Origin of the sequence: Wohlfahrtiimonas sp. G9077 (assembly GCF_002252155.1) — a bacterium.
Lineage (GTDB): Bacteria > Pseudomonadota > Gammaproteobacteria > Cardiobacteriales > Wohlfahrtiimonadaceae > Wohlfahrtiimonas.
Genome location: NZ_NEFD01000004.1, coordinates 1 through 213,286, shown reverse-complemented (window position 1 = coordinate 213,286; position 213,286 = coordinate 1). Strand labels below are relative to the sequence as shown.

At 44.1% G+C, this 213,286-nt stretch carries 222 protein-coding genes, 1 tRNA gene, 3 pseudogenes and 3 riboswitches; of the genes and pseudogenes, 94 read left to right on the top strand and 132 right to left on the bottom strand.

Annotation, left to right across the window (positions count from 1 at the left end):
- Nucleotides 1-122 precede the first annotated feature (122 nt).
- From B9T20_RS07245 to ndk, 11 genes are all read right to left on the bottom strand, one after another.
- Entirely contained in the window at nucleotides 123-1,349 is a 1,227-nt protein-coding gene (locus B9T20_RS07245; protein WP_233491631.1) for a transposase family protein, read from the bottom strand.
- Entirely contained in the window at nucleotides 1,333-2,148 is an 816-nt protein-coding gene (locus B9T20_RS07240) for a heteromeric transposase endonuclease subunit TnsA (RefSeq protein ID WP_008315655.1), read from the bottom strand. Before B9T20_RS07240 ends, B9T20_RS07245 begins: the two co-directional genes overlap by 17 nt.
- Nucleotides 2,149-2,298: 150 nt before the next feature.
- Nucleotides 2,299-4,089 carry a glutamine--fructose-6-phosphate transaminase (isomerizing) gene (gene glmS / locus B9T20_RS07235; protein ID WP_094490440.1) on the bottom strand — a complete coding sequence of 597 codons (1,791 nt, stop codon included), beginning with the start codon at nucleotides 4,087-4,089 and terminating at the stop codon, nucleotides 2,299-2,301.
- Between the two features lie 22 nt (nucleotides 4,090-4,111).
- Nucleotides 4,112-5,563: a ribosome biogenesis GTPase Der gene (der, locus tag B9T20_RS07230; protein WP_094490439.1), complete on the bottom strand. Its 1,452-nt coding sequence runs from the start codon at nucleotides 5,561-5,563 to the stop codon at nucleotides 4,112-4,114.
- Nucleotides 5,564-5,566: 3 nt separating this feature from the next.
- Nucleotides 5,567-6,715, bottom strand: coding sequence for an outer membrane protein assembly factor BamB (gene bamB, locus B9T20_RS07225; RefSeq protein WP_094490438.1), 1,149 nt, complete (start codon nucleotides 6,713-6,715; stop codon nucleotides 5,567-5,569).
- A gap of 35 nt (nucleotides 6,716-6,750) precedes the next feature.
- Nucleotides 6,751-7,368 (bottom strand): tetratricopeptide repeat protein, encoded by a 618-nt coding sequence (locus B9T20_RS07220; protein ID WP_094490437.1) that lies wholly within the window; start codon nucleotides 7,366-7,368, stop codon nucleotides 6,751-6,753.
- A 17-nt stretch (nucleotides 7,369-7,385) separates the two neighbouring features.
- Entirely contained in the window at nucleotides 7,386-8,663 is a 1,278-nt protein-coding gene (hisS, locus tag B9T20_RS07215; RefSeq protein ID WP_094490436.1) for a histidine--tRNA ligase, read from the bottom strand.
- Between the two features lie 2 nt (nucleotides 8,664-8,665).
- On the bottom strand, nucleotides 8,666-9,664 hold the full coding sequence (locus tag B9T20_RS07210) for a RodZ domain-containing protein (protein WP_094490435.1): 999 nt from the start codon (nucleotides 9,662-9,664) through the stop codon (nucleotides 8,666-8,668).
- 27 nt (nucleotides 9,665-9,691) lie between these two features.
- On the bottom strand, nucleotides 9,692-10,423 hold the full coding sequence (locus B9T20_RS07205) for a lipopolysaccharide assembly protein LapB (RefSeq protein ID WP_094490434.1): 732 nt from the start codon (nucleotides 10,421-10,423) through the stop codon (nucleotides 9,692-9,694).
- Between the two features lie 51 nt (nucleotides 10,424-10,474).
- The gene (rlmN, locus tag B9T20_RS07200) at nucleotides 10,475-11,578 is read right to left on the bottom strand and encodes a 23S rRNA (adenine(2503)-C(2))-methyltransferase RlmN (RefSeq protein ID WP_094490443.1); all 1,104 of its coding nucleotides are present in this window, start codon (nucleotides 11,576-11,578) and stop codon (nucleotides 10,475-10,477) included.
- A 24-nt stretch (nucleotides 11,579-11,602) separates the two neighbouring features.
- Complete coding sequence (gene ndk, locus B9T20_RS07195) at nucleotides 11,603-12,043, bottom strand: nucleoside-diphosphate kinase (protein WP_008315664.1); 441 nt, start codon at nucleotides 12,041-12,043, stop codon at nucleotides 11,603-11,605.
- 232 nt (nucleotides 12,044-12,275) lie between these two features.
- On the opposite strand from ndk, the gene uvrD reads away from it, so the two are divergent.
- The 3 genes from uvrD to B9T20_RS07180 all read left to right on the top strand — a co-directional run bounded on the left by uvrD (nucleotide 12,276) and on the right by B9T20_RS07180 (nucleotide 16,282).
- Nucleotides 12,276-14,459 (top strand): DNA helicase II, encoded by a 2,184-nt coding sequence (gene uvrD, locus B9T20_RS07190; protein WP_094490433.1) that lies wholly within the window; start codon nucleotides 12,276-12,278, stop codon nucleotides 14,457-14,459.
- Between the two features lie 69 nt (nucleotides 14,460-14,528).
- Entirely contained in the window at nucleotides 14,529-14,963 is a 435-nt protein-coding gene (locus tag B9T20_RS07185; RefSeq protein ID WP_094490432.1) for a DUF1090 family protein, read from the top strand.
- Nucleotides 14,964-15,076: 113 nt separating this feature from the next.
- Nucleotides 15,077-16,282, top strand: a complete 1,206-nt coding sequence (locus B9T20_RS07180; protein WP_094490431.1) for an MFS transporter — start codon at nucleotides 15,077-15,079, stop codon at nucleotides 16,280-16,282.
- A gap of 31 nt (nucleotides 16,283-16,313) precedes the next feature.
- Here the strand turns inward: B9T20_RS07180 and B9T20_RS10325 are convergent.
- Nucleotides 16,314-16,412 (bottom strand): annotated as a pseudogene (locus B9T20_RS10325) (pyrimidine dimer DNA glycosylase/endonuclease V); the annotation flags it as partial.
- A 133-nt stretch (nucleotides 16,413-16,545) separates the two neighbouring features.
- Between B9T20_RS10325 and B9T20_RS07170 the strand changes: the two are divergent.
- A complete protein-coding gene (locus tag B9T20_RS07170) occupies nucleotides 16,546-16,926 on the top strand; it encodes a YgiW/YdeI family stress tolerance OB fold protein (protein WP_094490429.1) in 381 nt (126 codons plus the stop codon).
- A gap of 68 nt (nucleotides 16,927-16,994) precedes the next feature.
- Here the strand turns inward: B9T20_RS07170 and xseA are convergent, their stop codons facing one another.
- Complete coding sequence (gene xseA / locus B9T20_RS07165) at nucleotides 16,995-18,266, bottom strand: exodeoxyribonuclease VII large subunit (RefSeq protein WP_094490428.1); 1,272 nt, start codon at nucleotides 18,264-18,266, stop codon at nucleotides 16,995-16,997.
- Complete coding sequence (mazG, locus tag B9T20_RS07160) at nucleotides 18,263-19,024, bottom strand: nucleoside triphosphate pyrophosphohydrolase (protein ID WP_094490427.1); 762 nt, start codon at nucleotides 19,022-19,024, stop codon at nucleotides 18,263-18,265. The genes xseA and mazG overlap by 4 nt, the downstream gene beginning before the upstream one ends.
- 115 nt (nucleotides 19,025-19,139) lie before the next feature.
- On the opposite strand from mazG, the gene B9T20_RS07155 reads away from it, so the two are divergent.
- Nucleotides 19,140-21,080, top strand: a complete 1,941-nt coding sequence (locus tag B9T20_RS07155; protein WP_094490426.1) for an ATP-dependent DNA helicase — start codon at nucleotides 19,140-19,142, stop codon at nucleotides 21,078-21,080.
- A gap of 25 nt (nucleotides 21,081-21,105) precedes the next feature.
- A complete protein-coding gene (gene plsY / locus B9T20_RS07150) occupies nucleotides 21,106-21,726 on the top strand; it encodes a glycerol-3-phosphate 1-O-acyltransferase PlsY (RefSeq protein ID WP_094490425.1) in 621 nt (206 codons plus the stop codon).
- On the opposite strand, the gene rpoN is transcribed toward plsY, so the two are convergent.
- A complete protein-coding gene (gene rpoN / locus B9T20_RS07145; RefSeq protein ID WP_094490424.1) occupies nucleotides 21,727-23,184 on the bottom strand; it encodes an RNA polymerase factor sigma-54 in 1,458 nt (485 codons plus the stop codon).
- A gap of 171 nt (nucleotides 23,185-23,355) precedes the next feature.
- On the opposite strand from rpoN, the gene B9T20_RS07140 reads away from it, so the two are divergent.
- The 10 genes from B9T20_RS07140 to B9T20_RS07095 all read left to right on the top strand — a co-directional run bounded on the left by B9T20_RS07140 (nucleotide 23,356) and on the right by B9T20_RS07095 (nucleotide 32,276).
- The gene (locus tag B9T20_RS07140; protein WP_094490423.1) at nucleotides 23,356-24,036 is read left to right on the top strand and encodes a response regulator transcription factor; all 681 of its coding nucleotides are present in this window, start codon (nucleotides 23,356-23,358) and stop codon (nucleotides 24,034-24,036) included.
- Nucleotides 24,029-25,420 (top strand): ATP-binding protein, encoded by a 1,392-nt coding sequence (locus tag B9T20_RS07135; protein WP_094490422.1) that lies wholly within the window; start codon nucleotides 24,029-24,031, stop codon nucleotides 25,418-25,420. The genes B9T20_RS07140 and B9T20_RS07135 overlap by 8 nt, the downstream gene beginning before the upstream one ends.
- A 76-nt stretch (nucleotides 25,421-25,496) precedes the next feature.
- The gene (rluB, locus tag B9T20_RS07130) at nucleotides 25,497-26,537 is read left to right on the top strand and encodes a 23S rRNA pseudouridine(2605) synthase RluB (RefSeq protein ID WP_094490421.1); all 1,041 of its coding nucleotides are present in this window, start codon (nucleotides 25,497-25,499) and stop codon (nucleotides 26,535-26,537) included.
- Nucleotides 26,524-27,474 carry an ABC transporter ATP-binding protein gene (locus tag B9T20_RS07125; protein ID WP_094490420.1) on the top strand — a complete coding sequence of 317 codons (951 nt, stop codon included), beginning with the start codon at nucleotides 26,524-26,526 and terminating at the stop codon, nucleotides 27,472-27,474. Before rluB ends, B9T20_RS07125 begins: the two co-directional genes overlap by 14 nt.
- The gene (locus tag B9T20_RS07120; RefSeq protein WP_094490419.1) at nucleotides 27,467-28,240 is read left to right on the top strand and encodes an ABC transporter permease; all 774 of its coding nucleotides are present in this window, start codon (nucleotides 27,467-27,469) and stop codon (nucleotides 28,238-28,240) included. The genes B9T20_RS07125 and B9T20_RS07120 overlap by 8 nt, the downstream gene beginning before the upstream one ends.
- A gap of 31 nt (nucleotides 28,241-28,271) precedes the next feature.
- Complete coding sequence (locus B9T20_RS07115; protein ID WP_094490418.1) at nucleotides 28,272-29,024, top strand: VacJ family lipoprotein; 753 nt, start codon at nucleotides 28,272-28,274, stop codon at nucleotides 29,022-29,024.
- Nucleotides 29,025-29,026: 2 nt separating this feature from the next.
- Nucleotides 29,027-29,944 carry a lysophospholipid acyltransferase family protein gene (locus B9T20_RS07110; RefSeq protein ID WP_094490417.1) on the top strand — a complete coding sequence of 306 codons (918 nt, stop codon included), beginning with the start codon at nucleotides 29,027-29,029 and terminating at the stop codon, nucleotides 29,942-29,944.
- 3 nt (nucleotides 29,945-29,947) lie between these two features.
- Nucleotides 29,948-30,685, top strand: coding sequence for a 16S rRNA (uracil(1498)-N(3))-methyltransferase (locus B9T20_RS07105; RefSeq protein ID WP_094490416.1), 738 nt, complete (start codon nucleotides 29,948-29,950; stop codon nucleotides 30,683-30,685).
- Between the two features lie 72 nt (nucleotides 30,686-30,757).
- Nucleotides 30,758-31,726, top strand: coding sequence for a glutathione synthase (gene gshB / locus B9T20_RS07100; RefSeq protein ID WP_094490415.1), 969 nt, complete (start codon nucleotides 30,758-30,760; stop codon nucleotides 31,724-31,726).
- A complete protein-coding gene (locus B9T20_RS07095) occupies nucleotides 31,716-32,276 on the top strand; it encodes a YqgE/AlgH family protein (RefSeq protein WP_094490414.1) in 561 nt (186 codons plus the stop codon). Before gshB ends, B9T20_RS07095 begins: the two co-directional genes overlap by 11 nt.
- Before the next feature lie 36 nt (nucleotides 32,277-32,312).
- Here the strand turns inward: B9T20_RS07095 and B9T20_RS07090 are convergent, their stop codons facing one another.
- The 3 genes from B9T20_RS07090 to nfo are packed head-to-tail and all read right to left on the bottom strand — an operon-like array spanning nucleotide 32,313 to nucleotide 34,597.
- Nucleotides 32,313-32,987, bottom strand: coding sequence for an HAD family phosphatase (locus tag B9T20_RS07090; RefSeq protein ID WP_094490413.1), 675 nt, complete (start codon nucleotides 32,985-32,987; stop codon nucleotides 32,313-32,315).
- A gap of 9 nt (nucleotides 32,988-32,996) precedes the next feature.
- Nucleotides 32,997-33,746, bottom strand: coding sequence for a class I SAM-dependent methyltransferase (locus B9T20_RS07085; protein WP_094490412.1), 750 nt, complete (start codon nucleotides 33,744-33,746; stop codon nucleotides 32,997-32,999).
- Complete coding sequence (nfo, locus tag B9T20_RS07080; protein ID WP_094490411.1) at nucleotides 33,746-34,597, bottom strand: deoxyribonuclease IV; 852 nt, start codon at nucleotides 34,595-34,597, stop codon at nucleotides 33,746-33,748. Before nfo ends, B9T20_RS07085 begins: the two co-directional genes overlap by 1 nt.
- A 140-nt stretch (nucleotides 34,598-34,737) precedes the next feature.
- Here nfo and B9T20_RS07075 point away from each other — a divergent pair, with 140 nt between their 5' ends.
- The gene (locus B9T20_RS07075; protein WP_148138451.1) at nucleotides 34,738-35,511 is read left to right on the top strand and encodes a hypothetical protein; all 774 of its coding nucleotides are present in this window, start codon (nucleotides 34,738-34,740) and stop codon (nucleotides 35,509-35,511) included.
- Here B9T20_RS07075 and nagZ read toward each other — a convergent pair.
- The 6 genes from nagZ to rimO all read right to left on the bottom strand — a co-directional run bounded on the left by nagZ (nucleotide 35,456) and on the right by rimO (nucleotide 41,843).
- On the bottom strand, nucleotides 35,456-36,412 hold the full coding sequence (gene nagZ, locus B9T20_RS07070) for a beta-N-acetylhexosaminidase (RefSeq protein ID WP_094490409.1): 957 nt from the start codon (nucleotides 36,410-36,412) through the stop codon (nucleotides 35,456-35,458). The two genes, B9T20_RS07075 and nagZ, sit on opposite strands and share 56 nt — an antisense overlap.
- A complete protein-coding gene (gene ruvB, locus B9T20_RS07065; RefSeq protein WP_026165744.1) occupies nucleotides 36,412-37,419 on the bottom strand; it encodes a Holliday junction branch migration DNA helicase RuvB in 1,008 nt (335 codons plus the stop codon). The genes nagZ and ruvB overlap by 1 nt, the downstream gene beginning before the upstream one ends.
- Nucleotides 37,420-37,857, bottom strand: coding sequence for a D-aminoacyl-tRNA deacylase (dtd, locus tag B9T20_RS07060; RefSeq protein ID WP_094490408.1), 438 nt, complete (start codon nucleotides 37,855-37,857; stop codon nucleotides 37,420-37,422). It abuts the gene before it with no gap.
- Nucleotides 37,854-38,363, bottom strand: coding sequence for an LPS assembly lipoprotein LptE (lptE, locus tag B9T20_RS07055; protein WP_094490407.1), 510 nt, complete (start codon nucleotides 38,361-38,363; stop codon nucleotides 37,854-37,856). Before lptE ends, dtd begins: the two co-directional genes overlap by 4 nt.
- Before the next feature lie 11 nt (nucleotides 38,364-38,374).
- Nucleotides 38,375-40,462, bottom strand: a complete 2,088-nt coding sequence (locus B9T20_RS07050; protein ID WP_094490406.1) for an EAL domain-containing protein — start codon at nucleotides 40,460-40,462, stop codon at nucleotides 38,375-38,377.
- Nucleotides 40,463-40,526: 64 nt separating this feature from the next.
- The gene (gene rimO, locus B9T20_RS07045) at nucleotides 40,527-41,843 is read right to left on the bottom strand and encodes a 30S ribosomal protein S12 methylthiotransferase RimO (RefSeq protein WP_094490405.1); all 1,317 of its coding nucleotides are present in this window, start codon (nucleotides 41,841-41,843) and stop codon (nucleotides 40,527-40,529) included.
- A 123-nt stretch (nucleotides 41,844-41,966) separates the two neighbouring features.
- On the opposite strand from rimO, the gene gpt reads away from it, so the two are divergent.
- The 5 genes from gpt to fabB are packed head-to-tail and all read left to right on the top strand — an operon-like array spanning nucleotide 41,967 to nucleotide 46,161.
- On the top strand, nucleotides 41,967-42,443 hold the full coding sequence (gene gpt / locus B9T20_RS07040; RefSeq protein WP_008315700.1) for a xanthine phosphoribosyltransferase: 477 nt from the start codon (nucleotides 41,967-41,969) through the stop codon (nucleotides 42,441-42,443).
- A 2-nt stretch (nucleotides 42,444-42,445) separates the two neighbouring features.
- Nucleotides 42,446-43,348 carry an LpxL/LpxP family Kdo(2)-lipid IV(A) lauroyl/palmitoleoyl acyltransferase gene (lpxL, locus tag B9T20_RS07035; RefSeq protein WP_094490404.1) on the top strand — a complete coding sequence of 301 codons (903 nt, stop codon included), beginning with the start codon at nucleotides 42,446-42,448 and terminating at the stop codon, nucleotides 43,346-43,348.
- The gene (locus B9T20_RS07030; RefSeq protein WP_094490403.1) at nucleotides 43,341-44,360 is read left to right on the top strand and encodes a glycosyltransferase family 9 protein; all 1,020 of its coding nucleotides are present in this window, start codon (nucleotides 43,341-43,343) and stop codon (nucleotides 44,358-44,360) included. Before lpxL ends, B9T20_RS07030 begins: the two co-directional genes overlap by 8 nt.
- Before the next feature lie 47 nt (nucleotides 44,361-44,407).
- Entirely contained in the window at nucleotides 44,408-44,923 is a 516-nt protein-coding gene (fabA, locus tag B9T20_RS07025) for a 3-hydroxyacyl-[acyl-carrier-protein] dehydratase FabA (RefSeq protein WP_094490402.1), read from the top strand.
- 17 nt (nucleotides 44,924-44,940) lie between these two features.
- Nucleotides 44,941-46,161, top strand: a complete 1,221-nt coding sequence (gene fabB / locus B9T20_RS07020; protein ID WP_094490401.1) for a beta-ketoacyl-ACP synthase I — start codon at nucleotides 44,941-44,943, stop codon at nucleotides 46,159-46,161.
- A gap of 56 nt (nucleotides 46,162-46,217) precedes the next feature.
- Here fabB and rlmH read toward each other — a convergent pair whose 3' ends face one another.
- Both rlmH and rsfS read right to left on the bottom strand, forming a co-directional pair.
- Nucleotides 46,218-46,688: a 23S rRNA (pseudouridine(1915)-N(3))-methyltransferase RlmH gene (gene rlmH / locus B9T20_RS07015; protein ID WP_094490400.1), complete on the bottom strand. Its 471-nt coding sequence runs from the start codon at nucleotides 46,686-46,688 to the stop codon at nucleotides 46,218-46,220.
- A gap of 1 nt (nucleotide 46,689) precedes the next feature.
- Nucleotides 46,690-47,004 carry a ribosome silencing factor gene (rsfS, locus tag B9T20_RS07010; RefSeq protein WP_094490399.1) on the bottom strand — a complete coding sequence of 105 codons (315 nt, stop codon included), beginning with the start codon at nucleotides 47,002-47,004 and terminating at the stop codon, nucleotides 46,690-46,692.
- A 142-nt stretch (nucleotides 47,005-47,146) separates the two neighbouring features.
- Between rsfS and hemL the strand changes: the two genes are divergently transcribed.
- The 9 genes from hemL to rpsT all read left to right on the top strand — a co-directional run bounded on the left by hemL (nucleotide 47,147) and on the right by rpsT (nucleotide 53,871).
- The gene (hemL, locus tag B9T20_RS07005) at nucleotides 47,147-48,430 is read left to right on the top strand and encodes a glutamate-1-semialdehyde 2,1-aminomutase (RefSeq protein WP_094490398.1); all 1,284 of its coding nucleotides are present in this window, start codon (nucleotides 47,147-47,149) and stop codon (nucleotides 48,428-48,430) included.
- Nucleotides 48,431-48,433: 3 nt separating this feature from the next.
- Nucleotides 48,434-49,105, top strand: a complete 672-nt coding sequence (gene rpe / locus B9T20_RS07000; RefSeq protein WP_094490397.1) for a ribulose-phosphate 3-epimerase — start codon at nucleotides 48,434-48,436, stop codon at nucleotides 49,103-49,105.
- A gap of 60 nt (nucleotides 49,106-49,165) precedes the next feature.
- Complete coding sequence (locus B9T20_RS06995; protein ID WP_008315712.1) at nucleotides 49,166-50,203, top strand: type IV pilus twitching motility protein PilT; 1,038 nt, start codon at nucleotides 49,166-49,168, stop codon at nucleotides 50,201-50,203.
- 109 nt (nucleotides 50,204-50,312) lie between these two features.
- Nucleotides 50,313-50,549 carry a 50S ribosomal protein L28 gene (gene rpmB, locus B9T20_RS06990; RefSeq protein WP_008315714.1) on the top strand — a complete coding sequence of 79 codons (237 nt, stop codon included), beginning with the start codon at nucleotides 50,313-50,315 and terminating at the stop codon, nucleotides 50,547-50,549.
- Between the two features lie 11 nt (nucleotides 50,550-50,560).
- On the top strand, nucleotides 50,561-50,728 hold the full coding sequence (gene rpmG, locus B9T20_RS06985) for a 50S ribosomal protein L33 (protein ID WP_008315715.1): 168 nt from the start codon (nucleotides 50,561-50,563) through the stop codon (nucleotides 50,726-50,728).
- Between the two features lie 135 nt (nucleotides 50,729-50,863).
- On the top strand, nucleotides 50,864-51,880 hold the full coding sequence (locus B9T20_RS06980) for a methionine ABC transporter ATP-binding protein (RefSeq protein ID WP_094490396.1): 1,017 nt from the start codon (nucleotides 50,864-50,866) through the stop codon (nucleotides 51,878-51,880).
- A gap of 3 nt (nucleotides 51,881-51,883) precedes the next feature.
- Nucleotides 51,884-52,621 carry a methionine ABC transporter permease gene (locus tag B9T20_RS06975; protein ID WP_094490395.1) on the top strand — a complete coding sequence of 246 codons (738 nt, stop codon included), beginning with the start codon at nucleotides 51,884-51,886 and terminating at the stop codon, nucleotides 52,619-52,621.
- A 31-nt stretch (nucleotides 52,622-52,652) separates the two neighbouring features.
- A complete protein-coding gene (locus B9T20_RS06970; protein WP_018122612.1) occupies nucleotides 52,653-53,426 on the top strand; it encodes a MetQ/NlpA family ABC transporter substrate-binding protein in 774 nt (257 codons plus the stop codon).
- 178 nt (nucleotides 53,427-53,604) lie between these two features.
- Nucleotides 53,605-53,871: a 30S ribosomal protein S20 gene (gene rpsT / locus B9T20_RS06965; RefSeq protein ID WP_094490394.1), complete on the top strand. Its 267-nt coding sequence runs from the start codon at nucleotides 53,605-53,607 to the stop codon at nucleotides 53,869-53,871.
- Nucleotides 53,872-53,977: 106 nt separating this feature from the next.
- Here rpsT and secA read toward each other — a convergent pair whose 3' ends face one another.
- Both secA and proB read right to left on the bottom strand, forming a co-directional pair.
- Nucleotides 53,978-56,728 (bottom strand): preprotein translocase subunit SecA, encoded by a 2,751-nt coding sequence (gene secA, locus B9T20_RS06960; RefSeq protein WP_094490393.1) that lies wholly within the window; start codon nucleotides 56,726-56,728, stop codon nucleotides 53,978-53,980.
- Between the two features lie 67 nt (nucleotides 56,729-56,795).
- The gene (proB, locus tag B9T20_RS06955; protein ID WP_094490392.1) at nucleotides 56,796-57,905 is read right to left on the bottom strand and encodes a glutamate 5-kinase; all 1,110 of its coding nucleotides are present in this window, start codon (nucleotides 57,903-57,905) and stop codon (nucleotides 56,796-56,798) included.
- Nucleotides 57,906-58,013: 108 nt separating this feature from the next.
- On the opposite strand from proB, the gene leuC reads away from it, so the two are divergent.
- From leuC to alaS, 3 genes are read left to right on the top strand one after another with little or no spacing between them, the layout of a single operon-like run.
- Entirely contained in the window at nucleotides 58,014-59,414 is a 1,401-nt protein-coding gene (leuC, locus tag B9T20_RS06950; RefSeq protein WP_094490391.1) for a 3-isopropylmalate dehydratase large subunit, read from the top strand.
- A gap of 9 nt (nucleotides 59,415-59,423) precedes the next feature.
- The gene (leuD, locus tag B9T20_RS06945; protein ID WP_063455624.1) at nucleotides 59,424-60,089 is read left to right on the top strand and encodes a 3-isopropylmalate dehydratase small subunit; all 666 of its coding nucleotides are present in this window, start codon (nucleotides 59,424-59,426) and stop codon (nucleotides 60,087-60,089) included.
- A 21-nt stretch (nucleotides 60,090-60,110) separates the two neighbouring features.
- Nucleotides 60,111-62,723 (top strand): alanine--tRNA ligase, encoded by a 2,613-nt coding sequence (gene alaS, locus B9T20_RS06940; protein WP_369907466.1) that lies wholly within the window; start codon nucleotides 60,111-60,113, stop codon nucleotides 62,721-62,723.
- Nucleotides 62,724-62,782: 59 nt separating this feature from the next.
- On the opposite strand, the gene B9T20_RS06935 is transcribed toward alaS, so the two are convergent.
- A complete protein-coding gene (locus B9T20_RS06935; protein WP_369907465.1) occupies nucleotides 62,783-63,853 on the bottom strand; it encodes a zinc-dependent alcohol dehydrogenase family protein in 1,071 nt (356 codons plus the stop codon).
- A gap of 300 nt (nucleotides 63,854-64,153) precedes the next feature.
- Here B9T20_RS06935 and B9T20_RS06930 point away from each other — a divergent pair, with 300 nt between their 5' ends.
- Nucleotides 64,154-66,181: a TonB-dependent receptor domain-containing protein gene (locus B9T20_RS06930; RefSeq protein ID WP_094490388.1), complete on the top strand. Its 2,028-nt coding sequence runs from the start codon at nucleotides 64,154-64,156 to the stop codon at nucleotides 66,179-66,181.
- Between the two features lie 71 nt (nucleotides 66,182-66,252).
- Here the strand turns inward: B9T20_RS06930 and B9T20_RS06925 are convergent, their stop codons facing one another.
- From B9T20_RS06925 to rpoH, 6 genes are all read right to left on the bottom strand, one after another.
- Nucleotides 66,253-66,768, bottom strand: a complete 516-nt coding sequence (locus B9T20_RS06925) for a PAS domain-containing protein (RefSeq protein WP_094490387.1) — start codon at nucleotides 66,766-66,768, stop codon at nucleotides 66,253-66,255.
- 108 nt (nucleotides 66,769-66,876) lie between these two features.
- Nucleotides 66,877-67,437 carry an L-threonylcarbamoyladenylate synthase gene (locus tag B9T20_RS06920; protein ID WP_094490386.1) on the bottom strand — a complete coding sequence of 187 codons (561 nt, stop codon included), beginning with the start codon at nucleotides 67,435-67,437 and terminating at the stop codon, nucleotides 66,877-66,879.
- 3 nt (nucleotides 67,438-67,440) lie between these two features.
- Nucleotides 67,441-68,907: an inorganic phosphate transporter gene (locus B9T20_RS06915; protein WP_063504189.1), complete on the bottom strand. Its 1,467-nt coding sequence runs from the start codon at nucleotides 68,905-68,907 to the stop codon at nucleotides 67,441-67,443.
- A 56-nt stretch (nucleotides 68,908-68,963) separates the two neighbouring features.
- Entirely contained in the window at nucleotides 68,964-70,301 is a 1,338-nt protein-coding gene (gorA, locus tag B9T20_RS06910; protein WP_094490385.1) for a glutathione-disulfide reductase, read from the bottom strand.
- 9 nt (nucleotides 70,302-70,310) lie between these two features.
- Entirely contained in the window at nucleotides 70,311-70,913 is a 603-nt protein-coding gene (locus B9T20_RS06905; protein WP_094490384.1) for a BON domain-containing protein, read from the bottom strand.
- 13 nt (nucleotides 70,914-70,926) lie between these two features.
- Nucleotides 70,927-71,793 (bottom strand): RNA polymerase sigma factor RpoH, encoded by an 867-nt coding sequence (gene rpoH, locus B9T20_RS06900; RefSeq protein ID WP_094490383.1) that lies wholly within the window; start codon nucleotides 71,791-71,793, stop codon nucleotides 70,927-70,929.
- Nucleotides 71,794-71,984: 191 nt separating this feature from the next.
- Between rpoH and B9T20_RS06895 the strand changes: the two genes are divergently transcribed.
- From B9T20_RS06895 to B9T20_RS06885, 3 genes are all read left to right on the top strand, one after another.
- Entirely contained in the window at nucleotides 71,985-74,306 is a 2,322-nt protein-coding gene (locus B9T20_RS06895) for an NADP-dependent malic enzyme (RefSeq protein ID WP_094490382.1), read from the top strand.
- A gap of 115 nt (nucleotides 74,307-74,421) precedes the next feature.
- On the top strand, nucleotides 74,422-75,120 hold the full coding sequence (locus B9T20_RS06890) for a peptidoglycan DD-metalloendopeptidase family protein (RefSeq protein WP_094490381.1): 699 nt from the start codon (nucleotides 74,422-74,424) through the stop codon (nucleotides 75,118-75,120).
- A gap of 116 nt (nucleotides 75,121-75,236) precedes the next feature.
- The gene (locus B9T20_RS06885; RefSeq protein ID WP_094490380.1) at nucleotides 75,237-75,668 is read left to right on the top strand and encodes a molybdopterin-binding protein; all 432 of its coding nucleotides are present in this window, start codon (nucleotides 75,237-75,239) and stop codon (nucleotides 75,666-75,668) included.
- Between the two features lie 52 nt (nucleotides 75,669-75,720).
- Here the strand turns inward: B9T20_RS06885 and panC are convergent, their stop codons facing one another.
- Complete coding sequence (gene panC / locus B9T20_RS06880; RefSeq protein ID WP_094490379.1) at nucleotides 75,721-76,548, bottom strand: pantoate--beta-alanine ligase; 828 nt, start codon at nucleotides 76,546-76,548, stop codon at nucleotides 75,721-75,723.
- 9 nt (nucleotides 76,549-76,557) lie between these two features.
- On the bottom strand, nucleotides 76,558-77,349 hold the full coding sequence (gene panB / locus B9T20_RS06875; protein WP_094490378.1) for a 3-methyl-2-oxobutanoate hydroxymethyltransferase: 792 nt from the start codon (nucleotides 77,347-77,349) through the stop codon (nucleotides 76,558-76,560).
- A gap of 83 nt (nucleotides 77,350-77,432) precedes the next feature.
- Here panB and B9T20_RS06870 point away from each other — a divergent pair, with 83 nt between their 5' ends.
- Nucleotides 77,433-78,371 carry an arsenic resistance protein gene (locus B9T20_RS06870; protein WP_094490377.1) on the top strand — a complete coding sequence of 313 codons (939 nt, stop codon included), beginning with the start codon at nucleotides 77,433-77,435 and terminating at the stop codon, nucleotides 78,369-78,371.
- A 41-nt stretch (nucleotides 78,372-78,412) separates the two neighbouring features.
- On the opposite strand, the gene B9T20_RS06865 is transcribed toward B9T20_RS06870, so the two are convergent.
- Genes B9T20_RS06865 through B9T20_RS06850 form a run of 4 tightly spaced genes read right to left on the bottom strand, consistent with a single transcriptional unit; the run spans nucleotide 78,413 to nucleotide 81,298 of the window.
- A complete protein-coding gene (locus B9T20_RS06865) occupies nucleotides 78,413-79,180 on the bottom strand; it encodes an ABC transporter ATP-binding protein (protein WP_008315746.1) in 768 nt (255 codons plus the stop codon).
- Nucleotides 79,173-80,018 carry an ABC transporter permease gene (locus B9T20_RS06860; protein WP_008315747.1) on the bottom strand — a complete coding sequence of 282 codons (846 nt, stop codon included), beginning with the start codon at nucleotides 80,016-80,018 and terminating at the stop codon, nucleotides 79,173-79,175. The genes B9T20_RS06865 and B9T20_RS06860 overlap by 8 nt, the downstream gene beginning before the upstream one ends.
- Nucleotides 80,019-80,024: 6 nt before the next feature.
- Nucleotides 80,025-80,993 (bottom strand): ABC transporter substrate-binding protein, encoded by a 969-nt coding sequence (locus B9T20_RS06855; RefSeq protein WP_008315748.1) that lies wholly within the window; start codon nucleotides 80,991-80,993, stop codon nucleotides 80,025-80,027.
- A 20-nt stretch (nucleotides 80,994-81,013) separates the two neighbouring features.
- Entirely contained in the window at nucleotides 81,014-81,298 is a 285-nt protein-coding gene (locus tag B9T20_RS06850; RefSeq protein ID WP_094490376.1) for a YerC/YecD family TrpR-related protein, read from the bottom strand.
- A 296-nt stretch (nucleotides 81,299-81,594) separates the two neighbouring features.
- On the opposite strand from B9T20_RS06850, the gene B9T20_RS06845 reads away from it, so the two are divergent.
- On the top strand, nucleotides 81,595-82,950 hold the full coding sequence (locus tag B9T20_RS06845) for an MFS transporter (protein WP_094490375.1): 1,356 nt from the start codon (nucleotides 81,595-81,597) through the stop codon (nucleotides 82,948-82,950).
- Nucleotides 82,951-82,982: 32 nt separating this feature from the next.
- Here B9T20_RS06845 and B9T20_RS06840 read toward each other — a convergent pair whose 3' ends face one another.
- Nucleotides 82,983-83,918, bottom strand: coding sequence for a lysine exporter LysO family protein (locus B9T20_RS06840; RefSeq protein ID WP_094490374.1), 936 nt, complete (start codon nucleotides 83,916-83,918; stop codon nucleotides 82,983-82,985).
- A 159-nt stretch (nucleotides 83,919-84,077) separates the two neighbouring features.
- Between B9T20_RS06840 and B9T20_RS06835 the strand changes: the two genes are divergently transcribed.
- From B9T20_RS06835 to glnA, 3 genes are all read left to right on the top strand, one after another.
- Entirely contained in the window at nucleotides 84,078-84,761 is a 684-nt protein-coding gene (locus B9T20_RS06835; RefSeq protein ID WP_008315759.1) for an AzlC family ABC transporter permease, read from the top strand.
- On the top strand, nucleotides 84,762-85,100 hold the full coding sequence (locus tag B9T20_RS06830; protein ID WP_008315760.1) for an AzlD domain-containing protein: 339 nt from the start codon (nucleotides 84,762-84,764) through the stop codon (nucleotides 85,098-85,100). It begins immediately after the preceding gene.
- A gap of 102 nt (nucleotides 85,101-85,202) precedes the next feature.
- Complete coding sequence (gene glnA, locus B9T20_RS06825; RefSeq protein ID WP_094490373.1) at nucleotides 85,203-86,615, top strand: type I glutamate--ammonia ligase; 1,413 nt, start codon at nucleotides 85,203-85,205, stop codon at nucleotides 86,613-86,615.
- A 56-nt stretch (nucleotides 86,616-86,671) separates the two neighbouring features.
- On the opposite strand, the gene queE is transcribed toward glnA, so the two are convergent.
- The 5 genes from queE to B9T20_RS06800 form a co-directional block, all read right to left on the bottom strand.
- Complete coding sequence (gene queE / locus B9T20_RS06820; protein WP_094490372.1) at nucleotides 86,672-87,379, bottom strand: 7-carboxy-7-deazaguanine synthase QueE; 708 nt, start codon at nucleotides 87,377-87,379, stop codon at nucleotides 86,672-86,674.
- Nucleotides 87,376-87,801, bottom strand: coding sequence for a 6-pyruvoyl tetrahydropterin synthase family protein (locus B9T20_RS06815; RefSeq protein WP_094490371.1), 426 nt, complete (start codon nucleotides 87,799-87,801; stop codon nucleotides 87,376-87,378). The genes queE and B9T20_RS06815 overlap by 4 nt, the downstream gene beginning before the upstream one ends.
- The gene (gene queC, locus B9T20_RS06810; RefSeq protein ID WP_199415233.1) at nucleotides 87,801-88,463 is read right to left on the bottom strand and encodes a 7-cyano-7-deazaguanine synthase QueC; all 663 of its coding nucleotides are present in this window, start codon (nucleotides 88,461-88,463) and stop codon (nucleotides 87,801-87,803) included. The genes B9T20_RS06815 and queC overlap by 1 nt, the downstream gene beginning before the upstream one ends.
- Before the next feature lie 4 nt (nucleotides 88,464-88,467).
- Nucleotides 88,468-88,512: riboswitch (PreQ1 riboswitch) on the bottom strand.
- Nucleotides 88,513-88,596: 84 nt separating this feature from the next.
- The gene (gene gltS / locus B9T20_RS06805; RefSeq protein WP_094490369.1) at nucleotides 88,597-89,856 is read right to left on the bottom strand and encodes a sodium/glutamate symporter; all 1,260 of its coding nucleotides are present in this window, start codon (nucleotides 89,854-89,856) and stop codon (nucleotides 88,597-88,599) included.
- Nucleotides 89,857-89,942: 86 nt separating this feature from the next.
- Nucleotides 89,943-92,162, bottom strand: coding sequence for an NADP-dependent isocitrate dehydrogenase (locus tag B9T20_RS06800; RefSeq protein WP_094490368.1), 2,220 nt, complete (start codon nucleotides 92,160-92,162; stop codon nucleotides 89,943-89,945).
- 143 nt (nucleotides 92,163-92,305) lie between these two features.
- On the opposite strand from B9T20_RS06800, the gene B9T20_RS06795 reads away from it, so the two are divergent.
- A complete protein-coding gene (locus B9T20_RS06795) occupies nucleotides 92,306-92,854 on the top strand; it encodes a hemerythrin domain-containing protein (RefSeq protein ID WP_094490367.1) in 549 nt (182 codons plus the stop codon).
- Nucleotides 92,855-92,875: 21 nt separating this feature from the next.
- Here B9T20_RS06795 and gatB read toward each other — a convergent pair whose 3' ends face one another.
- The 15 genes and pseudogenes from gatB to B9T20_RS10195 form a co-directional block, all read right to left on the bottom strand.
- The gene (gene gatB, locus B9T20_RS06790; RefSeq protein WP_255375204.1) at nucleotides 92,876-94,318 is read right to left on the bottom strand and encodes an Asp-tRNA(Asn)/Glu-tRNA(Gln) amidotransferase subunit GatB; all 1,443 of its coding nucleotides are present in this window, start codon (nucleotides 94,316-94,318) and stop codon (nucleotides 92,876-92,878) included.
- Between the two features lie 14 nt (nucleotides 94,319-94,332).
- On the bottom strand, nucleotides 94,333-95,778 hold the full coding sequence (gene gatA, locus B9T20_RS06785; RefSeq protein WP_094490366.1) for an Asp-tRNA(Asn)/Glu-tRNA(Gln) amidotransferase subunit GatA: 1,446 nt from the start codon (nucleotides 95,776-95,778) through the stop codon (nucleotides 94,333-94,335).
- 31 nt (nucleotides 95,779-95,809) lie between these two features.
- On the bottom strand, nucleotides 95,810-96,100 hold the full coding sequence (gene gatC, locus B9T20_RS06780) for an Asp-tRNA(Asn)/Glu-tRNA(Gln) amidotransferase subunit GatC (RefSeq protein WP_094490365.1): 291 nt from the start codon (nucleotides 96,098-96,100) through the stop codon (nucleotides 95,810-95,812).
- The gene (gene ccoS / locus B9T20_RS06775; RefSeq protein WP_008315774.1) at nucleotides 96,097-96,303 is read right to left on the bottom strand and encodes a cbb3-type cytochrome oxidase assembly protein CcoS; all 207 of its coding nucleotides are present in this window, start codon (nucleotides 96,301-96,303) and stop codon (nucleotides 96,097-96,099) included. The genes gatC and ccoS overlap by 4 nt, the downstream gene beginning before the upstream one ends.
- Nucleotides 96,300-98,732 carry a heavy metal translocating P-type ATPase gene (locus tag B9T20_RS06770; protein WP_094490364.1) on the bottom strand — a complete coding sequence of 811 codons (2,433 nt, stop codon included), beginning with the start codon at nucleotides 98,730-98,732 and terminating at the stop codon, nucleotides 96,300-96,302. The genes ccoS and B9T20_RS06770 overlap by 4 nt, the downstream gene beginning before the upstream one ends.
- A gap of 3 nt (nucleotides 98,733-98,735) precedes the next feature.
- Nucleotides 98,736-99,557, bottom strand: a complete 822-nt coding sequence (locus B9T20_RS06765; protein ID WP_008315776.1) for a FixH family protein — start codon at nucleotides 99,555-99,557, stop codon at nucleotides 98,736-98,738.
- A gap of 75 nt (nucleotides 99,558-99,632) precedes the next feature.
- Nucleotides 99,633-101,042, bottom strand: coding sequence for a cytochrome c oxidase accessory protein CcoG (gene ccoG, locus B9T20_RS06760; protein ID WP_094490363.1), 1,410 nt, complete (start codon nucleotides 101,040-101,042; stop codon nucleotides 99,633-99,635).
- 147 nt (nucleotides 101,043-101,189) lie between these two features.
- A complete protein-coding gene (gene ccoP, locus B9T20_RS06755; protein WP_094490362.1) occupies nucleotides 101,190-102,131 on the bottom strand; it encodes a cytochrome-c oxidase, cbb3-type subunit III in 942 nt (313 codons plus the stop codon).
- Nucleotides 102,132-102,158: 27 nt separating this feature from the next.
- Nucleotides 102,159-102,425: a cbb3-type cytochrome c oxidase subunit 3 gene (locus B9T20_RS06750; protein WP_094490361.1), complete on the bottom strand. Its 267-nt coding sequence runs from the start codon at nucleotides 102,423-102,425 to the stop codon at nucleotides 102,159-102,161.
- A gap of 26 nt (nucleotides 102,426-102,451) precedes the next feature.
- The gene (ccoO, locus tag B9T20_RS06745) at nucleotides 102,452-103,255 is read right to left on the bottom strand and encodes a cytochrome-c oxidase, cbb3-type subunit II (RefSeq protein ID WP_199415235.1); all 804 of its coding nucleotides are present in this window, start codon (nucleotides 103,253-103,255) and stop codon (nucleotides 102,452-102,454) included.
- Nucleotides 103,256-103,276: 21 nt separating this feature from the next.
- Complete coding sequence (ccoN, locus tag B9T20_RS06740) at nucleotides 103,277-104,737, bottom strand: cytochrome-c oxidase, cbb3-type subunit I (RefSeq protein WP_018122577.1); 1,461 nt, start codon at nucleotides 104,735-104,737, stop codon at nucleotides 103,277-103,279.
- A 162-nt stretch (nucleotides 104,738-104,899) separates the two neighbouring features.
- Nucleotides 104,900-106,201, bottom strand: a pseudogene (locus B9T20_RS06735) (deoxyguanosinetriphosphate triphosphohydrolase); the annotation flags it as partial.
- Nucleotides 106,202-106,262: 61 nt separating this feature from the next.
- Nucleotides 106,263-107,291 (bottom strand): tRNA (adenosine(37)-N6)-threonylcarbamoyltransferase complex transferase subunit TsaD, encoded by a 1,029-nt coding sequence (gene tsaD / locus B9T20_RS06730; protein WP_094490358.1) that lies wholly within the window; start codon nucleotides 107,289-107,291, stop codon nucleotides 106,263-106,265.
- Nucleotides 107,292-107,315: 24 nt separating this feature from the next.
- Nucleotides 107,316-107,684: a diacylglycerol kinase gene (locus tag B9T20_RS06725; protein ID WP_094490357.1), complete on the bottom strand. Its 369-nt coding sequence runs from the start codon at nucleotides 107,682-107,684 to the stop codon at nucleotides 107,316-107,318.
- The gene (locus B9T20_RS10195; RefSeq protein ID WP_008315786.1) at nucleotides 107,681-107,824 is read right to left on the bottom strand and encodes a hypothetical protein; all 144 of its coding nucleotides are present in this window, start codon (nucleotides 107,822-107,824) and stop codon (nucleotides 107,681-107,683) included. Before B9T20_RS10195 ends, B9T20_RS06725 begins: the two co-directional genes overlap by 4 nt.
- A 195-nt stretch (nucleotides 107,825-108,019) precedes the next feature.
- Between B9T20_RS10195 and B9T20_RS06720 the strand changes: the two genes are divergently transcribed.
- The 6 genes and pseudogenes from B9T20_RS06720 (at nucleotide 108,020) to B9T20_RS10280 (ending at nucleotide 117,632) form a co-directional block, all read left to right on the top strand.
- Complete coding sequence (locus tag B9T20_RS06720; protein WP_094490356.1) at nucleotides 108,020-110,503, top strand: DNA topoisomerase I; 2,484 nt, start codon at nucleotides 108,020-108,022, stop codon at nucleotides 110,501-110,503.
- 2 nt (nucleotides 110,504-110,505) lie between these two features.
- Nucleotides 110,506-111,885, top strand: coding sequence for a sigma-54 dependent transcriptional regulator (locus tag B9T20_RS06715; protein WP_094490355.1), 1,380 nt, complete (start codon nucleotides 110,506-110,508; stop codon nucleotides 111,883-111,885).
- A 4-nt stretch (nucleotides 111,886-111,889) separates the two neighbouring features.
- Nucleotides 111,890-112,600 carry a YggS family pyridoxal phosphate-dependent enzyme gene (locus B9T20_RS06710; protein ID WP_094490354.1) on the top strand — a complete coding sequence of 237 codons (711 nt, stop codon included), beginning with the start codon at nucleotides 111,890-111,892 and terminating at the stop codon, nucleotides 112,598-112,600.
- Between the two features lie 119 nt (nucleotides 112,601-112,719).
- Nucleotides 112,720-114,651, top strand: a complete 1,932-nt coding sequence (gene dnaK / locus B9T20_RS06705) for a molecular chaperone DnaK (RefSeq protein WP_094490353.1) — start codon at nucleotides 112,720-112,722, stop codon at nucleotides 114,649-114,651.
- Nucleotides 114,652-114,786: 135 nt separating this feature from the next.
- The gene (dnaJ, locus tag B9T20_RS06700) at nucleotides 114,787-115,953 is read left to right on the top strand and encodes a molecular chaperone DnaJ (RefSeq protein WP_094490352.1); all 1,167 of its coding nucleotides are present in this window, start codon (nucleotides 114,787-114,789) and stop codon (nucleotides 115,951-115,953) included.
- A 276-nt stretch (nucleotides 115,954-116,229) separates the two neighbouring features.
- Nucleotides 116,230-117,632: pseudogene (locus tag B9T20_RS10280) on the top strand (AbgT family transporter).
- Nucleotides 117,633-117,680: 48 nt separating this feature from the next.
- Here the strand turns inward: B9T20_RS10280 and B9T20_RS06690 are convergent.
- The 4 genes from B9T20_RS06690 to B9T20_RS06675 form a co-directional block, all read right to left on the bottom strand.
- Nucleotides 117,681-118,001, bottom strand: a complete 321-nt coding sequence (locus tag B9T20_RS06690) for a Dabb family protein (protein ID WP_094490351.1) — start codon at nucleotides 117,999-118,001, stop codon at nucleotides 117,681-117,683.
- Between the two features lie 80 nt (nucleotides 118,002-118,081).
- The gene (locus B9T20_RS06685) at nucleotides 118,082-118,417 is read right to left on the bottom strand and encodes a multidrug efflux SMR transporter (RefSeq protein ID WP_094490350.1); all 336 of its coding nucleotides are present in this window, start codon (nucleotides 118,415-118,417) and stop codon (nucleotides 118,082-118,084) included.
- On the bottom strand, nucleotides 118,410-118,757 hold the full coding sequence (locus B9T20_RS06680) for a multidrug efflux SMR transporter (protein ID WP_094490349.1): 348 nt from the start codon (nucleotides 118,755-118,757) through the stop codon (nucleotides 118,410-118,412). The genes B9T20_RS06685 and B9T20_RS06680 overlap by 8 nt, the downstream gene beginning before the upstream one ends.
- A 200-nt stretch (nucleotides 118,758-118,957) precedes the next feature.
- Nucleotides 118,958-119,812 carry an EamA family transporter gene (locus B9T20_RS06675; protein WP_094490348.1) on the bottom strand — a complete coding sequence of 285 codons (855 nt, stop codon included), beginning with the start codon at nucleotides 119,810-119,812 and terminating at the stop codon, nucleotides 118,958-118,960.
- Between the two features lie 245 nt (nucleotides 119,813-120,057).
- Between B9T20_RS06675 and B9T20_RS06670 the strand changes: the two genes are divergently transcribed.
- The 4 genes from B9T20_RS06670 to B9T20_RS06655 are packed head-to-tail and all read left to right on the top strand — an operon-like array spanning nucleotide 120,058 to nucleotide 123,739.
- Complete coding sequence (locus tag B9T20_RS06670) at nucleotides 120,058-121,014, top strand: ABC transporter permease (RefSeq protein WP_018122565.1); 957 nt, start codon at nucleotides 120,058-120,060, stop codon at nucleotides 121,012-121,014.
- Entirely contained in the window at nucleotides 121,011-121,958 is a 948-nt protein-coding gene (locus B9T20_RS06665) for an iron chelate uptake ABC transporter family permease subunit (RefSeq protein ID WP_018122564.1), read from the top strand. The genes B9T20_RS06670 and B9T20_RS06665 overlap by 4 nt, the downstream gene beginning before the upstream one ends.
- Complete coding sequence (locus tag B9T20_RS06660) at nucleotides 121,952-122,710, top strand: ABC transporter ATP-binding protein (protein ID WP_008315805.1); 759 nt, start codon at nucleotides 121,952-121,954, stop codon at nucleotides 122,708-122,710. The genes B9T20_RS06665 and B9T20_RS06660 overlap by 7 nt, the downstream gene beginning before the upstream one ends.
- 24 nt (nucleotides 122,711-122,734) lie before the next feature.
- Nucleotides 122,735-123,739 (top strand): siderophore ABC transporter substrate-binding protein, encoded by a 1,005-nt coding sequence (locus B9T20_RS06655; RefSeq protein ID WP_094490347.1) that lies wholly within the window; start codon nucleotides 122,735-122,737, stop codon nucleotides 123,737-123,739.
- A gap of 54 nt (nucleotides 123,740-123,793) precedes the next feature.
- On the opposite strand, the gene B9T20_RS06650 is transcribed toward B9T20_RS06655, so the two are convergent.
- From B9T20_RS06650 to B9T20_RS06625, 6 genes are all read right to left on the bottom strand, one after another.
- Nucleotides 123,794-124,633 (bottom strand): formate/nitrite transporter family protein, encoded by an 840-nt coding sequence (locus tag B9T20_RS06650; protein ID WP_233491624.1) that lies wholly within the window; start codon nucleotides 124,631-124,633, stop codon nucleotides 123,794-123,796.
- A gap of 49 nt (nucleotides 124,634-124,682) precedes the next feature.
- Nucleotides 124,683-125,285, bottom strand: a complete 603-nt coding sequence (locus B9T20_RS06645) for a hypothetical protein (protein ID WP_094490345.1) — start codon at nucleotides 125,283-125,285, stop codon at nucleotides 124,683-124,685.
- A 57-nt stretch (nucleotides 125,286-125,342) separates the two neighbouring features.
- Nucleotides 125,343-126,206 (bottom strand): magnesium transporter CorA family protein, encoded by an 864-nt coding sequence (locus B9T20_RS06640; protein ID WP_094490344.1) that lies wholly within the window; start codon nucleotides 126,204-126,206, stop codon nucleotides 125,343-125,345.
- 9 nt (nucleotides 126,207-126,215) lie between these two features.
- Entirely contained in the window at nucleotides 126,216-127,166 is a 951-nt protein-coding gene (locus B9T20_RS06635) for a magnesium transporter CorA family protein (protein ID WP_094490343.1), read from the bottom strand.
- Nucleotides 127,167-127,174: 8 nt separating this feature from the next.
- Entirely contained in the window at nucleotides 127,175-128,071 is an 897-nt protein-coding gene (locus B9T20_RS06630) for a magnesium transporter CorA family protein (RefSeq protein ID WP_094490342.1), read from the bottom strand.
- Between the two features lie 126 nt (nucleotides 128,072-128,197).
- A riboswitch (M-box (ykoK) riboswitch) is annotated at nucleotides 128,198-128,377 on the bottom strand.
- 69 nt (nucleotides 128,378-128,446) lie between these two features.
- The gene (locus tag B9T20_RS06625) at nucleotides 128,447-129,310 is read right to left on the bottom strand and encodes a pirin family protein (RefSeq protein ID WP_094490341.1); all 864 of its coding nucleotides are present in this window, start codon (nucleotides 129,308-129,310) and stop codon (nucleotides 128,447-128,449) included.
- A gap of 100 nt (nucleotides 129,311-129,410) precedes the next feature.
- On the opposite strand from B9T20_RS06625, the gene B9T20_RS06620 reads away from it, so the two are divergent.
- The gene (locus B9T20_RS06620) at nucleotides 129,411-129,980 is read left to right on the top strand and encodes a YceI family protein (protein WP_369907459.1); all 570 of its coding nucleotides are present in this window, start codon (nucleotides 129,411-129,413) and stop codon (nucleotides 129,978-129,980) included.
- Between the two features lies 1 nt (nucleotide 129,981).
- On the opposite strand, the gene B9T20_RS06615 is transcribed toward B9T20_RS06620, so the two are convergent.
- The 6 genes from B9T20_RS06615 to ribD are packed head-to-tail and all read right to left on the bottom strand — an operon-like array spanning nucleotide 129,982 to nucleotide 134,255.
- The gene (locus B9T20_RS06615; RefSeq protein WP_158520533.1) at nucleotides 129,982-130,149 is read right to left on the bottom strand and encodes a hypothetical protein; all 168 of its coding nucleotides are present in this window, start codon (nucleotides 130,147-130,149) and stop codon (nucleotides 129,982-129,984) included.
- 23 nt (nucleotides 130,150-130,172) lie between these two features.
- Complete coding sequence (locus tag B9T20_RS06610) at nucleotides 130,173-130,802, bottom strand: YdcF family protein (protein ID WP_094490338.1); 630 nt, start codon at nucleotides 130,800-130,802, stop codon at nucleotides 130,173-130,175.
- Between the two features lie 30 nt (nucleotides 130,803-130,832).
- Complete coding sequence (ribE, locus tag B9T20_RS06605) at nucleotides 130,833-131,300, bottom strand: 6,7-dimethyl-8-ribityllumazine synthase (protein WP_094490337.1); 468 nt, start codon at nucleotides 131,298-131,300, stop codon at nucleotides 130,833-130,835.
- 18 nt (nucleotides 131,301-131,318) lie between these two features.
- Nucleotides 131,319-132,524: a 3,4-dihydroxy-2-butanone-4-phosphate synthase gene (gene ribB / locus B9T20_RS06600; protein ID WP_094490336.1), complete on the bottom strand. Its 1,206-nt coding sequence runs from the start codon at nucleotides 132,522-132,524 to the stop codon at nucleotides 131,319-131,321.
- Nucleotide 132,525: 1 nt separating this feature from the next.
- The gene (locus B9T20_RS06595; RefSeq protein WP_094490335.1) at nucleotides 132,526-133,149 is read right to left on the bottom strand and encodes a riboflavin synthase; all 624 of its coding nucleotides are present in this window, start codon (nucleotides 133,147-133,149) and stop codon (nucleotides 132,526-132,528) included.
- The gene (gene ribD / locus B9T20_RS06590) at nucleotides 133,149-134,255 is read right to left on the bottom strand and encodes a bifunctional diaminohydroxyphosphoribosylaminopyrimidine deaminase/5-amino-6-(5-phosphoribosylamino)uracil reductase RibD (protein WP_094490334.1); all 1,107 of its coding nucleotides are present in this window, start codon (nucleotides 134,253-134,255) and stop codon (nucleotides 133,149-133,151) included. Before ribD ends, B9T20_RS06595 begins: the two co-directional genes overlap by 1 nt.
- 76 nt (nucleotides 134,256-134,331) lie before the next feature.
- A riboswitch (FMN riboswitch) is annotated at nucleotides 134,332-134,456 on the bottom strand.
- A gap of 166 nt (nucleotides 134,457-134,622) precedes the next feature.
- Between ribD and B9T20_RS06585 the strand changes: the two genes are divergently transcribed.
- The gene (locus B9T20_RS06585; RefSeq protein WP_094490333.1) at nucleotides 134,623-135,954 is read left to right on the top strand and encodes an MATE family efflux transporter; all 1,332 of its coding nucleotides are present in this window, start codon (nucleotides 134,623-134,625) and stop codon (nucleotides 135,952-135,954) included.
- Between the two features lie 58 nt (nucleotides 135,955-136,012).
- Here B9T20_RS06585 and lpdA read toward each other — a convergent pair whose 3' ends face one another.
- The 3 genes from lpdA to B9T20_RS06570 all read right to left on the bottom strand — a co-directional run bounded on the left by lpdA (nucleotide 136,013) and on the right by B9T20_RS06570 (nucleotide 141,584).
- Nucleotides 136,013-137,440, bottom strand: coding sequence for a dihydrolipoyl dehydrogenase (lpdA, locus tag B9T20_RS06580; protein WP_094490332.1), 1,428 nt, complete (start codon nucleotides 137,438-137,440; stop codon nucleotides 136,013-136,015).
- 72 nt (nucleotides 137,441-137,512) lie between these two features.
- Nucleotides 137,513-138,718, bottom strand: a complete 1,206-nt coding sequence (gene odhB / locus B9T20_RS06575) for a 2-oxoglutarate dehydrogenase complex dihydrolipoyllysine-residue succinyltransferase (RefSeq protein WP_094490331.1) — start codon at nucleotides 138,716-138,718, stop codon at nucleotides 137,513-137,515.
- Between the two features lie 31 nt (nucleotides 138,719-138,749).
- On the bottom strand, nucleotides 138,750-141,584 hold the full coding sequence (locus B9T20_RS06570) for a 2-oxoglutarate dehydrogenase E1 component (RefSeq protein ID WP_094490330.1): 2,835 nt from the start codon (nucleotides 141,582-141,584) through the stop codon (nucleotides 138,750-138,752).
- Nucleotides 141,585-141,948: 364 nt separating this feature from the next.
- On the opposite strand from B9T20_RS06570, the gene B9T20_RS06565 reads away from it, so the two are divergent.
- Genes B9T20_RS06565 through B9T20_RS06550 form a run of 4 tightly spaced genes read left to right on the top strand, consistent with a single transcriptional unit; the run spans nucleotide 141,949 to nucleotide 144,760 of the window.
- On the top strand, nucleotides 141,949-142,821 hold the full coding sequence (locus B9T20_RS06565) for a hydrogen peroxide-inducible genes activator (RefSeq protein WP_008315834.1): 873 nt from the start codon (nucleotides 141,949-141,951) through the stop codon (nucleotides 142,819-142,821).
- Between the two features lie 17 nt (nucleotides 142,822-142,838).
- Nucleotides 142,839-143,816: a GTP 3',8-cyclase MoaA gene (moaA, locus tag B9T20_RS06560; RefSeq protein ID WP_094490329.1), complete on the top strand. Its 978-nt coding sequence runs from the start codon at nucleotides 142,839-142,841 to the stop codon at nucleotides 143,814-143,816.
- Between the two features lie 24 nt (nucleotides 143,817-143,840).
- Nucleotides 143,841-144,047, top strand: a complete 207-nt coding sequence (locus B9T20_RS06555; protein ID WP_094490328.1) for a hypothetical protein — start codon at nucleotides 143,841-143,843, stop codon at nucleotides 144,045-144,047.
- Nucleotides 144,047-144,760 (top strand): HAD-IIB family hydrolase, encoded by a 714-nt coding sequence (locus B9T20_RS06550; protein WP_094490327.1) that lies wholly within the window; start codon nucleotides 144,047-144,049, stop codon nucleotides 144,758-144,760. The genes B9T20_RS06555 and B9T20_RS06550 overlap by 1 nt, the downstream gene beginning before the upstream one ends.
- Here B9T20_RS06550 and B9T20_RS06545 read toward each other — a convergent pair whose 3' ends face one another.
- On the bottom strand, nucleotides 144,761-145,825 hold the full coding sequence (locus B9T20_RS06545; protein ID WP_094490326.1) for a methyltransferase: 1,065 nt from the start codon (nucleotides 145,823-145,825) through the stop codon (nucleotides 144,761-144,763). It lies immediately after the preceding gene.
- A 103-nt stretch (nucleotides 145,826-145,928) separates the two neighbouring features.
- Between B9T20_RS06545 and B9T20_RS06540 the strand changes: the two genes are divergently transcribed.
- From B9T20_RS06540 to B9T20_RS06455, 18 genes are read left to right on the top strand one after another with little or no spacing between them, the layout of a single operon-like run.
- On the top strand, nucleotides 145,929-146,615 hold the full coding sequence (locus B9T20_RS06540; protein ID WP_094490325.1) for a beta-ketoacyl synthase chain length factor: 687 nt from the start codon (nucleotides 145,929-145,931) through the stop codon (nucleotides 146,613-146,615).
- Nucleotides 146,615-147,403 carry a 1-acyl-sn-glycerol-3-phosphate acyltransferase gene (locus B9T20_RS06535; protein WP_094490324.1) on the top strand — a complete coding sequence of 263 codons (789 nt, stop codon included), beginning with the start codon at nucleotides 146,615-146,617 and terminating at the stop codon, nucleotides 147,401-147,403. The genes B9T20_RS06540 and B9T20_RS06535 overlap by 1 nt, the downstream gene beginning before the upstream one ends.
- On the top strand, nucleotides 147,400-147,660 hold the full coding sequence (locus B9T20_RS06530) for a phosphopantetheine-binding protein (protein WP_094490323.1): 261 nt from the start codon (nucleotides 147,400-147,402) through the stop codon (nucleotides 147,658-147,660). The genes B9T20_RS06535 and B9T20_RS06530 overlap by 4 nt, the downstream gene beginning before the upstream one ends.
- A 1-nt stretch (nucleotide 147,661) precedes the next feature.
- The gene (locus B9T20_RS06525) at nucleotides 147,662-147,907 is read left to right on the top strand and encodes an acyl carrier protein (RefSeq protein ID WP_008315845.1); all 246 of its coding nucleotides are present in this window, start codon (nucleotides 147,662-147,664) and stop codon (nucleotides 147,905-147,907) included.
- A gap of 43 nt (nucleotides 147,908-147,950) precedes the next feature.
- Nucleotides 147,951-148,475: a hypothetical protein gene (locus B9T20_RS06520; RefSeq protein WP_148138450.1), complete on the top strand. Its 525-nt coding sequence runs from the start codon at nucleotides 147,951-147,953 to the stop codon at nucleotides 148,473-148,475.
- Nucleotides 148,472-149,785 (top strand): AMP-binding protein, encoded by a 1,314-nt coding sequence (locus tag B9T20_RS06515; RefSeq protein WP_158520531.1) that lies wholly within the window; start codon nucleotides 148,472-148,474, stop codon nucleotides 149,783-149,785. The genes B9T20_RS06520 and B9T20_RS06515 overlap by 4 nt, the downstream gene beginning before the upstream one ends.
- On the top strand, nucleotides 149,778-150,128 hold the full coding sequence (locus B9T20_RS06510; protein WP_094490320.1) for a hypothetical protein: 351 nt from the start codon (nucleotides 149,778-149,780) through the stop codon (nucleotides 150,126-150,128). Before B9T20_RS06515 ends, B9T20_RS06510 begins: the two co-directional genes overlap by 8 nt.
- A 3-nt stretch (nucleotides 150,129-150,131) precedes the next feature.
- Entirely contained in the window at nucleotides 150,132-150,872 is a 741-nt protein-coding gene (locus tag B9T20_RS06505; protein WP_094490319.1) for a glycosyltransferase family 2 protein, read from the top strand.
- Entirely contained in the window at nucleotides 150,865-151,830 is a 966-nt protein-coding gene (locus tag B9T20_RS06500; protein ID WP_094490318.1) for a hypothetical protein, read from the top strand. Before B9T20_RS06505 ends, B9T20_RS06500 begins: the two co-directional genes overlap by 8 nt.
- Nucleotides 151,805-152,248, top strand: a complete 444-nt coding sequence (locus tag B9T20_RS06495; RefSeq protein ID WP_094490317.1) for a thioesterase family protein — start codon at nucleotides 151,805-151,807, stop codon at nucleotides 152,246-152,248. The genes B9T20_RS06500 and B9T20_RS06495 overlap by 26 nt, the downstream gene beginning before the upstream one ends.
- The gene (locus tag B9T20_RS06490; protein ID WP_094490316.1) at nucleotides 152,221-152,817 is read left to right on the top strand and encodes an outer membrane lipoprotein carrier protein LolA; all 597 of its coding nucleotides are present in this window, start codon (nucleotides 152,221-152,223) and stop codon (nucleotides 152,815-152,817) included. Before B9T20_RS06495 ends, B9T20_RS06490 begins: the two co-directional genes overlap by 28 nt.
- The gene (locus B9T20_RS06485; protein ID WP_094490315.1) at nucleotides 152,795-155,092 is read left to right on the top strand and encodes an MMPL family transporter; all 2,298 of its coding nucleotides are present in this window, start codon (nucleotides 152,795-152,797) and stop codon (nucleotides 155,090-155,092) included. The genes B9T20_RS06490 and B9T20_RS06485 overlap by 23 nt, the downstream gene beginning before the upstream one ends.
- Nucleotides 155,092-155,655 carry a DUF3261 domain-containing protein gene (locus B9T20_RS06480; protein ID WP_158520529.1) on the top strand — a complete coding sequence of 188 codons (564 nt, stop codon included), beginning with the start codon at nucleotides 155,092-155,094 and terminating at the stop codon, nucleotides 155,653-155,655. Before B9T20_RS06485 ends, B9T20_RS06480 begins: the two co-directional genes overlap by 1 nt.
- Before the next feature lie 13 nt (nucleotides 155,656-155,668).
- Nucleotides 155,669-156,856 (top strand): beta-ketoacyl-[acyl-carrier-protein] synthase family protein, encoded by a 1,188-nt coding sequence (locus B9T20_RS06475; protein WP_094490313.1) that lies wholly within the window; start codon nucleotides 155,669-155,671, stop codon nucleotides 156,854-156,856.
- Complete coding sequence (locus tag B9T20_RS06470; RefSeq protein WP_094490312.1) at nucleotides 156,840-157,289, top strand: hypothetical protein; 450 nt, start codon at nucleotides 156,840-156,842, stop codon at nucleotides 157,287-157,289. Before B9T20_RS06475 ends, B9T20_RS06470 begins: the two co-directional genes overlap by 17 nt.
- A 23-nt stretch (nucleotides 157,290-157,312) precedes the next feature.
- A complete protein-coding gene (locus tag B9T20_RS06465; protein WP_094490311.1) occupies nucleotides 157,313-158,032 on the top strand; it encodes a 3-ketoacyl-ACP reductase FabG2 in 720 nt (239 codons plus the stop codon).
- On the top strand, nucleotides 158,029-159,255 hold the full coding sequence (locus tag B9T20_RS06460; RefSeq protein ID WP_094490310.1) for a beta-ketoacyl-ACP synthase: 1,227 nt from the start codon (nucleotides 158,029-158,031) through the stop codon (nucleotides 159,253-159,255). Before B9T20_RS06465 ends, B9T20_RS06460 begins: the two co-directional genes overlap by 4 nt.
- Nucleotides 159,256-159,298: 43 nt before the next feature.
- Nucleotides 159,299-159,673: a hypothetical protein gene (locus B9T20_RS06455; RefSeq protein WP_094490309.1), complete on the top strand. Its 375-nt coding sequence runs from the start codon at nucleotides 159,299-159,301 to the stop codon at nucleotides 159,671-159,673.
- A gap of 40 nt (nucleotides 159,674-159,713) precedes the next feature.
- Here the strand turns inward: B9T20_RS06455 and prmC are convergent, their stop codons facing one another.
- Nucleotides 159,714-160,547, bottom strand: coding sequence for a peptide chain release factor N(5)-glutamine methyltransferase (gene prmC / locus B9T20_RS06450; protein WP_233491623.1), 834 nt, complete (start codon nucleotides 160,545-160,547; stop codon nucleotides 159,714-159,716).
- 75 nt (nucleotides 160,548-160,622) lie between these two features.
- On the opposite strand from prmC, the gene B9T20_RS06445 reads away from it, so the two are divergent.
- The 6 genes from B9T20_RS06445 (at nucleotide 160,623) to B9T20_RS06420 (ending at nucleotide 166,060) form a co-directional block, all read left to right on the top strand.
- Nucleotides 160,623-161,429, top strand: coding sequence for a sulfite exporter TauE/SafE family protein (locus B9T20_RS06445; RefSeq protein ID WP_094490307.1), 807 nt, complete (start codon nucleotides 160,623-160,625; stop codon nucleotides 161,427-161,429).
- A 237-nt stretch (nucleotides 161,430-161,666) separates the two neighbouring features.
- Nucleotides 161,667-162,056, top strand: coding sequence for a succinate dehydrogenase, cytochrome b556 subunit (gene sdhC, locus B9T20_RS06440; protein WP_094490306.1), 390 nt, complete (start codon nucleotides 161,667-161,669; stop codon nucleotides 162,054-162,056).
- 12 nt (nucleotides 162,057-162,068) lie between these two features.
- The gene (gene sdhD, locus B9T20_RS06435) at nucleotides 162,069-162,455 is read left to right on the top strand and encodes a succinate dehydrogenase, hydrophobic membrane anchor protein (protein ID WP_094490305.1); all 387 of its coding nucleotides are present in this window, start codon (nucleotides 162,069-162,071) and stop codon (nucleotides 162,453-162,455) included.
- Between the two features lie 48 nt (nucleotides 162,456-162,503).
- Nucleotides 162,504-164,306 (top strand): succinate dehydrogenase flavoprotein subunit, encoded by a 1,803-nt coding sequence (sdhA, locus tag B9T20_RS06430; protein ID WP_008315868.1) that lies wholly within the window; start codon nucleotides 162,504-162,506, stop codon nucleotides 164,304-164,306.
- 11 nt (nucleotides 164,307-164,317) lie between these two features.
- A complete protein-coding gene (locus tag B9T20_RS06425) occupies nucleotides 164,318-165,100 on the top strand; it encodes a succinate dehydrogenase iron-sulfur subunit (protein ID WP_018122539.1) in 783 nt (260 codons plus the stop codon).
- A 108-nt stretch (nucleotides 165,101-165,208) separates the two neighbouring features.
- Nucleotides 165,209-166,060 (top strand): PhzF family phenazine biosynthesis protein, encoded by an 852-nt coding sequence (locus B9T20_RS06420; protein WP_094490304.1) that lies wholly within the window; start codon nucleotides 165,209-165,211, stop codon nucleotides 166,058-166,060.
- On the opposite strand, the gene B9T20_RS06415 is transcribed toward B9T20_RS06420, so the two are convergent.
- Nucleotides 166,061-166,459: a phosphatidylinositol kinase gene (locus tag B9T20_RS06415; RefSeq protein ID WP_094490303.1), complete on the bottom strand. Its 399-nt coding sequence runs from the start codon at nucleotides 166,457-166,459 to the stop codon at nucleotides 166,061-166,063.
- A 7-nt stretch (nucleotides 166,460-166,466) separates the two neighbouring features.
- On the bottom strand, nucleotides 166,467-168,503 hold the full coding sequence (gene recG / locus B9T20_RS06410; protein ID WP_094490302.1) for an ATP-dependent DNA helicase RecG: 2,037 nt from the start codon (nucleotides 168,501-168,503) through the stop codon (nucleotides 166,467-166,469).
- A gap of 83 nt (nucleotides 168,504-168,586) precedes the next feature.
- Here recG and ispB point away from each other — a divergent pair, with 83 nt between their 5' ends.
- From ispB to B9T20_RS06390, 4 genes are all read left to right on the top strand, one after another.
- The gene (ispB, locus tag B9T20_RS06405; RefSeq protein WP_094490301.1) at nucleotides 168,587-169,567 is read left to right on the top strand and encodes an octaprenyl diphosphate synthase; all 981 of its coding nucleotides are present in this window, start codon (nucleotides 168,587-168,589) and stop codon (nucleotides 169,565-169,567) included.
- Nucleotides 169,568-169,622: 55 nt separating this feature from the next.
- Complete coding sequence (glnE, locus tag B9T20_RS06400; RefSeq protein ID WP_094490300.1) at nucleotides 169,623-172,415, top strand: bifunctional [glutamate--ammonia ligase]-adenylyl-L-tyrosine phosphorylase/[glutamate--ammonia-ligase] adenylyltransferase; 2,793 nt, start codon at nucleotides 169,623-169,625, stop codon at nucleotides 172,413-172,415.
- Nucleotides 172,416-172,483: 68 nt separating this feature from the next.
- Nucleotides 172,484-172,759: a hypothetical protein gene (locus B9T20_RS06395; RefSeq protein WP_094490299.1), complete on the top strand. Its 276-nt coding sequence runs from the start codon at nucleotides 172,484-172,486 to the stop codon at nucleotides 172,757-172,759.
- Between the two features lie 80 nt (nucleotides 172,760-172,839).
- Nucleotides 172,840-174,567, top strand: a complete 1,728-nt coding sequence (locus B9T20_RS06390) for a thiamine pyrophosphate-dependent enzyme (protein ID WP_094490298.1) — start codon at nucleotides 172,840-172,842, stop codon at nucleotides 174,565-174,567.
- Nucleotides 174,568-174,848: 281 nt separating this feature from the next.
- On the opposite strand, the gene B9T20_RS06385 is transcribed toward B9T20_RS06390, so the two are convergent.
- The 3 genes from B9T20_RS06385 to glmM form a co-directional block, all read right to left on the bottom strand.
- Nucleotides 174,849-176,261, bottom strand: a complete 1,413-nt coding sequence (locus B9T20_RS06385; RefSeq protein WP_094490297.1) for a TrkH family potassium uptake protein — start codon at nucleotides 176,259-176,261, stop codon at nucleotides 174,849-174,851.
- A 126-nt stretch (nucleotides 176,262-176,387) separates the two neighbouring features.
- Nucleotides 176,388-176,461 (bottom strand) — tRNA-Arg (locus B9T20_RS06380).
- Nucleotides 176,462-176,470: 9 nt separating this feature from the next.
- Entirely contained in the window at nucleotides 176,471-177,778 is a 1,308-nt protein-coding gene (gene glmM / locus B9T20_RS06375; RefSeq protein WP_094490296.1) for a phosphoglucosamine mutase, read from the bottom strand.
- 204 nt (nucleotides 177,779-177,982) lie between these two features.
- Here glmM and B9T20_RS06370 point away from each other — a divergent pair, with 204 nt between their 5' ends.
- From B9T20_RS06370 to asd, 4 genes are read left to right on the top strand one after another with little or no spacing between them, the layout of a single operon-like run.
- Nucleotides 177,983-178,936, top strand: coding sequence for an NAD-dependent epimerase/dehydratase family protein (locus B9T20_RS06370; RefSeq protein ID WP_008315888.1), 954 nt, complete (start codon nucleotides 177,983-177,985; stop codon nucleotides 178,934-178,936).
- A gap of 11 nt (nucleotides 178,937-178,947) precedes the next feature.
- Nucleotides 178,948-179,403, top strand: a complete 456-nt coding sequence (gene dut, locus B9T20_RS06365; RefSeq protein ID WP_008315890.1) for a dUTP diphosphatase — start codon at nucleotides 178,948-178,950, stop codon at nucleotides 179,401-179,403.
- A 19-nt stretch (nucleotides 179,404-179,422) separates the two neighbouring features.
- Nucleotides 179,423-180,493, top strand: a complete 1,071-nt coding sequence (gene leuB / locus B9T20_RS06360) for a 3-isopropylmalate dehydrogenase (protein WP_008315892.1) — start codon at nucleotides 179,423-179,425, stop codon at nucleotides 180,491-180,493.
- Between the two features lie 21 nt (nucleotides 180,494-180,514).
- Nucleotides 180,515-181,624 (top strand): aspartate-semialdehyde dehydrogenase, encoded by a 1,110-nt coding sequence (gene asd / locus B9T20_RS06355; protein WP_094490295.1) that lies wholly within the window; start codon nucleotides 180,515-180,517, stop codon nucleotides 181,622-181,624.
- 93 nt (nucleotides 181,625-181,717) lie between these two features.
- Here the strand turns inward: asd and ispH are convergent, their stop codons facing one another.
- From ispH to B9T20_RS06155, 40 genes are all read right to left on the bottom strand, one after another.
- Nucleotides 181,718-182,659, bottom strand: coding sequence for a 4-hydroxy-3-methylbut-2-enyl diphosphate reductase (gene ispH, locus B9T20_RS06350; protein WP_008315894.1), 942 nt, complete (start codon nucleotides 182,657-182,659; stop codon nucleotides 181,718-181,720).
- Nucleotides 182,652-183,155: a signal peptidase II gene (gene lspA, locus B9T20_RS06345; RefSeq protein ID WP_008315895.1), complete on the bottom strand. Its 504-nt coding sequence runs from the start codon at nucleotides 183,153-183,155 to the stop codon at nucleotides 182,652-182,654. The genes ispH and lspA overlap by 8 nt, the downstream gene beginning before the upstream one ends.
- Nucleotides 183,148-185,994 (bottom strand): isoleucine--tRNA ligase, encoded by a 2,847-nt coding sequence (gene ileS / locus B9T20_RS06340; protein ID WP_094490294.1) that lies wholly within the window; start codon nucleotides 185,992-185,994, stop codon nucleotides 183,148-183,150. Before ileS ends, lspA begins: the two co-directional genes overlap by 8 nt.
- Before the next feature lie 9 nt (nucleotides 185,995-186,003).
- Nucleotides 186,004-186,939, bottom strand: a complete 936-nt coding sequence (ribF, locus tag B9T20_RS06335) for a riboflavin biosynthesis protein RibF (protein ID WP_094490293.1) — start codon at nucleotides 186,937-186,939, stop codon at nucleotides 186,004-186,006.
- 59 nt (nucleotides 186,940-186,998) lie between these two features.
- Nucleotides 186,999-187,376, bottom strand: a complete 378-nt coding sequence (gene rplQ / locus B9T20_RS06330; RefSeq protein WP_094490292.1) for a 50S ribosomal protein L17 — start codon at nucleotides 187,374-187,376, stop codon at nucleotides 186,999-187,001.
- A gap of 31 nt (nucleotides 187,377-187,407) precedes the next feature.
- Nucleotides 187,408-188,406 carry a DNA-directed RNA polymerase subunit alpha gene (rpoA, locus tag B9T20_RS06325; protein WP_008315899.1) on the bottom strand — a complete coding sequence of 333 codons (999 nt, stop codon included), beginning with the start codon at nucleotides 188,404-188,406 and terminating at the stop codon, nucleotides 187,408-187,410.
- Between the two features lie 39 nt (nucleotides 188,407-188,445).
- Complete coding sequence (gene rpsD / locus B9T20_RS06320; protein WP_008315900.1) at nucleotides 188,446-189,069, bottom strand: 30S ribosomal protein S4; 624 nt, start codon at nucleotides 189,067-189,069, stop codon at nucleotides 188,446-188,448.
- 13 nt (nucleotides 189,070-189,082) lie between these two features.
- Nucleotides 189,083-189,472: a 30S ribosomal protein S11 gene (rpsK, locus tag B9T20_RS06315; protein ID WP_008315903.1), complete on the bottom strand. Its 390-nt coding sequence runs from the start codon at nucleotides 189,470-189,472 to the stop codon at nucleotides 189,083-189,085.
- Between the two features lie 17 nt (nucleotides 189,473-189,489).
- Nucleotides 189,490-189,846: a 30S ribosomal protein S13 gene (rpsM, locus tag B9T20_RS06310; RefSeq protein WP_008315905.1), complete on the bottom strand. Its 357-nt coding sequence runs from the start codon at nucleotides 189,844-189,846 to the stop codon at nucleotides 189,490-189,492.
- 81 nt (nucleotides 189,847-189,927) lie between these two features.
- Nucleotides 189,928-190,041, bottom strand: coding sequence for a 50S ribosomal protein L36 (rpmJ, locus tag B9T20_RS06305; RefSeq protein WP_081600423.1), 114 nt, complete (start codon nucleotides 190,039-190,041; stop codon nucleotides 189,928-189,930).
- Nucleotides 190,042-190,064: 23 nt separating this feature from the next.
- Nucleotides 190,065-191,486 carry a preprotein translocase subunit SecY gene (gene secY / locus B9T20_RS06300; RefSeq protein ID WP_008315906.1) on the bottom strand — a complete coding sequence of 474 codons (1,422 nt, stop codon included), beginning with the start codon at nucleotides 191,484-191,486 and terminating at the stop codon, nucleotides 190,065-190,067.
- A 9-nt stretch (nucleotides 191,487-191,495) separates the two neighbouring features.
- Entirely contained in the window at nucleotides 191,496-191,930 is a 435-nt protein-coding gene (rplO, locus tag B9T20_RS06295; protein WP_008315907.1) for a 50S ribosomal protein L15, read from the bottom strand.
- Nucleotides 191,931-191,938: 8 nt separating this feature from the next.
- Entirely contained in the window at nucleotides 191,939-192,118 is a 180-nt protein-coding gene (rpmD, locus tag B9T20_RS06290; protein ID WP_008315908.1) for a 50S ribosomal protein L30, read from the bottom strand.
- A gap of 3 nt (nucleotides 192,119-192,121) precedes the next feature.
- Nucleotides 192,122-192,637 (bottom strand): 30S ribosomal protein S5, encoded by a 516-nt coding sequence (gene rpsE / locus B9T20_RS06285; RefSeq protein ID WP_008315909.1) that lies wholly within the window; start codon nucleotides 192,635-192,637, stop codon nucleotides 192,122-192,124.
- 11 nt (nucleotides 192,638-192,648) lie between these two features.
- A complete protein-coding gene (rplR, locus tag B9T20_RS06280; protein WP_008315910.1) occupies nucleotides 192,649-193,005 on the bottom strand; it encodes a 50S ribosomal protein L18 in 357 nt (118 codons plus the stop codon).
- 6 nt (nucleotides 193,006-193,011) lie between these two features.
- Nucleotides 193,012-193,548, bottom strand: coding sequence for a 50S ribosomal protein L6 (gene rplF / locus B9T20_RS06275; RefSeq protein WP_008315911.1), 537 nt, complete (start codon nucleotides 193,546-193,548; stop codon nucleotides 193,012-193,014).
- 10 nt (nucleotides 193,549-193,558) lie between these two features.
- Entirely contained in the window at nucleotides 193,559-193,954 is a 396-nt protein-coding gene (gene rpsH, locus B9T20_RS06270) for a 30S ribosomal protein S8 (RefSeq protein WP_008315912.1), read from the bottom strand.
- Nucleotides 193,955-193,969: 15 nt separating this feature from the next.
- Complete coding sequence (gene rpsN, locus B9T20_RS06265) at nucleotides 193,970-194,275, bottom strand: 30S ribosomal protein S14 (protein ID WP_008315913.1); 306 nt, start codon at nucleotides 194,273-194,275, stop codon at nucleotides 193,970-193,972.
- Between the two features lie 11 nt (nucleotides 194,276-194,286).
- Entirely contained in the window at nucleotides 194,287-194,826 is a 540-nt protein-coding gene (gene rplE, locus B9T20_RS06260; protein ID WP_094490291.1) for a 50S ribosomal protein L5, read from the bottom strand.
- A gap of 127 nt (nucleotides 194,827-194,953) precedes the next feature.
- Nucleotides 194,954-195,295: a 50S ribosomal protein L24 gene (gene rplX / locus B9T20_RS06255; RefSeq protein WP_008315915.1), complete on the bottom strand. Its 342-nt coding sequence runs from the start codon at nucleotides 195,293-195,295 to the stop codon at nucleotides 194,954-194,956.
- Between the two features lie 11 nt (nucleotides 195,296-195,306).
- Nucleotides 195,307-195,675: a 50S ribosomal protein L14 gene (gene rplN / locus B9T20_RS06250; protein WP_008315916.1), complete on the bottom strand. Its 369-nt coding sequence runs from the start codon at nucleotides 195,673-195,675 to the stop codon at nucleotides 195,307-195,309.
- A 4-nt stretch (nucleotides 195,676-195,679) separates the two neighbouring features.
- Nucleotides 195,680-195,946, bottom strand: a complete 267-nt coding sequence (gene rpsQ / locus B9T20_RS06245) for a 30S ribosomal protein S17 (RefSeq protein WP_008315917.1) — start codon at nucleotides 195,944-195,946, stop codon at nucleotides 195,680-195,682.
- Nucleotides 195,946-196,131, bottom strand: a complete 186-nt coding sequence (gene rpmC, locus B9T20_RS06240) for a 50S ribosomal protein L29 (protein ID WP_172635342.1) — start codon at nucleotides 196,129-196,131, stop codon at nucleotides 195,946-195,948. Before rpmC ends, rpsQ begins: the two co-directional genes overlap by 1 nt.
- A gap of 31 nt (nucleotides 196,132-196,162) precedes the next feature.
- Entirely contained in the window at nucleotides 196,163-196,576 is a 414-nt protein-coding gene (gene rplP, locus B9T20_RS06235; protein ID WP_094490290.1) for a 50S ribosomal protein L16, read from the bottom strand.
- Nucleotides 196,577-196,578: 2 nt separating this feature from the next.
- The gene (rpsC, locus tag B9T20_RS06230; protein ID WP_008315921.1) at nucleotides 196,579-197,268 is read right to left on the bottom strand and encodes a 30S ribosomal protein S3; all 690 of its coding nucleotides are present in this window, start codon (nucleotides 197,266-197,268) and stop codon (nucleotides 196,579-196,581) included.
- Between the two features lie 11 nt (nucleotides 197,269-197,279).
- Entirely contained in the window at nucleotides 197,280-197,606 is a 327-nt protein-coding gene (rplV, locus tag B9T20_RS06225; RefSeq protein WP_008315922.1) for a 50S ribosomal protein L22, read from the bottom strand.
- Between the two features lie 9 nt (nucleotides 197,607-197,615).
- A complete protein-coding gene (gene rpsS, locus B9T20_RS06220) occupies nucleotides 197,616-197,888 on the bottom strand; it encodes a 30S ribosomal protein S19 (protein WP_094490289.1) in 273 nt (90 codons plus the stop codon).
- 15 nt (nucleotides 197,889-197,903) lie between these two features.
- Complete coding sequence (rplB, locus tag B9T20_RS06215; protein ID WP_094490288.1) at nucleotides 197,904-198,728, bottom strand: 50S ribosomal protein L2; 825 nt, start codon at nucleotides 198,726-198,728, stop codon at nucleotides 197,904-197,906.
- Nucleotides 198,728-199,030, bottom strand: coding sequence for a 50S ribosomal protein L23 (gene rplW / locus B9T20_RS06210; RefSeq protein WP_008315928.1), 303 nt, complete (start codon nucleotides 199,028-199,030; stop codon nucleotides 198,728-198,730). Before rplW ends, rplB begins: the two co-directional genes overlap by 1 nt.
- On the bottom strand, nucleotides 199,027-199,632 hold the full coding sequence (gene rplD, locus B9T20_RS06205) for a 50S ribosomal protein L4 (protein ID WP_008315929.1): 606 nt from the start codon (nucleotides 199,630-199,632) through the stop codon (nucleotides 199,027-199,029). Before rplD ends, rplW begins: the two co-directional genes overlap by 4 nt.
- Before the next feature lie 3 nt (nucleotides 199,633-199,635).
- Nucleotides 199,636-200,280, bottom strand: coding sequence for a 50S ribosomal protein L3 (gene rplC, locus B9T20_RS06200; protein ID WP_094490287.1), 645 nt, complete (start codon nucleotides 200,278-200,280; stop codon nucleotides 199,636-199,638).
- Nucleotides 200,281-200,348: 68 nt separating this feature from the next.
- A complete protein-coding gene (gene rpsJ, locus B9T20_RS06195; RefSeq protein ID WP_008315931.1) occupies nucleotides 200,349-200,660 on the bottom strand; it encodes a 30S ribosomal protein S10 in 312 nt (103 codons plus the stop codon).
- Nucleotides 200,661-200,724: 64 nt separating this feature from the next.
- Nucleotides 200,725-201,915 carry an elongation factor Tu gene (tuf, locus tag B9T20_RS06190; RefSeq protein WP_094489853.1) on the bottom strand — a complete coding sequence of 397 codons (1,191 nt, stop codon included), beginning with the start codon at nucleotides 201,913-201,915 and terminating at the stop codon, nucleotides 200,725-200,727.
- Nucleotides 201,916-202,004: 89 nt separating this feature from the next.
- Nucleotides 202,005-204,098, bottom strand: coding sequence for an elongation factor G (gene fusA, locus B9T20_RS06185; protein ID WP_094490286.1), 2,094 nt, complete (start codon nucleotides 204,096-204,098; stop codon nucleotides 202,005-202,007).
- Nucleotides 204,099-204,202: 104 nt separating this feature from the next.
- Entirely contained in the window at nucleotides 204,203-204,673 is a 471-nt protein-coding gene (rpsG, locus tag B9T20_RS06180; RefSeq protein WP_026165725.1) for a 30S ribosomal protein S7, read from the bottom strand.
- A 57-nt stretch (nucleotides 204,674-204,730) separates the two neighbouring features.
- Entirely contained in the window at nucleotides 204,731-205,105 is a 375-nt protein-coding gene (rpsL, locus tag B9T20_RS06175) for a 30S ribosomal protein S12 (protein WP_008316370.1), read from the bottom strand.
- Nucleotides 205,106-205,201: 96 nt separating this feature from the next.
- Nucleotides 205,202-205,978 (bottom strand): formate dehydrogenase accessory sulfurtransferase FdhD, encoded by a 777-nt coding sequence (gene fdhD, locus B9T20_RS06170; protein ID WP_094490285.1) that lies wholly within the window; start codon nucleotides 205,976-205,978, stop codon nucleotides 205,202-205,204.
- A 32-nt stretch (nucleotides 205,979-206,010) separates the two neighbouring features.
- A complete protein-coding gene (locus tag B9T20_RS06165) occupies nucleotides 206,011-207,036 on the bottom strand; it encodes a hypothetical protein (protein WP_094490284.1) in 1,026 nt (341 codons plus the stop codon).
- Nucleotides 207,033-207,872: a PilW family protein gene (locus B9T20_RS06160; protein WP_233491621.1), complete on the bottom strand. Its 840-nt coding sequence runs from the start codon at nucleotides 207,870-207,872 to the stop codon at nucleotides 207,033-207,035. Before B9T20_RS06160 ends, B9T20_RS06165 begins: the two co-directional genes overlap by 4 nt.
- Nucleotides 207,832-208,029 (bottom strand): prepilin-type N-terminal cleavage/methylation domain-containing protein, encoded by a 198-nt coding sequence (locus B9T20_RS06155; protein ID WP_094490283.1) that lies wholly within the window; start codon nucleotides 208,027-208,029, stop codon nucleotides 207,832-207,834. Before B9T20_RS06155 ends, B9T20_RS06160 begins: the two co-directional genes overlap by 41 nt.
- Before the next feature lie 53 nt (nucleotides 208,030-208,082).
- On the opposite strand from B9T20_RS06155, the gene dinB reads away from it, so the two are divergent.
- The gene (gene dinB, locus B9T20_RS06150) at nucleotides 208,083-209,138 is read left to right on the top strand and encodes a DNA polymerase IV (RefSeq protein WP_094490282.1); all 1,056 of its coding nucleotides are present in this window, start codon (nucleotides 208,083-208,085) and stop codon (nucleotides 209,136-209,138) included.
- On the opposite strand, the gene B9T20_RS06145 is transcribed toward dinB, so the two are convergent.
- From B9T20_RS06145 to B9T20_RS06135, 3 genes are all read right to left on the bottom strand, one after another.
- A complete protein-coding gene (locus B9T20_RS06145; protein ID WP_094490281.1) occupies nucleotides 209,135-209,701 on the bottom strand; it encodes a TetR/AcrR family transcriptional regulator in 567 nt (188 codons plus the stop codon). The two genes, dinB and B9T20_RS06145, sit on opposite strands and share 4 nt — an antisense overlap.
- Entirely contained in the window at nucleotides 209,698-210,900 is a 1,203-nt protein-coding gene (locus tag B9T20_RS06140) for a multidrug effflux MFS transporter (RefSeq protein WP_094490280.1), read from the bottom strand. The genes B9T20_RS06145 and B9T20_RS06140 overlap by 4 nt, the downstream gene beginning before the upstream one ends.
- A gap of 118 nt (nucleotides 210,901-211,018) precedes the next feature.
- The gene (locus tag B9T20_RS06135) at nucleotides 211,019-211,546 is read right to left on the bottom strand and encodes a GNAT family N-acetyltransferase (RefSeq protein ID WP_094490279.1); all 528 of its coding nucleotides are present in this window, start codon (nucleotides 211,544-211,546) and stop codon (nucleotides 211,019-211,021) included.
- A 333-nt stretch (nucleotides 211,547-211,879) separates the two neighbouring features.
- Here B9T20_RS06135 and B9T20_RS06130 point away from each other — a divergent pair, with 333 nt between their 5' ends.
- Nucleotides 211,880-213,091, top strand: a complete 1,212-nt coding sequence (locus B9T20_RS06130; protein ID WP_094490278.1) for an integrase arm-type DNA-binding domain-containing protein — start codon at nucleotides 211,880-211,882, stop codon at nucleotides 213,089-213,091.
- A 107-nt stretch (nucleotides 213,092-213,198) separates the two neighbouring features.
- Here the strand turns inward: B9T20_RS06130 and B9T20_RS10080 are convergent.
- A partial coding sequence (locus B9T20_RS10080; RefSeq protein ID WP_148138449.1) for an integrase core domain-containing protein occupies nucleotides 213,199-213,286 on the bottom strand: 88 nt, incomplete at its 5' end.

Genomic DNA, 213,286 nt, shown 5'->3' with positions numbered 1-213,286 from the left:
TTTAAAATTGCCATGATTTGGCTATCAGTAAATTTAGATGTTTTCATTAAGAATCTCCTAACTTATTTAAATTAATATTAAGCGAAAATTCTACTTTTGAATCCTATTATTTTTAGGGGGGATTACCGCTTAAACTTTGCCTGCATGGTTTTAAAATATCGTTCTACAATAGGTTTTAAATCACCACGATAAGGCGGTGTATTTTCTATTCGAACTGAAAAATTCTTTTCCAAGGTCTCAATTTGATGTCCCAATAGCTCACCACGATCTGCAAGAATAGCATCAGGTAAACCTATACATGGCCAATTATCATCTGTGATGTTTATGCCATATTTGCTACAGTAACTTTGTTTATCTGATACCGCCATTTCTAAAGCCTGAATACTTGTAGCATAGGAAGGATTTTCAAATCCAATATAAAAACCTGCTACCATACGACTGAATACATCTGTAACAAAATAAATCACTGGACGACCTACAATGCTCTGTCTATCTGAATCAGATACCAGATAAATATCTGCAATTGTAGCGTCAATTTCATATCGTGAACCAGGGCCGAGAACTTGCATATTAACTGTTGACTTTAACTGCCTCACATCTTTGTTATAGCTAATCTTGTTATACCTAGCTTTAAGTTTCTGAACAGAAGTAAAATTCTTGCTATAAAAGTATTTAAATTGCCAGATGCTAGGAAAATCTTCTTCTTTAGCTTCGGAATTTAGAGAACGATACATTACCTTAAATTTTCGGTATGCATAAACAACGGGAAACTTCTTATCGTTTAATAGGTATTTATTGATGATGATAGAAAAAAGCCTTTCTATATCTTCGTTAATCACAGCAGTCATCCCTTTCTTATAAACTCTAGGCCTACCTAACTCTTTATTTTTGGCAATACGTTTCTTACCTTTTGCCCCAGAATTTTTATAATTTGGAAGTAGTGCATTAGGCACTTGGCCTCTTTGCCAGTACATTCTGATAAGACGGTAAAGTGTTTGATTTGTACACCCATCATTGCTTACAATATTATTAATTAATCGAGATCGTGTCTCTGGTTGATAATACAAAGCATCTGAAATAACAGGTTGTATTAGCTGAAAATTTTTATCTCTTTTAATTTGAGCAGTAGTACCTTCTTTTGGAGACTCTAATAATAAATAACTAAAGGGATCATCTATTAAATAACAGCTTCCATCTTCTATCAATTCAACTAAATTTCTTAAAGAGATTAATTCTGGTAGCGCTTTGGCTTTTTCGATGTCTATCCAAACTAGAGTATCTTCAGACAAGTATTTTAAAATTCTAAAATTTTTACCTTGGTTATTGTAAACATCATTGATTCGCAGCATATCTAAGCTCCTCAGATATCAACTCCCAATAATGAGAGTTACTTATTTGAATATCATTACATTTCAATTTTCTAAAATCTATACGAAGATCAAATGTAAAAAATCTCAACCCTAGTAGAGTTCTTAGCTCTTTTAGAGATTTACCTGCCTCATGGAAGTAAGCAGTATCTATGGTTTTACACAAATCAATAAATTTTTTATCTGGATATTTAGCAAGTTCATTAGCGTAAAAAATTAAATTACCTTGAGCATCAAAGGACCTGTCTTCTCTCACCTCTGGATAAAGCCATTTAATATTATTTTGAATAGCTTTCGGTATATCTTTTTCAGTAACTATCTGCCATGGAATACCTTTAGAATTCCAGTATCGACGTTCTATCTCTAATTTCTCTATGACTCGGGGTTTCTTTAGTTCATTTGCATATTTTGCCTGCAAAACAAGTTGACTAAATTTTTTATCAGAGCTAACAACATAAAAGTCTGATGTCATAACATGAACATTGCCTCCAATTGCAGGATGTTTTACCTGTATGTACTCTGCAATTTCAATAGTCTCATCAAATTTAAGAGGAAATTGCTCTCGGATATCTATAACTTTAGAATTCCACTCGAGAAATAAAAATATTGCTAATTCTAAATCTGACATCAAATGATGAGTACGTCTTGTTTTATGTCCAAAAACACGATGTGATCGGCCTGATGAAGATATATCAGAAATTTTTATCCAAGGTTTATAATCAGCTAGTTCACCTTGACCTCGACCTTCTTTAAGCCACTTTTCTTGATTCTTTGAGAGCATAAAAAAACCTCTTGCCATTATTACAATAAACAATAGCAAGAGGTATTCATTGCGTCAATAGAATGATACTTTATTACCTAAGATGATACTTTATTACTTAAGATGAAACTTTATTACTCGCTTACATTTATTACCTAGGATGTCTCTGAATTACTCAACCGTCACAGATTTAGCGAGATTACGAGGTTGATCCACGTCTGTACCCTTAATGCAGGCAACATGATAAGAGAATAATTGTAAAGCAATGGACACCAAAATGGGCGCACTCATTTCTGGCATTTCTGGCAACTCAATCTCATGGCCAAAGCCGATGGTTTGTGTCACAGAACGCTCTTTGAAAATATACAAACGACCATTGCGAGCATTGATTTCTTCAAGGTTGGCAATCATTTTATCCGTTAACGCATTTTTTGTCACAATGGCAATAACGGGCATATTTTTGTCCACCAACGCCAATGGACCATGCTTTAATTCACCGGCAGGATAACTCTCTGCATGAATGTAAGAGATCTCTTTTAACTTTAATGCGCCTTCCATGGCAATTGGATATAAAATCCCACGCGCCACAAATAACGCACTGGTGGACTCTGCAAACTCTGCACTGATTTTTTCAATCGTTTCATCCAGCGCCAACATCGATTCTGCATAAAATGGCAATGAAGTTAGCGCATCACTCATCGCATGATCTTTATGATGAGAAAATGCATCGGCAAGCATTAATAAAACCGTCAATTGAGTGGTGAAGGCCTTTGTGGATGCCACACCAATTTCGCGCCCAGCATGGGTTAAAATCGTCCAGTTTGACTCACGTGTAATGGCACTATCTGCACTGTTTGTGATGGCTAAATACCCTAAAAATGGCTTTTGCTTCGCCAATTTTAATGCTTCAATTGTATCTAATGTTTCCCCTGATTGAGAAATGGAGATAAAGAGTGTATTTTTCGGCGTCACACTTTGACGATAACGATATTCACTCGCCACTTCCACATGACAAGCAATCCCAATCGCTTCAAACCAATATTTGGCCACTAAACCCGCATGATAACTTGTCCCACAAGCGTTGATGTGCACCGCTTCAATCTGCTCGGCAATGTTCGCATCACAGCCTAAAAGCTGCGCTAAATCCACTTTGAGACGATTTTGCAATGTATCGCTAAGGGCTTTAGGTTGCTCATAAATCTCTTTGAGCATGTAATGCTTATACAAACCTTTATCAGCCGCATCGTCAGAAGCATACAATTGTTTAACTGCGCGCTCTACAAAGCGCCCCGCCTTATCTTTAATCACCAAAGCATCACGTTTTAATTTCACGCAATCAAAATCTTCTAAATAGATGAATTGATTCGTCACAGGCAACAAAGCAAAAGGATCAGAAGCAATGAAATACTCACCAATACCAATGCCCACCACAAGCGGCGTGCCTTTTTTGGCGGCAATGAGTTCATCTGGTACCGTTGAATCAATCACTGCAATGCTAAATGCCCCTTCTAACTGCTCAAGCGCCGCTTGCACAGATTCATACAAAGAGATGCCTTTTGCTCGATAATCATGAATCAAATGGGCAATCACTTCTGTATCGGTTTCAGAATCAAAGTGATAATGATCCACCAATGTGGCTTTTAATTCTTGATAATTTTCAATGATGCCATTGTGCACTACGGCAATGGTACCGCTGACATGCGGATGCGCATTGCGTTCATGGGGAATGCCATGTGTGGCCCAGCGCGTATGAGCAATGCCAAGAGATCCTTTGATGCCATGCTCAAACACTTTCGTTTCTAATGCCGCAACTTTACCTAAGCTGCGTTCACGAAAGAGCTCATCATGATCGATCAATGCGACCCCTGCTGAGTCATATCCACGATATTCTAATCGTTTCAAACCGGATAATAACACAGGGCAAATATTACGCTCTGCGATTGCGCCAACAATTCCACACATAGACTGTTCCTTTATTATTGTATTACTTACGTTTTTGCTTCAAATGCTTGCCCTTACTATTGACAAGCTTTTGTTTATCGGCTTGTACTTTAGTTTGCGCTTTTTCCACCGCATATGGATTGTCGCCCGAACGGAAGTCTAAACGCACAGGCGTGCCTTCTAGCTTCAATTGTGATAAATAGGTATTGGTTAAATAACGCACATAATCTGGCTTAACATGTGTAATGCGCGAACCATGAATCACGATGCGCGGTGGGTTTTTGCCTCCTTGATGCGCATAGCGCAATTTTGGTGCTAAACCTTGTACCACCGGCGGATGATGTTTATGCACCGCTGCTTCTAAGATGTTTGACAACTCATTGGTGGTGAATTTTTTCATGGCATTGTCAAAGGCTTTGATGGCCATTTTCAATACCTTATCCACATTCGAGCCATGCAAAGCTGAAATAAAGATCGGCTTTGTAAAGTCAATGAAGGCAAACTTACGCGTGAACTCTTGCTTGATCCATTCACGCTCATCATCGGGTAAATGATCCCATTTATTCACAGCAAGCACCAATGCACGCCCTGACTCTAGCACATTGCCAAGTAAACCTGCATCTTGATCCGATAAGCCTTCATGGGCATCAAACACAAACACCACAACGTTGGATTTTTGCATCGCCTCTAAGCTTTTGATAACACTGAATTTTTCAATTTTGTCATCAATGCGGCTGCGACGACGAATCCCCGCTGTATCGATTAAAATGAACTCACGCCCTTCTTTTTCAAACGGAATTTCAATCGCATCACGCGTTGTACCGGCCACATCACTGGCCAAAACGCGCTCTTCCCCTAAAATACGGTTAATGAGCGTCGATTTACCGGCATTTGGTCGACCTAAAACAGCCAAACGAATCGGACCTAAATCCTCTTCTTCATCTTCTTCGTCAAACGCATCATTGTCCGCCTCTTCTTCATAAGCCAACTCAGGATAACGATCAAACGTTGAGTGAACCAAATCTAAAATGCCGCGATTGTGCGCTGCTGAAATGGCGATCGGATCGCCCATGCCCAATGTATAAAATGGCGCAATGGCTAAATCTTCATCTTTACCTTCAGATTTATTGACCACGACGATCACAGGTTTGTTCGTGCGACGAATCATCGCTGCAATCTCTTCATCATAGCCCGTCACATCATTGCGACCATCTAAAATAAAGTAAATTAAATCTGCATCTTCCACCGCTTTCCACACTTGCCCGGCAATGAGGTTATCCATGTGATTGCTGTCATCACCAGATAAACCGCCTGTGTCGAGCACAATGTACGGTGACTCTTCAGCACCGACGCGCCCCATGCCATAACGACGGTCACGGGTTAAACCAGGCTGATCGGCCACAAGCGCATCACGCGTACGGGTCAATGCATTGTATAACGTAGATTTTCCGACATTCGGACGCCCTACAAGCGCAATAATTGGTAAGTCTTTCATAAATTAAATCGTAATACGGTAAACGTTACCGGAATGATCCTGGAAAATCACATCGTGGTTAAGCGTTAACACATCCGGCATGAAACCAGATTTTGCCACTTTTTTTGAGCTAAGGCGCTGACCTGTGTGTTTATCTAACACATGCACATAGCCTTCGTTGTCACCCACAACGATGCGATCATTAATCAATACAGGGTTTGTTAAGTGGCGGGCATACAATGCCTCACTTTTCCACTCTTCTTGCCCTGTTCTCTTCGATAATGCACCCACATTGCCATCATCATAAGCAACGTATAGTCGTGATGCATCCACCGCTAAACCTGCATAAGCGCCTGCGGCTTTGGTTGCCCAAAGTTTACGGCCATTGTTCAGAGCAACAGCACTCACACCAGAGCGCGCCACAGGAATATAAGCAATATTTTGGTCAATCACGGGCTCAGCATCGATGTCCACAATGCGTGCCATCGCTGTACCACCACGGGATTCACCCACTTTTTGACCCCAGACAACTGCGCCTGTGTCCACATTTAAATAGCCAATTAAGCCTAAATCTGTCGGCACCAAGAGATGTTTGCCCACCACAACAGGGGCAGCACCGCCACGCAACGCAATGTCTGGCACTTGAACCATATACGCCCAAGATGGCTCACCAGTTTGAGCATCAAAGCTTTCCACAGAACCGCCAATGGTGCGAATGATTACGCGGCCATCGGCCACCACAGGAGAAGTATTCGCAGCACCGTATAAATCAGCACTCCACACTTTTTTACCATCTTGTGCAGATAAAGCCACCAATTTTCCAGACTGCGTGCCCACAAAAACTAAATGGCCATTAGTCGCAGCGCCCGTGTATAAAGCATCCACTTTGGTGGACCAACGTTTTTGACCGCTGCTGCTGTCAATGGCTGACACAGAACCATTGGCATTGGCCACATAGATCACACCTTGGCCATCGGCTAAGGTAAAGCGCAAGCTCGTTTCTTGAGAATTGCCCAAGCCCGAGGCGCTCCACACAGTGCGCACCATTGAAGCATTAACAGACGCATCAATGGGCGTTGGCACCGGCGCATTGCTTTTGCCCACAAAAAATCCTGAACAACCGGTCATGGCGATGCTGGCCATCAATACTGCGGAAATTTTTAATTTATTCATTGTCAATCCTTCAATTTATCGGCTCAAGATCAGCATTAGGAGTTTGCGCCAAGCTGATTAATTTTTCGTTGAATGATGGGAGATTGTAAAAGCTCATACGCCTCTTGATAGACGGCTTTCGCATTGTCTAAATTTCCCTCTTTTACATACACATCGCCTTGTAAGGCTTTCACTAAACCTTTATAACTTTCTGTTTGAATGTTGCTCAATTCATTCAAAGCTTTCTCATAATCGCCTTGTGCATACAAAGCCTTGGCTAAACGATAACGGTATAAATCCTTCATCACCGGGGCTTTGATTTGCTCAACTTGAGCACTGAGCACACGCACAGCTTGTGCTAAATCATCATTTTTAGCCGCCAAGCCTGCTTGTTGCAACACCGCCAATTCCACAAAGCCCGAGGCTTGATCTGCCTCTAAAGCTTTTAAGGCAGCTTCGTTGATTTTATCATCACCCATCGCTTGCTCAAAATGGTAATAATAAGCCGCTTCTTTGACAGTTTGCTGACGCTGATGATCACGGTAATAATCCCAACCAATGATGCCACCGATGACCACCACAAATGCTAAAAAGATGAATCCGCCATTGGCTTTTAACCAATCAACGAGGGCTTCTGCGCGCTGTTCATCTGTCTCAAGTTGATTTAAACTCATCTCGACCCCTTAAATTATTATGCTTGAATGTTCTTTAACCAATCGATCACATCACTCATGGCCACTTCAGTTTGCTCGCCACTTTGACGCAAATCCTTCATGATGACAATGCCATTGTTGAGCTCATTTTCACCTAAAATCATGGCATAACGGGCACCACTTTGATCGGCCTTTTTCATTTGTGACTTCATGCCCGCTTCACCCAACACTGTGGTCACTAAATAATTTGGATACGCTGAACGGATCTTTTCCATCAAAGGTAAACCGGCTTTTTTCGCATCTTGACCGAGCAATACAGCCACTAAATCAGAAGATTGCGTTGCCTCTAAACCTTCGACTTCTTCACACAATAAGTATAAACGCTCCATCCCCAAACCAAAACCAATGGCTGGTGTTTTATGGCCGCCAAGCTCTTCCACCATGCGATCATAGCGACCGCCACCACAAATTGTGGCTTGGGCACCGAGTTTATCGGTTGTCCATTCAAATACTGTGCGCGTGTAGTAATCCATCCCACGCACAATGCGGTGATTGATCACATATTCAATGCCCAATTCATCCAAATATTGGCACAATTTTTTAAAGTGTTCTGCAGAATCTTCTGTCAAATGATCCAATAATTTTGGTGCATTGTTGAGCAATTCTTGCATCGCAGGATTTTTAGAGTCCAAAATGCGAAGTGGATTGGATTTTAAGCGACGAAGGCTGTCTTCATCTAACAATTCGATGTTGTCTTCAAAGTATTGCACGATCACTTCACGGTAACGCTTGCGGCACTCTTCTGTGCCCATAGAGTTGATCTCTAAAGTCACATAATCAGCAACGCCCAATTGTTGCCATAAGCGATTGATCATCGCTAAAATTTCGGCATCCGCATCCGGTGTTTCAATGCCAAAAACTTCAATGTCCGCTTGATTGAACTGACGATAACGGCCATGCTGCGGTTTGTCATAACGGAACACAGAGCCAATTTGCCACACTTTTTGCACTTGGTTATAAAATAAACCGTGCTGAATGCCTGAACGCACAATGCCCGCGGTCAATTCAGGGCGCAAAGCTAAACTGGTTTTCTCATCACTGTCGGCAAAGATGTACATCTCTTTTTCCACAATGTCAGTCACTTCACCTAAAGAGCGCGTAAATAAACGGGTCTCTTCAACGATCGGTGTGCGAATCTCACGATAACCATACTGAGCAAAGAGATGGCGCAATAAACTTTCAATGTATTGCCATTTCGCTGTTTGTGTGGGTAATGCATCGTGCATCCCTTTGACTGATTGAATCTTCTGACCCATGATTAACTCTCTTCCTTAGCTTCTAATTTAATTTTTGACACAGTTGTTCGGGCAGTTGGACGATACACTTTCTCATCCACCACCTCACCATTTAACACCATTTGATCGATCGCTTTGGCATTGCCCATGTGCACTGAAAAAGGTGCTTTTCCTTCAATATGATACGTTGCATTGCCAGCAAGCACTTCATTCATCAATACTTTTTGATTCTTATCTTTGATTTGAATCCAGCATTCAGATGGCCCAAGGGTTAACGACAATGCAGAAAATCCTTCTGGCAAGGCTGCTTTTTGTGCTGACTCTGCTTCATCAAGAGTGGCATCTGCTTGGTTTGCCAATTCAATTTTACCGGTTTTAATGATTTGATCGAGTTCAAAATCAGACAAAGCCGACTTCGTATCAATGGCGGCCACCGGCACTGTTGAAACTGCCGCCACAACAGGCACATCCATCTCAATTTTTTTAGGCACAGGCGCGATGCTTTCTGTCACCGTTTCTGTGATCACTGGTGCATCATTGTGCACAGGTGCCGCTTCAGGCATCACCGTTTCAGTGTCTTGATAATTAATGATGTGCTCTGGCGTTGGTTTAATGTTAAATAATTCTGCTGTTTTTTCCCCATATAAGAAATATGCAGCCGTGCCGATCACACATAAAATCAATAAAATCCACATGTACCATTTGAAAAATGAACGCTGCACCATGCGTTTTTCTTCATTGAGCTGGGCGCGGATCAAACTTTCGTTGTGCATATTTGCAAAAGGATCCTCAACTTTAGCAAGCAATCCTTCAATCTCATCGCGATCAAGCTTTAAATAATCGGCATATTTTCTCACATAACGCTTGATGTAGATCATTGCGCCTAATTGTTCATAGCGCCCATCTTCTAAATCTTGCAGCACTTGCACACGCAGCGAAAGGACACGGGCAGCGTCTTGCAATGAGACATTGCGCGCTTGACGTGCCTCTTTAAACTTGTGCATCAACTCTTCTTTTGCCATAAGGTCTCTTCTTGTCTATACAAACAGTTATGATTGATAACGGGCCAAAACAGATTCATATTTCTCTATTTCAGCTTTATTGCGAGCTTGTTTTGCCGCTTGTAAACCTAAATATACGCTCGCCGGCTCATAGCCATATTCGTCATGATAACGATCAAGGGCAGGAAACACTTCGTGATAGCGCTTGAGGTCTTTTGCCGCCATCGCTTTAAAGAAGTAGCTGTCACCATAATGAGGATTTGCGGCAATCGCTTTGTCAGCATAGAGATTGGCATTCACAGGATCTTTATGCACCAAATAACAGGCTGCAGCGCCGCTATTCATGCCAGCTTTCACTTCTGCCATTGCATTGTCTGCAATCTGCGCTAAGTGGCTTGGTGCATTTTTATCGTATTCATTGCACTGTAAACGTGCGTAATGTTTAATCGCCATACGATCTAAAGGATTCGTGGCGATTGCTTTTGAGTAAAAATTCAATGCATCTGTGCGCTTGCCTTGGCGCTCTTGCACCACGCCAAGCATCACAAATAACTCAGTAAAATTCGGGTATTTGGGCACAAGGGTTAATAACTTTTCTTCCGCCACTGTATATTCTGCACGTTCAATGTATTGAACGCCCATTTGATACATTAAGCGATCATTATCCGGCAAGGATTCTACGGTGATGGTTTTCACTCGCTGACCGCTTTGCCCCGTGCTTTGTGTTGTTGTACACGCTAATAATGTCGATGAAAGCAATAACACTGCGATATAACGCATGAATCTACCCCTTCAATATTCTCTAAAGTGATCAATACCCGAAAGATTGTATCAAGAATTTGTTGTTTTTGTGCGCTTTGTTCGGTCGTTCACACGGCCAGCAAGCTGACCACAAGCGGCATCAATGTCTTCACCGCGTGTTTTACGAACCGTTGTCACAACGCCTTGGCGCTGCAAAATTTCACGAAAACGGTTGATGCGGTTCATGGATGAACACTCATAACCTGAGTTCGGAAATGGGTTAAATGGAATCAAATTCACTTTACCCGGAATGTCTTTGATGAGTTTTGCTAAGGCAAATGCATCCTCTTCGCGGTCATTGACATCTTTGAGCATCACATATTCCCATGTGATTTTTCGATACGCAGAAGATTCTGTAATGTATGCCTTACACGCTTCTAACAATTCAGCGAGCGGATATTTTTTATTGATTGGCACCAATTCATTGCGCAATGTGTCATAAGGTGCATGTAATGAGATGGCCAAAGAGACATCAGAGACCTCTTTTAAGCGATACAATGCAGGCACAACACCCGATGTACTTAATGTCACGCGGCGCTTAGATAAACCAAAACCATAATCATTGAGCATGATGTCAATGGCTTGTGTGACATTGGTAAAGTTCAAAAGGGGCTCGCCCATTCCCATCAATACCACATTGGTCACACGTCGATTTTGACTCTGCTGCACATCGCCTTCATATTCACCCAATAAGCGTTTTGCAAGCATCACTTGCCCCACGATCTCAGCGGTGCTTAAGTTGCGGTTAAAGCCTTGGCGCGCAGTTGAACAAAATGAGCATTCAAGGGCACAACCGACTTGTGAAGATACACACAGTGTCCCACGATCATCCTCTGGAATGAACACCATCTCGATGGCATTGCCAGATTCTAATTGAATGAGCCACTTATGTGTACCATCGTTAGAAGGCTTGTCAAGCAAGACCTTCGGCAATTCTAAAACAAGTCGTGACTTTAACTTCTCACGTGTTTTTTTAGAAATATCCGTCATATCATCAATGGAGCTTGCCCCTTTATGATAGACCCATTTCATGATCTGCATGGCACGATAAGGCTTTTCACCAATCTCTTGACAGAGTTCGAGCATTGCTTGATACGTTAAACCATACAAATTTTTTTCCACTTCTTTACTCACGACTTGTTTCACTTTACCTAAAAATTAACGATCACAGATTTTAACAGGTGCTACAGCATTTGGGCCGAAGAAATATTCAATTTCAACAGCAGCTGTTTCAGGGGCATCAGAACCATGAACAGCATTAGCATCAATGCTTTCAGCGAAATCTGCACGGATTGTACCTGGTGCGGCTTCTTTAGGGTTTGTTGCACCCATGATTTCACGATGTTTAGCGATTGCGTTTTCGCCTTCTAATACTTGCATCATAACAGGACCTGAGATCATGAATTCTACTAAGTCATTGAAGAAAGGACGCTCTTTATGCACAGCGTAGAAGCCTTCTGCTTCTTCACGAGTCAAATGAACCATTTTAGCTGCAACGATTTTGAAACCTGCGCCTTCGAAACGGTCATAAATTTTACCGATGACATTTTTTTTAACAGCATCTGGTTTGATGATTGAGAAAGTACGTTCAATAGCCATTTTTACTCCTTAAACCTAAACATAGCTAAACAAATAAATTGTGTGATGTTTTTATGATAAAAACCGAGAAATTCTAACACAAAAAAGCACCATCACTTCAAATTCGTGCAATTATTTCTTCACGCCGCCTCAGAGCGCCGGCTTTTAGGGCGCTTTCGTATTTATTCTCATCACATGGTATCATGAGCGCTGGTTTATTTTTCCCTTCTACTTACTTCTTAAGATCTCTGTTATGTCTATGCTTGAATCATTAAATAATGCTCAATATGATGCCGTCACTGCCCCTTTAGGTCCTGTTCGTGTGCTCGCTGGTGCAGGCTCAGGCAAAACTCGCGTGTTAGTGGCGCGCATTGCATGGCTCATTGAAACAGAACAAACAACGCCGCATGGCATTTTAGCGGTGACTTTTACGAATAAAGCCGCCCTTGAGATGCGCACGCGTTTAGAAACCGTCCTCAATCGCCCTTTAAGAAGCTTATGGCTTGGCACGTTCCATTCATTGTGCCACCGCTTATTGCGTTTACACCCAACAGAAGCGCACCTTGATCCGAACTTTCAGATCATGGACAGCGATGATCAATTGCGTTTGTGTAAGCGCCTTTTAAAAGAGCGCAACGTCGATGATAAAGTGGTCACCGCCAAATCATTACAAAGCTTCATCAACCACCATAAAGACGAAGGACGCAGAGCAAGCCACATCGAGCGTGGACATAACTTTGCCCACAACATGATGATTGATCTGTATGCGCAATATCAAACCATTTGCGCCCAATCAAGCTTGGTGGATTTTTCTGAGATTTTGCTGCGCACATTAGAGATGCTCAGAAGCAATGATGCTTTACTTAAACATTATCAACAGCGCTTTCAATTTGTCTTGGTGGATGAATTCCAAGACACCAACAGCATTCAATATGCATGGTTAAAACTCTTAAGCGGCGGACATCAACAAATCTTTGTGGTGGGCGATGATGATCAGTCCATTTATGGCTGGCGCGGTGCACGTGTGGAAAACATCCTCAATTTTGACCAAGATTTTCCCAATAGCACCACAGTGCGTTTAGAGCAAAATTACCGATCCACATCCACCATTTTAGAGGCGGCCAACCATGTGATCGCTAAAAACAGTGAGCGCTTAGATAAAAAACTTTGGACAGAGCAAAAAGATGATTCCCTCATTACGCAATATGCTGCGATGGATGCCTATGAAGAGGCACAATATGTGGTGGATCAAATCAAACTTGCCACATCAAAAGGCACGCCGCGTGTTGAACAAGCCATTTTGTATCGCTCAAATGCGCAATCCCGTATTTTTGAAGAGATTTTATTGCGCGCAAACATTCCCTATCGCATTTATGGCGGTTTGCGCTTCTTTGATCGCATGGAGATCAAAGACATCATCAGCTATTTGCGCTTGATTGTGAATCCTCATGATGACATCTCCTTTGAGCGCGCCATCACAACGCCAGCAAAAGGCATTGGCGCAGCCACCATTGAGAAAATTCGTTTAGAGGCGATGCAAACTGAAGTTTCGCTCTGGACTGCCCTGCAAAACACATTAGAAAGTCAGCAATTGGCTAAACGAGCGCAAAATGCCTTGATGAGTTTTAAATGCTTGATTGAAAACCTTACTGATGCCCTAGCCGATTTAACCCTAGATCAGTTCATTCAAGAGGTGATTGATCGCGCTGAACTCGAAGCCCACTATAAAAAAGAGCCGATGGGACGCGGTGAAGATCGCATTGAAAACCTCAATGAATTCATCTCTGCCAGTCGTCAATTTGTGGAGGATTACAACAATGACCCAGCCGCTCAGCCATTGACCATGCACGGTTATTTATCAGAATTTTTAGGGCGCATCACGCTTGATTCCACCGCTAATGGCGATGATGATCAAGCCGATAAAGTCCAATTGATGACGCTGCACAGCTCTAAAGGCCTTGAATTTGAGCATGTCTATTTAGTCGGGATGGATGATGGGTTATTCCCAAGCGAAAGTTCAATGAATGATCCTGCCCGCTTAGAAGAAGAGCGCCGCTTAGCGTATGTAGGCATCACGCGCGCAAAACGTTTATTGACCTTAACCACGGCTGCTTCACGCATGATTCATGGTAAAACCATTCATTTGACGCCCTCGTGCTTTGTTAAAGACATCCCAAGCACATTGGTGCAGATGAAAGGCGCAAAAGTGAGCATCTCTAAACCGGTGACGGCGCGTTCAAGCAGTCATACAAATACATCACAAGATCAAGCCATGAATGGTTTTGCCCTTGGGCAAACGGTGACGCATCCGGTCTTTGGCGACGGCGTCATCACGAACTTTGAGGGCGTTGGCAATCATGCACGTGTGACGGTGAACTTTAGAACCGCAGGCCAAAAAACCTTGGTGATGGCGTATGCAAAACTCACTGTGATTTGATCCACATCATTGACAAACTTACGTATCTTAACGTTATACTTGAAAGATTACTCAATCAAGGAGTTTGTTATGAAGCTTTTGATCACTTTTAGTCTCATCGGTGCATTATTAACTCTCAATGCACCGGTGATGGCACAAACCCATCCAAGCTGTAAAAAGAAAGAAGACAATCTGCAGTTGCAGCTGCGCTATGCAGAAAAATATGGCAACATCCACCGAGCGGAAGATTTAAAGCGCGCCATTTTAAATGTGCGTGAACATTGCGGCAAAGAGAGTTATCAGGAAGATCCCAACTTTATCCTCAACAATGCCATTTACAAAGACAACCTCACCAAGAAAATTGATAAGCAGCGAGCCAAAGTCAACAGCGCTGCCGATGAACTCAAAAAAGCAGAACACTCTGGCAAAGCCAAAAAAATCCGCGAAAAAACCGAAAAACTCAAAGAGCGCCAAGAGCGTTTAGACCACTATTTATCGGAATTAGAGAGTTTATCGAGCAGTTAATCAACAGTTGCATGCAAGAAGCAACTTTCATACGGTTTCTTCTTGTTTTTGCCCCGAATCTGTCCTATGCTCCTTAACATTGAATAAAAAACAATCACTCTAAAGTCGAGCATATGGATAACGAACACGCTGTGGGCTACACCATCAAAGATCCTGAATTTTGGAAAATCTCCATTCTTTTAGGCGCTACATCCATCTTTATTTTTGCCAATCTCTATTCCTTGCAGCCGATTCTACCAATTCTTGCACGGGATTTTGAAGTCTCTTCCACATACATTAGCCTCACGTTTTCTTTGCCCATTTTAGGGCTCATCATCGGGCTGAATCTCTTTGGTGCATTGAGCGATCGCATCGGACGACGCAATTTTATTCTGGCTTCTATCTTTTTTTCATCTGTTTTGTTGATTCTCATTGCCCGTTCAGATTCGCTGCCTTTTGTGCTCTTTTGCCGATTTTTCCAAGGCATGGCCACCGGCGCGTTACCGGCATCAGCTTTGGCGTACTTAAATGAGGAGATCTGCAAAAATGATCAAAAATTTGCCGTCTCTTTTTACATTGCAGCCAATGCCATCGGCGGCACATTAGGGCGCGTATTAACAGGCGTGATGACTCATTATTACTCTTGGCACACAGCACTTTTAATCTTTGGCGTACTCAGTTTAATCACCGCGCTCATCATGCTGATTTTATTACCCAAATCACAGCGTTTTAGCAAAAGTGCCGGCAATTTTAAGCACACCTTTGCAGGCTTTGCATTTCATCTAAAAAATCCGGTGCTTCGCCGCTATTTTTTAATTGGCCTTGTGATTCAATTGAGTTATTCAGGCATCTGGACATATCTGCCATTCCATTTAGAAAGCCCGCCTTTTTTACTCTCCACAGCCATCATCAGCTCCTTTTATTTAGCGCTTTTATGCGGCATTCCAAGCGCACCAATGGTGAGTTTCATCGCTGCGCGCCAACCCATTAAAGTGGTGTTATCGAGCATGTTGCTGCTCTTATCAATCGGGGCGCTGCTGACGCTGCTTGATTCTATGACATTCATCATCATAGGACTGGCCATTTTAAGTTTTGCCATGTTCGCTGCCCATTCACTCACAGCAGCCCTCATTAACCTCAATGCACAAGTGTACAAAAGTACAGCTTCTAGCCTCTATTTTGTGGCGTACTACATTGGCGTGGCCATTGGCAGTACGCTTTTTGCACCCATTTGGCGCTATTTAGGTTGGGATGGCGTGGTCATCATTGCCGCCATTTTACCGGTGATTTATGTGGTGTGGCTCATCATCGCTTCGCGCCCTGTCCAGCGCGGCGTTTGAGGCATGTGCTCAATGGCACTTTCCCCAAGCGTTTAACAATGTCATTGGGGATTCTTGTCAATTCTCGATGTTCTGCCAATAAGTGCTGATCACACAACGTTTCTACATCTACCACATTGATTCTAGTCATGTCATTTCCTTTGATTGAGATGTCAAATATTGTAAACGAGGCGTAAAACTTATAAAACCCCGTAGGACTTCTTAAAACACAATGCTATAGTACATCCACTGAATCAATCTTAAGTTTCGATACGGAGTAAAGCATGAAGAAGATTGCGATCGTGACATTAATGGCCATGAGTGTCTCTGTTGCCAGTGCGCAATATTTTGGTCCCACAGATGGCGAGCCTACCCAAGGCGGATTCAATGGCCCTGCACTGAGCCAATCGATCACAACTGTGAAAGATGCAATGACGCTGCGTGATGATGCTTATGTGAAATTACGTGGCAAAATCGTCAAACACTCTCATAAAGATAAATACATCTTTAGCGATGATACAGGCAGCATCACTGTCGAAATTGACAAAGACAAATGGCGTGGCCTCACCATCAACGATAAAGATTTAGTGGAAATTGTCGGTGAAGTAGACAAAGACTGGAACTCAATTGAGATCGATGTCGACTACATCACCAAAGTACAATAACACCAACCTCACACTGTATGATCCTTGTCCGCACGACTTCCCCCGAATAAGTGCGGTTTTTTTTGTCTTTAATTTTTGGGCTCAATGGCTTTCACTTCTGAATGGATCTCACCATTGACTAAACGCGTCACCAAGCGATCCCCAACGGCCACATCATTGACATCTTCAATAGCACGCCCTTTCACTTCCGTGATGGAGTAACCACGCCCTAACACTTTCAATGGACTTAAGTTATCCAATACGCGCGCATTTTTTTGCAAACGCATTTGCAATGCTTTTAATTGATCATCCATGTTTTTTGTCAAGCGCTGATCTAATCGCGACAAAGCGGCCAAATGATCTTTAAATGGCTGCCAGATGAGCTGTGCATTTAAACGCTGACTCAAATGCATGAGCTGTGTGCGTTTTTCTGTGATCTGACGCATCGGATGAAGATAATTCAGACGCATTTGCAAGGTATCCACCGCTTTATGGGTTTGCGCCAATTGATTGGCCATATTGCGTTCTAACCGGTGCATTAAATGATCTAACTGCTGCACCACTTCCATTTTAGAGATGGCGGAAAATTTCGCAGCCGCCGTTGGCGTCGGTGCACGCACATCTGCCACATAATCCACCAAGGTTGTGTCCACTTCATGGCCAACGCCGCTGATGATGGGAATGCGGGAGGCAAAGGCAGCTCTGACCACAATTTCTTCATTAAAGCACCACAAATCCTCGATGCTGCCACCGCCTCGCACCACCAACAACACATCACACAGATTGTCACGGTTTGCGCGTTCAATGGCTGCGGCAATTTTTGGAGCGGCCAAATCACCTTGCACCAAGGTTGGATAAAGCACATAGGGAATGTCTGGGCGATGCTCTTTTAAAACTTTGAGCACATCTTGCAATGCTGCTGCACTTTCAGACGTGACAATCCCTATGACTTTCGGATGCTGCGGCACGCTTTTTTTATGTTTTGCATCAAACAAACCTTCTGCCAACAAACGCATTTTTAATGCATCATAAGCGGCGGCTAAATCTCCTTGCCCAGCCAATGTGATGCGATTGGCCACCAATTGATATTCACCGCGCGGCACATACACGGTTACCTTGCCATGAATCTCAAGCGCCGCGCCATTGTTGATCAAATGACCAAAAATCCCTGCTTGCGATCGCCAAATGACGCAGCGAATCATGCCGCCATCATCTTTGAGATTAAAATAAATGTGCCCCGATTGCGCACGAGTGACATTCGACACTTCGCCGCTCACCAAGCATTGAAAAAAACCGCTTTCTAATTGCTGCTTAATCTGCTGATTGAGGACAGAAACCGTTACACTTTCTAATGCCATCATTGATGTTCCTGCTTGGAGGCTTCCCACAAGGCATCCATTTCGTCCAATGATGCCGCTACCATCGGTTTATCTAAATGCTGCTCAATGTAAGCAAAGCGTTGTTTAAACTTATGGTTTGTGGTGGCAATCGCCGTTTCAGGATCGATGCCCGCATGACGCGCTAAATTGACCACAGCAAAGAGCAGATCGCCAATCTCTTTTTCTAAGCGCACAGGATCATGATTCGCCAGCTCTTCTTTCACTTCATCAAGTTCTTCTTCAATTTTAGCCACAATGGGCGCGGCATCATCCCAATCAAACCCCACGGTGGCCGCCTTTGCCTGTAAATGGCACGCAACCGTTAAACCAGATAAAGAGGCTTTGACATCATCTAACAAACTGACAGATTCTGCCCGTTCTAATTTTTCAGCTTGCTTGATTGCCTGCCATGCTGCCTTTTGTGCGGCTTCATCTTCATACCTCACGCCTGCAAAAACATGCGGATGGCGACGAATCATTTTTTCGTTGATGCCATTGACCACATCATGAAAATCAAATTGCCCGGCTTCTTTGGCAATCTCGCTGTGCAGCGCAATTTGCAGCAACAAATCCCCCAATTCGCCCTTTAAGGCATCGGGATCATTCGCTATGATGGCTTCCACCACTTCTGCGCTCTCTTCATTGAGATAGCGAATCAAGGTTTTATGTGTTTGGGCGCGATCCCAAGGACAGCCATCTGGCGCACGCAAGGCTGCAATCGTTTTTAAAAATTCATTCATCGTCCATATCCTTATGCATTTGCCCATTATACGTCATCGGTACAAATATTGATGCTCGAAATTCTTGGGAAAGTTCGTATAATGAATCTTTCTTTGACAGTTGCAAGCGAACCGAATGACCGATATTGACGCAATATTTTCCGAGCACGGGCCCCTTGGCTCGAACCTTGATCACTACTCACCGCGCGCGGCACAAATCGAGATGGCCAAAGCGGTGCAACAGGCCATCGAAGAAGATGACACCGTGATCATTGAAGCCGGAACGGGCACTGGCAAAACCTTTGCCTATCTGATTCCTGCGTTATTGTCCGGTAAAAAAGTGATTGTCTCAACGGGCACAAAGCATCTACAAGATCAATTGTATGAAAAAGATTTGCCGCTATTAAAAAAACTCTTTAAACATGTGCCTGTACAAACCGCGCTGTTAAAAGGCCGCAGCAACTATTTGTGTTTATATCGCATCAAAACAATGCGTCAGCGCGGGCGATTTGAGAATAAAAAACAGCTTGAAGCGTTTTATGACATCGAGCGCTATGCCGGCCAAGATCCCATTGGCGATGTGACAAAAATCGAAAACTGCAATGATCATAGCCTGATCAGCCATGTCACTTCCACCAGCGAAAGTTGCCTGCATTCTGAATGCCCCGATTATGAAGAGTGTTTTGTGTTTAAAGCGCGTAAAAAAGCGATGGATGCGGATATCATTGTCATCAATCATCACCTTTTTTGTGCCGATCTTGCCCTAAAGCAAGAGGGCTTTGGTGAATTATTGCCAGAAGCTGACACCATCATCATCGATGAAGCCCATCAATTGGCTGAGATTGCCGGCGTCTTTTTCAGTGAACAAGTGGGTACGAAACCCTTTTTAGATTGGCTTGAGGATTTTAACCGCACAATCGCTGTGGAAGCCAATGACTTTTCTGCCCATGACACCTTAACCGATGCCATTCGTGAATCCATGATTGGGCTGCGTAAATCATTGCCAGAAGATTCACGCCGCTATGCTTTATCTGAATTTTATCAAGATCCAAAAATTGCCAAGCAGCTTGCCCACATCAGTGACCAACTGCTCGATTTAGTGGGCATCATTAAACCTTTACTCATCCGCTCAAAACCTTTGGCGCAAATGGTGGAGCGCGCAGAAGCCTTTCATGATGCATGGACGCGCATCGCCATCAATTCTCAAGAAAATCCCGATGATAATACCGTTGTGTGGCTGGAGACTTATGCCCATCATTTAACCATCGCTGCAACGCCTTTGGACATCTCTGAGATTTTCCAAAGAAACAGTGAAGGCTTAAAAGCTGGCTGGGTATTCACATCCGCAACGCTGGCCGTCAATGGCAAATTTTCCTATTTCTGTGGGCCACTTGGTTTATCAGATCAAAACACCCTCTGTTTAAAGAGTCCATTTAATTATAAATACAATGCGCTCTTTTACCATCCGCCTGAACTGCCTGAGCCCAATCATCCCACGTACATTGAAAAATTCATTGATGCGATGCTGCCTGTACTGACCGCTGCCAGAGGGCGCACTTTTATGCTCTTTACCAGTTACCGAGCCCTCAATGAAGCGGCGAAATTACTGAAGAATTTGGTCAGTTATCCCCTTTTCATCCAAGGCGATGCCCCAAAAATCACGTTGATTGACCAATTTAGAGCCTCCGGCAATGGCATTTTACTTGGCACCACAAGCTTTTGGGAAGGTGTGGATGTGCGCGGTGAGGCGCTCTCTTGCGTCATCATTGAAAAACTCCCCTTTTCTTCCCCGGGCGACCCGATTGAGCAAGCAAAAATTGACCTCATCAATAAAAAAGGGCTCAATGCCTTTATGACGTATCAATTGCCAAAATCCATCATCACTTTAAAACAAGGCGTTGGCCGCCTCATTCGTGACACACAGGATTATGGCTTATTGGTGATTGCCGATCCGCGTCTTGTGACCAAAAACTATGGCCAACAATTTTTAAACAGCCTGCCTGAAATGGCAAAAACGCAAAAAATTGAGCGCGTGGCGAAGTTTTTTGAATACGTTGATAAAAAACGCTTAGAATAAGCAAAATTTCATTAAAGGTTTCGATATGTCCTCTGTCACACTCATGATCACTTATCCATTTGTCATCATTTTATCTTATTTAATTGGCTCGCTCTCAGCTGCCATCATTACGTGCCGCGCGATGGGATTGCCTGATCCACGCACAACGGGTTCAAACAATCCGGGCGCCACAAACGTCATGCGCATTGGTGGGAAAAAAGCAGCCATCATCACATTGATTGGCGATGCCCTCAAAGGCTTCATTCCTGTCTGTTTGGTGGGCCTATTGTTTCCAAATGATTCAACGTTGATGGCTTGTAGCGCATTGGCAGCCTTTTTGGGTCATCTGTTTCCCATCTTTTTTGAATTTAAAGGCGGCAAAGGTGTGGCAACCGCGTTAGGTTGCATCATTGCATTGAGTCCATGGGTGGCTTTATGCGCCTTTGGCACCTGGATTGTGGTGTTTTTATCCACGCGCATCTCTTCTTTATCTGCTTTAACGGCCGCGATCTTTGCACCGATCTATTTATGGTTGTTTGATGCGTCTTTATATGTGGTGCTTGCTGTTGTGGTGATGGATGTTTTACTCATCATCCGCCACAAAGCGAACATCGAGCGCATTTTAAAAGGCGAAGAGAAAAAAATGAGCTTCGGCCAAAAAAAATAATCACACCAATTGTTTGCGCTCTGTGGAACTCTTGATGCCCAATACATCACGATATTTTGCCACAGTGCGCCGAGAAATATCATGCCCGCGAGCGGCCAAAAGGGTTTGTAACTTTTGATCACTCAAGGGCTTTTGTTTATTCTCGCCATCAATCAACTCTTGTAAAATGGCGCGAATGGCAACCGCTGAGGCATCATCATCGGTTACTTGATTGGAAAAGAAGAAGTTCAATGGATAAGTGCCGCGCGAACAAATGAGATATTTACCGGCAACTGCGCGTGAAATGGTGGATTCATTGAGCGACACCGCCTCTGCGATGGTTTGCATTTTAAGGGCCTTCATAGCGCGTTCGCCCTGCAAGAAAAAGTCAGCTTGCACCGTCACAATCGCTTTGGCAACTTTAAGCAGCGTGTCAAACCGATCCTCTAAACTCTTTAAAAAAAAACGCGCCTGTGTCAATTGACCACGCAATAAATCACGTTGGGCAATTTTAGCTTGCTGCGCTAAACGAGCATATTGCCGATTGATTCTTAACTTTGGCAGCACCTCATCATTTAAAGTCACCGTCAGCTCGCCCTGCTTTTGTGTCACGATGATATCCGGCAAGACAGTTTCAATGGCTTCTGTGCGATACGCAGCAGCAGGATAAGGATTCAACCCTTTAAATCCCTCAAGCATCGTGATCACATCGGCTTCTGTGCAATCATACGTACGAGCAATGCGCTTTAAATCATGCTGCAATAACCATTTTGAGTGATAGCGCAAAACATCAATCGCCATCTCAGCCCATGTCGGCGCGGGGTGCAAATGGCGAATTTGCGCAATCAAGGATTCTTCTAAAGATTGCGCGCCAATACCGGGCGGATCACATTGCTGCAGATGATGAAGCATCACTTGTAAATCTTCAACGCTCACATCCAATTCTGGGCGCGCTTCCTGCACTTCTTCTAGCAGATGCTCAAGCGGCTCTGTGCAATAACCGTTATCATCTAACGCATCAATCAACACAAGACCCAACCAGCGGTCAGTATCTGACAATGGCAACAGTGACAATTGTTGCCACAAATGCTCTGCTAAAGGCATTTCATAGGCATCATGATCAAACGTTTCCCCAACCTCATGCAACATCGATGTGTGCGTTTCATATTCTGCCCATTCATCAATCATTTCTGTGGGAATGAGCTGATCTAACTCAATCGAGTGATGCATGCTAGATTCGTTGATTAAATTATTTTGCTCATTTTTTACGCCAAGATGACCTTGTACGAGGGCGGCATCACTCATGGCAGCCTCTGAATTAACATCTTGTTCTAGCATCATATTTTCGGCCAAAAACGCCTCTACTTCATGCGCTAATTCTAATTGAGAGCATTGTAAAATTTTCAAAGCATTCTGCATTGACTGTGTCAATACAATGGCTTGCGTCTGTTTTTGTACTATACTAGAGCGGATTTTCATATCTATCAAAGCTTATCATAAAACGTTTTTTATCGATTGAATCTGTCAACATGATGCGAATTTAGGTACAGCTCCCCTAGATATTATTGTATAGTGAAGTGTTAATAAATACTTTATATTATCCTTGCTTATACTTTTGTTTAACCTTTTTGTGATTTATAGGATTGCAGTGTGAATAATAAAAAATTATTACTCGTCGACGATGATATAGACTTTTCTGAGCTTTTATCCACTTACCTATCCGGTGAAGGTTTAGAAGTTGTTGTGGCCAACGATGGCTTTGATGCTCTCGCAATTGCACAAACTTCATCTTTCGATGTTTGCTTACTCGACGTGATGATGCCAAATTTAGATGGCATTGAAACGCTCAAGCAATTACGCCAAAGCTATCCGAACTTACCTGTGATTATGCTCACCGCTAAATCTGAACCGATTGACCGCATTTTAGGTTTAGAGTTAGGCGCGGATGATTACATCTCAAAACCACCTGAACCCCGTGAATTGCTTGCACGTATCAAAGCAATTTTGCGCCGCGCTCAGCAAAATACCACCCAAGGCGTCGAAAGCTTTGAGAAGGAAAAAATTCATTGGGACAAACAAAAGCGCATTTTCTACATCAATCAGCAACCGATTGATTTAACAGGCATCGAGTATGAAATCCTCGTGGTTCTGGCAGAAAATCCAGGCGCTGTGGTGCCTAAAGACACCATCTCTATGCAGGCGATGCACAAAAAATTGCCACCGTTTAACCGCAGTTTAGATGTGCACATTTCAAACATTCGTAAAAAAATCATTGAACACGATGTGGAAATTAAAAGTGTTCGCGGTCGAGGCTATCAGTTAAGTGTTTAAGCAGAAATTTTCGGGCTTTAAGGAGTTTTATAAAAGCTTCTTATTCAGAGCATGGTTATCTGTGGTGCTGGTTTACAGCATCATCGTACTGAGCGTGCAGCTCGCCTACATTTACATCTCTGATCAATACAATGATGAGTGGAAAACCATTTATCATCAAGAGGTCATCCCTGTACTCTCTGAGCTCGTGATTGCGGGCAATTATGGCACCGATGGCAATCCTGTGTATCGTGTAGAGGCGCTGGCGAAAAAGTATGATCAATACATTTCCCTGCACCTTTTGGGCCCGATTACGCCTGACAAAAACATTTTAACCACCCATACAGAGCTGTTTCAGATGAGTTCCATCAAACAGAATCAGCTCTTTTATTTCACCGACCAAAATGACAATCTCTATTTGATTGAAGTGAAAAATCCAAGCCATTCTATGCTTTACTTTGGCCTCTCATTTGAAGGCTTTGTGATCCGTGGCATTCCGATCTTTTTCTTCATCCTCTTTTTCACCTTCTTTTGGGCGCGCCGATTTTTACTGCCTGTGGCTGAAATGATCCGCGCTTCCCAACAAGTAGGTAAAGGCAATCTGCAACAAATTGCGCCAGAAAGCATTCAAATTGCCACCCCAGAAATTCGTGAGTTGTGCCAGAACTTTAACATCATGGTGCAAAATCTCTCTAAATTACAAAAATCCCAGCAAGAGATGATCTCAGACATTGCCCATGAGCTCAGATCACCCCTTGCCCGCCAAAAATTGGCCATCAACTTACTCAAAGAGCGCCAATTTCATAAATACGATTACAAAGATCTGCTCGATCGCATCGAAAATGAGGGCTCGCGCCTCAATGAATTGATCGATGAGATCCTCAACTATTTGCGCCCATTGCAAAATCATCAACTCTCTCTCATTGATACTGGCGAAGAGGTGTATTTAACGGCGATGCTTGAATCGTTGATTGATGATGCCGCCTTTGAATTCTCTAAACAAAATAAAGGCATCGATTTTGACCTTGATTTTGACAATCACATGGTGGTGCGAGGCGACTTTTTAAAATTAGAGCGTGCCATTGAGAACATCATTCGCAATGCCCTCTTTCACACCAAGCCTTACACCAAAATCATGGTGACATTAAAACTTGATCACACCACGCGTGAAGCGATTATTGAGGTCAAAGATCACGGCAATGGCGTGCCTGAAGAGCACATTCCATTTTTAACCAAACCTTTTTATCGTGTAGACAGCGCCCGCAATAAAAAAGATGGCGGTTATGGCTTAGGGCTCACCATTACCAATGAGATCATCAAGCATCACAATGGCTCGATCTCCTTTGAAAATGGCGCCGTAGATGGATTGATTGTCACCATTCGCTTACCGCTTGTTGAAGATTAAAATAAATGCAATAGGCTTTAGACAGTTTTTTCGGTAGAATATAGACCTTTTTCTATCACATTTTATCGGAAGAACTATGAGCGAACGTTTACAAAAAGTATTGGCAAATCTTGGTTTAGGCTCACGCCGCACCATGGAGGATTGGATTCGCGAAGGGCGAATCAGCGTCAATGGTAAAGTGGCCGCCCTTGGCACCACCGTCGATGGTTCAGAGAAGATCCTTGTGGATGGTCAGCCGATAAAATTGGATGATTCCCCATTCGTGCGCCGCATTATTGCCTACAATAAACCTGTGGGCGAAGTGACGACGCGCAATGATCCTGATGGCCGCCGCACTGTTTTTGACAGCTTGCCACCCATCAAAAATGGCCGTTGGATTTCCATTGGCCGCTTAGACATCAACACGCAAGGCTTATTGCTCCTCACCAATGATGGTGAATTGGCCAACAAAATGATGCATCCTTCGAGTGAAATCGAACGTGAATACGCCGTTCGTGTACTTGGCACCTTAACAGAAGAGATGGTGACAAACATGAAAAATGGAGTGGAATTTGAAGATGGCCTCTCTAAATTCGATGACATTCTCTACTCAGGCGGTGAAGGCGCGAACATTTGGTATCACGTTATTTTAAAAGGCGGTAAAAACCGCGAAGTGCGCCGCTTATGGGAATCTCAAGGCTTGACCGTTTCTCGCTTGATTCGTGTGCGCTATGGCAGCTTTACGCTACCAAAATCATTGCGTTCTGGTCACTCCATTGATTTAGAGATCGAGGATACCAAAGCCTTATTAGAAGATGCCGGCATGCAATTTAGAATGGAAAACTTCTACGTTGCCCCTGACAATAAACGCGGTGCGTATCGTGCAAAACCCAACCGTAAATTTGCCCCAGATCGCCCAATGGGAGATCGCAAATCTCGCGGTGAGCGAACCGATCGTTCAGAACGCACAGACAGAAGTGAGCGCGCACCGCGCACTGAACGCAACGAGCGTTCATCACGCCCATCTTTTGGGGATACAAAGCGCTTTGATGGCGCCAAACGCAGCGATGGCAGCCGCCCAGCGCGCCCTGCTCGCACTTCAGGTAAATCAAACAATCGTAGATATGACAGAGATTAATGCAAAGCAACCGGCCCTTGCCATTCGCGGATTGGCCAAAACCTATCACAATGGCAAAGTGGCATTAAAAGGCATCAATTTGACCGTGGCACAAGGCGACTTTTTCGCCTTGCTTGGCCCAAATGGTGCCGGTAAATCCACCACCATCAGCATCATTACAGGTTTATTAGATGCCACAAATGGTCAGGTGGAAATTTTTGGCCATGATCATAAAAAAGAGATGCGTGCGGCTAAATCCTTAGTGGGTTTAGTGCCACAAGAGTTTAACTTCAATCAGTTTGAACTGTGTGAGGACATCCTCGTCAATCAAGCCGGTTACTTTGGCGTACCCCGCAAAATTGCCAAAGAACGCGCGGCCAAATATCTCAAATTGTTGAATCTTTCCGATAAAGCCCGCGTAATGGCCCGCAATTTATCCGGCGGCATGAAGCGCCGCTTATTGATTGCGCGTGCATTGATGCATGAGCCAAAGCTCTTGATTTTAGATGAACCCACTGCAGGCGTTGACATTGAGATTCGCCGCCAAACCTGGGAACTGCTTCAAGAGATCAATACAACGGGCACCACCATCATTTTAACGACGCATTATCTAGAAGAGGCGGAGTTACTCTGTAAAAACATCGCCATCATCAGCCATGGTGAAATCATTGAGCATTGCTCGATGGATCATCTGTTGCGCCAACTTCAATCCGAAGCCTTTGTGTTGAGTTTAAGCGCACCTTTAACCGAAGCGCCACAAGCGGCTGAAGGTATTGCCTTTCGCCTCATCAATGAGATGACGTTAGAAGCGGAAATTGCCAAGCCTCACACCATCAGCGAAGTGTTCAAAACCTTAAATGCACAAAACATCCAAGTGGAAACACTGCGCAACCGCGCCAATCGCTTAGAAGAACTTTTCATCAAACTGACGGGAAACCATGAGGACAGCCATGAATAAACATGTCAATTGGATTGCCTTCCAAACCATTCTCATCAAAGAGATTTTACGCTTTGTGCGCATTTGGCCACAAACCTTATTGCCCCCTGCCATCACAACGGCTTTGTATTTTGTGATTTTTGGCAAAATCATTGGTGGCAAAATTGGTGATATGGGCGGCTTTAGTTACATTGAATACATTGCGCCGGGCTTAATCATGCTCACTGTCATCAATAACAGCTATGCCAATGTCGTCTCCTCCTTCTTTGGGGCAAAATTCCAACATTATGTGGAAGAGCTGCAAGTCTCGCCGGTCTCTAATTTACTCATCATTTCAGGTTATGTGGCGGGCGGCATCGCGCGCGGCGTATTTGTGGGCGTCATTGTGACGATTGTCACTCTATTTTTCACGCCCATCTCCATCCAGCACTTTGTATTGACGATCACGGTCTTTTTATTGACCTCTGCCGTTTTTGCATTAGCGGGCTTTATCAATGCAGTGTTTGCAAACTCTTTTGATGACATCTCCATTGTGCCAACGTTCGTGCTCACGCCTTTGACCTATTTAGGTGGCATCTTCTATTCAGTGACATTGTTGCCACCATTTTGGGAAAAACTCTCCTACTTCAATCCGATTTTATACATGGTCAATGGTTTTCGTTACAGCATGCTTGGCATCTCTGACATTCACATTGGTTGGACATTAGGCTTATTGAGCCTGTTATTGGTGGTATTGTTTGCAGCGGCGAATCATTTAATGAATCGCGGGACTGGGTTAAAATACTAAAAATTTCTAAATACATTCTTTTGAGCATCCCATGAATAAATTAACAACGCTTCTTCTTGGCACTTTGATCCTCGCAGGTTGTGCGGGCAGCAATCCTGCCGACCCCTATGAAAGCTATAACCGAAAAGTGTATGCATTTAACACCACTGTTGATGAAGTTTTATTAAAACCTGTGGCCACCGGTTACCGTGCCATTACGCCAGGTTTAATGCGCGAAGGCGTGTCTAACGCTTTTAGTAACATCACAGAGCCTCGCAATGTGGTCAATAATCTTTTACAAGGCAAACCTGTGGCTGCACTTGAATCCATGCACCGCTTTGTCTTTAACAGCACCTTTGGGCTTGCAGGACTCATTGACCTGACCAATACCTTTAAATTGCCAGAGTATCAACAAGCTGATTTTGGGATGACGCTTGCCTATTATGGTTGGAAAGACACGAACTATTTCCTTTTGCCATTCTTGCCACCGCGCACCATGCGTGATCAAGTGGGCTTTGGCGTGGATGTATTTGCCACCAATCCAAACGGCTACTTGATTGACTTTAAAACAGAATTGGCGCTTGCGGCCGTCGATGTCGTCAATGCACGTTCTGAATTGTTATCGGCCGACAACATCTCTAAAAAAATCTCACTGGATAACTATACATTCCAGCGTGAAGCCGTTTTGCAATACCGCAACAATCAATTGCGTAAAGCGGGCATCGACATTCCTGAAAAATCCTATGACGATGATGACGACGATTTTTCCATCGCAGACATCGCCCGTCAAAACGCTGAGCAATAATCATGAGCGATTCGATACCATTACGCCGCCGCATTCGCGCAAAAGTGATCACCGCTTTATTGCGGTTCTTTGCGCGCTTTTCGCTCAAAAGCTTGTATCGACTCTCTGATCTGATTGCCTTTGGGCTGTATCACATTCCAAACCAAACCCGTCAAATTGCTGCACGCAATCTTCGCTTAGCATTTCCTGATTTATCAGAAGATGAACACCAAAAACGACTCAAAGAGACGCTGCGCCACAATTCGGCCACCCTCTTTGAGATGAGTTTTATGTGGCTCAATCCCTATGAGAAGATTTTGCAATCGGTCAGTCACATCACTGTGCCACCTGAATTTACCCAAGATCAGGCGCAATATGATCAAATGATCTTCATCACGCCGCACTTTGGCTCATGGGAATTAAGTGGTTTGTATGCCTCATCCTTGTACCCTTTAGCGACGCTTTATCGCCCAAGCCGTTTGTACATTGATCCCATCATCATCGAAGGGCGCGGGAAAAATGGTGCCGTGCTTGTTTCCACCACCACACAAGGCATCCGCGACATGATGAAAGCCATGAAAAATGGGCGCAGCGTTGGCATTTTACCGGATCAAGATCCCGGACATGGCGAAGGCATTTTTGCACCCTTTTTTGGCATTCCCACCAACACAATGGGGCTTGTCTCGCGCTTAGCCCATCGCTTTGACATTCCGGCATATCTTGTCGTCTCTAAACGCGATTTGGCCACCGGTACATTCACCATTGAGCTCATTAAAATTGATGATCAATTGCGTGATCCGGATACATTGACTTCTGTCACTGTGCTCAATCACGCCATTGAAACTGAAATCCGCAAAGCCCCTGAGCAATATTTGTGGACATATAAACGCTTTAAAACTGCCCCTGAGGGCGAACCTGACCGTTATCAGCATTTGGATTAATTCATGCGCATTTATACTCAAGCACCGCTGGCTCCCCACGCAACCGTTGAACTTAAAGAACCACAATTCAATCACATCGTGCGTGTGATGCGTAAAAAAGTGGGCGATCACCTTGTGCTGTTTAATGGCGAAGGCGGCGAATATCCGGCTGTGATCAGTGAGATTGGTAAACGATCTCTCACTGTGACATTGCATGCTCACATTGCCATTGATCGCAGTGCGCCTTTTGATGTACATTTGATCCAAAGCTTTGCAAAATTCGACAAAATGGACTTTGTGTTTCAAAAAGCGGTGGAGCTTGGCGTCAATCGTTTAACCCCTTTTATGAGTGAACACAGCAGTTTTAAACTCAATGACAGCGATAAACAAGAGAAAAAACTGAGCCATTGGCAAGGCATCATTGAAAGCGCTTGTGAACAATCAGGCTTAAATAAAGTGCCAATGCTGACCCCTTTTGCATCCCTTAAAAATATTGATGCATTACTGTTAGATCGCCCCTATTTAATTCTCTCCCCCACTGCGGAATGCTCCCTTGGTCATTGGCTCAAAAATCATCACACAGAACATGCCTTTGGCATCATCATTGGGCCTGAAGGCGGCTTTAGTGACGCAGAGCTTGCTTGGCTCTCTTCACAAAAAAATTGTCATCCTGTGACCCTTGGCCCGAGAATTTTGCGCACCGAAACCGCCGCGCTCTCTGTCATCAGTAGCTTGCATGCGCTCTTAGGAGATTGGGCCTAACCCTTGTTTTTTCTTCACGCAAGCCCCATAGTATTTGGCAACGGAATTTTATTCTCAATTTAGGAAATTGCCATGAGCTTGCCTCGCATATTCTTCGTCATGGATCCGCTCCATACGCTTAACATTCACAAAGACAGCACATTGTCCATGATGATGGCTGCTCAAGATTTAGTGGATGAGTGCTTTTACATCAATCCTGCCCACATCTTCATTGAGGAAGGTGTGGTCAAGTCTACCGTTCAAGCCGTTACGATCGATTTAACAGAACACGATTGGTATCAGCTCAAAGAAGCTGAAATTGTGACATTTTCAGATCAAGACATCATTGTGCAGCGTAAAGATCCGCCCTTTGACATGCACTACATCTACGTCACTTACCTATTAGAACTTGCACAAAAACAAGGGGCAATCGTGTGCAATGATCCGCGCTCCCTTCGTGATTGCAATGAAAAATTGTTCACTGCATGGTTCCCGGATGTATGCCCAATCACACTTGTCACCAGTCAATATCATCTATTAAAAGCCTTCATTGAAAAACATGAAGACACCATCATCAAACCCCTTGATGGCATGGGCGGCACAGCCATATTTAGAATCCAAAAAGATGATCCAAATTTAAACGTGATTTTAGAGACATTAACGGCACAACAAACCACCACCGTCATGATGCAAAAATATTTACCGGCCATTAAAGAGGGCGATAAACGCATCCTCATCATTGATGGTGAACCGGTGCCTTATGCCATGGTGCGCATTCCACCTAAGGGTGAAACCCGTGCAAACTTAGCTGTTGGCGGTACAGCGGTGGTTGAAGCATTAACCGAACGTGACTTTGAATTGTGTGCCCGCCTTGCCCCGGAACTTAAAAAACGTGGCTTAACCTTTGTGGGATTAGATGTGATCGGTGGATATTTAACAGAAATCAACGTCACAAGCCCCACGGGCATTCGTCAAATTGAGAACGTCACGGGCATTCCCGTTGGACGTGATCTGATGACAGTGCTCATTGATCAATGGAAATCTCAGCAACATGTCAGTTAATTTTCGCGGCCAATTTTTGATCAGCATGCCTCACATCGACGATGAAGTATTTCATCGTTCGGTGATCTTCGTGCTCGAACATACGGATCAATTTGTGCTGGGTGTCATCATCAATCAACAAAATTTACTCTCAAAAGATGAGATCTCTGCCCAATATGATCTGGCCATTGACCCTAAAGATATCGATAAATTGAACTTCATCTCAGGCGGCCCTGTGCGCTTAAAAGAACTGTTTGTGCTCCATGAACATATTCAAAAATGGCACAAAGCTGTGGAAATTGCGCCCGGTGTGGACATCACAACCTCCGCCGATGTTCTGGCCACGATCATTGAGTCTTATCCTGAGATTTCTCACTCCATCATTGACAGCTATTCTGTCTGGAGCACCGAGCAATTTAATGAAGAGTTAAAGCGCAATGTATGGATGCCGCTGCCCTTTGATAAGCAGTTTCTCTTCTCACGCGATGAACGCGAATTGCTGTGGAATGATCTGTTTGAAAGTTCTGGGGTAAAAATTCAAAGCTTATCCCAAGAAATTGGCACCGCCTAATGAAAAAAGCGAACATCTGTTCGCTTTTTTATCCTCTTACCAATGGTAATGCTGCTGAATAAAGTCAGATGCATGTTTTAAGCTTTCGCACTCTTTGAGCAAAGAGGGACGAAGTGCATCGGGCGGCGGCAACATATCCGGCACCATGATCACCGGCACATTGGCGGCAATCGCAGCCTTTGCACCATTGGTGGAATCTTCAAACATCACCACATCGCCATGCGCTTGCCCTAAAAAATCCACCGCTTTATGAACAATTTCCGGATGTGGCTTTGGATTTTCAATGTGATCAAGGGCATAAATCTCTCCAAAATGCTCGCGAATGCCATGATGCGTGAGCATCGCATCAATGAAATGGGCATAATTGTTTGAAGCAATCACACAAGGAATCTCATGGGATGCTAAAAATGCCAATAACTCAGCGGCACCAGGCTTGATGGCCACATTGCCGGCCAACAAGTAACCCTCTGCAATCGACTGCACTTCGCGAATGAATTGATCCACAGCCTCAATACTCAAAAAAGGGAAATCTTGACGATAAATCGTGTATAAATCTTGATTCGATGTGCCCAAATAACGGCGATAATAGTGCTCATCATACGAAGTGATGCCATATTTAGGCGCCACATCAATGCAGATGTCGCAATAGAGCTGCTCGGTATTAAAGAGCAAGCCATCCACATCAAAAATGGCCCCTTGTAACTGTTTCATGTTGACTCCTTAAGGCACATAGACATCGAGGCGCGTATTGGGCGCTTCAACGCTGTAACTGGGTTTAAAATCCCCCAAATATTCTGATTTCGCTGGACGCTTGACCACCACGCGCTGCATGCCACGGCCACTTTTTAGCAAATCAATCGCCAATGACAGTAACTCTGCACTGTCTGGATCATCGCCCACTAAATCACGCACCATGCGTAGATCTAATTTCACCAAGGCTGATTTTTTGCGATGCGGATACATCGGATCCATATAACAACTGTTTGGCAATACCATGGTGTCATCTTTTAATGCCAATTTTAAATGATCAATCGAGCTCATGGCATTTAACGTAATGCGCGCGGCCATCTCTGGCATCTCTGTTTGCAGGCTAAAAATCGCCTCAGAGAGCAGAATTTGCAACGTGGGGTTGCGCTCAAAGAATGTCACTGTACAACCAGAATATGCCAGCAATCCACCATCGCGCCCAAGTCCTGCCGTTAAATCCCACACCGTTTGACCTTCGCCATTTTTCCATTTTAAAGCCCGTAAAATGGGCTCTTGGGCTTTATTGAGTTTAGAAAAACGCCACAACTGTTTTGGGGAGGCAAAGTCCACTTTTAATTTTTGTTTCGCTTCATCTTGCCAAAAGAGCGATTGCCCATCCCACACAAATGATGGGTAAGTCACATCTGTGCCTTGCACTGTGTAAGTATTGGCCAATGTTGGCATTTGCCCATCTTCTGGCAAAATTAATGCTAATGAATCCATCATGCTTCCTGTGTAAAACTGCGCAATAAACCGATCTCTTGATCCCAAATCTCAGGATTTGTGGTTTCTAAAATCAAGGGAATGCCTTCAAATTGTGGTTGCTGCATGATGTATTCAAATGCCCCTAAACCAATGGTGCCTTGTCCTAAACTTGCATGGCGATCCACGCGGCTTTCAAAGTCTGTTTTCGCATCGTTTAAATGCATGGCACGTAGATATCGATAACCGACGATCTCATCAAAGGCTGTGAATGTTTTTTCACACGCTTCAAACGTGCGTAAATCATACCCTGCCACAAAGGCATGACAAGTATCGATGCATACGCCCACGCGGCTTTTATCTTCCACATGATCAATGATTTCTGCCAATTGCTCAAACTCAAAGCCTAAATTGCTGCCTTGCCCTGCCGTGTTTTCAATCACTGCTACCACATTTTTCGTTTGATCCAGCGCAATGTTAATGGACTCGCCAATGCGCGCTAAACAATCAGAAACATTGATTTTATTTAAATGACTGCCCGGATGAAAGTTCAACAACTCAATGCCCAATTGCTCGCAGCGTTGCAACTCATCTAAAAAGGCTTCACGCGATTTGTTGAGCCCTTCTGTTTCCGGATGCCCTAAATTAATGAGATAACTGTCATGGGGCAAAATTTGGTTGCCCTTAAAGCCAAGTTTAAAACACTCTTTTTTAAAATTGGCAATCACTTTGGGCTCAAGCGGTTTTGCTTTCCATTGGCGCTGATTTTTTGTAAATAAGGCAAATGCATTTGCCCCAATCTCTTTCGCTCGTTGCGGCGCTAAATCAACCCCGCCGGATGCGCTGACATGTGCGCCCACAAAATAGGTCATACCTTTCAATCCCATCGACAAAAGTTTACATTTTAATGCAGTTAAATGTTTTTTAAAGCAAAAACTGTCACTAGATCAAAGTATTTTTTTCAATTCCCCGTAAACTAGTGAGCATTGTTACCAAAATGGAGACGATCATTGTGTTAAAAACAATACATACAAAAGACAATGCCATCTTTGAAGCGCTGGTTGATGCGTTAAAAACACAATCCTATCAAGATTTCTTAGCCTTGCCTGAGCGCATGCAGCTTTCTGCCGAAGGTTTATCTGAACACACCACCATTGAGCTCTCTCGTCGTTTTGATCCCATTGATGCCGCTTTACACATTGTGGTGTCACAATTTTTATGGCTCAGCGAAGAAAATGATCCCTCCCTCATTCAAGGCATGCACAATATTGCTGTGCCTTTACCCAATTCAAATGCTGAGCTCTTTTATTCAGGGCACTGCAAAACAGAATTCTTTTATGTCCTGAAAGATGATTTCATCACCGATGATGTTTTTGAACGCAATGAACGGGCCGAAGCTTGCGCTTTAGAAACGGCCGATTGGTTTGGTACCACAGGATTGACTGATCAAGAAGAGCGTGGCATCGCGCCATTTATGCGCTATGAATATGGTGACTTATTGATCGATGAAGATGGGCTCAAAGCCCATGATTTAGAATTCATGGGCTGCTTTCACCTCAATAAAACTTTAACCAAAAAGTTGAAAATTGAGGCCGGTTTTCCCATTGATGCACTCTATGTATGGCATTATTATGATGATCATTATGCCTATGCGTATCGTGATCCTGATGGCGTTTTACATTACGATTTAGGCATGCGCTTTGATCCTCACATGTGTAAGCGCCTGCCCATCAATGTTGTAAATGGGCTCGCATCACTTCACAACGAAAGCGCACATCCTCACTGAGGCTGCGCTCTGTGGTCAGTGATAACAGTTCCTCAATCGCCGCAAAATCATTGCAGCACAAAATGATGTCAATGCCTGCATCAAAGCAGGCTTGTGCTTTTTCAATCGCACTGCCTAAATGTGCCGCCCCTTGCATGTCTAAATCATCACTGATGATCGCGCCGTCAAAATGCAACACATTACGAAGATAAGTGAGCCATGTGCGTGAAGTGACCGCTGTATGGGCATCATCAATCGCTGTATAGATGATGTGTGCAGGCATCACGCCTTCTATGCCCGCATCAATCAATGTGATGAAGGGCAATAAATCTGTGCGTTCGATCTCATCAAGCGAGCGCTCATCAATGCCAATCCCTAAATGGGTATCCACTGACACATAACCATGTCCCGGAAAATGCTTAGCCACACCAATGGAGCCAGCGCGACGAATGCCTTGATAAAAGGCCATCACCAATGCTGCCACAGCATCGGGCTCACTGTGAAAGGCGCGATCGCCAATCACGGTATTGTGCCCATAATCAATGTCACACACGGGCGCATAGCTAAAATCCACACCCACTTGCTTGAGCTCTGAAGCCATCACATAACCATAATGCTCCGCTTGCATGAGGGCTGAATGCATATTTTGTGCATACAACTCTTTTAATGATCCCATCGGTGGTAAACGGCTGAATCCCTCACGAAAACGCTGAACGCGCCCACCTTCATGATCCACAGAGATCATTAATTTCGGGTTGATCATTTTGATTTTTGCCGTCAACAAAATGAGCTGCTCTAAGCTTTCATAATTGCGGGTGAATAAAATCACGCCCACCACCAAAGGATGCATAAGCCATGCACGCTCTTGAGTCGTGACGGTTGTACCTTGTAATCCGATGATCAATCCACCTGTTTTTTGCATCATGCTTCCATCTCTAAGCCAAAATATTGCCAACACTTTTCAGTGGCCACGCGACCTTTTGGGGTGCGCATAATGAAGCCCTCTTGAATCAAGTAAGGCTCAATCACATCTTCTAACGTACCGCGATCTTCCCCTAAAGCTGAGGCAATCGTATCTAACCCCACAGGACCGCCTGAAAATTTTTCCACAATCAACTGCAACAAACGGCGATCGTGCTCATCTAAACCATAGGCATCAATTTCCAACATGTTTAATGCTTCTTTAGCAATGGCCACATCAATGACGCCATTTGAACGCACCTCTGCCACATCGCGCACGCGGCGCAATAAACGATTGGCAATCCTTGGCGTACCGCGGGAGCGCTTCCCTATTTCAGCGGCGCCCTCTGGCATCAATTCCACATTCAACAGTGAGGCTGAGCGCAACACAATGTTGGTCAATTCATCATTGGAATAAAACTGCAAGCGGGACATGATGCCAAAGCGATCACGCAGCGGCGAGGTTAATAATCCTGCCCGCGTTGTGGCGCCCACCAATGTAAAGGGCGGCAAATCAATTTTAATGGAGCGGGCTGCGGGCCCTTCACCGATCATGATGTCGAGCTGATAATCCTCAAGCGCAGGATAGAGCACCTCTTCAATCATCGGGCTTAAACGATGGATCTCATCGATGAACAGCACATCATTGGGCTCTAAATTCGTCAATAATGCCGCCAAATCCCCTGCTTTTTCAAGTACAGGGCCAGAAGTTTGCTTTAACCCCACATCCAACTCATGGGCAATGATGTGCGCAAGCGTTGTTTTTCCCAATCCTGGCGGCCCAAAGAGCAGCACATGATCGAGCGCTTCACCACGATTGCGTGCCGCCGTGATGAAAATTTCTAACTGATTGCGAAGCGCCGCTTGCCCTGTGTAATCTTGTAAACGTTTGGGGCGAATGGCGCGATCAATGACGGTTTCTTCGCGCTGCTTTTCACCGCTGATCAATATTCTATCGGATTCTATCATCTACACTTCTAACCAAAATGTGACAGGGCCATCGTTTTCTAAGGATACTTTCATATCGGCCCCAAATTCCCCTTGTGCCACCGTTGGCAGCAATGTTTTGGCATGTTCTATGCTGTGCGCATACAGCGCCATGCTCATCTCAACCGGCGGGCTTTCTGTAAAGGATGGACGGCGCCCTTTATCGGTATTGGCCAGCAACGTAAATTGCGACACCAATAACAATCCGCCATCAACATCTTGTAATGAGCGATTCATTTTACCGGCATCATCAGAAAAAATTCGATAATGGACGATTTTTTCCACCATCTTTTCCACCGTTTGTGGCGTGTCATGTTTCTCAATGGCCACAAGCGCCAATAAACCGGCATCAATCGCCCCGATGACTTTGCCATCCACCTTGACACTGGCGTGATTGACCCGTTGAATCAAGGCAATCATGGCTGGACTCGTAATGCCGCTTCTAAACGGCGCATGAACATGGCGGCAAGCTCTTCGCGAAGCGCTGCAGATACACGTTGGCTGTCGGTGGATTTACTGAGTAACGCCGCTTCTTGATAGCTAAAGTCACGCTCACGCATCAATGTTGTTGGCGGTAAAATCTCTTGACCATCACGATCTTTCACTTGCACCACAATGGTTAACGTCACCACTTCTTCTGTGGCACGATCCACCGCTAAGCCTGACACAGCGCGTGAACTTTGTTGTTCAGAGAGCACCTGAATGATCAAGTCAGCATTCGCTTCATTTTGCACCAATTGCACATGATCAGGAAAATATTTGGCCACGGCACTGTAAAAGGTTTGGCGATCATCGGGGTTATAACCTGCCATATAAACATTTTGATACGCTTTCGGCCATTTGATGGCGCCACGCAAATGAAAACCACAACCGGTAAGCATTAAGGCAGCTGCGCCTAGCAATACACTGCGTCGAGTCATTGTCATTGTTGATCCCCTTACATAATCACTTGTGAAAAATCAAAGTCCAATGACTCTGTCACCGCACCAATCATCGTGCCAGAAGCATAAGGAATGGTGTATTCCCAAACCAATGTCATGCTTGTGGGTGAATTAACGCCCGTGGCCATTAAACCTGCGCCTTTGCGCTCTAAATCTTGTAATAATTTTGGCAATTTAATCATCTCATCACTCGAGATGCTGCGGCTCATTCGGCCAATACAGTTTTCGGACAATGCCACCATCGCCACATCAAGCTCACTGACCATGGTTGAAGTGATGTCGACAACGTCATACACCATGCCAGCAAAGCCTGCATCGGCAATGATGCTAAAGAAGTGTTTGGCCGCCTCAAAATGCTCATCCACCACCTCTTCTGCCAAACCAAAGATGATTTGATGACTGCTGCATGGCGCTTTGGCATTTTTCTCAATCCAATCGATCAAATATTCAGGCTTGGTTAAAAAGTACATGGATAACGGCACTAAAATGCGTTTATTGCCGCCCTCAACCTTAGCAAGGTTATCCGCAGCTGTTGAGAGCATGAATTGATCCAAATCACGCATCAAGACATTGTCTGAGGTAAACGTGAAACTTCGATTCCAAACCACAGGTTCGCCCTTTTCATCACGCAGGGCAAAGCTTGCAATGTAATTCTCTTGGCCTTGAGCCAAAAAGTCTGCCACCGGAATGTACGTTTGACGCACATTGTCACTGTTTAATGCGGTAAAGAGTGGCATGTACTCTTCATCGATGTCGCCAACTTCCAATGTTTCAACGCCATGCTGAACCGCTTGAATGGCGCGCGTTGATTCCTCTTTTTTATCTGTAAAGACAACGCGCGTTTCTAATAAGCCCGATAACTCATCTAAGCGCGCGCACGCATCATTGATGCCATCGACCGAATCGCCTAAATTGGTGTAAGAGAAGGAAAAGGCACCATGAAAACTTGCATCGCCCGCCTTAAATACATAACCTTCTGCGCTGGCCACAATCGCCATGCCTAAGCGATCGACTTTGGTCATGTCGCTGTTGGTGAGCAATAGCACAATGCTTTCATCAGAATAGCGCGCATAATGTAGATTACTGATCTGTGATTCTAAATGTTTGGCCAATCCAATGAAGTAGGATTCTAAAATCTCCACGCCATATTTTTTGCGGAAATTAAAATAATCTTCCAACACCAAACTCACCAACCAAGATGAACTGCCCACAAAGTTGGATAAATTTTCAATGAAGGCCAAACGATTATAAAACTGTGCCGCCATCGAAGGCGCCGCTTCCACCACAACTGGCGCCGCTGGCCCTGCATTCGATTGGGCCACAAAGATCTCAAGACAAGGCAATTCTTCGTGCATCGCAGGTTTAATCGTCACCATTTCTTCCAAAGCACTGCCCGTGCGTGGATTGATGAGATTAAGCATCGCTTGTTGTTCTTTGCCTGTTTTGCTCGCAATCTTCATCATCTTTTTAAAGGTTGCCGATTGCTCTGCACCAATGTATTCAAGTGCTGTGGTTGCGGCCAATTCATTAAAATCTTGCCAGCCAAAATATTTTAAAAAGGCTTGGTTGGCATATAAAAATAGGCCATCGGCGGCACCAAAATAAGCAATTAAATCTTCAGATTGCGCGGCCAATTGCGCAGTGATTTCGGAGAGTTGAGCGTTTTTTTCTAACGTTTGGCGGTAACCTTGCTGATTTTTACGCTCAAAAATGGCACGCACGATCTGTTTAAACAATACATCACTTTGCTGCAATGAGCCCACATCCAGCGCCCCTTCTTGCATCATGATTTGGCGTTTTTCTAGAAATTGCTCCTCTGCCACTAACACAAGCACCGGCACGCTTTGCATGCCGATGGCATCTGTGATCTCTTTTAAATCCGGCACTTTCGGTGAATCTTGCAACAGAATTAAGTCACAACCTTCTTTCGTTAGGGCAACTTTGACGCCATCCACAGAATCTGTCGTTGCCACATCAAAAGTGATTTTACTCTCAACACTCGACACACGAATCAACTGCTTGAGTTGAGTGACCTTTTCTGCACTGCTTTCAACATAAAGAATTCTGTAAATATCATTGGCCATTATCATTACCCATTTCGTGAATTTTAACTTCCATAGTGTAGCTTAATTCGGCACAAAACTCATGTTAGATGAGCTCACCATATAAATCATAGGTGTCCGCTTCATCAATCAAGACATTGACAATTTTACCCACACACGAAGCATCGGCGCCATCAATGTAGACCAAACCATCAATCTCGGGTGCATCGGCTTTGGTGCGACCGATGGCCACGCCATTTTCAGCATCAAAATCATCCACCAACACTTCTAACGTTTGTCCCACTTTAAGGGCCAATTTCTCTGCAGAAATGCGCGCTTGAAGCTCCATAAAGCGACCTAAACGTTCTTCTTGAATCTCAACCGGAATGAGTTCTGCAATGTCATTGGCCGGTGCGCCTTCTACTGGCGAATAAATGAATGCACCCACGCGATCTAAACGTGCCTCTTCAATGAAATCTAAGAGCATTTGGAACTCTTCTTCCGTTTCCCCTGGGAAACCCACAATGAATGTCGAACGAATGGTGATTTCAGGGCAAATTTCGCGCCATTTTTTGATACGCATCAACATATTTTCACTGTTTGCCGGGCGCTTCATCGCTTTTAAAATGCGTGGTGATGCATGCTGCATGGGCACATCGATGTATGGCAAAATTTTGCCTTCTGCCATCAAGGGAATCAAATGATCCACATGCGGATAAGGATAGATGTAATGCAAACGCACCCAAGCATCCATTTTGCCAAGCTCTTCACAAAGGTTTTGAATGTGTGTTCTGACAGGTTTACCATCGGCAAAGCCTGTTTTATATTTCACATCCACGCCATAAGCACTGGTATCTTGCGCCACCACCAATAACTCTTTAACGCCTGAACTTACCAATTTTTTCGCCTGTGACAATACATTTTCCACAGGATACGATTGATGTTTACCGCGCATCGTCGGAATGATGCAGAAGGTACAACTGTGATTACAACCTTCAGCAATTTTTAAATATGCATAATGGCGCGGCGTCAATTTGATGCCCGCTTGTGGCACTAAATCCATGAATGGATCATGTGGTTTTGGCAAATGATGGTGCACAGCGCCCATCAATTCTTGGAATGCATGTGGGCCGGTCACACTCAATACATTGGGATATTTTTCCAAAATGGTGTCAGCTTTAGCACCTAAACAGCCGGTGACAATCACTTTGCCATTTTCATCCAACGCTTCGCCAATGGCATCTAAACTCTCTTGCACCGCAGAATCAATAAAGCCACAAGTGTTGACCACAACAAGGTCCGCATCATTGTATTGTGGAACAATTTCATATCCTTCTGTACGCAATTGCGTCAAGATATATTCGGAGTCAACCAATGCTTTTGGGCAACCGAGGGAAACAAAGCCAATCTTAGGAGTCGTCACTGTCTAACCTTACAAAAAAAGATCACCAGTCAAATCAGCAAATGTTTTGACTGGTGTAATCAAAGAAAAAAAACTATAATAACCGGCTATTTTATATCAGAACCTCATCTACTGGAAACCAAAATGTCGAAAAAATATTTAGTTACTTGGGATATGCTCCAAGTTCACGGGAAAGCTTTATCTCAACATTTAATCGAACGTCAAGAGTGGAAAGGGATCATTGCGGTCAGTCGTGGTGGTTTAGTACCTTCTGCGATCGTTGCGCGCGAATTGAACATTCGTTACGTGGATACTTTGTGCATTGCAAGCTACCATGAATATCAACAGCAAACAGACATGCAACTCGTCAAAGAGTGTAATTTACCGAATGAAGGCGAAGGCTTTGTCATCATCGATGACTTAGTGGACTCTGGCAATACGGCAAAATTGATCCGTCAATTGTATCCAAAAGCATACTTCGTCACCATTTTTGCAAAACCACAAGGCAAACCTTTGGTGGACTTTAACGTCATCGATGTATCACAAGATACATGGATTGAGCAACCTTGGGACACAGCTGTGCATTTCATCGCACCAATTTGTGATCAAAACAAACAGTAATCATGCAATACCACAAGCCGAATTGGATTAAAGATCATGCGATTGCCTTAGGCTTCTGGGTTGGCAAATACATTGCGAGATTGCCAATGCCCATCTTACTAGCCGCAGGCAAAGGCATTGGCATGCTCTCGTACTATGTGGCGAAAAAACGCCGCCACATTGTGGAGCGCAACATTGCGTTGTGCTTCCCTGATTTATCAAAAGATGCACAAACCAAACTCGTTCAAGCGAACTTTAAAGCCCTTGGCATGGGCATTTTTGAAACCTTAGCCGCTTGGTTAAAGCCTGAGGATCAAGTCAAAGATCTCTTTATCTATGAAGGTTTAGAACATTTAGAGGCCGTCAAATCTTCCGGTGATGGCGCCCTTTTATTGACGGTGCACTTTTGTAACCTTGAGTTGGGCGCCCGCGCCATTACGCTCAAAACGCCCTTTGTGGCGATGTATCGTCAGCATAAAAACCGCGCCTATGAAGAGCGCCAATTTAAAATGCGCACCGCTCAATCACAAAATGAGCCCGTCAATCGCAACGAAATTCGCAAAACCATCAAACTCCTTCGTCAAGGCAAGCTCCTTTGGTATGCACCGGATCAAAACTACGGCGGCAGTGATCATGTGTTTGTGGACTTCTTTGGCGTCAAAGCGCTGATGATCACAGCAACATCCCAAATGGCCAAAGTGGGCAAAGCCAAAGTGCTGCCCTATTATTGCATTCGTGAAGGCCATCAATATCGCGTTAAAATCCTGCCTGCCCTTGACCATTTTCCATCTGAGTCGCCCATGGAAGATTGCGAGCGTTTGAATAAAATGTTTGAATCATGGATCATCGAAGCCCCCGAGCAATATTTATGGGCGCATCGCCGCTTTAAAACTCGCCCTGAAGGTGAAAAGGATCTTTATGAATAACCTTGTGAAAGATTATCGACGCATTTTGATCATTCAATGGAGCGCGATGGGCGATTGTGTGCTTGCAAGCAGCACCTTTGATGACATTAAAGCGGCCTTTCCCCGCGCAAAGATTGATTTAAATGTGCTCCCTCCGTGGCATCAGCTCTTTGTGCATGATGATCGTTTTCATCAACTCATTGACTTTAAACTCAGAAAACAGGGCTTTGGCGCCACTTGGCGTTGGCTCACCACATTAAAACAAGAAAATTATGATCTGATCATTGATCTACAAAACAGTGATCGCTCCCGCATGTTGCTCTCTGCGGCAAAAACTCTCCGCTTTACTCGCGCAACCATCATTGGACGCAGTCGTCATTGGTGCTATGACAATCACATCGAACCCCATGACATTGAAAACAATCACGTAGTCGATCGCTTTTATGCGGCGCTCAAAAGTGTGGGCGTTGTGCGCACAAGTACGCGTCCACGCATCATTGCATCGCCTGAAATCATCAAACGCATTGAAGAGAAAAAGCAACATCTCCTAGAAGATCATGCCTTTGCTGTGTTTGTGCCAGGCTGCAGCCCACAACATCCTGAAAAACGTTGGCATCCTGAGCGCTTCATTGAGCTTGCGCAATTATTATTCAACAATGGCTGCGTCACGCGCATTTTAGTCCTTGGCGCCGGCAGTGAAGCAGAAATCTGCAAACAAATTTCTGACAGTGATGCACGCATCCTCAATCTTTGTGATCAAACGGCGCTGTTAGACATTCCTTATTGGCTCAATGGCGCTGCGCTCATTGTGGCCAACGACACCGGCATTGCACACTTTGCCGCCGCAAGTGATGCACCCGTCATCGCCCTCTTTGGCCCGACAAATCCAACACAATCGAAGCCTTATGGGGAAAAAGTCACCGTGCTTGAGGCCAAAAATTTTGGAAATGACAATAAAATTGACCAAATCACGGCAAATGACGTTCTGAATCACTACCAAACCATTTTCAATCCATCCGATAAAACAGTATAATCATCGGATTTTATAATTGAATATCCACTATTTTCAAAGGAATTGATGTGACAAAACAAGCAAGTTATACCAAAGAAGAACTGATTGAATGCGCAAAAGGCAACTTATTTGGTGAAGGCAATGCACAATTGCCAATGCCACCAATGTTGATGTGTGATCGCATTGTGGAAATCACTGAAGATGGTGGCAACTACAATAAAGGTTTAATCGTCGCTGAACTCGACATCAATCCTGATTTATGGTTTTTCCCTTGTCACTTCATCGGTGACAACGTTATGCCAGGTTGCCTTGGCTTAGATGCAATGTGGCAATTGGTTGGCTTCTACTTAGGTTGGAAAGGCGGCCTTGGTCGCGGCCGCGCGCTTGGTTGTGGTGAAGTGAAATTCTCCGGTCAAGTCTTACCAACAGCGAAAAAAATAACTTACCACATTCACATGAAACGTGTTATTTTGCGCAAATTGACGATGGGTATTGCAGATGCGACTTTATCCGTAGATGGTAAAATCATCTACACAGGACATGACCTCAAAGTTGGTCTTTTTACCTCAACAGATAATTTTTAACGTTTAGGAGAAACATTATGAGACGTGTTGTTATCACAGGTCTTGGGATTATTTCTAGTATCGGAAACAACAAAGAAGAAGTATTAGAGTCTCTCAAATCAGGTAAGTCAGGTATTGAATTCTCTCAAGAGATGGCTGATCTCGGTTTTAGATCCCATGTTCACGGTGCCATTCGCATCAACCCTGCTGAGCATATTGATCGTAAAACTTTCCGCTTTATGGCAGATGCTGCGGCATACGCTTATTTAGCGATGGAACAAGCGATTGAAGACTCAAAATTACCCCCTGAAATGGTTTCAAATGAACGCACAGGTTTAATCGTGGGTTCTGGCGGTGCATCAACGCGCAATCAAATTGATGCCGTTGACAGCATGCGTAAAACAGGCGCCACCAAAAAAATGGGCCCTTACATGGTGACTCGTACAATGGGTTCGACTGTGTCTGCATGTTTGGCCACACCATTTAAAATCAAAGGTGTGAACTACTCCATCAGCTCAGCATGTTCAACTTCTGCCCACTGTATTGGTAATGCCGTTGAGCAAATCCAATTGGGTAAACAAGATGTGATCTTTGCCGGTGGCGGTGAAGAATTACACCCATTTATGAGCGCAATGTTTGATGCAATGGGCGCATTGTCTTCAAAATACAATGACAATCCATCTGTGGCATCTCGTCCATATGATCGCGACCGTGATGGTTTTGTGATCTCTGGCGGTGGCGGTATCGTGGTGGTTGAAGAGTTAGAACACGCATTGGCCCGTGGTGCACACATCTATGCAGAAATCACAGGTTACGGTGCAACGTCTGATGGTTATGACATGGTTGCCCCAAGTGGTGAAGGCGCAGAGCGCTGTATGCGTCAAGCATTGTCCACAGTGACAGGCCCAATTGATTACATCAATGCACACGGCACATCCACACCTGCCGGTGACATTCCTGAAATCATGGCCGTTGAACGTGTCTTTGGTGATAAATTCCCAATGATCTCTTCAACAAAATCACAAACTGGCCATGCATTGGGCGCAGCTGGCGTCAATGAAGTGATCTATTCACTCTTGATGATGGAAAACAATTTCCTTCAAGCGAGCATGCACATTGATAACATTGATCCTTTATTGGAAAACTTCCCCATCATCCGCAAAAAAGTGGAAGATGTTGAAATCAATAACATCATGAGCAACAGCTTTGGCTTTGGTGGTACAAATGCAACTGTGGTTCTTAGCCGTTATAAAGGTTAATTAACCCCATATCAAAAAGCCTGATCAATGATCAGGCTTTTTTAATGTCTTCAATATTATTCACGATGATACGGGTGATTGTGCAAAATACTCCAACCACGGAACAATTGCTCTGCCACTAAAATGCGCACCATCGGATGCGGTAATGTCAGTTTAGATAGAGAAATGCTCTGCTCAAAGCTTTGTTTGACCTCATCAGAGAAACCTTCAGGACCACCAATTAGCAAAGCGATGTCTGTGCCGCCTTGTAACCACCCTGCCATCATTTGACTGAGCTCTGGCGTTGTCACCGCTTTACCCACCACATCAAGCCCCACAATACGCGCACCTTTAGGCACCGCAGCGAGCATTTTTTGTCCCTCTTCTTTAAGGATTTTCGAGATGTCCGCATTTTTTTTGCGTGCTTGAGCAGGAATTTCCACCATTTTGAGTTGCACTTCATTTCGAAGACGGCTTTGATACTCATCAAAACCCTCTTTCACCCAACTCGGCATATTGTTGCCAATGGCAATGAGGTGAACAATCATACTAGATGAATAATTTTTCTAACTGATAAAACTCGCGCGCATCTTTTGTCATGATGTGCACTACGATGTCACCGTAATCTTGCAACACCCAGTTGCCACTTTCCACGCCTTCAATCCCGATCACTGTATAGCCTTGACCTTTCATGTTGATTTCAAGCTTATCGGCCATCGCTTTAAGGTGAGTCGAAGAAGTCCCTGTGACAATCACTGCCCAGTCGGTATACTTCACAATTTCGCTGACATCGAATACTTTAATATCCACACCTTTCATATCATCTAAGGTTGTTTCAACAATATTCTTCATTGCTTCTGACATAAAATTCATCCAATTAATTTAAAATTCATCAATCATTAATACACATCGTGCCGGTTATTGTACTTCATTTTAATTTAACAATTAAATCTTAATTAATTTTGCTAGAATATTAGCTTTATTTCTAAGTTTTGAAGGTTGAGAAATGGTCAGTTTTGAAGCACTTTACGAAGAAGCACAACAATACATTCCAGGCGGCGTGAACTCTCCTGTGCGCGCATTTAAACAAGTGGGCGGTGCACCTGTGTTTTTCAAAAAAGGTGAAGGCGCTTATGTCTATGACGTCAATGATAAAAAATACATCGATTATGTGGGTTCATGGGGCCCGATGATTGTGGGGCATGCGCACCCTAAAGTGATCGAAGCGGTTGTGGAAACGGCAAAAAATGGCCTCTCTTTTGGTGCACCTACGGTTTCTGAAACCGCTTTGGCCAAAAAAGTACTTGAGATCATCCCTTCAATGGACAGCGTACGCATGGTAAGTTCAGGCACAGAAGCCACCATGAGCGCCATTCGTTTAGCCCGTGGTTACACTGGCCGCAACAAAATCATCAAATTTGAAGGCTGCTATCATGGCCATTCAGATTCACTGTTAGTGAAAGCAGGTTCCGGTTTATTGACCTTTGCAGAACCTTCTTCACCGGGCGTACCGGCAGATTTAACACAGCACACAATCGTACTTGAATACAACAATCCCGATGAGCTTAAAGAAGCATTTGCCAAATATGGCGATGAAATTGCCTGCGTGATTGTAGAACCGATTGCCGGCAACATGAACTGCATCCCACCATCACGTGAATTCTTACAAACCATTCGTGATTGCTGTACCGATGCAGGCGCTGTGTTCATCATGGATGAAGTGATGACCGGTTTTCGTGTGCACAAACATTCTGCCCAAGGCTTATTTAACATCACGCCTGACTTATCAACCTTCGGTAAAGTGATTGGCGGCGGCATGCCTGTGGGCGCCTTTGGTGGTAAAGCTGAAATCATGGCCCATTTATCCCCAAATGGTGCGGTGTATCAAGCGGGCACATTATCGGGCAATCCTGTGGCCATGGCAGCAGGTCTCGCCACATTAGAATTGGTGTCTGAAGAGGGCTTTTATGATGAGCTCAAAGCCAAAACCGATTACTTAATGGATGGCATTGCTAAAATCTTTGCAAAACATGATGTACCGATCCACATCAATCATGTGTGCGGCATGTTCGGTTTATTCTTCACCAATCAACCCGTCAATACATACAAAGATGCGCTCACCAGCGACATCGAATTTTTCAAACAGTTCTATCATGGCTTACTTGAGCGCGGCATTTATTTAGCACCAAGTGCATTTGAAGCCGGTTTCTTATCGAATGCGCATACGTATGAAGATTTAGACCAAACCCTCAAAGCCATCGACGAAACATTAGCAGACATCAAAGGTTAACCCATGAAACAAACTCCTTGGATCGCCCCATCGATTTTATCCGCAGACTTCGCTCGCTTAGGTGAGGAAGTCAATGCCGTATTAGACGCAGGCGCTGACATCATTCACTTTGACGTGATGGACAATCACTATGTGGAAAACTTAACGTTTGGCCCCATGATTTGCAAAGCTTTGCGTGATTATGGCGTCACTGCACCCATTGATGTGCATTTGATGGTTTCACCTGTCGATCGCATGATCGAAGCCTTTGCAAAGGCAGGCGCCACCTACATCACATTCCATCCAGAAGCCTCTTTGCATGTGGATCGCTCCCTTCAGCTCATCAAATCTTTGGGCTGTAAAGCGGGCTTAGTGTTAAATCCGGCCACATCCATCCATGTGCTTGATCATGTTTGGGATTACTTAGACATGGTGCTTGTGATGAGTGTGAACCCTGGCTTTGGTGGACAAAAGTTCATTCCATCGGCATTAGATAAATTGGTACAATTGCGCGCAATCATCGATGAAAAAGGCTTAGACATTCGCCTTGAAATTGATGGCGGCGTCAATGCCGATAACATCGAAGCGATCTCTAAAGCAGGGGCGGATACCTTTGTGGCAGGCAGCGCAATTTTCACGCAAAAAGATTACGCCGACATCATCGGTCGATTAAAATCAAATGCAAAATTAGACTGATGCCATTTTGTCGTTTAGAATACGAACGTTATTTCTATTAAAAAAACTAATGAGAAAATTATGAACATTACAGATCTACTCACATTTGTGGTCAAATCCGGGGCATCGGATTTGCACTTGTCAGCAGGATTGCCCCCTTTGCTGCGCATCGATGGTGACGTAACAAGAATCAATGCACCTGCGCTCAATAACGATATGGTTTATGATTTGATTTATGGCATCATGAATGATACTCAGCGCAGAACCTTTGATGCAGAGTTAGAAGCTGACTTCTCTGTAGATGTTCCTGGTTTATCTCGTTTCCGTGTCAACGCCTTCCACCAAAATCGTGGCGTTGGCGCTGTTTTTAGAACAATCCCTAACAACATTAAATCCATGGATGAACTTGGCATGCCTGCCATTTTCCGCCAAATGGTTTCGGTGCCTCGTGGTTTAGTGTTGGTGACAGGGCCCACAGGTTCAGGTAAGTCAACGACGTTAGCTGCAATGATTGACTACCTAAACAAGCATCATCCTTACCATATCTTGACGGTGGAAGACCCCATTGAGTTCGTACACACGCCAAGAAAATCACTCATCAACCAACGTGAAGTGCACCGAGATACTCTCTCGTTTAACAATGCGTTGCGCTCTGCTCTTCGTGAAGATCCAGACGTTATCTTGGTGGGTGAGCTTCGTGACTTAGAAACCATTCGTTTAGCCTTAACCGCTGCGGAAACGGGTCACTTAGTATTTGGTACCCTCCATACCACATCGGCGGCGAAGACGATCGATCGTATCATTGACGTTTTCCCAGAAGGTGAAAAACCATTGGTTCGTTCAATGTTATCTGAATCCTTACAAGCCGTTGTTGCGCAATCACTTTTGAAGAAAAAAGGCGGCGGTCGTGTGGCTGCTTGGGAAATTCTTATGGGTACGAATGCAATTCGAAATCTGATTCGTGAAGATAAAATTGCACAGATGTATTCTGCGATTCAAACTGGCCAATCCTTTGGCATGCAAACCCTTGATCAGCACTTGATGCAGCTAGTTCGAGCGGGCATCATTGATGCAGAAGTTGCAGCAAGTAAGGCTAAGAACCCCGCTGATTTCACTTAATCAGTGTATTGCATATTTTTTTGAAATACGTATAATGACGTGTCTGTTTTTAAGGGCCGTCTTTGCGTTCCTCAAAGAATTTAATTTATTGAAATAGGTTATTTTAATTATGAGTAAAGTTTGTCAAGTCACTGGTAAAGCACCTGCTGTTGGGAACAACGTTTCTCACGCAAACAATAAAACTCGCCGTCGTTTTTTACCAAATCTTCACTCACATCGTATTTGGGTAGAAAGCGAACAGCGCTTTGTAACATTACGCGTAACATCTGCTGGTTTAAGAACTATCGATAAAAAAGGCATCGATGCTGTTCTTAAAGATATGCGTGCACGTGGTGAGAAAATCTAAGGAGCTTTATCATGGCAAAAGGTATCAGAGAAAAAATCAAATTAGTGTCAACGGCTGAAACAGGTCATTTTTACACTACAACTAAAAACAAAAGAACAACTCCTGAAAAATTAGAGTTCATGAAATATGATCCAGTTGTTCGTAAACACGTTTTATACAAAGAAGCACGTATTAAATAAGTTTACTTGTTTAAAAACACACAAAAGCAACCTCAGGGTTGCTTTTTTATTGCCTGAAAATCGTCTCATCTTCAAATTAATGCCGTATTATGCTAGATTGTGCGGTATCTTTTTAGACTGTAGATGATTCTATCCGTGATCACATTAGACCATATTTCAAAATCCTATCCGACTGCGAAAGGCAACATCACTGCCCTCTCAGACATCTCTTTGACCATTGAAGCCGGCGAAATCTTCGGTGTCATCGGGCACTCTGGCGCCGGCAAAAGTACGTTGATTCGCTGCCTTAATTTATTGGAAAAACCTTCAAGTGGCCACGTCATTTTAGATCAAGTGGATTTAACCACCTTAAGCAAACGCGAGTTAATGCATGAGCGCCGCAAAATCGGCATGATTTTCCAGCACTTTAACCTCTTCTCCAGCCAAACCATTTTTGACAACATTGCCTTCCCTCTTCGCTTAGAGAAGATGTCAAAATCGGAGATCACCGCCCGCGTCAATGAATTACTAGAATTGGTGGGTTTAACAGAACATGCCAAAAAATACCCCGCCCAACTCTCTGGCGGACAAAAACAGCGCGTAGGGATCGCTAGAGCCCTCGCTAACAAGCCAAAAGTATTATTGTGTGATGAAGCGACATCTGCCCTTGATCCACAAACCACACAGTCCATTTTGGAGCTCCTGCGTGAAATTAATCAAAAGCTTGGTTTAACGATTGTGCTCATCACCCATGAAATGGAAGTAATCCGTAAAATCTGCCATAAAGTGGGCGTCATTCATGCCAGTCAAATTGTGGAATGTGGCCCTGTTGAAGAGGTATTTTTAAATCCTCAACACGAAGTGACCAAAGAGTTTATTTTAGACAATAGTCATTATGCTGAGCTTAAAGTTCATTTGAAAAACAGCCCAATGAAAGGGGCAAACCTTTATCAAATCACTTATTCCGGGGAAGATTCCTATCACCCTCATTTAAGTGACATCATCAAATCCACCGGCGTGCATTTCTCAATCCTGTCTGGCAACATCAGCTACATTCGTGATTTGCCGTATGGTCAATTGCTCGTTGCCTTAAATGGTAGCGCCGAGGTTCAGCAACGCGCCTTAGAAGAATTTGCAGCGAAAAACATTCATACATTAGCGGTCACTTTATAAACTATGTCAAATCTCATCGAAACCTCTCTGTACACAGATTTCAAAGTATGGGCAGCGAATGCTCTTCAAGAATTCATCACGCCCTATTTTCCTAAAGTGAAAGTGAGCATGCTCTGGGAAGGCACCGAAGCCACCTTGCAAATGCTTTCCGCATCTTGGGCATTGACCACCATTTTTGGCATCATGCTTGGGGTGATTTTATACCTCACAAGCCCAAAACAACTCATGCAAAATCGTGTGGTGTATCCGATTTTATCGATTTTCACCAATATTTTGCGCTCCATTCCCTTTTTGATTCTGATCATTTATCTATTGCCCTATACAAAAAATATTGTGGGCACTTCCTTTGGCGTTAAAGGCGCAATTGTGCCCTTGACCATTGGTGCGATTCCATTTTTTGCCAAACTTGTAGAAACATCTCTGCGTGAAGTGGATCGAGGCATCATAGAGGCTGCTGTCAGTATGGGCACACCAATGCACAAGATTATCTTCTCGATCTTATTGCGTGAAGCTCGCCCAAGCTTAATTGCAGGCGCCACTATTACAGGGATTCTCCTCCTCTCCTTTACCGCAATGGCAGGCGTGGTTGGTGCAGGCGGCCTTGGCGATTTGGCCACACGTTTTGGCTTCCACCGCAATCAACCTGAAATTACAAATTTTGTGATTGTAATTATCATTATTATCGCGCAAACTATTCAATTAGTGGGCGATACATTCATGCGTCGTCTCACACGAAAATAACAATGACCATCCAATATTTAGGAGTTTATTCATGAAGAAATTTGCAACAGCGCTTCTCATTTCTGCATTGCCATTTTTTGCCAATGCCAATGAAACCATCAAAGTGGCAGCATCTCCTGTGCCACATGCTGAAATTTTAGAACACGCACAAACACTTGCCCCTAAAGATTTCAACATTGACGTGGTTGTGGTGACCGATTATGTGTTGCCAAACATCATGCTCAACGAAGGTGAAGTCGATGCAAACTTCATGCAACATCAACCCTATTTAGATGAATTTAACAAAGCCAATGACATGACATTGGTGTCTGTGGGCGGCGTGCATTTAGAACCATTGGGTGGCTATTCTAAAAAGATCAAAGATGTGAAAGACTTACCACAAAACGGTAAAGTGGCCATTCCAAATGACCCCACCAATGGTGGCCGTGCATTGATTTTATTGCACAACAATGGCGTGATCACATTGACAGATCCAACGAACATTTTGGCCACAATTCAAGACATCAAAGAGAATCCTAAAAACCTCTCATTTGTAGAACTTGAAGCACCCATGCTTGCACGCACCATCGATGAAGTGGATTTAGCCCTCATCAACACAAACTTTGCATTAGATGCAGATTTAAATCCTGTGAAAGATGCATTGATCATTGAAGACAAAAACTCACCTTACGTAAACATCGTTGTGGTCAAAGATGGCAACAATGAGAAAGAAAATGTGAAAGAACTCATGAAAATCCTTCACTCTGATGAGATGAAACAATTCATCGAAACAAAATATGAAGGCAGCATTTTACCTGCATTCTAATTTTGCAGGATATGCGCTATAATGATTCACAATAAGAGAGCTGCTCGCAGCTCTTTTTTTTCATTAAGCCGCGTTGTCCGCTGTTTTAATCCGAAGCATGATTGACTTTTGTGTGGAAAAACAAGATAATGTTGCGTCTTATATTGTTTAAACTATTGGTTATATTTGGAGAATACCTTTGGCAAACTCAGCTCAAGCAAGAAAACGCGTACGCCAAGCGGAAAAAAGCCGTTTAGCAAATGCTTCATATCGTTCAATGACTCGTACTTATGTTAAGAAAGTATTGAAAGCGATCCAAGAAAACAACGTCACTGCTGCTCAAGATGCATTGAAAAAAGCACAAGGCGTTTTAGATCGCGCTTCTAACAAAGGCTTATTTCATAAGAAAACAACTGCTCGTTTAGTGAGCCGTTTGAACGCACGAATCAAAGCAATCGCTGCTTAATTCAAAATGCATTCAAAAGCCCTTTTTCAAGGGCTTTTTTATTGCCTCAATTTTATCCGCCCATAAAAAATCCCGCCAATGCGGGACTTTTTAAACCTTTACAAACTTAGATTTTACCGTGGCAATGCTTATATTTTTTACCAGAGCCGCACGGACATTCATCATTACGACCCACAGCGCTAAAGTCTAAGCCCAATGCATCCATCACATTATTTTGCTCTGGCGCTTGAACCTCATTAGAAACACCAGCATCACTGAATGAGCGTTGCATCAATACTTCTGTTTCTTCATCGGTATTTTTCAATGCTTCAATCGCTTTGGCATCCTCTTCCGTCACTTTTGGCAATTCAATCGTTAAACGACTTAAGAAGCCAATGGTTTCATAATAGATGCGATCTAACATCATCTCAAACATTTCAAAAGCTTCGCGTTTATACTCTTGCTCAGGACGTTTTTGTGCATACGCACGCAATTGAATGCCTTGACGCAAATAATCCATCGCCGCTAAATGATCTTTCCAGTTGCGATCTAAAAGTTGCAACAATACATTTTTCTCAAAGGCTTTGAAGTTTTCTTGATCCACAATGGAGATTTCTTCGCCAGTATCGGGCAATGTGATGTATTGCTTATTGCGATATGCTTTTTGGTTCATCTCAATTAAGCGTGCAACCACGCCTTCATACTCAAGGGTATCATCCTCTTTGAGCCAATCTTCAAGCTTCACATCCATCATAAAGTCACGAGACAATTTCGCCTCTAAACCTTCCATATCCCATTGCTCAGGGAAGGATTGTGGTGGAATGTGTTTCGCAACCAATTCACGGAACACAGTTTCACGAATCGCATCAATGGCCGGACCCACATCCGATGCCGCTAAAATGTCATCACGCTGTTGATAGATCACTTTACGCTGATCATTGGCCACGTTGTCATATTGCAATAAGTTCTTACGAATCTCAAAGTTATGACCTTCCACTTTACGCTGAGCATTTTCAATTGAACGACTGATCCATTTATGTTCAAGCGGAATGCCATCGCCCATGCCAAGCTTTTTCATCATGTTGTATGCTGAAGGCGAGGTGAAGATGCGCATCAAGTTATCTTCTAACGACAAATAGAAGCGTGATGAACCCACATCCCCTTGACGACCGGCACGGCCACGCAACTGATTGTCGATGCGGCGTGATTCATGACGCTCTGTCCCGATGATGTGTAAACCACCTTTTGCCAAGACATCATCATGGCGTTTTTGCCATTCAGCTTTCATGGCAGCGCGCTCTGCGGCTGTGGCATCCGGATAGGCTTCCATTTCCATCTCAAAGTTACCGCCAAGCACGATGTCCGTACCGCGGCCGGCCATATTTGTGGCAATCGTCACGGCGCCAGGTTTACCGGCAGCACCCACAATATACGCTTCACGTTCATGCTGTTTTGCATTCAAAACTTCATGATGAATGCCACGCGCCTTGAGCATCTCTGCCAACAATTCAGACACTTCAACAGATGCTGTGCCCACTAAAACCGGTTGCCCTGCTTCGCGGCATGCTTCGATGTCTTTAATGATGGCTTCATATTTTTCGCGCTGCGTTAAGAAGATCAAATCCCCATAATCTTTACGCTGAATGGCTTTATTCGTTGGAATCACCACCACTTCTAAGCCATAAATTTCTAAAAGCTCAGGCGCTTCTGTATCGGCGGTTCCCGTCATCCCGGACAATTTTTTATAAATTCTAAATAAATTCTGGAACGTGATGGATGCCAATGTTTGGTTTTCAGGTTTGATCGGCACGCCCTCTTTCGCTTCAATGGCTTGATGTAAACCATCTGACCAGCGACGTCCTGCCAATGTACGGCCTGTGTGCTCATCGACAATGATGATTTCATTGTTTTTAATCAAATACTCCACATCACGGCGGAATAAATGATGCGCACGCAAGCAGCTGTCTAAATGATGATACAATTTTAAGTTATTGGCATCATATAAGCTTTCACCCGCTTTGAGTAAACCAGCTTCCACCAATAAATTTTCAGCATGTTCATGGCCCACTTCTGTCAATAACACTTGGCGATCTTTTTCATTGATCGTAAAGTCATTGTCGCCATTGGCATCGGCTTTTTTCAAATAAGGCACGATCTCATTGATGGCTTTGTATAAATCTTCCGAACCTTCCGCAGGGCCTGAAATGATGAGTGGCGTTCTTGCTTCATCGATCAAGATGGAATCCACCTCATCGATCACCGCAAAGTTCAATGGACGCTGTACTTTATGTTCAGGATCAAAGCTCATGTTATCGCGAAGGTAATCAAAGCCGATTTCATTGTTCGTACAATAAGTAATGTCGGCTTCATAGGCTGATTTTTTCTCATCTGGCGCCTGATCGGACACCACAACGCCCACACTTAAACCCATCCAACGATAAAGCTTACCCATCCAGGCGGCGTCACGCTTTGCTAAGTAATCATTGACCGTCACAACGTGCACGCCCTTGCCTTCTAATGCATTTAAATACACAGCAAGGGTTGCCACCAATGTTTTACCTTCACCGGTGCGCATTTCAGCGATTTTGCCTTGATGCAATACAATCCCGCCGATCATTTGCACATCATAATGGCGCATGCCCATCACGCGGCTACTCGCTTCACGCAAAGTTGCAAACGCCTCAGGCAAGAGCTTATTTAAAGACTCGCCATTTTGAATGCGTTCACGAAACTTGATGGTTTGTTGTTGTAACTCTTCATCCGTCATCGCTTGCATTGTCGGCTCAAGCGCATTGATTACTTTAACAGTCTTCTGAGCCTCTTTTACCAAGCGATCATTTCGGGTTCCAAAAATCTTTTTTGCAATCGCACCAAACATGGCTGTCCTTCTAATAATAAATATGAATTAACGGGGCATTTTAACGTATTTTGACGTCAAAAAGAACTTATTGATGGGATACCCAATTGTTTCTATGAATAATCTCTTCAGAAATCACATAACCCAGTTTATTAATGATGTCACTTGAAGGCGTTTTCAAGAGCTTTTGTACCTCTTGTGAATGATAGGTGCATAAACCGCGCCCAAGCTCTTCGCCGGCTTCATTTAAACATGCAATGATGTCGCCGCGTTGAAATTCACCATTGACGGCAATGACGCCAATCGGTAACAAACTTTTCTTATGCGCCATCAGGGCTTGCTCTGCCCCTTTGTCCACCACAACGCTGCCAAGCACATGGGCTTGATTGAGAATCCAACGTTTTTTCGCCGCCATTGTTGTATCTTCTGGCTCAAATTGCGTGCCGATCTCTTCATGATTGGCCACGCGCAACAAGCCATTGTCCGCTTTACCATACACAATGTACGTTTGTGTGCCGCTCGTGGCCGCTTTTTGCGCCGCCTTCACTTTCGTGTACATGCCGCCTTTGCCTAAACTACCGCCTTCTGGGCTGGCCATTTCCAGTAAAGATGGGTCCATCGCGCGCACATGATGCAGCAATTGGGCATCGCTGTTTTTACGTGGATCTTTATTATATAAACCTTGTTGATCTGTCAAAATGATGTAAGTATCGGCTTCAATGAGGTTGGCCACCAAAGCGCCGAGCGTATCATTATCCCCGATGCAAAACTCATCGTATGACACTGTATCATTCTCATTGATGATCGGCACCACATTGTGATGAATCAAAGCATTGAGCGTGGCACGAATGTTTAAATAACGCGTGCGATCCAGTGCATCTTCATGGGTCAATAAGACTTGGGCGGCTGTCAATTGATGCTTTTGCAAAGCCATTTGCCAAGCTTCCACCAATTTTGCTTGCCCAACGGCCGCTGCTGCCTGCAACTCACTTAATTCTGTCGGCCTTGATGTCCAGCCTAATCGTTTCATCCCTGCGGCAACCGCCCCTGATGAAACCACCACAATTTGATAACCTTTTGCCTGTAATTGTGCAATTTGTGATGCATAATCATCGAGCAAAGAATAGTCAATTCCCACACCGCCATTGGTGATCATGGCGCTGCCAATTTTAATTACCCAAAGAGTTTCTTTTTCCATACAATTCATATTATGATGTCTAGTTCGTGGCAAATTAATTTGCATAAAAAGATAAGATTTGTGACGAGATTATCATAGCAGGATGTTTAATTTTAGGGGAGTTTTAAAATGGCCAAAACGCTTTACGATAAGTTATGGGACGCCCACGTTGTGCGCACAGAAGAAGATGGCACCGCTTTATTGTACATTGATCGACACATCATCCATGAAGTCACCAGTCCTCAAGCATTTGAAGGACTGCGACTGGCAGGACGCGACCTTTGGCGTAAAAACTCCATCATTGCAACACCTGATCACAATACGCCAACCACACCAGGCTTTACAACCATTGATGATCCCATCTCTAAATTGCAGGTGGATACATTGGATCAAAATGCACGCGCAGCCGGCGTGACCTATTTCCCTGTTGGCGACATTCGCCGCGGCATTGTGCACGTTGTGGGACCTGAGCAAGGTGCAACGCTCCCCGGCATGACAGTTGTGTGCGGGGATTCTCACACGGCAACTCATGGCGCCTTTGGTGCCCTTGCCTTTGGCATTGGCACAAGCGAAGTGGAACATGTCATGGCAACATGCTGCCTTGTGCAAAAAAAATCTAAAGCCATGAACATCATTGTCGAAGGTCAATTGCAAGCGGGCGTGACGGCAAAAGACATTGTGCTTGCCATCATCCGTGAAATTGGCACCTCAGGCGGCACAGGTTACGCCATTGAGTTTTCAGGTTCTGCCATCCGAAGTCTATCGATGGAAGGGCGCATGACCATTTGTAACATGGCCATTGAAGCCGGCGCCCGTGTTGGGATGGTTGCTGTGGATGACACCACATTAGAATTTGTGAAAGATCGTCCGCTCTCACCAAAAGGTGAGATGTGGGATCAAGCAGTGGCTTATTGGAATACCTTACATTCTGATGAAGGCGCGCAATTTGATCATGTAGTGCGTTTAAATGCCAACGAGATCAAACCACAAGTGAGCTGGGGCACGAGCCCTGAAATGGTCATTGCCATTGATGAGTGCATTCCTGATCCTGCCAAAGAGAGCGATCCTGTCAAGCGCTCAGGCATGGAAAAAGCTTTGGCCTACATGGATTTAACGGCCAACATGCCATTATCTGCCATTCCTTTAACCAAAGTATTCATTGGTTCTTGCACGAACTCACGCATTGAAGATCTGCGTGAAGCGGCGGCTGTGGCCAAAGGCAAAAAAGTGGCACCGAACATTTTACAAGCCATGATTGTGCCAGGCTCAGGCTTAGTCAAAGCACAAGCGGAAGCCGAAGGCTTAGATAAAATCTTCACGGAAGCGGGCTTTGAATGGCGAGAACCAGGTTGCTCTATGTGTTTAGCCATGAATAATGATCGCTTAAATCCTGGCGAACACTGCGCTTCGACCTCTAACCGCAACTTTGAAGGTCGTCAAGGTGCTGGCGGACGCACACATTTAGTGAGCCCTGCCATGGCAGCCGCTGCTGCAATTGCTGGCCATTTTGTTGATGTTCGTACGTTATAAGGAGATCCCATGAAACCATTCACCACTCATCAAGGCATTGCCGTTGCCATCGATCGCCCGAACATCGACACGGATGCCATCATCCCAAAACAATTTTTAAAATCCATCAAACGCTCAGGCTTTGGCGTGAATCTTTTTGATGAATGGCGCTATTTAGATGTTGGCGCCCCTGGCATGGATAACAGCACGCGCCCAATCAATCCTGATTTCTCACTCAATCAAGCCCGTTATCAAGGTGCCTCCATTTTAGTGGCCCGTGAAAACTTTGGCTGCGGCTCTTCTCGTGAGCATGCCGTTTGGGCATTGGATGATTACGGTTTTCGTGCCGTCATTGCGCCAAGTTATTCAGACATCTTTTTTAACAACTGTTTTAAAAATGGTGTGTTACCGATTGTGCTCTCGGCAGAAGATGTTGATATAATCATTGAACTGATTCATCAGCATGAAGGCTTAGAGATCATCATTGATCTGCCAAGCCAGCAACTCATTTGTCAACTCGACGGGAAAGGATTACACTCACCGTTCACTTTTGATGTGGATGCATTCCGTAAATATTGCTTGCTCAATGGTTTTGACGACATTGGTCTGACCCTTCAACACACAGATGACATCAAAGCTTATGAAGAGCGCATGAAACAAAAAACCCCTTGGGTCTTTATGGATCACGCTCTGTAACTTTTAATTAAACCTTTGTATATTTTTATGAAAACTACTGAAATACGCCGAAAATTTTTAGACTTCTTTGCTTCAAAAGGGCACACAGAAGTCGCTTCAAGTTCATTGGTTCCGCATAATGACCCAACGTTGCTCTTTACAAACGCAGGGATGAACCAGTTTAAAGACCTATTTTTAGGCTTAGAAAAGCGCGATTATGTGCGTGCAACCACTTCACAACGCTGCGTGCGTGCCGGTGGTAAACACAACGACTTAGAAAACGTGGGCTTTACTGCGCGCCATCATACATTTTTCGAAATGTTGGGGAACTTCAGTTTCGGCGATTATTTCAAGAAAGATGCCATTAACTTTGCGTGGGAATTGCTCACGCAAGTGTATGGTTTTCCGGCTGAAAAATTAACCGTCACTGTATTCCATAACGATGATGAAGCCTATGACATCTGGAAAGATGAAATTGGCGTGCCTGCTGAGCGCATCATCCGCATTGGCTTAAAAGAAGATGGCAGCTCAGATAACTTCTGGCAAATGGGTGATACAGGTCCATGTGGTCCATGTTCTGAAATTTTCTATGACCACGGTGATCATATTTGGGGCGGTCCTCCGGGATCTCCTGAAGAAGATGGCGACCGTTTCATCGAAATTTGGAACTTGGTGTTCATGCAATTTAACCGCGATGAAGCCGGTGTCTTGCATCCATTGCCAAAGCCTTCTGTAGATACAGGCATGGGCTTAGAGCGTTTATCTGCGGTATTGCAACATGTCAATGACAACTATGACATTGATCTATTCCAAACATTGATCAAAGCCGCTGCAACGGCAACGGGTTGCACAGATCTTAAACACAACTCATTAAAAGTCATCAGCGATCACATTCGCTCAGTGGCATTCTTAATTGCCGATGGCGTATTGCCTTCAAACGAAGGCCGTGGTTATGTGCTTCGCCGCATCATCCGCCGCGCTGTGCGTCATGGTTATAAATTGGGGCAAAAAGGTCTATTCTTCCATACATTGGCCAAAACTTTAGCCGATGTGATGGGCGATGCGTACCCTGAGTTGATCGAAAAACAAGCTCACATTGAAGCGGCCATCAAACAAGAAGAGATGCGCTTTGCTGAAACCCTTGAAAATGGTTTAAAACTGTTAGAAGCGGACATCAAAGCCCTCAATGGTGCCACAACCATTTCTGGTGAAACCATCTTCAAATTGTATGACACTTACGGCTTCCCGGTTGATTTAACCAATGACATTGCCCGTGAGCAACAATTGGCCCTCGATATGGATGGCTTTGAAGCGTGCATGGAAGAACAACGTGCCCGTGCTCGTGCAGCCAATCAATTCAGTGCAGAAAAAACTGTCGCCATTGATTTAACCAAACCCGTTGAATTTGTGGGTTATACAGAGAATCATTTAGACACTGTGATCCTAGAATTGGCCAAAGATGGCGAGTTGGTGGATGCATTATCTGAAGGTGATCACGGCATTGTGGTGCTTGAGCGCACGCCATTTTATGCAGAATCTGGTGGCCAAGTTGGTGACCATGGTGCGATCTCCATTGGTGACAATCTTTTCATCGTTGAAGATACCAAAAAACAAGGGGATGCCATTTTACACTTTGGTCACATGAGCCGCGGTTCATTGACAAAAGGCGCGACGGTCCATGCGAAAATTGATGAAAGCTATCGCAACGACATCCGTAAAAATCACTCCGCCACACATTTATTGCATCATGCATTACAGGCTGTTTTAGGTGATCACGTTGAGCAAAAAGGTTCAATGGTGACCTTTAACCGCTTACGCTTTGACTTCTCTCACAATGCAGCGATTCCATTGGATGTATTGCAAGCGATTGAATCTCATGTCAATGCAGCCATCATCGCCAATGAGCCTGTGGCCATTGAAGTGATGCCGATTGATGATGCTAAAGCTAAAGGTGCAATGGCACTCTTTGGTGAGAAATATGGCGACAATGTCCGTGTGGTTGAAATGGGTCATTCCATTGAGCTTTGCGGCGGTACACATGTGGCGCGCACAGGTGACATCGGTCCATTTAAGATTTTATATGAAACAGGCATTGCCTCTGGCGTTCGCCGCATTGAAGCCACTACAGGTTTACATGCGCTTTCCATTACGCAAGAATCTGAGCGTTTGATCGCCACATTGTCTGAGCTCTTTAAATCTACGCCAGAACAACTTGTGACCAAATCTGAGCAAACATTGGCAGATTTAAAAGCCTCTGATAAAGCATTGCAACAAGCGAAATCAAAATTGGCCTTAGCCTCAAGCGGTGAGTTATTGGCCAATGCTGAAGTGATCAATGATGTCAAAGTGATCATCGCCCATGTGCCAGAAGTTGAAACCAAAATGCTGCGTGAATTGGCAGACAAATTGCGTGATCAATCTCAAGGCATCGTGTTGTTAGGCTCTGCTGTGGATGGTAAAGCAACTTTGGTTGCCGCCATTGAGAAATCATTGACAGCCAAAGTGAAAGCGGGCGAATTTGTGAATGTTGCTGCTGCCATTGTTGGCGGTAAAGGCGGCGGTCGCCCTGATTCTGCCACAGCGGGCGGTCAGCATGGTGAAAAAGTAGACGACGCTTTAGCCGCGGCATCCACTTGGATCAAAGCACAGCTTTAATCCATCGTGCAATGAATAGTAAAAAAGCGGGCAATGCCCGCTTTTTTCATGACTGTCAATTAATAATTGATGATCACTTTCATCGCTTTTTCATCGGCTGCGTTTTTAAAGACTTGATACGCAAGCTCTAAATCATCGAATTTAAATTGGTGGGTGATCATTTTATCCAACGGCAATTTACCTGAACAACATGTTTTTAACAGCATGTCCGTTGTGTTTGCATTGACCAATCCTGTGGTGATGGTTAGGTTTTTGATCCACAATTTTTCAAGGGCGAAACTCACTGATTGACCATGGACGCCAACGTTGGCAATGTTGCCGCCCTCTTTCACCACATGTTGGCACACATCCCACGTTTCAGGAATGCCAACCGCTTCAATCGCACAATCAACGCCGCGTCCGCCAGTCTCTTTTAAAATGCGCGCAATGGGCTCTTCTTTTCCTGAATTGATCACCATCGTTGCACCCATATCGAGCGCCATGTCTAAACGGTTTTCATCCATATCCACCACAATGATTTCACTTGGGGAATAGAGTTGCGCGGTTAACAATGCCGCCATGCCAATGGGACCTGCGCCAACAATTGCGACTGTGTCACCGGGTTTAACATCACCATATTGCACGCCAATTTCATGGGATGTTGGCAATGCATCGGACAAAAGCACCGCCACATTTTCATCTAAGGCTTCTGGCAGATGATATAAGGATGTGTCCGCAAACGGCGTGCGCACATATTCAGCTTGCGTGCCATCGATCATATAACCCATGATCCAACCGCCACCATTTAAACAGTGAGCATAGAGCTGTTTTTGGCAATTTTCACAGGTGCCACAGCGGGAAACACATGAGATGATCACCTCATCACCCACTTTAAAATTTTTCACCGCACTGCCCACTGCTTCCACAATGCCAACGCCTTCGTGACCTAAAATGCGGCCATTGAATGCGCCAGTTTTCTCTTTAGCCGTGGATGCAATTTCTGGATTTTTACCTTTAATAATGCCCAAATCTGTGCCGCAGATGGTGGTTGTGATTAACCGAATGATGGCATCGGTGGGCTCGATAATCTCAGGTTTTGGGCGTTCTTCAAATCGCACATCATCTTTACCGTAATACACCATCGCTTTCATTGTGTTTGTCATGACTAATCCTCCTATTTTTAGATTAATTGACTGACATGAGTCTTGTGGTTCTTCAGGATGAATCGATTGCATGACCACTAGAATTAGCACAATTTTCAGTCAGTTTCAAATTTATTATTTGAATCTTATCTTTGTAGATTACTTGTAATTCAGACATTTAAATAATAATTACCAAAAGCTAATGATTATTGTTTACAAAAGTAAACCTTTATTCATTTGACTATTACTTCTATTTGATAATAATTATCATTCAAATATGAAAACAATGTTATCAATCAAAGGATCATTATGCCCACATTTAACCCGCGCAAAAGCTTAATGGCATGCGCTGTCATTGCTGTTCTCTCCCCTGCTGCTGCACAAGTGAACGAAACTTTAGATGATTTAAACAATTACTCTGATGAGACTTCTATCATTGACCTCTCAAAAGTGGTGGTTACTGCCGGTGGTTTTAGCCAAGAAGTGAAAAGTGCACCAGCCTCCATCTCTTTGGTGTCTAAAGAAGCCTTAGACAATGCACCCTTTCGTGATGTGACTGATGCCATTAAAGATGTACCGGGCGTTGTCATCACAGGTGGCGGCGCGAGCCAAGACATCAGCATTCGCGGCATGGCACCACAATACACATTGATGATGGTGGATGGTAAACGTCAAAATTCCCGCGGATCTCGCCCAAACAGCGATGGCTCTGGCATTGAGCAAGGTTGGATTCCACCCTTAGCCGCCATCGAGCGCGTTGAAGTGGTGCGCGGCCCAATGTCTTCTCGTTATGGTTCAGATGCCATGGGCGGCGTTGTGAATGTCATCACCAAGAAAATCACCGATCAGTGGATGGGCAATGTGCGCGCCGATTACACGGTGCAACACAACTCTGACCAAGGCAATTATGGCAACACAGAATTTTATTTAAATGGCCCGCTCATTAAAGAGACGTTAGGTTTGCAAGTGTATGGCAAATACAGCCATCGTAAAGAGGACAAACACCTTGAAGAGACCCCCGGACGTGATTTGACCAACATTGGCGGTAAACTCACAATCGTACCTGTTAAAGGTCAAACCTTTGAGCTTGAAGCAGCCACAAGCACACAAAAGCGCATTTATCATGTGGGCAAAACCTTAGCGGAAGGTTATGAGAATAAAAAAACCGGTCAATGGATCAAAAACGAAGATAAAACAGAAAAATATACCCGTGATAACTTTTCCGTACGTTATTTAGGTGAGTTTGACAATGGCATCACCAGTGATTTGTTGATTGCCCATGAGAAAAATAACAACACCACGCGTAAAATGATCGTAAAAAATACGGAAGTCACCGGCAATGTGATCATTCCGATCGCCACACATACTGTGACGGTTGGCGCGCAATATCGCGATGAAAAACTCACAGATAGTAACAACCAATTGAAAAAATCCGTCAATAACATCTCCCGCAAAAGCTATGCCATTTTTGTGGAAGATGAATGGTGGATTTTAGATAACTTTGCCCTAACCGCAGGCGTGCGTTATGAGCATGATGAAAACTATGGCGGCGAAGTGACACCACGTTTATATGCAGTATGGAACATTGATGATGCTTGGACATTAAAAGGCGGCATCTCTTCTGGTTATCGCACGCCAAACATTCGTCAAGCGGTGGCCGATTGGGGTCATGGCACCGGCGGCCCTGGCGGCAATGGCGTGATTTTGGGCAATCCTGATCTTAAACCTGAGAAATCTTTAAACTATGAAGTGAGCTTAAACTTCTCACCAAATGATCAATTAAGCTTAGATGCCACAGTGTTCTACACTAAATTTAAAGACAAAATCCAAGAAATCACCGTATGTAAAATTGGTGATGCGTGTGATTATGGCTTTAGATTCATCAACACCAACCAAAACGTAGACACCGCAAAACTCTATGGTGCAGAGCTTTCTGCACAGTGGTATCCGATGGATACTGTTAAATTATCCACCAGCTACACTTACAATAAAACTGAACAAACCAGTGGCATCCATAAAGGCAAACCGTTAAATCGCATTCCTAAGCATATCTTTAATCTCCATGCTGATTGGCAAATGACGGAAAAAGCCAACCTTTGGACACAAGTCAATTACCGTGGTAAAGAGATCGAAACCAGTGGCCGCAGCAAAAAAGGGATCGACTACGTTTATCCTGATTACACCACATGGGATCTTGGCGGATCTTACCAAGTGACGAAAGATGCCAGCGTCTTTGCCGGTGTCTATAACATCACCAATCAACGTGTGAACCAAGACACTTATGGTAAAAACCTAGATGGCCGCCGTTATTGGTTGGGTGTGAGCATCAACTTCTAAACATTCTTAGCCACAAAAAAGCCCAATGTGAATTGGGCTTTTTTTATGACTCTTGTTTAATGGGCTGTTGATTACTCTGCTGCCCACAATTTAGCAATGGTTTCCAAAGTTTGGTTCACCCCTTCTTGCGAAGGCTTACGGCGCACAGATGTGTACGCAATAATGTGACCATCATCATAGTTTGGGCTAGCGGTTGCATACACCCAATAATAACGACCATCTTTACGCAAATTCTTCACAAATCCACGCCAAGGCTGACCTGATTGCACGGTATCCCACAAATCTTTAAAGATTTCAGGCGGTACATCCGGATGACGCAAAATCGAATGTGGCGAGCCAATGAGCTCTTCTTCTGTCCATGCAGACATGTCCACAAATGCTTGGTTCGCATGCGTAATGATACCATCGGTATTGGTGCGCGAAACAATCAAGCGACCATCAGGATATGGAACCTCTTCATCCACCACATAAATGCGACGCGTCGACCCATCGTAATAGGTCAAAGTTTTCTCTTCATACGCCGTGACGCCTTCTGGCAAATCAGAGAGTTCCATATTCGGGGGAGTTTTATAATCTAAATTTGTCATTGTGCTTCCTTTATGGTTTTCCATCAATTCGAGCTATTATGCCGCACTCCATTGAATCATAAACCTAAAAGGTTTTATTTTCTGCACAATTTTGATGGGAATCAAAATTTAGACGCGGTAAACCTCGCCTGTCACCACATGCTGGATCTTGGTGGCTTGTGGCAAACCGCCCAATTTTCCATCCACCACACCAAAAATGAAGGGATGATCAAAGGCCAACGCATCATCTTCGGTTAAAATGGATGGCTCACCTTGAGCATTGGCACTTGTGGAAATGAGCGGTGCCCCCAATTTTTCACATAAAGCACGCGCTGTGTCATGTGTGGTTAAGCGCACAGCCAAATCATCAGAATCACCCGACAATTCAACGGGGCAATTTGCAGTTTTCGGCACAAGCCATGTGTGATGAAAGCCATAATCTAATGTTTTCATGCGTGCTTTTTGTTCATCTGTTAACGGAATGATCCAATCGCCTAAGCGAGATAAATCATCCACTAATACAATGAGCCCTTTGCTTAAGGGGCGCCCTTTGATGGCACAGATTTTCTTGGCCAATTCAACATTGCGCGCATCGCCGCCGATGCCATAAACGCCCTCTGTGGGGTAGACAATGATCTCTTGAGCGATCAATGCCGCAGCCCCTTCTTCAACTGTCAATAATTTGTTCATAATCTAGATAAATAAATGGTTACCAATGTAATACAGTCCAAAGGCTAAAATGATGGACACAGGCAATGTTAATACCCAAGCCATCAAAATGCTTCGAACTGTGGAGGCCTGTAGGCCAGACTTATTGGCCACCATTGTCCCTGCAACGGCACTTGATAGAATATGTGTCGTAGAAACAGGTAAACCAAAATAACTGGCAGATGCAATCGACACACCTGCGGTAATTTGAGCACTCATGCCTTGAGCATACGTCATCTCTTTTTTACCGATTTTACCGCCTACAGTATTCACAACACGGCGCCAGCCAATCATGGTGCCACAACCCAGTGCCACAGCCACCGCCAAAATCACCCAAATGGGTGCGTATTGTGTTGTTTTTGTTAAATCTTTGGAAATGCTCTTGTACGTTTGACGATCCGCACTTGATAACTCATCGGCATGCTCTAATTTTTTAGAGATGTTGCCAAGGCACAACACCTCATTGCGCACAGCCCAACGTTGATCTGTATCTAATTGACTGTAACTTGTGATGCCATTTAATAATCCCACCAATTTATCAGCATGTTTGACCATTTCTGAAGGCTCACAGCTGAACAATGTTTTCATCTCGTGCGTGGGTTTTGGGAAGATCTGCTCCATCACATCTTTGTTTTTGTCATATGATGTCACAATCAATTGCGCAGCCACTTTTGTTTGCTGAATGTCATAAACGTTTGAATTCATGTTCACCACAAATTGCGCTGGCACGATGCTAAAGAGCACAAGCATCACAAGGCCAATGCCTTTTTGACCATCGTTTTGACCATGGGCAAAGCTCATGCCCATTGCCGAACACACCAAGCAAAAGCGCGGCCAAAATGGCGGACGTTTTTTCTTCTCAATGTTATGGCGAATGTGCGGGGTTTTGTGAATGTTGCTTTTTGGCTTCCATTTTAACAATAGAATCATGAATAAGCCGGCAATCCCCGCTCCGATGATGGGTGAGAATAATAGTGAGAAAAAGACATCCCAAGCTTTGTGCCAGTTCACGCCTTCCACTAAAGAGCCATGCTCAATCAAAGCATTGGCCAAACCCACACCTAAAATGGAGCCAATCAAGGCGTGCGAGCTCGATGCCGGAATGCCAAAGAACCATGTGCCTAAGTTCCAAATGAGCGCCGCAATCAAGAGTGAAAAGATCATCACCAAACCTTTTGTGGAGTTTGCCGTTGCCAATAATTCCATCGGCAAGAGATTCACAATGGCATATGCCACGGCTAAGCCACCAAAGGCCACCCCTAAAAAGTTAAATATGCCCGATAAAAAAACCGCCATCCCTGGCTTCATGGATTTGGTGAAAATCACTGTAGCCACGGCATTGGCGGTATCATGGAATCCATTGACAAACTCAAAAGCTAACACCAGCCCAACGGACCCAATCAATATCGCGATTAACTGCCAATCAATCCCTGAGAAGAATTCTGCGAACATAAAAAAGCTCTTTTAACTACGAAAAGAGCTATTGTAATACAAAATGAATTTTAAGTTTAGCGCATTGTGACCAATTCTTCTGCGGAAGTTGGGTGAAGGGCCACTGTATCATCAAAATCTTGTTTCGTAGCACCCATACGCACCGCAACTGCAAAGCCTTGGAGCATTTCATCCACTTGTGGACCAAACAAATGCACGCCCACAACTTTTTCATTCTCGCCTGCCACAATGAGTTTCATGGCTGTTTTGACAGGATTTGGCGTAAAGCTTGAATACATCGATGTGAAAGATGTGGTGTAGCACTTAATGGCATCTTCACCATATTGGGCTTTGGCCTCTTTTTCCGTCATGCCCACAGTGCCAATCGGTGGATGAGAAAACACAATGCTCGCAATGTTCTCATACGGTAAGTATCTACCCTCTTTGCCACCATATAAACGATCCGCTAAACGGCGCGCTGCAGCAATGGCCACTGGCGTTAATGGGAATTTACCAGTGATGTCGCCTAAAGCAAATACGCCTTTGACATTTGTTTCTTGGAATTGATCTGTGGGAATCACGCCACCGGCTTCAACGGTGACAGAGGTATTTTCCAAACCAATATTATCGGTATTTAAATCACGGCCAATCGCCCAAATGACGGTATCTACTTCAATCGCGCCATGGTTTGAGATCACAGCAATGCCATTGTCTCTCTGCTCTAATGCTTCAATTGCTGAATTTGTGTGTAAATGAACGGTTTTTTCTAGTTCTAACTTCAATTCATCGGTCACAAAGTCATCAAAGCTGCGAAGCACATTGTCATGACGACAGAATAAATGAGATTCAGAGCCTAAACCATGCATCAACTGCGCAATTTCAACGGCAATATAACCGGCGCCAATCACTGCAATGCGTTTTGGTTGTGTTTCTAAGGCAAAGAAATCATCCGATGTGATGCCAAGCTCAGCGCCTTTCACATCCGATGGCACACGTGGACGACCGCCTGTTGAAATCACAATGTGATCGGCTGTGTATTGCTTGCCATCGACCTCAATGGTGTGATCATCCACAAATTTAGCGGCGCCTTCCACATAATCAATGCCCAAAGACTCAATGTAACCGCCGTACCACTGAGTGATGCCGTTGATGTAACCATCACGCTTTTCTTTCAAGGTTGCCCATGAAAAGCCTTTGTAAGCCACATCAAAACCATAACCTGTGGCATTGTGAATGGTGTCGGCCACGTGAGATGCATTCCACATGATCTTTTTAGGCACACAACCCACATTCACACATGTACCGCCCACAGTGCCTTTTTCAATCACTAAACATTTTGCGCCATAGCTTGCTGCGCGTTCCACAACGGAGATGCCGCCGGAACCGGCACCAAGGGCAATCACATCATATTTCATTCTCTATCCTTATCCTTTCTTTTCTAGGTAATACGTTTGGAATAATGGCACCACTTCAATCACGCCGGACACTTTGCGAGCGGCATCGATCACAGGTTGCATCTCTGTCGGTTTAAGTAAGCCCATTAAATAAACATAGCCACGCTCTGTCACCACTTTAACATTGCCCGCATAAAAATCAGGCGAGATGGTCAAAAGCGCAATTTCACCTTTGACTTTTGCAGTGATGAAGGTGTCTTCTGCGCGCTCAGCCATGGAAGAAGGCGGCGCAATCACAAGCTCATTGTACACTTCAACAACGCCTGGAATTTTTTTCACTTGCTCTTCAAGGGTAATGCCAATGTCACGGGTGTACACTTCACCTGCTAACAATACATGGCGATTATAACTCACCTTATTGATGTGGTTTTTAGAGCTGTATGGCAAATCACGAATGATGCCATCGATTTTAAATTCAATCTCTTGATCTTCAATGATCACAGAGTTTGCGCGCCGATCCGCCATAATCACGCCCGTTGTGCCAACTGTGCCAAATACTAAAGCTGGAGCACAACCTGAAAGGGGCAAAATCAATGCCCCAAAAACCAATGCTAAAATTTTTCGATAGCTCATACGCTCAATCCGATTATTCCACTAAAAACTTCTTCAATTTTGTCATCGCTTGCGCTTCGATTTGACGAATGCGCTCTGCGGAGACTGAATATTCTGCTGCCAATTCATGCAACGTCGGTTTTTTACTGTCATCCACTTCCATCCAACGGCGCTGAACAATGTCACGACTGCGATCATCTAAACTTGCCATCGCTTTTGTCAAAGCTTCTAGGCGACGATTGTCTGTGTCATCTTGTTCCACTTGCATCGATGGATCCATCTCTTCATCGGCCAACCATTCAGAGGGTGAATAATGCTCATTGTCATCATCACTGTTTGATAAGTCAAAGGAAACATCATTGGAAAACAGACGAGATTCCATGCGCTTGACTTCATCAACGCTCACATTGAGCTCATCGGCAATGGTTGCAGCCTCATTTTCATTGAGCCAGCCTAAACGCTCTTTAGAAGAACGTAAATTAAAAAAGAGTTTGCGTTGTGCTTTTGTGGTGGCCACTTTCACAATGCGCCAATTACGAATCACAAAATCATGGATTTCCGACTTGATCCAATGAACTGCAAAGGAGATCAAACGGACATTATATTTTGGGTCAAAGCGTTTGACCGCTTTCATTAAGCCCACATTGCCCTCTTGGACCAAATCCACTAAAGGTAAACCATAGCCGGCAAAGCCTTTGGCAATGTGTACAACAAATTTTAAATGGGCAATCACAAGCAACTGCGCCGCTTGGATGTCATTGTGTTCAATCAAACGGGTTGCAAGCTCGCGCTCTTCTTCTGCCGTTAAAGTTGGGATATCTGCAATGGCAGAGGTGTACGCGCTAAAATCATCACTGACTGCAGGTAATGAATTGGCTCTTAACACTAAGGATTTATTCATGTAAACCTCCCTAAAATTGATGGGACGATTATAACACAGATCATCGAGAACGATGTTGTGCTCGGCCTCTATTATATTTCTAATACTTTATATAGAATAGTCAATAATTACATTTTTTGGTAACATTAACCATTAAATTTTAGCATTTTCATGCGTAAATTTTACACAATTTAACACATTCTGGAGGAATCATGACAACCAACGATAAAGCACAAAAAGAGATAGAGTTTAGAAAGGCGGCGCTCAATTATCACCGCTTTCCTAAACCCGGCAAAGTGGCGGTTGTTCCCTCAAAACCCGTGAGTGACCAACGCGATCTATCCCTTGCTTACTCACCGGGTGTTGCTTACCCTTGTGAGGAGATTAAAGAAAATCCCTTAGCCGCCCTTGATTACACCGCAAAAGGTAATTTAGTGGCGGTTATTTCTAATGGTACTGCTGTTTTAGGCTTAGGCAACATCGGCGCCCTTGCCGGTAAACCTGTAATGGAGGGCAAAGGCGTTCTCTTTAAAAAATTTGCAGGCATTGATGTGTTTGACATTGAAGTGGATGAACAAGATCCACAAAAATTCATTGAAGCGGTGGCCAGTTTAGAACCCACGTTTGGCGGCATTAACTTAGAAGATATTAAAGCCCCTGAATGCTTTGAGATTGAAGCGGCATTAAAAGCGCGCATGAACATTCCTGTGTTCCATGATGATCAACACGGCACTGCCATCATCGTGGCCGCTGGCATTATGAATGCCTTAAAATTGGTGAATAAACCGATTGAATCAGTGCGCTTAGTGTGTAGCGGCGCCGGTGCTGCTGCCCTTGCCTGTTTAAACTTATTGGTCTCCCTTGGCCTTAAAAAAGAGAATATTTTGGTGTCTGACATCGACGGCATCATCAACACGCGCCGCCCTGAAGAGACTTTAAATCAATACAACAAAGTCTATCAACAAGAAACGCCCCACAACACCTTAGCCGATGCCATTTGTGATGCAGACATTTTCTTAGGTTTATCTGCCCCGCGCGTGTTAAAGCCTGAAATGGTTCAAACAATGGCACCAAACCCAATCATTTTTGCACTTGCTAATCCTGAGCCTGAAATTCGCCCTGAATTGGTGTTAGAGGTTCGCCCAGATGCCATCATGGCTACAGGTCGCTCAGATTATCCAAACCAAATCAATAACGTATTGTGCTTCCCCTTCTTATTCCGCGGCGCACTAGATTGTGGTGCCACAGAAATCAACGAAGCCATGAAAATTGCGTGCGTCAATGCCATTGCTCGCCTCGCACAGCAAAGTGCAAGCATCAACATGCCCCATTCTCGCAAAGGCATGACGGCAAAATTTGGTAAAGAGAGCATCATCCCAAAACCATTTGACTCACGCCTCATCATTGAGTTGCCAGTCGCTGTTGCCAAAGCTGCGATGGAGTCTGGCGTGGCTAAGCGCCCAATTGAGGATTTAAACGAATACCGCCAACATTTAACGTCGCTCGTGTATCGCTCATCGATGATCATGAAGCCTTTATTTGATGAAGCGAAACACAATTACCGCACCATTGCTTATGTGGAAGGTGAAGATGAGCGCGTATTGCGTGCCGCTGAAATCATCTTCAATGAGCAATTGGCCAATCCTGTGTTAGTGGGACGCGCAGAAGTGATTCAAGCAAAATTGGCGGATTTATCCATCACATTGCCCACCAAAGTGCTTGGCCGCGATGATACCATCAGCCGCACCAATCGCGATTATGTCCAAATCATCGATTACCGCGATCCACCACATTTAGCCGCATGCCATGAGGCATATTATGCCAAAATGTGCCGCAAAGGCTTAACCTCCGACTGGGCTTATCACCGCTTACAGATGCGCCCGAATGTTTTAAGCGGCATGTTGCTCGATCAAGGTTTCATTGATGGGATTGTGGCCGGCACATTGGGTCAATATCAAAATCATTTAGAGCACATTACCGATACGGTGGGCTTAAAAGATGCCAACCAAGCACCCTCCGCGGTGAGTTTATTGCTCTCCTCAGAAGGCCCGCTCTTTTTCACAGATACGCATGTCACCGTCAATCCATCGGCGGTGGAGCTCGCGAACATCACATTGGCTGCGACAAAAATTGTGGAGCGCTTTGGTTTAACGCCAAGCGTTGGATTGATTTCGCACTCAAACTTTGGTTCTGCGGATACAGAATTCTCTCGTAAAATGCGTGAAACGTTGGCCATTTTGCAAGAGAAAGCGCCAACCTTAGCCGTCGATGGCGAGATGCAGCCTGAACTTGCGCTCTTTAAACATCATCGTGATGAATATTTGCCCACCAATCGTTTAGCGAACAATGCTAACTTATTTGTGTTCAATAACATCGATTCTGCAAACGTGACGTACAACTTTGCCAAATCCATTACGCAAAGTGTTGTGGTGGCCCCGATTTTGACAGGCTTTGCCAAACCGGTACAGATTCTCACCAACATTGCCACAGTGCGCCGTGTGGTGAACATCACCGCCATTTGCGCCACTGAGTAATGGCTCAGAATCATCAGGATGTTCGCAAAATTAATCCTTTACAATCTCAATTAAAGTGGTTATTTTGCGAACTTGTTTAAATTTTTGGAAGACTCATAAAAAGACAATGAAATCTATGCGTACAACCCTCATCGTTCCGTTCATGTTGGTGATTGCTGCCTGTTCTAGCCATGGTGTGTATACCGTTCGCCCCGGCGACTCTTTAAACAGCATTGCCAATCGTTACAATCTTTCGGTCGCTGAGTTAAGTCGCATGAATCACATTTCTAATCCTGATCACATTCGAGTCGGCCAACAATTGAAGATCAGAGGCGGTGCTAAAGTGCGTGACAGTCGCGCTGTGGCATCCACCTCATCTTCAACATACAAACCCAATAAAACCACCAGCGTTGCTGATCACACCATTAAAGCGCCGAGCACTTATAACAATCAACCCATCCCCAAAATGGGCGGCTGGCATAAACCCACACAAGGGAAAGTGGTGCGCAGCTTTAATCCAAATTTACCTGGCCATAAAGGCATTCAAATTGCCGGCAACCTCAATCAACCTGTCACCAGCGCCAACAATGGTCAAGTGGTGTATGCAGGCGTTGGCAGCGGCGGCTTTGGGCAATTGGTCATCATTAAACATTCAAACAGTGTTTACACAGCCTATGGCTATTTATCCTCCATCTCTGTGCGCGAAGGCGAACGTGTGAAAAGTGGACAACAAATTGGCACCATGGGTAAAAGTTCAGAAGGTCGCAACATCCTCCATTTTGAAATTCGTGTGAACGGATCCCCAATCAATCCAACACGTTATGTGAATTTTTAATTTCGCGCGCCCACATTTTTAGGGCTATCTTCCTGCCTGCGAGATGGTGTATGATTCCAAATGCGTTCAAGAAAGAACCATCAAGAGTACAACATAAGTAAAGTAAGGAAGGAAACATGAAAACAACAGCACGCAACCAATTTACAGGCACCATCGAAGCCATCCAAACCGGAGCGACCAACGATGAAGTGATCATCGACATCGGCCATGGCTTAGAGATCGTCGCGGGCATTACACAAGGCAGCACTCGTCGTTTAGAATTATCTGTTGGGCAAGAAGTGATCGCCCTCATCAAAGCACCGTGGATCATCCTCGCTGAAGACACGGATGAATATGAATTCTCCACGCGTAACCAATTTAGCACCATCGTCACGGACGTTAAAACCGGCGCTGTGAACAGTGAAATCTTTGTCAAAACAGAAGAAGGTATTGAGCTTGTGGCCATCGTCACCAATGAAAGCGTTGAAAACTTAGACCTTAAAGCCGGTCAAAAAGTTAAAGCCCTCTTTAAAGCACCGCATGTAATTTTAGGTGTTAAAAAAGCATAATCAAAAAAAGCATATCTCGCTTGAGATATGCTTCTGTGTCCATCTGCAACTTTTAAATGCGTAAATTATCTAATAAGCGCGTTGCACCCATTTTAGCCGCTGCAAGCACAATCAAATGATCTGTGCGCAAATTGGCAACAGCCAATGTGTCGGCATCACGAATCGATAAATAATCCACCTGCCAACCTTTGGCATTTAAATCATCTTTAGCCTTTTGTTCAATGGCGCGTAAATCCTCATTGCCCGCTAACACTGCTGCGCGCACATTTTGTAAGCATTCGGACAATTCAATGGCTTGCACTTTTTCTTCAGACGATAAATAACCATTGCGACTCGACAATGCCAAACCTTTTTCATCGCGTTTAATGGGCACAGAGATGATTTCAACCGGCACATTGAGCTCACGAACCATCTCTTTGATGATGTGCAGTTGCTGAAAATCCTTCTCGCCAAAGCACGCGCAATCTGGCGTGACAATGTTAAAAAGCTTAGTCACCACAGTGGCAACGCCATTAAAGTGCCCATCACGCGTTGCGCCGCACAACTCATTTTGAATGCTTGAGGGCACCACACGCACAGATTGCACGCCAGATGGATACATCTCACTGGCACTTGGTGCAAACACTGCTGTCACGCCTGCTTTGGCCAATTTTTCGCAGTCCGCCTCTAACGTGCGTGGATAACTGCCAAAATCCTCATTTTCACCAAACTGAATGGGATTGACAAAAATGGAGACAATCACGTGATCGGCCGCAGCTTTTGCGCGCTCAACTAAGGATAAATGCCCATCGTGCAGATTGCCCATTGTGGGCACTAATGCCACGGATGATAACGTTTGACGAAGGGCACGCAACGCTTCAATGGAATGGATGATTTTCATGTAATCCTCTTATGCTTCAAATGTATGAATGGATTCAGGAAAAGTCCCCGCTTTAACCGCCGCAATGTATGCTGCAATGGCGGCTAAAATGGAATCTTGACCCTGTAGGAAATTTTTCGCAAATTTCGGTGGTTTCGGATAAATGCCGAGTAAATCTTGTAACACCAAAACTTGTCCATCGCAATCTTTACCCGCCCCAATGCCAATCACAGGAATGCTCAGCGCCTCAGTCACCGCTTTTGCCAATGATGCCGGAATGCACTCTAATACCAACAAGGCAGCGCCCGCTGCTTCATGGGCTTTAGCCGCAGCTAATAATGCTTGTGCCGCGTGCTCATCGCGCCCTTGCACGCGATAGCCACCCAATGTATTGACCGATTGCGGCGTTAAACCTAAATGGGCACACACAGGAATGGAGCGTGCCGTTAAATAAGCTGTTTTTTCCACTTGAGGCATGCCGCCTTCTAATTTCACCATATGAGCGCCCGCCTTCATTAAGGCCGCCGCATTTTGATATGCACTGATGTGATCGGCTTCATAGCTGCCAAACGGTAAATCAGCAAGCAATAGTGCCGTTTGATTGCCGCGCGCCACATTTTGTGTGTGATACACCATGTGCTCTAATGTGACAGGCAATGTGCTTGTGTGTCCCTGAACCGTCATGCCCAATGAATCGCCAATCAATAAAATCTCAACGCCTGCGGTTTCCATCACGCGGGCAAACGATGCATCATAACACGTCAGCATGGTGATTTTTTCTTGCTTAGCCTTCAACTGTTTCAATGTGGTCACTGTAATCATGATCATTCCTACTTGATAAAAGGAGCTTGATTATAACGCCGCTCACAAAAAGTGCTATCCTTGAATCATTTAGGAGCCACTCTGTGCAAGCTTTGCTCGAACAATTTCAAGTGCGCATTTATCTCATCACCCTTAGCATTGCCGTTGTGATGGGTTTATCTATGCCGGTCAATCTGATGGATGCTTTACCCATCGCGCTTGGCATCCTCATGTATGGAATGTTTGTACAGATTCCTTTTTTAAAATTCCTCGATATTTTAAAAGCGCCGCGGTTTTTATGTACCATTTTATTGAGCAACTTTGTAATCATTCCGCTTGTCTTGAGTGTGGTTTTTCCCTATTTTCCCCATCATCCTGCCATTCAATTTGGCATTTTATTGGTGTTACTGACGCCGTGTATTGATTATGTCGTGGTGTTCACAACCCTTGGCAAAGGCGATGGCAAATTGATGCTGGCCGCGACGCCGATTTTATTGATCCTGCAAATACTGCTTTTACCCATTTATATTTATCTATTTTTGGGGCAAAGCTTTGTCGCTGCGCTTTCCATTCAGCCCTTTGTGGAATCATTTTTTGTCTTAATGTTATTGCCTTGCGTTGCGGCTGTCCTTGTACAGAGCACACAAAAGCATCGATGGAGTCAAATCACACAATCCATTTCTAATGCTTTGCCCGTACCGCTGATGGCACTTGTGTTGTTCATCATTGTGAGCAGCAATATTACTGTGGTGGTGTCAGATTTAACATTATTGCAACAATTGATCCCCATTTATATTGGATTTATGGTGATCATGTTCCTCATTAATCTCATGCTTGGGCGATCATTTAAATTGCCCTCCAATGAACTTCGCACAGTGATTTATAGCGCAGGTACACGCAATTCACTGGCGGTATTGCCCTTTGCATTGGCCTTACCAAGCCAATGGGTGCTGATTGCCATCACCGCAATTGTCACACAAACCTTGGTGGAACTTGTGGGCGAGCTCATCTATGTGCGCATCACGCCAAAGATTCATGGATAAAAAAAGCCCTGCAATGCAGGGCAACTTTATGAACAACAGGATTATACATCCGCAAAGTCTGCTTCAAACATCCCCGCTAATGCAGGCGCTGAAATGTTTTGCTTCTCTTCACGGGTGAATGTTTTTAAGAACTGACCATTTTTAAGGAGCATCGTGCGATCGCCATATTCAATGGCGTGATGCATGTTATGGGTGATCATTAAACAGGTTAAATCGGAGTCTTCCACAATTTTGTTGGCCAAGTACATCACCGTTTCCGCAATTTTTGGGTCAAGGGCAGCAGTGATTTCATCTAAGAGTAAAATCTTAGAATCTGCCAAAATCGCCATGATCAAACTCAACGCTTGGCGCTGCCCGCCTGATAAATTCATTACGGAATCGGATAAGCGATCCTCAAGCCCCATGTTCAATAACGATAAACGATCTTGGAAAAATTCACGCTGAGCCTTGCCGTTGAAAAACTGTAAGCCCCTAAATTTACCGCGTTTAGCGGCAAATGCCATGTTTTCTAAAATCGTCATGCGTTCCATGGTGCCCACACGCGGATCTTGCATCACAATGGAGACATCTTTTGCACGCTTTTGCTGGGATGCATTCGTCACATCCACATCATCAATCAAAATGCGACCTTTCGCAGGCTTCATAAAACCTGAAATCACATTAAACAAAGTGGATTTACCCGCGCCATTGCCGCCAATGATGACGGAAAACTCGCCTTTTTTTACTTCAAGATTTAGGTTAGAGAGCACTTCTCGCTCAAGCTTTGTGCCTTTTGCCACAACCACATCGATGGATTCTAATTTAAGCATTTTTACGTCCCGGCATTGCCATAATCACCACAATCAATAAACCTGCAATCAAGTTAAAGTCTGAGGTTTGAAGGTGTAAGAATTCAACGTTTAAGGCCACCGATGTCACCACGCGATATGCAATTGAACCAATGACGCAGCTCAATAATTTCACCCAAAGGGAGCGAAATGGCAAGATTTTCTCACCGATGATCACTGCAGCAAACCCTGCAATGATCGTCCCAATGCCTGAGGTTAAATCCCCAAAGCCTTGCTGCTGAGAGAACAATGCGCCGCCAAGGGCGATCAAACCATTGCCGAGCGCCACGCCTAAAATGATCATCCATTTAACATTCACGCCGCCATTTAAGCATAATCGCTTATTTTGACCGATGGCGCGCAGTGATAAACCTAGATTGGTGCTCAAAAACCAAGTGAACACCGCCACAAGCACAATGGCAATGATGGCTAAATAGATCAGTGGTGAGAAGGTGAAAATCGTTGTTTTACCCAGCAATGAAATGTTAGGAATGCCGCCCATCACATGGATATTGACGGAATAGAGCATAAATGCCACCAAAATCCCCGCCAATAAGTCCGTCACTTTAAAATAGCAATTTAAAATGCCTGTGACAGAACCTGCAAGCATGCCGCCTGCAATCGCCATCAAGAGTGAAAAATAGGGATTGTATCCATATTTAATCATCACGCTTGAAATGGCTGCACCTAACACAAAACTACCATCGCAGGTTAAATCTGGGAAATCAATCACGCGAAACGTTAAATAGATCCCCATCCCGACGATCCCATAGATGAGCCCTAAAATCAGGCTCATCTCCAACTCATACATACTGATCATGCAACATTAATCCTTTTTGATGATTTTTGCAGCTTTCGCTGTCACGGCTTCTGGGAATGTGTAGCCCAATTTATCTGCCGCATCTTGGTTGATGTAAAGCTCTAAACCACTTGGGAAACCCACATCAATGGTGTTGATGTCTTTGCCATCTAACACATCGGCGATCATTTCTGCGGTGTCTAACCCTAAATCATATTGATTAGGACCAAGGGCGGCCAATGCGCCTAATTCAACCGCATCCGTATCTGCCACAAACACAGGTTTTTTCTCTTTTGTTGCCGCCATGACGATGCTTTCAAGCGCCGCTAAAGCAGTATTATCACCATAAATGAAGAGCGCATCTGTTCTGCCCGCTAAGCGTGTTGCAGCTTGTGGCACATCAGATGTTTTATTCACGGCTTGCTCAACAATCGTTAAGCCCAATTGTTTGGCTGCTTTTTGTACATCATCTAACTGCTGAATGGAGTTCGCTTCTGCAGGATTATAGATAAAACCAATGGTTTTAAGGTTTGGCAATAACTCTTTAAACAATTCAAACTGTGGCACCACATCCACTTTGTTGGACATGCCTGTCACATTGCTGTTTGAGCCTGATAATTTGGTCACTAAACTTGCCGTTAATGGATCAGTAATGGAGGAGAAAATCATTTTGGTTTTCCCTTCATTGGCAGCTTTGACTAAGCTTTGGGCTGATGTTGTGCCAATGCCCACCGTCACATCTGCTTTTTGGCTCACAAATTTAGAGGAAATTTGACTGGCTAAAGCAATGTTACCTTGCGCAGATTCCACGCGATAATCTAAATTTTCACCCACTTTATAGCCGCGTTTTTCTAAGCCATCTTTAATGCCACGCGCCGTTTGATCTAATGCCGGGTGCTCAACGATTTGGTTCACATAAACTTTTTTCATCTCAGCATATGATGCACCGAATAAAGTCACCATACCAAGCGCTGCTGCCAATACTGTCTTTTTCATTCCATACTCCTGATGTTTAATTATGCTTGATCAATCTTTGCCAAAACGGCGGTGTAACCATTGTTATTTTCATCTTTTAAGAAGCGTGCAACACGCCCAATTGTGGTCAAACTTGCCCCGGTAAGGGCATGAATTTCTCGGTATGAATATTGCTCTTTTGCCAACAAGCGACACACACGCCAGCGCTCCACAAATGCGGCATACTCATTGGGCGTACAAAGATCACGTAAAAAAGCGTTCATGCTTTGTGCATCCTCAATCGTCAATAATGCATCACACAAGGCTTTATAATCTTCATTTTTCATACTCAAATACTCCCAATCAAACTGTACTACCATGATAGTACAGTTTGCCATTTTGTCAATTTTTTTTTCATCATTTTTATGGAGAGACTTGCAATTATTTCAGAACAATTGTACAAAAGATGACATGAACAAAATGATTGCACTGGTTTATTTCTTTTATTTCTATTACTTCAAGCCCTGCGGGACTCGGAGCTTTTTTGTGATGCAGAAATAAAACCACACAATTTTTCCGAAACCCGCCAAATGGCGGGTTTTTTTATGACCACTACGATAAAAAATCAACAAAGGAGTTAACCATGAGTGACATCGCTCAGCCCATATCAAGGCGCCAACCATTGACAAAAGAGGATAAAAAAACCCTCTCACTTTCTGCCCTAGGCGGCACTTTAGAGTTTTACGATTTTGTCATCTATGCCCTATACATTGAAACTGTAGTCAAACCGCTCTTTTTACCGGCAGATCTTGCTGCGGGCTTTTGGGGCGATATTTTCGCATGGGGTGGCTTTGCAGCTGGTTACTTAGCGCGCCCCATTGGCGGCGTTGTCATGGCGCACTTTGGGGATACATTGGGACGCAAAAAAATGTTCACCCTCAGCATCTTTATGATGGCCATTCCGACATTGTGCATTGGCATCATGCCCACATATGAAACCATTGGCATCTTTGCCCCCATATTATTGATCCTCTTTCGTGTGTTACAAGGCGCTGCCATTGGTGGTGAAATGCCAGGCGCTTGGGTGTTCATTGCAGAACATGCACCGAAAAAACATTACGGCCTTGGCATTGGCATTTTAACGGGCGGCATTGCTGGCGGGATTTTATTGGGCTTTTCCATCTCCCTTGGCATCGACATCATCTATGCGGACAATAAAGCCGCCATCACCGATTACGCGTGGAGAATTCCATTCATCATCGGCGGTATTTTGGGCTTAGTGGCGGTATATTTGCGCCGCTTTTTATCAGAAACGCCCGTATTCCAAGAAATGGCAAAAAAACGTGCGTTGTCTAAAGAGATTCCCATTGTTGCCGTTGTGAAAAAGCACCGTCTGGCTTGCTTATTGACTGGTTTACTCACTTGGTCACTCTCCACAACCGTGATGCTCGGCATTTTATTTACGCCCGTTAAAGTGCTGCAAGGCATTTATGGCATGGATCCACTCATTACGCGCGCATCTGGTTTAGTGGCTGCTGTGTTCATTGTGATTGGTTGCGTTGTGTGCGGCATGATGGAAGATCGCATTAAAACACGTCAAGCCTCCCTCTTCTTTTGGGGCGGATTGATCATAAGCTCAGCCGTATTTTACACCACATTGATGTACAACCCATCTGTGCCATTGATGATGACGTTATACGCAGTGATGGGCTTTTTTGCAGGCTGCACATCATTGCCGCCGATCATTGCCACGCGCATGTTCCCGCCAGCCATTCGCTTCAGCGGATTATCCTTCTCATACAACATTGCCTATGCCATTTTCAGTGCATTGACGCCGGCCATTGCCATCGCACTGCTTAAAATCACCCCGATGGGCGTTGCGTACTACTTATGGTTCATTGCGGCATTGGCCATCGTTATTGCCTTTATACCGTTAGCCTACAAAGGTTGGCAGGCAGAAGATGAGGCTGCACCCCTTGCGGCTGCGCCTGCACTGTAATTCCACACAAAACCTACGGCAACGTAGGTTTTTTATTGCGCTAAGCTGCCAAAGAAGACCAAGAAAAATGGCGCCACTAAATTGATGATGAACCCAAAGCTGATGGCGATGGGCACCACTTTAATACCGCCTGTTTTTTGGATTAACGGCAACACAAAATCCAACGATGTTGCCCCGCCCGATGCCACTGCAGATAGTGGATAACGCGCCATTAGAAGCGGAATCACTGCAAAGGCAAAGAACTCACGAAAGAGATCATTAAAAAAGGCGATGCTGCCTACGGTGGGCCCTAAGCTTTTTTGCAACACGCTTGCGGACAATGAATACCAACCAAAACCTGAACTGATGGCAAGGCCTTCTAACACCGGACGACCATTGAGCCATGCGGCAATGATGCCGCCCACAAAAGAGGAGATGATCACCGCCACACTCAAAATCAAACCATAACGATTGAGAAAAACTGCCTTTAAACCAATGCCATTGCTGCGTAGCTGAATGCCCACAAACAATAACAGCAACATCAAAGCGCCCTGCCCAAGCACATCGTTGATCACTTTAAAATCGTGCATCGCCAAAATATTGAGGGCTAAAATCCCTTGCCCCACAAAAATCCCTACCACAATTGCGCCAAGGAGCTTTGCGGCATTCCACACAAGCCTCCAAGTCGAGGTTTGATAATCAGCGGCCTTTTGTGTTGTGACGGGCAAAGCGCGATCTAAATAGATGCAAAACAGAAGATTCATCCCCAAAATACAAACGATGTAAATCGCCGTTTGCCAAAGAATGTTGCCAAGCTCACTGTTGAGATTTTCCATCGTGGCCAAGCTTAACCCCATCACAAAAAGAATCAAATAGATCAGGATCATTAGGCTATGGTCAATCAGCTTCAAAAGTGTTTTCGAGCGCACAACTGTAAAAAAGCCGATGAACAACGGCGCTAGAATCCACAGCAAGTTAAGCAACATCATGATGAATCAACCCATCAAAAAACAGAATCACAAAGAGTAGCAGACATCTTGCTCAGTTGCCAATGCTTCAATACTATACAACCCCCACAATCTCTTATAGAATCATGCGCATCAATTGAACATAACAATAAAATTCAACCACTGACAAATGAGGATATTATGGAACGCTCCACATGGAGAGAGGCACTAAAAGTCTCAACGCCTGTTGCAATGGGTTACATTCCTGCAGCCATGGCTTTTGGCGTATTATCAAGCGCCGCGGACATTCCCGCATGGATCTCAATTTTCATCAGTATCACTGTCTTTTCAGGTGCGGCTCAATATGCCGCGATTCAACCGGTGGCGATGGGCGCATCGGTGTTAGATTTAGCCATCAACACATTCGCCATTAACCTTCGTCACATTTTTTATGCGCTGCCTTTAATGGATGCATTGCCTGAATCAAAACTCAAGCGCACCTACTGCCTCTTTTGCCTCACCGATGAAGCATTTTCATTGATGACAACCTTGCCAAAGGAGAAACAAAAATCCCTCTTTTTAAAAATTGCCACCTGTGTGCACAGTTATTGGATCACGGGGACCATTTTAGGCGTCATGGCTGGCCATAAACTTGGGCAATGGATTCCGAATTTGGAGTTTGCCCTCACCTGCCTATTTGTCATTTTGTGGTACGAACAATGGAAGCAGAAAAAAGTCCTTTATCCCATGTTGATTGCATTGCCTGCCTTTTTGATCGCTTATGTGCTCTTTCCAAAAGCATTATTGATCATCGCGCTTGTGATCACCATTGCAGGCATTTTGCTCCATTATGTCATGCAACAAAAACAGAAAGTGGAGGCTTAAATGTTACCGATTCCATTATTACTGATTGGCATTTTAGTGATGGGCGCGATCACCCTCATTCAGCGCGCTTTTCCAACGTTAGTGCCACAACGATTATTAAGGCAACGTTGGTTGGTGGCATTAAACTTTGCCTTGCCGATGGCGGTGATGACCATTTTAATCCTCAGCAGTTTAGATGCCTTTAGCCCAAATCCTGATCTTTTTAAAATTTTCTCAGAAGCCCTCGCCTTAGTCTTAGTTTTGCTATCATATATCCGCTTTGGCAATGTGTTCATTAGCCTTGCGGTGGGTATTGGTGCTTTAAATGGATTTTTAGCCCTCTTTGCGATGATGCAATGATGCCCATTTGAAAAGTTGCGAAAAGGCTGAAGAAATATTTGGCGGACCCTTCGCAATTTGATTACAATTAATTCTTTCTGCGCTCTTAAAAGGATGCTTATCATGTCTGAGTTTACTGCTTCTTCCATATTATCCTTCATTCAAGATGAAGAGGTGAAATACGTTGATTTACGCTTTACGGATATCAAAGGGTTAGAACATCATTTAACCGTGCCAGCACGCCAGATCAATGAAGATTTCTTTGAAGAAGGCAAAATGTTCGATGGCTCAAGCTTCAAGGGTTGGAAAGGCGTTGAAGATTCTGACATGATTTTGATGCCAGATCCTAAAACTGCACGCCTTGATCCTTTTTATAATCACAAAACATTGATGATCCATTGTGACATCGTGGAACCTTCTACATTGCAGCATTACTCAAGAGATCCACGCTCCATTGCAAAATTGGCACAAAATTACTTGGTATCCACAGGCATTGCGGATGATGCATTTTTAGGGCCAGAAAACGAATTCTTCATTTTTGACAATGTGTCCTACAGCACAGAAATGGGCAATGTGGGTTACACAGTTGATGCTGAAGAAGCCTCATGGAACTCAGATTTAATGGAAAATAACCTTGCCCACAGAAATGGTGTCCAAGGTGGTTATTCTCCGATTGCTCCGATTGATCGCTTACATGAATTGCGTGCACAAATGTGCGAAATGATCGAAGCACTAGGCATTGAAACAGAAGTACACCATCACGAAGTGGCAAGCGCAGGCCAATCTGAAATTGGTGTCAAATTCAATACATTGGTGGCTAAAGCCGATGAAACGCAATTACTCAAATATGCCATCAAAAATACGGCGCACCAATATGGTAAAACTGCCACATTCATGCCAAAACCTTTGCACAATACCAGTGGCTCTGGCATGCATGTCCACATCTCTTTGATGAAAGATGGTAAAAACCTTTTTACCGGTGAAAACTACGCGGGATTGTCAGATACAGCCCTTTACTTCATTGGCGGCGTGATTAAGCATGCTCACGCGCTCAATGCCTTCACCAACCCATCAACGAACAGCTATAAGCGTTTAGTGCCTCATTTTGAAGCACCTGTGATGTTGGCTTATTCAGCAAAAAACCGCTCTGCTTCAATCCGCATTCCATACATCAATAACCCGAAAGCACGCCGCATTGAAGTGCGCTTCCCGGATTCCACTGCCAACCCTTATTTAGCATTTGCAGCGTTATTGATGGCGGGTTTAGATGGCATCCAAAACAAAATTCACCCAGGTGAAGCGATGGATAAAGATTTGTATGATTTGCCAAAAGAGCAATTACAAGACATTCCACAAGTGTGCTTTAGCTTAGAAGAAGCCATCAAAGCATTAGATGCAGATCGCGCCTTCTTAAAACAAGGCAATGTTTTCAATGATGATTTCATTGATGCATACATTGCGCTCAAAACAAAAGAGTATGAATATGTGAACCGCATTCCACATCCTGCGGAATTTGAGTTGTACTATTCACTCTAAGTTAAATCTTCCGACAAAAAAGGCGCTCAATGCGCCTTTTTTATTTGCTATACAAACTAAACGCCGCGGCGATTGCCCCAAAGCAGCGCATGCATTTGCGGCAATACACGCACATTTTTAAGCACAGTCGAACGCATCACTTCATCCACAAGCACCGCATAGCGCTTGAGTAAATGGAGCGATGTATTTGCTTCATCTGCCTCCAATGTTTGATCATTGCCCGCTTGTACAAACATCGGGAGATGCGGATAACGCTGATGGATCATCTCAGCATAAAGTAAATCCATGCGATCAAACACTACAACTTTAAGAGAAATATGACGGCCTTCTAGTTGAGTGATCATCTCATCGAGCACTGTAAAATCTGTATTCATGCCACTTGAGGGCGGCTTTGGAGAAAGGGTCACTTCATCAATGAGTTTAAGGCCATCATTCCAATGGGAGCCTTGCGTTTCAATCGCCGTTTGGTAACCGGCAGCATTTAAAGCAAGCACCAATTGATCAAGCCCCTTATAAAGGGCGGGATTGCCACCGCTGATGGTGACGTGATCCACTTGATCCTCATGCAATTGATTGACATGTTCAATGATCATCTCAATCGTCATCAGATCCGGCTTGACAGAGCCATCCCACGTGAATTTAGAATCACACCACACACATTGATAATCACACGCTGCTAAACGAATGAAACAAGTTTTGCGCCCAATGACCATCCCTTCGCCTTGCACCGTGGGGCCAAAGATTTCCAACACAGGAAAATTCATACGAAATCCTCCGCACGGGGCAAATAACGCACATAACTTGTGGGCGTTTCACGCACCAAAACCTGCACGCAGCGCGGCTGATTGTCTAGCTGATTCAAATGATCCTGAATGCGGCGCCAAATGCGCTCTGCCACAATTTCTGTGGATGGCGGCGCACCGTTAAAATCCGCATGATCATTCAATAAAGTGTGATCATATTCACCATGCACCAAATGCTTGAGGGTTTGGAAATTCACCAAAAATCCGCACGCATCCAATTGATCCCCTGCAATCGTGACATTGGCAAAATACGTATGCCCATGTACGCGTTGGCAAACACCGGCAGAATCATTGGGAATGAAATGGGCGGCGGCAAAATGCATGTCTTTATTGAGCTCATAACGAAAGACATGCGTCACAGTTGGATAAAATTGCTGTAGCATCACGCCTCCTTGTTTGCTTTGTCGGCCAAATAGGTTTCTAACCCATTTTGACGCAAAATACAGGCAGGACATTTGCCGCAACCTGCAGCCGGAATCCCTTCATAACAAGTGAGCGTATGATCTCTGACAAATTCAAAGGCGCCCAATTCATCTGATAACGCCCAAACAGCCGCTTTATCGCGCCACATTAATGGCGTATGAATCTCAAAGGGGGCTTCCATCGCTAAATCTAGCGTGACATTGAGGGATTTGACAAATTGATCCCGACAATCCGGATAGCCACTGAAATCCGTTTCACTGACGCCCACCACAATGTGTTTCGCATCTCTTTGATAAGCCACCATCGCTGCAATGGAGAAAAATAGATGATTACGACCAGGCACGAATGTTGAAGGCAATTCACCTTCAGCCATTTCAATGGCAACATCTGGCGATGTTAAGGCATTTTTGGTGAGTTTTTGAAACAGATCCAGCTCAATGGATAACCATTCCACGCCAAGCTTGTCGGCAATGGCTTTGGCATGCTGAACCTCGTTGCTGTGTCTTTGTCCGTAATCGAAAGTCAAGGCAATGACTTCTTTGAATTGTTTTTGTGCCCAAAATAGACAGGTTGTACTGTCCTGACCGCCACTAAAAACGACGATCGCACGATCTTTATTCACAATGATCTCCTTAGTTTTTTATAGAGGGTTGCGCTAGAACCTCTGCTCATTAGCGTTTGCATAGTATAGCAATCTCCATAAAAAAAGCCATTGAAGTTCCCTTCAATGGCTCAGCGTCAAGGAATTGACTGCATTATGGTGTTGGCACCGCCGTCAACATACTGGTGAACATTGGCAATTTCAAGAAGCCTTGAATCACAATCACGTTCACAAGATCAATGAAGAATGCGCCCACCATTGGCACCACGATGAAGGCAACCGGTGCAGGGCCATATTTTTCTGTCACTACTTGCATGTTTGCAATCGCAGTTGGTGTGGCACCCATACCAAAGCCACAGTGACCAGCAGACAATACTGCCGCAGTATAGTCACGCCCCATTAAGCGATATGTCACAAAGATGGCGTACATTGCCATGACGATGGTTTGAACTGTCAGGATCACCAACATTGGCACCGCCAACGTTGCCAAATCCCATAATTTCAAGCTCATCAATGCCATGGCTAAGAAGAGGGATAAACAAACGTTACCTGCAATGGAAACCGCGCGTTCAAAGATTTGATAGCTTGGCACAAAGTTCACAACGTTGCTGATGATCACGCCCACGAACAATACGCACACAAAGGTTGGCAACTCAACAGCTGTGCCTTTAAGGTAACCTGCAATCGCAGTCCCAACGCTCAAACAGATGGCCAGCATTGCAATGGTTTCTAACATCGAAGAGGCTGTGATCGCACGGCGAATCGTTGGGCGATCAAATGCGGTTAAGCTATCTGCGCTTGCTGTTGGATCAATTTCCACTTGATCAGGTTTGCGGTTGATAAGGAAACGCGCAATCGGGCCACCAATCAAACCACCTAATACCAAACCGAAGGTTGCACAAGCCATCGCAATTTCAGTGGCGGAGGTAAAGCCATATTTTTCAGCAAAGGTTGCACCCCAAGCAGCGCCCGTACCATGACCACCGGATAAAGTGATCGAGCCTGCCAATAAGCCCAATAATGGATTTTGATCCAATGCTGTTGCCAAGCCAACGCCTACAGCATTTTGGATGATCAATAAACCCACTACGCCAATTAAGAAGATCGCGATCATTTTGCCGCCCGCCATCAATTGCTTGATGTTTGCATTCAAACCGATGCTCGCAAAGAACATGAGCATTAAAGGATCTTTCAAACTTTGGTCAAAGTTGATCTGAATGCCCTGAAAACTTCTCAAGGCAAACAACGCCAGTGCGGCTAACAAACCACCTACAACAGGCGATGGAAGGGTTAAACGATTGAAGATCGCTAAACGCTTCGTTAAAAAACTCCCCAATAACAACACTAAGCTTGCACAAAGCAACGTGTTATAAATATCCACTGGGATTTCTGTTATAGTTTTCGCAGCTTCCAAAATGTACCTCCAATAAATAAAAAGCCACTACGCCATTTTCATAGCATAGTGGCGGCGGCAGACATTCTACCTTAAATTTTTATAAATTATAAGCTTGTAACATATTGATTTAAGGTAACACTTGGGCGCATTAAGGAATTCAATGCTTTATCTGTTGGCAAATAATAACCTTCAATCTCTTGATTTGGCGTTTGTGCATCGATCAATTCTTTCACAATTTTCGCTTCATTTGTAGCTAAATTGTTGTAGAACTCTGTGAATACTGCTTTCAATTCAGGATCTTCATCTTGGTTAGCCAATGCTTTTGCCCAGTACAAAGTCAAATAGAAATGCGAGCCACGCGTGTCTAATTGACCTGGGCGTGATTGTGGGGATTTATTTTCCACTAAGTATTCAGCATTCGCAGCTTCTAAAGCTTTTGCGATCACAGCAGCACGTTGATTGTCATTCGTACGCGCTAAATGGTGTAAAGATTCCGCCAAAGCCATAAACTCACCAAGGGAATCCCAACGCAAGTGACCTTTGGCCAAATAATCTTCCACTAATTTAGGAGCAGAACCACCTGCGCCAGTTTCAAACAAACCGCCGCCTTGCATTAAAGGTACGATGGATAACATTTTCGCAGAAGTGCCCAACTCTAAAATTGGGAATAAATCTGTTAAGTAGTCACGCAATACGTTGCCTGTCACAGAGATCACATCTTTACCCGCACGAATCAATTCCAACGTTTTTTTCGTGGCTTTTTCAGGGGATAAAATGGTGATGTCTAAACCATTGGTATCGTGATCTTTCAAATATGTTTCCACTTTTTTGATGAGTTCACGATCATGCGCACGGTTTTCATCCAACCAGAAGATTGCTGGCATGCCAGATAAACGTGCACGCGTTACGGCCAATTTCACCCAATCTTGGATCGGTGCATCTTTCACTTGGCACATGCGGAAAATATCGCCCGCTTCCACCGCTTGGCTCATCAACACATCACCAACTTTATTGATCACTTTAACCGTGCCATTGTCAGCCATTTCGAAAGTTTTATCGTGTGAACCATATTCTTGTGCTTTTTGTGCCATTAAGCCCACATTTGGCACTGTGCCGATTGTGGTTGGATCTAATGCACCATTCTCTTTACAATCATCCACTGTCACTTTGTATATGGATGCATAGCAACGATCTGGAATCATCGCAATGGTATCGGCTTGCTGACCATTTTTATCCCACATTTTACCGCCTGAACGAATCATGGCAGGCATCGATGCATCAACGATCACATCGGATGGCACGTGGAAGTTTGTGATGCCAAGATCAGAGTTCACCATCGCTAAATCAGCCGATGCATCAATGATGACTTGGATGTCTGCTTTGATTTCAGCTTCTTTGGCGTGACCGGCGATTTTTTGTGTCAAATCACCCAAACCATTGCGTGCTGTGATGCCAAGCGCTTTGAATTCTTCAGCATATTTTGTAAATAACTCTTCAAAGTAAACTTCGATTAAAGCACCGAAAATGATGGGATCAGACACTTTCATCATCGTGGCTTTTAAGTGCGCTGACAACAATACGCCATCGGCTTTGGCACGTGCAATGGCATCTTTCGCAAAGGCTTTTAATTTGTTCACGTTCATCACAGATGAATCGATGATTTCACCGGCTTGAAGCGGTGCAAAATCTTTCAGCACTTTGGTTTCGCCAGCAGCATTTTCAAATACGATGCTATATTCAGTGGCCGCATCAATGGTCACTGCTTTTTCTGAGCCATAGAAGTCGCCTTCTGTCATGCTCACCACATCTGTTTTAGAATCTTTCACCCATTGACCCATGGAATGTGGGTTTTTGCGTGCATACGCTTTGACAGCTTCGGGTGCACGGCGATCTGAGTTGCCTTCACGCAAAACAGGATTCACCGCAGAACCTAAAACCTTGGCATATGCTTTTTTAATGGCCGCTTCTTCATCATTAGCAGGTGCTTCAGGATAATCCGGTACATTGTAACCTTTGGTTTGAAGCTCTTTGATCGCACGTTTTAATTGTGGAATGGATGCTGAGATGTTCGGCAATTTTACAATGTTGGCTTCAGGTGATTTGGTTAAATCACCAAGCATGGCCAATGCATCATCAATGCGCTGCTCTTCTGTCAAACGCTCAGGGAATAATGCAATGATGCGGCCCGCTAAAGAGATGTCTGTCAATTGCACATCAACATCTGCGTGTTTTACGATGGCTTGAACAATTGGTAAAAATGAGTATGTGGCCAAAAGTGGCGATTCGTCTGTCTTAGTATAAAAAATGGTGTTGCGATTGGTCATTTCTATCCTCCGTTATATGATGACGCACCTTAAAAAAATAGTTACACGTTAATATTTATTTACTTTACAATACATTTGTCTTTACAATATACGTTTAATGATTCAATTGCCCGCTTGATATTTAAAATGATCCTAAAATAGCCATGTTCAAACAATTCATCACCAAAACCATTCCTCATGAGAAGCTTTCCCCTGCAATGCTCACTGATCGTGCTTTTTCAGCAGATCAAACATCGACAAAGCATCTTCCCATTTTTGATGATTATAACCCAGATCTGATCGAAAATTTGACTAAAGAGCACAAAGAGATCCTCAAAACCTGTTTTATTATCGAACACTTAGCCTCTGAGCAAGAATGGGAAAAAACTCAAGCGGCCATGCAGTCCCTCTCACATCTTTTAAATCGACACGTGGATAAAGAAAATCATATTTTGTTTCAATTACTTGAAGATGCTTTAGAGGATGACAGCCAAGAAATTGAGATGGTGCAATACATTCGCCGTGACCTTAATCAATTGAGCATCAACCTCAGAAATTTCATTCATCAATATTGCGACATGCCACATGATGCCATCAATGGTTCACATTTTTGTAAAGAATTCGCATTGATGCTGCGCTACGTTGAACGGCGCATTGAACTTGAAGAGAGTGCCCTTTATCCTTTGTACGAAATCCTCTATAAAAAAACCTAGTCAATGACTAGGTTTAATTGTTTACTGTAATTTTTCTGCCATCAATGCGTTGATTGCAGCAGGATCTGCTTTGCCCTTACTGAGCTTCATCACCTGCCCCACAAAGAAACCAAGGAGCTTGGTTTGTCCGCCCTTGTATTGTTCCACTTGTTTAGGGTTTTTCTCAATCACTTCATTGACCCAACCTTCAATTGCACCGGTGTCTGTCACTTGTTTGAGGCCTTGAGCATCAATGACTTCATCAGCGGTTTGTTCGGATTGCAGCATCAATTCAAACACTTTTTTCGCAATGGAATTTGAGATGGTTTTATCTGCAATGCGCATCAATAAACCGGCCAAACGTTCTGCGGAAATGGCAAAGTTGTCAATGCTTGTGCCTTGCTGATTTAATGTTGCTGAAACTTCACCCAATAACCAGTTCGCCGTCATTTTAGGCTCTGTGCCTTTGGCCACCATTTGGCCAAAGTAATCGCACATTGCGCGCGATTGGATCAAAACAGATGCATCATATTCAGATAAACCATAATCACTGATCAAACGTGCTTGTAATGCTTCAGGCAACTCTGGCAATGTTTCACGCACTTTTTCGATCATCTCTTCGGTGACCACAATCGGCAATAAGTTCGGATCAGGGAAATAGCGATAATCGTTCGCTTCTTCTTTCGTACGCATGGAGCGTGTTTCATTTTTATCCGGATCATACAAACGCGTCTCTTGCACCACTTCACCGCCCGCTTCGATGATCTCGATTTGGCGTGCCACTTCATGATTGATGGCATCTTCAATGAAACGGAAAGAGTTGATGTTTTTGATCTCTGCGCGCGTACCAAATGGCGTGCCCGGTTTATGGACAGAAACGTTGGCATCGCAGCGGAAAGAGCCTTCTTGCATATTGCCATCACAAATGCCAAGCCATGTCACCAATTGATGCAATTGACGCAAATATTGAATCGCCTCTTTTGCTGAATTGATGTCCGGCTCCGTCACGATCTCAAGTAATGGCGTACCGGCACGGTTTAAGTCAATGCCCGTCATGCCATACACTTCATCATGCAGGGATTTACCGGCATCACATTCCATGTGTGCGCGGTTGATGCGAATCTTTTTCTCACTGCCATCATCGGCTGTTACCATCAAGTAACCATTTTGCACAATCGGCAAAGCCAATTGGCTGATTTGATAACCGGTTGGCAAATCAGGGTAAAAATAGTTTTTACGCTCAAACACTGTTTTCGGTGCAATCTGCGCATTGATGGCCAAACCCAATAAAATGGCCTTATCTAACACTGCACGGTTAAACACAGGCAATGTGCCCGGCATCGCTAAATCGTAGAGGCTTGCTTGTGTATTGGGCTCAGCACCATATTGAATGCTTGAACCTGAAAACAACTTCGTTTGCGTTGTAAGCTGTGTATGTACTTCTAATCCAATGACAACTTCCCAAGTCATGGTCAATTCCTTTATTCTGCGTGGCTCAATTAATCCAAAGTTGGCAATTTTGTGTGCCAATCCGTCTCTTTTTGATAAGCATGTGCCACATTTAAGATTTTTCCTTCGTCAAATGCGCGGCCAATGATCTGTAAACCCACCGGCAATCCTTCAACAAATCCCGCAGGAATGGACATTGCAGGCAAACCGGCTAAGTTCGCGCCCACCGTAAAGATATCGCTTAGATATTCATTGGTGCCGCCTTTGCTGTCTTGTCTAAAAGGCAGATCCGGCGAGGTTGGCCCCATAATCACATCCACTTGACTCAACACAGAGTTATAGTCATTTGCCACAAGACGACGCACTTTTTGTGCTTTCACATAATAGGCATCATAGGCGCTTGCACTCAATGCATACGTTCCCATAAAGATGCGTTTTTTCACCTCTTCGCCAAAACCTTCGGCGCGGCTACGCATATATAAATCTTGTAGATCTTGTGGATTCTCACAGCGGTGACCATAACGCACGCCATCAAAACAGGCTAAGTTACTGGATGCTTCTGCAGGTGCAATGGTGTAATAGACAGGCACCACCACATCGGTATTTGGCAATGTGACTTCAACCAATGTTGCACCCATCGCTTCATACTGTTTTAATGCATTTTCAATCACGGCGGCAATTTTAGGATCTAAATCTTTAGATAAAAATTCTTTAGGAATCCCGATGCGTAAACCTTCAATCGATTGATTGAGTAAATCTGAATATTTTGGCACAGCCACATGATGGGAGGTGGAATCTTTCGCATCGTGCCCCGCCATCGCTTCAAACATATAAGCACAATCTTCTGCCGTTTTTGCAATCACGCCCGCTTGATCAAATGAACAAGCAAATGGAATCATGCCCCAGCGCGAAATGCGGCCATAGGTGGCTTTAATGCCTGTTAAGTTACAAAAGCTCGCTGGCTGACGCGTTGAACCACCGGTATCCGATGCCGTTGCAGCCAATACAAAGCCTGCGCTCACAGCTGCCGCCGAACCACCTGACGATCCACCTGCCACATGATCACAGTTCCATGGGTTATGCACAGTGCCAAAGTGACTGGTGCGGTTACTGCCGCCCATGGCAAATTCATCCATGTTCACTTTACCAAGCACCATGACACCCGCTTGATCTAACTTTTCAACCACAGTGGCATCGTACGGGGACACAAAGTTCTCCAACATTTTAGAGGCTGCCGTTGTTTTAATGCCTTTGGTGCAAAAGAGATCTTTATGAGCAATCGGAATGCCTGTGAGCATCTTTTGCTCGCCTTTAGCGATCGCTTCATCGGCCTTTTGCGCTTGGGCTAAGGCATGATCATACGTTTTAGTGATGAAGCTGTTGATCTTTTGATCATGGGTTTCGATCTCTGTTTTGAAGTGCTCTAACACCTCAACGCTTGACACCTCTTTGGTATCTAGCGCTTCGCGTAATGCTTTAATGCTATAGTTTTTCATAATGCCTAAATTCTTTCGATGGATAAATGGGTTATTCGATCACTTTTGGAACGAGATACAAGCCTTTTTCAACGGCTGGCGCCACTACTTGATACTCATCACGGTGATTCGTTTCCGTCACCACATCTTCTCTAAAAGGTTGTGTACGATCAAATGGGTCACTCATCGGTTCGATATTCGTGGTATCCACACTTTGCAACTGATTGAGGATCGCTAATGTATTTTGTAACTTCTCTTCTAACATCGGCAATTCATCGTCACTGACGGCAATCTGTGCCAACGTCGCAATTCTCTTGATATCAGAGGCTTTCAATTGACTCATTTCTTTTCATCCTTCTCTTCTAAAGTCTTCTCTTCTTTGTCCACACCTATTCGATAATAATCATCATCTTCATCAAATAAAATGCGATGGGCCGGCCCTTCTAAATCATCAAACTGTTTAGAGCGCACCGCCCAAATAAATCCAATCGCTACGGCCACCAATAACAAGAATGATAGCGGCAGAAGAAAGTACAGAATTTTCACTCTTTGTCTCCTTCTCTGATTCTTAATGTGTTGCCGATGACGAGCAGTGAACTTAAGCTCATCCCAAGTGCTGCCATCCAAGGCAGAATAAAGCCCATCATCGCAGCAGGTAATAGCAGAATATTATATAGTAAAGCCCACGCGAGATTTTGAATAATTATTTTATGAGTGCGTTTTGCAACTTTTATGCCCTCTAAAAGCGGCGTCAATTCTGTGGAGTGCATCAAGATCATATCGGCCGTCGCTTGAGTTAAAAGCGCCCCTTGCCCAATGGCAATTGACACATCGGCTTGGGCTAAAACAGGTGCATCATTGATGCCATCGCCAAGCATCGCCACAATCTTACCCGATTGCTGTAATGCGGTGACGTAAGCCAATTTATCCTCTGGCGTTTGATCCCCAAGGGCATGATCAATCCCTAAACGTTGATTCATGTGCTGCACTGTTTCAGTGCGATCGCCACTTAAAATGTGCAGCGTATAACCTGCCGCTTTTAAGGATTCAATCACAGCGATGCTGTCAGATTTTAACTCATCTTTTAAGCAATAAAGCGCCAAAAGTTCATCATTGCTGCCAAGCGCAATCCAAATACCATCATCTAAATCATAATCACGGCTTGCCTTGAACCAATCAACACGCCCAATGCGATAGTTGACGCCATCAATGTAACCTTCTAATCCTTTGCCCACGATGTTATCCACATCTGTCACCGTCAATAACACATCATCACGATGCCCTTTTTTAAAGGCAGAGGCAATGGGGTGATTTGAACTGGCCTCTAATGAGCGGGCAATCAGCATCAATTGATCTTCTGAAAAACGATCGGTGAGTAACTGCGTTTTCACCAAGGTCAAATTGCCTTCTGTGAGGGTGCCTGTTTTATCAAACACAATGTCCGTCACTTGGGATAACGCTTCAATGGTGCCAGAGCGCGTGCCAATCAATCCCTTTTCAATCATCACTTGATTGCCCGTACTGATGGCTGAAGGTGTGGCCAGCGCCAATGCACATGGGCAAGAGACCACCAATACTGAAAGCATCACTTCAAAAGCGCGCGCATCATCCACAAAGAGCCACGCCACATATGTGCCAATACAGGCGGCAATCAAAATGAGCACAAACCATGTGGAGACAAGATCCGCAAGTTTCACAAACTTTGGCTTCTCACTCATGGCGCGCTCGATCATCAAAGTCATTTGGGAGAAAACCGTATCACCTCCGACTTTTGTCACCTTCATCAAAAGGGATTGCTCTTGGTTGATGGCGCCACCAATCACTTCATCATGGCGTTGTTTCTCAACAGGTAAACTTTCACCTGTGAGCAACGATTCATCCACCCATGCAGTTTCTTGCAATAAAATGCCATCAGTTGGGATTGATTCACCAGGTTTGACGCGCAATACATCGCCAATGTTGATTTGATTCACAGCAATCAATTCACTTTGCCCATTACTGAGCATGCGCTCGGCAATGTGCGGCTTTAATTTTAAAACGTGATCCGTCATCATGAGGGCTTTATGGCGAGCATTCATCTCAATTAAGCGAGCGCCCAACAATAAAAAGCCAAACATGGTCACTGACTCAAAATAGATCTCACCGACATTAAATACAGTGTTCCAAATGCTCGCAAGCGTCCCTAAAATAATGGCCAGCGAGATGTTCACATTCATGGTCAGCCGCTTATTTTTCAAATCATAATAGGCAGATTTATAAAATGTCCAACTTGAATATGTCACGCACGGGATCGCCATAATGAAGCTTGCCCAACGCAAAATGAGGCGCGAGCCATCGCTGATGCCATCATAATGACCAAAGTAAAGGCCAAACGAGAACATCATCACCTGCATGGAGAAAATGGCGGCAACACCAAACTCTAAAAAGAGGGTTTGACGTTCTGCTTTGAGTTTTTTTTGTTGCGTTTGCTCATCATAAGGCGTCGCTTCATAGCCAAGATTGTAGATGGCCAAAAGGATCTTTGAGAGCTGGACTTGATCGGGATTGAATTCTAAATACGCACGGTGCGTTGAGTAATTGATGTCAAACTTACGCACACCCGGCAATTGTTTAATTTGATGTTCAATGAGCCACACGCACGCAGCACATACAATGTTGTCAATAATGAGGCTTAAACGAGATAAGTTTTCATCCCCTTCTGTTTGCGAGGAGACAAATTGCTTGGCAATCTCCGGATGATCGTAAAAACTCAGCTCATCACGCAATTCCTTTGGCACCAAATCACCAATGGAATCTGGGCGCAATGCTGCCTCTGTACGAAATTCATAATAATGCAATAATCCTGAGTCACGGATCATCTCACAAACGGCTTTGCAGCCAGAGCAACACATGGGTTGCGGTTGATCTTTGATGGTGACGTAAAAAGGTGCATCACCATGAATCGGCTGCGTACAGTGGAAACATTGTGTGGACATAGATTAAGTCGTCTTTTTAGCAGGTGGAATCACTTCAATGAGGTTATCGTTCACATCTTGATAGACTTCGTCGCCTTTTTTAATGTGCACTTCAAAGTCCCAACGCCCTAAGCGTTCAAACGTCATTGGCGCTTCATAAATGCCCTGACCCACTTCTGTAAATGGCACAATGCGGTTGAGTTCTTGCTCTGCTAGGCGCTTTAAATTGATGGACACTTCTGCATGCTCAATCGGTACGCCTTCACGATCCACCACTAAAAAGCTCATGATGTTCTCTTCATTCATGCGAGGCGGATTGTGTTCAAATTGATAGCGCACTTTCCAGCCACGTTCGGCTTGTTCACGCATTTTAGCTTTATGGGCATTAAAATATGCCTCTTTTTTATGATAAGCATTCGGGACTTCACCGGGGAAGCGCGTATTGACGCTTTTCACGCCGCCATCTTGATCCACATATTGCACACGTAAACCTGATTCTGCCATGAACACAAAAGCACCATCTAAAATGGTGAGCACCACAAAAAAGCCAAACACAGTAATCGGTACCCAATGGGTGCGCTTACCATCTTTGCCTTTTAGAGCATTCGTTTTTTTGCCCACTAAATAGTAAGCATAACTCGTTAAAATGTTACATGAGAAATAGAGGGCAGCCACATCGCCACCCGTCCAATTCATAATTAAGTAAGGCACCAATACGGCAATGCTCAATAACCCTGAGATCACAGAAGCTTGTAACCGTGTAAAACGCAACACATGATGCAACAGTAACGTCACCACTAAAACACTGACGATTCCGGTCATCATTACGGTTAAAACGTCATTCATTTCTACTATTCTCCTTCAAAGTTATCTCACATGAAAAATAGAGCTTACGCTCTATTTTTTACGGTTGTTGCCGGTTTACTTGGTCACAAATTTAGAGTTCAGATGATGCGTTTCAATCACCTTCCCTTGTTCATCTTTGACCAAAATTTCCACATCAATCGGCTGGCTTGGCGCGCCTTTTACGGTTTGATGCACCAATACACGCCAGTTTTTACGGTCACCCGCTGCGATGGTTTCGTTGTTCTCAGAGACCACTAAATCTAAATCTTTAGCGTCCACTAACTTCACTTCCACCATTTTTGGTGTCATGGTGAGGTTGTTGAGTTTTAACATATAACGGTTTTGAATCAAGCCGTTACTCATCACGGTGTAGGCAGGTGTTCTTGTTTTTTCAAGCAAGAAAGACATCTGTGCACTCGTAACCATGCTCCAAATCAATACGCCAATGACCACTAAAATCACCAAACCATAACCAATGTTACGAGGTTTAAAGAAGTGCGTTTTTTTGCCCTCTAAACCGTTGAGTGAGTCATAGCGAATCAATCCTTTAGGGTAGCCTGTTTTGGTCATCATGGTGTTACATGCATCGATGCACAAACCACACGTGATACACTTATAGTTTAAACCGTCACGAATATCAATCCCAACGGGGCACACTTGCACACATAGATCACAATCTACACAATCCCCGTGACCCGCTTCATGACGCGTTTCTAAATCACGCAACTCTTTTGTGGGTTTTGCGCGGCCTTTAGCCCCTTCACCACGTTTTTCATCATAGGCCACCACCAATGTGTCTTTGTCAAACATTACGCCTTGGAAACGGGCATACGGACACATGTAAGAACACACTTGTTCACGGGCAAAACCTGCCATCACAAATGTGGTTGTGGTGATGAATAAAATGGCACCATAAGCGGCAAATGGCGCATCCCCTGTGATCACTTCCTTCAGTAACTCTGAAGATGGTACCCAGTAAGCGGTAAAAGTAAAACCTGTCCAAATGGCCACTAATAGCCACACCAGCCATGTTCCACCCACTTTGATCAGCTTTTCACCATTCCAAGGCATTTCATACAATTTGCTGCGCTTGTTACGACCGCCTTGAATCCAAGTTTCGATCTTCATGAAAAAGTCTGTCCAAATGGTTTGGAAACAGAAATAACCACAGAACACGCGCCCTGCAATATTGGTGATGAAAAATAGCAAGAATGCAAAGATCATCAATACGCCTGCAAGCCACATGATGTTTTGAATGTCCACATCTAACCCTAAAACGTAAAATCGTCTTTGAGCAATGTCAAACAAAACGGCTTGATCGGGTACACCTGCAGCACGCGGCCAAGGCAACCAAGGCAATAAATAAAACACCGCTAAACCGAAGTATAAAACCGCGGATTTAAAACGGCGAAAAGTCCCTTTAACATCTCGTGTAAATATTGGAATGCGCTTTTGATAAAGCGAATCTGGTTGTTGATCTGACACAACGCCCTCCCTCTTACAAATCTAACGAATTACTCTCTATACTCCCACCCGCTATTGTACTACTCTTTCGGGGTGAATAAAAATAAAGGACTCAACATTTCGAAGAGTCCTTTACATTAATCAATTTTTATTGACACGCCAAAAAAGTTATTGGCCGCCGCCTAATTCATGAACATAGATCGCAAGCGCTCTGATTTGTTCTTTCGTTAAACGTTCTTTCCAAGTTGGCATCACACGATCATCTTGTGGTGTTACACCAATGGTGATGCGGTGTGCCATCATGGCCACTTTTTCGTCATCATTTTTTGCTTCAAATACAGGCACCAATTCCCAGATTTGATCGGTTAAGTTGGCAGAACCCATGGTTGGCAAACCTTTACCATCCGCACCATGACACGTAAAGCAAGTACCTTTACCTTCAAAGATCGCTTTACCGCGCTCAGTGGCTTCATCCGCAGTGTAGTTACCAGACAATGTCAATGCGTATTTTGCAACATCATTGATTTCATCTTCAGATAAACCTGTCAATTTAGCTGGCGTCATGTTACCTGTACGACCTAAAGTGATGGTTTGCTCGATTTGAGAGTAATGACCGCCCCACAACCAAGCATCATCCGTTAAGTTTGGATAAATACCAAATTTACCTTCACCACCTGCGCCATGACACGTTGCACAGTTATCACCGAACAATACTGCACCAGTTTGCAATGCGAACTCTTTTAAACCTTCATTTTCAGTCGCTTCGATGTCATCAATTTTACCAAGCGCTGCCAATTTACCGTAGTATTCTGCACGGTTTTTAGCTTCTGTTGAAGATTGTAATTGTTCTGCTAACAATGTACGGGTGTTCCAATGTAACTTCTCTTCTTTACCATCAACCTTAACTTCTACAGTTTTAATCCCTTTTGTCCAGCTGTTTGGTAACGGCCAAGTTGGATATAATACCCAGTAAATCAAGGCAAAAATGACTGTGCCATAAAAGGCTAATAACCACCATCTCGGCAATGGGTTGTTGAACTCTTGAAGGTTCTCATCCCATACGTGCCCCGTGGTTTCTACTTCTTGTTTTTTATTGATATTTTCACTCATAAATCAATCCTCAAAATAAAGTAATCATCAAGCTTTATGATCATTACTTACATGATTTTGTCCGCTATGAGACGCATCAGTTTGCGTCCCTTTCTCTCCAGCACGGGCTGAATTGACTTGGCCTAAATCCTCATCATCTAATAGAGGAATCATACGATAGCCATCATAGCGAGCCTTGCGGTCTTTATTAGTGAAGACATAAATAATTATTCCAACAAATACGGTGAAAAAGATCACCGCCGCAACGGTTTTACTGTTGCTCATATCCGTGAACCATGAAAAAAACTCAATCATTTATTTATGTCTCCAACGCTTAATAATTAACGGAATTTACTGTATTCGATACCATCATCATCTTTAAACTGATACATCGTACCCAATACTTGTAAATATGCGACCAAGGCATCCATTTCTGAGATATAGTCACTTGATGTGTCGAACATGCCTGTTTTCGCTTGGTCTTCCAAGTTTGCAGTTGCATTGTCAATCACAAGAAGTTTTGCAACGCTTTCACCAAAACGCTCTACGTTCGCATTGTACTCTTCCTCTGTTTTAGAGTAAGGCACACCTGTGATGCGTAAGGCTTTCATGTGAGCTTCAACATCTTTATAGTAAAGTTTGTTTTTGCTCAACCAAGGATAGCTTGGCATGATGGATTTTGGTTCAACGCTTCTTGGATCTGTCAAGTGCTCAACATGCCAACGGTTACTGAATTTACCACCAACACGCGCTAAGTCTGGACCTGTACGTTTAGAACCCCATTGGAATGGATGGTCAAACTGAGATTCAGCTGCTAATGAGTAGTAACCGTAACGCAAGTATTCATCTTGCATTGGGCGGATCTGTTGTGAGTGACAAGTATAACAACCTTCTCTCACATAGATGTTGCGACCTAACATTTCAAGCGGCGTGTATGGACGAATGGCATCCACTTCACGTTTGACACGTACGCGCTTACCTGTATTTGGATCGACTGTGCGCTCTGTCACTTCTTTTTTCACAACTTCAATGGTGTCATTGATGAAGAACAAAGGCACAATTTCAATCAAACCACCGATGCTGATGATGACGAGCGTCAACACCAACAATAAACCGGAGTTCTTTTCAATTTGTTCATGTCTAATCATAATTTATCTCTCCCTCTATTAAGCATGAGCAACAGCCGCAGGAATCGCTGCGTGTTTATCTGCTTGCGCTCTAGTGCCTTGTTTGATTGTCATATAGAAGTTATAGATCATGATGACAGCACCTAATAAGAACATAGAACCACCTAATGCACGCAAGATGTAAGGTACATGCATGAATTGAACAGTTTCGATAAATTTGTATGTCAATGTACCGTAGTTAGGATCGAAACCACGTAACATCATACCTTGGCCGATACCTGCAACCCATAAAGCTGCCACGTACAATACGATACCGATTGTTGCCAACCAGAAGTGCGCAAACACCAATTTTTCGCTGTACAATCTGCCGCCAAATACGCGTGGAATCATGTGGTATAAAGAACCAAACGTGATCATTGCAACCCAACCCAATGCACCTGAGTGAACGTGACCCACAGTCCAGTCAGTGTAGTGAGACAATGCGTTAACAGATTTCAAGCTCATCAATGGACCTTCAAACGTACTCATACCGTAGAATGATAATGCAACGATGAAGAAACGTACGATTGGGTTTGTACGAACCTGATCCCAAGCACCAGACAATGTCATGATACCGTTGATCATACCGCCCCAAGAAGGTAACAATAAGATGATGGAGAATGTTGCTGCCAATGAAGACACCCAGTCAGGTAATGACGTCCAGTGTAAGTGGTGCGCACCGGCCCACATATAAAGGAATGACAATGCCCAGAAGTGGATGATGGATAAACGATAAGAATAAACTGGACGGTTCACCTCTTTTGGTACGAAGTAGTACATCATACCTAAGAACGCAACTGTCAAGAAGAAACCTACAGCGTTGTGACCATACCACCATTGAACCATAGCATCTTGAACACCGGCGAATACGTTATATGATTTAATGGTAAAACCATCAAATACTGGAATGGCGATGTTGTTGAAGATGTGCAATAAAGCGGTGGCTAAAATGAACGCTAAGTAGAACCAGTTCGCAACATAGATGTGCTCTTGTTTACGGCGCAATAAAGTATTGAAGAATACCCAGAAATAACACACCCAAACAATGGCAACAGCCCAGTCAATTGGCCATTCGAATTCAGCATACTCTTTACCTTGTGTAAAGCCTAATGGGTAGCTGATCATGATTAAAAATACGCCTACAGTCCAACCCCAGAATACGAATTCTGCAAGTTTACCGTATGCTAAACGCACCTGACATGTACGTTGTACAACATAGAAAGAGGTACCAATCAAAGCGGAACCACCCATACCAAAAATCACCATGTTGGTATGCACAGGACGCAAACGACCAAAACTCAACCACGCTTGGTCAAAGTTCAACACAGGCCAAGCCAACTCTAAAGCAGCCCAAACGCCCGCGAGCATGCCGATTGCCCCCCAGACTAATGTCATGATCGCAAATTTACGAATCACACCATAGTTGTATTGGGTATCCCTAATATCTACGGTTTCTCCCATACTTCCCCCGAAAATAAAATAAAAAGTCACGTATTAACTAACTATACACACTGCAAAGATATAGCAATGCGCCATATTTTACGTCATACAGCGTTAATAACATTGACAAAAATCAATAGACTACTGCTGTAGACCGCCCTATTCTACCTGAATTATTTTTTTTTAGGTAGTTAAATGCACCCCTGTAATCATTTGATAAACGTGGACTGCATAGCGATCAGTCATTCCTGAAATGAAATCGGTGATTTTTAAAATCCGTAAATATGGATCGTCATCGAGCTTGCGATTTGGCCCTAAAAACTGGTCGGGCAAGAAACTCATCAACATACGCGATTTGGAAGTGGAACGCGCATAATATTCTTGGTTGACTGCGCCGACAAAGGCCTTTAATAAGCCTTCAATGATTTCATGGCCTGCAATGCCCACTTCTAACACAGGTTGGGAGACATAAATGTGATCATAGGCATAGGTTTTAATGTTTGCAAGCACATTTGCCGATGGAATGAGACTTAATAAATCCACCGTCAATTGCCCAGTTAAAATCGCCGCTTCATGCTCAATGAACGCTTTGACCACTTCATCAATCAGCAATCCCATCGCAAAGGCACGAAGATACTCGATTTTATCCTTATCGCGCGTGATGCGCTGAACCTTATTGGGAAAGCCGCCATATGGCGCAATGATCGATTCATAAAAACTGATCACTTCCCCGCTGCTCATGAGGGATAAACGGTACGCATCTTCAATGTCCACAAGCGAATAACATAAATCATCGGCCGCTTCTAATAAATAAACCAACGGATGACGCGCCCATGCAATCGCTTCCCCACTCTTATTATATAAGAGTGGCAAGATGTCTAAGCGGGACATAATGCCACTAAAAAGATCCTTTTCTGCTTGAAAATAGTTGAATTTCTTCAGTGCTATGTGATCAAGGGTTTTGCGCTCTAAGCTGCCACAGGGATATTTAATGAAGCTTGCCAATGTGGCGAGCGACAGCTGCATGCCCCCATCATTGTTCACATTTTGTAATTTTGTCAATAAGCGAAAAGCTTGCGCATTGCCCTCAAAATAGAGCAGATCATGTTGCTGAGCTTCATTCATCTCGGCCAATGCGCGCATGCCGATTGCTGAGTCAGCAAAAAATTGCCCAATCCCATCTTCTCCCGCATGCCCAAATGGCGGATTGCCGATGTCATGAGCAAGCGCTGCGGCAGATAATATGGTGCCCACATCGCTTGCCGACAGATCACCTAAGCGATCATTGTCCGCCAAATGCTGCCCCACCAAAGTGCCAATGCTGCGCGCAACACTGCTCACTTCTAAACTGTGGGTTAAACGTGTGCGCACATAATCGGTTTGCGCCAAAGGGAACACTTGCGTTTTGTCTTGCAAGCGCCGAAACGCCGCCGAGAAAATCAAGCGATCATAATCTTTTTGAAACGCTGAACGATATGACGGCGCACTCTCTTGCGAACGGGCAACGCCTAAACGATCGGTCGTTAATAGATGTTGCCAATTCATACTATGCATCGTGTTTTTCTGCCTTTTCGGATAAGTCAGACAATGGCCAACGTGCTTTGAGTTTAACCTCATAATTCACTGCGCCTTGATTGCGCACCAAGCGCTCATGACCCACGTAGGCCACCATGGCACCATTGTCCGTACAAAAGAGTGGACGCGGATAAAAAACGCGCACGCCAAGTGGATCCATCACACGCGCCAACTCTTGACGCAATAACTGATTGGCAGCCACGCCGCCTGCAATCACAATGGATTGTACACCCGTTTGCAATACGGCTTTTTTCGCTTTTGCCGTCAATGTATCAATGACTGCGCGCTGAAAACTCGCCGCGATGTTCGGGTAATCAGCTTCGGTGGCATCTTTAATGGTCATCGCCACTTTGGTTTTAAGGCCGCTAAAACTGAAACGCAAATCGCCGCTGTCTAACATTGGGCGCGGGAATGCATAGGCTTTCTCATCACCTGCTTCTGCCAATTTGGCCAATTTAGCGCCGCCGGGATAAGGTAAATCCATGAGTTTTGCCGTTTTATCAAACGCTTCACCCACAGCATCATCGAGCGTATCGCCCAAAATTTGATACTCGCCAAACGCTTCCACCAACACCAATTGCGAATGACCGCCAGAGACCAATAACGTTAAAAATGGATACGCCGGCTTATCCTCTTCTAAATGCACCGCTTGCAAATGGGCTTCCATGTGATTGATGCCCACGAGCGGCTTATTGAGTGCATATCCCAAACCTTGGGCATACAATGCACCCACCATCAATGCACCAATGAGACCTGGGCCTTCTGTAAAGGCAATGCCATCGATGTCTTTATAATCTTTCCCAGCCTCTTCAAGGGCTGCATTCACCAACAAAGGCAACTTACGAATGTGATCCCGCGATGCCAATTCCGGCACCACGCCACCATAGAGCGCATGCAACGCAATTTGTGAATAAATTTGATGTGCCACCAAACCGTTTTCGCTGTCATACAGCGCAACGCCCGTTTCATCGCACGAACTTTCAATTCCAAGTACTAACACTTTTACCTTCTATTTCTGATTCAATTAGCGAAATACCAATACTGCAACCCATGTCACAGCCATCAAGATCATGGCCACCATCACAATGGCCGATCCTATATCCTTCGCCTGCCCAGAGAGCGGATGATGCTCAGGACCAATGCGATCCACCACAGCTTCAAGGGCAGAATTGACAAGCTCTGCCACTAAAATTAAGCCAAAACTCCCAAAGAGGAGCGCAAACTCAATGCCCGTGTTTGCAAGCCAAATGGCCAAACAGAGTACAATCGGCAATGCATACACTTCTTGTCGAAAGGCCGCTTCACTTAAAAAAGCCGCCCGTAAACCTTTGATGGAGTAACCGCACGCATGACGAATGCGTGTTAGCCCTGTTGCTCCGGGTTTATTCATCATGGCATCGGGATCTCAATGGATTCATTTTCAAATAAACCGGCACCATAATCATCCATCATCACCCAACCAATGAAGACAACGATGATGACGATGTACAACCATCCAAATGATCTTTTTTGTTTCTCTTCGCGACGACGCATATGATCTTTTATCCTATGACTTGAAAGATTAGGGCCAACATTGTAGCTTATTATTTAGTTTTCATTAAGTACATGAAAGTGTATTATCTCCACATTTTTAGTAAAACTTCGTAAAGCTTTATGACAAAATTCTAAATAACTACTAAGCTTTAACCTTTTAACATATTCAGACAACTGTAGGAAATTTTAACATTCATGAGTAAAACTCTTGTTATTGTGGAATCCCCCGCAAAGGCCAAAACGATCAATAAATACTTAGGCAAAGACTATAAAGTGCTTGCCTCTTTTGGGCACATTCGCGATTTGGTGCCTAAAACTGGTGCGGTTGATCCCGATCATGATTTCGCCATGAAGTATGAAATTGTCGAGCGCAATCAAAAGCACATCAATGAAATTGTCAAAGCCTTAAAAGATGCTGATGCGTTATTGTTAGCGACGGATCCGGATCGCGAAGGTGAAGCCATCTCTTGGCACATCAAAGAGTATTTAGATGAGAAAAATCTCCTCAAAGATAAATCGGTGGCACGCGTGGTGTTCCATGAAATCACCAAATCTGCGATTGAAGAAGCCATCATGCATCCGCGTGACATCTCCATGGATATGGTCAACGCCCAGCAAGCGCGCCGCGCCCTTGACTATTTAGTGGGCTTTAATTTATCCCCGCTTCTTTGGAAAAAAATCAGCCCGGGATTGTCCGCAGGACGCGTACAAACGCCAGCCCTTCGCATGATTTGTGAGCGTGAAGATGCCATTGAAGCCTTTAAACCCGAAGAATATTGGACCATTGAATCACAATTAAAGCACAATGATGTTGCATTTAAAGGTCGCTTGACTGAATTTGACGGGCAAAAAGTGGAGCAATTTTCCTTCACGAATGAAGCAACCGCCATGGCTGCAAAAAATGCCTTGATCCAAACATTTGGTCAAACGCTGCCTGTTTATAACATTGAGAAAAAACAGCGCCGCAGAAACCCAACAGCACCTTTTACCACATCTACCATGCAACAAGAGGCAGCGCGTAAACTTGGCTTTGCCACAACCCGCACCATGCGCACCGCTCAAACGCTGTATGAAGGGATCAACATTGGCACAGAAACCATCGGTTTGATCACATATATGCGTACCGACTCCGTTTCCCTTGCCAAAGAAGCCGTAGATGAGATTGCCAAATTGGTTAAAACACGCTACGGAGATGATTATCTGCCTGAAACGCCGCGCGTTTATAAAACCAAATCCAAAAATGCACAAGAGGCGCATGAAGCCATTCGCCCAACCTCTGCATTCCGTCATCCTGATGACATTAAGCAATACTTAACCTCAGATCAATTCCGTTTATATGAATTGATCTGGAAGCGCACGGTGGCTTCCCAAATGTCCTCTGCCATTTTAGATACGGTGGCTGTGGATCTAGGGCAAGCAAAATTGCACACATTTCGTGCCAATGGTTCCACCATCTTATTCCCTGGCTTCATCATCGTTTACACCGAAAGTTTTGATGATAAAAAAGAGGAAGATGATGAGAAATTATTGCCTGCTTTAAATGTGGGCGATGCCGTTCACATTGATGAAGTGATCGCCACCCAACACTTTACCGAGCCACCACCACGCTTCTCTGAAGCCTCGCTCGTTAAAGCGTTAGAAGAACATGACATTGGCCGCCCATCCACCTATTCAGCCATCATCTCCACATTGCAAAATCGTGAATACGTGACTGTGGATCAGCGCCGCTTTTTCCCAACGGATGTTGGGCGCATTGTGTCCCGCTTTTTAACGGAACATTTCACGCAATATGTGGATTATGACTTCACCGCCAAAATGGAAGGCGAACTTGATGAAATTGCCAATGGACAATTGGCATGGATTCCTGTGATGAAAGAGTTCTGGACGCCGTTTCATGAGCTGTGTGTCACCAAAGATAAATCTGTCTCACGCGCAGATGTTGCCCAAGCCCGTGAACTTGGCATTGACCCCAAATCTGGTAAACCTGTGTCTGTGCGCATCGGGCGTTTTGGTCCATTTGCCCAAATTGGCGATAAAGATGATGAAGAGAAGCCCAAATTTGCCTCCCTTCGTAAAGAGCAGCGCATCAACACCATTACATTAGAAGAAGCGCTTGCACTCTTCACCTTGCCAAGAAGCCTTGGCACCACGGACGAAGGTGAAGCGGTGCGGGCAAACATTGGTCGCTTTGGCCCTTACATTCAATATGGTCAAAAGTTTGTCTCTTTAAAAGAAGATGATCCCTACACCATTGAATTGCCGCGCGCGCTAGAACTTGTGGCAGCCCACAAAGCGGCAGAAGCTGCAAAATTCATCAAAGCCTTTGAAGAGCATAACATTCAAATCTTAAATGGCCGCTGGGGACCTTACGTCACAGATGGTGAGAAAAATGCGCGCATCCCGAAAGATTGCGAAAATCCTGCCGCATTAACATTAGAAGAATGCCAAGCGCTGCTTGCCAAAGCACCCGCAAAACGCACGAAAAAAACCGCCACTAAGAAAACCACGGCGAAAAAGGCAACGACCAAAAAATCACCTGCGAAAAAGTCCACCAAAAAGGCGGATGATGTAAAAGGTGACACAAAACCTAAAAAAACTGCGGCCAAAAAGACGCCGGCAAAAAAAGCTGCATCTAAGAAAACCGCAACGAAAAAAGTGACAAAAAAAGAGAGTGAATAATCATGAGCGATCTTAAAGATACACAAATTTTGGTGGTCGATGATGAAGAAGACATCAATGACCTCATTAAAGACATTTTAGAAGATGAAGGCTTTTCCGTGCGCACCGCGTGTAATGGTCAAGAAGCGCGCGATGCCATTGATCAAAGCAAGCCTGATTTGGTGCTTCTAGACATTTGGATGCCTGACATTGATGGCATTTCCCTTCTCAATGCATGGAAACAAAGTTATCAAACCTTGCCCTTTTCTGTCGTGATGATGAGCGGACATGGCACCCTTGAACATGCCATTGAAGCCACAAAGCTTGGCGCATTTGATTTTCTTGAAAAGCCCTTAACATTGGCAAAATTGGTGGCGGTGGTCAAACGCGCTTTAAAGGAGCAAACCACGCAGCCATCGGCAAAGCCACAAAACTTTAACCCGCAGCCTGTGTTTGAACCGGTGGGCAAAAGTGCCATCATGACGGCGCTGCGCAATCAAGCAAAACAGATTGCTGAATCTGGCAATCGCACGGTGCTCCTAGAAGGCGACATTGGCGCAGGCAAACATCTGTTCGCCCATTACATTCATTCGTTGTCAGACAGAGCACAGCAGCCGTTAATCACCGTCAATTTAGGGCAATTGTCTGAGGAAAACATTGAAGAGACGCTGCTTGGTAAAGAGATGGGTAGCCACATCACACAAGGCATTTTAGAGCAAGCGAGCGGCGGCTCTGTCATTTTAGACAACGTCACTCAGCTCAGTTTAGATGCGCAAAAAAAATTGGCTGACATTTTGTCAAACACCGATTACTTTCGCGTCAATGGTAAAAACTTATTGCCGAAAAATGTGCGTTTCATCGCCATTTCTCGTGATGATCTGTCGGTTTTAGTGGATGAAAAAGAGTTCAATGAAGCGCTGTACTACAAGCTCAATGTCTTACCGTTAGAGATTCCTGCCCTCTCTGCTCATCCTGAAGATGTGCCCGATTTAATTGCCTTTTACATTCATCATTTTGTGGATGAAGAGCATTTACAATATCGTCATTTCCCAATTGCGGTGCAAAATCGCCTTCGCAATCACACTTGGCATGGCAATGTGCAAGAGCTCAAATCTGTGGTGCAGCAATTATTGGTGCTCGGTAAAAATGAGGAGGTTTCCCTTGATGAGGTCAATCAAATCCTCACGAAAAAGAGCCAAACTCATGTGATTCCTGAAGATCTATTGCCGCTGGATTTACCATTGCGTGAAGCCCGTGAACAGTTTGAAAAAGCCTATTTACTCGCGCAATTTAAATCATGTGAAGGCAATATTGCCAAACTTGCTGAAAAAGTGGGCATGGAGCGCACAAACCTTTATCGTAAATTAAAATCCTTAGACATCGACCCGAAAAAAATCGGATAGCCACATGACTTTAGCCAACCATTTAAAAACCATCACCGCGCGCATTGAGGCAGCTTGCCAAGCAGCACAGCGCGATCCTAAGGAGATTCAACTGCTCCTTGCCACTAAAACGCAGCCCGTTGAAACCATTCAAGCGGCCATTGATTTAGGTTATGGCTTAATTGGGGAAAATCGCGCCCAAGAAGTAATGGATAAATTTCCGTTAATTCACCCAGCGCCGATGGCCATCATGCCGTATGAGCAGCACTTTATCGGCCATTTACAAACCAATAAAGTCAAAGCCATTTTCCCGTATGTTCAATGCATTCAATCGGTGGATCGCGCATCTTTAGCCCAAAAGCTGCACGATGAATGTCTAAAGCATGACACAACGCGAGAGATTTTCGTACAGGTCAATGTCTCGCATGAAGCGAGCAAACAAGGTCTTGATCCTGATCATCTTTTTGAATTCTTAGAAACCCTAGCACATTTGCCATCTTTGAAGATTCGTGGCTTAATGACCATAGGCCTCAATGCTGATGATGAAATGGCAGTGCGCGCAGGTTATCAATTATTGCGATCCCTGCGGGATGAGGCCTTGCTCAAAGGCTTATTACCGCCTTTGGCAACAGAATTATCTATGGGCATGAGCCATGATTTAGAGTGGGCCATATTAGAAGGGGCAACGTTGATTCGCGTCGGCAGCGCGGTGTTTGGCGCCCGTCCGCCGTTGTAATTGAACAGATTTAAATAATTTTCATATTTTCTCTTGAAATCCTAAAAGCGCGCCCCATCTTTATAGCCGTTAGAGATTAAAACTGAATTTAAGCAATCTTTTTTTAGGAGCAAATCATTATGAGTAAAATTATTGGTATTGACTTAGGAACCACCAACTCTTGTGTGGCTGTGATGGATGGCGATAAAGTTCGTGTGATTGAAAACGCTGAAGGCGATCGCACCACACCTTCCATCATCGCGTATACTGAAAGCGGTGAAATTTTAGTGGGTCAACCTGCAAAACGCCAATCGGTGACGAATCCAAAAAATACATTATTCGCCATCAAGCGTTTAATTGGTCGTCAATTCAATGACCCTGAAGTTCAAAAAGACATCGGTTTGGTGCCTTACTCCATCATCAAAGCTGACAATGGCGATGCATGGGTGAGCGTATTAGACGGTAAAAAATTAGCACCACCTGAAGTTTCTGCCCGCGTATTGATGAAAATGAAACAAACGGCAGAAGATTTCTTGGGTGAAAAAGTAACAGAAGCTGTGATCACCGTACCTGCATACTTCAATGACTCACAACGTCAAGCCACCATCGATGCTGGTCGCATTGCAGGCTTAGATGTTAAACGCATCATCAACGAACCAACAGCCGCTGCCCTTGCTTACGGCATGGACAAAGGCTCTAAACAAGATGCTAAAGTTGCTGTGTACGATTTAGGTGGTGGTACATTCGACTTATCCATCATTGAAATTGCCGATGTTGATGGTGAAAAACAATTTGAAGTTCTTGCCACAAATGGTGACACATTCTTAGGTGGTGAAGACTTTGACGCAGCTGTGATCGATTACTTGGTCAAAGAGTTTGAAAAAGAGAGCGGCATTGATTTACGCAATGATCCTTTAGCATTACAACGCTTAAAAGAAGCCGGTGAAAAAGCTAAAATCGAATTGTCTTCTGCACAACAAACTGAAGTGAACTTGCCATACATCACTGCAGACAGCACAGGTCCTAAACACTTGAACATCAAGTTAACACGTGCAAAATTAGAATCTTTAGTGGAAGATTTAATCGATCGCACTTTAGAGCCTTGTAAAGTGGCATTAAGAGATGCAGGTTTAACCGTTTCTCAAATCGACGAAGTGATTTTGGTGGGCGGTCAAACGCGCATGCCAAAAGTACAAGAGAAAGTTAAAGAGTTCTTTGGTAAAGATCCTCGTAAAGACGTGAACCCTGATGAAGCTGTGGCTTCGGGTGCAGCTGTTCAAGGCGGTGTATTAGGCGGTCATGTTAAAGATGTGTTGTTGTTAGACGTCACACCATTATCTTTAGGAATTGAAACCATGGGCGGCGTGATGACTAAACTCATCGATAAAAATACGACGATCCCAACAAAAGCAAGCCAAGTGTTCTCAACTGCAACCGATAACCAACCGGCTGTGACAATCCACGTATTGCAAGGTGAACGTCCTCAAGCTGCTCAAAACAAAACATTGGGTCAATTTGAGTTGTCAGACATCCCACCTGCACCACGCGGCGTACCACAAATCGAAGTGACATTTGACATCGATGCCAACGGCGTGATCAACGTATCTGCGAAAGACAAAGCGACGAATAAAGAGCAATCCATCGTGATTAAATCTGATTCTGGCTTATCTCAAGATGACATTGATAAAATGATCAAAGATGCAGAAATGCACGCAGAAGAAGATAAGAAGTTCCAAGAATTGGTGGCAGCACGCAACACAGCAGAACAAATGATTCACATGTCTGAAAAATCTTTAAAAGATTTAGGCGAACAAGTTGAATCAAGCGAACGCGCTGCGGTTGAATCTGCAATCAAAGAACTTCAAGAAGCGGTGAAAGGTGACAACCTTGAAGCGATCGAGAAGAAAACTGAAGCGTTGACAGAAGCTGCAGGCAAAATTGCTGAAAAAGCATACGCTCAGCAACAAGCGGCCGGTGAAGCTGGCGCAGCTGGGGCTCAAGATGCAGGCGCAAAACCAAAAGATGATGTGGTTGACGCTGAATTCGAAGAAGTCAAAGACGACAAAAAATAATTGATTCATAATTAAACTCAAGCAATATCCCTTCGGGGATATTGCGCTATTTAAAGAAGCGAAACTCCTGATTTTTCCGTAATGATTCATTATTGAAAAATGATGAGTTTCTGAGCACAAGGAAGTGAAAACATTATGGCACAACGCGATTATTATGAAGTGTTAGGCGTCGCAAAAACGGCCTCTCAAGATGAGATCAAAAAAGCCTATCGTCGCATGGCAAGTAAGTATCACCCCGATAAAAATATTGGTAAAGAAGAAGAAGCGGAAAAGCAATTTAAAGAAGTGCAAGCCGCTTATGAAATTTTATCGAATGAAGAAAAACGCCGCATGTATGATCAATATGGTCACGATGCTGTCAATGGTCAAGGCGGCGCTGGTGGTTTTGGTGGCGGCTTTGGTGGTTTTGGCGGCCAAGGCGGTGGCGCTGATTTTAGCGACATCTTTGGAGATATGTTTGGCGATATCTTTGGCAGCAACGGTGGCGGCCGTCGCAGCTCTGGTCCACGCGCATATCGTGGCGATGATGTCGCATATCAATTGGACATCTCTTTAGAAGAAGCGGTTTTTGGCACCAATGCCCGCGTCAAAACAAACATTCGCAGCACCTGTGATCATTGTGATGGTACAGGCGCTGAACCTGGCACAAGCGTCACAACCTGTGACACTTGTCATGGCGCAGGACAAGTTCGCATGTCACAAGGATTTTTCTCTGTTCAGCAGCCCTGCCCAACGTGTCATGGCCGCGGTAAGATCATTAAAAATCCATGTAAAAAATGTAATGGTTCTGGCACTGAATACAAAACGCAAACATTGGAAGTTAAAATTCCAGCGGGCGTGGATAGCGGTAACAACATTCGCTTAGAAGGCAAAGGTGAAGCGGGCGTCAATGGCGGACCAAATGGTGATTTATACGTACAAATCAATGTGCGTCCTCATCCCATCTTCAAACGCGATGGTCAAAACCTTCATTGCACGGTGCCCATCAGCTTCGTCACAGCATCTTTAGGCGGTGAAATTGAAGTGCCAACGCTCGATGGCCGCGTGAATCTCAAAATTCCGGCAGAAACACAAACGGGCCGCGTGTTCCGCTTGCGTGGTAAAGGCGTGCGTTCGATCCGCGGTGAATATCAAGGTGACTTGCTCTGTACCGTGAACATTGAAACGCCTGTTAAATTGACGGCAGAACAAAAAGAGATTCTCCAACAATTTGGTCAAACCCTTGGGGAAAAACACAATCCACAAGAGAAAGGCTTCATTGACCGCGTGAAAGATTTCTTGGACAATCTTAAAAAAAAATAGTGAACCTTTTTAAACACTGACCTTAAATCCCGATTCGTTCGGGATTTATTTTGTCCAAATTCGGGGTATTTTGCGCACATTGCCATCTGATACATGCATTCTGTCATTGTCTAAAAAGCGCACAAAACTACATAATAACTACAAAAATATAAAATACTTTGATATTGTTGCTGATTAAATCGTATCAATAAAATAATCAAAACCATAAAATTCAATTTTTTAACACCATTAAAGCACAATTGAATGATCAGCAAATGAGGATAAAATGTTATGGAAATGAAAGCTAAAAAGAATCGACTACTCAATACCCTTGAGTGGCTCGGCAATGCACTGCCCCATCCTGTGGTGCTCTTTGCCATTCTCATAGCCATGATTTTGGTGGCATCGGCCCTTGGGGATTATTTTGGTTTAAGTGTTGCAGATCCGCGCCCTGAAGGCGCCAAAGGCCGTGCGCCTGATGGCGTCATTCATGCCGTCAGTTTATTGGACGCCGCCGGCATTCGTAAGATTCTCTCCAATGTTGTCACCAACTTCACAAGCTTTGCACCCCTTGGCACTGTATTGGTGGCAATGCTAGGCGTTGGCATTGCAGATCGTGCGGGGCTATTTTCTTCAGCAATGCGCTTGATTGTTTTAAAAGCACCACCGAAATTCACAACCGCTGCCGTTGTGTTTGCTGGCGTCATGTCCAACACTGCCGGTGAGTTGGGCTATGTTGTTTTGATCCCACATACATTGTGGGGGCAGAAGCCAACTGGTACTTCATGGCTTTTAGCACCTTTGTGGTGACATTTTTGGGCTGGTTTGTGACAGAAAAAATCGTTGAACCACAATTAGGGCCGTACAATCACGCTGAAATGAGCGATGAAGAACACAACATTGCCTCATCTGCCGAAGTGACGCCCATTGAGAAAAAAGGGCTATTTTGGGCTGCCATCTCTTTTGTGATCTTAGCCATCATCACAGCATGGATGGTGGTGCCAAGCGATGGCATCTTACGCAATCAAACCACAGGCGCCATTGCAAACTCACCCTTTTTCCAATCAATTGTGATCTTTATTTTCTTCTTCTTTGCCATTCCCGGCATCGTGTATGGCTTTATCGTGAAAAGCTTTAAAAATGATCGCGACATCGTCAATGCCATGAGCGGCTCAATGAGCACCCTTGGCCTATATTTAGTGATCGTTTTCTTTGCAGCGCAATTCATCGCCTTTTTCAACTGGACGAATCTTGGGCAAATCATTGTGGTCCATGGCGCAAACTTCTTAACCAGCATTGAGATCAACAGCATGGTGCTATTTATCTGCTTTATTTTGATCTGTGGCTTCATTAATTTGATGATGAGCTCTGCCTCTGCACAATGGGCAGTGACTGCACCCATTTTTGTCCCCATGTTAATGTTGGCAGGTTATGCACCTGAAACCATTCAAGCGGCTTACCGCATTGGGGATTCGGCCACCAATATTATTACGCCCATGATGAGCTACTTTGGTTTAATTGTCGCGATGGCATTGAAGTATAAAAAAGATGCTGGCATCGGCACAATCCTTGCCATGATGGTGCCTTATTCTGTCATCTTCCTCACGGTTTGGATCATTGTCTTTTGCATTTGGGTCTTTGTGTTTGGCATTCCTGTGGGCCCCGGTTCTGCCATTTACTTCTCGCCATCAGCCGGATAATGCACATTAAAAAAGCCATCCTCAAGATGGCTTTTTTATGGCTGACAGTTAGAGCAGATCCGTATCATAATCAAAGGCAAAAAATGAGTCACTGCCTTCAGAATCTAACATGCTGCGAAGCTCTGTGCCCACTTTAACATGCTCAGGATGCACCAAATATTCATCGCGCTCTGTTGCATTGTTAAATGTCATATAAAATGCATAATCAAAACCTTTATAACGCGCTTCTGCCCCATTGTATAATCCATAATCAAATGATTGCATGGTGGGCAAAACGACTTCTAAAGCACGGATTTTTTCAAAAATGGCACGAATCGCCGCTTTTGATGTCTCTTTTTTAAAACGAACCAACACAATGTGCTTAACCATGATCTCTCCTTCATTGGTGAAAACTTGATTATGGCACAAACGCACGCCATAAAAAAACCTCGGTGACCCGAGGTGATTGATCAACTTAAGAATTTCAAACCGCAAACCCCTGCGATGATGAGCGCTAAGCTGATGATGCGTTTAATGTCTTTAGATTCGTTAAAAAATAAAATGTTGATCACAACGGCTGCCGCTGTCCCGATCCCCGTCAATACCGTGTATGCAATGCTCACCGGTAGATAATGAAACGAGTAATACAGCGCCACAAATGATGCCGCTAAACCACCAAAATACAATAATCGATTGATGAGATTCTTTTTACGGGTATATAAGCTTAAGCCAAAAATACCCACCATCTCTGCGGCAACAGCCAATGTCACCAAGCCCCAACCGATCCAAGTGCCGTAATTAGCCATGATTTTCCTCCTCTTCGTCTGCCGAAGGATCCGATAAATTCAGGCCAAGCACGCCAAGTAAAATGAGTGCCATACACACCATCATCGCACTTGAGATGGTTTGTTCTAATAAGAAAGTGTCCATTAAAATAGTGCCGATGGTGCCGACTGCAGCAAACACAGCATAAACAGTGCCGGCGGCTAAATATTGACACGCTTTGGCTAAAAAGTTTAAGTCCATGAAAATAAATAGCACAACCAGTGCCCATTGCCATGGTGCTTCTGCACGATTAAATCCATAAAGCCAAATCAGCTCAAAAATGCTGGTGAGCCCGACATAAAACCAAGCTTTATTGTTCATAAGAATTCCTCTATCTAAAATGTGTAATTAAAAAATTGACAACGCTGAGTAGATAGAGACGCTAATAAAGTAGCAGTAGAAAGTGAGATGTTAAGAAATGTGAGGTGTTATCTATATGATATATGACAGGCATAAAAATTTTGGTAGTGGAACACATAGATATGTTAGCGTTGCACTACCCTTTGGTCAAGCGATATCCACTATTTTCCGCGCGCCGTCAATGTTGCCCCAATCGATGCACAAATGATGGCACTGAGCGCCACCCATTGAATGGGCAACAAATACTCACTTAAAAAGACAATGCCAAAGATTGCGCCCACAGCTGGCTCCATGCTGCTGAGCGTTCCGTAGGTTTTGGCAGGAATGTGCGTCATCGCGATGAGTTCTAATGCAAAGGGAATGGCTGATGATAACAGTGCCACCAATAATCCTAACCCCAAAATAGTGGGATTGAGTAAGGTTACCCCTTCTGTGATGATGCCAATGGGTGCAAAAATAAGCGCCCCCACAATCATGCCGGCAGAGACAATGGGAATGCCATATGCTTTGCCCACTTTACGACCATAAATGATGTAAACCGCCCACCAAAAACCGGCAATGAGTGCGTAAATCACACCTTTAAAGTTTACATTGTGCACCTCTTGACCAATCGGTAGGAGCAATAATAAACCAATGACCGCCAATAAAATCCAGATAAAATCTATCGGGCGGCGCGAGTAAATCAGCGCCACAGACAATGGCCCCACAAATTCAATGGCCACAGCAATCCCAATCGGAATCTCTTTTAAGGCACGATAGAAAAAGAAGTTCATGGCACCCAACGCCACGCCATACACTAAAAATTGTTTTAAATTGCCCTTTTTAAAATTAATGCGCCACGGACGAAACACCACCAAGAGCATCAAAGCTGCAAAGCCTAAACGCATGGAGGTTGCGCCTTCTGGCCCCACAGATTCAAATAATTTTTTTGCCAACACAGCGCCAGATTGCACCGTCAGCACTGCCAATAAAAACACGCCAATGGCCCACGGCGCGAATGTCTCTTTATTTTCCATAGATTAATCTTTCATAAAAGTGGCGAACATTCTACATCAGTTGCCTAAACAGTGCGCAGATTTAAAATCCTTATAATGCCAATCAATTCAATTAATTGACGAAATCTGCACAAAAAATTGAACAAACATTATACATGCAATCCCACCATTTTTCCTGCCCTTACTATGAAAAGGTTAAATATCATGTAAAATACAATCATTATCATTCGAGCATTAATTGCATTTATGAAGGGCTATTACTAACCATGAGAAAACGCCATCTTTTTCTCATTTTAATCATCCTCTCTGTGATCTCACTGTTTGTGGGCGTCTTGAACATCTCTGTGCGTGATGTTCTCACACTGAACCTCACAGAGATTCAATTGCAGACCATTTTTGTGAGCCGCGTGCCGCGCTTGGTGACCATTTTAATCGCGGGGGCAAGTCTAAGCATTGCAGGTTTGATCATGCAAAAGCTGAGTCAAAATGCCTTTGTCTCCCCAACCACTGCAGGCACGTTAGAATCGGCAAAATTGGGGATTTTGGTCGCCCTTTTGCTCTTTGCCAGCTCAAGCCCGATTGTCAAAATGCTCCTCGCCTTTGCCTTTTCCTTAGCGGGCACCTTTATTTTCATGAAAATTTTAAACCACATCCGCTATAAGGATGCGGTGTTTGTCCCATTGGTCGGCTTAATGTTTGGCGGGATCATCAGCTCAATCTCAACTTTCATCGCCTATAAATATGACCTCATTCAAAACATCTCCTCATGGCTGCTTGGCGATTTTTCCATGGTGATGAGTGGGCGTTATGAACTCATGTATGTTTCCATTCCCTTAATGATTGTGGCGTATCTCTATGCCAATCAATTTGCCATTGCCGGCTTAGGGGAAGATTTTGCCAAAAATTTGGGGCTCAAATACCATCAAGTGGTGAACATTGGATTGGCGATTGTGGCGATGATCACTGCCTGCGTGATTCTCACCGTGGGCATGATTCCCTTTATTGGGCTCATTGTGCCAAACATTGTGTCGCTCTATAAAGGTGACAATGTGCGCATCACGCTGCCCTACACAGCGCTTGTGGGCGCCATCATTGTGCTTGTGTGTGACATTGTTGGGCGCATCATCATTCATCCATACGAGATTCCCATCAGCGTCACCATTGGTATTTTGGGCAGCACCCTATTTGTCTGGTTACTCTTTAAAAAGGCTGCAAACACATGAGTCATCGCACCAAAATATTCATTCTGCTCGGTCTGACGCTGCTGAGCATTCTGCTCTTCCTTTTTTATAAGCTCGGTGCTAACTGGAGCTATTCACTGCCTAAACGCGGTTTTAAAATCGCGGCAATGGTGGTTGCCGGTAGTGCGATTGCCATCTCCACTGTGATTTTCCAAACGGTGACCCACAATCGAATTCTGACCCCAAGCATCATTGGGCTCGATTGGCTCTATCTTTTGGTGCAAACCCTGCTCATCTTTTTACTGGGCAGTAAAAACTACACGCTCCTTGGCAATCAATGGCTCTTTTTCATCTCCATTGCCATTTTAGTGGGCTTTGCTGTTTTACTCTTTAGAGTGATGCTGAAAAACGGTAAATCCGTCTACTTTTTATTATTGGTGGGCATCATTTTAGGTGCGCTGTTCCAAAGCTTATCCACCTTCATGCAGGTGCTGATTGACCCCAATGAATTTTTAATCGTGCAAGACAAGATGTTTGCAAGCTTTAACAACGTTCAAGTCAAATTGTTGTGGTGGTCTGTGGGCATCATTGGCGTGGTGATGGCAGGTTATTTCCCCATCATTAAATACCTTGATGTATTGAGCCTTGGGCGCGATCAAGCCGTGAATCTTGGCATTGATTATGCAAAAGTTGTGCGTACTAGCTTAATTGTGGTGGCAATCCTCACGGCGGTTTCCACCGCACTCATTGGTCCCATCACATTTTTGGGATTATTGGTGGCAAACCTCACCTATGAGATTTTTAAAACCTATAAACACTCAGTCCTCTTGATCGGTTCAGTGCTTGTGAGCATCTGTGCCCTAGCCTTTGGCCAGCTTTTGGTGGAACGCTTTTTCACCTTCTCCACCACTTTAAGTGTGATCATCAACTTCATCGGCGGCCTTTACTTCATGTATTTATTACTGCGGGAGAATCAAAAATGGTAGTGGTCAATAATGTTTCTAAATCCTTTGGGCAACGCAAAGTGGTGGACAATGTCTCCATCACGATTCCTGAAGGCAAAGTCACCTCCCTCATCGGCCCAAATGGTGCCGGTAAAAGTACATTGCTTGGCATGATGAGCCGCTTATTTAAGCCGGATCAAGGTGAAATCTACATCGATGGCCGCGAAATCCACACATGGCAGCCTGATCAATTGGCACAAAAAATTTCCATTTTAAAGCAAGCAAACCACATTAATCTTCGCATTACGGTGCGTGAATTGGTGGCCTTTGGGCGTTTTCCCTATAGCAAAGGGCGCTTAACGGCAGAGGATCAGCATTATATTGATCAAGCCATTGAATACATGGGGCTTGCCCATTTACAGGATAAACACATTGCAGAGCTCAGCGGCGGTCAACGCCAATGCGCTTTCATTGCGATGGTGGTGGCACAAAATACGGACATCATCTTTTTAGATGAGCCCTTAAACAACTTAGACATGAAGCACTCTGTGGAGATCATGCAGGTGCTACAAAAATTAGTGCGCGAGAAGAATAAAACGATTGTGGTGGTCATTCATGACATCAACTTTGCATCGTGTTATTCCGATCACATTATAGCCCTCAAAAACGGCGCACTCGTGCATGAGGGAGAAACAGGGAGAATCATCGATTCCCATGTACTTAAAGACATTTATGACATGGAAATTCCGATACAGTTAATCAACGATCAACGCATTTGCGTCTATTTTACTTAAAACTAGCTTTGTAAGGAGTTATGAATGAAGTCATATAAAAAAGCTGCGTTAGCTTCCGCGTTTGCCTTAATGCTTGCCGCTTGTGGCAATGAACAACCTAAAACAGAAACAGTGGTGGTCGAAACTCAAACAGAAACCACAACCACAGCGCCTGCTGCATCTGTTGACAAAGCCCCTGAAGCGGCTAAAACCATGACCATTAAACATCTATCGGGTGAAACCGTTGTGCCCATGAATCCTCAGCGCACTGTGGTGTTTGACTTTGGTTCATTAGATACATTAGAAGCCCTTGGCGTCAATGTGTTGGGCATTCCAAAAGCCAACATTCCAGCTTACTTAAGCGAATATAAAGATCCTAAATATTTAGATTTTGGCGCCTTAAAAGAGCCAGATTTTGAAGCCATTCACGCTGCAAAACCTGATTTTATGATCATTGCCATTCGTCAAGCGCCGCTTTATGAGCAATTTGCAGAGATCGCGCCCACCATCAATTACAACATTGATGATCAAAATTACATGCCTTCTTTGACAGAAAATGCCACAACCTTGGGCAAACTCTTCGGTAAAGAAGCAGAAGCAAAAGCACAATTGGCTGAACTCAATGACGCGATCGCAAAAGTGAAAGCAAAAACTGAAAACATGCCAGAAAAAGCCCTCATCATTTTAGCAAACGATGGCAAAATCAGCGCATATGGCCCAGGTTCTCGCTTTGGCTTCATTCACGATGTGTTGGGCTTTAAACCTGCCGATGAAACCATTGAAGTGTCCCGTCACGGTCAAAGTGTTTCCTTTGAATATGTGATGAATTTAGATCCTGATTACATCTTTGTGGTGGATCGCACAGCAGTGATCAATGCAGGCGGCACAACGGCTAAACAAACAGTTGAAAATGATTTGGTGAAAAACACCAAAGCCTTCAAAAATGGCAAAATCATCTATTTAGATCCAAACGTTTGGTATTTATCTGGCGGCGGATTAAAATCCACCAAAGTGATGATTGAAGATGCGAGCAAAGCATTAGAACAATAATCCACTGTTCATTCATCTAAAAAAACCTCGGGGAACCGAGGTTTTTTGACATCATTAAAAACGATTGTTGGGCATGTCGCTTCTGATCTCCCCATGACAGATCAACCCAAACAGAATCGTTCCCCCAAAAATATTGCCAATCAATGTGGGAATGGCAAAGGGATAAAAATAGTGGCTCCAATGCTCGTGCCCTGTAAACACTAAATATAACACTTCACTTGAGCCCGCAATGATGTGTGTGAACTCACCAAGGGCGATGATGTAGGTGATGAAAATGATCCCCCAGATTTTATTGTCACCAAGATTTGGCAGCATCCACACCAAAGCCGCCATCAGCCAACCGGCAAAGACACCTTTAACCAGCATTTGATACGGGCTGTTTTCCATGATGTGATGACCCAGCGCCGGCAAATGCGCGCGCACATCCACAGAAAAATCGGGCAGATAAATCAAAGAAAGGGTAAACGCCACAACGCCCAACAAATTGCCACACAAAACAATCACCCACAAACGCATGATCCGATACAGCGTGCGCTTTGAGGGATGACTCATAAATGGCAACACTGCGGTCAGCGTATTTTCCGTAAAGAGCATTTGGTTCGATAAAATGATGATCACATAACCCAATGTGTACCCAAAACCACTGAGTAAAAAGCTGACATTAGGATCATCAATGTGCATGGCAATCACAGATTTGGCAATGAAACCCGCCCCCATCGCAAAACCTGCCGCCAATGCCGAGAGCAGCAAAGCATAACCATCGCGCTCTAAAACGCGAATCCCTTCATAACGCACTGTTTCATGTAGCACTGCTGCTTCTGATGGCAATAATTCACCATCTTTTTCGATGGCAGCTAACTGTTCTTCAACCTCTTTTGGCAATTGTGTTTTCATACGAACCCCCATAAAACAATCCCCAAGCATGCTTGGGGATTCGATTGATTTATAAGCCTAAGCTTTTTAAGGAAAAACCGCTGCTGATTTTGGGCAAAGGATAATCTGCATTCATCAAACGCAGCATCACCGGCGTTGATGTGACATTGTCAAATTGCCACGTCACTTTCACAGCCGCTTTTGCCGGCACAATGATTTTTTGATTGTGTTTAAATGAAGCTTCTGTGGCAAAGTAGGCAATGCTGTCTTGATCTAACACAATCACATCCACTTTATTTTTTACATCTTTAAATTTCACCGGTTTATCTTGGTTATTTTTTAAGATGACCGTCACCGTCAATTGTCCATCTTCAAGGGAAACGGATGGGATTTCCACCACCAAATATTTTTGTAATGTGGCGGCATCTGTCACCGCATAGCTGTTTTTAAAATCATCAAAACTGCTCTTGATGGATTCACCTGCTTTATCTAACTGCACTTTTGCATCATCTGAAAAATCACTGATGGCATCTTTTGACCTGTCCCAACCTTTTTTCACAGATTTAGAAACATCATCGGTGAGTTTCGACAAATCCTCTGTCAATGAGCTCTCTTGGGCATGGGCAACAGACAACGCCAACATTAAACTGCTTAGGCATAATAATTTTTTCATACATTTCTCCTAACAATCACATCAATGCGGATGCTTTCATTATAGCGGATCAACGCCTTAGAAGTAATGTTTACGCCAGAATAATCCCGCAACGCCCAAACTTGCCACCATCATCACGAGAATCAATACATAAAAAGCATTGTCTGCCGTTTGAAATGGCAACGGCACATTCATGCCATAAATGCTGGCAATTAAAGTGGGAATTGAGAGCACAATCGTCACAGCCGTTAACAATTTCACCACGTGGCTCACATTATTTTGAATGATGTTGCCATATGCATCCATCACGTTATTCGCATTCAACTGACTGATCTCTGTAATGGCATACGCTTGATCTAATTCCACCAATGTATCCATAAAAATGTCTTGATCTTGCTTATGCATCAATAAAAGTTGCCCTTTTTCCAATTTACGCATCATGTGGCGCATCTGCTTGAGCGCCGTTGCCATGCAGAGCAAACTCTCATTGAGATACAACAAGCGATACAACTCAGGATTGCGATAAGAGCGCGACAATTCATCTTCCGCCGCTGTGATCTCCGACTCAATCTGCTGCGTCAATTGAATGTAATCCACTGCTGTTTGATGCAAAATACCCAAAATATTGGCGGTATGAGTGCGATGATCAAAGCTCAAAGCCGTCTTTTCACTGCACACAGTGATTAACGTATCCCCCGTAAGAATCATACTAAAAGGCAGCGTGCGATATTTCACATCCATTGAGCTGTCCGTCACCTGTTGATCCACATAAGGCAGGTGAATCACGAGCAATTGATGTCCGCCCTCTTGCTCAAGCTTAGGACGTGCATTGATGTCTGTGGCTTCATGCATAAAATATGCTGGTAAATTAAAACGTTCTGTCATCTCGTGTTGCTCTGCGATGGTCGGCGCCACCAAGGAAAAATGGTTCATAAATGTCATGATCTCCCCTTACATACGTAAATATTTTTTTCGATAAAAGACAATGAGCAGCATCACACTGATCAATACCATGCCGATGGCAATCATGACGGTAGATACAGGATCTTCTTCCCCTGGCAATGCCACGTTCATGGAAAAAATGCTGCCGATCATGGTGGGAATGATCATCACGATCGCAAGCGTCGTCAGCATTTTTAAAACAGCGTTTAAGTTATTGTGAATGATGGTGGCATATGCATCCATCAAGTTACTTAAACTCTCGCGGCGCATTTCTATCACCTCGGCCGATTGCTCTAAATCCACCAAAATTGACTCTAAACGCTGCTTTTCATCCTCATGAATTTTCAATGTATCGCCGAGGGTCAGGCGCTGATACAAAATGGTCATTGCACTCAACGCCGTTGAGAAAAACACCAAACTTTTATTGAGATTCATCAGGGCAAACAACTCGGTATTTTTATACGAGGCTCTGAGTTTCTTTTGCAACTGACTCACTTGTGCATTGATCAATGCCAAATGATCTTCATACGATTCAGACACTGCCTTAAACAATAACAATGAAATGCGCGTTTTCATGTGGCTATAAAAATCGCCATATTGCCTCGTCAACACTTCATCCACCACGGTTAATGGCTCGCGGCTCACAATGATGAGATGATCTCGCCCATGAATGATGCCAAGGGGCACCGTATGATAAGGCGGCGCCGTTAAATCCTCAGCGTTCGCAGCCGTTACAGGTACATTTAAAATGATCAAAGTGCCATGGTCATCCCGCTCAATGCGTGGGCGCTCATGACGATCAAGCACGCTATGAAAAAAATCTAATGGCAAATGAAGTTCATTGACCAACACATTGATCTCTTCTTCTGTTGGATTGACCAAGTGAATGACGCTATTGTGCGCTAAGGTTTCACTTGGCAATAACTGCCCATCTGCATGGGTTTGATAAATGGATAACATAATCTCTCCTACAAATAACGGCGGGCTTTGAAAAACATCATCACAGCGCCAGCTAACGCGGCGGCAATGGCCCCTAACACAACAAGGGCATAGGGTTCATCTTGAAATGGCAACGGCGTATTCATGCCATAAATGCCCGCGATGGCCATCGGAATCGCGGCAATCGTCACAAAAATTGTTAAATACTGCACCGCTAAACTTAAGTTATTCTCAATCGCCGCAGAGTAAGCATCCATCAAGTTTCGAAGGTTCGCATGATAAATTTCCACCTTTTTTTGTGTTTGCAAATTGGCCAGCACCACATCTTGCAGCATCGCATCGGTTTTATAGTCACTGAGCAATAAACGCTTGGCAGCCAAATCCTTAAACACGCGGCCATTGTGTTTCAATGCACGAATGAATGCGCCATAGCTTTTATTGTGATTGAGCAGATCAAAAATGTGCTGATTGCTGATGGCGTTTTCAATCTGCGCTTCTACAGTAGCGATCGTACGATTGATCTCATCGATGGCCAATAAATAGCGGCCAATGGTGTGTTCAAATAAATGCAACAATAAATGGGTGGCGTTGCCATCCGTCAGCTCTGTAAAGGATTGCTCGAGCGTTGTTAAAATGGGATGCTCGTGCTCGCTGATGGTGATCACCACATGCCCCATCACAATCACAGAAACATTTTGTAAGGTAAATGGCATCACTTCTCCAAATCGGCTGCGGATCGGTAACTGCAGCATAAAGGCAAAAAGCTCTGCATGGCGCTCAATCATGCGGCTTTTTGCGCCATTTTGATGTAAGTTGAGCATGGAAAAAGGGATGAAAAAATCATGGCTGATGCGCTCGAGCTCTTGTGGCGTTGGCGCTGTGAGTTGGATCCAGACATGTTGAGCACGGTTCAATGTTTTAATCATGGGTGCCTCCCGAAAAACAGTCAAAAAATTTCGCATAAAAAAAGCGCCTCTAACGAATAGAGGCGCATGCGATCTTAAAAAACCGTAACGCGGGCAACCATACACGCAAAGGCGCATACGGTGCTCTCTCCCCCCAAATCGTTGAGTTTTAGCACTGTACGGCATAAGACGTGAAGCATGCTTCACTGCTAGCTACGTTATAAACCACCTTAATTCGATGGTTTCTGTTCAAACCCGTTGGCGTCTTTGGACGTTTCTGGGCAGTAGCATGTCTCCGTACAGGAGCCTCACCTAACGAGGTTAGATTTGCAATTTGTGTGCATTATAAGCAGAATAAATCTTTTAGCAACCTAAAAGTCGATAAATTCTTTTAATTTAGTCGATTTTACCAAATCGCCCATGAGTGTAATCTAACGATGCTTGTATGATTTCTTCGTGCGTGTTCATCACAAAAGGCCCATGTCCTACAATCGGCTCATCAATGGGCTCGCCGCTTAAATACAACACAGTGGCGTCGGCATCACTCGATAAAATAAATGAATCACCCTTTTGGTCTAATAATGCTAAGTCAGAAGGTTCGAGCACCACATCATGATTCAGTTGTACACGTCCTTTGATCACCACTAAACCCACATAACGATCTTGATGCGCCGCAATCGTCACATCACTTTCAGCACTTAAGTGAATGTCCCACACATCCACAGGCGTAAAAGTGCGAGCAGCGCCCTTTGTGCCCAAATAGTCACCGGCGATAATACGCACATAACTGCCATATTGATCAAGCTGAATCACCGGAAGATTCTCTTCGGTCAACAATTGATAGCCCGGTGCACTCATTTTATCCTTCGCTGGTAAATTCACCCACAATTGCACCACATCAAAAATCCCACCGCTCTGTGTAAAGGCTTGTGAATGATACTCTTGATGCAAAATGCCGGCTGCGGCCGTCATCCACTGCACATCGCCTTTGCCAATCACTCCGCCATTGCCGCTAGAATCACGGTGCGCCACTTCTCCTTCATACACAATGGTCACCGTTTCAAAGCCACGATGAGGATGCTCCCCAACGCCACGCGGCACGTTTGCTGGCTCAAAATAGGTGGGCTCACCGCGGTCAAGCAGTAAAAATGGATTCAAAAAACGCCCATGATTGCGATAATTAAAGAGTGAACGGACATAAAAGCCATCGCCCACCCAATGAGGATCTGGGGCATGATGAACTTGAAGTAATGATTTCATAGTGTGCTCCTAAAAATGACAACGGTTTGTTTTGTTCATTTTTAGAACAATATCATATACATTATTCTATTATCGGAATAAGCTTTTCTAAACCAAAGGAATGGACATGACCAAAACATTATTCACCCTCGGCGCGCTTTTATGCCTCACGCCAAGCTTGGCAACACACTATCAATTAGAGCCTGAACACACCAATGCACGTTTTTACATTGATCACTTTCAAACCTCCACCAATCATGGTGGCTTTTATGGTTTAACGGGACATGTGACGTATGATCCTGACCATGAAGTGGGCAGCGTTACCGTGATCATTCCCATCAAAAATCTAAAAAGTGGCTCCGATGCTTTTGATCAGCACCTTAAAAACAGTGATCTTTTTGATGCGGCCAAATATCCTGAGATGCGTTTTACCTCCACACAATGGCAATGGCAAAACCATCAACCAACACACATCACCGGTGATCTAACGCTCCTTGGACAGACGCATCCTGTAACGTTAACGGTGGAACGCTTTAATTGTTATCACAGCCCGATTTGGCAAACACAAGTGTGTGGCGGTGACTTCAGCGCAGAGATTGATCGCACACAATGGGGCATGGACTTTTTTGTGGACAAAGGCATGAGTAAAACTGTGAACATTGCGATTCAGGCAGAAGCTGTCAAAGAGTGATCTAACGATTGTTGCGATGATGCATGATGATGCCAATGCCGATCATGATACACAGCAATGCACCGCTGGCTAATGCAAATGTGCCCACAATGCCGGCGGTGGTGCTCGGCGCTAACCAATAAAAAAGTGCAAGATATGGCGAGGCCATCAGCATTAAGACAAAAATCATTAAAATCAAGAAAATGGGCATGATTAGGGATGATCAAACAGCCATGAATTCAACAGTGCAAAAGGCTCACGAATGTAGGCGGTGAAAATGGAACGCGAATCTGTCGGCGTGGGCGCGGCTAAACCTGAAACACTTTTCAACCCCGAACGTTCAGCGAGCATTAAAGAGCGGGGCAAATGAAAATCATTGGTCACAACCACCACATTGCCCAAATCCATTAACTGCATAGAATTGACAAATTGATGAGCGGTGCGCCTGGATATCTCTTCCATCACAATCACATCACTTGGAATGCCGTGCGCCACCAAATAATCGCGCATCACTTGTGCTTCACTTTTAGTAAGGCCTTGTGTTTGCCCGCCAGAAACCACAATGCGTGTATCGGGTGATTCCAGCCAATATTGGCGCGCCATCTCTAAGCGATTGGCCAGTGCATTGGTCGGCGCAAGCGGCTCGCCTTCAACTTTATAGCCCAGCACCAATAGCGTGTCCGCATTGTCTTCCGCGTGCAGATGCTTAATCTCAGACTGAATCCACACATTGCCCACCACAATCACCATCAAACAGATGATCAATGAGCTCACCAACCAACCCCGTAAATTACGCGCACAAAAAAGGACAAATGCTTGTAATGGATCCTGTTTACCTGTCATTTGCCCTTCCCTTACCTTTGTTAAAATCAATTAGCCATCAATCGCAGCCATTAAGTTTAACATTTCAATCACAGTAATGGCAGCATCTGCACCTTTATTGCCTGCTTTTGTACCGGCACGCTCAAGCGCTTGCTCGATGCTGTCTGTGGTTAAGACGCCAAATGCAATCGGTTTGGCATTTTCTAAACTCACGCTCGCAATGCCTTTTGACACTTCATTGGCCACAAAATCAAAGTGTGGTGTTGAACCGCGAATCACGGCACCTAAGCAGATCACGGCATCCACATCTGCTTTTTTGGCAAATTGTTGTGCAATCAATGGAATTTCAAATGCACCTGGCACCCAAGCCAATTGAATGTTCTCTTCATTCAAACCGTGGCGTTTGAGTGCATCCACAGCGCCATCGATCAATTGCTTGGTGATTAAGCTGTTGAAACGACCGGCCACAATGGCGATTTTTTTGTTAGAAATGGATAAATTGCCTTCGATAATTTGCATAATATGTCTCCTAAAAACTTATAGATAGTGACCCATTTCGGTCGCTTTGGTGGTTAAATAATCTTGGTTCTCTTTTGTCACAAATCGTGGGGTTGCCACGCGCTCGATCACTTCAATGCCATTGGCTTTAAGGGCGGCGACTTTTTCGGGATTATTGGTGATGATGCGCACACGTTTTTGATCAAAATATTTCAAAATTTGCGCAGCCACCGTAAAGTCACGAGCATCCACCGGATGACCCAATGACACATTGGCCACAATGGTATTTTGCCCTTGATCTTGCAGTGCATATGCACGAATCTTTTCAGCAAGCCCAATGCCGCGCCCTTCTTGACGCAAATAGATCATCATGCCATTAGGATCATTGGCGATGGTTTTAAGGCCAAAATCAAGTTGCGCTTGGCAATCACATTTAACCGAGTGAAAAATGTCCCCTGTTAAACATTCAGAGTGAATGCGCATCGTTAATGGCGCATTGGCATCATATTGAGCATTGCGAAGCACCACATGCGGCTCTTCGCCTTCACTGTTCGGGAAAGTATAAATCTCAAAGTTGCCATAAGCCGTTGGTAAATGCGCATGACTTAAGGGCTCAATGCTGGTCGCTTGATTCGCTAAATGATGACGATAATTGACAATGTCTTCGATGGTGATAAATGGCATATTTTCAGCCGCGCTCACTTTTAATAAATCATCGTGACGCGCCATGGTGCCATCTTCGTTTAAAATTTCACAAATCACGGCGGCTTCTGTTAAGCCGGCAAGCTTCATCAAATCCACAGACGCTTCTGTGTGCCCACGACGAACCAAAACGCCGCCATCTTTAGCGATCAATGGGAAAATGTGCCCCGGGCGTTTAAAGTCAGCTGACTGTGTATCTTGTGCCGCAAGCTTTCGGCACGTTAACGCACGTTCAGCCGCTGAAATGCCCGTATGAGTTGAGACAAAATCCACCGTCACCGTAAATGCCGTTTGATATTCATCTTCATTTTTCACCACCATCGGCGCTAAATCTAAACGTTTGGCAATCTCAGTTGAGATCGGTGCGCACACTAAACCGCCGGCTTTACGAATCATGGTGTTCATGTCCTGATCATCACAAAACTCAGCGGCCATGATCATATCGCCTTCATTTTCGCGGGATTCATCATCCATCACGATGATGATTTCACCACGTTTAAGGGCGGCCAATGCTGCTTCCATGCGTTGAATCATTGCATTCATCTTAATATCCCCATTGTGCTAATTTGTCGTAAGTTAAGGTCGAAGCCTGCTCTTTTAAAATGTATTTGCCAAGCTGATCAAATTCGATATTGACGCGGCTGCCCTCTTTTAGGCTGTGTAAATTGGTAATCTCAAACGTGTGCGGAATGACACTCACGCTAAAACCATTCATCGTTACATCTGTGACCGTCAAACTGATGCCATTGATGGCAATTGAACCCTTTTCCACCACCATTTTTTGGTGCGCTTTGTCCAATCGAAAACTCAATACATAACTGTTTTGCAACTTTTGTAAACGTGTCAATTGCGTGATGGTGTCCACATGGCCAGAGACCAAATGACCATCTAAACGGCTGTTTGCCAATAAAGCACGCTCTAAATTAATCGGGCTGCCCATTGGCAATGTGGCAAAAGTGCTGCGCTTTAGACTTTCGGGCGTTAAATCCGCTTCAAAGCTTTGTGCATCGAACTTTGTCACCGTCAAACACACGCCGTTGCTCGCGATGCTGTCGCCAATTTTCACATCCGCTAAAATGGCGCGGCAACCCACCTTAATGGTGATCACGTCGCCGCGCTGCTGTTTGCTTTGAAGTGTTCCCACTTCCTCAATAATGCCTGTAAACATTATTCAACCTCCTTAAAGGTTGCTTGTACATAAATCGATTGCCCTAAGCATTCTGTGTGTGCGATGTTTAGAATCGGGGCATCACTGAGTCTTTCAATGCCGCTGTGATCCCATAAACTGGGCGCATCATCACCAATCAAACGTGGGCCATAAAAAAGCGCCAATTCATCCACTTTGCCGGCGGATAAAAAGGCGTTATAAATGCTGCTGCCACCTTCTAAGAGCACACTCATGATGCCCTGACCATAAAGGTGAGTCAGTAATGTTGCCGGATCAATCGCAGGCAATGCATGAATCATCACGCCTTTTGCTGTTAAATCAGCTTTAAGAGCATCATCCATCAGAGCTGTATTTGGGTGAATGATTAGCGTTTTTGCTGCAGTTGTCTCAAAGATTTGGTAATTAGCATGTGCGATACCATCAAAATTTCTCAATAACACAATGCGCACAGGGTTACGATAATCACCCTCTAAACGCACGGTTAAAGCAGGATCATCATTGAGTAACGTGCGTTTGCCAATCAAAATGGCATCGTGCAGGGCTCTGAGCTCATGGGCTTTTTTGCGCGCAGCTTGGCACGTAATCCATTGTGAATCACCGGTTTTAGAGGCAATTTTGCCATCTAAACTTAAGCCTGCTTTTAATGTCACAAAAGTCGATTGCGTCAATTGATTATGAAAAAAGATGCGATTGATGGCGCGGGCGGTGGAATCATCTGCACAGATGACTTCAATGCCATGGGCTTGTAAAAATGCTTTGCCACGCCCGGCAACATTTGGATTCGGATCTTCTGTGGCATACACAACACGCGTAATGCCTGCCTTTAAAATGGCTTCGGTGCATGGCCCTGTTTTACCATGATGGCAACATGGCTCTAATGACACATAAATGGTAGCACCTTGTGTGGATTCTGTTGCATTTGCAATCGCCACAACTTCTGCATGTGCAGTGCCTGCTTTGGCATGAAAACCTTCACCAATGATTTTGCCTGCTTTGACGATGACTGCGCCCACATAAGGGTTCGGTGACACAGCACCAACCGGCACGGTTGCCAATGCAATGGCGCGCTCTAAAAACCTTAAATCTGATTCCGTTAGCTTGTTCATATGCCCTCTTTATTCATTTATTTTCGGGGCATAACAGACAGCCACGACCCGCCGGATGGCACGCCGTCTCTATCCCATTCATCTTTTACCATCCAGACTTTACTGTCGGTCTTGGAATTGCACCAAGTCAGCTTGCGCTCGCGGACTGTCACCGCCGGTCAGGAATTGAAGTTGCCTTCTCACCTTGCCCCAAAGATAAATGTTCAACGCAAAAAACTCTATCACATTTGCCAGATGATATCAAATCTCAATTGCATGCATCGAGACAACTGCGCTTTTTAGCTTCATAAAAAATAATTCAAGCCCCTGTGCCGCTGCCCTGAAAAGTGGACTATAATCTGACCATCTCCCTAACTCCGAGGTCTTTGTGAGTCAAAAAACACTGCGCTTATTATTCATAAGCTACGTGATTCCAACGTTAGGTGCCATGCTCATCAGCGGCACTTATCAATTAATCGATGGCTTTTTCATTGGCCATTTCATCGGTCCTGAGGGCTTAGCTGGCGTCAATATTGGCTGGTCCTACATCACTGTTTTACTGGGTTTCGGGCTCTTAGTGGGCGTCGGTACCGGCAGCCTTTATTCGATTGCTAAAGGCGCTGAAGATGATGAAACCGCCAGAGCCATCATTGGTCAATCCATCCCATTAATCCTCATTCCCGGCCTCATTTTTGGCATTATTTTATACGTTGCTGCGCCAAGCTTGGTCTATATGCTTGGTGATCCGCAATATCAAGTGAGCAAAACCTTCCAAACCGCTGCCCTCATGGCGGTGGATTTCATCCGCGTCTTTGCAGTGAGCTCGCCCTTAGTGATTGGTAGCCTTGCCTTGCCATTTTTGGTGCGCAATATGGGCAATCCTTACCGTGCCACGTTATATATGGCCATTGGCGTCACCATTAACATCATTTGTTCATATTTTATGATTGTGGTGTGGGAATGGTCGATCTTTGGGGCAGCGCTAGCAAGCATCATTGGCGAATCCTGCGCCATGTTTTTAGGGCTCTATTACATTTTGTATCAAAGCGGTGAAAATCTTCAATGGCGCCACTTTAAACCGCGCCCGAAATTACTTAAAGAGATCGTCATCAACGGTGCTTCCACCTTTTTCATGTACATTTATGTGGGCTTTATCATGATGCTCCATCACATGATGCTGGTGAAATATGGCGGCACCATCGCGGTTTCTGCTTACACCATTACCGGTTACATCGTCACCATTTATTATCTTGGCATGGAAGGGATCGCCAATGGCGTACAGCCCATCATCAGCCGTTTGTATGGCCGTGAAAATTTTTTATCCACGCGCGCCATCATCCGCATGATGGTGATTGTGGGCATGACATATGGCATTGGATTGACCCTCTTACTGCAAATCTTCCCAGGCTTTTTCACGCTGCTCTTTACGAGTGACAAAGAGCTCTCTAAGGTCACCATTCATGCCATCAACATTCATTTAGCCCTGCTCTTTTTAGAAGGTGTATTTGTGATGGTCACTGTCTTTTTCCAAGCCATTGGCGAAGGCTCAAAAGCCTTGGTGATCTCCATCGGTAATCTACTCATTCAAGTGCCATTTTTACTCATTGTGCCCAAATACTTTGGGCTCGATGGCGTATGGATCAGCATGCCGCTGAGCTCATTTTTACTGGCCATTCCTGTCGTATATTGGGCATACATTCGTTACCGACACATCATATAAATCACCCATAAAAAAAGCTTGTGTCACCACAAGCTTTTTTCATTGCGAGAAACAATGATTATTTTTTATTGACAGCGTGAATCGCTTCTTTATGCACCGCTAACGCTGCTTCTTTCACAGATTCTGCCAATGTTGGGTGTGCATGCATGATGCGTGCAATGTCTTCTGCAGATGCATCAAAGCTCATGCCCACCACCGCTTCATGAATCAATTCAGAAGCATTTGGCCCAAAGATGTGTACGCCCAAGATTTTGTCTGATTTAGCATCGGCAATGATTTTCACTTGACCTTCAGCGGCATCCATCGCGCGGGCGCGGCCTGATGCTGCAAATGGGAAGCTGCCCACTTTAATGTCTAAACCTTCTTGTTTACAAGCTTGTTCAGTTTTACCCACCCAAGCAATTTCTGGCGCTGTGTAGATCACAAATGGCACTAAATCATAGTCCACAAATGAATATTTACCAGCAATGCGCTCAGCCACTGCCACACCTTCTTCAGAACCTTTATGCGCAAGCATTGGGCCGCGCACCAAGTCACCGATTGCCCAAACACCAGGAATGTTTGTGGCACAGTTGCCATCCACATGTACGCGCGGACCATCCATCACCAAATCAACACTTGGATCCACCAAGTTTGTGGTGTATGGCGTACGGCCAACGGCTACCAATAAGTAATCAAAGGTTTCAGCATGTTCGCCTTCAGTGTTTGAGTATGTCACTTTCACATCTTTTTTAGATGTAACTGTGGACAATACGCGCGCACCTAAACGCACATCTAAGCCTTGTTTTGTGAATGAACGAAGGGCATCACGCGCAATGCCAGCATCTGCACCGGCTAAGAAACTGTCCATCGCTTCAAAAATCACAACTTCAGAGCCTAAACGAGACCAAACGCTCGCCATCTCTAAACCGATCACGCCGCCGCCAATCACGCCTAAACGTTTTGGCACTTCAGTCAAGGCTAAAGCACCTGCTGAATCGATCACACGTTTACCATCAATCGGTGCTGCACCAATATCAATCGGTGTTGAACCGGCCGCTAAAATGATGTTATCCGCTTGATATTCAGACACTTCACCCATGTGATCTTTCACTTTAACGGTGCGCTCAGGGAATAATGTACCTTCGCCTTGCAACCAGTCAATTTTGTTCGCTTTGAATAATTGTGCGATGCCGCCTGTCAATTGTTTCACAATGCCATCTTTACGTGCGATCATTTGTTCAACGTCAATGCCAACGCCGCCCATTTTGATGCCGTGTGCGCTAAAGCCATCTTTGGCATATGCAAAATGATGCGAAGATTCCAACAATGCTTTAGAAGGAATACAACCCACGTTCAAGCATGTACCGCCTAAGACAGGATCACCTTCTGGTGACAACCATTTTTCCACACATGCTGTTTTCAAACCCAATTGTGCTGCACGAATCGCTGCGACATAACCTGCAGGACCGCCGCCAATGACGATGACGTCATATTTTTTTGTCATGATGATTTTCCTTATCAAGAAGAAGCGGATTAAAGCACTGCCCTAATCCGATTCTATTGCGTCAATGATTGATTAGATGTCTAACAATAAACGAGTTGGATCTTCGATCGCATCTTTAATGGCCACTAAGAAGCCCACAGCTTCTTTACCATCGATGATGCGGTGATCATAAGAGTGCGCTAAGTACATCATTGGCGCGATCACAACTTGGCCATTTTCCGCAATTGGGCGATCGTACGTTTTGTGCATGCCCAAAATACCGCTTTGTGGTGGGTTGATGATTGGCGTTGATAACATCGAACCGAATACACCGCCGTTTGTCACAGTGAATGTACCGCCTGTCATGTCTTCTAAACCTAATTTGCCTTCTTTCGCGCGAATTGCAAAATCCATGATGGTTTTTTCAATTTCTGCCAAAGATTTTTGGTCTGCATCACGGATCACAGGCACCACTAAACCGCGTGGTGAAGAAACCGCAACACCAATGTCAAAGTAACCATGATAGATCATGTCATTGCCATCGATCGATGCATTCACTGCAGGATATTTTTTCAATGCTTCAACAGCTGCTTTCACAAAGAAAGACATGAAGCCTAATTTAATGCCATGACGTTTTTCGAATTCGTCTTTGTATTTTTTACGCAATTCGATCACATTTTTCATGTTCACTTCATTGAATGTTGTGAGCATGGCTGTGCTGTTTTTCGCTTCTAATAAACGCTCTGCGATGGTTGCACGTAAACGTGTCATCGGTACGCGTTGCTCTGTGCGGTTACCGCTCACAACGTTTAAAGGTGCTGCAGGTGCAGCCGCTTTTGGCGCTGCAGGTGCGGCTGCTTTTGGTGCGGCTGCGCCTTTTTCTAAGAAGTTCAAAATGTCTTCTTTCGTATGGCGACCATCTTTACCCGTTGCAGGAATCACAGAGATGTCTAATTTATTCTCTTCCACCAATACTTTCACAGCAGGTGATAATTTGTGAGCAGATTCAGCCTCAGCTTTAGGGGCTTCTGCAGGTGCAGCTTCAGCTTTCGGTGCAGCTGCGCCTTCTACCAATACGGCTAAGACTTCGCCTGCCGTCACGTTTGTGCCTTCAGCGATTTTGATGGATTGAATGGTACCGCTCACAGTGGCTGGCACTTCAAGCATCACTTTATCTGTTTCTAAATCAACTAAGTTGTCGCCTTCTTCTACAAAGTCGCCTTCTTTAACATGCCAAACGGCTAAGAGCGCATCAGCAACCGACTCAGGTAACACAGGAACTTTAATTTCGATACTCATGAGATTCTCCTTAAAAATCTTTGGTGGTATTTTATAAACTCATATTAAAAGTTTGTTGTAACAATTGTTGCTGCTGTTCTACATGCACGCTGTTATAACCCACAGCAGGTGATGCACTCGCTTCTCTTGTTACGTAACGAATGGAAACTTTCTTCGATGCATGAACATCCAAATAGTCACGAACAAAGAAGGCATAACCTTGGTTTCTTGGCTCATCTTGAACAAACACGATTTCTTTCAAGTTTGGATAAGTGGCCACAATCTCTGCCAATTGTGCTGCTGGGAATGGATAGATCTCTTCTAAACGCACCAATGCAAAGTTGTTCAATGCTTTCTCTTCGCGCATTTCGAATAAATCATAGTAGATTTTACCCACAGAAATCACGAGTGTATCCACTTTTTTATTCTCAAGCTCTTTACTCTCAGGAATCATTGGTTGGAATGCACCATCAGTTAAATCTTCTAAGGTGTTCACCGCCAATTTATGACGCAACAAGCTCTTTGGAGAGAAGCAGATCAATGGTTTGCGATACTCTTGCAACACTTGACGACGGAATAAGTGGAATGTTTGCGCAGGCGTTGTTGGCACAACAACAGACATATTGTTTTCCGCACACATTTGCAAGAAGCGTTCAGGACGCGCTGAGGAGTGCTCAGGACCTTGACCTTCATAACCATGTGGCAATAACAATGTTAAGCCGCATAAACGCATCCATTTGGTTTCACCGGCAGACACGAACTGATCGATCACCACTTGCGCGCCGTTGGCAAAGTCACCAAATTGACCTTCCCAGATCACAAGTGAGTCTGGTTCAGTGGCGGCATAACCATATTCAAAGCCCATCACAGCTGCTTCAGATAAAATGGAGTCAATCACGGTAAAGCGCGCACCATTGCTCACGTGTTGTAATGGCACGTAACTTGAACCATCCACTTGGTTGTGGAACACCGCATGACGATGGAAGAATGTACCACGACCTGAGTCTTGACCTGAAATGCGTACGCCATGACCTTCTTTTAATAAAGTCGCGTATGCCATGTTTTCTGCAAATCCCCAATCAATCGGTGCAGCGCCCGCTGCCATTTTGATGCGGTCTTCATAGATTTTTTGAACACGTGGATGCAATGTAAAGCCTTGTGGCAATACGCTCATCTCTTCAGCCAATGCTTTGATTTCAGACGCTGGTACGGCTGTTTTTGGCACCACTTGTTCAGGTGTACCAAATTTAGGGGAATCTTTTAAGAATTTTGCCCATTTTTTCGTGTATGTATCGTTGATGGCAGGAATCGTTGGATAACCCACTGATTTACCTTCTTCTAAACGATCACGATATGCTTTGGTCATCGCTTTGTATTCAGCTTGTGTGATGGTGCCTTCAGCAATCAAGCGCTCAGCATATACGGCAGCTGGTGTTTGGTGCGCTTTGATTTTCTTGTACATCATTGGTTGAGTTGCGCTTGGTTCATCCGCTTCGTTGTGACCTAAACGACGATATGATACTAAGTCAATCACGACGTCTTTATTGAATTTTTGACGATAATTGATGGCCAATTCTGCAATGAATTTCACCGCTTCTGGATCATCACCATTGACGTGGAAAATTGGGGCTTGGATCAATTTAGCAACGTCAGAGCTGTAGGCAGATGAACGCACGTCTAATGGGTTAGATGTGGTAAAGCCGATTTGGTTATTAACGATGATGTGAACAGTACCGCCACAACGATAACCACGTACTTCTGACAATTGTAACGTTTCCATCACAACGCCTTGGCCTGCAAATGCCGCATCCCCGTGAATCAACACAGGCAATACTTTGCTAAATGGTAATGGGGATAAGTTTTCTGCACGGCGTTCTAAACGAGCACGCACAGAGCCTTCAGTCACAGGATCAACGATTTCTAAATGCGATGGGTTAAACATCAACGCTAAGTGTAAATCGCCATGTTTTGTTTGGATGCTTGAAGAGAAACCCATGTGATATTTTACGTCACCGGCGCCGCGTTCAACGGTGCGTTTACCTTCAAACTCATCAAATAAATCTTTCGGTGCTTTACCTAAGATGTTCACAAGCATGTTCAAACGACCACGGTGCGCCATACCAATGATGACTTCTTCTGCACCCTCTTCACTTGATTCATCAATCAACTCATGCATGAGTGGAATTAAGGCGTCACTACCTTCAAGTGAGAAACGTTTTTGGCCCACATAACGTGTGTGTAAATAACGCTCTAAACCTTCTGCGGAGATCAACTCTTTTAAAGTTTCGATTTTTTGTTCTTTAGAGAACTTAATATTATTATTAACGCTTTCTAGCTGATTTTGAATCCATGTGCGCTCTTCGGTTTTTGTGATGTGCATGTATTCTGCACCGATCGATTGCGTATAGGTTCTGTTTAAAATTTTGATGATGTCTTTTAACTTCATCTGTGCAACGTTGGTCAATGTGCCTGTGTTGAACTCAGATTCAAAATCTTGGCTGCTTAAGCCGTGATATTCTGGTGACAATTCAGGAATGATTTGGCGATCACGAATGTGCACAGGACACAATTCAGCCGCTTGGTGACCACGCATGCGATACGCTTCAATTAAACGCAACACAGCCGCTTGTTTTTCAGAAGCAACAGGGTCAATGGTGTATTGGGCAGCCGATTGGTTTTTAATTCTTGCCAATTCTTTAAAGGATTCTTTAACAGCCGCGTGAGATACGTTGATGGTTTCGTCGTTTTTGAAGTCCTTAAAAAATGCGGCCCACTCTTCTGATACAGAATGTGGGTCAGATAAATAGGATTCATACATTTCTTCTACATAGATCGCATTCGAGCCATACAATGCTGACCACTGTTTAAATCTATCAATTTGTTTCATCTTTATCCTCTTTGGTTTAGAGCTTGAAGGCTGCGTAAATTTTATCGTCTTTTGAGTAATAGTCCAATCTTTTTCTTAAAAAATGCACCCCCCTATCATTTTTTGAGTCATTATAAATTTTTTAAATCATGAAAAACGTATATTTTCATCACCCCCTAACTTTTTAGCCATTTTTAATGAATAATTTAAATGTGCCAAGGAAGTGAAAAATTGAGTCATTATGATCAAAACTTTGAAAGATTGATCTCGAGAAGATAAGCCTGTAACCTAACTTTTTTATGCGCAATGGTGTTATCATTGATAAAATAATGAAATGATTATAACAATGCAACTTTGAGTGGTTTACTTTATAGGAGTCTGACTGATGAAATTGAACGAACTTAGGTATTTCCTAGCAGTGGCCGAAGAGAAACACTTTGGTCGCGCGGCTCAGAAATGTTTTATCTCACAACCTGCCCTCTCGATTGGCATCAAAAACTTAGAATATTCATTGGGTGTGACGCTTTTTGAGCGTTCTGCCAGCGAAGTGTTCTTAACGCCCGAAGGTTTAGAGGCCTTACCTAAGGTTAAACAGATTTTTGCCATTGTGCAACAACTCAAAGAGTTACGCGTTTCCATTAACTCTGCCCAAGGTGAGTTGAAGCTTGGCATTATCTTTACGATCGCCCCATATTTGCTGCCACGCGTGATCCCTGTATTAAAAGAAGCGGCGCCGGAATTGACGCTCAATATCTTTGAAAACACAACGGACAACATCATTCCGATGCTTAAAAGCGGTGAAATCGATGCAGCCATTGTGGCGTTACCCATTTATGAGCCTTCATTGGCGGTGGATGAATTGTATGATGAAGAGTTCTATGTCATCACACCAAAACACCATCCGCTCTCTGGCGAGTCTTCCATTGATGCTGCGGTGATTCATGAATATGATCCATTATTGCTTAATATTGGTCACTGTTTCCGTGATCAAGTGGTGGAACAATGCCCTGAGATCAGCTCAAACAATGCGCACCATTATTCACTAGAAACCATCCGCAACATTGTGGCATCTGGCCAAGGCATCTCAGTTTTACCAAAGTATGCATTGATCAATGACCACGTTCAAGAGCTCATTGCTTGTATCCCTTTCAAAGCCCCTGTACCAAAAAGAAAAATTGGTTTGGTGTATAGAAAAGAGTATACTCAGCTCAAGAAGTTAGAGTTACTTTCTGAATGCATTAAGTCACTCCACTTATAAGTTGTGTGAGGTAAGTTATGTTAGTTGATCAGTTTGGCCGTACAATCGATTATGTGCGAGTTTCCGTCACCGATAAGTGCGATTTACGTTGCACTTACTGTATTCCTGAGGGATTTCGCGACTTTGAGGTACCGCAAAACTGGTTGACCTTTGATGAGCTGACGCGCATCATTCGTAACTTTACAGAGCTTGGGGTCAAGCGCTTTCGCTTAACGGGCGGCGAGCCTTTATTGCGTAAAGATCTCCCTAAACTTGTGGCTTCCATTAAAGCCATTGATGGCGTTGAAGATCTCTCGATGACCACCAACGCCACCCAATTAGAAAAACATGCCGTGGCTTTAAAAGAGGCAGGCCTTGATCGCTTAAACATCAGCCTAGATGGTTTAACCACATCGGTGATCAAAGAGATCACAGGACTCAACTGCTTTAATAAAGTCTACAATGGCATCATGGCCGCAAAAAATGCAGGCTTTAAACAGATCAAAATCAATATGGTGCCAATGCTCAATCTCAATGATAATCAGATTGAGCCGATGATCGCATTTTGCATCGAACATGGTTTCATTTTACGCATGATCGAAGTGATGCCCATGGGCGATACCGGACGCAATACACAGGGTAAAAATCTTTCTGATTTTCTCAAAGAGATTTATCATAAATATGATCTCGTTGAATCCATGCAAGTGCGTGGCGGTGGCCCTGCTCGTTATTGGCAATCTAAAGATGGCAAATTCACCTTGGGCTTAATCACACCGATCTCACAGCACTTTTGTGAAACGTGTAACCGCGTGCGTCTCTCTGTCGATGGCACCTTATATATGTGTCTTGGGCAAAATGAACAATATGCATTGCGTGATTTGGTGCGCTCGCCTGATTGCACCGATGAATCGATTAAGCATGCGATTCGCAAAGCCATTGATCTGAAACCAGAAAAGCATGAGTTTGTCGAAGATAAAGGCAAAATCGCACGTTTCATGTCCATGACGGGCGGTTAATCCATCATTAAAGAGGAGTTTTGTATGAGTCAAAAATATGGCGTTCGCATGACGCTGCCAGAAAACAATCCATTGAATGCCGAACACTTACTCGGCGCCGATTTTACCGCAGAGCGCTGGTTTGACACAGAAGCTGAGCGCACCGCATTTTTAAAATCGTATCAAACCCCTTTTATCTTCTATCGCAAAAGTGATACAGCAACGCTTCACTATCAATTGCTTGAAAAATAATGCAGTTTGTTTTTGATTTAGATGGCACGCTCTGCTTTAAGGGCATGCCATTATCAAGTGAGATTGACGCTGCCCTCAAAGCCCTCAATGAAACGCATACATTAACCATCGCATCTGCTCGGCCGATTCGAGACATTTATCCTGTGATTCCAACATGGATGCGCGAGCTAAATTTAGTGGGCGGCAATGGTGCATTGGTTAAAACAGGTAATGTCACAACCGCTACTTGCTTTGAAGATTTCTCACCACTTGCACAGCTTTTAGACCATTATCCCATTGATTATTTAGCCGACAGCGAATGGGATTATGCCTACACAGGTGCTCATGATCACCATATTTTTGGCAAAGTTGATGAACTCAAACTTGCCCGCAATCACACAACCTATCGCTCATTGCCCAGCATCATTAAGCTTGTGATGATGACTGATCACCCTGAGATTTTACAAGCCATCGCGACATTGCCCGTTGAAGCGCACATTTATCACAATGAAGCGTTGATTGACATCAGCCCCGCTGGCATTACGAAATATCGTGGCGTGCAAGCCCTCGGCATTGATGAATTCATTGCCTTTGGGAATGATGCCAATGACATTAGCCTCTTTGAACATGCCTGCGAAAGCATTTGTGTGGGCACACATCCTAAAGCCGCTGCCTGTGCCACGCGCACAATTGACAGTACGCATGTGGCACAAACTATTTTAGAGTATTGCTGATCACTCACACATCAATAATGTGTGATACGGGCCAATGCCATTGACCTCTTTAACAATGCTCAGCCCTGCTGCCTCAATATAAGATTTAAATACTTCAGAATCATAAAAGCGACTGTTGCCATTGGCGATTGCCGTAAAGTATAAAGAGGATGCATTTAAGCTAAAGGCCGCGGCTTCAAAGCGCTGTTGATCCCAAAAAATCTCCAAAATACACACTTTTGCCGTGGGTGCTTTCGTTGCTTTGATGAGGGATAAAATGCGAACAATCTCCTCGCCACTGAAGCAATCTAAAAACTGACTCATCCAATAGAGATCTGCAGCATTTGGCAAATCCTTCGCGGTGAGAATGTTCAATGAATGTGTGTCAATGCGATCAGATAAACCCGCTGCCACAATGTTTTCAGTGGCAAGCCCCACTTGCTCGGGTAAATCTAGAATCGTCATGTGTACATCTGCACTCTTTTGACAACACGCCATGGAAAATTTCCCTGTATTACCACCAATGTCATAAATGTGGGCAGGTGATTCAGCGAGCACCACATTAAGGGCGGCATCAAAGGCACCATCTGAGTAAAAATGATCATACTCGAACCAGCTCTTTTGCTGCGTGGGTGTCAGATCTTTTAAATGGCGATAAAAATGCTCAAAGTTACCGAGCGATTTTAAGCCTTGTGGGGTATTGCTGATTAAAGATGCTTTTAAATGGGATAAGCCGTCATAACAGATGTCTCGCGTGAAATCCATGTTGATGCGCGTCATCTCATCGTGCAGTAAAAAATGTCCAGTTTTGGCTAAATAAAAACGGGCATCTTGCTGATAAACGATTGAACAGCTCAACCCCATGTCGAGCAAAACACTGACAGAATATTCACTCAATGATCCTTGATCGACGATCTCACGCAAGGTTAACCCATTTTTTTTTGCTGCATCTAAATGGGCTAAAATGCCAAAATCACGCAAACAAACCGCCGCTTGGAAAATCATGGGCGCAAAGGTAATGCGCTGTGCTAATGTAATGGCTTCTAATGCATTTAATGAGTCTTTATTATAAAAATCTGATGGCACAATTTGCCCCTTCGCTCGGATCAATCATTGAAAAAATGCATTCTAGCAATTAAATAATTATTTTGTATAATACCGCACTCGATTTCTCTGATAAATTAAGCACATGCAATTTCACACTGACATTTCTCACATCGAAGGATTGACGGCAAATGAGCCTGTCGATGGCGCGCCTACTGCCCCATTTGACTACCCTAAAACGCCAAGCATTCCGATGATGCAAGCGCGACGTATGAGTCTTGCGGCTAAATTAGCATGTGAGGTTTTTATCAGAACCTTAAAAAGCACCAAAGTGGATGCCGCCATTTTTTTAAGTGAACATGGTGAACTTGAACGCAGCTTTAATGTGATCAAACACATTGCACAAGGTGAAGGTGTTTCTCCTACTGATTTCTCCATGAGTGTGCACAACACAGCTGCAGGATTGGCCACCATTTTGACACAATCACCGATTGAAGTGACCTCGATCGCGGGCGGTAAAGATGGCTTCATTCATGCACTCTATGAAGTGATGGCCTTACAACACAGCGGACATCATCGCATTGCCTTGATTGCTTTTGATGGCGAAGTACCCAGTTTTTATGAAACCTATGGTGCAACCTTAACGCCTGCTTATGCTGTTGCCATGGTGTTCAGCAAAGGCTCATCATACGCCATCAACTGCACACACAGTGAACAACAAACGCTCACTGAACCTTTGCCGCTGATGTTTTGGCGAGATTGGCAAGCCGATCCAACCAACATCACCTTGCGTGGGCAAAAACTCACCTGCCACATTCAGAGCCAAGCATAATGTACCACCAACTCAATCGCATTTGGCGCATCACCATGACAGGTGCAGCCTTTGCCCTCTTTGGCATTGGCGGATTGATCCTATCGATGATCATTTTCCCGCTGTATCATCTGATCGAACGTGATCAAGAGCGCCGCAAATGCTTTGCACAAAAAGCTATTGGGCGCACATTTCGTGCCTTTTTATGGTGGTTAAAAACCTTTCGCGTGTTTCAATACCGCTTTGAAGGCTTTGAGATGCTCAACGAAGATCAAAATGTGATTGTGGTGGCCAATCATCCAAGCATTTTAGATTATGTCTTTTTAGCCTCCCGCATTGATCACTGTAGCTGCATTGTGAAGAAAAAACTGTTAGAGAACATCTTTATGAAGGGCGTCATTGGCGCTGTCGATTACATTCCTAATGATGACACCGAAGGCTTCATTGCATTGTGTGAGGAAAAACTCAGCCCACAAGATAAATTGCTGATTTTTCCAGAAGGCACGCGCACCACCGCAGGCGAACCCCTTCGTTTACAACGCGGGGCGGCAAACATTGCCCTTCGCACTCAAAAAGACATTCGTTTAGTGAGCATTGACCTTGACCAACCGATGCTCACAAAAGAGCTCAAATGGTATCAAGTGCCACCCATGCAACCCACCTTCATCATTAAAGTACAAGAGAAGATAAATATTTGTACGTATTTAAATTCAAAACATCGTTTAAGCTATCAATCGCGTCAATTGACAGATGATTTAACCCAAAAATTGCAACACAACCTACAACAATCACAAAAGGACAACACATGAGCCTTCATGACCAAATTAAACAACTGATCATCGACTCTCTGAATTTAGAGGGCATGACCATTGATGACATCGACACAAATGCCCCACTTTTTAACGAAGGCTTAGGTTTAGATTCCATCGATGCCTTAGAACTTGGTTTAGCCATTAAAAATCATTTCAACATTGTGTTATCGAGCAATACAGAAGATAACAAAGCTTACTTTGCTTCTGTTGCAACACTTGCCGATTACATTGCTTCTCATCACAAGGAACCCTAGCATGACCCGCGATCAAATCTATGCCCAAATCGTCAGCATCATTTCAGAATTGTTTGAAATTCCACCTGAAGATATCCGTTTAGATTCTAATTTATATACAGAACTTGATTTAGACAGCATCGATGCGGTGGATTTAGTGGTGCAACTGCGCAAAGTACTGAAACGTGACATTGAGCCCAGCGTCTTTAAACAAGTGCGCACTGTCAATGATGTGGTGGATGTCATTGAAAACATCCTCAAAGACTAGAGGCCACACATTGACAGCTTTGCTCACACCCTTGAGCATTGTCATGATCGCCCTGTACCCGCTCATCATATTTTTTGGCGTGGCCAACATCCCGCTGCCAATCATGGTGAGCGTGATGGCGCTCATTTTTGCTGTGCGCTATTTCACTTTAAGTCAACAGCACTCTGAGCTTAAATCGGTGATGCGCCTCATTTTGGTGATTGCATTGGTATTGTGCCTGTGTGCGCTCGTGTTTCGCTCCTTGCATGTGATGCTCTATTATCCTGTGATGGTCAATGGCGTGATGCTTGTAGTTTTTACGCGCTCTTTATATGTGCCACCGCCCATCATTGAGCGGCTTGCACGGCTACAAACGCCAGATTTGCCACAAGCAGGCATTATTTATACGCGCACCGTGACAAAAGTATGGATGGGCTTTTTCATTCTCAATGGTGCTCTAGCATATCTCACCACACAGATGAATTTTGCCATTTGGACCCTTTATAACGGGCTCATCAGCTATGGCTTAATGGGCGTTTTATTCCTAGGCGAATGGTGTATGCGTCAGCGATGCATGGCAAAAACATGATGCATTATCAAAATCTCTTTTTACAGCACGATCCCGCAGCCATCCGTTACATCGATGGCGCGCGCACGCTTTCATTCGGTGATCTGAAAGCACGCATCGCCACCCTTAGTCAACACTTGCGTGCAATGCCTGAGCAGCGGTTTGTGATCGCCACGCTCAATTGTTTTGAGGTCACCGCATGCTTTTTTGCCCTATTGTATGCTGGCAAAACACCCGTCATTCTTGGGCACACCCGTGAAAAATTATTGGCTGAACAACGCGAACATTACGACGCTATCGTCACTGACCTACCCATGACTTTAGATGCACCTTGTGTGGATCTCAATCAAATCACAACGCAAGATTGCTCGCTCGATTTTTCAGCGCCCATCGATGATCAATGGGTACATTTTTTCACCTCAGGCTCAAGCGGCATCGCCAAATGCATCAAAAAACGCGTGGCTCTGCTTGCCAAAGAGAGCGCTTTGCTGCATCAAACATGGCCTATAATGAAAGGCACTCATGTGATTGCCACGGTCTCACCGCTGCATCAATATGGCTTGACCTTTAACATCCTTTGGCCTTTGATCAATGAAGGTTGTGTCCATATGCACGCCATCACTTATCAAGAAGCGCTGACAGGATTGCCACACAATGGGCGTTACGCCTTCATCACAAGCCCTGCATTTTTAAAGCGCTTAGATCCTACCTTAGTGAGCCCGCTTGAGATGACACACATTTTCTCCGCCGGCGGCCCTTTACCAAAATCGGCGGCCCAGGATTGCCAAGCGTTATTAAAATGTGCACCCATTGAAATTTATGGCAGCAGTGAAACCTGCGTGATCGCCCATCGAATGCCCATTTGCGATGCGCTTTTTCAGCCATTTGACGGGATTCAGATCATGCAAAATGCAGATCAAACATTGCGCCTTCACTCACCATTAATGGATGAGCCTGATTTTTCCCTCAATGACCGCATTGCCATGCATTCCAATGGTTTTGAGCTTCTTGGGCGTACCGACCGCATTGTCAAAATCGAGGAAAAGCGCATTTCCCTCACGGAAATCGAAACCCGAATTGAAGCGCATCTGCCCAATTGCCAAGCACATCTATTGCCCTTAACACACAAGCAGCGTACCATTTTGGGCGCCGTGTTGGTGATGGTGCAACCCGATGATCCACAACGCGTCATTCACGATTTGACCACACATCTCAAAGCTTATATTGAGCCGATTGCCTTACCAAAACGTTGGCGATTGATTGACAAAGCGCCCGTCAATGCACAAGGTAAAGTGAGCCACTATGATTTAAAGGAGCTCTTTGATGATTAAAAAATTCGCCGATACCGTTGTGTGCCAAGAACATTCGAGCACACACGTCACTTTACAAATCACCATTGAACCCGATCTATTTTGGTTTCAAGGGCATTTTGACACCTTCCCATTACTGGCGGGCGTTGCCCAAATTGATTGGGTGATGCACTACTTTGCCCAATTCATTCGCGATGATTTGCAATTCAATGGCATTCAACAGGTGAAATTTCAGCAGCCCATCATACCGAATGATGTGATTACGCTCACCATTGATTTGGCATCAGATGCCTTGTTGACTTTCGAATTTAAAGCCGATGCCACCAAGAGCAAAGGTAAAATTCGCCTCAAACCCAAAGGATGAACCATGAGCACGCATCAATCTTGTTTTGTGATTCCCTGTTATAACCACGCATCCGCATTATTGCCATTGATGCCAGATTTAATCGCATTTAATCTCCCCATCATTGTGGTGAATGATGGTTCAGATGCTGAAAACACAGCGCGCCTCCAAGCCATTGCAGATGAATATGGCATTCATTTACATCATCACACACATAATCAAGGCAAAGGGCAAGCGATGATCACAGGGCTTGAGGTTGCCGATCAATTGGGATTTACCCATGCCATTCAAATTGACAGCGATGGTCAGCATCAATTGTCTGATGTGCCAAAATTTCTCGCCCGTTCCCAAGCAGAGCCTGCTGCTGTGATCTCAGGGCAACCCATCTATGATGATTCCATTCCAAAAGGCCGCTTATATGCCCGTTACATTACTCATTTTTGGGTTTGGGTGGAAACGCTGTCATTTGACATCAAAGATAGCATGTGCGGTTTTCGCATCTATCCTGTGGGCATGACACTGTATGTGATCGAAACCTCACAAATTGGGGTGCACATGGATTTTGACACTGAGATTTTAGTGCGCCTGTATTGGCAACATGTGCCCATGATTTTCATTCAAACGCGCGTGATCTATCCTGAACATGGCATCTCGCACTTTCGCATGTTGAAAGACAATGTTCTGATCTCATGGATGCACACCCGTTTAGTCTTTGGCATGCTCAAACGCTTGCCCTGTTTGATTCGGAGAAAATTCCATGGCTAAGTCCCATGATTGGCACGAACAACCTGAAATGAAAGGTGCACTGCTTGGCATTCGCATTTTATTATGGATTGAGCGCGCCCTTGGGCGCGGCTTTTTCACCGTCATTTTATGGCCGGTGATGATGCTCTATTGGCTCTTTGGCAAAACAGCTCGCCGTGCATCAATCGAATATTTATCAGTGCTTCGTCATTATGCAAACGCCCATCAAATGAATGTGCCAAAGTGCCATTCCCTTGCCCATTTTATGAGTTTTGGACAAGCATTGTTGGATAAATTGCTCTGTTGGTGCGGCAAAATCGAACTCAAAGATGTGGTGCTCAGTCAAGAGAGTCGCGATATTCTCAATCACCGCGAAGGCATGCTCATCATGGGCAGTCATTTAGGCAATATTGAAGTATGCCGTGCGCTGGCAGAAATGCAAACCACTCAAACCATTCATGTATTGATGCAAGTGGAACAAACCGCTGGTTTTAATCAAGTGCTGACGGAGTTAAACCCTCAATCACAAATCAATTTGGTTTCCATCGCTGACATTACGCCAGAAACCATGATCTTTTTAAAATCTGCCTTAGATCGCGGCGATTATGTGGCGATTTTAGCCGATCGTTTACCAGCTGCCCATCATCATCGTGGACATCATGCCCACAATCTTAACTTTTTGGGTAAGGCTGCGGCCTTTCCCACAGGCCCTTTTGTATTGGCCATGTTGCTCAAAGCTCCCACATATTTTATGGTGGGCTTAAAAAAGGGCAAACATTATCACATTCATCTGCATGCCTTACATGTACCCACAGTGACCCGCAGTGAGCGCACACAAGCGATGATCAGCATGATGCAAGAATATGTGGATCATCTAACCCATTACTGTTTGCAAGCGCCATTACAATGGTTTAATTTTTACCCTTTCTGGCAACCCATCGAAGGAGCAACACATGAAGCGTCCACAACCCCTCGTTGAACACTCAGTGCATTATGTGGTGCCATTTTATGATTTAGATCCCCTTGGCATCGTTTGGCATGGCAATTATCTAAAATATTTTGAAAAAGCCCGTGAAGCTTTAATGATCCACTTGAACTATGGCTACCAAACCATGGCCAACAGTGATCACATCTTCCCGATTGTGGAAAGCCATGTAAAGTACATTAAACCACTTGTCCATGAGCAAGCCATCATCATTACCGCCATGTTGATGGAGTATGAAAACCGTCTCAAAATTCATTACCAAATCACAGATCAAAGAGATGGACAAAAGCTCACCGAAGGCTATACAACACAAGTGAGCGTGAATCGTCACAGTCGTGAATTAGAATTTCAATCTCCCCCTGAACTCATTAGAGGTGTGCAACAATGTTTAAATCTCTCTCAATCATCCTAATTGCACTCACATCTTTATGCATGCAAGCTTTGGCAATGCCCACATTGCCCACGGCATTTCCTGTTTTATCTGCAGATTTTAAGCAAGTGCGCACCATTGAAGGTTTACCACAACCGATCATTTCAAGCGGTCAAATGATCATCGCTGAAAAGCACGGACTCTATTGGCAGCAACAAACCCCTTTTATGCTGAGCATTCTCTTTACACCCAAACAGATGGTGCAGCAAATTGAGCATGGCAAAAAAGAGGTCATCACCGCAAAAAACAATCCCATGCTCTTTCAATTCAATCAGCTTCTTTCGGCACTCTTTACTATGGATCCAAGGGTGATTGAGCAATATTTCACCGTCACAGAACGCACTGAAAAAAAGGGGCTGCAAACATTTGTATTGACACCAAAAACGGCGCCATTTAACCAAATTTTTCGATCCATCACCTTGGTGCATGATCAATTCATTCGTGAAGTGGCGCTCAAAGATCAACAAAATGATGTCACACACCTCTATTTTACGCATCACAAAACTGCCGATGCCTTAAGTGATTTTGATGCGAAATATTTTAACCCCTAAATCCATTCAAACCTTTGCTAAACTCTGGGCAGTCATCGTTTGCATGACGCTGATACTATTGTCATGGCTCATTGCTAACAGCCGCATCAACAGTAATCTTTTTGATTTATTACCAAAAGAGAGCACCGCGCAATACAATCCCGCCCTCGTTGACGGTTATCTCAACACCCTTGATCGACAATTGGTGTGGATGATTGCTGCCCCCACGCCAGAAATGGGCGAGGCGGCTGCCACTCAATTTGTGGATGATTTAAGCAACATTGAGCACATCACGCACATTCAAGCGCAAAAATCACCCGAAGATTTACATGCTTGGCACGATGCCATTCAACGCGCTCCGATGCTGATGCCACAAACTCTTTTTGAGAAAATGGCGAATCACAGTTACTTACCGTGGATTTTGTCACAACTGTATTCACCCTTTTCTGGCGTCTCAATCGCAGAGATCAAACATGATCCGCTGTTGCTCACCCGTGCGTTTGTCCTCAATCAAATGCAGCAGCACCAACAATTTTCCATCACCAATGGTTGGATCACGATTGCGACACCTGATCAAACCTGGTTTCTCATTCGCGCAGAAGTGGCAGATGATGCCAGCGGCATGTTGCAACGACAACCCATTGCAAATGCCATCACTGAGGCCAAAACACGCGTGTTACAAAATTTTAAAGCGACCACAATTTTACAAAGCGGCGCGCTCTTTTATGGTAATCATGCAGCGAAATTGGCTGAACATGACATCACAACCATTGGATTGGCCTCTTTGATCGGCATCATCGTAGTCTTTTATCTATTTTTCCGCTCATGGCGCGCCATTGGCTTAACGCTCTTCACTTTAATGCTTGGCAGTATGTTTGGCTTAACGATGGTGCTCCTCATTGACCGTGAAATTCACCTCATCACCTTAGTGATGAGCACGAGTATCATTGGCGTTGCCATCGATTACACACTGTTGTTTCTCACCTTTAGAAGTTTACTGCCCAACACATCTGGGCTGAACACCATCCGCGCCATTTTTTCACCATTGATGGGTGCTTTGATCAGCACTGTGCTCGCCTATGTGGTGCTCCTGTTTGCACCATTTGCAGGATTAGCGCAACTGGCCATGTTTACGATTACAGGATTACTCGCTGTCTTTATCACCATTGTGGCTTGGTTTCCATTAACGCGCCCATTGCCATCCCGTACAGCGCCGCGTTTATTGAGCACCATCACCGCTTATACAAACGCTTGGCAAACGCAATCACGCCTTCGCATTGGCGTTCCGCTCTTTTTACTGATCATAGCGGGCACAGGCATTTGGCAGCTTAAAATCAATGATGACATCGGTGCTCTTCAAGCATTGCCACAAGATTTAGTCACCGAACAACATGCCATTGGGCAGTTGCTCAAACAAAACATGGATCAACGCGTAGTGATGCTGACAGCCCAATCACCCGATGCATTGATCCATGCTTTAGAAGCCTTCACACCCACATTTGACAACTGGGTACAACGTGACTGGATCGAAGGCTATCAACAGCTGCCATTTGCATCGAATGCCGAACAAAATGCACGTCTAACCTTACTCAAAGAGACGTTACCGCAATTGACGGCACAATATACAAGTCTTGGCATTGAAGTGGATGACATCTCACTGCCTGATCAGCCCATGAACCTATCGGAATGGCAACAAACACCCTTGAGTGAAGGATGGAATTTACTCATTCAAACCTTCCCCAGTGGCGACAGTGCGGTCATTGTGCCCCTTATTAATATGAAAGATGCCACAGCAATTGAAGCAGCCATTGCGCAACACGATAATCTTCATTGGGTGGATCGTAAGGGCGATTTATCCACACTTTTTGGCCAATATCGCCATACCATGCAGTGGCTACTTGGTACCGCTTGGATGATTGTGATGATTGCATTAGTGTGCTTAAAAGGCATAAAAAATGGCATGATCAGTAGCATTGTTTTATTGCTTGCCATCGCGCTGCCCCTTGGCATTTTTGGTTGGTTTGGCATCACACTCAATCTTTTTGGTGTGATGGCATTGATCCTCGTCCTTGGCATCAGCATTGATTATGTGCTGTTTTTCAGTAGCAAAAATCCTGCACCTATCTTATTGATCACTTTAATATTGGCGGCCCTCATTTCTGAGCTTACCTTTGGTTTATTGGCATTGAGCCAAACCAATGCCATCTCGAGTTTTGGACTGATTTTATTGCTCGGCATTGCCACCGCTTTGCTGCTTGCCCCTTTAGCACGTGCGCGTGCCCCTTCGGAGTTATGATGATGAAATGGCTATACACAGGCTTATTGGTGATGATGCTCAGCGCTTGCGCCAACAAACCGCAACTTGCACCCACAGAATTTCACTTAACACAACGGTTGATCGGTCAGCTGCCTGCACCAAAGTTACACGCGCCATTGAGCACTCAAGAACTCATCACCACATCTGTTCGTGGACATGAACTCTCCTTTATGGCGATGATGACGATCAAGGACAATACCTTAACCCTCATGGCGTTAACACCTGTGGGCATTCGTGTGTTTAAAACCGTTTATGATGGACACGCCATCACAACCGAACAATATCTCCCCAACATTCCTTTGCCAAATATGCCTGAAATTTTAGCCAACATCATGTTGGCCCATTATGATGCCAAAGCATGGCAAGGACATTTACCAAGCACCATTCGCATTCAGGATGAGGGTTTAACGCGCACATTGGTTAATGAGGATCAAAAAACCATTTTGACCATCCAATATGCACAAAAAGGGCATCAAAAAGTGCCCATACAAATTCACAATGAGGTGCTAAACTACACCTTAACGCTTAAAAACATTCAATGATGGGAGCAACTGCATGATTTACATCAACGCCCTTGGCCTCGTCAATGGTCTTGGCATGAATAATGCAAGCATTGTTCAGGCTTTAAAAGAGAATCAATCCGGCTTGGTGCAAGATGCATCGATGCTGCTTGATCACTCACCCACATACCTTGGAAAAATTACCGGTGCTTTACCCACCATTGCCCCTCCGTTAATGCAGCATAACTCACGCAACAATCAATTGACATTGGCTGCATTCATGCAGATTGAAAAAGAAGTGGCGGCGCTATTGGCAAACTATCCTACTGATCGCATTGGCATCATCATGGGCACAAGCACCTCCGGCATTGCTGAAGGAGAGCGTGCCCTTGCCCATCATTTAGCCACCGGCGAGCACGATCCTCACTTTAATTATCAACAACAAATGTTTTCGGATCCAAGTGACTTTTTAGCTGCTTATCTTGGGATTACAGGACCTTGTTATACCGTATCCACGGCATGTTCCTCCAGTGCAAAAGCCATCAGCAGTGGTGCTGCCCTCATTGAGGCCGGCATCATTGATGCCGCCATTGTCGGTGGCACAGACTCTTTGTGTCAATTGTCCATCAATGGCTTTCATGCATTAGGTGCCTTATCCATGACGCCTTGCATGCCTTTGAGTCAACATCGTAGCGGCATCAGCATCGGAGAAGCTTCAGGTTTAATGATTCTTTCAAAAAAAGAAGCGCCCCTTGCGTTGCTCGGTTACGGTCATTCCTCAGATGCGCATCACATCTCAGCGCCTCATCCTGAAGGCAAAGGTGCACAGTCCGCTATGATGCGAGCATTGGCACATGCTAATTTATCGCCATCAGAAATTGGTTACATTAATTTGCATGGCACCGGCACCGCCCTCAATGACTCCGCAGAAGCAAAGGCAGTGCATGCCATTTTTCATGATCAAGTGCCATGCAGCTCCACAAAAGCACTGACAGGACACACATTAGGTGCCGCAGGCATCACAGAGCTTGGTTTATCAGCACTGATTTTGCAACATGATCTCCCGCTGCCCATTCAATCTTTTTCGCCTGACAATCCGTTTGATGAGAGATTGATGCCCATCCATGTCATCACCGAGCACTACATGATCACATCTCCCATCATTCTTTCAAATTCCTTTGCCTTTGGTGGCAACAATACAAGTTTAATCATTGGAAAATCATCTCATGTATCAGTCCATTGAACACTATTTACCACATAAAGCTCCCATGATTTTATTGGATCAAGTGGTCGATTGCGCCGATGACTTCACTCGTTGTGAAGTCACTGTCACAGACGATGGCGTCCTTGCCCCATTTTTAACCGTCGATGGCTTACCTGCCTGGTTTTTTGTGGAAATCATGGCGCAAACAGTGGGCGTTTGGAATGGTTTGCGTCTTGAAAAAGTGGCACGATCCCCAGCGATTGCCTTACTATTGGGCATTCGTAACTTTGTCACTGATGTTGATTACGCTGCCCGCAATGATCATTTGATTGTGCGTTCGGACATGGTGCTCTTTGATGAAGTCCTCAGTAATTTTAAATGTGAGCTTTCCCTCAATGGTGCAATTGTGGCATCTGCCAATATTGTGGCCTATGAAGCAAGCACACAACAATTAACACAATTTTCTAATTAAAATCAATAATTAAGCGAGTCTCTATGCGTAAAGTATTAGTGACGGGGGCAAGCGGTGGTTTAGGCCGCGCGATTGCCGAACGTCTTGCACACGATGGTTATCACATTGTGCTTCATTATTTCAGTCGTCAAGCTGCGGCACAAGCATGCCTTGATCGCATCACCGCACAAGGCGGCAGCGGTGAATTATTACAGTTTGACATCAGTGATCAAACGGGCACTCGCGCCATTTTAGAGCGCTATATTAAAGAACATGGGGCTTTTTATGGCATCATCAACAATGCTGGCATCATTCGTGATGGCGCATTTCCTGCCTTGTCTAATGATGATTGGAACAGCGTCATTCACACAAATTTAGACAGCTTTTTTAATGTCATTCATCCTTGCATCATGCCCATGATCCGCTTACGCAAAGGCGGACGCATCATTACGTTATCGTCTGTTTCTGGCATCATAGGCAACCGTGGACAAGTCAACTATAGCGCAGCTAAAGCCGGCGTCATCGGTGCCACAAAAGCCCTAGCAGTCGAATTGGCCAGCCGAAAAATCACCGTCAATTGTATAGCGCCTGGCATCATTGACACAGACATGACCGCAGAATTTACAGAAGAGGCATTAAAATTGGTGCCCATGCAACGCTTTGGCAAACCTGAAGAGATTGCCAGTTTAGCCGCCTACTTAATGAGTGATGATGCTGCGTATTTAACGCGACAAGTGATCTCTGTCAATGGAGGCATGCTATGAGACGAGTTGTGGTGACAGGTATGGGCGGCATCAGTGCCCTTGGGCAATCTTGGGCAGAGATCAATCAAGGCTTACAGCGCTATGAAAACACCACCCGCTACATGCCACAATGGGAGATGTTCCAAGGTTTACATGCAAAAATTGCCGCCCCCATCACAAATTTCACGCAACCTGAACATTATCCGCGCAAAAAGATTCGCAGCATGAGCCGTGTTTCACTGTTAGCCACCGCCGCGACAGAACACGCACTGGCAATGGCAGGCTTATTGGATGATCCCATTTTAACAAGTGGTGAATGTGGCATTGCATATGGCTCATCAACCGGTGGCACCGCCGCTGTGGCGGAGCTTGGCAAGCTCATTACAGAGCACTCCGTCTATAACATCAATGCAACAACCTATGTCAAAATGATGCCACACACCGCTGCTGTGAATGTTGGCCTATTTTTTGGATTACGTGGCCGCGTGATCCCCACCTCTTCGGCCTGCACATCCGGCAGTCAGGCCATTGGTTATGCATATGAAGCCATCGCTATGGGTCAACAAACCATCATGGTGGCTGGTGGCGCTGAAGAACTCTGCCCTTCTGAAGTGGCGGTGTTTGATGTTTTATATGCCACAAGCACACATAATGACATACCACAATTGACGCCTAAACCCTTTGATGCAATGCGCGATGGCCTCGTGATTGGTGAAGGCGCTGGCACACTGATTTTAGAAGAGTATGAACATGCCAAAGCCCGTGGTGCCACCATTTATGCAGAAGTTGTGGGCTTTGCCACCAATTGTGATGCCTCACATGTCACTGAACCGAACAAAGAGACCATGGAAATCTGTATTGCCAAAGCCTTAAATCATGCCGCCATTACAGCTGCTGACATCGGTTATATCTCTGCGCATGGCACAGCAACCACAAAAGGCGACATTGCAGAAACCCAAGCCACGTTCAATGTGCATCAATCGAGTACGCCCATTTCTTCCTTCAAAAGCTACGTTGGGCACACATTGGGTGCTTGTGGTGCATTAGAAGCTTGGGTGGCCATTGAGATGATGAATCAAGAGTGGTTTCATCCGACCTTAAACCTCTCAACGCCGGACCCATTGTGCGGTGACTTAGATTACATTCAAGGTGAAGGCCGCACGATTGCCACAGAGTTTGTACAGAGCAATAATTTTGCCTTTGGTGGCATCAATACTTCCCTTGTTTTTAAAAGAACTTTATAATTAGCTTGGATTATCAATCAACTAGATCATACAAGGATCATTTATGAAAAAAATTCTCACCCTCATTGCCACACTTTTTTTCATTACAGCATGTACAACGACAAATCGCGTATCTGATTACAATCGTCACAGCGAAGTGGCATCAACATATACGCCTGCCCAAATCCGTGATGCCATCATCACAACAGGTAAAGCACGTAAATGGCAAATTCAAACAGTGACCAAAGATGCCATCATTGCTAAACAAGACATCGGTAAAGGTCGTTATGCAGTGACAGAAGTCCGCTATGGCCGCGGCCACTATGACTTTAAATTGTTAAAAAGTGCCGGCTTAAAACAGAAAGGTCAATCTGTGCATCGCCGTTACAGCCATTGGATTCACTTATGGAATGATGACATTCAAGCAAAATTGAATTAATGAATGCAAAAAGCAGCCCATTGGCTGCTTTTTTTATCGCCTACCCCTTTTGCCCAAGAGTAATGCGATCATTGCCACTTAAATCTTTTAATGTCACCACATTGTGGTAACCGGCGGCCACCATTTTTTCACGTAAGCGCGCCCCTTGTTCAAAGCCATGCTCCATCATCAAATAACCTTGTGATGTTAAGCGCGGCAAAGCGGCAATCATCAGATGATCTAAATCCGCATAGCCTTCATCCTCTGCCACCAACGCTGAGCGCGGTTCAAATTTGACGCCATCGCCCTCTAAATGGGCATCAATGCCATCAATATAAGGTGGATTTGAAACAATCACATCAAAGGGCTCATTCGGTACTTGATCAAACCAATTGCTGTGGATAAATGTCACATCTAAATTTAGATGTTGACCATTGTCAATGGCCACCGCTAACGCCTCTTCTGATTGATCTACAGCCCATACAGTGGCGTTTGGGCGATGTTTTTTAAGGGTCAACGCAATCGCCCCGCTGCCTGTGCCCATGTCAATCACGCGGCAATTTTGATCAATTGGCATTTTCGATAACGCCGTTTCCACCAACAGTTCTGTGTCTCCACGGGGAATTAATGTTGCCGGCGTCACTTTAAGCGTTAAATCATAAAACTCTTTTTCACCAGTTAAATACGCAAAAGGCACACCTTTTGCCCGCGCATGAATCAATGTTAAAAAAGCTGTGACTTCTTCTTCACAAGCCATTTTTTCCGGAAAAGCAATGATGCGACTACGATTGCATTTTAAAACAAAAGCAAGCAGAGATTGCGCCTCAAATTTCGGATGATCTAAATGCGCCAAAGCCGCCTCAGCAGCGGTGATCAGGTCTTGATAACTCTTCACAATGGTGGACCCATACAAAAGTCTTACCTTAGCATTTTTCCATGCTATGATCCATGACGAGGAGGAGTTTTCAGCATGGGGATATTTTTAATTTTTATGTGCATTGGCGCATTTGTGGGCGTCATTGCGGGTTTATTGGGTGTGGGTGGCGGTTCAATCATCGTGCCCATCATGAGTTATTTTGCAGAACAACAACAGATGGATCCATCCATCATCATGAAAATCGCCCTTGGCACATCGTTTGCCATCATCATTGTATCATCAGCCGCTTCGGCTTGGTCACACAATAAACGCGGTTCAATCTTATGGGACAAAGTGCCCTATTTAGGGCTCGGTGCCGCCATCGGTGTTGTGCTGGGCAGTTTAGTGGTCAGCCGCTTATCAAACACATTTTTACAAATCGTTTTTTGCTTTTTCTTGGTTTACACCATCTATTCGATGCTCGCACCTAAAAAGAAAACCGATGACAATCGCCCTGCCCCTAATCATTCCATGATTTTATTTTTAGGCTTAGGTTTATTGATCGGTTTTTTAGCGAGCTTCATTGGCATTGCAGGCGGTGCAATTGCTGTACCACTGCTCACTTATTTAGGTTATGAGATGCGCCGCGCGATCGCAACCTCTTCAACTTTAGGCGTAATATTGGCCTTTTTTGGCGCAGTGAGCTACATTTATACCGGCTGGGATCATCCACATTTACCAGAATATTCCTTAGGCTTTGTCTATTTACCCGCCTTTTTTGGAATCGCAATTGTGAGTTTACTCACAGCATCGATCGGTGTGAAATTGAGCTATAAATTGCCGGTGCCCCGCATTCGTCAAATTTTCGCGATATTTTTAGCCTTGATTCTCGTGAGAATGCTCAGCGCATTTCTGTTTTAATGCCGATGGTTATCACGCTCACTGATCATTGAAAATGTAATCAAAATGTAATCCATATTTTCCGCCGTTTGCCCAATCGGTCAAGATTCAGCGAAGCAGATCAGAATGCAGTTGAGGAAAAGTGGGAAGTTCATTAAAATGATCTGTGTTTTTGTTTGTTACACCGCGCTTTCGGGCGTAGAATAAGCAATTTGTTTTCATAATATTTTTACCACCAAAGTCTTACCAAGGAGTCGTATGGAAAAGCATCAACGGCCTTTATCACCTTTCATGCTAGGTTCAGGCTACAAATTTCAACAAACCTCAGTCATGAGTTTCTTGCATCGCTTAACAGGTATCGCTTCTTTAGTTGTAGTACTTGTGATTTGTGCATGGATCATTGCCATTCCGTTTAATTTAAAATTGGCAGTTGGCATTCAATCTCTATTGACACATTATGCATTCTTCCCGCTTTTAGCCATCGGTGTTGCTTCTACGGTTTACCATTTCTGTAATGGTATTCGTCACCTTTTTTGGGATGCTGGCATCGGCATCAGCAATGAAGAGGCTCAAAAATCAGGTCGTTGGGTCATCATCGCAAGCGTTATCGTAACCGTTGCGATTCTTGGCGTAGGCATTTGTGCATAATAGGAGACAATCATGAATTATCGTACACCGCTTGGCCGCGTTAAAGGTTTAGGCTCAGCTCACTCTGGCTCAAAAGAGTGGTTATTACAGAAAGTTTCCTCTGTCATTTTAGCAGTGTTATTTGTGTGGTTTGCCTTCTCTATGGCATTTCTACTCAAATCTGACATCCGTGATGTGATCATCTGGATCTCAAAACCCCTTCACACAACATTGCTCTTAACGTTTATTTCTGTGAGCATCTATCATGCTGCCCACGGTATTCAGACCATCATTGAAGACTATGTCCATCAAACGACAAAACGCGTCTTTTATATTTATCTTGTCAAAACCCTCTTAACCCTCGTTTGGTTAGTGTTGGTGATCGCTGTATTGAAAGTGGCATTGAACATTTTCATCTAAATTGCGTTCAAGAAGATAACAAATATCGTTAATAGTTAGAGGAATCACATGAATTTGAAAAAATATAAAGACTATAACATCACCGAACATGTATATGATGTTGTAGTAGTGGGCGCAGGCGGTGCAGGTTTGCGTGCGACATTGGGTATGGCGGAAAAAGGCTTTAAAACAGCATGTGTGACAAAAGTATTCCCAACGCGCTCTCACACAGTTGCCGCACAAGGCGGTGTATCTGCAGCTTTAGGTAACATGGGTGAAGATGATTGGCGCTGGCACATGTATGACACTGTTAAAGGTTCTGACTGGTTAGGTGACCAAGATGCCATCGAATACATGTGTCGTGAAGCCATCCCATCGATCCTAGAATTAGAACACTATGGTTTGCCATTCTCTCGCACGAAAGAAGGTAAAATCTATCAGCGTCCTTTCGGCGGTATGACAACTCATTACGGTGAAGCACAAGCTCAACGTACATGTGCCGCAGCTGACCGTACAGGTCACGCGATGTTGCACACTTTATATCAACAATCTTTGAAACATCACGCTGAATTCTACATCGAATACTTTGCCCTCGACTTGATCATGGAAAATGATGAATGTCGCGGTGTGATCGCTTGGAACTTAGCCGATGGTACCATCCACGTATTCCGTGCCCAAATGGTGGTATTGGCCACAGGTGGTTATGGTCGCGCTTACTTCTCTGCAACTTCTGCTCATACGTGTACAGGTGATGGCGGTGGTATGGCAGCGCGTGCAGGTGTGCCTTTACAGGATATGGAATTTGTTCAATTCCACCCAACAGGCATCTACGGCGCAGGCTGCTTAATCACTGAAGGTGTACGCGGTGAAGGTGGTTACTTAACCAACTCAAACGGCGAACGCTTCATGGAGCGCTATGCACCGAACGCAAAAGATCTTGCCTCTCGTGACGTTGTCTCCCGCTCAATCTTATTAGAAATCCGCGAAGGCCGCGGCGTTGGTCCTAAAAAAGATCACGTGTATTTGAACTTAATGCACTTAGGTCCTGAAGTGATCAACGAGCGCTTACCAAGCATCGCAGAAAGCGCGAAAATCTTTGCAAACGTTGATGTGACCAAAGAACCCATCCCAATCATCCCAACGGTTCACTACAACATGGGTGGTATTCCAACAAACTATCATGCTGAAGTTGTGACATTAAAAGATGGCAACCCAGATCACGTGGTGCCAGGCTTGATGGCGATCGGTGAAGCGGCGTGTGTGTCCGTGCATGGTGCGAACCGTTTAGGTTCTAACTCCTTGCTTGACTTAGTGGTCTTTGGCCGTGCAGCTGCAAACCGCGCAGCGGAAATCTTAAAGCCAAATGCGACACAAAAAGATTTGCCTGAAGATAAAATCATTGCCATTTTAGATCGCTTTGACAGCATCCGTCATGCCAATGGTTCCATTCCAACGGCGCAATTGCGTGATAAAATGCAGCGCGCAATGCAAGCGGACGTTTCTGTATTCCGTATGGAAGAGACATTGAAAGATGGTGTGACTGCCATCACTGAAGCATTCAATGACTTCAAAGAGATCAAAGTGCATGACCGCAGCTTAATTTGGAACTCTGACTTAGTGGAAACTTTAGAGTTATCCAACCTTTTAGCCAATGCGATGACCACTGTGGCTTCTGCTTACAATCGTAAAGAATCTCGCGGTGCACATGCTCGTGAAGACTTCCCGAATCGTAACGATGAAGAGTGGATGAAGCATACTTTAGCGTGGTTAGATGATGCAACTGGCGAGATCAAAATCGATTATCGTCCTGTGCACACTTACACTCTTACGGATGATATCGAGTATATCCCACCTAAAGAAAGAACATACTAAAGGAATCGGTTATGGCTGAGTTTAAATTACCTGCAAATTCTATTGTCAAAGAAAACGGACAATATTTTAAAGCAGAAGGCGCGAAAAATAAGCGCGTCTTTAAAATCTATCGTTGGAACCCTGATACAGGTGAAAATCCACGTTTTGATAAATATGAAGTCAATATGGATGAATGTGGGCCAATGGTGCTCGATGCGTTATTGAAAATCAAAAACGAAATCGATCCAACATTGACATTGCGCCGTTCATGCCGTGAAGGCGTTTGTGGTTCATGTGCGATGAACATTGATGGCACCAATACACTTGCATGTACAAAAGCCATTGAATCCATTGGCACAGATGAAGTGCGCATCGCGCCTTTGCCGCACATGCCTGTGGTGAAAGACTTAGTGCCAGATTTAACGCACTTCTATGCACAGCACGCATCCATTCAACCTTGGTTACAAGCGGATACGCCAAATCCTCCACGTGAGCGTTTGCAATCCATTGAAGAGCGCCGCAAACTCGATGGTTCATACGAATGTATCTTGTGTGCAAGCTGTTCAACCTCTTGCCCAAGCTACTGGTGGAACTCTGACAAATACTTAGGTCCTGCAGTATTGTTACAAGCGTATCGCTTCATTATGGATTCTCGTGATGAATACAAAGGTGAACGTTTAGCGGAATTAGAAGATCCGTTCAAATTGTACCGTTGTCACACCATCATGAACTGTACAAAAACGTGTCCTAAGGGCTTAAACCCTGCAAAAGCGATTGCGGAAATCAAAAAATTAATCGTGGCACGCCATAATTAATCAAATGATTGTATGCATCAAAAGGCAGCTTTGCTGCCTTTTTTTGTGCGCCATGCAAAAATGTGGTAAATCTACTAGAACCCTTCATTTTTGCCATAAGGAGTGCACATGAAGACACTCACCTATTTTTGGATCAATGTCTTTACCACAGAACAAGACAAAGGCAATCCTTTGCCCGTATTTGTGCTTGATGACCCCTTAAATCCATCGTCGATGCAAAAAATCGCCGCAATGATGAACCAATCAGAAACCATCTTCATTGAACATGTGGACTCAACTGAACCTGAGCTCTCCATTTTTACGCCCATGCAAGCCCTACCTTTTGCAGGACACCCCATCATTGGTGCCCTGAAAATTTTAGAGAAATTGCAACCGAATCCCACCTTTGACCATGTAAAAACAGCCTCAGGCAATGTACCCGTTGAGATTGATCGCCACAAACACATTTATTGGATCAAAGCGCCCCTTGCGCCCACCATGCGCCCAAGCACGCTCACCACAACGGCAGCAACAGCACAAATGTTGGGATTAACAGAACAGAACATTCTCTCCCTGCCCGTTTGGGTCAATACCGGCAGCGAGCAGTTGTTGGTTGAATTAGCTTCACCAGAAGCGGTGGATGCCATAATGATCAATCCCGCATTATTTGCTGAACACGCCACGCTCTATGAAGGACGCACCATGATTTATGCTTGGTGTAGCACTAACAATGATGTGTATGCGCGCTACTTCTACCTGAAAAATGGCGTGATCGGGGAAGACAGCGGCACAGGATCAGCGGCTGCCAATTTAGGCGGTTTACAACTGCTCAAAGGCACACAGTCGCAACCCATGCGCATTCGTCAAGGTTACAAAATGGGGCGTGAAAATATCTTATATCTAAAAGTTGTCGAAGATGATATTTGGATCGGCGGGCAAAACACCTTTATGGGACAAGGTGAATTGCTCTGGGCTGAGTGATCAGCGTAGATCCACTGCCCGACCATCATTTAAAAACATCGTGCCTTTGCCCACTTTGTTGTGGCGCATCTGGCCGATGAAAAATGAACCATCGCTCAAGGTGAGTTTGCCGCGGCCATGAAATTCACCATGTCTGTGTTCACCTTCATAAACTGCACCATCATTGGTCACGGTTTGACCAAAGCCATGAGCTTTGCCTTGCTTAATGGCGCCTGTATAAGTGCCTTCAGTCGTTTTTAACGTGCCATAACCTTCTGGCACGCCATTGACGAGATCGCCGACATACGTTGTGCCATCTGGCAAGGTGATTGCACCCAAATCACTGTCAACCTTTGCCTCATGTGTTGTGGCGCATCCCGTCAAAAGGAACAAAGCGCCCATCATTGCCAATGCTTTCATATTATCCTTATACACTGATAAATTGTGTGCGATGGCTGAGCCAACGCTGAATCAAACCATTGACGATCATATCATTGCCAATGAGCTTAGGCACCATCTGCTGCGCACGATCAATGATGTCACGATGCGCCAATAGATTGGCCACTTTAAACGTCACCTCGCCTGTTTGCTTAGTGCCGATGATCTCGCCTGTGCCACGAATTTCTAAATCTTTTTCTGCAATCACAAAACCATCTTCAGTGTTCTGTAAGATTTGTAAACGCTCTTGCGCCACCGCTGATAAAGGCGGCTCATACATCAATAAACAATAGGATGCTTGGCTGCCGCGCCCAACGCGCCCACGCAATTGATGGAGCTGAAAGAGCCCTAGCCGCTCTGCATTTTCGATCACCATGATGGTGGCATTTGGCACATCCACGCCCACTTCAATCACTGTAGTGGCCACTAAAACATCGAGCTCATGGCGCTTAAAGGCCAACATGATGGCCTCTTTCTCTTTAGGCTTCATCTTGCCATGCAGCAAACCAATGCGCACATTTGGCATCATCATGGCCAACGTTTGGTGCGTCTCTTCCGCCGCTTGTGCCGATAATGTTTCATTGGCCTCAATCAATGTGCACACCCAATATGCTTGCACGCCTTTTGCGCATTGTAGGGCTAAACGCGCAATCAGCTGATCACGCTTTTGATGGTTCACAAGCGTTGTGGTGATCGCAATGCGATTGGCAGGCTTCTCATCAATGATCGAATGCTTTAAATCCGCATACGCAATCATGGCCAATGTGCGCGGAATGGGCGTTGCCGTCATCATCAAAAAATGCGGTTGATGATGTGGATTTTTCTCTTGCAAGGCAAGGCGCTGCGCCACGCCAAAGCGATGCTGCTCATCGACAATCACAAGGGCAAGCGATGCATATTCAACGCTCTCTTGAAATGTTGCATGCGTGCCCACAATGATTTGCACCTCGCCCGTCGCGATTGCTTCAGAGCGGATGCGTTTTTCTTTGGCCGTCAAACCGCCGGATAAGAAAGTCACGCGAATGCCCAAAGGTGACAACAGCTTATCAATGGTTAAATAGTGCTGCTCTGCCAGTAATTCTGTCGGGGCAATCATAATCGCTTGCTGCTTCATCATCGCCACATGTAAAAGTGCCACAGTCGCCACGATGGTTTTCCCGGCACCCACATCACCTTGTACAAGGCGCATCATCGGATTGTGTTGCATCATGTCTTCTTTGATCTCCGCAATCACGCGGTGCTGCGCATTCGTCAATTGATACGGCAAGCTTTGCAGCAACGCTTTTTCCGCAGATAAATTCAGCGCAATGGCAATGGCACTTTTATGCGTCTCAGAAACACGTGCACGCCCAAGCGCCAATTGATAGGCAAGCACCTCTTCTAACGCCAAAGCCTTTTGCCAAGGATGCGCACCATCAGACAATTGCTGCAAATCGGCATCCGGCGGCGGATTGTGCAGATAATGAATCGCCTCTGACAATGAATATTGCTTGGAGATAAAACTTGGGAATGATTCTGGCGTTGTCAATGCCAATGCGGATGTGATCATGCTGCGCATCTGTTTTTGATTGATGCCGGCCGTCAATGGATAAATGGGCGTTAAACGTTCTTCCACAGGGATTGATTCATGCAATGCCCGAAACTCAGGATGAACCATTTCTAAATAAGGATAACCCTTTTTCACCTCGCCAAATGCACGAATCAGCAAGTTTTCATCCAATATTTTAAATAAACCATGATTAAAATTAAAAAACTTAAACTGCATGATGCCGGTATCATCTTTCACCCAAACCGTCAGATACTTTTTGCGCCCTTGTGACACCTCTTTTTTCACCACACTCACTTCCACAACGGCGGTATCACCAACATGCAAAGCCGCAATCGGCAATAGGCGCGTGCGGTTTTGATAACGATGCGGCAGATGAAAAATCATGTCCTGAATCGTATAAATGTGGAGCTTCTCTAAGGTCTTCGCCATCTTCGGCCCAACACCGGGAAGCTTTGTCACAGATTGCTGAAGAATCACAAATTATCTCTTATATGAATACTTTTTATGGAACAGGCCTTATAATACCTTAATTCATAGTAAAAAGAGAAACAGGGGCGAGAATGTCTATCAAAAATATTCAAGCGTTGATTGCCGACGATTTTAACCAAGTCAATGAAGCCATTATGACGGCGTTATCCTCGGATGTGGCCTTAATCAACGAACTTGGCGCATATATCATTTTATCTGGCGGTAAGCGCTTACGCCCGATGATTACCGTGTTGTGTGCCAAAGCTGCACAATACACCGGCGATAAACACATTTCAGCGGCCGCGCTGATTGAGTTCATCCATACGGCAACTTTATTGCATGATGATGTGGTGGATCACTCAGACATGCGCCGCGGCAAAGAGACTGCCAATGCCATTTGGGGCAATGAAGCCAGCGTTTTGGTGGGCGATTTCTTATACACGCGTGCCTTCCAAATGATGGTGAATTTAGATTCCATGCGTGTGATGCGCATTTTAGCCGAAGCCACCAACCGCATTGCAGAAGGTGAAGTGTTGCAGCTTTTAAACATCAAAGAGCCCAATATCACAGAAGCCAATTACTTTAATGTGATCTATTCAAAAACCGCCAAACTCTTTGAGGCAGCCGCAGAAATCGCAGGCGTGATGGCTTATGAAACCTCAGGTCAACCAGAATCCCAAGTGGCCGCGTTTCGTGAATATGGCAAATATGTTGGCACCGCATTCCAGCTCATCGATGACATTTTAGATTACACCTCAACTGCCGAAGAGATGGGTAAAAACACAGGCGATGACTTAGCAGAAGGCAAACCCACGCTGCCGCTCATTCGTGCCATTGAAGTAGGCACACAAGAGGAAGCAGAATTGGTACGCAATGCCCTGCTCAATGCCGATGTGAGTCAATTGTCTGCCATTTTACAGATCATTGAGCGCACACAATCGCTCGCTTACACATATCAAAAAGCGTGCGAGCAAGTGGACATGGCCATTGCGGCCATTGCACCGATTGCCGATTCACCTTATAAAGAGGCATTGATCGGCCTTGCAAAATACGCCATTGAACGTAAATTCTAAACGCAATGAAGCCCTTCCATGAAGGGCTTTGCTTTATTCATTGAGACCTCTGCCCATGTTAAATTATTGGTTACAGTTTGAAGAACGCCATCCACAGCTCTATCACACCGTGGCGACGCACCCTGCCTTTTTAGCCCTCAATCGTTTGCTTGAGTCCTCACCTTGGGCCAGTCGCTTGATCCTCAATCGCCCTGAGCGCTATTTGACTGATTTTTTAAACCAACAATGGGATGCGCCCCTTGATTTCTCCTCTTTAACCATTACGGCAAACTCAGAGGCAGAAGCTTTGCCACAGCTTCGCACCCTACGCAATCAATTGCTACTGAAAATGGCTTATCGCGACATCAATCAAATCAATGATGTGCTCACCATTAATCGTGACATTACGCAGATTGCCGATTTCTTTTGCCAGCAAGCCCTCAATTTGGCCTACCAATTCACCACCAAAAACAGCGAGGCGCCAAAAGATTCACAAGGACAACCCATCTTGCCTTATATCATCGGCATGGGAAAAATGGGTGGCTTTGAACTCAACTTCTCCTCGGACATTGACCTCATTTTTGGTTATGCCGGTGATGATGCCCATTTTTTCCATAAAGTGGCACGCCGCTTTATTCATTTACTGCACACCACTACAGAAGATGGCTTTGTCTATCGCGTGGATTTGCGCCTTCGTCCCTTTGGCAGCAGCGGACCGATTGCCCTTTCCACCCAAGCGATGGTGAGCTATTATTTTCAATATGGTCGCGATTGGGAACGCTACGCCCTCATTAAAGCGCGCGTTGTCGCGGGTAACATTGCAGAAGGTGAACACTTTTTAAAAGAGATTCATCCCTTCATTTACCGTAAAACCATTGATTATGAATTGGTGGATGCCCTTAAAAACATCAAAGACATGATCCAAAAAGAGGTGATTTTGAAAGACAATCACCACAACATTAAACTTGGCGATGGCGGCATTCGTGAAATTGAATTCATCGCCCAAGTCTTTCAGCTCATTCATGGCGGTAAACAAACACAACTACAAACCACAGAGATCATGCAAGCATTTGATGTGATCAGCACGCGCTATCTCTCCCCTGAAACGGTGAGTGCGCTTAAGAATGCTTACATCTTCTATCGCCTCATCGAAAATCGCTTACAGATGGTGCACGATGAACAAACGCACACTTTGCCAAGCACGCCTGCTGAACAAGCGCGCCTCATTCATGGGCTCAACATTGCTTCATGGGAGAATTTCACCAAAACTTTGATGTATCACCAAAGCATAGTGCATGAAGAGTTTGAAAACATCTTTGGCGCCGTCACGGTGCAAGAGAGTGACAATAACTTCACCTCATTATTAAAATTACTACGCGAGCCGCAAGAGGCAATTGATTTTAAAAAATGGTTTGATCTACAAAATTCCCGCGAGAGCGAGCAAAAATCTTATTTATTGTGGGCGTTTCAAAAAGAGACCTTTTTAAAAGCAGATTTAGAGACACAAAAGTCCATTACATTTATTTTACTCCACGCATTTCATTATCTTGAAACAAAGCAGCAACATGGCGCGCACACGCTGAATCTATTTTTGGACATTTTAGCAAGCATCGCCCGTGAGCCACGCTTCATCGAATGGCTGCATGAGTACAATTCAGCCTTAATTCATGTATTAGATCTGTGTTGCCACAGCACCTTTTTAAGTCGTTACCTTGCCCGTTTTCCAAAACTCTTTGATGAGCTCATGGTGAGTATGGAGGATGCAAAACCCTTTAATCACCGTAAACTCAGCAAAGCCCTCAATACCGCCCTTGAGCAGCCTAAAACCACAGAAGAGCAACGCCTGAACCTGCTGCGTGATTTCTTGCATAAAACCGTGCTAAAAATCGCCATGGCGGACTTTTCCGGCAAAATGCCACTCATGATCGTCAGTGATTATCTCTCTGAACTTGCCGATACGCTCCTCAATAAGATTTTGCGTTTAGCATGGAGCGAACTCAGCCAAAAACATGGGCAGCCCACTTCCCTTCGTCATAAAAATGGTCGCCCTGATTTCATCATTGTGGCTTATGGGAAATTAGGTGGCTTAGAGCTCGGTTATCAATCAGATTTAGACATCATCTTTTTGCACGATGCCGTAGAAGATCAAATGACCGATGGCGCGCATCCCATTTTTAACAGTGACTTTTTCGTGAAATTGGCACAAAAGATCATTCATTATTTGACGGCACAAACAGCATCTGGGCGCTTATATGAAGTGGATATGCGCCTTCGTCCTTGTGGCGATTCTGGGTTACTTGTGTCAAGTTTTGAGCGCTTTAAAAACTATCAAGCCAATGATGCATGGATTTGGGAACATCAAGCCCTCATTCGTGCGCGCCCCATCACAGGCAGCCAAACATTAAGCAATGCCTTTAACCAATTTCGCAAAGAGATTTTAACGCGCCAACGCTCAATCCCGCATTTAAAGCAAGAGATCATCAAAATGCGTCAAAAGCTTGATAAACAGTTTGCCGCTAAACAATCTGACCTTGCCCGTAACTTAAAATATGGCAAAGGCGGCATGATCGACATTGAATTTTTGGTGCAATATTTGGTGCTCTCTCACGCATATCATGAACCTTTATTGGTGCGTTTTACCGATAATATTCGTCAACTCGCTGCCCTTGAAGCCCTTGGGCGCTTGAGTTCATGGGAAGCAATGGTACTGCGTGATACATATCGATCCATCCGAAAAATTCAGCATTATGCCCGTTTATCGGATCAAGAAACCTTGCAAAAACCACCGGAATTGGTAGAGTCAATGCAACTTGTGAAAGAAATACACGATAAAGTATTTGGTCAAACAAGCCACAAAAAGATTAATTAATCATTAATTAATGTTTAGAAAGTGTTAGAATGGTGAAAAAGATACATTATAAATAGGAGATAAAACTCATGGAAAATAATATTGTTGACATTGTTGTAACCATCTTGAACCCTGCTTATTTGGTCATTGCTGCGGCATTGGCATGGATCTTACGCAACATTGGTGGATCGGTGTATGTGATTGTGCCGGTCATTATGATGGTGCTTGCCATCGTGGTGGATGCCATTTTCGAATTGCCGAACTTTTCACCGTATCCATTTCAAATCATCGGCATTGGCGTTGTTGCATTGATCATTACCTCGATTGTGCTCTATCTTGTGAAAAAGATGAACGCATCAAAATAAATTGAGTTTCATCCATAGCGGCCGTTCAGACCGCTATTTTTTTATAACAAATATAATTGAATAACAAGTTAGGAGTGACCATGTCTAAAAAGAAAGTGGCCCGCATTGTGGTGGAAGCTTTAGAAAATTTTGGCGTCAAACGTTGTTATGGCGTTGTCGGCGATACGCTCAATCAAGTGACGGATGCGATGCGTCATCACACAGACATCGAATGGGTGCACATGCGCCATGAAGAGGCTGGCGCTTTTGCAGCCGGTGCTGAAGCGTATATGAGTGATACATTAACAGCGTGCGCAGGTTCATGTGGCCCGGGTTCTTTACACTTCATCAATGGCTTGTTTGAAAGCCATAGAAATGGTTCGCCCGTTGTGTTGATTGCCAGTCAATTGCCCACCAATGTCCTACAAACCAATTTTCCACAAGAAGTGGATTACATGCCGATTTATCGCACCTGTTCTGTCTTTTGTGAACAGGTCAATGATGCAGCATCTGCTAAACGCATCGTCATGAGCGCTTGCCAAGCGGCGTTAACACAGCGCGGCGTTGCGGTGGTGATTTTGCCGTCAGACATCAGTGCCATGGAAGTGGAAGATGCGCCGGTTCTCCAAACCTATCAACCGAAAAAGCCCGTGATTCATCCACAAGAGAGCGAATTGATGGCCATGGCAGAGATCCTCAACAGCGGTAAACGCGTAGGCATTTATGCAGGGGCTGGCTGTGAAGGCGCCCATGATGAAATCATCGCCCTCTGTGAAAAGCTCAAAGCACCGATGGCACACACATCACGCGCGAAAGATTTTGTGGAATGGGACAATCCTTATAATGTTGGCATGACGGGCATGCTCGGTGTGGAATCCGGCTATCGCATGATGGAACATTGTGACACATTGCTCATTTTAGGCGCAGACTTTGCTTGGTCACAATTTTACCCGAAGGATGCAAAAATCATTCAAGTGGACATTAACCCACAGCAACTTGGCTTACGTCATCCGATTACGATGGGCGTGATTGGCAATACGATTGATACGGTTCGCGCCCTATTGCCGCATCTGAATACAAAAGTAAACACGGAGTTTTTAGACACTTATACGGAGATGCACAAAAAATGCACCGCTGAGCTCAATAAAAAAGCCGTGGCTGGCAGTGAAGATCTCATTCATCCGCAATATCTCGTGGAGCTTCTGAGCAAATATGCCACAGATGATTGCCTCATTGCCGGCGATTGTGGCTCTGCGATGGCTTGGATTTTACGCCATTTCCACACCAATGGTCAGCGCCGCACCATGCTGTCTATGAAGCATGGCACCATGGCGAACGCAATGCCACAAGCCATTGGCTTACAAAAAGCATTCCCGAATCGTCAAGTGATCTCCTTATCTGGTGATGGTGGTTTAACCATGTTGATGGGCGATTTGCTCACCATTGTGCAAGAAAAACTTCCCATCAAAATCGCCATTTTAAACAATGGTGCCCTTGATTTTGTGGAACTTGAGATGAAAGCCGAAGGCATCGTCAATAGCTATACGGATCTACACAATCCTGACTTTGCAAAACTCGCCGATGCTGTGGGCATGCAAGGCTATAGCGTCAAAGGTTCTCATGAGCTTGAAGATGCTGTCAAAGCCTTCCTTGAGCACGATGGTCCTGCCATCTTAGATGTACACACCAGTCGTTTAGAACTGCTCTGGCCACCACACACAGAACCAGAAAACTACACCAATATGGCGCTGTATGGCGCGAAAGCCATTTTAGGTGGGCAAGGCAAAGATTTTGTGAATATGCTCAAAGATAATTTCTTGAAAAAATAGTCAAGCTTCAATCTTTCATGGAATGAAAACAGTGCCCGATGACCTCGGGCATTGTGTTATCCGCAATCTATCCACATAGCCTGTGGATAATTATGTGCATATCTTGTGGAGAGGCACTCAAACGCCGCCTATCATCAGTGAGTCAAGCGAACGCCTAAAGATTAAACACAAATAATTTATCCAATAAAATCAATGGATTAACTTAAAGTTAAGTGATTGATTTAATCGTTATCCTCACCTAAAAACCATCAAACAGATGCTGTTGATAACTTTGTGCACAACTAACTGCGCCAGAAGCTTGGCGTCAATAATACAAAGATGGTGAAGATCTCTAATCGCCCTAACAACATCGTAAAACTTAAGACAGATAAACCCACATCACTGATGGAAGAGTAGTTATTAGCAATCGATCCCAAGGCAGGACCTGTAATGTTTAAACAACCCGCCACCGCGGAGAATGCATCTAATGGCGTTAAGCCGCAACCAATCATCACCAAAGTTAAAACGGCCGTGGATAAACCATAGAGCACCACAAATGCCCAGATGCTCGCTAAAATGGAGACGGGAATCACTTTACCATCCACACGCACTGGCAGCTCTGCCCGTGGATGAATGAGATGTTTGATCTCGCTGTGGGCTTGTTTACACAATAAAATGATGCGAATCATCTTAATCCCACCTGTGGTGGAGCCGGCACATGCGCCCATAAAGGATAAGAAGATCAATAATAATGGCAAATATGTGGGCCAATCGCTGAAGGGATTGATCAAAAATCCTGTGGTTGTAATCATCGCGATCACAGTGAAAAATGCATTGACAAACGCATCATACCAGCCTTCAAACACTGAAAAATAGTGCAACGTCAACGCCACCACAACAGAAGCACCTAATGTGACAAAGAAAAAGGTGCGAAGCTCAAAGTTTTGAAAATAACGTTTGATGCTCTTTTCACGAAAGACTAAAAAATGGAGCGTGAAGTTGATTCCGCCCATGAACATAAAAAAGATGGCAATCCAGTTGATGAGCTCACTTTGAAAGTAGCCAAAACTGTCATCATAGTTGGCAAAACCCGCCGTGGCCACTGTGGAAAAACCATGCGTGATGGCATCAAATAAACTCATGCCCGCCACATAATAACTCAGGATACATGCTGCCATGAGCGCAATGTACACAAACCATAAATTGCGAGCGGTTTGTGCAATCCTTGGCGTAAGCTTCTCCTCTTTCATGGGTCCTGGCACTTCTGCCTTAAAGAGCGCCATGCCGCCCATGCCTAAAAGCGGCATGATGGCTACAGCTAAGATGATGATCCCCATGCCCCCAAAAAAGTGCAGTTGCGTTCTGTACCATAAAATGGATTTTGGCAAAGTTTCAAGATGCTCAAGCACCGTTGCACCCGTCGTGGTAAAGCCTGAGGTCGCTTCAAAAAAGGCATGGACAAAAGAGATGTTGAGTTCTTTTGAGAGATAGATTGGCACGGCACAAATCAAACTTAAAACGCTCCAGAAGAGCGCCACTATGATGAATCCATGTCGTGTTTTGAGCTCGTAATTGCTCTTACGATACGGGAGCCATAAGAGCCCACCGAGCAAGAAAGTGCTGACAAAAGCGGCGAGAAAATAGCGCGCTTGATCGTCTGAGTAGATAAAGGAGATTCCCACCGGAATCAAAAAGGTAAAACTAAAACCCATCATTAACATTCCCATTATTTTGAAAATAACGGCGAGCTGCTTATCCATGGATAATTTCCTAAAAGCCAAAGAGGAGTCATTTTACTCTTTAATTGAAAATTTGTGTAGTCAATGGCTTATGAAAACTTTCGCCCCGAACATGATTCGAACATGTGACCTTTCCCTTAGGAGGGGAACGCTCTATCCTGCTGAGCTACCGGGGCATTCGTCTATTATTTCTGATTTTTGATGAGATTTGCAAGGCTTTGGGCATATTTTTTAGAAGCGGCCACATCAAAGCTTTCCACCATCACGCGTACAACAGGCTCGGTGCCGGATGGACGAATGAGCACGCGGCCATTGTCACCCAATGCTTTTTCCACACGCTCAATTTCAGCCGTCACAGCTTCTGTCTCCCAACCGCTGCGATCTTTAAGTTGTACATTGATCATGGTTTGGGTGGATTTAGGAATGTGCTGCAAAGATTCTGCAATCGTCATGTTTTTATCCAAAATCGCTTGGAGTGCTTGCAGTGCAGCAATGATGCCATCACCTGTGGTGTGTTTATCCATACAAATGATGTGCCCTGAACTTTCACCGCCCAATGTTAGATTGTGCTGCTTTAACTGCTCAAGCACATAGCGATCACCGACTTTTGCGCGGATCAATTCAATGCCTTCATTTTTAAGGGCATGTTCAAACCCTAAATTGCTCATGATGGTGGCCACAATCTGCTTTTCTCTGCGATGCGTTGCGATCAAATATAAAATGGCATCACCATCGTACACAACGCCTTTACCATCGACGATCACTAAACGATCACCATCACCATCAAACCCGATGCCACAATCAGCTTTTTCTTCAAGCACCTTTTTCTGAAGCGCCGCAGGCTGCGTCGAACCCACTTGATCGTTGATGTTAAAGCCATTGGGCTCATTGCCAATCACGATCACTTTGGCACCAAGCTCTGTAAACACGTGCGGTGCAATGTGATAAGTGGCGCCATTGGCACAATCTAGAACAATCTTCATACCGCGCAAATTCAGATCACGGGCAGAGCTTTTACAAAACTCAATGTAACGCCCTGCAGCATCTGTAATGCGGCGCACGCGGCCAAAGCCATCAGGATGAACGGGCGCCAGTGGCTCATCTAAATGTCGCTCAATCTCAAGCTCTAAAGCATCATCTAATTTCTGTCCATCTTCCCCAAAGAATTTGACGCCATTGTCAAAATAGGGATTATGGGACGCTGACACCATACAACCCGCGGATGTATCAAGGGTACGGGTTAAATACGCAATCGCTGGCGTTGGCATCGGGCCTGTTAAAGCCACGCCCACGCCTGCATAGGTTAAGCCCGCTTCTAATGCCGATTCAAACATGTAGCCTGAAATGCGCGTGTCCTTGCCGATCAATACGCGCGCGCCTTCCCTGGCCAACACTTTGCCAGCAGCATAGCCTAAACGTAAGATAAAATCTGGCGTCATCGGTAGCTCGCCTGTGCGGCCACGCACTCCATCAGTCCCAAAATAACGACGCATACAGACTCCTTTATTATTAATTTGTCGAATCTCCTGATTTTAACGCGTTTATTGCCAAAATGGTATGGGCAAAATCATCCCACATTTTGCCCATTTATCCGCTTTGGTCAAAGCACATGGAAATAACGCCTGATTTAGTTTACGCCTTACCCCCCTTTCGCTAGAATGGACAAGTTCTTATCCCTAACACAGGAGGATTCATCAATGTCTAAAATCATCGTTTTGGGCGGTAGCGGATATGTGGGCTATCATGTGATCAGTCGATTAGCGAGAGATAAAAATAACCACATCATCGCTTTTTCACGCAGTAAAAATGTACAAGAAGACACCCGTCAATTTTCATTTGTGAAGTTCAAAACCTATCCACAAACAGATGCGGAGATTTTATACCACATTCATGATGCGGATGTGATCATCAACCTCGTTGGCACCATGGATGGCAACCGTAAACGCGCCACCAAAGCCCACGTGGATTTAGTGAAGCGTTATGCTGAACTTGCCAAACAAACGAGCATCAAGCATTTCATTCACATGAGTGCCCTTGGCGTGTCTGAAAAAGGCGGCAGCGTCTATTTTGATACCAAATGGCAAGGTGAAGTGGCGCTCAAAGAAGCGTTAAACAACAGCGGCATTAAAGTTTCCATCCTGCGCCCTTCTTTCATGTTTGGTCAGCGTGCGCCAAGTTTGGATGGTTTGGTGCGTTTGATTGATAAATTCCCAATGTTCATGGTGCCAGGAGCGTTCACACAATTTCAACCCATTTATGTGGGTGATGTGACTCGCGCCATCGAACAAATCATGTGCACACAATCAGAGATGCAAGCCACCTACACATTAGTGGGTCCTGAGCGCATGACATTTTTAGAGATGATTCGTGATGTTTTGCGATATTCTCACCTTTGTCGTAAAAAGGCGATCGCCATGCCAAAACCCTTTGCCTTCCTCTTAGCATTGACCACCGGCTGGATGCCAAAAGCCCCATTTACGATGAATCAATACAACTGCTTGAAAATTGATAGCGTTTCAGATACAAATAATCTAGAGCAATTAAGTATTTCGCCACAGTCGTTTCAGTCTGTCATGAGTTACGAATACAAATATGGCTTACAAGATCGTTATGAAGCGGATCGAATGACAGCAGGTCGAAATATTATTTAAAGGAAGTTTGAGTGTTAGTAGTTGATTACAAAATCTTAGATAAACGTTTAGGGACAGAGTTTCCATTACCAAGCTATGCAACAAAAGGATCAGCAGGCCTTGATTTACGTGCCATGCTCGATGAGCCCTTAACGTTAGAACCCGGTCAAAGCGCATTTGTCAAAACAGGCATGGCGATCTATTTAAAAGATCCTAACTATGCTGCGATGGTATTGCCGCGCTCTGGCCTTGGCACAAAACATGGGATTGTCCTTGGCAATCTCGTGGGTTTGATTGATGCTGATTATCAAGGCGAATTAATGGTATCCGCTTGGAACCGCAGCAATCAAGCTTTTACAATCGAAGTGGGGGAGAGATTGGCGCAGATGATCATCGTGCCAGTCATTCAAGCAAACTTCCAAGAGGTGGATGAATTTGAAGCATCCGAACGTGGTGCTGGTGGCTTTGGCCACACAGGCCGAAATTAATAATCAATAAGGAAATTGAATGAAAGTATTAGTATTACCCGGTGATGGTATTGGTCCAGAAATCACAGCACAAGCCGTTCGTGTATTAAACACCATGAACGACAAGCACAATCTTGGCATTGAAACAGAAAATGCGCTGATTGGCGGCATTGCTTATGATACGACTGGCAAGCCACTGCCTGATGAAACCCTCGAAAAAGCACTCAACGCCGATGCGGTGCTCCTCGGTGCGGTGGGTGATACTAAATACGATGCATTGCCTCGCAATGTGCGCCCTGAACAAGGCTTATTGGCGATCCGTAAAGGCTTAAACTTGTTTGCGAACTTGCGCCCTGCTCATGTGTTTAAAGAGCTGGCCCATGCTTCTTCATTAAAAGAAGAGTTGGTGTCAGGTTTAGACATTTTGATCGTGCGCGAGTTGACGGGCGACATTTACTTTGGTCATCCGCGCGGCATCGAAGTGCGTAATGGCGAAAAAGTGGGCTTCAATACCATGTTGTATTCAGAATCTGAAATCCGCCGCATTGCACATGTGGCGTTTCAGGCAGCGCAAGCACGTGATAAACGTGTGTGCTCGATTGATAAAATGAATGTGCTTGAAACCACGCAATTGTGGCGTGATGTGGTCACTGAAGTGGCTAAAGAGTACCCGGATGTCACGCTTTCACATATGTTGGTGGACAATGCTGCCATGCAATTGGTGCGCGCACCAAAACAATTTGACGTCATGCTCACGGGCAACATTTTTGGTGACATTTTATCCGATGAAGCAGCGATGCTCACAGGTTCGATTGGCATGTTGCCATCGGCTTCATTAGATGAGAACAATAAAGGCTTATATGAACCTAGCCACGGTTCTGCACCCGATATTGCCGGTCAAAATAAAGCCAACCCATTGGCGACCATTATGTCCGTCAGCATGATGTTTAAATACACCTTTGCCCGCCCTGACATCGCTCAAGAGATCGATGACGCCATCGAGCGCGTGTTGGCAAAAGGCATTCGCACCGGTGACATTGCTCAAAAAGATAGCATCATCGTGGGTTGTAAAGAGATGGGTGATGCAGTGATCGCAGAGCTCAACGCATAAGAATTAGGGAAAGGATACACAATGAAAAAAGTAGGTTTAGTTGGCTGGCGTGGCATGGTGGGCTCTGTGCTCATGGAAAGAATGGTGGAAGAAGGCGATTTTCAACACATTCACGCCACATTTTTCTCCACCTCTAACGCAGGCGGCAATGCACCTGTGATGGGCGGTGCGCAAGAAAGTGCGTTAGGCGATGCCTATGACATCGATGCATTGATGGCGCAAGAGATCATCGTCAGCTGCCAAGGTGGCGATTACACCAAAGATGTTTATCCAAAATTGCAAACCGCTGGTTGGCAAGGTTATTGGGTGGATGCCGCCTCAACCCTTCGCATGGATAATGACAGCATCATCGTGCTTGATCCCATCAATCGCGAGAGCATTGATCAAGGGCTCAACAAGGGCATCAAAACATTTGTGGGCGGCAACTGTACCGTCAGCTTAATGTTGATGGCGCTTGGCGGCTTATTTAAAGAAGATTTGGTGGAATGGACAACCTCCATGACCTATCAATCGGCTTCAGGTGCAGGTGCGCAAAACATGCGTGAACTTTTGCAACAAATGCACTTTATTGGCCAAGAGATGGCAAGCGACATCATCTCCCCTGCCAAAGCGATTTTAGAGATTGACCGCCGCGTGTCTGATCTTTTAAAAGCGGATCACTTCCCGAAAGATAATTTTACTGTGCCATTAGCCGGCAACTTAATCCCATGGATTGACAGCGAATTGTCCGATGGACAAAGCCGCGAAGAGTGGAAAGGCATGGTGGAAACCAATAAAATCCTCAACACTCAAAGCCCGCTTGCCGTCGATGGCATTTGCGTGCGCGTCGGCGCGATGCGTTGCCATTCACAAGCATTGACCTTGAAGCTTAAAAAAGACATTCCGTTGTCTGAGATTGAGAGCATCATCACATCCTCAAATGATTGGGTGCGCGTGATTCCAAATCACCGTGACGTCACCATGCGTGAATTAACGCCGGCTGCGGTTTCTGGCACGCTCGAAGTACCCGTTGGCCGCTTACGAAAAATGAAGATGGGCAATGAGTATTTATCTGCCTTTACCGTGGGCGATCAATTACTTTGGGGCGCCGCTGAACCTGTGCGCAGAATGTTGATGATTTTAGTGAACTGATCACACATCCCCATACAATGAATAATAAAAAGGACTGCAAGCAGTCCTTTTTTAATCATCATAGTTCGATATTATTGCTAATATCTAGGGAATTTAGTCGCGCAGCTCTTTAGGCAATGGAAACACGATGGTTTCCGGATTCTCATCAATGCTGTGCTCAAGGGTTGCCCCTGCCTTTTCAAGCAGTTCAATCACTTCTTGAACGAGCACTTCCGGTGCAGATGCCCCTGCGGTGACGCCAATATTATCATGATCTTTTAAGACTGCAAGATCTATATCTTCTGCCCGATCAATTAAATATGCCATCGCACCCTGCTTTTCTGCCAATTCACGCAAGCGATTGGAGTTTGAGCTATTTTTAGAGCCCACCACAAAAATCAATGAGCATTGCTTAGAAAGCTCACGCACGGCATCTTGACGATTTTGCGTGGCATAACAGATGTCATCTTTCTTTGGCGCAGCAATTACAGGAAAACGCGCGCGTAAACGGTCAATGATCTCTTTTGTATCATCAATCGATAATGTGGTTTGCGTCACATAGCTGACATTGTCAGGATTGTTCACCACAAGATTGTCAGCATCTTTCACATCTTCCACAAGGTAGATTTCACCGCCATGTGCCGCATCAAACTGCCCCATGGTACCTTCCACTTCAGGATGCCCTGCATGGCCAATTAAGATGGTATCACGCGCATTTTTTGCATCTCGGCTCACTTCCATGTGCACTTTTGTCACCAATGGACACGTGGCATCAAAAACTTTTAAGCCGCGACGATCTGCTTCCATCTGCACCGCTTTAGCAACGCCATGAGCGGAGAAAATCACAATCGCATCATCCGGCACTTCATCAAGCTCTTGCACAAAGACCGCACCACGATCACGCAAACCATCCACCACAAATTTATTGTGCACCACTTCATGACGCACATAAATCGGTGCACCAAACTGTTCTAATGCTTTTTCAACGATGCCGATGGCTCGGTCAACGCCAGCACAAAAACCGCGTGGGTTGGCCAAATAAATTTTCTTACTCATTGCGTGAATCATCTCGTTCAATAAAAGAGGACAAAATGACTAACCCTGCACCCACAGAGACGCAGATGTCAGCCACATTGAAAATGGGAAAGTAATAGCTGCCAAATTGCACACTGATGAAATCAATCACAAAACCATGCCAAATGCGGTCAATCACATTGCCGATCGCGCCTGCCATGATCAAAGCAAAGCCATAAGGCAAAATGCGCTCATGGGCTTTGCGTCGAATGATCAGCACAGAAAGGACAATCGCCGCAATGATGGCAATGGCAATGAAAAACCAACGCTGCCAACCGGAGTGATCGGACAAAAAGCTAAAGGCTGCGCCATAGTTATACGCTAAGCGCCACTCTAGAAAATCTGGAATCACAGTGATCACAGAATTGTTCAATGCAGCGGTTGCCCAAAGCTTTGTGAGTTGATCCACCACAATGCCAATGATCGCAAGCACAAAGAAGATCATGACCTTCTTTGTGGGCAAAGATGACTTAGGCATATTTGCGATTCTCACCTTCTTCAGTTAAGTTCGTAATGCAGCGGTCACACAAGTCAGGATGATCTGCATGCGTGCCCACATCTTCACGATAATGCCAGCAGCGAACACATTTTTTGTAATGGTTCACAGAGATTTCGATGGCAAATTGCTCATCTTCTAATGTCAAGACAGGCAACTCTTCTGTATTGTCAGACAATGGTTTCACATTTGCATATGACGTCAATAATACAAAGCGCAATTCATCTTCTAACTGCATCAATTGATTGTACATATGCTCTGTACAGTAGATGGTGACATTTGATTGCAATGAAGAGCCGATTTCACCATTTGCACGGTGTTTTTCGATCTCTTTAGAGACTTCAGAGCGCACATTGAGCAACATGTCCCAGAAGGCACGATCAAATTTCGCATCATTTAATGGCACTAAATCTTTATAGAATTCAGCTAAGAAGATGGATTCTTCGCGGCTGTCATCTTTTTGACGCATGTTTTGCCAAATCTCTTCAGCGGTGAAGGATAAAATTGGCGCCATCCAGCGAACCAATGCTTCTAACACATGATGCAAGGCTGTTTGACATGAGCGACGCGCTTTAGAGTCTTTTGCACAAGTGTACTGACGATCTTTGATGATGTCTAAGTAGAAGCTGCCTAAATCGATGGAGCAGAAGCTTTGTAATTTTTGATACACATTATGGAATGCAAATTCCACATAATGCTCACCAATTTCAGTTTGTAATTGATGCGCACGATCAATCACCCAGCGATCTAATGGCAATAATTCATCCATTGGCACAGCATCTTTGGCATAATCAAATTCGCCTGTGTTCGCCAATAAGAAGCGCACGGTATTACGAATGCGGCGGTATGTTTCTGAAGTGCGTTTTAGAATCTCATCAGAGACGGGGATTTCACCACGGTAATCTGTCGAAGACACCCAAAGACGCAAGACATCTGCCCCCATTTTGTCCATCACATCTTGTGGCTCAACGCCATTGCCTAAAGATTTAGACATCTTACGGCCTTGTGCATCCACAGTGAAACCGTGTGTGAGCAACTGTTTGTAAGGCGCAATGCCATCCATCGCCACAGAGGTACAAATCGATGAGTTGAACCAACCACGATGCTGATCGGAACCTTCTAAATAAAGATCGGCAGGATAAGACAATTCAGGACGTTGACGAAGCACCGTATAATGCGTTGTCCCTGAGTCAAACCACACATCTAAAATGTCTTTGTTTTTCTCATAATTTGCAGCATCTTCTGCATTTAAGAATTCTGTAATGTCGGCTTCAAACCAGCCGGTTAAACCTTTCTCTTCGATTTTTGCGGCCACTTGTTCCATCAACTCGCCCGTTTGTGGATGCAATTCGCCGGTTTCTTTATGTAAGAACAAAGGAATCGGTACGCCCCAATAACGCTGACGAGAGATACACCAATCACCACGGCCTTCGATCATGCCGTATAAACGTGCTTGACCCCAGCTTGGCGTGAATTTCACTTTGTCGATCTCAGTTAAGATCTCTTGACGCAACGCTTTTTTATCCATACTGATGAACCATTGCGCCGTGGCACGGTAAATGGTTGGCGTTTTATGGCGCCAGCAATGTGGATAGCTGTGTTCGATTTTCGTGGCAAACACTAAATTGTTATGACTGCGCAATGTATCTAATACATTGTCCGTCACATTCATGATGTTTTGACCCGCAAACAATGGCACATCAGAGGCATAATCACCATTGCCTAAAACATAATTGCCCATTGGTAAATGGTATTGTAGACCCACTTTATAGTCGTCATCACCGTGAGATGGTGCTGTATGAACGCAGCCTGTACCGCCATCTAATGTAACGTGCTCACCCAAAATTACTGGCACTGTTTTCTCATAGAAACAGTGGCTCAATGCTAGGTTTTCAATCACTTGACCTTTAAAGGTGTGAATCACTTCTAATTCAGTTTTCCAGCGTTTGGCTAAACCTTCCACCAATTCTGCGGCCACAATGATGTTTTCACCATTCATGCGCACAAGTGCATAATCGTATTCAGGATGTACGGAAACGGCTTCATTACACGGCAATGTCCATGGCGTGGTTGTCCAGATCACCACAGAGACAGGTTCTGTCACGGTAAAACCAATGGCATCGCTCAATGCTTTAACATCTTGCACCGCAAATTTTACATCAATGCTTGTGGAGACTTTATCGGCATATTCAACTTCTGCTTCTGCTAAAGATGAGCCGCAATCTAAACACCAGTTCACAGGACGAGAACCGCGTTCCATGTGGCCATTTTTATAAATTTCTGCCAACGCACGCACTGTATTTGCTTCGATTTTTTTATCGTACGTTAAATAAGGATGATCAAAATCCCCTAAAATCCCAAAACGTTGGAATTCAGCTTTTTGTAAATCCACTTGTGTGGCAGCATATTCAGCGCATTTTTGACGGAATGCTTCTGCCGTCATGTTTGGCCCAACTTTGCCATATTTACGTTCAACCACCAATTCAATCGGTAAACCATGACAATCCCAACCGGGTACATACGGCGTATCAAAGCCTAATTGACTGTGAGACTTGGTAATAATGTCTTTGAGCGTCTTATTCACAAAGTGGCCTAAATGGAGGGCACCGTTGGCATAGGGAGGACCATCATGCAATACAAACTTTGGCTTGCCTTCAAAGGCTTTGCGTTGTTTGGCATATAAATTAATGGATTCCCAAAACTCAACAAACTTTGGCTCCTTCGTTGGGAGATTTGCGCGCATGTCAAAGTCAGTCGTTGGAAGATTCAACGAATCTTTATACTGGTGATTACCATTGTCTTGAGATTTATTTTTACTCACAGTATGTACCTATTCTGAAAAGTCTTTAAAAAAAGTGGAAGAATTTGTTATATCACGCTCAATTTGCTTTCGCAAATCCTCTAAAGCGTTAAACTTGATTTCATCGCGAATTTTGTTGATGAAGGTAATTTTAAAGTAATCACCATAGAGATTGTCATTGGTATTGTGTAGGTGAACCTCTAAAGAGAGCTTTTTACCATCAATCGTTGGGCGCATCCCCATGTTTGCAGTGCCATAATAGCGCTTGCCAGTGCAGAGATTGTCCGCAATCACATTAAAGACGCCACGCAATGGAAAATGATGCTTTAAATGCACATTAATGGTGGGCATGCCCCATGTGCGGGCAAGTTGATTGCCATACACCACTTTACCGATGAGTGAATAACGGCGGCCTAAAAATTGCTCAGCTGAGGCTAAGTCATTGTTGGCCAAAAACTCACGGATTTTTGTTGACGAGACACGAATGTTGTCTTGTTCAAGGTCTTCAATCGCTCTGAAATGATAATCATCCTTGAGCGCATTGCTTAAAAATTCTATGTCGCCTTGAGCTTTGTGCCCAAAACGAAAATCTTTACCCACAAACAGGGCTTTCATCTCAAGGGTATCGAGCAAAATGTCATTTAAAAAGCTCTCAGCGGTAATCGTCGCCATGCCTTGAGAAAATGGAATGAGAATCACCTCATCCACCAAATCATGAGCTTTGAGATAATCTAATTTATCGCGCAGCGACATCACACGATGAAAAGAACCTTGATTGAAATATTCAGGCGGCAATGGCGTGAATGTCACTAAGGTGCGTTTTAGATTGTGCGCTTTTGCGTGCTCATTGAGTGCGTTGATGATTTTCACATGTCCAATATGAAGACCATCAAAGGAGCCAATGGTGATGGCGCGGCCATCGAATTCATTCGATGCTAAGGAGAGATTTAAATGTGTGAAATACATACTGCCCCAACAATAAAAAGGCCGGATGAACCGGCCTATTCTATCAATTTAACTAATCATTACTCAGCAGCGGGTGCCACTACGCGATCAACGAGCTCAACGTAAGCCATTGGCGCGTTATCACCTGCACGGTTACCACACTTAAGAATTCTTAAGTAACCGCCTGGACGTTGTTGCATACGCGGTGCGATGTCAGTGAACAATTTTGCAACTGCTGCTTCTGAACGCAAACGAGCGAATGCTAAACGACGGTTAGCAACTGTGTCTACTTTTGCTAAAGTGATTAATGGTTCAACCACTGATCTTAATTCTTTAGCTTTTGGTAATGTTGTTTTAATTAATTCATGCTCAATCATAGAAACAGCCATGTTCTTAAACATTGCTTTTCTATGCGCTGATGTGCGACTAAAGGCACGACCTGATTTACGATGACGCATTAGAATAATTCCTTAAAAATTTGTAACTTAATTATGCTGGCGGCTTGCTCACATCTAGGTGTGAAGGTGGCCAATTATCCAATTTAGTTCCTAAAGATAAACCGTGCTGTGCCAATACGTCTTTAATTTCAGTTAAAGATTTCTTACCCAAATTAGGTGTCTTTAAGAGTTCAACTTCAGTCTTCTGGATTAACTCACCAATATAGTACAAGCTTTCCGCTTTCAAACAGTTTGCTGAACGAACAGTCAACTCAAGATCGTCTACAGAACGCAATAAAATCGGATCGATCTCACATACTGGCTCTTCTTTCTCTTCAACAACATCTGGTTTAGATTTTAAATCTACGAATACAGCCAATTGCTCATGCAAGATTGTTGCAGCGGCGCGAATGGCTTTCTCTGGATCTAAACTGCCGTTAGTTTCAAGATTAATAATTAATCGATCTAAGTTAGTTCTTTGTTCAACACGTGCTGTGTCTACTTTATAGCTTACAGTTCTCACTGGGCTAAAAGAAGCATCGATCTTGAAGTTACCAATTTTCTGTGTCGCTTCAGAAGCAGATTCACGAGCAGCAACAGGTTGATAACCACGACCATTTTCAACTTTCAAGCGAAGTTTTAAAGAGCCTTGAGCAGTCAAATTAGCGATCACATAGTCAGGATTAAAAATCTCAACGTTGTGTGGTAACACTAAATCACCTGCAGTCACAGGACCCTCGCCAGATTTCTCTAGCGTCAAATACGCTTCATCAGCATCGTGAAGGGATAAAGAAATTCCTTTTAGATTCAAAAGAAGATCTATTACGTCTTCATACATTCCAGGTACTGCAGTATATTCTTTCTGAACACCTTCAATTTCACATTCAGTAATCGCTGAACCAGGCATTGAAGATAAAAGAATACGGCGTAAAGCATTACCTAACGTATGGCCAAAGCCACGCTCTAAAGGCTCAAGCGAGACTTCAGAACGTGTAGGACTAATTGTCTTAATATCGACAATCTTTGGCGTTAATAATTCATGTACAGCCATAATAAATATTCACCTAGATATTAACGTTAATCAATAATATTACTTAGAATACAATTCAACTACTAGTGATTCATTAATGTCTGCTGGCAAGTCGCTGCGATCAGGGATACGTTTGTAAGTACCTTCCATTTTTGAAGGTTCTACAGATAACCATTCAACGAAACCGTTGCTTTCTGCTAATTGCATAGCGTACTTAACACGAGTTTGTTGTTTTGCTTTTTCAGAAAGTGTAACAACATCTTCTGCTTTCAATTGGTAAGAAGGAATGTTTACAGATTTACCATTCACTAATACCGCTCTGTGTGACACCAATTGTCTAGCTTCTGCGCGAGTTACAGCAAAACCCATACGATAAACAACGTTGTCTAAACGACATTCTAAGATTTGCAACAAGTTTTCACCTGTTGAACCCTTACGACGTGCTGCTTCTGCGTAGTAAGATCTAAATTGCTTTTCTAATACACCATAGATGCGGCGTAATTTTTGCTTTTCACGTAACTGCGTACCATAAACTGATAACTTCTTAGGACGTGCACCGTGTTGACCAGGTGCTTTGTCATGAAGCTTAGTTTTAGATTCAAAAGGACGAGCAGGTGATTTTAAGAAAAGGTCAGTACCTTCTCTTCTTTCTAATTTACATTTTGGACCAATATAACGTGCCATTTAAATACTCCAATTATACTCTACGTTTCTTAGGTGGACGACAACCATTGTGTGGGATTGGCGTAACGTCAACGATAGATGTGATTTTGTATCCTAAAGCATTTAACGCACGAACCGCAGATTCGCGACCTGGGCCTGGACCATTAACTTCAACGTCTAGATTTTTTAAACCATACTCTTTAGCAGTTGTACCTGCTCTTTCAGCAGCGATCTGTGCCGCGAAAGGTGTAGATTTTCTAGAACCACGGAAACCGGAACCACCAGAAGTTGCCCAAGATAACGCGTTACCTTGACGATCTGTAATAGTTACGATTGTATTATTGAACGATGCATGTATGTGTGCGACACCGTCTACAACAGTTCTTCTAACACGCTTGCGTGCTTTTACTGAAGGTTTTGCCATCACTAATTCCTATAAATTTATTTCTTAACTAAACGTCTTGGACCTTTACGAGTGCGTGCATTCGTTTTGGTACGTTGTCCGCGCACAGGTAAACCACGACGATGTCTGATACCACGGTAACAACCAAGATCCATTAGTCTCTTAATACTCATTGACACTTCACGACGAAGGTCACCCTCTACTACGAATTGCGCAACTTGCGCACGTAGTGCTTCAACTTGATCTTCAGTCAAATCGCTGACTTTAGTAGTTGGATCAACTTGTGCATTTTGACAAATTGCTTTTGCGCGCGTGGCACCGATGCCATAAATGGACTGCAAAGCAATAATAACATGTTTTTTGAGCGGTAAGTTTACACCTGCTATACGTGCCATATGTTATGAAACTCCGAAAATTTTTGTTTTATGACCAAGGGGTGGAATTCTATACTGTTTTCCAGAATTCCACAAATTTAATTATCCTTGACGTTGCTTATGACGTCCATCTTCACAGATAACTCTAATAACACCATGGCGTTTAATGATTTTGCATTTTCTGCAAATTTTTTTAACTGATGCTCTAACTTTCATAAAAACTCCTAATCGAGAATATTTTAGATTGATGGCGGCTTGCCATTTAAAGCAGAACTAATGTTGGCCTTTTTCATCACAGATGAATATTGTTGAGACACCAACTGAGCTTGAACTTGAGCAATTAAGTCCATGACAACTACAACCGCAATCAGAATAGAAGTACCACCGAAATAGCTTGGGAAGTTAAAAATAGCGCCGAGCATTTCTGGTAATAAACAGATTGCTGTGATGTAGAGCGCGCCCCAAAGTGTGATTCGTGTGAGTACTTTATCAAAAAATTGAGAAGTTTGAATTCCTGGACGAATCCCTGGAATAAAACCACCCGAACGCTTTAAGTTTTCTGCTGTTTCTTTTGAATTGAACTGAATCGCAGTGTAGAAGAAACAGAAGAAGATGATTAAAGCTGCAAATAAAATCATATAAGCTGGTTGACCAGGTGTGAAATATTTAACACCGTAGTTGCCAATTTTTTGGAAAAATTGACTTGCTAAATAACCGAACTTAGCAAAACCAGACACAGGACCTTCAGCAACACTCACTTCAATTTTTGCTAACGCTGCTGAAATTGTATAAACGAACGATAAGAATGCCGATCCGAAAATTGCTGGAATCACACCCGCCATGTTTAACTTCAATGGGAGATGTGTCGTTTGCCCACCAATTGACATTTGGCGTCCTTGTTGTTTTCTTGCATAGTTGATCGTAATACGACGCTGACCACGCTCAATAAACACAACAAGTAATACTATCGCCATAACAAACAAAATGACAAATACAACTTTTAAATAAGCCAATGCGCCACCTTCAGTACGTGCTGTGTCAAACAAAGCACTCACACCTGTTGGTAAGCCCATCAAAATGCTTGCAAAAATAATCATGGAGATACCGTTGCCGATTCCCCTTTCAGAAATTTGCTCACCGAGCCACATTAAAAAGATTGTACCTGTAATCCAAGTGATCACAGCTAATAAAACGAAATTAAGCGCTGGTATGACAACGATGCTCGAGTTAAACCCGAGTGATCCATTGACAATACCAAACGCATACGCTGTACCTTGTGCAGCAGCAAAAACAATAGTGAGATAACGCGTATACTGCGTTATCTTACGACGTCCCGCTTGACCTTCTTTTTTGATTTGTTCAAGTGGTGGGTATACCACAGTCAGCATCTGAATAACAATAGATGCTGTAATATATGGCATAACCCCTAGCATAAAAATCGACATCCTTTCAAATGCGCCACCTGAAAACAGGTTCATCATCGCACTTAAACCTTGGCCTTCACCTGGTTGTGTCATTTGATCCATTAATAATGGAACGTTAATACCGGGCACGGTGATATGAACACCAAGGCGGTACACAACCAAGGCTAATATCAAGAATATAAAACGTGATTTTAATTCCGATAAATTGCCAAATTGAGGAAGCTGATTATTTTTCATACTATTTCTTTATTCGTTGATTGTTCCACCTGCTGCCAAGATTGCTTCCTTAGCACCCTTTGTAACAGCTAAACCATTAATGGTCACTGCACGATCAATTGTACCTGAAAGAATAATTTTAGCTCTTTCAAATTTACCTGCAATTACATTAGATGATTTTAATGCGATCAAATCAATTTCATTACCTTGTACTTTAGCTAAAGCTGACAAAGGTACTTCTGTTGTTACTAAAGAAAGTTGAGAAACGAAGCCTACTTTTGGTAAACGACGTTGTAAAGGCATCTGACCGCCTTCGAAACCTACTTTATGGAAACCACCAGAACGTGAATGCTGACCTTTATGACCGCGACCTGCTGTTTTACCTAAGCCAGAACCAATACCACGTCCAAGACGTTTCTTAGGTTTACGGCTACCTTCTGCACTTGTTAAAGAGTTTAAACGCATACTTTCACCTATTTCTCAGAAACTTTTAATAAATAGGATACTTTATTAATCATGCCTCTGTTCTCTGGAGTATCTTTAACTTCCACAGTATGGCTGATTCTTCTTAATCCTAAACCACGAACACAATCTTTATGAGATTGTAAACGACCATTGGTACTTTTGATCAAAGTAACAGTAATTGTACTCATGCATTACTCCTTGATGTCTTCAACTGAAAGACCACGCTTAGCAGCGATTTCTTCAGGTGATTTCATAGAGCATAACCCTTCTACTGTTGCGCGAACAACGTTGATAGGATTACGTGAATTTTGACATTTTGCTAACACATCTGTCACGCCAGCAACTTCAAACACAGCACGCATTGCGCCACCAGCGATGATACCAGTACCTTCAGAAGCTGGTTGCATGTAAACACGCGCAGCACCATGAACACCAGTTACTGGATATTGCAATGTACCATTTGTTAAAGCAACTTCTCTAATGTTTTTACGAGCTTGCTCAACAGATTTTTGGATTGCCAAAGGAACTTCTTTAGCTTTACCGTAACCAAAACCTACGCGACCGTTACCGTCACCCACTACTGTCAAAGCAGCAAATGCGAATTGACGACCACCTTTAACTGTTTTAGAAACACGGTTTACTGCAACAAGCTTCTCTTGAAAAGCATCTGCTTGTGCTGCAACGTTTGTATTTTCTTTCTTTGCCATATCAAATTCCCTTAGAATTGTAAGCCAGCTTCGCGAGCTGAATCTGCCAATGCTTTAATACGTCCATGGAACTGGAAGCCAGCACGATCGAAAGCAACTTCAGTGATGTTTGCTTTTAATGCGCGCTCTGCAACAACTTTACCCACTACTTTAGCTGCGTCTACGTTGCCACCATTTTTGATTTGTGCACGTACTTCTGCATCTAATGTAGATGCTGCTGCTAAGATCGTTTTGCCACATGGAGAAATCACTTGTGCATAGATATGGCGAGGCGTTCTATAAATAGTTAAACGTGTCGCACCAATTTCTCTGATTTTTGCTCTAGCTTTACGACTACGGCGTAATCTAGCTTCTTTTTTTACGTTCATATTCACCTACTTCTTCTTAACTTCTTTCAATGAAACAACTTCGTCCGCATAACGAACACCTTTACCTTTATATGGTTCTGGTGGTCTGTAAGCACGTACTTTTGCTGCAACTTCACCCACTGCTTGTTTATCAACACCACGGATGATGATTTCAGTTTGTGAAGGTGTTTCACAAGTTACGCCAGCAGGCATTTGATGAACCACTGGGTGTGAAAAACCTAATGAAAGATTTAAAGCAGAACCTTGCGCTTGCGCACGGTAACCAACGCCCACTAAAAGTAATTTCTTTTCGAAACCAGCAGAAACACCGATAATCATATTGTTTACCAATGAACGCATGGTACCTGCTAAAGCATAGTTACCTTTTGTTTGCGCTAAATCAGGAACGATTACTAAATTGCCATCTTCCTGTTTAATACCAACTGCAGAATGCAATTGTAATTCGCTAGAGCCTTTAGCCCCTTTAACTTTTACCAAGTTACCTGCGATTGAAACTTCAACACCAGCAGGAATTGGAATGATTTTCTTTGCAATACGAGACATTACTAACTCCTTACGCTACGAAACAAATTACTTCACCACCTAAGGACAACGCTTTTGCTTTACGATCTGTCATCAAACCTTTAGAGGTTGAAACGATCGCAATACCTAAGCCGCCTAATACTGATGGCAATTCATCTTTACTTCTGTAGATACGGAGGCTTGGACGGCTAACGCGCTCAAGTGTCTCGATTACAGGTTGACCTTGATAGTATTTCAAAGTAATTTCTAATGTTTTTTTAACGCCTTCAGCAGTTACGTTAAAACCAGAAATATAACCTTCGTTCTTTAAAACTTCTGCAATTGCTTCTTTCTTAGTAGAAGAAGGCATTGCCACTGTTTCTTTGTGTGCAGCTTGTGCGTTACGAATTCTCGTTAACATATCTGCAATCGGATCATGCATACTCATGAATTATCTCCTCAATTACCAACTTGCTTTACGTAAGCCTGGGATATCACCACGCATAGTGATTTCGCGTAATTTATTGCGACCCAAACCAAACTTGCTGTAAACACCGTGTGGACGACCAGTGATCGAGCAACGAGCATGTTTACGAGATGCTGAGGAATCACGAGGCATTTTTTGTAAAGCTACCACTGCTGCTTGTTTTTCTTCAAACGTTGCAGTTTCACTTTTAATAATATCTTTTAAGCTGATGCGCTTAGCGTGTAATCTTTCAACCAATTTTGCTCTTTTAAGCTCACGGTTGATCATTGATTTTTTTGCCATAATATTACCTATTAATTACGGAATGGGAAACCGAATGCAGCGATAAGTGCTTTCGCTTCTGCGTCAGTTTTTGCAGTTGTCGTAAAGTTAATGTCCATACCACGTAAAGCATCAACTTTTTCATAATCAATTTCAGGGAAAATGATTTGTTCTTTGATACCAAAGCTGTAGTTACCACGACCGTCGAAAGAACGACCATTGATACCGCGGAAGTCACGTACACGAGGTAAAGAGATGTTGATCAAACGATCTAAAAACTCATACATGTGCGCACGACGTAAAGTCACTTTACAACCTACAGGCCAACCATCACGGATTTTAAAACCAGCGATTGATTTTTTAGATAAAGTTACGATTGGTTTTTGACCAGCGATCGCAGCCATATCTGCCACTGCAGAATCCATTACTTTTTTATCAGCAACAGCTTCACCAACACCCATATTCAAGGTAATTTTAGTGATTTTTGGAACTTCCATTGGATTTTTATATCCAAATTGTTCCATTAATTTTGGAACTACTACTTCGTTGTAGTACTGATTTAATCTTGTCATAAAATTAATCCCAGCCAAACGGATATATCTCAGGAATGCATCCTATTCAGCAATTGTTAAAACAAACACTCTCATAGACATACATCTATGAGAGTAGAGCGCATTACAATAACAGAAAAATCAATTATTAGCCAATTTTTTTGTTAGTTGATTTGAAAAATCTTTCTCTTGTGAAAGTATTTTTACCGTTCGCATCTTTAGTGGCAGTCACTTCGATACGGATACGATCACCTTTCTGAGTTTCAGGATTAAGGATCATCACGTTAGAAATATGAAGCATTGCTTCTTGTTCTACACGACCACCCTCAATACCGCGTTGTGGGTTTGGCTTAACATGTTTGATTTTCTTGTTAACGCCAGCCACTAACACTCTTGAGCCGTCTTTCGCAATCGCTAAAATGTGACCAGTTTTACCTTTGTCACGGCCAGCGATTACAACAACTTCATCACCTTTACGTAATTTATTCATGCTATACCACCTTAAATTACTTCTGGAGCTAAAGAAATGATCTTCATGAAACGATCACCACGGAGCTCACGAGTTACTGGTCCGAAAATACGTGTGCCGATTGGTTCGAACTTAGAGTTCAACAATACAGCTGCGTTAGTGTCGAACTTGATCAAAGAACCGTCATCACGACGAACGCCTTTACGTGTTCTAACAACTAATGCGTTGTAGATTTCACCTTTTTTCGCACGACCACGTGGAATAGCATCTTTTACAGATACTTTAATGATGTCACCAACACCAGCATAACGACGATGAGAACCGCCCAATACTTTGATACACATCAAGCGCTTTGCACCTGAGTTATCGGCAACTTCAAGCATAGATTGAGTTTGAATCATTTCACTAACCTCTTGCTTCTTCGATCACTTTAACCAATTCCCAAGATTTTAACTTAGACATTGGACGTGATTGTTTAATTTCAACAACGTCGCCCACTTTACAGATGTTATTTTCATCATGTGCGTGGAACTTCGTAGAACGCTTAATGTATTTACCATAGATTGGGTGTTTTACTAAACGTTCAACCAATACTGTAATTGTTTTATCCATTTTATCAGAGGATACTGTACCAACTACTGTACGCTCAACTTTTTGTTTAACTTCAGACATTATTCACCTGCCTTTTGTGCTAAAACAGTGTTAATTTGAGCGATTTGCTTACGAACAGCCTTGAATAAATGCGGCTTTTCTAATTGACCAGTTGCTTTTTGCATACGCAAATTGAACTGAGCCTTACGCAATTCAAGACGCTCTTTTTTGAGCTCATCAACACTCTTAGCAGATAATTCTTCCATAAATTTCTTTTGCTGACTCATAATCATCACCTTATAGTACTGTTCTAGCAACAAATGTTGTTTGAACAGCTAACTTAGCAGATGCTAAGCGAAACGCTTCACGTGCAACTTCTTCAGATACACCTTCGATTTCGTATAACACTCTACCTGGTTGAACTTTAGCTACCCAATATTCAACGTTACCTTTACCACTACCCATACGAACTTCTAATGGTTTTTCAGTGATTGGCACATCTGGGAAAATACGAATATAAACTTTACCACCACGACGAACGTAACGGTTGATCGCACGACGTGCAGATTCGATCTGACGCGCTGTGATACGACCACGTGTTGTAGCTTTCAAGCCAAATTCACCAAAGCTGACTTTATTACCAGCAAGCGCATTACCGCGGTTGCGGCCTTTACGCATTTTTCTAAATTTTGTACGCTTAGGCTGTAACATAATTATTCACCTTTCCTTTTAGCACGACGACCTTTATCTGCTGGTTGCTCATCTGCTTTCTGATAGTCGAATACTTCACCTTTGTAGATCCAAACTTTGATACCAAGGATCCCGTAAGTTGTTAAAGCTTCAGCAGTACCATAATCGATGTTTGCACGCAATGTATGTAATGGCACACGACCTTCACGATACCATTCCATACGAGCAATTTCAGCACCATTTAAACGACCAGAAACGTTGATACGGATACCTTCCGCACCTAATTTCATAGTGTTAGATACAGCACGTTTCATCGCACGACGGAACATTACACGACGTTCTAATTGCTGAGCAATGCCTTCAGCAACTAAATATGCATCTAATTCAGGTTTTTTGATCTCTTCGATCGCTACGTGCACAGGGCAACCCATAATTTTGGTTAATTTTGCACGTAATTTCTCGATATCTTCACCCTTTTTACCAATCACAACACCAGGACGAGCAGTAAAGATCGTAACTTGTGCTGATTTGCTTGGACGAGTGATTTGAATTTTAGAAACTGCAGCTGCTGCTAATTCCTTACGAAGGAACTCACGAGCTCTGAAGTCAGCTTCGATAAACTCAGGAAATTCCTTGCTACTTGCATACCAACGTGAATTCCAATCCTTAGAGATACCTAAACGAATTCCGGTTGGATTAACTTTTTGACCCATTATAGTCTCCCTTATTCCGCTACTGTGATCGCAACATGGCTTGTGCGCTTAAGGATGCGGCTACCGCGACCTTTTGCACGCGCTCTCATGCGCTTAAGAACAGGACCAGCATCAACCATAACAGCTTGTACTTTCAAGCCGTCGATATCTAATGCAGCATTGTTTTCTGCGTTAGCGATCGCTGAGTTCAAAACTTTTTTCATAATGTCAGCTGCTTTCTTATCGCTGAATTCCAAAAGCGCTAAAGCACGCTCAACTGGTAAACCGCGAATTTGATCAGCAACTAAGCGCGCTTTCTGAGGAGAGATACGCGCAAATTTCATTGTAGCTGTTTGCATAATAAACTCCTATCGCGCTTTTTTATCTGCAACATGACCACGGTATGTACGAGTTAAAGCAAACTCGCCCAATTTGTGACCAATCATGTTTTCAGTGATTAAAATTGGAACGTGCACCTTACCATTGTGCACAGCAATTGTTAGCCCAATCATTTCTGGAAGAATCATTGAGCGGCGCGACCAAGTTTTAATTGGCTTACGGCTGTTAGAAGCGATTGCTTCTTCAACTTTCTTCATTAAGTGATGATCGATAAATGGGCCTTTCTTAATAGAACGTGGCATAAATTATCCTTTATCTTACTTATTACGATGACGAACAATAAACTTCTCAGTGCGTTTATTAGTTCTCGTTTTGTAACCTTTTGTAGGTACGCCCCATGGAGTCACAGGATGACGACCACCTTTACTACGGCCTTCACCACCACCGTGAGGGTGATCTACCGGGTTCATTGCTGCACCGCGAACTGTAGGACGAACGCCTAACCAACGTTTTGCACCTGCTTTACCCAATACGCGTAAGCTGTGCTCGCCGTTAGAAACTTCACCTAAAGTTGCTTTACAATCAACATGAACGCGACGCATTTCACCAGAACGTAAACGTAAAGTTACAAATTGGCCTTCACGAGCAACTAACTGAACGCTAGCACCTGCTGAACGAGCCATTTGAGCGCCTTTACCTTCTTTCAACTCGATGCAGTGAATGGTAGAACCCACTGGGATATTGCGAAGCGGTAAAGCGTTACCTGGTTTAATTGGAGCACCTGGGCCAGATAATAATACTGTGCCTTCAGATACACCTTTTGGTGCGATGATATAACGACGTTCACCATCTGCATAACATACTAAAGCGATGTGTGCAGTACGGTTTGGATCGTATTCAATGCGCTCAACGCGTGCAGGGATATTGTCCTTATCACGTTTGAAGTCAACGATACGGTAATGTTGCTTATGACCACCACCAATGTGACGTGTAGTGATACGACCGTTGTTATTACGACCACCAGTTCTTGATTTGCTGTCTAATAAAGGCGCATAAGGAGCCCCTTTATGTAAACCTGGCGTCACGATTTTAATCATATTGCGACGACCAGCTGACGTTGGCTTAGTCTTTACAATTGCCATTATGCACCACCTACGAAGTCAATAGTTTGTCCATCAGCTAAAGTTACATACGCTTTTTTCCAATCTTGTCTTTGACCAACGAAGCGACCTAAACGTTTTTGTTTACCGTTTTGAACCACTACCGTTACAGCGCTAACTTTAACGTTGAAATTTAATTCTACTGCTTGTTTGATTTCAAGCTTAGTAGCATCTTTTAATACTTTAAAGCAAATTTGACCCGCTTTTTCTTCTAAACGAGCTGTTTTTTCTGACGCGTGAGGCGCAAGAATAATTTGCATCAAACGTTCTTCTTTCATACTCATGCTAACCACTCCGCTACAGATGTTAATGCTTCTTGAGTCATAACAACTTTTTCAAATTGGATTAGGCTTACTGGATCAATACCTGCAGCATCGATCACTTGCACGTATGGCAAGTTGCGAGTTGCTAAGTATAAAGGTAAGTCGATCGCTTGAGTTACTAACAATACGTCTTGACCTACGTTCAAATCCGCAAGCATTTTTAAAGCTGCTTTAGTTTTTGACTCTGCCAATTCAATTTTTTCAACAACAACTAAACGATCTTGACGGATCAATTCAGATAAGATTGAAGAAATTGCTGCACGGTACATTTTTTTGTTAACTTTTTGTTCCCAGTTTTGTGGTTTAGCAGCGAATGTTACGCCACCAGCACGCCAAATAGGGCTACGAGAAGAACCAGCACGCGCACGGCCTGTACCTTTTTGTCTCCAAGGTTTGATACCGCCACCACGAACTTCAGCACGTGTTTTTTGAGCACGAGTACCAGAACGGCCAGCTGCTTGATAAGCAACAACCACTTGGTGAACAAGCGTTTCGTTGAATTCACGAGCAAAGATCGCGTCTGCTAATGAAATCGTTGAACCATTTTTAATATTTAATTCCATTGATTACCCCTTTGCCTTAACTGAAGGTTTGATAATCACGTTACCGCCTTTAGCTCCAGGTACTGCACCTTTAACTAAAACGATATTTCTATCAGCATCGATACGAACGATTTCTAAGTTCAATGCTGTACGCTTAACGGCACCCATGTGACCTGTCATTTTCTTACCTTTGAAAACACGACCAGGATCTTGACATTGCCCGATAGAACCAGGAACACGATGTGATAATGAGTTACCGTGAGAATTTCTTTGACCTGCGAAGTTGTGACGCTTAATTGTACCTGCAAAGCCTTTACCTTGGCTGATACCAGAAACGTCAACTTTTTGACCCGCTTCGAATACTGAAGCTGTGATTTCTTGACCGAGTTCAAATGATGCAATAGCGTCTTCGTTTACACGGAATTCCCACAAGCCACGACCTGCTTCCACTTTTGCTTTAGCAAAGTGACCAGCGGCTGCTTTGTTTACACGGCTTGCTTTTCTTACGCCAGTTGTTACTTGAACTGCAGTATAACCATCTACATCACCGTTTTTAACTTGAGTCACTTTGTTAGGAGTCACTTCAATAACGGTTACAGCGACGGATTCACCACTTTCAGTAAATACGCGAGTCATCCCCGCTTTACGTCCTACTAATCCAATTGCCATTTTATAACCTCAATATAGATAAATAACGAGAGGAAGGTTGGCCACCTTCTTCGCCCCAATAGGCTAAATTAGCCTAATTTGATCTGAACATCAACACCAGCTGCCAAGTCAAGCTTCATTAAAGCATCAACTGTTTTTTCAGTAGGATTGATAATGTCCATTAAACGCTTGTGCGTTCTTAATTCGTACTGATCACGCGCATCTTTGTTAACGTGCGGAGAGATCAATACTGTAAAGCGTTCAGTTTTTACAGGTAAAGGGATTGGACCCTTGATTTGTGCACCTGTACGCTTAGCTGTTTCAACGATTTCTTTAGCGGATTGATCGATTAAACGATGATCAAATGCTTTCAAACGAATACGAATTTTTTGGTTTGTCATTCTCTAAATCTCAAAATGATACGCCCCATGATAGACAGGGCGTATACTAGTTAAATTGATCCAATTACGCGATGATTTTAGCTACAACGCCAGCACCAACAGTACGGCCACCTTCGCGAATTGCGAAACGTAAACCTTCGTCCATTGCGATTGGGTTGATCAATTCAACAACCATCTTGATGTTGTCACCAGGCATAACCATTTCTACGCCTTCTGGTAATTCAACAGCACCAGTTACGTCAGTTGTACGGAAGTAGAACTGTGGACGGTAACCTTTGAAGAATGGAGTATGACGGCCACCTTCATCTTTAGACAATACGTAAACTTCAGCTTCAAATTTAGTATGAGGCTTGATTGAACCTGGTTTTGCTAATACTTGACCACGTTGTACTTCTTCACGTTTTGTACCACGTAAAAGAACACCCACGTTATCACCAGCTTGACCTTGATCCAATAATTTACGGAACATTTCAACACCAGTACAAGTTGTTTTCATTGTTGGTGTAATACCAACGATTTCCAACTCTTCACCCACTTTAACAATACCAGCTTCGATACGGCCAGTTACAACTGTACCGCGACCAGAGATGGAGAATACGTCTTCGATAGGCATGATGAATGGCTTATCGATGTCACGTTGTGGTTCAGGGATATAAGTATCTAAAGCTTCTACTAATTTGATGATTGCAGGTACGCCGATTTCTGATTCGTCGCCTTCTAATGCTTTCAATGCAGAACCAACGATGATTGGAGTATCATCACCTGGGAAATCGTAAGTGCTTAACAAGTCACGAACTTCCATTTCAACCAATTCGATCAACTCAGCATCATCAACCATGTCTGCTTTGTTCAAGAATACAACGATGTATGGAACACCTACTTGACGAGACAATAAGATGTGTTCGCGAGTTTGAGGCATAGGACCATCAGCTGCTGAACATACCAAGATAGCGCCGTCCATTTGAGCAGCACCCGTGATCATGTTTTTAACATAGTCCGCATGTCCAGGACAGTCAACGTGAGCGTAGTGACGGCCTTCTGATTCATATTCTACGTGTGATGTAGAGATTGTAATACCACGTGCTCTTTCTTCTGGCGCTTTATCGATTTGATCGTATGCTTGAGAAGCACCACCGAAACGATCTGCACCTACTTTTGTTAAAGCAGCAGTTAAAGTTGTTTTACCATGGTCAACGTGACCGATTGTACCCACGTTTACGTGTGGTTTACTACGACTAAATTTTTCCTTAGACACAATATCACCTCAATTGTTAAAGAATGAATGAAAATAGCGCTATATTATAGCGCTATTTTTTATGTTTGCAAATCTAAAATGAATTTAGATTAGCCTTGATTTTTCTTAATTACTTCATCTGTAATGTGCGAAGGTGCTTCTTGATATTTCGCAAATTCCATAGAGTAAGTCGCACGGCCTTGTGTTGCAGAGCGAAGTGCAGTTGCGTAACCAAACATTTCAGATAATGGAACTTCAGCACGGATCAATTTAGAACCGTATGCATCATCAATACCTTGTAAGTTACCACGACGACGGTTCAAGTCACCCATTACATCACCTAAGTAATCTTCTGGTGTTTCAACTTCAACTTTCATCATTGGTTCTAACAATACAGCGCCTGCTTTACGAGCACCTTCTTTGAAGCCCATAGAACCTGCGATTTTGAACGCCATTTCGTTGGAGTCAACTTCATGGTAAGAACCATCGAACAATGTTACTTTAACGTCAACCACTGGGAATCCTGCAAGAACACCATTTTCCATTTGTTCTTGGATACCTTTATCAACCGCAGGAATGTATTCTTTAGGAACAACACCACCCACGATTTGGTTAACGAATTCGTAACCTTCACCCGCTTCTCTTGGCTCAATACGTAACCATACGTGACCGAACTGACCGCGACCACCAGACTGACGAACGAATTTACCTTCTTGTTCAACAGATTTTCTGATTGTTTCACGGTAAGCAACTTGTGGTGCACCTACGTTACATTCAACCTTGAATTCACGTTTCATACGTTCAACGATAACTTCTAAGTGAAGCTCACCCATACCACCGATGATCGTTTGACCAGATTCGTGGTCAGTAGATACGCGGAATGATGGATCTTCTTGCGCTAAACGAGACAACGCGATACCCATTTTCTCTTGGTCGCCTTTTGTTTTTGGCTCAATGGCAACAGAGATTACTGGCTCAGGGAACTCCATACGCTCTAAAACGATGAGGTTTTGTTGATCACATAAAGTGTCACCAGTTGTTACATCTTTCAAGCCTACGAATGCAACGATGTCACCTGCGCGCGCTTCAGAAATTTCTTCACGGTTGCTTGAGTGCATGCGGTACATACGGCCGATACGTTCACGTTTACCTTTCACAGAGTTGTAAACAGAGTCACCGTTTTTAACAACACCAGAGTAAACACGTACGAATGTTAAGTTACCGTGTGGATCGTTCACGATTTTAAATGCCAAACCTGCAAATGGTTCTTCATCACTTGAGTGACGAACTGCTGGTTCACCATTGTCTAATGCGCCGTTGATCGCTTCGATGTCTGTTGGTGCAGGTAAATAACGAATCACGTTATCTAATACACATTGAACACCTTTGTTTTTGAACGCTGTACCGCACATTGCAGGTACAATTTCAGAGTTCAACGTACGGATACGTAAACCTTTGTAGATTTCTTCGATGGTCAATTCACCTTCTTCAAGGTATTTTTCCATCATTTCTTCTGAACATTCAGCAGCCGCTTCGATCATCGCTGTGCGATATTCTTCAGCTTGTTCTTTTAAATGCTCAGGAATGTCTCTGTATTCAAATTTGAGGCCTTGGCTTGCTTCGTCCCAATAAACTGCTTTATTGATCACTAAGTCAATCACGCCTTCAAAGTTTTCTTCAGCGCCAATTGGAATTTGAACAGGCACAACGTTTGCACGTAAACGCTCTTTCATTTGTTCCATTACGCGGAAGAAGTCAGCGCCTGTACGGTCCATTTTGTTAACGAACGCCATACGTGGCACTTTATATTTGTTTGCTTGACGCCATACAGTTTCTGACTGAGGCTGAACACCACCCACTGAACAGTAAACCATTACCGCGCCATCGAGAACACGCATAGAACGTTCAACTTCGATTGTGAAGTCAACGTGTCCCGGAGTATCGATCAAGTTAATCAAATGTTCTGGGAACTGATTATCCATCCCTTTCCATGAACATGTTGTTGCAGCAGATGCAATGGTAATACCGCGCTCTTGCTCCTGATCCATACCATCCATAGTCGCAGTACCTTCGTGTGTTTCACCGATTTTATGGGTACGACCTGTATAGAATAAAATACGTTCAGAAGTTGTTGTTTTACCAGCATCGATGTGAGCACTAATACCGATATTACGATATCGATTAATTGGCATTGTACGAGCCATATCTTTTCCCTTCTATATTAGACAAATAAATATCTTAAAAATGACGATGCGGCACTACCTTGCTGATAGCACCGCATTACATTCATACTAAATAAATCACGCGACTACCAACGGAAGTGAGCAAACGCTTTGTTTGCTTCTGCCATTCTATGTGTATCTTCACGTTTTTTCACTGCAGCACCACGGCTTTCTGCAGCATCTAATAATTCTGCCGTCATTCTACGTGACATTGATTTTTCCGAACGTTTACGTGCAGCATCAATGATCCAACGCATTGCCAATGTATCGCGACGAACAGCACGAACTTCGATTGGCACTTGATAAGTTGCACCACCTACACGACGAGATTTAACCTCAACCTTCGGACGTACATTCTCTAATGCTTGTTCTAATACAGCCATAGGATCTTCATGACCCTTCTCTTTAATACCATCTAAAGCGCCGTATAAAATACCTTCAGCAACAGCCTTCTTACCAGAAACCATTACCATGTTCATAAATTTCGCCAACGTTTTGCTACCATAAACGGGATCTGGCAAAATATCACGTTTTGGGACTTCTCTTCTTCTTGACATGAGATACTCTCAATAAATACTAAATCCTAACTAAAAAGGCCTTTCATAGAATATCAATTATTCCTTAGGCTTCTTAGCACCATATTTCGAACGTCCTTGACGACGTTTCGCAACACCTTGTGCATCTAATGCACCACGAACTGTGTGGTAGCGAACACCTGGAAGATCCTTAACACGACCACCGCGTACTAATACTACGCTGTGTTCTTGTAAGTTATGACCTTCACCACCGATGTAGCTAGACACTTCAAAACCGTTCGTCAAACGCACACGACAAACTTTACGTAACGCTGAGTTTGGTTTTTTTGGTGTCGCTGTATAAACCCTAGTACATACACCACGGCGCTGAGGACAGCTTTGTAATGCAGGTACGTCAGATTTGTCAGCTTTTACCGAGCGTGGACGACGCACTAACTGATTTACTGTTACCATTAAAATTCAATCCTATGATTATAAAAATTATACATAAGCAAATCTTGGATATAACTATCCAAAGATGGGAAATTTTATAAGACTGTATAGAAAGTGTCAAGTTGCATAATGATTTACGCGCCCCTTTCGTGCAAAGCCCCAAAGGGAAAGGTGATATTTTTTAGCCATCAAGACCGCTTTATCAGTGGGTGCCGACATGGTGATCAACGTTGGCACTCTGGCTGCAATTGTTTTTTGGACAATCTCAAAACTCGCCCTTGAGCTCATTAAGATGATGACATCTTGATGATTTCGCGCCATTTTCATCAATGCGCCAATCAATTTATCTAATGCCACATGGCGCCCGACATCTTCACGCGTCAGTAGAATATTTCCTGCATGATCACACAAAAATGCGGCATGAGATGCGCCCGTCATTTGCCCATAATGTTGGCACGCTTGACTCTCTTTTAAGAGCGTTTGGATCAATGAAAAATGAATCGGTTGCCCTGCTGTTAAAGGCGATAAGGTTTTTTCCACCAAGGATAAATTTTCAACACCACAGACGCCACAACCTGTGCGTGCGCTCATTTGGCGTTTGCTGCCTTCTAAGCGGCTCATTAAAATGGGGTCAATCTCAATGCGTAACTCAATGCCATGCGGCGTATTGACCACATCCACACCCAAAATTTGAGCGACATCTTGAACGATCCCTTCAGTTAAGCTAAATCCATACGCTAAATCTTCAAGATCAATGGGCGTACACATCATCACCATATGAGCGATGCCGTTGTACACAAATTGAATGGGCTCTTCACTGATCAACAGATCCTCTTTTTCAAGGCATTCTGATTCAGTATAGGTCACCATGTTGCACTGTTTAACCGCATCCATGCTGTTTTCCCTTATAAATATTGGTCATTCTATCACTCAACAAAAACATAACGCACCCTCTTTTGTGCACGGCACCCCACTTGCCATTGGCCATCAATAATCCAAGGCATACGTTGCTCACAAGGCTTGATAATCATCGGCGTATGTTCTGACAACTCACGTTCTGTCCGAATCACGCCAATGACATCCTCACCATAAAATGTCTCTCCATCTAAATATACTGCCATCAATGCGCGTTCATGAGATGCACTGAGCGTCAACCAAATCACATCATCGGCCACTTCAATGTGCTGTGGCTGCCAAGTAGGAATGATCAAAGACCAATTTGCCAAATGTTGTTCATTAGGACGATTGATGATCAAGCGCCCTTCCCCAAAATGATTCACACGCCGAATGCTGTCTTGATGCATCTTTCCTAAGGTGACCTGATCAAAAGGCAGCACAAGATGTTCAAGCATCCAATCTTTCTCCATTTGCCACAATAATACAGCTTCATAATGATCATCCATCACGCGAAAACGCTGCCAACGCAAAATATCCGCATCATGCTGTGGCAAAGCGATGCTCGATGTTCGATCATCCATCAAGATCACCAATTGCCAGCCGTCATCTGTCCTCTCAATATCAATGTCATGATCATGCGTTTCGATGCGCTTCTGCCAATGCTCCGCTTTAGGAATCATCACATTCACCTGTAAAGGCAATGGCCAATCGGCTTCTTTGAACCAAAGGTAAGCCGCATCCTGTCCATAACCACATTCATTGGGCAACTGCCATTGACTGATCCATATGCGCTCACTGGCTTGCCAAATCAGCGCATCAGCATTTGGCGATACAATTTCATTGCAATGAGGCCACAATGGCAGCTCATGATCTTCTCTTCCCCAATCCATTTGACTGTTTTGCAATAATTTTTGCCGGCTGAGCATGGCACGCTGCGTCAAATCAACATCATCAATGTATTGACGATGCACAATGAGCACCAAACTGGCCAGCAGATAAAAAGCGGCCGCTAAAATTAAAACAATGACTAAAATGCTGCCTGTTTGCCGTTTCATAAATTCAATAACCGAATGGAAAGATCTTTAGGCTCCGCCGCCAAGTCTCCTTGAATGTACAAGGTCATCTCTAACAACTGCGATGCTTGCAATGCATGCAAAACCAACCCTTCAATGCCATAAAAACGCATGTGATTTGCACCATCTAAAAAATTATGCACCAATTGATATTGCCCATTTTCATAAATCACATAATAAAGATCATGGTTGACTTTGTAATACTGTATGTAGCGCTCAGCATCGAATGTGCGCTGAATCTGATGCATCGTGTCTGGCAAAACGTAAACCGCGCCCTGTCCTTCGCGGCGATAACGCCCTGTGACCACATGACGACAATCGGTGGCCAACAATACGCCTTCTCTTGTGCCACGCAATGTTTGATCATTGATCACAACACCATGCTCGACCATTAATGGCGTCAAATGTGTCAATTCTAAAGCATCAAACCCCGCTAATGACTTGATGTTTGCATCGAGCGGCCAATCACGAAATTGTGTATTCGCTGATACCATCTTTTTTGTCCCAACATCCAACGGCAGCATCGAGCGATGCAATTGAACTTTAGGCGTTGGCAAATCGAGCCATTCAGGATGTGGACATAAAGGATCAAAAATGGCATCGCCCAAATTTTGCCGCAGATAACTTGCCGCTTCCACATAATCTTGTAGGCGCTCATATCGGCGCATCTCTTGATGACTGCTTTGCGACAATACCATCCACACAGAGACAAATCCCACAATTAAAATGAGCCCCATCGACATGCCCACCATCAATTCTGTTAAGGTAAAGCCTTGATCACGCCGCATGATGCTCGCCAAATGCGCGATCAAACGCATTTTCCTCCATCAATAACTGTTCTTCTAAAGTGCTGAGTTCTTGATTACGCACCATCAGCGTCATATGATGACGATATGCGAGCGCGGCAATGGCAATGATGATCACCATCGCCATCAGCACTTCTATCAACAAAAAGCCTTTTGCGGAGTGTCTCATGATGTCAGCCTCCTTAATTAACAGTTCTTAAATTTTATATTCATAGACTTACCATGACAAGAAAAATTCTCCATGTGGATATGGATGCTTTTTTTGCTCAAGTTGAGCAGCGTGATCACCCGCATTATCGTGGGCGACCTTTAGTGGTGGGCAGTCCTGAGCGGCGCGGCGTCATTGCTGCGGCAAGCTATGAAGCACGTCAATTTGGCGTGCATTCTGCAATGCCCTCAAGCATTGCCCAACAAAAGTGTGATCATTTAATCTTTGTATCGCCGCGCTTTGAGGTGTATCGTGAAGTTTCCATGGCCATTCGCGCCATCTTTGCGCGCATCACGCCATTGATTGAACCTCTATCATTAGATGAAGCCTATTTAGATGTGACGCATAATTCAATGCATGAGCCAAGCGCCACGCAATTGGCACAAACAATCCAAACCTTGATTTTAGAAGAGCTCAATTTAACGTGCTCAGTTGGTGTTTCTTATAATAAATTTTTAGCGAAAATGGCATCCGGCATACAAAAGCCCTTTGGCATCACAGTGATCACCCCAAAGCATAGCCAAGCATTTTTAGAGACGCTGCCGATTGCAAAATTTTATGGCGTCGGCGAGCAAACCACCAAAAAGATGCATGCCCTTGGGATTTATAACGGCAAAGATCTCAAAGCCCGCAGCCGCGAAGAGTTAAAGCTCCATTTTGGCAAAGCTGGGGAGACTTATTATCAATGTGTGCGCGGACAAGATGATCGGCCAGTGGAGCCTAATCGCCCCACAAAATCAGTGGGTGCAGAACAAACCTACACAACTGATTTAATTGAGCAGCATGACATTGCAGAGGCGATTGATGAGATCATCCACATTCTATTACCGCGTCTCATGCGCGAGCATTTTCATGGTCAAACACTTGTGCTGAAAGTGCGCTTTGCAGACTTTACAATCATGACGCGCAGCAAAACCTTCTCCACACCCATTCCGCATGATGCTAAGCTGCTCACCGCATATTTTTGGCAACTGTTTGCCCTGCTGCCCAAAGCCCCCATTCGCTTAATGGGCTTAACGTTACAGAGTGAGCAAGAAGGCTTTATGCAGCAATTGTCACTGTTTGATTAAACGCGCAATGCCAACTCAAACCATCGCCAAGTTGCTGTTAAGCGCTTTTGATAACGCTCAATGCCACCGAATAACAGCTCTGTTTGTAACCCATCCACCATCGCCATATAGTTTGCAGTGATTAGCGCTATGCTCACAGATGCATTTGTATGCCACGTTGATGATTCAATCGCCGCATGAATGATCACTTCCAATTCATCCATAAAGCATTGCATGTGCCCAATGACTTCATCACGCAGATGCACAGGCGGCGCATACAGATTACGCAGCCAAAAGCGCACATGATAACTGCTCTCAAAGCGAGTCGAAATGCTCTCTAAATATGCATACAAAGCAGGTTTAATGGCGTCATTTTGCGTCATCACTGTCCGAACATAATCAAGCTCAGATTTAATCAAAATGGGTAATAGACTTAAAAACAATTCATCTTTACTGCTGAAATGAGCATAGATGGAGGATTTTTTAATCCCCACATCTTCAGCCAATTCATTCATGCTGGTGCCCTCAAATCCTTGAGTGGCAAAACGCATCAATGCAACTTCTTGTAATTTCGCGGCGGTCACGCAGTTTTATCCTGACTGGCAAATATAAAAAGGATGCCCATTAAACCACAAATTCCAATTGCGAAGGGCAATACGCTAATGCTTTGTGCAAATAAGCTCACCACATACCCCATCAATGCTGGCAATAAATATTGTAATACACCCATCACAGCAGAGACCGCACCGGCTTGAGGGCCACCATAATGCATGGTCAATGCTGTGACGTTCCCAAGCACAAAGCCTAAGGCGCTGATTGCCCCTGCCAATAATAATGCATAAGGCACAATCGAAAGCGTCATCGATTGCGTCAAAATAAAGAGCAACAATGCAAAGCCTGTGTGCATCGCCATCCCAATCATCAATAAACGACGGGCAGACAATCCCTTCACTAATAAACGATTAGCAACTGCGCCAAAAATCACCAATCCTGCTGAGTTTAATGCAAATAGATAACTAAAGTGCGTAGCGCTCAATGCAAAATGTTCGCGGAAAATAAAGGATGAGCCGCCCACATATAAAAATAGTCCACTCATGGCAAAGCCTGAGGCCATCGCGTAACACATAAATGTACGATTGGTGAATTGTCCGCCATATGTTTTGGCAATCGCTTTTAGATTTAATGGCGTGCGTTTTTCAATGACTAAAGTTTCTGACACTTGTTGCCAAGCCCATAACAGCGTTATGCCGCCAATGATGGCAATGATGTAAAAAATGACGCGCCATTCCCCAAAGCCTAAAACAAAACCACCGAGCATCGGCGCTAAAATTGGGCCCAACATCATGGCATTCATCAACAGTGAAAACACGCGCGCAGAGTCTTTTAAATCACATGTGTCCGACACAATGGCACGCGGCGTCACAAGCCCAGCAGATGCACCAATGGCTTGAATAAAACGAGCAGCTAACATCCATTCCACATTCGGTGCCAATGCACTTAAAACTGAACCGATGATGAAAATCACAATGCCAATCAATAATGGCAAGCGGCGACCATAACGATCCAGAAGCGGACCATACAAGCCTTGCCCAATCGCCAATCCTGCTAAAAAGATGGCGAGGGTTTGTTGCACTTTACCTGAGGAGATTTGAAAATCAGAAGCGATGTCTGGCATCGCGGGGAGGTACATGTCAATCGCCATTGAATCAAGAGCGGTGAGCAGCGCCATCAGCATGATTAAAGATGCTGTAATGATGCGCGTTTGAGTCTGTTGAGTATTCATACAATCCATTTTATGCGTGTGGGCAATGCCCAAAGAAATAAACCTACCGACCGGTAGGTTTGAAAGTTGAGTACTATAGTGGAACGCTGAACATTAAGCAATGTGCTTGACCAAATATTTAGTCGGCCACAGGCTCTAGCGGCGTTGATAATATCAATTGATACAATGCCAAATCCAACCAACGCCCAAATTTAAACCCCACTTGCGGCAAAAGACCCACAGACTGAAATCCCAAAGCTTGATGTAGGCCAATACTTGCGGCATTATCGGCATCAATGCAGCCCATCAATACATGAATTTCTGCCGCTTTTGCCGCTTCAATCAATGCCCGCATCAAACGTTTACTGAGCCCTTGCCCACGGGCACTGTGATGAATATAGATGCTGTGTTCCATCGTATATTGATAAGCAGGATACGCACGAAAATGTCCCCATGTGGCAAAGCCAAGCAATTGCCTAGCCTCATTGACCGCGCCTATGATCGGTGCATTCAGCGCTGATTTTTGCTTAAACCATGTTTGCATGTCTTGCATCGTGCGCGCTTGATACTCATACAAGGCGGTGGAGGTTAAAATGGCTTCGTTAAAAATCTCTAAAATCGCCGCCGAATGTTCGTGCTCTGTGCAATCAATGAGGGAAATGGTCATAATGATTCCTTTATGGGCAAAGGAATATTTGTAACGTTATTTGGCGATCCATTCAATCCTAAACATCAATTGACCACTGAGATGTCCATAGAAAATTTTCAGCAACAAAAAAGCCCTTGCTAAATAAGGGCTTTTCGGTGTTTTTTGGCGGAAGCAGCATCGAACGAATATACGTCCTAAATAATCTAACCACAGCCAATACAATATAGTATTTATGCGGTGTTTGAAAGATACATCATAAAATATTGTCTAGGATTATCCACTAAAATCCATTAGAATCTACAAATAATAAGGGTACGGATAAGGGTACAGAATTTTACAGGATGATAATTTATGGCTAGGACTGTTACACCGCTTACAGTGGCGAAAATCAACAACGCAAAACCTAAAGATAAGCTTTATCGCTTATTTGATGGTAATGGCTTATGCCTAAAAATATTAAGCTCAGGCTCTAAAATTTGGGAGTATCGCTTTAAGAATCCGATCACAGAAAAAGAAGATACATTCATCATAGGCGATTATCCTTTAATCTCATTATCAGAAGCTCGTATCATCCAAACAGAAAAGCGAAGCATGGTAGCCAAAGGTATTGATCCAAAAATCAAAACTAAATCTCAATTATTTAAGGATCTATTCCCTGAATGGTTTAACCTTTGGAGTACAGGCACAAAACACAATATAGCGACTGAATCCGTTATACAGCGTTATATCATGCCTATATTGAAAGATTATGATGTAAGCAAGATTGAACCACCTCAAATCGTTAAGGCGCTCAGAGAGCTAGAAAAAGCGGATAAGCTCGATACATTACTTAAAACTAAATCAGGCTTAAAATTGATGTTTGATTATTTAGTTGCTGAGGGATATATCAAATACAATCCAGTCATTCAGGTAGCAACCTCGATATTCAAAAAGCCAAAAAAATCGCATCATAGAAGATTAGAGAATAATCAGATCTATTTAATTCATGGCTTTTTTAATTATGAGGGCGTTAGCCCTATGATCCGTTTATGTACTCAATTCCTCATGAGAACCGCTTTAAGAGCTAAAGAAGCTTGTACGCTCAAATGGGATTACTATGACGAAGTAAATCAATTAATGATTATCCCTAGTGAGAATATGAAAGTTAAAGATGGTAATGACCATATCATTCCACTATCAAGCCAATTAATTGAGATTTTGCACACGCTCAAAGAGATAACAGGCGATTATGAATATATTTTCATGAATGCTGAATTTACAGATCACATTAATACAGAAGCAACCACCAACGCCATGAAACAGCAAAAAATCCCAACTTCTACACATGGATTTAGATCATTGGCTTCAACAATTATTAATGAGGGATCATTATTCCGCTCAGGGGCGATTGAAGCATGTTTGGCTCACAGAGATAAAGACACAATCCGAGCCATATACAACAAAGCAAAATACTTACAGGAAAGAAGAGAAATTCTTCAATGGTGGTCTGATTTTATTGATCAATGCGACACAGAAGAAAACAACCTTTTAACACTTCAAAAATACGATATTTTAAGCATATAGATTAGGATTATAAATCATGACAATTCTAGATAACATTCAAGATTATTTTACAATTAATGATGCTGTACGGTAATCCTCCCATAAATAACCGAAGTTAAAAGTAGAGGTTAAGCAGCCATTAAAGGTGGTCGTCCTTGATTAGCTTGGTGTGGCCTTTCATGATTATAATGCCAAAGCCATTGAGTTGCATAATCT

Bases quoted from the DNA above. Each gene is read 5' to 3' on its own strand.
- B9T20_RS06770 (WP_094490364.1), bottom strand. From the start codon at position 98,732: ATGTCCACACAATGTTTCCACTGTACGCAGCCGATTCATGGTGATGCA.
- ndk (WP_008315664.1), bottom strand. From the start codon at position 12,043: ATGGCTATTGAACGTACTTTCTCAATCATCAAACCAGATGCTGTTAAA.
- rluB (WP_094490421.1), top strand. From the start codon at position 25,497: ATGAGCGAACGTTTACAAAAAGTATTGGCAAATCTTGGTTTAGGCTCA.
- B9T20_RS07105 (WP_094490416.1), top strand. From the start codon at position 29,948: ATGCGCATTTATACTCAAGCACCGCTGGCTCCCCACGCAACCGTTGAA.
- B9T20_RS06890 (WP_094490381.1), top strand. From the start codon at position 74,422: ATGCGTACAACCCTCATCGTTCCGTTCATGTTGGTGATTGCTGCCTGT.
- B9T20_RS06850 (WP_094490376.1), bottom strand. From the start codon at position 81,298: ATGAAAAATGAAGATTATAAAGCCTTGTGTGATGCATTATTGACGATT.
- asd (WP_094490295.1), top strand. From the start codon at position 180,515: ATGAAAAAAGTAGGTTTAGTTGGCTGGCGTGGCATGGTGGGCTCTGTG.
- B9T20_RS07110 (WP_094490417.1), top strand. From the start codon at position 29,027: ATGAGCGATTCGATACCATTACGCCGCCGCATTCGCGCAAAAGTGATC.
- B9T20_RS07115 (WP_094490418.1), top strand. From the start codon at position 28,272: ATGAATAAATTAACAACGCTTCTTCTTGGCACTTTGATCCTCGCAGGT.
- B9T20_RS06555 (WP_094490328.1), top strand. From the start codon at position 143,841: ATGAGTCAAAAATATGGCGTTCGCATGACGCTGCCAGAAAACAATCCA.
- B9T20_RS06480 (WP_158520529.1), top strand. From the start codon at position 155,092: ATGATGAAATGGCTATACACAGGCTTATTGGTGATGATGCTCAGCGCT.
- hemL (WP_094490398.1), top strand. From the start codon at position 47,147: ATGGTCAGTTTTGAAGCACTTTACGAAGAAGCACAACAATACATTCCA.
- B9T20_RS06130 (WP_094490278.1), top strand. From the start codon at position 211,880: ATGGCTAGGACTGTTACACCGCTTACAGTGGCGAAAATCAACAACGCA.
- B9T20_RS07125 (WP_094490420.1), top strand. From the start codon at position 26,524: ATGACAGAGATTAATGCAAAGCAACCGGCCCTTGCCATTCGCGGATTG.
- B9T20_RS06725 (WP_094490357.1), bottom strand. From the start codon at position 107,684: ATGATGAATAAACCCGGAGCAACAGGGCTAACACGCATTCGTCATGCG.
- B9T20_RS06510 (WP_094490320.1), top strand. From the start codon at position 149,778: ATGATTAAAAAATTCGCCGATACCGTTGTGTGCCAAGAACATTCGAGC.
- B9T20_RS06885 (WP_094490380.1), top strand. From the start codon at position 75,237: ATGAAAACAACAGCACGCAACCAATTTACAGGCACCATCGAAGCCATC.
- B9T20_RS06525 (WP_008315845.1), top strand. From the start codon at position 147,662: ATGACCCGCGATCAAATCTATGCCCAAATCGTCAGCATCATTTCAGAA.
- leuB (WP_008315892.1), top strand. From the start codon at position 179,423: ATGAAAGTATTAGTATTACCCGGTGATGGTATTGGTCCAGAAATCACA.
- fabB (WP_094490401.1), top strand. From the start codon at position 44,941: ATGAGACGTGTTGTTATCACAGGTCTTGGGATTATTTCTAGTATCGGA.
- B9T20_RS06550 (WP_094490327.1), top strand. From the start codon at position 144,047: ATGCAGTTTGTTTTTGATTTAGATGGCACGCTCTGCTTTAAGGGCATG.
- B9T20_RS07030 (WP_094490403.1), top strand. From the start codon at position 43,341: ATGAATAACCTTGTGAAAGATTATCGACGCATTTTGATCATTCAATGG.
- rpsC (WP_008315921.1), bottom strand. From the start codon at position 197,268: ATGGGTCAAAAAGTTAATCCAACCGGAATTCGTTTAGGTATCTCTAAG.
- lptE (WP_094490407.1), bottom strand. From the start codon at position 38,363: ATGACAATGACTCGACGCAGTGTATTGCTAGGCGCAGCTGCCTTAATG.
- glmS (WP_094490440.1), bottom strand. From the start codon at position 4,089: ATGTGTGGAATTGTTGGCGCAATCGCAGAGCGTAATATTTGCCCTGTG.
- B9T20_RS07205 (WP_094490434.1), bottom strand. From the start codon at position 10,423: ATGCGTTATATCGCAGTGTTATTGCTTTCATCGACATTATTAGCGTGT.
- secY (WP_008315906.1), bottom strand. From the start codon at position 191,486: ATGAAAAATAATCAGCTTCCTCAATTTGGCAATTTATCGGAATTAAAA.
- B9T20_RS06845 (WP_094490375.1), top strand. From the start codon at position 81,595: ATGAGTGACATCGCTCAGCCCATATCAAGGCGCCAACCATTGACAAAA.
- B9T20_RS06655 (WP_094490347.1), top strand. From the start codon at position 122,735: ATGAAGTCATATAAAAAAGCTGCGTTAGCTTCCGCGTTTGCCTTAATG.
- rlmH (WP_094490400.1), bottom strand. From the start codon at position 46,688: ATGATTGTTCACCTCATTGCCATTGGCAACAATATGCCGAGTTGGGTG.
- B9T20_RS07120 (WP_094490419.1), top strand. From the start codon at position 27,467: ATGAATAAACATGTCAATTGGATTGCCTTCCAAACCATTCTCATCAAA.
- B9T20_RS06135 (WP_094490279.1), bottom strand. From the start codon at position 211,546: ATGACCATTTCCCTCATTGATTGCACAGAGCACGAACATTCGGCGGCG.
- rplF (WP_008315911.1), bottom strand. From the start codon at position 193,548: ATGTCTCGTATTGCAAAGAAAATCATTCCAATTCCTGCTGGTGTTGAA.
- rpoN (WP_094490424.1), bottom strand. From the start codon at position 23,184: ATGAAAATCCGCTCTAGTATAGTACAAAAACAGACGCAAGCCATTGTA.
- lspA (WP_008315895.1), bottom strand. From the start codon at position 183,155: ATGCCTAAGTCATCTTTGCCCACAAAGAAGGTCATGATCTTCTTTGTG.
- B9T20_RS06765 (WP_008315776.1), bottom strand. From the start codon at position 99,557: ATGAATGACGTTTTAACCGTAATGATGACCGGAATCGTCAGTGTTTTA.
- B9T20_RS07210 (WP_094490435.1), bottom strand. From the start codon at position 9,664: ATGGCAAAAGAAGAGTTGATGCACAAGTTTAAAGAGGCACGTCAAGCG.
- B9T20_RS06750 (WP_094490361.1), bottom strand. From the start codon at position 102,425: ATGATTGAGTTTTTTTCATGGTTCACGGATATGAGCAACAGTAAAACC.
- ispB (WP_094490301.1), top strand. From the start codon at position 168,587: ATGTCTATCAAAAATATTCAAGCGTTGATTGCCGACGATTTTAACCAA.
- B9T20_RS07090 (WP_094490413.1), bottom strand. From the start codon at position 32,987: ATGAAACAGTTACAAGGGGCCATTTTTGATGTGGATGGCTTGCTCTTT.
- B9T20_RS06570 (WP_094490330.1), bottom strand. From the start codon at position 141,584: ATGAAACAAATTGATAGATTTAAACAGTGGTCAGCATTGTATGGCTCG.
- B9T20_RS06370 (WP_008315888.1), top strand. From the start codon at position 177,983: ATGTCTAAAATCATCGTTTTGGGCGGTAGCGGATATGTGGGCTATCAT.
- sdhC (WP_094490306.1), top strand. From the start codon at position 161,667: ATGGAAAAGCATCAACGGCCTTTATCACCTTTCATGCTAGGTTCAGGC.
- B9T20_RS06140 (WP_094490280.1), bottom strand. From the start codon at position 210,900: ATGAATACTCAACAGACTCAAACGCGCATCATTACAGCATCTTTAATC.
- B9T20_RS06415 (WP_094490303.1), bottom strand. From the start codon at position 166,459: ATGAAAGCATTGGCAATGATGGGCGCTTTGTTCCTTTTGACGGGATGC.
- B9T20_RS06685 (WP_094490350.1), bottom strand. From the start codon at position 118,417: ATGGCTAATTACGGCACTTGGATCGGTTGGGGCTTGGTGACATTGGCT.
- B9T20_RS06540 (WP_094490325.1), top strand. From the start codon at position 145,929: ATGCAATTTCACACTGACATTTCTCACATCGAAGGATTGACGGCAAAT.
- B9T20_RS06715 (WP_094490355.1), top strand. From the start codon at position 110,506: ATGAGCGATCTTAAAGATACACAAATTTTGGTGGTCGATGATGAAGAA.
- plsY (WP_094490425.1), top strand. From the start codon at position 21,106: ATGTCCTCTGTCACACTCATGATCACTTATCCATTTGTCATCATTTTA.
- rplD (WP_008315929.1), bottom strand. From the start codon at position 199,632: ATGGAATTAAATATTAAAAATGGTTCAACGATTTCATTAGCAGACGCG.
- B9T20_RS06390 (WP_094490298.1), top strand. From the start codon at position 172,840: ATGTCTAAAAAGAAAGTGGCCCGCATTGTGGTGGAAGCTTTAGAAAAT.
- B9T20_RS06925 (WP_094490387.1), bottom strand. From the start codon at position 66,768: ATGACAAATTTAGATTATAAAACTCCCCCGAATATGGAACTCTCTGAT.
- lpdA (WP_094490332.1), bottom strand. From the start codon at position 137,440: ATGACAAAAAAATATGACGTCATCGTCATTGGCGGCGGTCCTGCAGGT.
- rpsE (WP_008315909.1), bottom strand. From the start codon at position 192,637: ATGGCAAAGAAAGAAAATACAAACGTTGCAGCACAAGCAGATGCTTTT.
- secA (WP_094490393.1), bottom strand. From the start codon at position 56,728: ATGTTTGGTGCGATTGCAAAAAAGATTTTTGGAACCCGAAATGATCGC.
- gorA (WP_094490385.1), bottom strand. From the start codon at position 70,301: ATGAAATATGATGTGATTGCCCTTGGTGCCGGTTCCGGCGGCATCTCC.
- gpt (WP_008315700.1), top strand. From the start codon at position 41,967: ATGTCGAAAAAATATTTAGTTACTTGGGATATGCTCCAAGTTCACGGG.
- dinB (WP_094490282.1), top strand. From the start codon at position 208,083: ATGACAAGAAAAATTCTCCATGTGGATATGGATGCTTTTTTTGCTCAA.
- rpsH (WP_008315912.1), bottom strand. From the start codon at position 193,954: ATGAGTATGCATGATCCGATTGCAGATATGTTAACGAGAATTCGTAAC.
- rplR (WP_008315910.1), bottom strand. From the start codon at position 193,005: ATGAACGTAAAAAAAGAAGCTAGATTACGCCGTAGTCGTAAAGCTAGA.
- B9T20_RS06840 (WP_094490374.1), bottom strand. From the start codon at position 83,918: ATGATGTTGCTTAACTTGCTGTGGATTCTAGCGCCGTTGTTCATCGGC.
- ispH (WP_008315894.1), bottom strand. From the start codon at position 182,659: ATGAGTAAGAAAATTTATTTGGCCAACCCACGCGGTTTTTGTGCTGGC.
- B9T20_RS07245 (WP_233491631.1), bottom strand. From the start codon at position 1,349: ATGCTGCGAATCAATGATGTTTACAATAACCAAGGTAAAAATTTTAGA.
- B9T20_RS07050 (WP_094490406.1), bottom strand. From the start codon at position 40,462: ATGGCCAATGATATTTACAGAATTCTTTATGTTGAAAGCAGTGCAGAA.
- B9T20_RS06865 (WP_008315746.1), bottom strand. From the start codon at position 79,180: ATGCTTAAATTAGAATCCATCGATGTGGTTGTGGCAAAAGGCACAAAG.
- bamB (WP_094490438.1), bottom strand. From the start codon at position 6,715: ATGAATAAATTAAAAATTTCCGCAGTATTGATGGCCAGCATCGCCATG.
- hisS (WP_094490436.1), bottom strand. From the start codon at position 8,663: ATGGGTCAGAAGATTCAATCAGTCAAAGGGATGCACGATGCATTACCC.
- B9T20_RS07170 (WP_094490429.1), top strand. From the start codon at position 16,546: ATGAAGAAGATTGCGATCGTGACATTAATGGCCATGAGTGTCTCTGTT.
- rpmB (WP_008315714.1), top strand. From the start codon at position 50,313: ATGAGTAAAGTTTGTCAAGTCACTGGTAAAGCACCTGCTGTTGGGAAC.
- B9T20_RS06830 (WP_008315760.1), top strand. From the start codon at position 84,762: ATGTTACCGATTCCATTATTACTGATTGGCATTTTAGTGATGGGCGCG.
- B9T20_RS06675 (WP_094490348.1), bottom strand. From the start codon at position 119,812: ATGGAAAATAAAGAGACATTCGCGCCGTGGGCCATTGGCGTGTTTTTA.
- leuD (WP_063455624.1), top strand. From the start codon at position 59,424: ATGAAACCATTCACCACTCATCAAGGCATTGCCGTTGCCATCGATCGC.
- sdhD (WP_094490305.1), top strand. From the start codon at position 162,069: ATGAATTATCGTACACCGCTTGGCCGCGTTAAAGGTTTAGGCTCAGCT.
- B9T20_RS06445 (WP_094490307.1), top strand. From the start codon at position 160,623: ATGGGGATATTTTTAATTTTTATGTGCATTGGCGCATTTGTGGGCGTC.
- rpsN (WP_008315913.1), bottom strand. From the start codon at position 194,275: ATGGCAAAAAAATCAATGATCAACCGTGAGCTTAAAAGAGCAAAATTG.
- rplN (WP_008315916.1), bottom strand. From the start codon at position 195,675: ATGATTCAAACTCAATCTATGCTTGAAGTTGCCGATAACTCAGGTGCA.
- glnA (WP_094490373.1), top strand. From the start codon at position 85,203: ATGTCTGAGTTTACTGCTTCTTCCATATTATCCTTCATTCAAGATGAA.
- rpsS (WP_094490289.1), bottom strand. From the start codon at position 197,888: ATGCCACGTTCTATTAAGAAAGGCCCATTTATCGATCATCACTTAATG.
- B9T20_RS06815 (WP_094490371.1), bottom strand. From the start codon at position 87,801: ATGCTACAGCAATTTTATCCAACTGTGACGCATGTCTTTCGTTATGAG.
- rpsM (WP_008315905.1), bottom strand. From the start codon at position 189,846: ATGGCACGTATAGCAGGTGTAAACTTACCGCTCAAAAAACATGTTATT.
- B9T20_RS06645 (WP_094490345.1), bottom strand. From the start codon at position 125,285: ATGAAAAAATTATTATGCCTAAGCAGTTTAATGTTGGCGTTGTCTGTT.
- B9T20_RS06485 (WP_094490315.1), top strand. From the start codon at position 152,795: ATGCGAAATATTTTAACCCCTAAATCCATTCAAACCTTTGCTAAACTC.
- B9T20_RS06720 (WP_094490356.1), top strand. From the start codon at position 108,020: ATGAGTAAAACTCTTGTTATTGTGGAATCCCCCGCAAAGGCCAAAACG.
- rpe (WP_094490397.1), top strand. From the start codon at position 48,434: ATGAAACAAACTCCTTGGATCGCCCCATCGATTTTATCCGCAGACTTC.
- B9T20_RS06565 (WP_008315834.1), top strand. From the start codon at position 141,949: ATGAAATTGAACGAACTTAGGTATTTCCTAGCAGTGGCCGAAGAGAAA.
- rpmG (WP_008315715.1), top strand. From the start codon at position 50,561: ATGGCAAAAGGTATCAGAGAAAAAATCAAATTAGTGTCAACGGCTGAA.
- B9T20_RS06535 (WP_094490324.1), top strand. From the start codon at position 146,615: ATGTACCACCAACTCAATCGCATTTGGCGCATCACCATGACAGGTGCA.
- B9T20_RS06975 (WP_094490395.1), top strand. From the start codon at position 51,884: ATGTCAAATCTCATCGAAACCTCTCTGTACACAGATTTCAAAGTATGG.
- B9T20_RS06385 (WP_094490297.1), bottom strand. From the start codon at position 176,261: ATGATGGGTTTTAGTTTTACCTTTTTGATTCCGGTGGGAATCTCCTTT.
- B9T20_RS06915 (WP_063504189.1), bottom strand. From the start codon at position 68,907: ATGTTCGCAGAATTCTTCTCAGGGATTGATTGGCAGTTAATCGCGATA.
- ccoN (WP_018122577.1), bottom strand. From the start codon at position 104,737: ATGGGAGAAACCGTAGATATTAGGGATACCCAATACAACTATGGTGTG.
- rpsL (WP_008316370.1), bottom strand. From the start codon at position 205,105: ATGGTAACAGTAAATCAGTTAGTGCGTCGTCCACGCTCGGTAAAAGCT.
- ruvB (WP_026165744.1), bottom strand. From the start codon at position 37,419: ATGATAGAATCCGATAGAATATTGATCAGCGGTGAAAAGCAGCGCGAA.
- ribB (WP_094490336.1), bottom strand. From the start codon at position 132,524: ATGAATGCAATGATTCAACGCATGGAAGCAGCATTGGCCGCCCTTAAA.
- B9T20_RS07155 (WP_094490426.1), top strand. From the start codon at position 19,140: ATGACCGATATTGACGCAATATTTTCCGAGCACGGGCCCCTTGGCTCG.
- B9T20_RS06615 (WP_158520533.1), bottom strand. From the start codon at position 130,149: ATGATTTTTGTCTTAATGCTGATGGCCTCGCCATATCTTGCACTTTTT.
- dnaJ (WP_094490352.1), top strand. From the start codon at position 114,787: ATGGCACAACGCGATTATTATGAAGTGTTAGGCGTCGCAAAAACGGCC.
- rpsG (WP_026165725.1), bottom strand. From the start codon at position 204,673: ATGTCAAGAAGAAGAGAAGTCCCAAAACGTGATATTTTGCCAGATCCC.
- B9T20_RS06475 (WP_094490313.1), top strand. From the start codon at position 155,669: ATGATTTACATCAACGCCCTTGGCCTCGTCAATGGTCTTGGCATGAAT.
- B9T20_RS06660 (WP_008315805.1), top strand. From the start codon at position 121,952: ATGGTAGTGGTCAATAATGTTTCTAAATCCTTTGGGCAACGCAAAGTG.
- B9T20_RS06710 (WP_094490354.1), top strand. From the start codon at position 111,890: ATGACTTTAGCCAACCATTTAAAAACCATCACCGCGCGCATTGAGGCA.
- rpsK (WP_008315903.1), bottom strand. From the start codon at position 189,472: ATGGCAAAACCTTCAGTAAAAGCACGCAAGCGTGTTAGAAGAACTGTT.
- rpmJ (WP_081600423.1), bottom strand. From the start codon at position 190,041: ATGAAAGTTAGAGCATCAGTTAAAAAAATTTGCAGAAAATGCAAAATC.
- glmM (WP_094490296.1), bottom strand. From the start codon at position 177,778: ATGCGTCGTTATTTTGGGACTGATGGAGTGCGTGGCCGCACAGGCGAG.
- B9T20_RS06670 (WP_018122565.1), top strand. From the start codon at position 120,058: ATGAGAAAACGCCATCTTTTTCTCATTTTAATCATCCTCTCTGTGATC.
- B9T20_RS06930 (WP_094490388.1), top strand. From the start codon at position 64,154: ATGCCCACATTTAACCCGCGCAAAAGCTTAATGGCATGCGCTGTCATT.
- B9T20_RS06620 (WP_369907459.1), top strand. From the start codon at position 129,411: ATGGACATGACCAAAACATTATTCACCCTCGGCGCGCTTTTATGCCTC.
- B9T20_RS07220 (WP_094490437.1), bottom strand. From the start codon at position 7,368: ATGAGTTTAAATCAACTTGAGACAGATGAACAGCGCGCAGAAGCCCTC.
- B9T20_RS06595 (WP_094490335.1), bottom strand. From the start codon at position 133,149: ATGTTTACAGGCATTATTGAGGAAGTGGGAACACTTCAAAGCAAACAG.
- fdhD (WP_094490285.1), bottom strand. From the start codon at position 205,978: ATGGATGCGGTTAAACAGTGCAACATGGTGACCTATACTGAATCAGAA.
- B9T20_RS06530 (WP_094490323.1), top strand. From the start codon at position 147,400: ATGAGCCTTCATGACCAAATTAAACAACTGATCATCGACTCTCTGAAT.
- B9T20_RS07180 (WP_094490431.1), top strand. From the start codon at position 15,077: ATGGATAACGAACACGCTGTGGGCTACACCATCAAAGATCCTGAATTT.
- rpmC (WP_172635342.1), bottom strand. From the start codon at position 196,131: ATGGAAGAATTATCTGCTAAGAGTGTTGATGAGCTCAAAAAAGAGCGT.
- B9T20_RS06970 (WP_018122612.1), top strand. From the start codon at position 52,653: ATGAAGAAATTTGCAACAGCGCTTCTCATTTCTGCATTGCCATTTTTT.
- queE (WP_094490372.1), bottom strand. From the start codon at position 87,379: ATGAATTTTCCTGTGTTGGAAATCTTTGGCCCCACGGTGCAAGGCGAA.
- ribE (WP_094490337.1), bottom strand. From the start codon at position 131,300: ATGCAAATTATCGAAGGCAATTTATCCATTTCTAACAAAAAAATCGCC.
- B9T20_RS07240 (WP_008315655.1), bottom strand. From the start codon at position 2,148: ATGCTCTCAAAGAATCAAGAAAAGTGGCTTAAAGAAGGTCGAGGTCAA.
- B9T20_RS06680 (WP_094490349.1), bottom strand. From the start codon at position 118,757: ATGAACAATAAAGCTTGGTTTTATGTCGGGCTCACCAGCATTTTTGAG.
- gatC (WP_094490365.1), bottom strand. From the start codon at position 96,100: ATGAGTCAATTGAAAGCCTCTGATATCAAGAGAATTGCGACGTTGGCA.
- B9T20_RS06630 (WP_094490342.1), bottom strand. From the start codon at position 128,071: ATGATTAAAACATTGAACCGTGCTCAACATGTCTGGATCCAACTCACA.
- B9T20_RS06520 (WP_148138450.1), top strand. From the start codon at position 147,951: ATGATCGCCCTGTACCCGCTCATCATATTTTTTGGCGTGGCCAACATC.
- B9T20_RS07185 (WP_094490432.1), top strand. From the start codon at position 14,529: ATGAAGCTTTTGATCACTTTTAGTCTCATCGGTGCATTATTAACTCTC.
- B9T20_RS06455 (WP_094490309.1), top strand. From the start codon at position 159,299: ATGAAAAAAATTCTCACCCTCATTGCCACACTTTTTTTCATTACAGCA.
- rplX (WP_008315915.1), bottom strand. From the start codon at position 195,295: ATGAATAAATTACGTAAAGGTGATGAAGTTGTTGTAATCGCTGGCCGT.
- nfo (WP_094490411.1), bottom strand. From the start codon at position 34,597: ATGACCTATTTTGTGGGCGCACATGTCAGCGCATCCGGCGGGGTTGAT.
- gshB (WP_094490415.1), top strand. From the start codon at position 30,758: ATGAGCTTGCCTCGCATATTCTTCGTCATGGATCCGCTCCATACGCTT.
- mazG (WP_094490427.1), bottom strand. From the start codon at position 19,024: ATGAATGAATTTTTAAAAACGATTGCAGCCTTGCGTGCGCCAGATGGC.
- der (WP_094490439.1), bottom strand. From the start codon at position 5,563: ATGAAAGACTTACCAATTATTGCGCTTGTAGGGCGTCCGAATGTCGGA.
- proB (WP_094490392.1), bottom strand. From the start codon at position 57,905: ATGGAAAAAGAAACTCTTTGGGTAATTAAAATTGGCAGCGCCATGATC.
- B9T20_RS06500 (WP_094490318.1), top strand. From the start codon at position 150,865: ATGGCTAAGTCCCATGATTGGCACGAACAACCTGAAATGAAAGGTGCA.
- gatA (WP_094490366.1), bottom strand. From the start codon at position 95,778: ATGAAAAACTATAGCATTAAAGCATTACGCGAAGCGCTAGATACCAAA.
- B9T20_RS06155 (WP_094490283.1), bottom strand. From the start codon at position 208,029: ATGAGACACTCCGCAAAAGGCTTTTTGTTGATAGAAGTGCTGATGGCG.
- B9T20_RS06860 (WP_008315747.1), bottom strand. From the start codon at position 80,018: ATGATCAGTATGTATGAGTTGGAGATGAGCCTGATTTTAGGGCTCATC.
- ccoP (WP_094490362.1), bottom strand. From the start codon at position 102,131: ATGAGTGAAAATATCAATAAAAAACAAGAAGTAGAAACCACGGGGCAC.
- dnaK (WP_094490353.1), top strand. From the start codon at position 112,720: ATGAGTAAAATTATTGGTATTGACTTAGGAACCACCAACTCTTGTGTG.
- B9T20_RS06515 (WP_158520531.1), top strand. From the start codon at position 148,472: ATGATGCATTATCAAAATCTCTTTTTACAGCACGATCCCGCAGCCATC.
- B9T20_RS06460 (WP_094490310.1), top strand. From the start codon at position 158,029: ATGAGACGAGTTGTGGTGACAGGTATGGGCGGCATCAGTGCCCTTGGG.
- B9T20_RS06690 (WP_094490351.1), bottom strand. From the start codon at position 118,001: ATGGTTAAGCACATTGTGTTGGTTCGTTTTAAAAAAGAGACATCAAAA.
- rpsJ (WP_008315931.1), bottom strand. From the start codon at position 200,660: ATGACAAACCAAAAAATTCGTATTCGTTTGAAAGCATTTGATCATCGT.
- B9T20_RS06855 (WP_008315748.1), bottom strand. From the start codon at position 80,993: ATGAAAAAGACAGTATTGGCAGCAGCGCTTGGTATGGTGACTTTATTC.
- fusA (WP_094490286.1), bottom strand. From the start codon at position 204,098: ATGGCTCGTACAATGCCAATTAATCGATATCGTAATATCGGTATTAGT.
- B9T20_RS06490 (WP_094490316.1), top strand. From the start codon at position 152,221: ATGTTTAAATCTCTCTCAATCATCCTAATTGCACTCACATCTTTATGC.
- nagZ (WP_094490409.1), bottom strand. From the start codon at position 36,412: ATGCAAAAAACAGGTGGATTGATCATCGGATTACAAGGTACAACCGTC.
- rplB (WP_094490288.1), bottom strand. From the start codon at position 198,728: ATGGCAATTGTAAAGACTAAGCCAACGTCAGCTGGTCGTCGCAATATG.
- B9T20_RS06420 (WP_094490304.1), top strand. From the start codon at position 165,209: ATGAAGACACTCACCTATTTTTGGATCAATGTCTTTACCACAGAACAA.
- B9T20_RS06505 (WP_094490319.1), top strand. From the start codon at position 150,132: ATGAGCACGCATCAATCTTGTTTTGTGATTCCCTGTTATAACCACGCA.
- B9T20_RS06610 (WP_094490338.1), bottom strand. From the start codon at position 130,802: ATGACAGGTAAACAGGATCCATTACAAGCATTTGTCCTTTTTTGTGCG.
- B9T20_RS07085 (WP_094490412.1), bottom strand. From the start codon at position 33,746: ATGGATTCATTAGCATTAATTTTGCCAGAAGATGGGCAAATGCCAACA.
- B9T20_RS10195 (WP_008315786.1), bottom strand. From the start codon at position 107,824: ATGCGTCGTCGCGAAGAGAAACAAAAAAGATCATTTGGATGGTTGTAC.
- rplV (WP_008315922.1), bottom strand. From the start codon at position 197,606: ATGCAAACAGCTACAATGAAATTTGCGCGTATCTCTCCTCAGAAAGCG.
- uvrD (WP_094490433.1), top strand. From the start codon at position 12,276: ATGTCTATGCTTGAATCATTAAATAATGCTCAATATGATGCCGTCACT.
- B9T20_RS06160 (WP_233491621.1), bottom strand. From the start codon at position 207,872: ATGCGTTTGATCGCGCATTTGGCGAGCATCATGCGGCGTGATCAAGGC.
- B9T20_RS06800 (WP_094490368.1), bottom strand. From the start codon at position 92,162: ATGACCAATCGCAACACCATTTTTTATACTAAGACAGACGAATCGCCA.
- rplP (WP_094490290.1), bottom strand. From the start codon at position 196,576: ATGTTACAGCCTAAGCGTACAAAATTTAGAAAAATGCGTAAAGGCCGC.
- B9T20_RS07095 (WP_094490414.1), top strand. From the start codon at position 31,716: ATGTCAGTTAATTTTCGCGGCCAATTTTTGATCAGCATGCCTCACATC.
- sdhA (WP_008315868.1), top strand. From the start codon at position 162,504: ATGAATTTGAAAAAATATAAAGACTATAACATCACCGAACATGTATAT.
- B9T20_RS06465 (WP_094490311.1), top strand. From the start codon at position 157,313: ATGCGTAAAGTATTAGTGACGGGGGCAAGCGGTGGTTTAGGCCGCGCG.
- ribF (WP_094490293.1), bottom strand. From the start codon at position 186,939: ATGTATTTCACACATTTAAATCTCTCCTTAGCATCGAATGAATTCGAT.
- panC (WP_094490379.1), bottom strand. From the start codon at position 76,548: ATGAAAATCATCCATTCCATTGAAGCGTTGCGTGCCCTTCGTCAAACG.
- rpoA (WP_008315899.1), bottom strand. From the start codon at position 188,406: ATGGCTGTACATGAATTATTAACGCCAAAGATTGTCGATATTAAGACA.
- ribD (WP_094490334.1), bottom strand. From the start codon at position 134,255: ATGAACAAGCTAACGGAATCAGATTTAAGGTTTTTAGAGCGCGCCATT.
- rpoH (WP_094490383.1), bottom strand. From the start codon at position 71,793: ATGAATAAATCCTTAGTGTTAAGAGCCAATTCATTACCTGCAGTCAGT.
- B9T20_RS06640 (WP_094490344.1), bottom strand. From the start codon at position 126,206: ATGACATTTATGAACCATTTTTCCTTGGTGGCGCCGACCATCGCAGAG.
- rplW (WP_008315928.1), bottom strand. From the start codon at position 199,030: ATGAGTATGAAAGAAGAACGTTTGATGCAAATTATTCTTGCGCCTCAC.
- B9T20_RS06835 (WP_008315759.1), top strand. From the start codon at position 84,078: ATGGAACGCTCCACATGGAGAGAGGCACTAAAAGTCTCAACGCCTGTT.
- B9T20_RS06995 (WP_008315712.1), top strand. From the start codon at position 49,166: ATGAACATTACAGATCTACTCACATTTGTGGTCAAATCCGGGGCATCG.
- panB (WP_094490378.1), bottom strand. From the start codon at position 77,349: ATGATTACAGTGACCACATTGAAACAGTTGAAGGCTAAGCAAGAAAAA.
- B9T20_RS06665 (WP_018122564.1), top strand. From the start codon at position 121,011: ATGAGTCATCGCACCAAAATATTCATTCTGCTCGGTCTGACGCTGCTG.
- leuC (WP_094490391.1), top strand. From the start codon at position 58,014: ATGGCCAAAACGCTTTACGATAAGTTATGGGACGCCCACGTTGTGCGC.
- rplC (WP_094490287.1), bottom strand. From the start codon at position 200,280: ATGGCAATTGGATTAGTAGGACGTAAAGCGGGGATGACTCGCGTATTT.
- B9T20_RS06905 (WP_094490384.1), bottom strand. From the start codon at position 70,913: ATGAGCTATCGAAAAATTTTAGCATTGGTTTTTGGGGCATTGATTTTG.
- rpmD (WP_008315908.1), bottom strand. From the start codon at position 192,118: ATGAGTACAATTACTGTTACTTTGATCAAAAGTACCAATGGTCGTTTA.
- B9T20_RS06935 (WP_369907465.1), bottom strand. From the start codon at position 63,853: ATGAAAGCGATGGTGTATTACGGTAAAGATGATGTGCGATTTGAAGAA.
- rsfS (WP_094490399.1), bottom strand. From the start codon at position 47,004: ATGTCAGAAGCAATGAAGAATATTGTTGAAACAACCTTAGATGATATG.
- B9T20_RS06165 (WP_094490284.1), bottom strand. From the start codon at position 207,036: ATGAAACGGCAAACAGGCAGCATTTTAGTCATTGTTTTAATTTTAGCG.
- B9T20_RS06895 (WP_094490382.1), top strand. From the start codon at position 71,985: ATGACAACCAACGATAAAGCACAAAAAGAGATAGAGTTTAGAAAGGCG.
- B9T20_RS06495 (WP_094490317.1), top strand. From the start codon at position 151,805: ATGAAGCGTCCACAACCCCTCGTTGAACACTCAGTGCATTATGTGGTG.
- rplE (WP_094490291.1), bottom strand. From the start codon at position 194,826: ATGACAAGATTAAATCAGTACTACAACGAAGTAGTAGTTCCAAAATTA.
- B9T20_RS06920 (WP_094490386.1), bottom strand. From the start codon at position 67,437: ATGAACAAATTATTGACAGTTGAAGAAGGGGCTGCGGCATTGATCGCT.
- xseA (WP_094490428.1), bottom strand. From the start codon at position 18,266: ATGATGGCATTAGAAAGTGTAACGGTTTCTGTCCTCAATCAGCAGATT.
- B9T20_RS06635 (WP_094490343.1), bottom strand. From the start codon at position 127,166: ATGTTATCCATTTATCAAACCCATGCAGATGGGCAGTTATTGCCAAGT.
- rpsQ (WP_008315917.1), bottom strand. From the start codon at position 195,946: ATGTCTGAAGTTAAACAAAAAGTTGAGCGTACAGTAGTTGGTACAGTA.
- glnE (WP_094490300.1), top strand. From the start codon at position 169,623: ATGTTAAATTATTGGTTACAGTTTGAAGAACGCCATCCACAGCTCTAT.
- B9T20_RS06795 (WP_094490367.1), top strand. From the start codon at position 92,306: ATGTTCAAACAATTCATCACCAAAACCATTCCTCATGAGAAGCTTTCC.
- lpxL (WP_094490404.1), top strand. From the start codon at position 42,446: ATGCAATACCACAAGCCGAATTGGATTAAAGATCATGCGATTGCCTTA.
- B9T20_RS06625 (WP_094490341.1), bottom strand. From the start codon at position 129,310: ATGAAATCATTACTTCAAGTTCATCATGCCCCAGATCCTCATTGGGTG.
- rplO (WP_008315907.1), bottom strand. From the start codon at position 191,930: ATGCGTTTAAACTCTTTAACAAGTGCAGAAGGTAGCCGTAAACCTAAG.
- B9T20_RS06395 (WP_094490299.1), top strand. From the start codon at position 172,484: ATGGAAAATAATATTGTTGACATTGTTGTAACCATCTTGAACCCTGCT.
- moaA (WP_094490329.1), top strand. From the start codon at position 142,839: ATGTTAGTTGATCAGTTTGGCCGTACAATCGATTATGTGCGAGTTTCC.
- dtd (WP_094490408.1), bottom strand. From the start codon at position 37,857: ATGATTGCCTTGATTCAACGGGTCAATCACGCCAGTGTCAAGGTGGAT.
- rplQ (WP_094490292.1), bottom strand. From the start codon at position 187,376: ATGCGTCATCGTAAATCAGGTCGTGCCTTTAGTCGCACATCAGCGCAT.
- B9T20_RS06470 (WP_094490312.1), top strand. From the start codon at position 156,840: ATGTATCAGTCCATTGAACACTATTTACCACATAAAGCTCCCATGATT.
- B9T20_RS06650 (WP_233491624.1), bottom strand. From the start codon at position 124,633: ATGAAAACACAATTGCCAAAAGAGGTTGAAGAACAGTTAGCTGCCATC.
- B9T20_RS06425 (WP_018122539.1), top strand. From the start codon at position 164,318: ATGGCTGAGTTTAAATTACCTGCAAATTCTATTGTCAAAGAAAACGGA.
- rpsD (WP_008315900.1), bottom strand. From the start codon at position 189,069: ATGGCACGTTATATTGGTCCAAAATGTAAATTAGAAAGAAGAGAAGGT.
- odhB (WP_094490331.1), bottom strand. From the start codon at position 138,718: ATGAGTATCGAAATTAAAGTTCCTGTGTTACCTGAGTCGGTTGCTGAT.